Origin of the sequence: Nocardia vermiculata NBRC 100427, assembly GCF_001613265.1 — a bacterium.
Lineage (GTDB): Bacteria > Actinomycetota > Actinomycetes > Mycobacteriales > Mycobacteriaceae > Nocardia > Nocardia vermiculata.
This window is the reverse complement of record NZ_BDCA01000007.1, coordinates 57,672-256,567: the sequence shown is the minus strand read 5'-3', so window position 1 is coordinate 256,567 and position 198,896 is coordinate 57,672. Positions and strand designations below refer to the sequence as shown.

Annotated in this window: 194 protein-coding genes, 2 pseudogenes and 1 riboswitch (1 of these 197 only partly in view); of the genes and pseudogenes, 123 read left to right on the top strand and 73 right to left on the bottom strand. The window is 67.0% G+C overall.

Annotation, left to right across the window (positions count from 1 at the left end):
• From NV2_RS11890 to NV2_RS11855, 8 genes are all read left to right on the top strand, one after another.
• Nucleotides 1-2,140, top strand: a 2,140-nt coding sequence (locus NV2_RS11890; RefSeq protein ID WP_067872019.1) for an ATP-binding cassette domain-containing protein, incomplete at its 5' end; no start/stop codon positions are given.
• Nucleotides 2,141-2,207: 67 nt separating this feature from the next.
• Complete coding sequence (locus tag NV2_RS11885) at nucleotides 2,208-3,323, top strand: hypothetical protein (protein ID WP_245662558.1); 1,116 nt, start codon at nucleotides 2,208-2,210, stop codon at nucleotides 3,321-3,323.
• A gap of 192 nt (nucleotides 3,324-3,515) precedes the next feature.
• A complete protein-coding gene (gene rplM / locus NV2_RS11880; protein WP_067872013.1) occupies nucleotides 3,516-3,959 on the top strand; it encodes a 50S ribosomal protein L13 in 444 nt (147 codons plus the stop codon).
• Entirely contained in the window at nucleotides 3,956-4,471 is a 516-nt protein-coding gene (gene rpsI / locus NV2_RS11875; RefSeq protein ID WP_084474394.1) for a 30S ribosomal protein S9, read from the top strand. The genes rplM and rpsI overlap by 4 nt, the downstream gene beginning before the upstream one ends.
• Nucleotides 4,472-4,678: 207 nt before the next feature.
• Nucleotides 4,679-6,046, top strand: a complete 1,368-nt coding sequence (glmM, locus tag NV2_RS11870) for a phosphoglucosamine mutase (RefSeq protein WP_067871886.1) — start codon at nucleotides 4,679-4,681, stop codon at nucleotides 6,044-6,046.
• A gap of 287 nt (nucleotides 6,047-6,333) precedes the next feature.
• Nucleotides 6,334-6,708 carry a hypothetical protein gene (locus NV2_RS11865; RefSeq protein WP_245662557.1) on the top strand — a complete coding sequence of 125 codons (375 nt, stop codon included), beginning with the start codon at nucleotides 6,334-6,336 and terminating at the stop codon, nucleotides 6,706-6,708.
• Nucleotides 6,705-8,066, top strand: a complete 1,362-nt coding sequence (locus tag NV2_RS11860) for a hypothetical protein (RefSeq protein ID WP_067871883.1) — start codon at nucleotides 6,705-6,707, stop codon at nucleotides 8,064-8,066. The genes NV2_RS11865 and NV2_RS11860 overlap by 4 nt, the downstream gene beginning before the upstream one ends.
• Nucleotides 8,053-9,024 carry a DUF8176 domain-containing protein gene (locus NV2_RS11855; RefSeq protein WP_067871880.1) on the top strand — a complete coding sequence of 324 codons (972 nt, stop codon included), beginning with the start codon at nucleotides 8,053-8,055 and terminating at the stop codon, nucleotides 9,022-9,024. Before NV2_RS11860 ends, NV2_RS11855 begins: the two co-directional genes overlap by 14 nt.
• 49 nt (nucleotides 9,025-9,073) lie before the next feature.
• Here NV2_RS11855 and NV2_RS11850 read toward each other — a convergent pair whose 3' ends face one another.
• Nucleotides 9,074-9,499: a hypothetical protein gene (locus NV2_RS11850; RefSeq protein WP_067872008.1), complete on the bottom strand. Its 426-nt coding sequence runs from the start codon at nucleotides 9,497-9,499 to the stop codon at nucleotides 9,074-9,076.
• A 28-nt stretch (nucleotides 9,500-9,527) separates the two neighbouring features.
• Nucleotides 9,528-11,198, bottom strand: coding sequence for an ABC-F family ATP-binding cassette domain-containing protein (locus tag NV2_RS11845; RefSeq protein WP_067871877.1), 1,671 nt, complete (start codon nucleotides 11,196-11,198; stop codon nucleotides 9,528-9,530).
• 147 nt (nucleotides 11,199-11,345) lie between these two features.
• Between NV2_RS11845 and NV2_RS11840 the strand changes: the two genes are divergently transcribed.
• Both NV2_RS11840 and NV2_RS11835 read left to right on the top strand, forming a co-directional pair.
• Nucleotides 11,346-11,537 (top strand): PspC domain-containing protein, encoded by a 192-nt coding sequence (locus tag NV2_RS11840; RefSeq protein ID WP_067871875.1) that lies wholly within the window; start codon nucleotides 11,346-11,348, stop codon nucleotides 11,535-11,537.
• 159 nt (nucleotides 11,538-11,696) lie between these two features.
• On the top strand, nucleotides 11,697-12,005 hold the full coding sequence (locus NV2_RS11835) for a DUF6802 family protein (RefSeq protein WP_067871872.1): 309 nt from the start codon (nucleotides 11,697-11,699) through the stop codon (nucleotides 12,003-12,005).
• Nucleotides 12,006-12,052: 47 nt separating this feature from the next.
• Here NV2_RS11835 and NV2_RS11830 read toward each other — a convergent pair whose 3' ends face one another.
• Nucleotides 12,053-12,919 (bottom strand): dienelactone hydrolase family protein, encoded by an 867-nt coding sequence (locus NV2_RS11830; RefSeq protein WP_067871870.1) that lies wholly within the window; start codon nucleotides 12,917-12,919, stop codon nucleotides 12,053-12,055.
• A 130-nt stretch (nucleotides 12,920-13,049) separates the two neighbouring features.
• Here NV2_RS11830 and glmS point away from each other — a divergent pair, with 130 nt between their 5' ends.
• Nucleotides 13,050-14,918 carry a glutamine--fructose-6-phosphate transaminase (isomerizing) gene (gene glmS / locus NV2_RS11825; protein ID WP_067871867.1) on the top strand — a complete coding sequence of 623 codons (1,869 nt, stop codon included), beginning with the start codon at nucleotides 13,050-13,052 and terminating at the stop codon, nucleotides 14,916-14,918.
• Nucleotides 14,919-14,935: 17 nt separating this feature from the next.
• On the opposite strand, the gene NV2_RS11820 is transcribed toward glmS, so the two are convergent.
• Complete coding sequence (locus NV2_RS11820; RefSeq protein ID WP_067871864.1) at nucleotides 14,936-15,358, bottom strand: cupredoxin domain-containing protein; 423 nt, start codon at nucleotides 15,356-15,358, stop codon at nucleotides 14,936-14,938.
• Between the two features lie 134 nt (nucleotides 15,359-15,492).
• Between NV2_RS11820 and NV2_RS11815 the strand changes: the two genes are divergently transcribed.
• The 7 genes from NV2_RS11815 to tsaD all read left to right on the top strand — a co-directional run bounded on the left by NV2_RS11815 (nucleotide 15,493) and on the right by tsaD (nucleotide 22,259).
• Entirely contained in the window at nucleotides 15,493-16,950 is a 1,458-nt protein-coding gene (locus NV2_RS11815; protein WP_067872004.1) for an NAD(P)H-hydrate dehydratase, read from the top strand.
• Nucleotides 16,951-16,966: 16 nt separating this feature from the next.
• Nucleotides 16,967-18,166, top strand: coding sequence for an alanine racemase (gene alr / locus NV2_RS11810; protein ID WP_067871861.1), 1,200 nt, complete (start codon nucleotides 16,967-16,969; stop codon nucleotides 18,164-18,166).
• A 50-nt stretch (nucleotides 18,167-18,216) separates the two neighbouring features.
• On the top strand, nucleotides 18,217-19,290 hold the full coding sequence (locus NV2_RS11805; protein WP_067872002.1) for an alpha/beta fold hydrolase: 1,074 nt from the start codon (nucleotides 18,217-18,219) through the stop codon (nucleotides 19,288-19,290).
• Nucleotides 19,283-19,735, top strand: coding sequence for a tRNA (adenosine(37)-N6)-threonylcarbamoyltransferase complex ATPase subunit type 1 TsaE (gene tsaE, locus NV2_RS11800; RefSeq protein WP_067871858.1), 453 nt, complete (start codon nucleotides 19,283-19,285; stop codon nucleotides 19,733-19,735). Before NV2_RS11805 ends, tsaE begins: the two co-directional genes overlap by 8 nt.
• A 285-nt stretch (nucleotides 19,736-20,020) precedes the next feature.
• On the top strand, nucleotides 20,021-20,698 hold the full coding sequence (tsaB, locus tag NV2_RS11795; RefSeq protein WP_067871855.1) for a tRNA (adenosine(37)-N6)-threonylcarbamoyltransferase complex dimerization subunit type 1 TsaB: 678 nt from the start codon (nucleotides 20,021-20,023) through the stop codon (nucleotides 20,696-20,698).
• On the top strand, nucleotides 20,695-21,228 hold the full coding sequence (gene rimI / locus NV2_RS11790) for a ribosomal protein S18-alanine N-acetyltransferase (RefSeq protein WP_067871852.1): 534 nt from the start codon (nucleotides 20,695-20,697) through the stop codon (nucleotides 21,226-21,228). Before tsaB ends, rimI begins: the two co-directional genes overlap by 4 nt.
• Nucleotides 21,225-22,259, top strand: a complete 1,035-nt coding sequence (gene tsaD, locus NV2_RS11785; RefSeq protein WP_067871850.1) for a tRNA (adenosine(37)-N6)-threonylcarbamoyltransferase complex transferase subunit TsaD — start codon at nucleotides 21,225-21,227, stop codon at nucleotides 22,257-22,259. Before rimI ends, tsaD begins: the two co-directional genes overlap by 4 nt.
• Before the next feature lie 61 nt (nucleotides 22,260-22,320).
• Here the strand turns inward: tsaD and NV2_RS11780 are convergent, their stop codons facing one another.
• Complete coding sequence (locus NV2_RS11780; protein WP_157102865.1) at nucleotides 22,321-24,036, bottom strand: DUF7159 family protein; 1,716 nt, start codon at nucleotides 24,034-24,036, stop codon at nucleotides 22,321-22,323.
• Nucleotides 24,037-24,610: 574 nt separating this feature from the next.
• Here NV2_RS11780 and groES point away from each other — a divergent pair.
• Nucleotides 24,611-24,913: a co-chaperone GroES gene (groES, locus tag NV2_RS11775; RefSeq protein ID WP_067871847.1), complete on the top strand. Its 303-nt coding sequence runs from the start codon at nucleotides 24,611-24,613 to the stop codon at nucleotides 24,911-24,913.
• Between the two features lie 199 nt (nucleotides 24,914-25,112).
• Nucleotides 25,113-26,717, top strand: coding sequence for a chaperonin GroEL (gene groL / locus NV2_RS11770; RefSeq protein WP_067871844.1), 1,605 nt, complete (start codon nucleotides 25,113-25,115; stop codon nucleotides 26,715-26,717).
• Nucleotides 26,718-26,802: 85 nt separating this feature from the next.
• On the opposite strand, the gene NV2_RS11765 is transcribed toward groL, so the two are convergent.
• The 3 genes from NV2_RS11765 to NV2_RS11755 form a co-directional block, all read right to left on the bottom strand.
• Complete coding sequence (locus NV2_RS11765; RefSeq protein WP_067871841.1) at nucleotides 26,803-27,066, bottom strand: RskA family anti-sigma factor; 264 nt, start codon at nucleotides 27,064-27,066, stop codon at nucleotides 26,803-26,805.
• A gap of 1 nt (nucleotide 27,067) precedes the next feature.
• Entirely contained in the window at nucleotides 27,068-27,643 is a 576-nt protein-coding gene (locus tag NV2_RS11760; protein WP_067871838.1) for a sigma-70 family RNA polymerase sigma factor, read from the bottom strand.
• Nucleotides 27,644-28,062: 419 nt separating this feature from the next.
• On the bottom strand, nucleotides 28,063-28,356 hold the full coding sequence (locus NV2_RS11755; protein WP_067871835.1) for a WhiB family transcriptional regulator: 294 nt from the start codon (nucleotides 28,354-28,356) through the stop codon (nucleotides 28,063-28,065).
• 656 nt (nucleotides 28,357-29,012) lie between these two features.
• On the opposite strand from NV2_RS11755, the gene NV2_RS11750 reads away from it, so the two are divergent.
• The 3 genes from NV2_RS11750 to NV2_RS11740 all read left to right on the top strand — a co-directional run bounded on the left by NV2_RS11750 (nucleotide 29,013) and on the right by NV2_RS11740 (nucleotide 31,777).
• Entirely contained in the window at nucleotides 29,013-29,897 is an 885-nt protein-coding gene (locus NV2_RS11750) for a hypothetical protein (RefSeq protein WP_245662556.1), read from the top strand.
• Nucleotides 29,898-30,024: 127 nt separating this feature from the next.
• Nucleotides 30,025-30,603: a sigma-70 family RNA polymerase sigma factor gene (locus NV2_RS11745; RefSeq protein WP_067871832.1), complete on the top strand. Its 579-nt coding sequence runs from the start codon at nucleotides 30,025-30,027 to the stop codon at nucleotides 30,601-30,603.
• A complete protein-coding gene (locus tag NV2_RS11740) occupies nucleotides 30,596-31,777 on the top strand; it encodes an anti-sigma-D factor RsdA (RefSeq protein WP_067871829.1) in 1,182 nt (393 codons plus the stop codon). The genes NV2_RS11745 and NV2_RS11740 overlap by 8 nt, the downstream gene beginning before the upstream one ends.
• Nucleotides 31,778-31,887: 110 nt before the next feature.
• Here the strand turns inward: NV2_RS11740 and NV2_RS11735 are convergent, their stop codons facing one another.
• Nucleotides 31,888-32,301, bottom strand: coding sequence for a DUF5319 domain-containing protein (locus NV2_RS11735; RefSeq protein ID WP_067871825.1), 414 nt, complete (start codon nucleotides 32,299-32,301; stop codon nucleotides 31,888-31,890).
• A gap of 320 nt (nucleotides 32,302-32,621) precedes the next feature.
• Here NV2_RS11735 and guaB point away from each other — a divergent pair, with 320 nt between their 5' ends.
• On the top strand, nucleotides 32,622-34,166 hold the full coding sequence (gene guaB, locus NV2_RS11730; RefSeq protein WP_245662555.1) for an IMP dehydrogenase: 1,545 nt from the start codon (nucleotides 32,622-32,624) through the stop codon (nucleotides 34,164-34,166).
• Nucleotides 34,167-34,343: 177 nt separating this feature from the next.
• Complete coding sequence (locus NV2_RS11725) at nucleotides 34,344-35,510, top strand: GuaB3 family IMP dehydrogenase-related protein (RefSeq protein WP_067871822.1); 1,167 nt, start codon at nucleotides 34,344-34,346, stop codon at nucleotides 35,508-35,510.
• Nucleotide 35,511: 1 nt separating this feature from the next.
• On the opposite strand, the gene NV2_RS11720 is transcribed toward NV2_RS11725, so the two are convergent.
• Complete coding sequence (locus NV2_RS11720) at nucleotides 35,512-36,309, bottom strand: alpha/beta fold hydrolase (RefSeq protein WP_067871992.1); 798 nt, start codon at nucleotides 36,307-36,309, stop codon at nucleotides 35,512-35,514.
• Between the two features lie 170 nt (nucleotides 36,310-36,479).
• Here NV2_RS11720 and guaA point away from each other — a divergent pair, with 170 nt between their 5' ends.
• Nucleotides 36,480-38,054, top strand: coding sequence for a glutamine-hydrolyzing GMP synthase (gene guaA / locus NV2_RS11715; protein ID WP_067871820.1), 1,575 nt, complete (start codon nucleotides 36,480-36,482; stop codon nucleotides 38,052-38,054).
• Between the two features lie 71 nt (nucleotides 38,055-38,125).
• On the opposite strand, the gene NV2_RS11710 is transcribed toward guaA, so the two are convergent.
• Both NV2_RS11710 and NV2_RS11705 read right to left on the bottom strand, forming a co-directional pair.
• Nucleotides 38,126-38,347: a hypothetical protein gene (locus NV2_RS11710; RefSeq protein ID WP_067871817.1), complete on the bottom strand. Its 222-nt coding sequence runs from the start codon at nucleotides 38,345-38,347 to the stop codon at nucleotides 38,126-38,128.
• Nucleotides 38,340-40,136 carry a PspC domain-containing protein gene (locus NV2_RS11705; RefSeq protein WP_067871813.1) on the bottom strand — a complete coding sequence of 599 codons (1,797 nt, stop codon included), beginning with the start codon at nucleotides 40,134-40,136 and terminating at the stop codon, nucleotides 38,340-38,342. The genes NV2_RS11710 and NV2_RS11705 overlap by 8 nt, the downstream gene beginning before the upstream one ends.
• 152 nt (nucleotides 40,137-40,288) lie before the next feature.
• Here NV2_RS11705 and NV2_RS11700 point away from each other — a divergent pair, with 152 nt between their 5' ends.
• Both NV2_RS11700 and NV2_RS11695 read left to right on the top strand, forming a co-directional pair.
• Nucleotides 40,289-41,830: an ATP-binding protein gene (locus tag NV2_RS11700; protein WP_084474418.1), complete on the top strand. Its 1,542-nt coding sequence runs from the start codon at nucleotides 40,289-40,291 to the stop codon at nucleotides 41,828-41,830.
• Between the two features lie 142 nt (nucleotides 41,831-41,972).
• The gene (locus NV2_RS11695; RefSeq protein ID WP_067871989.1) at nucleotides 41,973-42,605 is read left to right on the top strand and encodes a LuxR C-terminal-related transcriptional regulator; all 633 of its coding nucleotides are present in this window, start codon (nucleotides 41,973-41,975) and stop codon (nucleotides 42,603-42,605) included.
• 6 nt (nucleotides 42,606-42,611) lie between these two features.
• Here the strand turns inward: NV2_RS11695 and NV2_RS11690 are convergent, their stop codons facing one another.
• Nucleotides 42,612-43,757 (bottom strand): serine/threonine-protein kinase, encoded by a 1,146-nt coding sequence (locus NV2_RS11690; protein WP_067871810.1) that lies wholly within the window; start codon nucleotides 43,755-43,757, stop codon nucleotides 42,612-42,614.
• 277 nt (nucleotides 43,758-44,034) lie between these two features.
• Here NV2_RS11690 and imuA' point away from each other — a divergent pair, with 277 nt between their 5' ends.
• Nucleotides 44,035-44,793: a DnaE2-dependent mutagenesis accessory factor ImuA' gene (imuA', locus tag NV2_RS11685; protein WP_067871807.1), complete on the top strand. Its 759-nt coding sequence runs from the start codon at nucleotides 44,035-44,037 to the stop codon at nucleotides 44,791-44,793.
• The gene (locus NV2_RS11680) at nucleotides 44,780-46,432 is read left to right on the top strand and encodes a DNA polymerase Y family protein (protein WP_067871805.1); all 1,653 of its coding nucleotides are present in this window, start codon (nucleotides 44,780-44,782) and stop codon (nucleotides 46,430-46,432) included. Before imuA' ends, NV2_RS11680 begins: the two co-directional genes overlap by 14 nt.
• A 25-nt stretch (nucleotides 46,433-46,457) precedes the next feature.
• Here the strand turns inward: NV2_RS11680 and NV2_RS11675 are convergent, their stop codons facing one another.
• Complete coding sequence (locus NV2_RS11675) at nucleotides 46,458-46,652, bottom strand: DUF5808 domain-containing protein (protein WP_067871802.1); 195 nt, start codon at nucleotides 46,650-46,652, stop codon at nucleotides 46,458-46,460.
• A gap of 164 nt (nucleotides 46,653-46,816) precedes the next feature.
• Between NV2_RS11675 and NV2_RS11670 the strand changes: the two genes are divergently transcribed.
• Nucleotides 46,817-47,587, top strand: coding sequence for an alpha/beta fold hydrolase (locus tag NV2_RS11670; RefSeq protein ID WP_067871799.1), 771 nt, complete (start codon nucleotides 46,817-46,819; stop codon nucleotides 47,585-47,587).
• Between the two features lie 67 nt (nucleotides 47,588-47,654).
• Nucleotides 47,655-48,569: a ferredoxin family protein gene (locus NV2_RS11665; protein WP_067871796.1), complete on the top strand. Its 915-nt coding sequence runs from the start codon at nucleotides 47,655-47,657 to the stop codon at nucleotides 48,567-48,569.
• Nucleotides 48,570-48,620: 51 nt separating this feature from the next.
• Here the strand turns inward: NV2_RS11665 and NV2_RS11660 are convergent, their stop codons facing one another.
• From NV2_RS11660 to NV2_RS11645, 4 genes are all read right to left on the bottom strand, one after another.
• Nucleotides 48,621-49,403 (bottom strand): sulfite exporter TauE/SafE family protein, encoded by a 783-nt coding sequence (locus NV2_RS11660; RefSeq protein WP_157102864.1) that lies wholly within the window; start codon nucleotides 49,401-49,403, stop codon nucleotides 48,621-48,623.
• Nucleotides 49,404-49,553: 150 nt separating this feature from the next.
• Nucleotides 49,554-50,516, bottom strand: coding sequence for an SDR family NAD(P)-dependent oxidoreductase (locus tag NV2_RS11655; protein ID WP_067871794.1), 963 nt, complete (start codon nucleotides 50,514-50,516; stop codon nucleotides 49,554-49,556).
• Nucleotides 50,517-50,594: 78 nt separating this feature from the next.
• On the bottom strand, nucleotides 50,595-51,929 hold the full coding sequence (locus NV2_RS11650; RefSeq protein ID WP_067871791.1) for an MFS transporter: 1,335 nt from the start codon (nucleotides 51,927-51,929) through the stop codon (nucleotides 50,595-50,597).
• A gap of 163 nt (nucleotides 51,930-52,092) precedes the next feature.
• Nucleotides 52,093-52,944: a helix-turn-helix transcriptional regulator gene (locus NV2_RS11645; RefSeq protein ID WP_084474382.1), complete on the bottom strand. Its 852-nt coding sequence runs from the start codon at nucleotides 52,942-52,944 to the stop codon at nucleotides 52,093-52,095.
• A 98-nt stretch (nucleotides 52,945-53,042) separates the two neighbouring features.
• On the opposite strand from NV2_RS11645, the gene NV2_RS11640 reads away from it, so the two are divergent.
• From NV2_RS11640 to NV2_RS11625, 3 genes are all read left to right on the top strand, one after another.
• Nucleotides 53,043-54,425 carry an MFS transporter gene (locus tag NV2_RS11640; protein ID WP_157102863.1) on the top strand — a complete coding sequence of 461 codons (1,383 nt, stop codon included), beginning with the start codon at nucleotides 53,043-53,045 and terminating at the stop codon, nucleotides 54,423-54,425.
• 99 nt (nucleotides 54,426-54,524) lie between these two features.
• On the top strand, nucleotides 54,525-57,890 hold the full coding sequence (locus NV2_RS11635; RefSeq protein WP_067871785.1) for an error-prone DNA polymerase: 3,366 nt from the start codon (nucleotides 54,525-54,527) through the stop codon (nucleotides 57,888-57,890).
• Between the two features lie 503 nt (nucleotides 57,891-58,393).
• Nucleotides 58,394-58,624, top strand: a complete 231-nt coding sequence (locus NV2_RS11625) for a DUF167 domain-containing protein (RefSeq protein WP_067871779.1) — start codon at nucleotides 58,394-58,396, stop codon at nucleotides 58,622-58,624.
• Between the two features lie 31 nt (nucleotides 58,625-58,655).
• Here the strand turns inward: NV2_RS11625 and NV2_RS11620 are convergent, their stop codons facing one another.
• Nucleotides 58,656-59,432, bottom strand: a complete 777-nt coding sequence (locus NV2_RS11620) for a rhomboid-like protein (protein ID WP_067871776.1) — start codon at nucleotides 59,430-59,432, stop codon at nucleotides 58,656-58,658.
• A 219-nt stretch (nucleotides 59,433-59,651) separates the two neighbouring features.
• Nucleotides 59,652-60,116, bottom strand: a complete 465-nt coding sequence (locus tag NV2_RS11615; RefSeq protein WP_067871773.1) for a tRNA (cytidine(34)-2'-O)-methyltransferase — start codon at nucleotides 60,114-60,116, stop codon at nucleotides 59,652-59,654.
• A gap of 108 nt (nucleotides 60,117-60,224) precedes the next feature.
• Here NV2_RS11615 and NV2_RS11610 point away from each other — a divergent pair, with 108 nt between their 5' ends.
• Entirely contained in the window at nucleotides 60,225-60,500 is a 276-nt protein-coding gene (locus NV2_RS11610; RefSeq protein ID WP_067871981.1) for a DUF3017 domain-containing protein, read from the top strand.
• Between the two features lie 4 nt (nucleotides 60,501-60,504).
• Here the strand turns inward: NV2_RS11610 and metX are convergent, their stop codons facing one another.
• Complete coding sequence (gene metX, locus NV2_RS11605; RefSeq protein WP_084474379.1) at nucleotides 60,505-61,671, bottom strand: homoserine O-acetyltransferase MetX; 1,167 nt, start codon at nucleotides 61,669-61,671, stop codon at nucleotides 60,505-60,507.
• Between the two features lie 207 nt (nucleotides 61,672-61,878).
• A riboswitch (SAM riboswitch) is annotated at nucleotides 61,879-61,990 on the bottom strand.
• A 276-nt stretch (nucleotides 61,991-62,266) separates the two neighbouring features.
• Here metX and NV2_RS11600 point away from each other — a divergent pair.
• From NV2_RS11600 to NV2_RS11565, 8 genes are all read left to right on the top strand, one after another.
• Nucleotides 62,267-63,484 (top strand): NADP-dependent isocitrate dehydrogenase, encoded by a 1,218-nt coding sequence (locus tag NV2_RS11600; RefSeq protein WP_067871770.1) that lies wholly within the window; start codon nucleotides 62,267-62,269, stop codon nucleotides 63,482-63,484.
• A gap of 136 nt (nucleotides 63,485-63,620) precedes the next feature.
• Nucleotides 63,621-65,003: an MFS transporter gene (locus tag NV2_RS11595; protein ID WP_373863552.1), complete on the top strand. Its 1,383-nt coding sequence runs from the start codon at nucleotides 63,621-63,623 to the stop codon at nucleotides 65,001-65,003.
• 39 nt (nucleotides 65,004-65,042) lie between these two features.
• The gene (locus NV2_RS11590) at nucleotides 65,043-65,705 is read left to right on the top strand and encodes a TetR/AcrR family transcriptional regulator (RefSeq protein ID WP_067871767.1); all 663 of its coding nucleotides are present in this window, start codon (nucleotides 65,043-65,045) and stop codon (nucleotides 65,703-65,705) included.
• Nucleotides 65,706-66,066: 361 nt separating this feature from the next.
• Nucleotides 66,067-67,284 (top strand): lipid-transfer protein, encoded by a 1,218-nt coding sequence (locus tag NV2_RS11585; protein WP_067871764.1) that lies wholly within the window; start codon nucleotides 66,067-66,069, stop codon nucleotides 67,282-67,284.
• A gap of 26 nt (nucleotides 67,285-67,310) precedes the next feature.
• Nucleotides 67,311-67,745 (top strand): type II toxin-antitoxin system Rv0910 family toxin, encoded by a 435-nt coding sequence (locus tag NV2_RS11580; RefSeq protein WP_067871761.1) that lies wholly within the window; start codon nucleotides 67,311-67,313, stop codon nucleotides 67,743-67,745.
• 15 nt (nucleotides 67,746-67,760) lie between these two features.
• Complete coding sequence (locus NV2_RS11575) at nucleotides 67,761-68,639, top strand: MaoC/PaaZ C-terminal domain-containing protein (RefSeq protein ID WP_067871759.1); 879 nt, start codon at nucleotides 67,761-67,763, stop codon at nucleotides 68,637-68,639.
• Between the two features lie 66 nt (nucleotides 68,640-68,705).
• Complete coding sequence (locus tag NV2_RS11570) at nucleotides 68,706-69,575, top strand: SDR family oxidoreductase (protein WP_067871756.1); 870 nt, start codon at nucleotides 68,706-68,708, stop codon at nucleotides 69,573-69,575.
• Nucleotides 69,576-69,622: 47 nt separating this feature from the next.
• Nucleotides 69,623-70,876 carry an acyl-CoA dehydrogenase family protein gene (locus tag NV2_RS11565; RefSeq protein ID WP_067871754.1) on the top strand — a complete coding sequence of 418 codons (1,254 nt, stop codon included), beginning with the start codon at nucleotides 69,623-69,625 and terminating at the stop codon, nucleotides 70,874-70,876.
• Nucleotides 70,877-70,948: 72 nt separating this feature from the next.
• Here NV2_RS11565 and ephH read toward each other — a convergent pair whose 3' ends face one another.
• The gene (gene ephH, locus NV2_RS11560) at nucleotides 70,949-71,803 is read right to left on the bottom strand and encodes an epoxide hydrolase EphH (protein WP_067871751.1); all 855 of its coding nucleotides are present in this window, start codon (nucleotides 71,801-71,803) and stop codon (nucleotides 70,949-70,951) included.
• Nucleotides 71,804-71,899: 96 nt separating this feature from the next.
• Here ephH and NV2_RS11555 point away from each other — a divergent pair, with 96 nt between their 5' ends.
• The 3 genes from NV2_RS11555 (at nucleotide 71,900) to NV2_RS11545 (ending at nucleotide 73,789) form a co-directional block, all read left to right on the top strand.
• Nucleotides 71,900-72,688, top strand: coding sequence for an exodeoxyribonuclease III (locus NV2_RS11555; protein ID WP_067871748.1), 789 nt, complete (start codon nucleotides 71,900-71,902; stop codon nucleotides 72,686-72,688).
• Nucleotides 72,689-72,761: 73 nt separating this feature from the next.
• Nucleotides 72,762-73,277, top strand: coding sequence for a guanyl-specific ribonuclease (locus NV2_RS11550; RefSeq protein WP_067871745.1), 516 nt, complete (start codon nucleotides 72,762-72,764; stop codon nucleotides 73,275-73,277).
• A complete protein-coding gene (locus NV2_RS11545; RefSeq protein WP_084474376.1) occupies nucleotides 73,277-73,789 on the top strand; it encodes a barstar family protein in 513 nt (170 codons plus the stop codon). The genes NV2_RS11550 and NV2_RS11545 overlap by 1 nt, the downstream gene beginning before the upstream one ends.
• Here NV2_RS11545 and NV2_RS11540 read toward each other — a convergent pair.
• The gene (locus tag NV2_RS11540; protein WP_067871741.1) at nucleotides 73,781-74,434 is read right to left on the bottom strand and encodes a TetR/AcrR family transcriptional regulator; all 654 of its coding nucleotides are present in this window, start codon (nucleotides 74,432-74,434) and stop codon (nucleotides 73,781-73,783) included. The genes NV2_RS11545 and NV2_RS11540 overlap by 9 nt on opposite strands.
• A 98-nt stretch (nucleotides 74,435-74,532) precedes the next feature.
• Here NV2_RS11540 and NV2_RS11535 point away from each other — a divergent pair, with 98 nt between their 5' ends.
• The 6 genes from NV2_RS11535 (at nucleotide 74,533) to NV2_RS11510 (ending at nucleotide 79,720) form a co-directional block, all read left to right on the top strand.
• Nucleotides 74,533-75,465, top strand: a complete 933-nt coding sequence (locus tag NV2_RS11535; RefSeq protein ID WP_067871738.1) for an oxygenase MpaB family protein — start codon at nucleotides 74,533-74,535, stop codon at nucleotides 75,463-75,465.
• Between the two features lie 65 nt (nucleotides 75,466-75,530).
• The gene (gene trpS / locus NV2_RS11530; RefSeq protein WP_067871735.1) at nucleotides 75,531-76,553 is read left to right on the top strand and encodes a tryptophan--tRNA ligase; all 1,023 of its coding nucleotides are present in this window, start codon (nucleotides 75,531-75,533) and stop codon (nucleotides 76,551-76,553) included.
• Between the two features lie 46 nt (nucleotides 76,554-76,599).
• Nucleotides 76,600-77,613, top strand: a complete 1,014-nt coding sequence (yhjD, locus tag NV2_RS11525) for an inner membrane protein YhjD (protein WP_067871732.1) — start codon at nucleotides 76,600-76,602, stop codon at nucleotides 77,611-77,613.
• Between the two features lie 163 nt (nucleotides 77,614-77,776).
• A complete protein-coding gene (locus tag NV2_RS11520; protein ID WP_168436101.1) occupies nucleotides 77,777-78,295 on the top strand; it encodes a YbaB/EbfC family nucleoid-associated protein in 519 nt (172 codons plus the stop codon).
• Between the two features lie 5 nt (nucleotides 78,296-78,300).
• Entirely contained in the window at nucleotides 78,301-78,660 is a 360-nt protein-coding gene (locus NV2_RS11515) for a WXG100 family type VII secretion target (RefSeq protein WP_067871726.1), read from the top strand.
• A 4-nt stretch (nucleotides 78,661-78,664) separates the two neighbouring features.
• Nucleotides 78,665-79,720 carry a WXG100-like domain-containing protein gene (locus tag NV2_RS11510; RefSeq protein WP_157102862.1) on the top strand — a complete coding sequence of 352 codons (1,056 nt, stop codon included), beginning with the start codon at nucleotides 78,665-78,667 and terminating at the stop codon, nucleotides 79,718-79,720.
• A gap of 48 nt (nucleotides 79,721-79,768) precedes the next feature.
• On the opposite strand, the gene NV2_RS11505 is transcribed toward NV2_RS11510, so the two are convergent.
• Complete coding sequence (locus tag NV2_RS11505; protein ID WP_067871720.1) at nucleotides 79,769-80,518, bottom strand: SDR family NAD(P)-dependent oxidoreductase; 750 nt, start codon at nucleotides 80,516-80,518, stop codon at nucleotides 79,769-79,771.
• 209 nt (nucleotides 80,519-80,727) lie between these two features.
• On the opposite strand from NV2_RS11505, the gene NV2_RS11500 reads away from it, so the two are divergent.
• The 4 genes from NV2_RS11500 (at nucleotide 80,728) to NV2_RS11485 (ending at nucleotide 84,739) form a co-directional block, all read left to right on the top strand.
• Nucleotides 80,728-82,152 (top strand): amidase, encoded by a 1,425-nt coding sequence (locus NV2_RS11500; protein WP_067871717.1) that lies wholly within the window; start codon nucleotides 80,728-80,730, stop codon nucleotides 82,150-82,152.
• The gene (locus NV2_RS11495; RefSeq protein WP_067871714.1) at nucleotides 82,149-82,355 is read left to right on the top strand and encodes a hypothetical protein; all 207 of its coding nucleotides are present in this window, start codon (nucleotides 82,149-82,151) and stop codon (nucleotides 82,353-82,355) included. Before NV2_RS11500 ends, NV2_RS11495 begins: the two co-directional genes overlap by 4 nt.
• 214 nt (nucleotides 82,356-82,569) lie before the next feature.
• Nucleotides 82,570-83,970, top strand: a complete 1,401-nt coding sequence (locus NV2_RS11490) for an MFS transporter (protein WP_084474373.1) — start codon at nucleotides 82,570-82,572, stop codon at nucleotides 83,968-83,970.
• Nucleotides 83,971-84,118: 148 nt separating this feature from the next.
• Nucleotides 84,119-84,739, top strand: coding sequence for a hypothetical protein (locus NV2_RS11485; protein ID WP_067871711.1), 621 nt, complete (start codon nucleotides 84,119-84,121; stop codon nucleotides 84,737-84,739).
• Between the two features lie 63 nt (nucleotides 84,740-84,802).
• On the opposite strand, the gene NV2_RS11480 is transcribed toward NV2_RS11485, so the two are convergent.
• From NV2_RS11480 to NV2_RS11460, 4 genes are read right to left on the bottom strand one after another with little or no spacing between them, the layout of a single operon-like run.
• Nucleotides 84,803-85,531 carry an ESX secretion-associated protein EspG gene (locus NV2_RS11480; protein WP_067871708.1) on the bottom strand — a complete coding sequence of 243 codons (729 nt, stop codon included), beginning with the start codon at nucleotides 85,529-85,531 and terminating at the stop codon, nucleotides 84,803-84,805.
• Nucleotides 85,528-86,868 carry a hypothetical protein gene (locus NV2_RS11475; RefSeq protein ID WP_157102860.1) on the bottom strand — a complete coding sequence of 447 codons (1,341 nt, stop codon included), beginning with the start codon at nucleotides 86,866-86,868 and terminating at the stop codon, nucleotides 85,528-85,530. The genes NV2_RS11480 and NV2_RS11475 overlap by 4 nt, the downstream gene beginning before the upstream one ends.
• Nucleotides 86,869-86,870: 2 nt before the next feature.
• Nucleotides 86,871-87,488, bottom strand: a complete 618-nt coding sequence (locus tag NV2_RS30785) for a DUF3558 domain-containing protein (protein ID WP_084474371.1) — start codon at nucleotides 87,486-87,488, stop codon at nucleotides 86,871-86,873.
• Complete coding sequence (locus NV2_RS11460) at nucleotides 87,485-87,856, bottom strand: hypothetical protein (RefSeq protein WP_067871696.1); 372 nt, start codon at nucleotides 87,854-87,856, stop codon at nucleotides 87,485-87,487. Before NV2_RS11460 ends, NV2_RS30785 begins: the two co-directional genes overlap by 4 nt.
• A 217-nt stretch (nucleotides 87,857-88,073) precedes the next feature.
• Between NV2_RS11460 and NV2_RS11455 the strand changes: the two genes are divergently transcribed.
• The 9 genes and pseudogenes from NV2_RS11455 to NV2_RS33025 form a co-directional block, all read left to right on the top strand.
• Nucleotides 88,074-88,955, top strand: coding sequence for a helix-turn-helix domain-containing protein (locus NV2_RS11455; RefSeq protein ID WP_067871694.1), 882 nt, complete (start codon nucleotides 88,074-88,076; stop codon nucleotides 88,953-88,955).
• Complete coding sequence (locus NV2_RS11450) at nucleotides 88,952-89,155, top strand: DUF397 domain-containing protein (protein WP_067871691.1); 204 nt, start codon at nucleotides 88,952-88,954, stop codon at nucleotides 89,153-89,155. Before NV2_RS11455 ends, NV2_RS11450 begins: the two co-directional genes overlap by 4 nt.
• 270 nt (nucleotides 89,156-89,425) lie before the next feature.
• A complete protein-coding gene (locus NV2_RS11445) occupies nucleotides 89,426-89,785 on the top strand; it encodes a hypothetical protein (RefSeq protein WP_067871688.1) in 360 nt (119 codons plus the stop codon).
• 66 nt (nucleotides 89,786-89,851) lie between these two features.
• Nucleotides 89,852-90,190: a hypothetical protein gene (locus tag NV2_RS11440; RefSeq protein ID WP_157102859.1), complete on the top strand. Its 339-nt coding sequence runs from the start codon at nucleotides 89,852-89,854 to the stop codon at nucleotides 90,188-90,190.
• A 2-nt stretch (nucleotides 90,191-90,192) separates the two neighbouring features.
• Nucleotides 90,193-92,331, top strand: a complete 2,139-nt coding sequence (locus NV2_RS31410; protein WP_157102858.1) for a hypothetical protein — start codon at nucleotides 90,193-90,195, stop codon at nucleotides 92,329-92,331.
• A complete protein-coding gene (locus tag NV2_RS31405) occupies nucleotides 92,328-92,693 on the top strand; it encodes a hypothetical protein (RefSeq protein WP_067871675.1) in 366 nt (121 codons plus the stop codon). Before NV2_RS31410 ends, NV2_RS31405 begins: the two co-directional genes overlap by 4 nt.
• Nucleotides 92,694-92,788: 95 nt before the next feature.
• A complete protein-coding gene (locus tag NV2_RS11420; protein WP_067871672.1) occupies nucleotides 92,789-93,223 on the top strand; it encodes a YbaB/EbfC family nucleoid-associated protein in 435 nt (144 codons plus the stop codon).
• 12 nt (nucleotides 93,224-93,235) lie between these two features.
• Nucleotides 93,236-93,556 carry a WXG100 family type VII secretion target gene (locus tag NV2_RS11415; protein WP_067871669.1) on the top strand — a complete coding sequence of 107 codons (321 nt, stop codon included), beginning with the start codon at nucleotides 93,236-93,238 and terminating at the stop codon, nucleotides 93,554-93,556.
• 96 nt (nucleotides 93,557-93,652) lie between these two features.
• Nucleotides 93,653-93,958: pseudogene (locus NV2_RS33025) on the top strand (WXG100-like domain-containing protein); the annotation flags it as partial.
• Here the strand turns inward: NV2_RS33025 and NV2_RS32210 are convergent.
• Nucleotides 93,904-94,050, bottom strand: a complete 147-nt coding sequence (locus tag NV2_RS32210) for a hypothetical protein (protein WP_245662554.1) — start codon at nucleotides 94,048-94,050, stop codon at nucleotides 93,904-93,906. The pseudogene NV2_RS33025 and the gene NV2_RS32210 overlap by 55 nt on opposite strands.
• Before the next feature lie 1,250 nt (nucleotides 94,051-95,300).
• Between NV2_RS32210 and NV2_RS32205 the strand changes: the two genes are divergently transcribed.
• Nucleotides 95,301-95,546 carry a hypothetical protein gene (locus NV2_RS32205; protein WP_245662553.1) on the top strand — a complete coding sequence of 82 codons (246 nt, stop codon included), beginning with the start codon at nucleotides 95,301-95,303 and terminating at the stop codon, nucleotides 95,544-95,546.
• On the opposite strand, the gene NV2_RS32200 is transcribed toward NV2_RS32205, so the two are convergent.
• Nucleotides 95,537-96,112 (bottom strand): hypothetical protein, encoded by a 576-nt coding sequence (locus NV2_RS32200; protein WP_245662552.1) that lies wholly within the window; start codon nucleotides 96,110-96,112, stop codon nucleotides 95,537-95,539. The two genes, NV2_RS32205 and NV2_RS32200, sit on opposite strands and share 10 nt — an antisense overlap.
• Nucleotides 96,113-96,214: 102 nt before the next feature.
• Nucleotides 96,215-97,171, bottom strand: coding sequence for a hypothetical protein (locus tag NV2_RS32195; RefSeq protein ID WP_067871660.1), 957 nt, complete (start codon nucleotides 97,169-97,171; stop codon nucleotides 96,215-96,217).
• Nucleotides 97,172-97,196: 25 nt separating this feature from the next.
• Here NV2_RS32195 and NV2_RS32190 point away from each other — a divergent pair, with 25 nt between their 5' ends.
• From NV2_RS32190 to NV2_RS30755, 8 genes and pseudogenes are all read left to right on the top strand, one after another.
• Nucleotides 97,197-97,436, top strand: coding sequence for a hypothetical protein (locus NV2_RS32190; RefSeq protein WP_067871658.1), 240 nt, complete (start codon nucleotides 97,197-97,199; stop codon nucleotides 97,434-97,436).
• A 782-nt stretch (nucleotides 97,437-98,218) separates the two neighbouring features.
• Nucleotides 98,219-99,280: pseudogene (locus NV2_RS32950) on the top strand (toxin glutamine deamidase domain-containing protein); the annotation flags it as partial.
• A 109-nt stretch (nucleotides 99,281-99,389) separates the two neighbouring features.
• The gene (locus NV2_RS32185) at nucleotides 99,390-99,914 is read left to right on the top strand and encodes an SUKH-4 family immunity protein (RefSeq protein ID WP_067871655.1); all 525 of its coding nucleotides are present in this window, start codon (nucleotides 99,390-99,392) and stop codon (nucleotides 99,912-99,914) included.
• Between the two features lie 56 nt (nucleotides 99,915-99,970).
• The gene (locus NV2_RS32180) at nucleotides 99,971-100,855 is read left to right on the top strand and encodes a hypothetical protein (protein WP_245662551.1); all 885 of its coding nucleotides are present in this window, start codon (nucleotides 99,971-99,973) and stop codon (nucleotides 100,853-100,855) included.
• Nucleotides 100,852-102,252 (top strand): ADP-ribosylglycohydrolase family protein, encoded by a 1,401-nt coding sequence (locus NV2_RS30760; protein WP_168436102.1) that lies wholly within the window; start codon nucleotides 100,852-100,854, stop codon nucleotides 102,250-102,252. The genes NV2_RS32180 and NV2_RS30760 overlap by 4 nt, the downstream gene beginning before the upstream one ends.
• 35 nt (nucleotides 102,253-102,287) lie before the next feature.
• Nucleotides 102,288-104,597, top strand: a complete 2,310-nt coding sequence (locus tag NV2_RS11375; RefSeq protein WP_067871647.1) for an FtsK/SpoIIIE domain-containing protein — start codon at nucleotides 102,288-102,290, stop codon at nucleotides 104,595-104,597.
• A 445-nt stretch (nucleotides 104,598-105,042) separates the two neighbouring features.
• Nucleotides 105,043-105,228: a hypothetical protein gene (locus NV2_RS11370; protein WP_067871644.1), complete on the top strand. Its 186-nt coding sequence runs from the start codon at nucleotides 105,043-105,045 to the stop codon at nucleotides 105,226-105,228.
• 13 nt (nucleotides 105,229-105,241) lie between these two features.
• Nucleotides 105,242-105,718, top strand: coding sequence for an SUKH-3 domain-containing protein (locus NV2_RS30755; RefSeq protein ID WP_084474405.1), 477 nt, complete (start codon nucleotides 105,242-105,244; stop codon nucleotides 105,716-105,718).
• Between the two features lie 236 nt (nucleotides 105,719-105,954).
• Here the strand turns inward: NV2_RS30755 and NV2_RS11360 are convergent, their stop codons facing one another.
• The 4 genes from NV2_RS11360 to NV2_RS11345 all read right to left on the bottom strand — a co-directional run bounded on the left by NV2_RS11360 (nucleotide 105,955) and on the right by NV2_RS11345 (nucleotide 111,351).
• Nucleotides 105,955-108,000: a PhoX family protein gene (locus NV2_RS11360; protein ID WP_084474350.1), complete on the bottom strand. Its 2,046-nt coding sequence runs from the start codon at nucleotides 107,998-108,000 to the stop codon at nucleotides 105,955-105,957.
• Between the two features lie 178 nt (nucleotides 108,001-108,178).
• Entirely contained in the window at nucleotides 108,179-109,375 is a 1,197-nt protein-coding gene (locus NV2_RS11355) for a HipA domain-containing protein (RefSeq protein WP_067871635.1), read from the bottom strand.
• Nucleotides 109,372-109,995, bottom strand: coding sequence for a MerR family transcriptional regulator (locus tag NV2_RS11350; protein WP_157102856.1), 624 nt, complete (start codon nucleotides 109,993-109,995; stop codon nucleotides 109,372-109,374). Before NV2_RS11350 ends, NV2_RS11355 begins: the two co-directional genes overlap by 4 nt.
• 36 nt (nucleotides 109,996-110,031) lie before the next feature.
• Nucleotides 110,032-111,351 carry a D-alanyl-D-alanine carboxypeptidase family protein gene (locus NV2_RS11345; RefSeq protein ID WP_067871966.1) on the bottom strand — a complete coding sequence of 440 codons (1,320 nt, stop codon included), beginning with the start codon at nucleotides 111,349-111,351 and terminating at the stop codon, nucleotides 110,032-110,034.
• A gap of 153 nt (nucleotides 111,352-111,504) precedes the next feature.
• Here NV2_RS11345 and NV2_RS11340 point away from each other — a divergent pair, with 153 nt between their 5' ends.
• Both NV2_RS11340 and NV2_RS11335 read left to right on the top strand, forming a co-directional pair.
• On the top strand, nucleotides 111,505-113,058 hold the full coding sequence (locus NV2_RS11340; protein WP_245662550.1) for an MFS transporter: 1,554 nt from the start codon (nucleotides 111,505-111,507) through the stop codon (nucleotides 113,056-113,058).
• Nucleotides 113,048-113,692 (top strand): acyl-CoA-like ligand-binding transcription factor, encoded by a 645-nt coding sequence (locus tag NV2_RS11335; RefSeq protein WP_174550578.1) that lies wholly within the window; start codon nucleotides 113,048-113,050, stop codon nucleotides 113,690-113,692. Before NV2_RS11340 ends, NV2_RS11335 begins: the two co-directional genes overlap by 11 nt.
• A 24-nt stretch (nucleotides 113,693-113,716) precedes the next feature.
• Here the strand turns inward: NV2_RS11335 and NV2_RS11330 are convergent, their stop codons facing one another.
• The 5 genes from NV2_RS11330 to sdhC form a co-directional block, all read right to left on the bottom strand.
• Nucleotides 113,717-114,601: a phenylalanine 4-monooxygenase gene (locus NV2_RS11330; RefSeq protein WP_067871627.1), complete on the bottom strand. Its 885-nt coding sequence runs from the start codon at nucleotides 114,599-114,601 to the stop codon at nucleotides 113,717-113,719.
• A 187-nt stretch (nucleotides 114,602-114,788) separates the two neighbouring features.
• A complete protein-coding gene (locus tag NV2_RS11325; RefSeq protein ID WP_067871624.1) occupies nucleotides 114,789-115,565 on the bottom strand; it encodes a succinate dehydrogenase iron-sulfur subunit in 777 nt (258 codons plus the stop codon).
• Nucleotides 115,565-117,349: a succinate dehydrogenase flavoprotein subunit gene (gene sdhA, locus NV2_RS11320; RefSeq protein WP_067871621.1), complete on the bottom strand. Its 1,785-nt coding sequence runs from the start codon at nucleotides 117,347-117,349 to the stop codon at nucleotides 115,565-115,567. The genes NV2_RS11325 and sdhA overlap by 1 nt, the downstream gene beginning before the upstream one ends.
• A 13-nt stretch (nucleotides 117,350-117,362) precedes the next feature.
• The gene (locus tag NV2_RS11315) at nucleotides 117,363-117,794 is read right to left on the bottom strand and encodes a succinate dehydrogenase hydrophobic membrane anchor subunit (RefSeq protein ID WP_067871618.1); all 432 of its coding nucleotides are present in this window, start codon (nucleotides 117,792-117,794) and stop codon (nucleotides 117,363-117,365) included.
• 4 nt (nucleotides 117,795-117,798) lie between these two features.
• Nucleotides 117,799-118,200 carry a succinate dehydrogenase, cytochrome b556 subunit gene (gene sdhC, locus NV2_RS11310; RefSeq protein WP_067871614.1) on the bottom strand — a complete coding sequence of 134 codons (402 nt, stop codon included), beginning with the start codon at nucleotides 118,198-118,200 and terminating at the stop codon, nucleotides 117,799-117,801.
• A gap of 331 nt (nucleotides 118,201-118,531) precedes the next feature.
• On the opposite strand from sdhC, the gene NV2_RS11305 reads away from it, so the two are divergent.
• The 3 genes from NV2_RS11305 to NV2_RS11295 all read left to right on the top strand — a co-directional run bounded on the left by NV2_RS11305 (nucleotide 118,532) and on the right by NV2_RS11295 (nucleotide 121,524).
• Nucleotides 118,532-118,933 (top strand): cytidine deaminase, encoded by a 402-nt coding sequence (locus NV2_RS11305; RefSeq protein ID WP_067871611.1) that lies wholly within the window; start codon nucleotides 118,532-118,534, stop codon nucleotides 118,931-118,933.
• A 92-nt stretch (nucleotides 118,934-119,025) separates the two neighbouring features.
• Nucleotides 119,026-120,312, top strand: a complete 1,287-nt coding sequence (locus tag NV2_RS11300; RefSeq protein WP_067871608.1) for a thymidine phosphorylase — start codon at nucleotides 119,026-119,028, stop codon at nucleotides 120,310-120,312.
• 117 nt (nucleotides 120,313-120,429) lie between these two features.
• On the top strand, nucleotides 120,430-121,524 hold the full coding sequence (locus tag NV2_RS11295; protein WP_067871606.1) for an adenosine deaminase: 1,095 nt from the start codon (nucleotides 120,430-120,432) through the stop codon (nucleotides 121,522-121,524).
• Nucleotides 121,525-121,539: 15 nt separating this feature from the next.
• On the opposite strand, the gene NV2_RS11290 is transcribed toward NV2_RS11295, so the two are convergent.
• From NV2_RS11290 to NV2_RS11270, 5 genes are read right to left on the bottom strand one after another with little or no spacing between them, the layout of a single operon-like run.
• The gene (locus NV2_RS11290; protein WP_067871603.1) at nucleotides 121,540-122,805 is read right to left on the bottom strand and encodes a SatS C-terminal domain-containing protein; all 1,266 of its coding nucleotides are present in this window, start codon (nucleotides 122,803-122,805) and stop codon (nucleotides 121,540-121,542) included.
• A 33-nt stretch (nucleotides 122,806-122,838) separates the two neighbouring features.
• Nucleotides 122,839-123,171, bottom strand: coding sequence for a YbaB/EbfC family nucleoid-associated protein (locus NV2_RS11285; RefSeq protein ID WP_067871600.1), 333 nt, complete (start codon nucleotides 123,169-123,171; stop codon nucleotides 122,839-122,841).
• A gap of 22 nt (nucleotides 123,172-123,193) precedes the next feature.
• Entirely contained in the window at nucleotides 123,194-123,544 is a 351-nt protein-coding gene (locus tag NV2_RS11280; RefSeq protein ID WP_067871597.1) for a hypothetical protein, read from the bottom strand.
• Nucleotides 123,541-124,674 carry an NlpC/P60 family protein gene (locus NV2_RS11275; RefSeq protein ID WP_067871594.1) on the bottom strand — a complete coding sequence of 378 codons (1,134 nt, stop codon included), beginning with the start codon at nucleotides 124,672-124,674 and terminating at the stop codon, nucleotides 123,541-123,543. Before NV2_RS11275 ends, NV2_RS11280 begins: the two co-directional genes overlap by 4 nt.
• Entirely contained in the window at nucleotides 124,674-124,997 is a 324-nt protein-coding gene (locus NV2_RS11270) for a type VII secretion target (protein WP_307613494.1), read from the bottom strand. Before NV2_RS11270 ends, NV2_RS11275 begins: the two co-directional genes overlap by 1 nt.
• 139 nt (nucleotides 124,998-125,136) lie before the next feature.
• Here NV2_RS11270 and upp point away from each other — a divergent pair, with 139 nt between their 5' ends.
• A complete protein-coding gene (gene upp, locus NV2_RS11265; protein WP_067871591.1) occupies nucleotides 125,137-125,766 on the top strand; it encodes a uracil phosphoribosyltransferase in 630 nt (209 codons plus the stop codon).
• A gap of 64 nt (nucleotides 125,767-125,830) precedes the next feature.
• Here the strand turns inward: upp and NV2_RS11260 are convergent, their stop codons facing one another.
• Nucleotides 125,831-127,405 (bottom strand): phospho-sugar mutase, encoded by a 1,575-nt coding sequence (locus NV2_RS11260; protein WP_067871589.1) that lies wholly within the window; start codon nucleotides 127,403-127,405, stop codon nucleotides 125,831-125,833.
• Between the two features lie 10 nt (nucleotides 127,406-127,415).
• Nucleotides 127,416-128,195 carry a purine-nucleoside phosphorylase gene (locus tag NV2_RS11255; protein ID WP_067871586.1) on the bottom strand — a complete coding sequence of 260 codons (780 nt, stop codon included), beginning with the start codon at nucleotides 128,193-128,195 and terminating at the stop codon, nucleotides 127,416-127,418.
• Between the two features lie 97 nt (nucleotides 128,196-128,292).
• Between NV2_RS11255 and NV2_RS11250 the strand changes: the two genes are divergently transcribed.
• The 4 genes from NV2_RS11250 (at nucleotide 128,293) to NV2_RS11235 (ending at nucleotide 132,474) form a co-directional block, all read left to right on the top strand.
• On the top strand, nucleotides 128,293-129,204 hold the full coding sequence (locus NV2_RS11250) for a ribonuclease Z (RefSeq protein WP_067871583.1): 912 nt from the start codon (nucleotides 128,293-128,295) through the stop codon (nucleotides 129,202-129,204).
• A gap of 73 nt (nucleotides 129,205-129,277) precedes the next feature.
• Complete coding sequence (locus tag NV2_RS11245) at nucleotides 129,278-129,979, top strand: enoyl-CoA hydratase-related protein (RefSeq protein WP_067871580.1); 702 nt, start codon at nucleotides 129,278-129,280, stop codon at nucleotides 129,977-129,979.
• A gap of 45 nt (nucleotides 129,980-130,024) precedes the next feature.
• The gene (locus tag NV2_RS11240; protein ID WP_174550577.1) at nucleotides 130,025-131,242 is read left to right on the top strand and encodes a M20 family metallopeptidase; all 1,218 of its coding nucleotides are present in this window, start codon (nucleotides 130,025-130,027) and stop codon (nucleotides 131,240-131,242) included.
• A gap of 89 nt (nucleotides 131,243-131,331) precedes the next feature.
• The gene (locus NV2_RS11235; RefSeq protein WP_084474402.1) at nucleotides 131,332-132,474 is read left to right on the top strand and encodes an amidohydrolase; all 1,143 of its coding nucleotides are present in this window, start codon (nucleotides 131,332-131,334) and stop codon (nucleotides 132,472-132,474) included.
• A gap of 190 nt (nucleotides 132,475-132,664) precedes the next feature.
• Here the strand turns inward: NV2_RS11235 and NV2_RS11230 are convergent, their stop codons facing one another.
• On the bottom strand, nucleotides 132,665-133,147 hold the full coding sequence (locus tag NV2_RS11230; RefSeq protein WP_067871577.1) for a gamma-glutamylcyclotransferase family protein: 483 nt from the start codon (nucleotides 133,145-133,147) through the stop codon (nucleotides 132,665-132,667).
• Between the two features lie 224 nt (nucleotides 133,148-133,371).
• Here NV2_RS11230 and NV2_RS11225 point away from each other — a divergent pair, with 224 nt between their 5' ends.
• From NV2_RS11225 to NV2_RS11210, 4 genes are all read left to right on the top strand, one after another.
• Nucleotides 133,372-134,790, top strand: coding sequence for an NAD(P)H-quinone dehydrogenase (locus tag NV2_RS11225; RefSeq protein ID WP_281198532.1), 1,419 nt, complete (start codon nucleotides 133,372-133,374; stop codon nucleotides 134,788-134,790).
• A 279-nt stretch (nucleotides 134,791-135,069) separates the two neighbouring features.
• On the top strand, nucleotides 135,070-136,146 hold the full coding sequence (locus tag NV2_RS11220) for a hypothetical protein (protein ID WP_067871571.1): 1,077 nt from the start codon (nucleotides 135,070-135,072) through the stop codon (nucleotides 136,144-136,146).
• A gap of 73 nt (nucleotides 136,147-136,219) precedes the next feature.
• Entirely contained in the window at nucleotides 136,220-137,440 is a 1,221-nt protein-coding gene (locus tag NV2_RS11215) for a DUF8176 domain-containing protein (RefSeq protein WP_067871568.1), read from the top strand.
• An 84-nt stretch (nucleotides 137,441-137,524) separates the two neighbouring features.
• Nucleotides 137,525-138,706: an aminotransferase-like domain-containing protein gene (locus NV2_RS11210; RefSeq protein ID WP_067871565.1), complete on the top strand. Its 1,182-nt coding sequence runs from the start codon at nucleotides 137,525-137,527 to the stop codon at nucleotides 138,704-138,706.
• 10 nt (nucleotides 138,707-138,716) lie between these two features.
• Here NV2_RS11210 and glpK read toward each other — a convergent pair whose 3' ends face one another.
• The gene (gene glpK / locus NV2_RS11205) at nucleotides 138,717-140,216 is read right to left on the bottom strand and encodes a glycerol kinase GlpK (protein ID WP_067871562.1); all 1,500 of its coding nucleotides are present in this window, start codon (nucleotides 140,214-140,216) and stop codon (nucleotides 138,717-138,719) included.
• Between the two features lie 131 nt (nucleotides 140,217-140,347).
• Here glpK and NV2_RS11200 point away from each other — a divergent pair, with 131 nt between their 5' ends.
• Entirely contained in the window at nucleotides 140,348-142,096 is a 1,749-nt protein-coding gene (locus tag NV2_RS11200; RefSeq protein WP_067871559.1) for a glycerol-3-phosphate dehydrogenase/oxidase, read from the top strand.
• 99 nt (nucleotides 142,097-142,195) lie between these two features.
• Here the strand turns inward: NV2_RS11200 and NV2_RS31400 are convergent, their stop codons facing one another.
• The 4 genes from NV2_RS31400 to amaB form a co-directional block, all read right to left on the bottom strand.
• Nucleotides 142,196-142,363, bottom strand: a complete 168-nt coding sequence (locus NV2_RS31400) for a hypothetical protein (protein WP_157102855.1) — start codon at nucleotides 142,361-142,363, stop codon at nucleotides 142,196-142,198.
• Between the two features lie 139 nt (nucleotides 142,364-142,502).
• A complete protein-coding gene (locus tag NV2_RS11195) occupies nucleotides 142,503-143,291 on the bottom strand; it encodes a DNA-formamidopyrimidine glycosylase family protein (protein WP_067871557.1) in 789 nt (262 codons plus the stop codon).
• 23 nt (nucleotides 143,292-143,314) lie between these two features.
• A complete protein-coding gene (locus tag NV2_RS11190; protein ID WP_084474341.1) occupies nucleotides 143,315-147,919 on the bottom strand; it encodes an ATP-dependent helicase in 4,605 nt (1,534 codons plus the stop codon).
• 129 nt (nucleotides 147,920-148,048) lie between these two features.
• Nucleotides 148,049-149,578, bottom strand: coding sequence for an L-piperidine-6-carboxylate dehydrogenase (amaB, locus tag NV2_RS11185; RefSeq protein WP_067871552.1), 1,530 nt, complete (start codon nucleotides 149,576-149,578; stop codon nucleotides 148,049-148,051).
• Nucleotides 149,579-149,642: 64 nt separating this feature from the next.
• On the opposite strand from amaB, the gene NV2_RS11180 reads away from it, so the two are divergent.
• The 6 genes from NV2_RS11180 (at nucleotide 149,643) to NV2_RS11160 (ending at nucleotide 154,553) form a co-directional block, all read left to right on the top strand.
• Nucleotides 149,643-150,095: an Lrp/AsnC family transcriptional regulator gene (locus NV2_RS11180; protein WP_067871550.1), complete on the top strand. Its 453-nt coding sequence runs from the start codon at nucleotides 149,643-149,645 to the stop codon at nucleotides 150,093-150,095.
• 103 nt (nucleotides 150,096-150,198) lie between these two features.
• The gene (gene lat, locus NV2_RS11175) at nucleotides 150,199-151,518 is read left to right on the top strand and encodes an L-lysine 6-transaminase (protein ID WP_067871945.1); all 1,320 of its coding nucleotides are present in this window, start codon (nucleotides 150,199-150,201) and stop codon (nucleotides 151,516-151,518) included.
• Between the two features lie 150 nt (nucleotides 151,519-151,668).
• A complete protein-coding gene (locus tag NV2_RS11170; RefSeq protein WP_067871548.1) occupies nucleotides 151,669-153,309 on the top strand; it encodes an acyl-CoA carboxylase subunit beta in 1,641 nt (546 codons plus the stop codon).
• A gap of 44 nt (nucleotides 153,310-153,353) precedes the next feature.
• The gene (locus tag NV2_RS31395; RefSeq protein WP_157102854.1) at nucleotides 153,354-153,521 is read left to right on the top strand and encodes a hypothetical protein; all 168 of its coding nucleotides are present in this window, start codon (nucleotides 153,354-153,356) and stop codon (nucleotides 153,519-153,521) included.
• Nucleotides 153,518-153,850, top strand: a complete 333-nt coding sequence (locus NV2_RS11165; protein WP_067871546.1) for an acyl-CoA carboxylase subunit epsilon — start codon at nucleotides 153,518-153,520, stop codon at nucleotides 153,848-153,850. Before NV2_RS31395 ends, NV2_RS11165 begins: the two co-directional genes overlap by 4 nt.
• 1 nt (nucleotide 153,851) lies before the next feature.
• On the top strand, nucleotides 153,852-154,553 hold the full coding sequence (locus NV2_RS11160; protein WP_067871544.1) for a nucleoside triphosphate pyrophosphatase: 702 nt from the start codon (nucleotides 153,852-153,854) through the stop codon (nucleotides 154,551-154,553).
• Here the strand turns inward: NV2_RS11160 and NV2_RS11155 are convergent.
• Nucleotides 154,458-155,255, bottom strand: a complete 798-nt coding sequence (locus tag NV2_RS11155) for a helix-turn-helix transcriptional regulator (RefSeq protein ID WP_067871542.1) — start codon at nucleotides 155,253-155,255, stop codon at nucleotides 154,458-154,460. The two genes, NV2_RS11160 and NV2_RS11155, sit on opposite strands and share 96 nt — an antisense overlap.
• 159 nt (nucleotides 155,256-155,414) lie before the next feature.
• On the opposite strand from NV2_RS11155, the gene NV2_RS11150 reads away from it, so the two are divergent.
• Together NV2_RS11150 and NV2_RS11145 are read left to right on the top strand one after the other, a co-directional pair.
• On the top strand, nucleotides 155,415-156,344 hold the full coding sequence (locus tag NV2_RS11150; protein ID WP_067871540.1) for a sulfurtransferase: 930 nt from the start codon (nucleotides 155,415-155,417) through the stop codon (nucleotides 156,342-156,344).
• A 121-nt stretch (nucleotides 156,345-156,465) separates the two neighbouring features.
• A complete protein-coding gene (locus NV2_RS11145; protein ID WP_067871538.1) occupies nucleotides 156,466-158,268 on the top strand; it encodes an acetyl/propionyl/methylcrotonyl-CoA carboxylase subunit alpha in 1,803 nt (600 codons plus the stop codon).
• A 207-nt stretch (nucleotides 158,269-158,475) separates the two neighbouring features.
• Here the strand turns inward: NV2_RS11145 and NV2_RS11140 are convergent, their stop codons facing one another.
• Nucleotides 158,476-159,954, bottom strand: coding sequence for a serine/threonine-protein kinase (locus NV2_RS11140; protein WP_067871536.1), 1,479 nt, complete (start codon nucleotides 159,952-159,954; stop codon nucleotides 158,476-158,478).
• A gap of 226 nt (nucleotides 159,955-160,180) precedes the next feature.
• Between NV2_RS11140 and NV2_RS11135 the strand changes: the two genes are divergently transcribed.
• From NV2_RS11135 to NV2_RS11110, 6 genes are all read left to right on the top strand, one after another.
• Nucleotides 160,181-160,630, top strand: a complete 450-nt coding sequence (locus NV2_RS11135) for a DUF1707 SHOCT-like domain-containing protein (RefSeq protein WP_067871535.1) — start codon at nucleotides 160,181-160,183, stop codon at nucleotides 160,628-160,630.
• A complete protein-coding gene (locus tag NV2_RS11130) occupies nucleotides 160,630-160,968 on the top strand; it encodes a GNAT family N-acetyltransferase (protein WP_067871533.1) in 339 nt (112 codons plus the stop codon). The genes NV2_RS11135 and NV2_RS11130 overlap by 1 nt, the downstream gene beginning before the upstream one ends.
• A 382-nt stretch (nucleotides 160,969-161,350) precedes the next feature.
• On the top strand, nucleotides 161,351-162,148 hold the full coding sequence (locus NV2_RS11125) for a biotin--[acetyl-CoA-carboxylase] ligase (protein ID WP_245662549.1): 798 nt from the start codon (nucleotides 161,351-161,353) through the stop codon (nucleotides 162,146-162,148).
• An 83-nt stretch (nucleotides 162,149-162,231) separates the two neighbouring features.
• Nucleotides 162,232-162,780, top strand: coding sequence for a PH domain-containing protein (locus tag NV2_RS11120; RefSeq protein WP_067871531.1), 549 nt, complete (start codon nucleotides 162,232-162,234; stop codon nucleotides 162,778-162,780).
• A gap of 59 nt (nucleotides 162,781-162,839) precedes the next feature.
• On the top strand, nucleotides 162,840-163,517 hold the full coding sequence (locus tag NV2_RS11115; protein ID WP_067871530.1) for a response regulator transcription factor: 678 nt from the start codon (nucleotides 162,840-162,842) through the stop codon (nucleotides 163,515-163,517).
• Nucleotides 163,518-163,523: 6 nt separating this feature from the next.
• Nucleotides 163,524-164,831: a sensor histidine kinase gene (locus tag NV2_RS11110; protein ID WP_067871528.1), complete on the top strand. Its 1,308-nt coding sequence runs from the start codon at nucleotides 163,524-163,526 to the stop codon at nucleotides 164,829-164,831.
• A gap of 15 nt (nucleotides 164,832-164,846) precedes the next feature.
• Here the strand turns inward: NV2_RS11110 and NV2_RS11105 are convergent, their stop codons facing one another.
• Nucleotides 164,847-165,392, bottom strand: coding sequence for a GtrA family protein (locus tag NV2_RS11105; RefSeq protein WP_067871526.1), 546 nt, complete (start codon nucleotides 165,390-165,392; stop codon nucleotides 164,847-164,849).
• 184 nt (nucleotides 165,393-165,576) lie between these two features.
• On the opposite strand from NV2_RS11105, the gene NV2_RS11100 reads away from it, so the two are divergent.
• The 5 genes from NV2_RS11100 (at nucleotide 165,577) to NV2_RS11080 (ending at nucleotide 170,106) form a co-directional block, all read left to right on the top strand.
• Entirely contained in the window at nucleotides 165,577-166,746 is a 1,170-nt protein-coding gene (locus NV2_RS11100; RefSeq protein WP_067871935.1) for a 5-(carboxyamino)imidazole ribonucleotide synthase, read from the top strand.
• Nucleotides 166,739-167,287, top strand: a complete 549-nt coding sequence (purE, locus tag NV2_RS11095) for a 5-(carboxyamino)imidazole ribonucleotide mutase (protein WP_067871525.1) — start codon at nucleotides 166,739-166,741, stop codon at nucleotides 167,285-167,287. Before NV2_RS11100 ends, purE begins: the two co-directional genes overlap by 8 nt.
• A gap of 137 nt (nucleotides 167,288-167,424) precedes the next feature.
• The gene (locus NV2_RS11090) at nucleotides 167,425-168,162 is read left to right on the top strand and encodes a TetR family transcriptional regulator (RefSeq protein ID WP_067871523.1); all 738 of its coding nucleotides are present in this window, start codon (nucleotides 167,425-167,427) and stop codon (nucleotides 168,160-168,162) included.
• 197 nt (nucleotides 168,163-168,359) lie between these two features.
• Nucleotides 168,360-169,517, top strand: coding sequence for an acyl-CoA dehydrogenase (locus tag NV2_RS11085; protein ID WP_067871521.1), 1,158 nt, complete (start codon nucleotides 168,360-168,362; stop codon nucleotides 169,515-169,517).
• Nucleotides 169,518-169,797: 280 nt separating this feature from the next.
• On the top strand, nucleotides 169,798-170,106 hold the full coding sequence (locus NV2_RS11080; protein WP_067871519.1) for a hypothetical protein: 309 nt from the start codon (nucleotides 169,798-169,800) through the stop codon (nucleotides 170,104-170,106).
• Between the two features lie 13 nt (nucleotides 170,107-170,119).
• Here the strand turns inward: NV2_RS11080 and NV2_RS11075 are convergent, their stop codons facing one another.
• Together NV2_RS11075 and NV2_RS11070 are read right to left on the bottom strand one after the other, a co-directional pair.
• The gene (locus tag NV2_RS11075) at nucleotides 170,120-170,410 is read right to left on the bottom strand and encodes a GNAT family N-acetyltransferase (RefSeq protein ID WP_067871517.1); all 291 of its coding nucleotides are present in this window, start codon (nucleotides 170,408-170,410) and stop codon (nucleotides 170,120-170,122) included.
• Between the two features lie 88 nt (nucleotides 170,411-170,498).
• Complete coding sequence (locus tag NV2_RS11070; protein WP_067871516.1) at nucleotides 170,499-171,851, bottom strand: FAD-binding oxidoreductase; 1,353 nt, start codon at nucleotides 171,849-171,851, stop codon at nucleotides 170,499-170,501.
• A gap of 82 nt (nucleotides 171,852-171,933) precedes the next feature.
• Here NV2_RS11070 and NV2_RS11065 point away from each other — a divergent pair, with 82 nt between their 5' ends.
• The 3 genes from NV2_RS11065 (at nucleotide 171,934) to NV2_RS11055 (ending at nucleotide 173,586) form a co-directional block, all read left to right on the top strand.
• The gene (locus NV2_RS11065) at nucleotides 171,934-172,254 is read left to right on the top strand and encodes a GroES family chaperonin (RefSeq protein ID WP_067871514.1); all 321 of its coding nucleotides are present in this window, start codon (nucleotides 171,934-171,936) and stop codon (nucleotides 172,252-172,254) included.
• Nucleotides 172,255-172,311: 57 nt separating this feature from the next.
• Nucleotides 172,312-172,917, top strand: coding sequence for a TetR/AcrR family transcriptional regulator (locus NV2_RS11060; RefSeq protein ID WP_067871512.1), 606 nt, complete (start codon nucleotides 172,312-172,314; stop codon nucleotides 172,915-172,917).
• 144 nt (nucleotides 172,918-173,061) lie between these two features.
• A complete protein-coding gene (locus NV2_RS11055; RefSeq protein WP_067871510.1) occupies nucleotides 173,062-173,586 on the top strand; it encodes an ROK family protein in 525 nt (174 codons plus the stop codon).
• 35 nt (nucleotides 173,587-173,621) lie between these two features.
• Here the strand turns inward: NV2_RS11055 and NV2_RS11050 are convergent, their stop codons facing one another.
• From NV2_RS11050 to NV2_RS11040, 3 genes are read right to left on the bottom strand one after another with little or no spacing between them, the layout of a single operon-like run.
• Nucleotides 173,622-174,266, bottom strand: coding sequence for a Type 1 glutamine amidotransferase-like domain-containing protein (locus NV2_RS11050; RefSeq protein WP_067871508.1), 645 nt, complete (start codon nucleotides 174,264-174,266; stop codon nucleotides 173,622-173,624).
• Nucleotides 174,267-174,272: 6 nt separating this feature from the next.
• A complete protein-coding gene (locus NV2_RS11045) occupies nucleotides 174,273-175,112 on the bottom strand; it encodes a maleylpyruvate isomerase family mycothiol-dependent enzyme (protein ID WP_067871506.1) in 840 nt (279 codons plus the stop codon).
• Complete coding sequence (locus NV2_RS11040) at nucleotides 175,109-175,567, bottom strand: HIT domain-containing protein (protein WP_067871504.1); 459 nt, start codon at nucleotides 175,565-175,567, stop codon at nucleotides 175,109-175,111. Before NV2_RS11040 ends, NV2_RS11045 begins: the two co-directional genes overlap by 4 nt.
• Nucleotides 175,568-175,896: 329 nt before the next feature.
• On the opposite strand from NV2_RS11040, the gene NV2_RS11035 reads away from it, so the two are divergent.
• The 4 genes from NV2_RS11035 to NV2_RS11020 all read left to right on the top strand — a co-directional run bounded on the left by NV2_RS11035 (nucleotide 175,897) and on the right by NV2_RS11020 (nucleotide 179,204).
• Nucleotides 175,897-176,985 carry an NAD(P) transhydrogenase subunit alpha gene (locus tag NV2_RS11035; protein WP_067871932.1) on the top strand — a complete coding sequence of 363 codons (1,089 nt, stop codon included), beginning with the start codon at nucleotides 175,897-175,899 and terminating at the stop codon, nucleotides 176,983-176,985.
• Nucleotides 176,985-177,311: an NAD(P) transhydrogenase subunit alpha part 2 gene (locus NV2_RS11030; RefSeq protein ID WP_067871502.1), complete on the top strand. Its 327-nt coding sequence runs from the start codon at nucleotides 176,985-176,987 to the stop codon at nucleotides 177,309-177,311. The genes NV2_RS11035 and NV2_RS11030 overlap by 1 nt, the downstream gene beginning before the upstream one ends.
• 3 nt (nucleotides 177,312-177,314) lie before the next feature.
• On the top strand, nucleotides 177,315-178,727 hold the full coding sequence (locus NV2_RS11025) for an NAD(P)(+) transhydrogenase (Re/Si-specific) subunit beta (protein WP_067871500.1): 1,413 nt from the start codon (nucleotides 177,315-177,317) through the stop codon (nucleotides 178,725-178,727).
• Nucleotides 178,728-178,832: 105 nt separating this feature from the next.
• Nucleotides 178,833-179,204 carry a hypothetical protein gene (locus NV2_RS11020; protein ID WP_245662548.1) on the top strand — a complete coding sequence of 124 codons (372 nt, stop codon included), beginning with the start codon at nucleotides 178,833-178,835 and terminating at the stop codon, nucleotides 179,202-179,204.
• A 14-nt stretch (nucleotides 179,205-179,218) separates the two neighbouring features.
• Here NV2_RS11020 and NV2_RS11015 read toward each other — a convergent pair whose 3' ends face one another.
• The 4 genes from NV2_RS11015 to NV2_RS11000 form a co-directional block, all read right to left on the bottom strand.
• On the bottom strand, nucleotides 179,219-179,728 hold the full coding sequence (locus NV2_RS11015) for a MarR family winged helix-turn-helix transcriptional regulator (RefSeq protein WP_218018970.1): 510 nt from the start codon (nucleotides 179,726-179,728) through the stop codon (nucleotides 179,219-179,221).
• 119 nt (nucleotides 179,729-179,847) lie between these two features.
• Nucleotides 179,848-180,636, bottom strand: coding sequence for an oxidoreductase (locus tag NV2_RS11010; protein WP_067871496.1), 789 nt, complete (start codon nucleotides 180,634-180,636; stop codon nucleotides 179,848-179,850).
• A gap of 89 nt (nucleotides 180,637-180,725) precedes the next feature.
• Nucleotides 180,726-181,301: a TetR/AcrR family transcriptional regulator gene (locus tag NV2_RS11005; RefSeq protein WP_067871494.1), complete on the bottom strand. Its 576-nt coding sequence runs from the start codon at nucleotides 181,299-181,301 to the stop codon at nucleotides 180,726-180,728.
• A 10-nt stretch (nucleotides 181,302-181,311) separates the two neighbouring features.
• Nucleotides 181,312-182,646 carry an MFS transporter gene (locus NV2_RS11000; RefSeq protein WP_245662547.1) on the bottom strand — a complete coding sequence of 445 codons (1,335 nt, stop codon included), beginning with the start codon at nucleotides 182,644-182,646 and terminating at the stop codon, nucleotides 181,312-181,314.
• Between the two features lie 112 nt (nucleotides 182,647-182,758).
• On the opposite strand from NV2_RS11000, the gene NV2_RS10995 reads away from it, so the two are divergent.
• A complete protein-coding gene (locus NV2_RS10995; RefSeq protein ID WP_245662546.1) occupies nucleotides 182,759-183,223 on the top strand; it encodes an acyl-CoA thioesterase in 465 nt (154 codons plus the stop codon).
• A 36-nt stretch (nucleotides 183,224-183,259) separates the two neighbouring features.
• Here NV2_RS10995 and NV2_RS10990 read toward each other — a convergent pair whose 3' ends face one another.
• The 3 genes from NV2_RS10990 to pdhA form a co-directional block, all read right to left on the bottom strand.
• Nucleotides 183,260-184,732: a dihydrolipoamide acetyltransferase family protein gene (locus NV2_RS10990; RefSeq protein ID WP_067871492.1), complete on the bottom strand. Its 1,473-nt coding sequence runs from the start codon at nucleotides 184,730-184,732 to the stop codon at nucleotides 183,260-183,262.
• Nucleotides 184,733-184,803: 71 nt separating this feature from the next.
• Nucleotides 184,804-185,784, bottom strand: a complete 981-nt coding sequence (locus tag NV2_RS10985; protein ID WP_067871490.1) for an alpha-ketoacid dehydrogenase subunit beta — start codon at nucleotides 185,782-185,784, stop codon at nucleotides 184,804-184,806.
• A complete protein-coding gene (gene pdhA, locus NV2_RS10980) occupies nucleotides 185,781-186,893 on the bottom strand; it encodes a pyruvate dehydrogenase (acetyl-transferring) E1 component subunit alpha (protein WP_067871489.1) in 1,113 nt (370 codons plus the stop codon). Before pdhA ends, NV2_RS10985 begins: the two co-directional genes overlap by 4 nt.
• 177 nt (nucleotides 186,894-187,070) lie before the next feature.
• On the opposite strand from pdhA, the gene NV2_RS10975 reads away from it, so the two are divergent.
• From NV2_RS10975 to NV2_RS10965, 3 genes are all read left to right on the top strand, one after another.
• A complete protein-coding gene (locus NV2_RS10975) occupies nucleotides 187,071-187,634 on the top strand; it encodes an Lrp/AsnC family transcriptional regulator (protein ID WP_084474397.1) in 564 nt (187 codons plus the stop codon).
• A gap of 107 nt (nucleotides 187,635-187,741) precedes the next feature.
• Nucleotides 187,742-189,160: a benzoate/H(+) symporter BenE family transporter gene (locus NV2_RS10970; protein ID WP_245662545.1), complete on the top strand. Its 1,419-nt coding sequence runs from the start codon at nucleotides 187,742-187,744 to the stop codon at nucleotides 189,158-189,160.
• 43 nt (nucleotides 189,161-189,203) lie between these two features.
• Nucleotides 189,204-190,031 carry a sulfurtransferase gene (locus tag NV2_RS10965; RefSeq protein ID WP_067871487.1) on the top strand — a complete coding sequence of 276 codons (828 nt, stop codon included), beginning with the start codon at nucleotides 189,204-189,206 and terminating at the stop codon, nucleotides 190,029-190,031.
• 42 nt (nucleotides 190,032-190,073) lie between these two features.
• Here the strand turns inward: NV2_RS10965 and NV2_RS10960 are convergent, their stop codons facing one another.
• Nucleotides 190,074-190,784 carry an HNH endonuclease family protein gene (locus NV2_RS10960; protein ID WP_067871917.1) on the bottom strand — a complete coding sequence of 237 codons (711 nt, stop codon included), beginning with the start codon at nucleotides 190,782-190,784 and terminating at the stop codon, nucleotides 190,074-190,076.
• A gap of 449 nt (nucleotides 190,785-191,233) precedes the next feature.
• Here NV2_RS10960 and NV2_RS10955 point away from each other — a divergent pair, with 449 nt between their 5' ends.
• From NV2_RS10955 to NV2_RS10945, 3 genes are read left to right on the top strand one after another with little or no spacing between them, the layout of a single operon-like run.
• Entirely contained in the window at nucleotides 191,234-194,089 is a 2,856-nt protein-coding gene (locus tag NV2_RS10955) for a DEAD/DEAH box helicase (protein ID WP_067871486.1), read from the top strand.
• Nucleotides 194,086-194,859, top strand: coding sequence for an SWIM zinc finger family protein (locus NV2_RS10950; protein ID WP_067871484.1), 774 nt, complete (start codon nucleotides 194,086-194,088; stop codon nucleotides 194,857-194,859). The genes NV2_RS10955 and NV2_RS10950 overlap by 4 nt, the downstream gene beginning before the upstream one ends.
• A 48-nt stretch (nucleotides 194,860-194,907) precedes the next feature.
• A complete protein-coding gene (locus NV2_RS10945) occupies nucleotides 194,908-195,678 on the top strand; it encodes a helical backbone metal receptor (protein ID WP_067871915.1) in 771 nt (256 codons plus the stop codon).
• On the opposite strand, the gene NV2_RS10940 is transcribed toward NV2_RS10945, so the two are convergent.
• The 4 genes in view from NV2_RS10940 to NV2_RS10925 are tightly spaced (at most 23 nt apart) and all read right to left on the bottom strand, a layout consistent with a single transcriptional unit that may run on beyond the window.
• Complete coding sequence (locus NV2_RS10940) at nucleotides 195,651-197,162, bottom strand: flavin-containing monooxygenase (protein WP_067871483.1); 1,512 nt, start codon at nucleotides 197,160-197,162, stop codon at nucleotides 195,651-195,653. The genes NV2_RS10945 and NV2_RS10940 overlap by 28 nt on opposite strands.
• Nucleotides 197,159-197,743: an NAD(P)/FAD-dependent oxidoreductase gene (locus tag NV2_RS10935; RefSeq protein ID WP_067871482.1), complete on the bottom strand. Its 585-nt coding sequence runs from the start codon at nucleotides 197,741-197,743 to the stop codon at nucleotides 197,159-197,161. Before NV2_RS10935 ends, NV2_RS10940 begins: the two co-directional genes overlap by 4 nt.
• Nucleotides 197,740-198,663, bottom strand: a complete 924-nt coding sequence (locus tag NV2_RS10930) for a reductase (RefSeq protein WP_067871481.1) — start codon at nucleotides 198,661-198,663, stop codon at nucleotides 197,740-197,742. The genes NV2_RS10935 and NV2_RS10930 overlap by 4 nt, the downstream gene beginning before the upstream one ends.
• A 23-nt stretch (nucleotides 198,664-198,686) precedes the next feature.
• Nucleotides 198,687-198,896: the 3' end of an SDR family NAD(P)-dependent oxidoreductase gene (locus NV2_RS10925; RefSeq protein WP_067871480.1), read on the bottom strand. 627 nt of this gene lie beyond the right edge of the window; 210 of the gene's 837 nt are visible here — the last part of the coding sequence; its start codon lies off the right edge, out of view — the gene reads right to left on this strand; the stop codon is at nucleotides 198,687-198,689.

The following is a 198,896-nucleotide window of genomic DNA, read 5'->3' as shown; positions in this document are numbered from 1 at the left end:
GGCCCAGCGTCCGCCGGCTCCACCGCCTGCGCCGCGACAGCGGCCGAATCCGCAGCCGGCGCAACGGCTTCCCGCTGCCGATGCCGCCTCGAGTGGAGTGCCCAACGTCAACATGACCACGAAGGCGGACACCTCGGCGCTACCGCCGGTGCGTGCCCGAGCCTCCACCGCACCGATCGCGCGGGCCGACCGCATCCCTTCCAGTGGTCTCACCATCGGTCGTACCAGCGACAACCAGATCGTCGTCAACGATCCGCTCGCCTCACGCCGGCATGCGCGCCTGGTCAAGGGCAATGAGGGCCTCGTCCTCGAAGATATGGGCTCGGCGAACGGCACCTTCGTCAACGGCCGTCGCGAACAGCGGGTCACGCTGCGCGAGCGCGACATCGTCACCATCGGCAATGTCGACTTCGTCGTCAAGGAGGGCACGCTCGCCCACCGGAAGAAGCCGCTCACCGAGCAGGGGCTCAGCGTGCACGGGGTCGGCTTCGTCGTCGAAGGCAACAAGCAGTTGCTGGTCGATGTGAACATGCAGGCCGGACGCGGCACGCTGACCGCGCTCATCGGCCCGTCCGGCGCCGGCAAGTCGACGCTGTCGAAACTCATTGCGGGAACGACCCATCCGTCCGCCGGTGTGGTCACCTTCGAGGGGCGCGACCTGCACGCCGAGTACGAGGCGATGCGCAGTCGTATCGGAATGGTTCCGCAGGACGATGTACTGCACCGACAGTTGACGGTGCGCCAGGCGCTCGGATTCGCCGCCGAACTGCGGTTGCCGCCGGACTCCTCGAAGTCCGATCGGCAGCAGGTGATCGACGGGGTGCTGAAAGAACTGTCACTCACCGAGCACGCCGATACCCGGGTGGATCGGCTGTCCGGTGGCCAGCGCAAGCGGGCGTCGGTGGCACTCGAGCTGCTGACCGGCCCGGCGCTGCTGCTCCTGGACGAGCCGACATCGGGCCTGGACCCGGCGCTGGACCGGCAGGTCATGACCATGTTGCGGGAGCTGGCCGACGCCGGCCGCACCGTGATCGTGGTGACGCATTCGGTGGCCTGCCTGGATATGTGTGATCAGGTGCTGCTGCTCGCACCCGGTGGTAAGACCGCGTTCTGCGGGCATCCGGCGGGCGTGAGCGACTTCCTCGGCACCGACGATTGGGCGGAAATCTTCGCCCGGGTCGCCGCCGATCCCGATCGCGCCTTCGCGAACTACCGTTCCCGGCAGGCCGCCGCGCCGCCCGCACCGCCGCCGGCCGCTCCGCGCGGCGATATGGGGCAGCCGCCGAAATCGGGTGCGTGGAAACAACTGTCGACCCTGTCCCGCCGGCAGGTCCGGTTGATCCTCGCCGACCGCGGCTATCTCGCATTCCTGGTGGTGCTGCCGTTCGTGCTCGGCGTGCTGTGCCTGGTGGTCCCCGGTGAGAACGGCTTCGCGATGCCGGCACTGGTACCGACTCCCGACGGCAACTGGGTCCGGCCGCCGACCGGTGGCAGCGAGTCCCAGCAGTTGCTGGTGGTGTTGATTCTCGGTGCCTGTTTCATGGGGTCCACGCTGACCGTGCGTGATCTCGTCGGGGAGCGGCCGATCTTCTTCCGCGAGCGAGCGGTGGGCCTGCTGCCTTCGGCATATCTGCTCGCGAAGGTCCTCGTCTTCGGCGTGGCCGCGCTGCTGCAGTCGGCAGTGCTGGTGGCGATCGTGCTGGCCGGTAAGAATCCGCCGGGCAAGGGTGCGTTGATCCCGTCCGGCAGTATCGAGCTCTACGTCGATATCGCTCTCACCGCTGTCACCTGCGTCGTCGTCGGACTGTTGCTGTCCACGCTGGCGAAATCGAATGAACAGGTGATGCCGCTGCTGGTGGTCATGATCATGATTCAGCTGGTGATGGCCGGCGGCATGATTCCGGTCACCGACCGCGTCGTGCTGGAACAGGTGTCCTATCTGTCTCCGTCGCGCTGGGGCTTCGCCAGTGGTGCGTCGACGATCGACCTGCGAAATATCTTCCAGCAGGCTCAGCCGGATCCGATCTGGCAGCACACCGTGGGCTTCTGGTCGCTGAACGCGTTCATGATGATCGTGCTCACGGTGCTGCTCTCCGCGGCTACCTGGTGGCGGTTGCGATCGCAGAAGGCCGCCGGATGACCGTCGCGGAGGAGCTAATCGGACCTGCCCCGAGCACGCCGAGCCGACAGCAGGCACACTTATGCATGTGACGGCTCGAATTGGGGCGATACATCTCGGTTGGGATGTGGTGTCCGTGGCCGCCGGTGGCGGTGGGACACCGATCCGCCCGGTACAGGTGGAAGGCACATACACGCCGCCCGCATATCTGCTGGCGGACAAGACCGGGCGGTTGCATACCGCCGGCACGGACAGGCAGCGATCCGACCTGGGCATCGCGGTCTCCGACGTGCGCGACATCCTCGGCCATCAGCAGATCCGCATTGCGGGCGCGACCTGGCCGGCCGAACTGGTGTTCCGGGCGCGGCTCTACCACCCGCTGGCCGCCATCGGCAGCCGGTTGCGCGGTAAACCCGATGTCGTGGCGCTGCCGTTCCCGGACGACTGGCCCGACGACAAGATCGACGAGTACTGCCGCCTGGTCGAACAGCTGGACGTGGACACCGATCCGCTGCCCGAATCGGTGGCGCTGTCGGGATACGTGCGCGCCCTGGGACTGGTGCGCCCACCCGAACACGGTCGTCGAGGCGTCGGCGCGACCGGCGTCTACTCCGACGGTCGCATCTGCCTGGTGGTCGCCGTCGACGGTGACGACGAACAGCCCACCGAGTCGGTAGGTGTGCCGATCACCCCGGATTCCATGCGCGATGCGCATTCGGCCGACAACGTGGTCATCGAGGTGATGGCCGCCGCCCGCTCGATCGGTGCGGATACCTCCACGGTGCTGCTCACCGGCAACGTCTGTTTCAACGACGCGTTGCGGCTGGCCTTCCAGAACCATCTGGGACATCGGTTGCGGGTGGCCGATCATCCGATGCATGCGCTCGTGCTCGGGGCCGCGCACCTGCTGGTGACCGACAGCGAGTACGCCGAGGAGCAGGCACCCGATCCGGCACCGCCGCGCGCCGCACCGCAGCAGCCGTCGCGTCCGATGCCGCCGCAGCAGCCCGCGGCCGGTAGGCACGCTGCCCGCGAGGACGGGCCCGGTTCGCCGCCCCAGTCGGCGGGCAGATTCACCCGGCCGCCGGACCCGACGGCCGCCGAGCAGCGCACGTCCGATGCGTCACGCGGTGGCGGGGATGCGCGGGGCGGGCGCGAACACGGCAGTCTGTGGGACAAGGCGAAGGACAATCTGCACCGCTGACCGATGTGAGGGCGATTTCGAAGCGGTGGCCGCGTCCTGGTATCGTCCTGCATCGACGTGTGGTACGTCGCGGATTTATTCGTGTCGCGGATTGTTCGTGTCGTAGCACGAGCCCCGGGTCTCCACTGGCCGCCGGGATCACTCGATCACATGTCGGGCCGGCAGAACATCAACGACAGACAGGGAAGCACTGTGCCTACGTACAGCCCGAAGGCGGGTGACGTGACCCGGCAGTGGTACGTCATCGACGCCACTGACGTAGTGCTCGGCCGTCTTGCCGTCCAGGCAGCGAATCTGCTGCGTGGCAAGAACAAGCCGACCTACGCTCCGAACTTCGACGGTGGCGACTACGTCATCATCATCAACGCCGACAAGATTGCGATCGCCGGTAACAAGGCCGATCGCAAGTTCATCCACACCCACTCCGGGTTCCCGGGCGGTCTCAAGACCCGCTCCGTCCGTCAGGTGATGGAGACCCGTCCCGAGCGTGTCGTGGAGCGTGCCATCAAGGGCATGATCCCGAAGAACAAGCTGGGTAACCAGATCCTGGGCAAGCTGAAGGTCTACGCGGGCCCGACTCACCCGCATACCGCGCAGCAGCCCGTTCCGTTCGAGATCAAGCAGGTGGCCCAGTGACCGCTCCTGAGGAATTCAACGAGGAATACGTCGAAGACGTCGCCGTCGAGGTTGTCGACGAGGGTGCCGGCTATGAGGCCGGGGAGGGCGAGTACGTCGAAGAGTACGCCGGCCCCGTCCTGACCGACCGCCCGGTGCAGACCGTCGGCCGTCGCAAGGAGGCCGTGGTCCGCGTGCGTCTGGTGCCTGGCACCGGTCAGTTCGTGCTCAACGGCCGCACCATCGAGGACTACTTCCCGAACAAGGTGCACCAGCAGCTGGTGAAGTCCCCGCTGGTCACCGTCGAGCGCACCGAGTCCTTCGATGTGTACGCCCGCCTGGTCGGCGGCGGCCCGTCGGGTCAGGCCGGTGCACTGCGCCTGGCCATCGCCCGTGCGCTGATCGAGGTCACCCCGGACGACCGCCCCACGCTGAAGCGGGCCGGCTTCCTGACGCGTGACCCGCGTGCCACCGAGCGTAAGAAGTACGGCCTCAAGAAGGCCCGCAAGGCTCCGCAGTACTCCAAGCGCTGATCTTGCAGCGCGGCACCACACCGCTGGCGGAGCCATCGTTGTTCCGGACGGTGTCGGGTACGCGCGACCCCGGTACGAGAGCAGGCGTCCGAAGCTGGACGCCTGCTCTCGTTCTGTATCGACCGACGATAGCGGTCGAGCGCGAGCGACCGAGTAGCTGTGGCGGCCCCTCGCGCGCACCGCAATTCAACCCGAGGGGCGAGATTTATGGCGCGTATGTTCGGTACCGACGGAGTCCGTGGACTGGCCAACGAATCGCTGAGCCCGGAACTGGCGCTGCGGATTTCGGCGGCCGCGGCACAGGTCCTGGCGCGTGGCGGACCTCGTGCGGTGGCGGTGGTCGGCCGGGACCCGCGAGCCAGTGGTGAGATGCTCGAGGCCGCGGTGACCGCGGGGCTGACCGCCGCCGGTACGAGCGTGCTGTCGGTGGGGGTGTTACCGACGCCGGCCGTGGCATATCTGACCGCCGCCTACGACGCATGCCTGGGCGTGATGATCTCCGCCTCGCACAATGCCATGCCCGACAACGGCATCAAGATCTTCGCGGCCGGTGGTCACAAACTCGACGACTCCGTCGAGGACCGGATCGAAGAGCTGGTCCGCGCCGAAAGTTTCGTCCGCCCGACCGGTGCGGGCATCGGCCGTGTGCTGAGCCTGTCGGGGACCGATGGGCGCGTCGACGACCACTACAGCCTGGCCGGGACGCATGAGCGCTATATCGCGCACCTGGTGGAGGCCACGGGCCGCGATCTGTCCGGCATCACTGTGGTGGTGGACTGTGCGCACGGTGCCGCCTCCAGTGTCGGCCCGGCCGCCTATCGGGCGGCCGGCGCACGGGTGATCGCGATCAATGCGGAACCGAACGGGCTCAACATCAACGAGGGATGTGGTTCCACTCACCTCGAGCAGGTGCAGCGTGCTGTGCTCGAACACGGCGCCGATCTGGGCCTGGCCCACGACGGTGACGCGGACCGCTGCCTGGCGGTCGATGCCACCGGCACCGTGGTGGACGGCGACGCGATCATGGCGATCCTGGCGCTGGCGATGCACGAGTCGGGCGACCTCGCGCAAGACACATTGGTGGCGACCGTCATGAGCAATCTGGGCTTGCACATCGCTTTGCGTGCGGCCGGAATTACCGTGCGAACCACTGCGGTAGGTGACCGTTATGTCCTCGAGGAGTTGCGTCGCGGGGACTTCAGCCTCGGTGGTGAGCAGTCCGGGCATGTGGTTCTGCCGCGCTACGGCACCACGGGCGACGGTGTGCTCACCGGTCTGAAACTGATGGCACGCATGAACGAGACGGGGTGCAGCCTCGCCGACCTCGCGAGTGTGATGACGACGGTGCCGCAGGTGCTGGTGAACGTTCCGGTCGGCGACAAGGCCGCCGTGGCGGCGGCGCCGACGGTGCGCGCCGCGGTGGCCGATGCCGAGCGGCTGCTCGGTGAGGACGGGCGAGTTCTGTTGCGTCCGAGCGGTACCGAACAGTTGGTGCGGGTGATGGTGGAGGCGACCGATCCGCTGCGCGCCAAGCAGCTTGCCGACGATCTCGCCGCATGTGTTGCGGCGGTATGAGCCTGCTGCTTCTACGCGCGGGGTGCGGGTGACTAGCAGGGGTGCGTCCGGGGAGCGAATGCCGGCCGGAAGAGGCGGACCGCGGCGCTCGCCCCGATGCTGTTGTTCCTGGCGAAATTCCTGGTAGCGGCCGGTTGAGCGCCTTCCTTACGCGGCGTGTTGCGACCGGCTGAACGTTGTTGCCGCCGCGACGGTCCCGGGGATCGAGGCGCGACCGTCGGCCGCGGGAAGTATGGTGGACGAAGGCCATGTGCGACAGCGAAGCTTGATTTCCGTGAGGGGGAACAGTGGACCCGCTGCAGCTCGAGAACTCGTCCGCACCCGGCACCGCATCGTCATCGGATGCGGTGATGAGGGTGGATCCCGCGGCCATGGCCGCCTATACCGCGATTGCGAAGGCGGTCTCCCAGCAACTCGGTTCGGCCGCTGCCGTGGCCGAGGGTGCGGTGGATTCCCAGCAACTGACCACTGATCTGGGGCTGGTGGGCGCGGATTTCGCCACCAAGTTCGCCGCGGCGGTATCCGAACATGCGCAAGCGCTGTCCACCGCGGGAAAGCTGGTGTCCGCCTACGGCAGCACACTGAGCACCTATACCGCGGGTGTGCGGGGTTCCGACGAGGAGTCCGCCGCCGCGATCGAGCGGACGGAGCAGGCACTATGAGACACGGAACCGGATTACGCCGCCGCCCGGCTGCCGACCGTGGCGATACCACGCCCGCAACGTCTTCCGATCCGAATGTGGATCCTCCGCTGGTCGCGACCCTGGTGAAACCCCTGCTCGAACTGCGCGCGTCGCTGGGGAACGGCGTCGCGGCGCCCAATGCGGCGATTGCGGCGGCGTTGTCGAACGCGTCAACCCAGGCAGCCGATACCGAAGCCCCGCACCGTCAGGGCATGCATGCGCTGGAATCCACCTGGACCGGGCCGGGATCCGATGCCACCGTGCCGGCGCTGCGGACCACCCAGACCCAGATCGGCAATATCTCCGACCGGGGCCCGGCCTATCTGGGCGTGCTCTCGGACGCACACGGCACCAGTTCCCGAGCGGCAGGCCGAGTGGACCGGATCATCGCCGATTTCCGCAGCGATGCCCGCACCATGCTGGGAAATGCCTCCGCCGCACCGGATACGGACGCGGTGATCAACCGCGCCACGCAGGCCTTGCGGGAGGCCATTACCGAGGTCACGTCCGCGCGAACAGAAATGGACGACCATTCGCGCCGGCTCGACGAGATGGGCCCGCTCACCGTCTCGACACCGTCGGGTCTGGATTCCTCGGAGTCGTGGCAGGACACGCCGACCCTGCCCAGCGGATACAGCGCGGCTCCCGCACCGCCCGGCACTGTCCCAGGGCAACCCGTCGACCCGGCGCAGCTCGCTCAACTGCAACTGCAGCAGTTGCTGGTGAAGGCGGGCGTGGATATCGGCACCTCGGCGATCAATGCCGGTGTGGATATCGGCACCCATCTCATCGACAAGATCGCCGAAGTCGGTACCCACACCATCGATACCGTGGCGTCCTCGGTCGACCAGGCCATCCCACAGTTGATCAACCCCGACGGCGCCGAGAAGACCAATCCGGCCGGAGCATCCGGGAATTCGGAGGGCGCGCTGTTCGATTTCGGGGGAGATGCCGAGAAGGCGCCATCCGGCACCACCGGTCCCGGCTCGATCATTCCGGGTGCGAGCGCACCGGGAAGTGACAAGGCGCTGGGTGACAAGACCGCGGGCGACAAGACGCCCTCGGATAAGCCGGAACCGCCACCGCCCTCGTCGATCATCCCGCCCGACGACAAGCCGGTACCCGCTCCGATGCCGAAACCGCAGATCCCTGCTCCGGCACCGGCACCGGAACCGCCGGCGCATCCAGGGGTCGCCGGCGGTATGGCACTGCCGCCACCCGCGGGTGGCGGGCAAGATCACAAACCTCGGGAGGGCCAGCTCGGTGTCACCGTACCGGCATCCGAGACCACCGTGCCCGCCGCTGTGATCGGCGACTTCGGCGATGACACGGTCTGATCCGGACCCGCCGCAGGACAATCCGTTCGACCTCGGCCTGCCGATGGTCCGCACCCCGGTCGGGAAGCAGGGGCGCAAGCGCCGCGCGGGCCGGCGTGCACCCGGGCGTGGTACGGCCCGGCCGGCGCCGCCGCGACCCGTTCCCGGATCGCCGGTGTATCCGGCCGGGGACTGGGAACAGTGGCTCGACCCCGGGCAGAGCGATGCCCCGGAGCCCGCGGCCGAACCGGAGCCGCGCCGGATCCCGGTCGCCGGACCGCTGCCCGGTCCGGAGTCGGCCGACAAGTCGTCCCTGGTGCCCAAGGTCGTCGACCGTTCGGGTGGTAACCCCGGCCCGGCCCTGCGCCGCCCCCGGCAGTCCCGGCCGCGTCGGGACAACCGGCGTGGTGAGAAACTGCTTGCCGCACTCACACTGGCCGGCGTCGCCATCGTCGTCGTCTCCGTGGTCCTGACCGTCATCCACACGGGTAACGACGCATCCGATCGAACGGTTGCCTCGCAGGCTCCGCTCGTCGCCGCGGTACCGCCCGCGACCTCCCGGCACAGTGCGCCCCCGAGTACGGAGGCACCGTCCTCGGCGATCGCCACCGACGGCTGCGAACAGCAACGCTCCTCGGAGGTGACCTCCGGTACCGATCCGGGAGGTACCGGAACCGGACCGGATGCGATTCTCGCGTTCGAGCGGGCGTACTACGTTCAGCGTTCCGGCTTCGCCGCTCGTGCGGTCGTCGCCGACGACTCGTCGGTGCCACCGGCAGACCAGATTCAACGCGGTATCAACCAGGTGCCGGTCGGTACTCGCTACTGCGTGCAAATCACCCGGACCAGCGAGGACGGTCAGTTCGAAGTCCGCCTGACCCAGCAACGGCCGGACGAACAGCCCCATGCGTTCACTCAGATCGTCGGCACGCGTACCGAATCCGGCCGCACCCTGATCACCTCGATCGCCGAAGGATAGCGGCTCGGCCGGGCTTCGCGGACGCCGCCGGGTGCGAGTGGCGCCGGAGTCAGAACTGCGCGTGCAGGAATCCGGTGAACGGCACCAGGAATCCGCCGATCTCACACACGATCAACGCGTACATGGCCAGCCGCAGTGACGAGGAGATCGAGCCATGGAACTGGTTGGTGGTGTCGCGGCGCAGGCCGTGGAGACAGTACGAGGCGATCGCGCCCGCGAAGAAGGTGACGACGAGCAGTGCCGCGACGAGATTCACCGCGGTCGGCCAGTCCGAGAGTTCGACGAATACCGCGAGCAGCAAGGTGGCGAAGCTGTACATGAGCGCCGCGCGGTGTGCGATGTCGACGTACGGGTGGGCCTGCCCCTGCGGCGAGGTCCGCATCCCGTGGTATTTCCAGACACCCAGCAGGAGGGCCCACACGAAGAGAAGTCCCGCGATCACCAACGTGATCCGGGTATCCGTTCCGAGTGCTATCGCATCCACAGCCGTACCTCCTGGCGGTTCAGTGATCTTCGGTCAGCTGTCCGGCGGACATCCGCCAGCGCCGCCCGGCGCGCACGGTGTCGAGCATGCGGCGGTCGTGGGTGACCAGCACCAGGGTGCCGTCGAAGGATTCCACCGCCTGCTCCAACTGCTCGATCGCCGGCAGGTCGAGATGGTTGGTCGGCTCGTCGAGGATCAGCAGATTGACTCCGCGCGCCTGCAGCAACGCCAGTGCCGCCCGGGTGCGCTCACCGGGGGACAACGTGTCGTTGGCGCGCAACACGTGGGTGCCGCGCAGCCCGAACTTCGCGAGCAGGGTCCGGATCTCCGAGTCGGACAGGTCGGGTACCTCGGCACCGAAGGTTGCGGCGAGCGAGGCATCACCGCGGAACAAACCGCGTGCCTGGTCGACTTCTCCGACGGCGACACCGGATCCGAGCGAGGCGGTGCCGTGTTCGGGCGCGATCTTGCCCAGCAGCAGCGACAGCAGCGTCGACTTACCCGATCCGTTGGGGCCGGTCAGGATGATCCGGTCGCCTCCATCGATCTGCGCGGTAATCGGTCCCAGCACGAAATCACCGTGGCGCACGGTGGCCTGTGACAGCGTCGACACCACCGAACCGCTGCGTGGGGCCGCGGCGATCGACATCCGCAGTTCCCATTCCTTGCGCGGTTCGGCCACCACCTCGAGCCGTTCGATGCGGCGCTGGGTCTGGCGTACCTTCGAGGCCTGCTTCTCGGTGGATTCCGCGCGCATCTTGCGTCCGGCCTTGTCGGAATCCACCTTTCGCGGATCCCGGGCCTTGCGACGCGCGTTGCGGACCCCGTGTTCGAGCCAGTTGCGTTGGGTGACCTGCCGCGCTTCCAGGCCGGCTCGGGTGTCGGCGTATTCCTCGTACGCTTCCCGGGCGTGCCGGCGCGCGATCTCGCGTTCGGCCAGATAGGACTCGTAGCCACCGTCGTAGGTGCCGACCTGATGCTGTGCGAGGTCGAGTTCGACGATGCGATTGACGGTGCGGGCCAGGAACTCCCGATCGTGGCTGATCACCATCAGCGGGGCCCTGATTCCGGTGACGAAATTCTCCAGCCGGGTCAGGCCGTCCAGATCGAGGTCGTTGGTGGGTTCGTCGAGCAGCAGAATGTCGAAGCGTGACAGCAACACCGAGGCCAGGCCGGCTCGGGCGGCCTGGCCGCCGGACAGCACGGTCATCGGTGTCTCGAGTCCCCGGGGCAGGCTCGCATCGAGCCCGAGATCCGCGGCGACTTCCAGAGCCCGGGTGTCCAGGTCGGCTCCGCCCAGGGCCAGCCAGCGCTCGAGTGTCTCCGAATAGTGTTGTGCCGCGGTGCTGTCGCCGGCTTCGGTCGCCAGGCGTTCGGCGGCGGCATCCATGGCCCGCTGCGCCGCGTCGACCCCGGTACGTCGCGCGAGGAACCGGGTGACGGTCTCACCGGGGATGCGTTCGGGTTCCTGCGCCAGGTAGCCGACGGTGGCGTCCGGTGGGCTGAGCGTGATGCGGCCGGTCTGGGGGGTGCGGTCGGCCAGCGTTCGCAGCAGCGTCGACTTGCCGGCCCCGTTCACTCCGACCAGCCCGATCACATCGCCCGGCGCCAGCACCAGATCCAGGTCCTCGAACAGCATGCGTTCACCGTGACCTGCGGACAGGCCATGGGCATGCAGCGTCGTACTCACGCGTAGGAGTCTGCCCGGTGGTGGTCGCGACCCTGAGTCCGCCCCGGTGGAATTCAGGGTCGGGATGGGTCTGTCGCCGGATGCGTGACCGAGCGCCGCCCGGGCACAGTGGAACAACCGAGATTTACCGTGACGAAGGAGAGCGATATGACCGCCCCCACCCGCCGCATGACCCGATCGACGTCCGACAAGTGGATCGCCGGTGTCTGCGGCGGTATAGCCGAATACTTCGGCTGGAGCTCCGGCCTGGTGCGCCTGCTGTTCCTGGCCTCCTGCCTGTTGCCCGGGCCGCAATTCATCCTCTACCTGGTGCTGTGGGTAGTCATTCCGAAGCGGTGACGCCACCGCGCCGGACTGGACGGTAGTTATCCACAGGCAATCGCTCCCGTGCACCTCGGCTGTGGGAAGTTGTCCACAACTTGCCCGGCCGGGGATGCGCCGGACCGTCCGCGAATGCCAGGATGGAGCAAATTCCCGCCACGGCCTCGAGGAGCACACATGATCCATTCGGGCGATCTGCCGGGCCTGGGCCTGCCCGAAGTCGACGCGCATTCCGACCTGGGCGGTATCGGTGCCGTGGAACTGGACCACACCTCCCAGGACATCGATGGCGACGGCGTCCTGGATACCGAGACGTTCCACAGCGACCACTCCATGGAGGTCTGGTCCGATATGGACCACGACGGCTACGCCGACCACGCCACCATCATCGACGACTCCGGTGACTACAAGGCCTGGGAGTTCCACCACTATCCCGACGGCCGGACCGAATGGGTTCAGGTGGACAAGGGCACCCTGGGGCACTGAGAGTGGGCCCGATTCGGGCCGGGAACGGCTCGCTGCCGCCGCGAGCGTTATTTGCGTAGCGCTCGTGCGACCTGTGCCACCTGCATCGGCGACAGGTGTTCGGGTTCGGGCTCGGGGATTGCCTTCGGATCGACGACCGTGGTGCGGGGGATCTCGGCCTCGGGGTCGGCGAACATCTCATACTTCTTGTCGCCGAGCAGCTGGTAGCTGAGGTAGCCGACCAGCAGGGCACCCGCGACCCGCTCGGTCTTGCGCTCGTGTTTGGCGGCGCCGAGGGCGGCGAGGGCGCGTCGGCCTTCGGCGATGCCGTTCTGGGTCGCCTTGTCGACGGTTCGCAGTGACACCGGTCCACCCCACGCCGAGGCGAGCGCTACCGCGTTGCAATTGGTGGAGGACAGATCGGCGCCGCCAGCCAGGATGAGCGCGGGGGTGTCGATCTCGGCGGCCAGCGGTTCGGCCGCGGGAGCCGTGGGCGCCGGAAACAGGGCTGCGACCGCCCCCACCCGGCGCCGGGAGGCCGCGATCACCGCGGCACCGGCACCCATGCCGTGCCCGGCCAGGGCCAACTTGTCCGGATGGACGCTGATATCGCCGATGCCGAGCCGGACACCCGCGCAGATGTCCAAGGTGGTGAGCAGATCGTTGGCCAGATTCAGATGTGAGGGCAGCGGTCCGCGTTCGGTGTCGGGTGCCGCGGCGACGAATCCCCAGGAGGCGAGGTGTTCGAGCAGCTTGCGGTAGTTGCCGGCGCCCGCGAGCCAGCCGTGCCCGAAGACCACCGCAGGCAGGTTGCTGCCCTCCGCCGGGGTGTACACCACACCCGGCTGCCCGGCGATGCCGAGGTTGCCGCGCATGACCCGGTGCGGACCTGGGCTGGTCAGAATGCTCAGAAGCGATTTCACAGACACCGACACGATGGTGAACTCTACCGATGCTCGCCCGGATTGCCGCACCGTTGGGAGCCGGGGTTCGCTGACACGCCACCACCTCGACCGATAGCCGTCCGATTCGCGTGTCGACGGCGCCCAAGTACGCTGAACCACCATGTGCGGAATCGTTGGCTACGTCGGATACCGGGACGCGCTCGGCGTCGTCGTGGACGCACTGCGCCGCATGGAGTACCGAGGTTACGACTCCGCGGGCGTGGCGATCCTCGACGGTGCAGGCGACATCGCCGTGGAACGGAAGGCCGGTCGGCTGGCCAATCTGGAGGCCGAGCTGACCGAGGCCGGCTCCGGAGCCTTCGCGGGCTCCACCGGAATGGGGCACACCCGGTGGGCGACACACGGGGCCCCCACCGATCGCAATGCGCACCCGCACCGTGACGCCACCGGCCGGGTAGCGGTGGTGCACAACGGCATCATCGAGAACTTCGCGCCGCTGCGGCGCGAACTCGAGGACGCCGGGGTCGAACTGCTCAGTGACACCGACACCGAGGTCGCGGTGCATCTGGTTGCCCGGGCCTATGCCTCCGGGGACACTGCGGGCGATTTCGTGGGCAGCGCGCTGGCCGTGCTGCGCCGGCTGGAGGGCGCGTTCACGCTGGTGTTCACCCACGCCGACCATCCCGGCACGATCATCGCGGCGCGCCGGTCCACTCCGCTGGTCGTGGGTGTCGGGCAGGGCGAGATGTTCATCGCCTCGGATGTGACGGCCTTCATCGAGCACACTCGTGAAGCCGTCGAGCTGGGGCAGGATCAAGCAGTAGTCATCACCGCGGACAGCTACGAGGTCACCGATTTCGCCGGCAGCACCGAGGGCGTGCGGACCCGGCCGTTCACCATCGACTGGGATCTGGCTGCCGCCGAGAAGGGTGGCCACGACTACTTCATGCTCAAGGAGATCGAGGAGCAGCCCACCGGCGTCGCCGACACCCTGATGGGCCACTTCGCCAACGGCCGCATCGTGCTGGACGAACAGCGTCTCGCCGACCAGGAGCTCCGCGAATTCGACAAGGTGTTCGTGGTCGCGTGCGGCAGCTCGTATCACGCGGGCCTGCTGGCGAAGTATGCGATCGAACACTGGACCCGGGTTCCGGTCGAAGTGGAGCTGGCCAGTGAGTTCCGCTATCGCGACCCGGTGCTGGACCGGTCCACCCTGGTGGTGGCGATCTCGCAGTCCGGCGAGACCGCGGACACGCTCGAAGCCGTGCGCCACGCCAAGGAACAGAAGGCGCGGGTGCTGGCCATCTGCAACACCAACGGTGCGCAGATCCCGCGCGAGTCCGATGCCGTGGTCTACACCCGTACCGGACCGGAGATCGGCGTCGCCTCCACCAAGGCATTCCTCGCGCAGATCACCGCGAACTATCTGGTCGGTCTGGCTCTCGCTCAGGCGCGCGGTACCAAATATCCGGACGAGGTGGCGCGCGAATTCGGTGAGTTGGAAGCGATGCCGAAGCTGGTGGCGCGGGTGCTGGAGACGGCACCGCAGGTGCGTGAGGTCGCCCGGCGCTTCGCCCACCAGTCCACGGTGCTGTTCCTGGGGCGCCACGTCGGCTACCCGGTGGCGCTCGAGGGTGCGCTCAAGCTCAAGGAACTCGCGTACATGCACGCGGAGGGTTTCGCCGCCGGTGAGCTCAAGCACGGTCCGATCGCGCTGATCGAGGAGGGCCTTCCGGTCATCGTGATCATGCCCTCGCCGAAGGGGCGCGCGGTACTGCATTCGAAGCTGCTCAGCAATATCCGCGAGATTCAGGCCCGCGGTGCGCGCACGATCGTGATCGCCGAGGAGGGCGACGATACGGTGCGTCCGTTCGCCGACCACCTCATCGAGATCCCTGCCGCGCCGACGCTGTTCCAGCCGCTGTTGTCCACGGTGCCGTTGCAGATCTTCGCTGCCGAGGTAGCGCAGACCCGTGGCTACGACATCGACAAGCCGCGCAATCTGGCCAAGTCGGTCACCGTCGAATAAGCGGTGTGAGCCGGTGACTACTCGACGGTGACCGTGCCGCGCATCTCCGGATGCAGCGGGCACAGGTACCGGTAGCTGCCGGCCACATCGAAGGTGTGACTCCATTCACCCTCGGTGAAGATGGGGCTGTTGATCCCCATGGCCGAATCGCCGATGCCTTGGACGGCGTGCGGGACCTTGTCGGAGAACTTCCAGGTCACGGTGTCGCCGACCTTGATCGTGATCTCCGCGGGCGAGAACTTCATATCGTCGACCTGCACGGTGGTCGAGGCCGGCTGTGCTGCGCCCGGGGCGGCGGGTTCGCCGGTGTTCGTGCCGGCTACCGCGCTGGTGGTCGGGGTGGAGGGCCCGGTGTCGGAGCTGCATCCCGCGATCAGTCCGGCCGTGGCGACCGCGGCGACGAGGACGGGGAACAGTGCTGCGCGGGTGCCGAACGACATGGTTGCGAGCCTAGTCCTCGCGGTCGCCGCCTCGATCGCGCCGGTCGCTGACGCGCCGCGCGTAGTCTGCGTTTCGATATTCGGTACGACCAGGCGGGACCAGGCGGAGGAGGATGTCCACCATGGCAACGGAACTGCGTGGCTATTACACCGCCGACGAGGTGCGGGCGGCGGAGGCCGAACTGTTCGAACGGGTCGCCGCGGGCGTGCCGATGCGGCGCGCGGCGTACGGACTGGCGGCCGTGGTCGCGGCGGAATTGCGCGCGCGGACCGGTGGCATCGCGGGGCGGGCCGTGACGGTGCTGGTCGGATCGGGTGACAACGGTGGGGATGCGCTGTGGGCGGGATCCATGTTGCGCCGCCGTGGTGTCGCGGTCACCGCGGTGCTGCTGGCACCGGAACGCACGCATCGCGCCGGGCTCACCGCTCTGCGCCGGTCCGGTGGGTGGGTTCGGGGTGCCACGGATGCCGCCGCCGCGGAACTGCTCGGCCGGCCGGACCTGATCGTCGACGGCATTGTCGGGATCTCGGGTCGTGGTGCGCTGCGGCCGCGGGCCGCGGAACTGGTCGCGGCGAGCGCGGCTCCGATCATCGCTGCGGACCTGCCCAGCGGAGTCGCCCCCGATACCGGTGCGGTCGACGGTCCGGCGGTGCGGGCGGCCGTGACGGTGGCCTTCGGCGCCTACAAACCGGTCCATGCCCTCGCCGCGCCCTGGTGTGGGCGAATCGAGTTGGTACCCATCGGGTTACAGCTACCGGCTCCGAAGCTGGCAGCACTGGAACCGGCTGCGGTCGGCCGTGGCTGGCCGGTTCCGCACGCGCACGACGACAAATATTCCCAAGGGGTGACCGGGATCGTCGCAGGCAGTGCCACTTACCCCGGGGCGGCGGTGTTGTGCACGGGCGCCGCGGTGGCTGCCACCTCCGGGATGGTGCGCTATTGCGGATCGGCAGCAGCGCAGGTGGTCGAGCAGTTCCCGGAAGTGATTGCGGCCGAGGATCTGTCGTCGACCGGGCGCGTGCAGGCCTGGGTCTTCGGCCCGGGCGCGGGGACCGACGACGCGGCGCGCGAGCTGTTGTCGCGGATTCTGGCGACAGCCGAGCCGGTGCTGGTCGACGCCGACGGACTGACCCTGCTGGCCGCCACGCCGGAATTGGTGACCCGACGCACGGCGCCCACCGTATTGACCCCGCATGCAGGGGAATTCGCTCGGCTCACCGGTCGCGAGATCGGCGCCGATCGGGTGTCCGAGGTACGGGCACTGGCGCAGGAGTGGCGGGCGACGGTCCTGTTGAAGGGACGATCGACGGTGATCGCCACTCCCGGCGAGCCGACGCTGATCAACGAGGCCGGCGGGTCCTGGGCCGCGACCGCCGGTGCCGGAGATGTGTTGTCCGGTGTCATCGGCGCCCTGCTGGCCGCCGGTTGCTCCCCTGGCCGGGCGGCCGCGGCCGGTGCCCGGGTACATGCCCTCGCCGCGAACCTCGCGGCTCATGCGGGCGGTGACACCGCGGCTCCCGTCTCTGCATCGCCGTTGCTGAGACATCTGCGCCCGGCCATTCGCACCGTGCGCAGCCTGAGCGAGCGGTGACTGTTTCCATCGTGAAATGACTCACCGGGCGTGCCGGGGGAAACGGATTCGCCGCGTGGCAGGATCGGTAGGCGTGAACAGTGCTGATCCGCAGGTGGAGACCGTCGTCGATTTGGATGCTGTCGCACACAACGTGCGGATCCTGCGTGAACGTGCGGGTGGCGCCGCGATGATGGCGGTGGTGAAGGCCGACGCCTACAACCACGGTGCGGTACCCGTCGCTCGTGCCGTGCTCGCCGCCGGTGCCGCCGAACTCGGGGTGACCACCATCTCCGAGGCGTTGGAGCTGCGCGCTGCCGGCATCACCGCGCCGGTGTTGACCTGGCTGAACACCTGCGATGCGGACTATGCCGCGGCGATCACCGCCGACATCGAGATCGGAGTGTCCTCGGCCGACCAGTTGCGGGCGGTCGAGAAGGCGGCGCGCTCGACCGGAACGACCGCGATCGTCACCCTCAAGGTCGATACCGGACTCAACCGCAACGGTGTGTCTCCGGAGGAGTATCCGCAGGTACTGACCCTGCTGCGGCAGCTGGTCGACGAAGGTGTCGTCCGCTTCCGGGCGATGTTCACCCACTTCGCACACGCCGATCAACCGGACCACCCGGTGATCGATAAGCAGCGCGACAGGTTCGTCGCGGCGGTCGAGACCGCCGCCGAATACGGCCTGAAACCGGAGCTGGTGCATCTGTCGAACTCCGCCGCCACCCTGACCCGCCCCGATCTGGCCTTCGACATGGTGCGGCCCGGCATCGCCATCTACGGTTTGAGCCCGGTCCACGAGATCTCCGATTTCGGTCTGCGGCCGGCCATGACCTTCCGCGCGCGCGTCGCGCTGGTGAAGCGGGTCGCGCGTGGTGAGGGCGTGTCGTACGGACATGAATGGATCGCCCCGCACGCCACTACGGTGGCCCTGCTGCCCGCCGGATATGCCGACGGGGTGCCGCGCGGCGTGGGTGGCCGCATCGAGGTGCGGATCGGCGATGCGCGCTACCCGAACGTCGGCCGGGTCTGCATGGATCAGATGGTCGTCGACCTGGGGGAGAATCCCGCCGGGGTGCAGGAGGGCGACTCCGCGGTGCTGTTCGGTGGCGCCCCCGGTGACCCGCACGCCCAGGATTGGGCCGATCTGATGCACACCATCCACTACGAGATCGTGTGTTTCCCGCGTGGCCGGGTGGTGCGGACCTTCACCGGCGGCGCGGGAATCGAATGATGGAAGCCGCACGGACGCGACGGCTTTCGTCGGCGGGGTATCTTCGCCCGGTGCAACGATGGTTCGGTGGTGCCGCCTCGGCGAGCGTGCTGGCGGTGCTCGCGGGCGCCCAGGCCTGGCAGCGGGTGGCAGCGGCCGGCCGGCCCGCCGCGCCCGACGAACTGCGTGACGAGGATTTCACGCTCCTGGACCGCGATCCCGTGCGCCGAGTGGTGACTGAGGACGGCGTGCCGCTGTCGGTGCGGGTCGTCGGGGCCGAGTCCGCCGATGCCACGGTGGTTTTCGTGCACGGCTTCTGCAACAGCATGCGTTCGTTCCATTTCCAGCGCCGTGATCTGGCTCAACTGTGGGGGCCGCGGATCCGCATGGTGTTCTTCGATCTGCGTGGCCACGGCCGCTCCGGCCTGTCCGGCAGCGATGCGTGCACGGTGCCGCAGCTCGGCCGGGATCTGGTGCGGGTGATCGAGCAGTGCGCACCCACCGGCCCGCTGATTCTGGTCGGACATTCGATGGGCGGTATGGCGATCATGGCCGCGGCCGCCCAGCAGCCTCGGCTCTTCGACGGCCGCGTGGCCGGTACGGCACTGTTGTCGACCACCGCGGCCGAGGTCACCGGCGCCGGAGTGGCACAGCTGCTGCGCAGCCGGGTGGTCGACGGGTTCCGGATGCTGGTTCGTACCTCGCCGGCGCTGGTCGAGGCGGTGCGGGTGTCGGTGCGCCACATCCTCACCCCGGTGCTGCACGTCGGTTCGTTCCACGGTTCGGTGAGCCCGGTGCTGGCGCGGTTCACCACGGCCATGATCGCCGGCACCCGGATCGAAACCGTCGTCGCCTTCCTGGAGGCCCTGGAGTTGCACGACGAATCGGCCGCGCTGCCGGTCCTCGGCGCGGGCCCGGTGCTGGTCACCGGTGGCGGGCACGACCCGATCATCGCGTTCCGCAATGCCCGGGAGCTGGCCGCTCGCCTGCCGGACGTCGAACTGATCCGCGTCGGTGACGGCTCGCATATGACGCATCTGCAGTACCCCGAGCTGATCAACGATGCCCTCGATCGGCTGCTCGTACGGGCGGGAGTTGGGCCGGACGTCAGTGGCAGCGAGGGCCGGGAGGTATGTCATGGCTGATGCGGCGCAACGGCGGGAGCTGGCGACGGTCGACGAGACCGAGGCTCTGGGCCGTGAGCTCGCCGCCGACCTGCGGGCCGGGGACCTGGTGGTGCTGGACGGTCCGCTGGGTGCGGGCAAGACGGCGCTGACCCGCGGTATCGCCGCTGGACTCGGAGTCGAAGGCCGGGTCAGCTCGCCGACGTTCATCATCGCGCGCCAGCATCGTGCCGGCCCGCGCCCGGGATCGATACCTCTGGTGCACGTCGACGCCTACCGCTTGGGTGGTGATCTGGACGAGCTGGACGCCCTCGATCTCGACTCCGATCTGCAGCAGGCGGTCGTCGTCGTGGAATGGGGGCTGGGAGTGGCCGAACATCTCACGGATCGGCACCTGCGCGTGCGGTTGTACCGGGCCCCGGAAACCGAGACCCGGACCGCGACGTGGGAATGGATCGGCCGCTGATATCACTGCTGTGATGCTCGCCACGACCGACTCCGCTGCAGCGGTCCGGGCGAATGTGTGGCAGAGCGGGATTCGTGCCGTGCTCGGCACCCGGGCGCCCGGGATCTTCGGGTCGGCGTGGCAGTTGTTGCGGCACTTGATTGTTGGCCGGCCTCCCGGGCCGAGGCCCGGAATCACGGGGCCGAATCCGGGCCCGGCGGGTTCGCCGCACGGTTGCGACATGCGGATACGCCGACGGCGCTGATGGCATACGGGAGGTGACCACCCGGTATCGTTGAGGCAATCATGCTTGTACTTGCTGTCGACACCGCGACGCCTGCCGTTACAGCAGGACTGGTGGAACTGGAGCAGGCCGCCACACAGCCGCAGGTCCGCACTCTCGCCTCTCGGGTGACCGTGGACGCGCGTGCTCACAACGAGGTGCTCACCCCCCAGATCCTGGCCTGCCTCGAAGAGACCGGCCGTACTCGCACCGATATCGCCGCGGTCGTGGTGGGTATCGGTCCGGGCCCGTTCACCGGGCTGCGAGTGGGGATGGCGACTGCCGCCGCGTTCGGTGACGCCCTCGGCCTGCCCGTGCACGGCGTGTGCAGCCTCGACGCGATCGCCGCCGAGGCGTGGCCGGAGGTCCCGGGGGGCGACGACGCCGAACTGCTGGTGGTGACCGATGCCCGCCGCCGCGAGGTGTACTGGGCGCGTTACGCCGGCACCGGCCGGGTGGACGGCCCGAGTGTGCTCAAACCCGCCGATCTGGACTCCGGTGAGGCGACTGCCATCGCGGGATCGCCCTCGCATGTCGACTTTTTCGACCTCCCGGTGCTGCCGGTGGAAACCCCGTCGCCGGCCGGCCTGGTGCGCTGCGCGGCATCCGATCTGCTCGGACGCGTGACCCCGGCACCGCTGGTTCCGCTGTATCTGCGGCGTCCCGATGCAGTCGAGCGCAGCTACCAGGCGGTGCGATGAGCACCGAGTCCACGCGCGCCCTGCACATCGAACCGATGCAGGTGGGAGATATCGCGCGCTGCGTCGAGCTGGAGCTGCTGCTGTTTCCCGAGGACGACCCCTGGCAGGACATGGCGTTCCGGTCGGAGCTCGCGGGTTCGCACAACCGCTATCTGGTGGCCCGGGACGAGTCGGGCACCATGCTCGGGTATGCGGGTGTCGCACTGCTGGGGAACCTCGACAACCCCGAAGCCGAGATCCACACCATCGGCGTCGATCCGCAGGTACATCGCGGTGGCGTCGGGACGGCACTGCTGCAGGCACTGCTGGCGGAGGCGGGGCGTCGCGGCGGCCCGGTCTTCCTGGAGGTGCGCACCGACAACGCACCGGCCATCGCGCTCTACGAGAAGTACGGCTTCCACATCATCGGTCTGCGCAAGCGCTACTACCAGCCCAGTGGAGCCGACGCGTTCACCATGCGCCGTCCGGCGGTTACCGGATTTCCGCACCCGGGCGCCGAACACGCCCCCGATTCCGAGGCCGTTTCATGATCGTCCTGGGTATCGAGAGTTCCTGTGACGAAACCGGAGTGGGCATCGTTCGCCGGCACCCGGACGGCACCTGTGAGTTGCTCGCCGACGAGGTCGCCTCCAGCGTCGACCAGCATGCGCGTTTCGGCGGGGTCGTTCCCGAGATCGCCTCGCGTGCCCATCTGGAGGCCGTCGTGCCGGCGATGCGCCGCGCACTGTCCGCAGCGGGGATCGCCAAGCCCGATGCACTGGCGGTGACGATCGGCCCCGGCCTGGCAGGTGCCCTGCTGGTGGGGGTCGCGGCCGCGAAGGCGTATGCGGCGGCCTGGGATATTCCGCTGTACGCGCTGAATCATCTGGGTGGGCACGTTGCCGTCGACACCCTCGAACACGGCCCGATGCCGCCCTGCGTGGCCCTGCTGGTATCCGGGGGACATACTCATCTGCTGCAGGTCACCGATCTGGCCGATCCGATAGTCGAACTCGGCAGTACCGTCGACGACGCGGCGGGCGAGGCGTTCGACAAGGTGGCACGACTGCTGGATCTCGGATTTCCGGGCGGCCCGGCTCTGGATGCCGCTGCCGCGCACGGCGATCCGGCAGCGATCGCATTCCCGCGCGGCATGACCGGTCCCCGCGACCCGCGCTACGACTTCTCCTTCTCGGGCTTGAAGACCGCCGTCGCACGATATGTCGAAGCGGCGCAGCGCACCGGTACGGAACTCCCGATCCCCGACATCGCCGCGTCGTTCCAGGAAGCGGTCGCCGACGTGCTGACCATGAAAGCGGTACGTGCCGCGCGGGACGTCGGCGTGGACACCCTGGTGCTCGGTGGCGGCGCGACCGCGAACTCGCGAATCCGCTCGATGGCAGCGGAGCGCTGTGCCGCCGTGGGTATCACGCTGCGCGTGCCGAAACCGCGCTTGTGCACCGACAACGGCGTGATGATCGCGACTCTCGGCGCGCATGTGATCGCGGGAGGCGCCGCACCGTCACCATTGTCGGTGGCGACCGACCCCGGGTTGTCGGTGGCGACCAGCCAGATCCGCTGAAGCACAGGTATTTCGAAGTCGGCGAGCGTCCGGCTACGTTGCCTGCCCGGCCGTGGCGGATTCAGTCCTCCGGTCGAACCGTTACCGAGTCCTGACTCGGGGCGGGGGCCGGCGCCGTGGTCCGGTTCGGCGGGGCGGCCGGATCGGCCGGTGGAGCAGCCGGATCGGCCGGTGGGGCGGTGTCGGCCTGCGGGACTCGCTCGGTATCGGCAGAACCCGAACTCGCGCGCGGCGGGACCGGCAGGCGGGGATCCCGAGGTTGCGGTGCGGCCTGCGCCGGTGCGGACTCCGGGTGACCGGGTGCGTCGGAAGTGCCCGGTGCGGCAGGGGTCTCCGCTTCAGGAGTGTTCGTGCCGGGGCGGCTCGTCTCGGGCGGCACAGTCTGCGGTGTGGTGGTGCGCAGGAGCGGGCCCAGCAGGTCCGGGAGGTCCGGCAGCGGGATCTGTGGCAGATCCGGGTCCGGTCGCAACACCGGTGTACTGGACGTATCGGTCGTCGACGTGGGTTCGCCGGTGCTGGTGGTCTGTTCCGTGCTTTCCGCCGGGCGGCCGGGATCGGAGCTCTGTGGCTTCGTGGTGTGGTAGGTGGTGCTCTCCGGCGCGCGGTCGCTGTGGTCGTCCCCGTCGGAGCTCGGTGTGGCACCGGTCGCGAGCGGAGTGGTCGTCGCAGGCGTGGTGAACTGCGTGGTGTTCGTGGTACCCGCCGGGTTCACGGGCTCCTCGGCGGCAGGCACGAGCTCCTTGACGCCGTAGCCGACCACCAGCCCGACCACCACGATCGCGCCGGCCAGGGTGCCGACAAGTTTGGTGAAGGTGCTGGTGGAGCGTTCGCCGCCGAGTGCGATCGGGGAGAAGGCCGACGGCTGGGCCGAATCGGCGATCAATGCCGCACCCTTCGCCGTCACGGCCTCCGGTTCGGGCACCGAGAGCACGGGGATGTCGAGCAGGGCGTCCAACCCCTCCACCACCGACGCGATATTCGCGCCGCCGCCGATGACGGCGACCGCCTGCGGCGATTTCGGTGCCCGAGCGAAGACCGCCCGGGCATAGGCGGCCATATCGTCCAGCAGGCCGGCGATGAGCTCGGCGAAGTCGGCGCGAGTCAGCTTGAGTGGCTTGCCCGCCACGTGATCGATCGTCACGGCCGGGGCGATGGACAGGTGCTCCTTGGCGGCCCGGCTGCGGTTGATCAGCGTATTGCGGTTGGGCCGGGTGCCGCGCCGCGAGAAATGGCAGTCCAGCAGGTGCTGGTGGATCAACTCGTCGACGGCTTCGCCGCTGATGACCTCGGTGCGCTCCGAGCGCAGCACCGTATCGTCGGCGAGGTCGGCCACGGTCACCGTCATCCCGGAGGCACCCAGGTCGATGACCGCGACGGTCTCGTAGCGGTCGAGCAGCCCGGTGTCCCGCAGATAGGTGAGGGCGGCCGTGCTTTCGGGGATGAGCTGCACGTCCCGGCGCTGCCGGCCGATCGCAGCGCGGATCGCCATCGCCTGCTCGCGATCTCGGTAGGCGACTGCGATCGCTCCCGCGGGGACCGGCCTGTTCTGCGGAGCGGCGGCGCCGGGGCTGTGCGTGCCGACCCGGTGCAGATAGTCGGGCGGCATCTGTGTGGTCATCAGTTCGATCGACGAGGCCACCAGGTCGCCGGGATCGGAATGCGCCACGTCGGCCGAGACGATGCGGTAGTCGAAACTCTGGGCCCCGTTGGGCGCCGTCGCGACGACGGCCGAGCAGACGACCTCGTTGCCGGCGGAGATGCCGAGGGATGTTCGCATGTTCACCTCCCTTCTCGAGCTTGTCGAGCGGACGTCACGGACATCCGCTGTGCGGCGAGCACTGTGCGGACCGGATCGACGAGCGATCCTTTCGGGCTGTCTGTCCCGAGGGTGCGATCCGCTCCGGGGCAGAATCGACCGCAGGTCGCGCGGTCGAACCTCCGCTCCGGCACGCGCGAAGGAATTCGCGCGCCAATGTGAAGCTGTGGGGTGACGCTGGTAATCGGGCGGATCGCGTGGCGGTTACGGCTGAGGGCAGCTGTGAGAGCACGACCGATCACGGAACCGTCCTACATACTGTCACATTCCGTTATCCGAACGTTACAGATTTTCTCGATCAATTGCCACGGTTCCGGGCGTGTCGCCGAATCAGCACTGCCCACCCTTGAGCGCTGGCACTCTCGTGTATAGAGTGCTAGTCGGCACTGGTTGGCTCAGTGCCGGCTCGACTTCTGGGCAGGGGTCCCGGCACCCGCGACGACGGGGCTGTGCACAGGGTCGGAACCGACCGAAACCGTGAGTCCGGGGAACAGCCCCGGACGAGATTGAATCCCCTGAAAGTGGAGGGCTCAACGTGGCGAGCGTGAACATCAAGCCGCTCGAGGACAAGATCCTCGTCCAGGCCAACGAGGCTGAGACGACGACCGCCTCCGGCCTGGTCATTCCCGACACGGCGAAGGAGAAGCCCCAGGAGGGCACCGTCGTCGCCGTCGGACCAGGCCGGTGGGATGAGGACGGCGAGAAGCGCATTCCGCTGGACGTCAAGGAAGGCGACGTCGTCATCTACAGCAAGTACGGCGGCACCGAGATCAAGTACGCCGGCGAGGAGTACCTGATCCTGTCGGCGCGCGACCTGCTGGCCGTCGTCGACAAGTGACGTTTCCTCGATGACTTGCGCGGTCGTCCGAGCCACGACGACTTCATCGTCGCCCGCGACTCGGATCGCACCGTAACGACCGCTGCCCCGGTGCCCACGCGTGCGCCGGGGCAGCGGCCGTTCGAGGACACGACAACGGCCGATCGCAGGTCGTCGTCATCGAATCGTCCACCACTCCCACCCCAAGGACATCCCAACCATGGCAAAGCAGATCGAGTTCGACGAGAAGGCTCGTCGGGCAATGGAACGCGGCGTCGACAAGCTGGCCGACGCCGTGAAGGTCACTCTCGGCCCGCGCGGCCGGCACGTCGTGCTCGCCAAGGCGTTCGGCGGCCCGACCGTCACCAACGACGGTGTCACCATCGCGCGTGACATCGACCTCGAGGATCCGTTCGAGAACCTCGGTGCCCAGCTGGTCAAGAGCGTCGCCACCAAGACCAACGATGTCGCCGGCGACGGCACCACCACCGCCACCGTGCTGGCCCAGGCCATGATCAAGAACGGCCTGAAGAACCTCGCGGCCGGCGCCAATCCCATCGGCCTCGGCAACGGCATGAGCAAGGCCGCCGACCTCGTTTCCGAGGCGCTGCTGGCCGCCGCGAAGCCGGTCTCCGACGAGAACGCCATCGCCCAGGTCGCCACGGTCTCCTCGCGCGACGAGGAAATCGGCGAGATGGTCGGTAAGGCCCTCACCGTGGTCGGCAAGGACGGTGTGGTCACCGTCGAGGAATCCTCTACCGTGAGCACCGACCTCGAGGTCACCGAGGGTGTGCAGTTCGACAAGGGCTACCTGTCGGGCTACTTCGTCACCGATCACGACAAGCAGGAAGCCGTCTTCGAGGACGTTCACGTCCTGCTGCACCGCGACAAGATCAGCTCGCTGCCGGACCTGCTGCCGCTGCTGGAGAAGATCGCCGAAACGGGTAAGCCCGTGGTGATCATCGCCGAGGACGTCGAAGGTGAGGCGCTGTCCACCCTCGTGGTGAACGCGATCCGCAAGACCCTCAAGGTCGTCGCGGTCAAGGCTCCGTTCTTCGGTGATCGCCGCAAGGCGTTCCTCGACGACCTCGCGGTCGTCACCGGCGGTACCGTCGTCAACCCCGATCTGGGGATCTCGCTGCGTGAGGCCGGGCTGGACCTGCTGGGTCGGGCGCGCCGGATCGTGGTCGCCAAGGACGACACCACCATCGTCGACGGCGCCGGCACCCAGGAGGCCATCGACGCACGCGTCGCGCAGCTGCGCGCCGAGATCGAGGCAAGCGATTCCGACTGGGACCGCGAGAAGCTCGAGGAGCGGCTCGCCAAGCTGTCCGGTGGCGTTGCGGTGATCAAGGTCGGCGCCGCCACCGAAACCGCCCTCAAGGAGCGCAAGTACCGCGTCGAGGACGCGGTCAGCGCGGCGAAGGCAGCGGTCGAGGAAGGCATCGTCTCCGGCGGCGGCACTGCGCTGGTCAAGGCCGCCACCGAGCTCGTCGAGCTACGGGACTCGCTGACCGGCGATCAGGCGATCGGTGTCGAGGTCGTGCGCCTGGCACTGCAGGCGCCGCTGTACTGGATCGCGAGCAACGCGGGCGTCGACGGCGCGGTCGTGGTCAGCAAGGTCGGAGACGGCAAGGACGGCTTCAACGCTGCCACCCTGACCTACGGTGACCTCGTTGCCGACGGCGTCGTGGACCCGGTCAAGGTCACCCGCTCCGCGGTGCTCAACGCGACCTCGGTGGCGCGCATGGTGCTGACCACCGAAAGCGCAGTGGTCGACAAGCCGGCCGAGGAAGAGGCCGACGAGCACGGCCACTCGCACTGAGATCCGGCTGAACGTTCGGCAACCGAAACGGCCTGTTCACGTTTCCCACGAAACGTGAACAGGCCGTTTGTCGTTGCGGTGACTGCTATGTCGTCGGACTGGGGGCGGTGGGGGGACGGTTCTCGGTGACTGCGTCCAGCAGGCGGGCGCGCAGACCGGGCGGCGGCTGGACGGCCGACGTCGAGGCGAACAGGGCAAGAGCTTCTCTGGTCAGTTGCACTTCCGTGTCGAAGTCCGCGCGCAGATTCGGATCCCCGGTATCCAGGAGATCCTGGACCGCGCGCTGGTCCTCGTCGCCGATCGATCCGAGCGCGACCGTATGCGCAAGATCGATCTGGCTCTGGTTCATCTCACGTCACTCCCAAGCTCTTTTTCAGTCGTGTCAATCCATCCCGTATACGGGACTTGACGGTCGGTAGCCCTACACCCAGGTAGGTGGCGACCTCCGCATAAGTCCGGCCGCCGAAGTAGGCCAGTGTGATTGCCTCACGTTGGGTCTCGGTGAGGGTGGCGAGGCTCTCGCGTACGGCCTGCTGTTCCAGCCGACGTCCGACTTCCTCGGTGACCTCGTCGAATTCATTGCCCTGCGTGCCGGCACCGTAGATGACCTCGCGCTGTGCATGAGCCTGTTCGGCGCGGACGCGGTCGACGGCGCGGCGATGCGCGAGCGTCATCAGCCAGGTCACCGCCGATCCCTTGGCTGCGTCGAAATTGGCTGCGGTGCGCCAGATCTGGAGGTAGACCTCCTGTGTCGTCTCCTCCGCATAACCGGGATCGTGGAGGACACGCAGCACCAGTCCGTAGACCCGGGCGCACGTGCGGTCGTACAACTCCGCGAAGGCTTGTCGATCAGACCTGCCGCAACGTTCGAGAAGTGCGGCCAGTTCGATGCCTTCGGCTGCGCGTGCCGTCGTCGCAGAGCCCACAACTGGTGTGGTTGTCCGATCGTCCCTGATGGAACCTTGGAACGAGTCGTCCTCTGCGGCCGGCGGCCGCGTTGTCACAACGCTCCATTCTGTGTCATCGGCCACTACCGTAGCGTGAGGCTATGACCTCCCTTCCGGTGGGGTGCGTCGGGTAAGGCATCTGCGGCCCAGTCGTTTTCGCCAACGACTCGACACGCCGGGACGCGCCGAGGGACACGCCGGAAGACGTCGATGTCTGCACGAAAACTGTGAGCTGATGCGATTGCGGGCCATACCTGCGGCAAGCGAATCGACGGTGGTCGAGTACCTGCGCCGGTACCGGTGTCGCCGGCCCTGTTCGATGGCCGGGTGTTTGCTAGGTATTCGGCGCCCCGCTCGGTTCGGATTGGCGGGCTCGGACCGAAATTGGCGAGCGCCGGTCAGACCGCCATTCGGCGTCGATTTCGCCGTGCGTGGAGCTCCCGTTCGGCCTCGGACATGCCGCCCCAGATCCCGTAGGGCTCGCTGACCTTCAGTGCATGGCTCCGGCACTGCATCAGTACCGGGCAGGTGCGGCAGATCTCCTTCGCACGCAACTCGCGCTGCGTCCGGGCCCGGCCGCGCTCTCCATCGGGATGGAAGAAGACGGCGGAGTCCACGCCGCGACACGAGCCGCGCATCTGCCAATCCCAGATGTCGGCGTTCGGTCCGGGTAGGTGGGTGGGCATGGGCATGTGGTGAACTCCTCATGGTGCGAGCTCGTCGGCGTTGTCGAGCGGTGCTTGGTCAGCAGCGGTCTGTCCGGACCCGGGGCGGGGGCGGGGGCGGCAGTGACCTCGCCGAGATCGGGCTCGGACCGTATCGCCATCGTGCGCGGCGATCGCAGTACGCGCGGTCGCCGCAATTTCGCGCGGCGCCGACGACGGCGATGACGTACATTAGGTCGCGCGGTGAAATCACGTCAATACTTACCCCGTCGCTGATCGTAATTCCAGTGGTTCCCAGATTTACCTCCGCGCTGTTTACTTTTCGGCCCGAGATAGTGATACTGGTCGGTTATCCGGTTTTCACCAACAGTGCTGGCTGTCTGTTCATTTCTACATTTTCCCAGTTCGGCAGGGGTTGGTGGCGGAAATCGTATGTCGCGCTACCCAGTCTTGGGGGGTGTGATATGTGATCCAGCACATGGAGACCGTGATCGTGAAGAAGGCTGGATGTCCGGCTCGAGGCCCCGACGTTAATAATCCGAAAAGATTGCAAATGTCGATTCGGTGCGCTGCTTGTTAGCTCGCCGGAGATTTACACGACCGAAACACGCGCAGTCATTTTTCGCTGAGAAATAGCCCGGATGGAACAGGTCGTCCCCGGTGAGTCCGGATAAGGTGCGCTGGTGTTGGATTTGTCGCCGCGCGAGGGCCGGTTGCTGGATTCGGTTCGCGCATTGCTGTGGGAGGCGGCATTCGGTGGTCGCCCCGGTATCGCCCTCGCGGATCTGCCGCGGGGTGTCGATCCCGCAGGCTGCTGGTTGCGCGCGGTCGTGCTCGGTGGTCAAGGGTGGTACGCGGCCGCGCGAGCCGAGCTGATCGATGTCGTTCGCACGACCGGTGATCCGGCGCTGCGGTCGCTGGCGCTCTCGACCGAGGCGTCGCTGTTGCGGCAGCTGGGGTGGCATGCCCGGGCATCGGCGCTGGACGGGCAGGCCTTGGTACAGGTCGCCGGGTCGGCTCGGGAGGTATCCGGTGATCCGCTCCGCGCGGCGGCGATCTGCGATGCGCTGACCGGACTGGCGGCCGATGCGCTCGGGGTCGGGCGGCCGCAGGTGTCGGCCCGCCTGCTGCGGCGCTGCCGTGCCGAAATGGACCGTGCCCCGGTGGGTATGCGGGCGCTGGTGCGCTGGCACTGGGTCAGCGCGGAAACGGCTCTAGCCGCCCCCGGCAGCGGCCTGATCGGTGAACCGGCAGCGGTGCATGCCGAGGCGGCACTGGCGGCGGCGCAGGAATGGGGGTCGATCCGGCACCAGGTCAAATCGCGATTGCTGACGGCCGCTGCGGCCGCGGGCGCGGGTGATATCGATCGCAGTCGCGCGCGGGCGGACCAAGTGAACGCACAGTGTGCCGAGCATGAACTACTGCCGTTGCGCTGGGCGGCGGCGATGTTGCGGTCGGGGGTGTGTGAATCCCCCGCTGCCAGGAGCGCTGCGGCGGAGGCGGACGAGTACTCGCGAGTTCTGGCAGGTCGTGGCGGTCGGCTGCGTACCGCGGCGGATGCCGGGTGAAACCTGATCCCCCGTGTTGTCCGGCTCACATAGCCGAGCCGCTATTGTTGGTTTCGTTCCACCGACCGGTGGAAGCACCGGCCGAAATACGGCCGTGCCACTTGTAACGCCAGGAATATCTCTGACGATGACGCACTCGGGCGAGGGGTTGGACGCCGCCGTAGCTGCCGCAGCTCAGGGCGACCGTTCGGCTCTAGCTCAGGTACTGGAAAATATCCGTCCGCCGGTGGTGCGCTATTGCCGCGCGAGGATCGGTGCCGCGGAGCGCGGGCAGCTCTCCGCGGATGATGTGGCACAGGAGGTCTGCTTGGCTGTGATGACCGCCCTGCCGCGCTACCAGGACCAGGGCCGGCCGTTCATGGCTTTCGTGTACGGGATCGCTTCGCACAAGGTTGCCGATGCTCATCGCAACGCTGCCCGTAACAAGGCGGACGCGATGGCCGAAGTACCAGATGTCATATCCACCGACCATGGGCCGGAGCAGCGAGCTCTCGAGTCCGAAACGAGCCGGCAGATGAACAGTCTGCTGGCCACGCTTCCGGACAAGCATCGAGAGATCCTGATCCTGCGTTTGGTCATGGGGTTGTCAGCAGAAGAAACTGCTGCCGCCGTGGGCAGTACGGCGGGAGCTATACGAGTGGCTCAGCATCGGGCGCTCGCGAAACTGAAGTCACAAGTGGCGAGGGCAGGTGAAATGTATGGCTAGGGATGGCGAGCGCGGTCGGGGCGACTGGAAAGCGCGGCTTGGATCGCCGAACAGCGGTCCCTACGCCGAGGCATCCGGGGATTCCGGCGAGGCCGGACCGGTGGATATCGCCGCGGTCCGCCGCGACGATGCACTGATCGAAGCCATCGCCGGCGACGGTCAGGTCGCCACCGACAGTGCCGAGGAATATCAGCTGGCGAGCCTGCTGGCGAATTGGCGTGCGGATATCGTCGAGGCTCCGATGCCGGCCGGACCGGATCTGGACGCCGTGGTGGCGGCCGTCAATCAGGAGATCGGTGCGCGCGACGTAAGAGTTAACGCGCAACGGCGTGGAAGATTGCGTCTGGTCCGCCCGATCATGGGCGCTGCGGCCGCGGTCGCGCTGATCGCCGGTGGTACCACCGCGTTCTCCTACGGTGCGCAGCCGGGTGATCCGTTGTGGCGGGTGAAGGAGGTCGTGTTCAGCCAGCAGGCGCAGACCACGATCGCTCAGCACGCCGAGGACGATATGACCAAGGCGCAGACACTGATCGATCAGGGACATCCTGACCAGGCCAAGGCTCTGCTGGAGAGTGCCTCGGACAGCACCACGCAGGTCGACAATCACACCCGTAAGCAGGATCTCCAGGTGCGTTGGCAGCATCTGCTGAATCAGCTGCGAACCTCCGCACCGGAGGTGGCCGCGGCGCTGGAATCGCTCGAGCCGAGCCCGAACCCGCAACCGACCACCGGACCCCAGGTGGCGCCGTCGAATCCGGCGAAGCCCGGTGAGTCGCGTCAGCCGACGACCGGAGCCGAACCGACCCAGCCGCAGCAGCCGGGTAGCACCGGTTCCGAACCGACGACGCCGGGGCCGGAGATCATGCGGAGCCAGACCGCGCCCGGCGGCCAGGACGGTTCGGGAGTCCCGGAGACCGGGACCGAACCGACGAATCAGCAGCAACCGACCGACCACCAGAAGCCGCCGACGACTGTCGTACCGCCGACGCAGCAGCGGCCGACCCAGGAACCGCCGACCCAGTCACATCCCACCGCCGCGCCGCCGACCACCGTCGGCGGCGCGGGGCCGGTGGTCCCGACTGTGCAGCAGCCGCCGCAGACGGCGCCGTCCGTACCTTCGGTGCCCGATGTGAGCGTGCCGCCTGCCGGTGGTGGAATCCCCGGGGGACTGTAGAAGCAGTCGATTTCGCGCGGGAAGTTACGCCGACCATCCGCAATGGCGTCGGCGCGCGTCTTCACCCGAGGGCGTGAATCGCGTACCTGCGAGCTCGAGCCCGGTAGCGATCAGGAATCGAACCCGTCGAATCCGTCGCCGTGCAGTGCCTCGTTCATGGAAGCGTCCGCATAACCACGGCAGTAGTCCCATGTGACATACGCTTCCGGCGTCGGATCGTATGCGGGCTCGTGCGGGCGGACGGTGCCGTCCACCAGCAGTTGGAGCAGATTGGCGCGCAGCATGTCCCAGTCGTGATAATGATCTTGTCGACAATCTTCGCAGCTCACCACGAGGCCGCGGATGCCCCGGTGGGACAGTAGCGCCTCGTAGACCGCGAGATCGGCGAGATCCTCTTCGACCGCGAGGCGCTCATGGGGGTCCAGCGGTTCCCCAGGCTCAATGGCATCGAGCGCGGCCGACGGGTCGGAGGGATCTCCGGCGAACGGATCCGGCGGCAGGCCAGGTGGTAGATGGTCACGCACATTCCCACGGTACGCAGAACCACCCCCTCCGCGCCAGCGCTGACGGTATTTCGACACGCTTGTCGCGATCTTTCGCAAGGTTCGCATACTCGATCGGGCGCCGCGCAGGCGCCCACCCGTTCGCGGTGTCGTCGCAGGCCGTCACTGTGTCGGAGGCGACGCGTCCGGCCCCGGGACGGGCCGATACCATGGACACACAGGCGCCGGGCAATACGTGTCGGCTCTGCCATCCAATCAGTTGTTCTCGATTCGGCTCCGTGGTTCCGGTACACGGGCGGGAGCCGTATCGGTGCCTTCGAGGTCCAGGAGGGGTCGATCAGATGAGTAGTCCCGTGATGGGCGAACATGCCGTCCGCCCGCATACGGGTGGAGACGATCCGAACAAGATCGCCATGCTCGGCCTCACGTTCGACGACGTGCTGCTGCTGCCTGCCGCCTCCGATCTGATCCCGAGTTCGGTCACCACCGCCAGCCGTTTGACGCGCGAGATCACGCTGCGCACACCGCTGGTCAGTTCCGCGATGGACACCGTCACCGAGGCGCGTATGGCCATCGCGATGGCCCGCTCGGGCGGCATGGGCGTGCTGCATCGCAATCTGGCGGTCGCCGATCAGGCTGCACAGGTGGAGACGGTCAAGCGGTCCGAGGCGGGCATGGTGACCGATCCGGTCACCTGCCGCCCGAACGACACCCTGGCCGAGGTCGACGCCATGTGTGCGCGCTTCCGGATCTCCGGGCTCCCGGTGGTGGATGAGACGGGTGCGCTGGTCGGCATCATCACCAATCGCGATATGCGGTTCGAGGTGGATCAGAACCGGCAGGTCGCCGAGGTGATGACCCAGGCCCCGTTGATCACCGCGCAGGAAGGCGTCACCGCCGAGGCGGCACTGGGGCTGTTGCGCCGGCACAAGATCGAGAAGCTGCCGATCGTGGACGGCAACGGGCGGCTGCGCGGTCTCATCACCGTCAAGGACTTCGTCAAGACCGACCAGTATCCCGAGGCCACCAAGGACCGCGACGGACGACTGCTGGTCGGTGCCGCGATCGGTGTCGGCGAGGATTCGTGGTCGCGGGCGATGAGCCTGGCCGACGCCGGTGTCGACGTCCTGATCGTCGACACCGCGCACGGACATCAGGTTCAGGTGCTGGATATGGTCGCCAAGGTCAAGAACGAGGTGGGTGACCGGATTCAGGTCGTCGGCGGCAATGTCGCGACCCGCGAGGGGGCACTGGCTCTGGTCGAGGCCGGCGCGGACGCGGTCAAGGTCGGCGTGGGGCCCGGCTCGATCTGCACCACGCGGGTGGTCGCCGGTGTCGGCGCGCCACAGATCACCGCGATCCTCGAGGCCGTCGCCGCGTGCCGGGCCGCCGATGTGCCGGTCATCGCCGACGGTGGTATCCAGTTCTCCGGCGATATCGCCAAGGCCATCGCGGCGGGCGCCTCCACGGTCATGCTCGGCTCGCTGCTGGCCGGCACCGCCGAATCCCCGGGCGAGCTGATTCTGGTCAACGGCAAGCAGTACAAGAGCTATCGCGGTATGGGCTCGCTGGGTGCCATGCAGGGCCGCGGGCAGGCGAAGTCCTACTCCAAGGACCGCTACTTCCAGGACGATGTGCTCGCCGAGGACAAGCTGGTTCCCGAGGGCATCGAGGGACGCGTCGGTTTCCGTGGCCCGGTCAGCCAGGTCATCCACCAGCTGGTGGGCGGGCTGCGCGCGGCCATGGGCTACACCGGGTCGCACAGCATCGCCGACCTGCAGCGGGCGCAATTCGTGCAGATCACCGCCGCGGGCCTGAAAGAGAGCCACCCGCACGACATCACGATGACCGTCGAGGCGCCGAACTACACCGGTCGCGGTAAGTAACCGGTCGCGGTACCCGCCGCGCCGAGCGCCCCGGACGTATGCCGTACGCCGGGAACTGGGATTATGGATGCGCGTCGCAACGACGACGGCGCGTGGACACCGCCGGTCGCGGCGGTCGAGCCTGCTCGTCGTGAGCGTTGTTCACGGCCCGGCAGTACACACGAAGGAGTGACATCAGTGCGGGACATGGTCGAGATCGGAATGGGTCGGACCGCCCGGCGCACCTACGAATTGGACGATGTGGACATCGTTCCGTCGCGGCGCACCCGGTCGTCGAAGCAGGTGTCACTGGCGTGGCAGCTCGATGCCTACCGCTTCGACATCCCCCTGGTAGCACATCCGACCGATGCCCTGGTGTCGCCGGAGTTCGCCATCGAACTCGGTCGCCTCGGTGGTCTGGGTGTCATCAACGGCGAGGGCCTGTGGGCCCGGCACGCCGATGTGGGTGCGCGGATCGAACAACTCGTCGAGGTGGCCGAGCACAAGGGACCCGAGGCCGCGGTCGAGCTGCTGCAGGAACTGCATGCCGCGCCGATGCAGCCGGATCTGCTGGCCGCGGCGATCGCGCAGGTGCGTGCCGCCGGGGTGACCGTCTCGGTGCGGGTGAGCCCGCAGAATGCCCGTGCGCTGACCCCCGCCCTGGTGCAGGCCGGCGTCGACCTGCTGGTGGTGCACGGCACCATCATCTCCGCCGAGCACGTGGGTGGCGCGGTGGCGATCGCCGAGGACGATGCGCCGTCGGTGGAGCCACTCAATCTCAAGACCTTCATCGCCGAACTGGACGTGCCGGTCGTCGCCGGTGGCGTCAGCGATCACCGCACCGCGCTGCATCTGATGCGGACCGGCGCGGCCGGGGTGATCGTCGGCTACGGTTCGTTGGCCGGTGCCACCACCACCGGTGAGGTGCTCGGTATCGGGGTGCCGATGGCGACCGCCATCGCCGATGCGGCCGCCGCGCGGCGTGACTACCTCGACGAAACCGGTGGGCGCTACGTCCACGTGATCGCGGACGGCGATATCGTCTCCTCCGGGCAGCTGGCGAAGGCCATCGCCTGTGGTGCCGACGCGGCGATGCTCGGGGTGCCGCTGGCGCTCGCGCAGGAGGCTCCGGGCCGCGGCTGGTACTGGCCGTCGGCGGCAGCGCATCCCTCGGTGCCGCGCGGTGCGATGCTGCCGTTCGCCGAGATCGATGAGCGTCCCGCGCTGGAGAAGGTGCTGTTCGGCCCCTCCAGCGATCCCTGGGGCTCGGTGAACCTCGTTGGCGGACTGCGGCGTTCGATGGCCAAGGCCGGCTACTGCGATCTGAAGGAATTCCAGAAGGTGGGACTCAGCGTCCGCGCCTGAATCAGTTGATCCTGGTCAGGACCTCCCCACGCAGGAACTCGCGGATCACCGAGTTGACCTGCGTGGGGTGTGTCATGTTCACGGCCTGACGGCCACCCTCGATCTCGACGAAGCGTGCGGTGCTGAGCCGATGCGTCATTTCGAGTACGTGCGAGCGTGGAATCCCTGCCCGCGTCGGATGGATTACCAGTGTGGGGCAGGTGATTTCGGGCAGCCGGTCCAGAATGGAGTCGCGGGTCAGCAGACATCCGGCCGCGACCTCGATGGCGTGCGGATCCCGTGCCAGCCATCGCTCGGTCCATAACGCCCGATAACCGGCGTCGTCCCCGATCAGCCAGTGCGCCATATGAGCTGCCAACGCGCGGCGCACATTCGGTTCGCGCCACCGGTCGAGGAAGCGACGTGAGGTTTCGAGTTCCCGCGGTGTGGGGCTGTGCGCCTCGGTGGAGATCAGGATCAGCGCGGCGACCCGCTCGGGCGCCAGCAGCGCCGTGCGCAGTGCACTGAAACCGCCCTGCGAGGTACCGCCGACGACCGCCCGTTCCACACCCAGCTGATCCAGCACGGTCAGTGCATCGCGGGCCGCCGTCCAATAGGTGAACGGCAGCCCCTCGTCGCGGGTGCAACCGTGGCCACGCGCATCCCAGGTGACGATCCGGAATTGGGGTGACAGTGCGCTCGCCTGTGAGGCGAACATCGTTCGGTCCATGAAGAATTCGTGCCCGAACAACACCACCGGCCCCCGGCCGCCGGTGTCCTCGTAATGGATCTCGGCATCGATCGCATGGGCGAATGGCACGAGCACGAGGATAGCGGTCGCCGCCGACAGCCGTGCCGCCTTCGATATCGCCGCCGGCCCGGACGCGTGCGCGCCGCTCTGCGGCCGCTCGCGGTGCTGTTCGGGCGTGGGCGTCGGCGCCGAGTTCGCCCGGCCTCGAGGTGCGCGAACGGCCTCACTAAACTGATCTGGTGGCAGAAACCCAGCGACCAGTTCTCGTCGTCGATTTCGGGGCACAGTATGCGCAGTTGATCGCGCGGCGTGTGCGTGAATCCAGCGTCTACTCCGAGGTGGTATCGCATACCGCGACCGTGGAGGAGATCGCTGAGCGCAAGCCGCTGGCGGTGATCCTGTCCGGTGGGCCGTCGAGCGTGTACGCCGAGGGCGCCCCGAGTCTGGACCCGCGGCTGTTCGATCTGGATATCCCCGTCTTCGGCATCTGCTACGGATTCCAGGCGATGGCACAGGCGCTCGGGGGCACCGTCGCGCATACCGGCACCCGCGAATACGGCCGCACCGAGCTGAATATCGACGGCGGTGTGCTGCACGGCGGATTGCCGACCGTGCAGCCGGTGTGGATGAGCCACGGCGATGCCGTCACCGACGCCCCGGAGGGGTTCGAGGTCACCGGCACCACGGCCGGTGCGCCGGTCGCGGCCTTCGAGAATCGCGCGCGGCGGCTGGCGGGTGTGCAGTACCACCCCGAGGTCCTGCATTCACCGCACGGCCAGCAGGTGTTGAGCCGCTTCCTGCACGAGGTGGCCGGCATCCCCGCGACCTGGACCACGGCGAATATCGCCGAGGCGCTGGTCGAGCAGGTCCGTGCCCAGATCGGCGACGGGCACGCGATCTGCGCGCTGTCCGGCGGGGTGGACTCCGCGGTCGCGGCCGCGCTGGTGCAGCGGGCCATCGGTGACCGGCTCACCTGTGTCTTCGTCGATCACGGGCTGCTGCGCGCCGGCGAGCGGGAGCAGGTGCAGCGTGATTTCGTCGCGGCGACCGGGGCCAAGCTGGTCACCGTGGACGCGGTCGACAAGTTCCTCGGGGAACTGAAGGGTGTCACCGATCCGGAGCAGAAGCGCAAGATCATCGGTCGTGAGTTCATCCGCTCGTTCGAGGATTCCGTCGCCGAGATCGTGAAGTCCACCGGCACCGGCGACGGTGACGGGCCCGCGGTCGAATTCCTGGTGCAGGGCACGCTGTATCCGGATGTGGTCGAGTCCGGTGGTGGTTCCGGTACGGCCAATATCAAGAGTCATCACAATGTCGGCGGCCTGCCCGAGGATCTGGAATTCGATCTGGTGGAGCCGCTGCGGCTGCTGTTCAAGGACGAGGTCCGTGCGGTCGGTCGCGAGGTCGGGCTGCCGGAGGACATCGTCGCGCGTCAGCCGTTCCCGGGTCCCGGCCTGGCCATCCGTATCGTCGGTGAGGTCACCCCCGATCGGCTGGAGACCCTGCGGCAGGCCGACGCCATCGCCCGCGAGGAGCTGACCGCCGCCGCACTGGACGCCCAGATCTGGCAGTGCCCGGTGGTGCTGCTGGCGGATGTGCGCAGTGTCGGCGTGCAGGGCGACGGACGTACCTATGGTCATCCGATCGTGCTGCGTCCGGTGTCCAGTGAGGACGCCATGACCGCGGACTGGACCCGGTTGCCCTACGAGGTGCTGGAACGGATCTCCACCCGCATCACCAACGAGGTCAGCGAGATCAATCGGGTGGTGCTCGACGTGACGAGCAAGCCGCCGGGCACCATCGAATGGGAGTGAGCGGGTAAGCACCCCGCCAGCACGAGGGGCCTGCCGGTGGTAACCGGCAGGCCCCTCGTGCTGTGTTCGGTCTACTTTCTCCGGCGTGGCGAGATCACCAGGACAATGCCCACCACGACTGCCAGTCCCACCACGATCCACCCGACCGGGACGACGCTGTGCACCGGCCACGAGGTGGGGCCGATGAAGGCCCACACGCTCACCAGCATGGCGAGAAGTCCGGCCAGGAGCAGGGATAGGGATGGTCCTCGACGGGGTTCGGTCCGAGTATCGGCCGGATCGTTGTCAGCCACGTTGCACCTCCGCGTTTCCGGCGTGGACATCGATATCGAGTGTGAGGGTGGGACCGTCCGGTGGGCCGGTGATCCCGGGCGGGCAGGTGACCTCACCCATCCGGGCATCGCATCGGGTGTGTACCCGCATCGAGTCCGGCACGACGACCTGGAAGTCACCCATCTGCACCCCGATGTGCACGGTGCGGTCCTCGGTGAGAGTCAACTGGGTCAGATCGAGATGTCCCGAGCCCATCGTGATCTTGTAATCCGGCGCGAGTGCGGTGGCCGTGGGCGGCTTCCATTCGTGCCTGCCCATCGCGGCTCGGTCGAATTCGACCGGGCCGATCATCGACGCGAGGATCACGAAGCCGGCCAGCGGTGCCAGCAACACCATCAGCCCGTAGCCGCGCCGCAGGAAAGCACCGACGATGAGCCCCAGGGCGACGACCGCGAGGGCCACGGCGCCGATCCGGGCCGGCGTCATCCATTCCACTCCCGCTGCGGTGAGTGACCCTGCGGCGGCTGCTGCCAGCACCGCCAGACCGATTACGACCGGCGTGAGCCGGGAACGGGGGCGTTGTGCCGGAAGTACGGCGACGGGGCGCGGTGGTGTGGGGACGGGCGCGGGTAGATCCCAGGCCAACGGTGTCACCCCCAGCGGGTCCCAGCCCGACGGCGTAGGGCCGAAGCGAGACGGGTCTGCAGCCGTGCGGGTGGTCGTGGCGGAGCGTGGCGGGGGAGTGCCGCCGCTGCCGGGCGTTCCGGGGCCGCCGGAGGCCGGCGGGGTACCGGTGCCGGGAGTTGTGTCGCCGGGGCCTTCACCGGTGCTGTGATCGCTGTCGCCGGGTTCGGGCCGGGTGGCGCCTTCGTCGCTGCTGTTGTCGGTCGTGGAATCTTCGTCGCCCGGGACGGCTGTCCGAAGGTGCTCGGTGGCCGCATCCGTTTCGGCGATTCCGAGGACCTCCGTGGGCTGGTCGGCCGCGGCGGTCGCGGGCACCGTCGGGTCGGCCGTACTCACCGGCTCGGCAACCGTCCGGTCCGGATCGGTGGCCTGCCCAGCAGCAGTAGCGATCTCGTCCTCTGCTTGCGGTGAGCGCCCCGAGGCCGACGGGGTGGCCGTGGAGGTCTCCGGTTCCGTGGGGATCGGTTCGGTGGCTGCGGTGCCTGCCGGGCCGGTGGGATCGCCGGCCGGGTTCGCGGCCGGACTGTGCGCCGTGCCCGGGTCGGGCTCGTAGTGGTCCGGCAGCGTGGTGAACGGCCCGTACTGGCTGCCGTTCCACGGCTGCCCGGCCTGCCCACCACCCCACGGCGACCCTCCGGGGAAGGTCGTGCCCGGATATCCGGTGGCGGCGATGCCGCCGTCGGCCATCAGCGGATACGACCCGTCGGTCGGTGGCTCGGGTTGCCGCATGTACAGCAGCCACCAGCCGGCGACCATGAGCGCGAAGCTGACCACCCCGGAACCGCCGAGCCCGACTCCGAACGGGCCCATGGTGCTCAGTGCGATCACCAGCGCCACGACGAGCACGGTGGTCTTGGTGGGCGATTGCGGCCGGCTGTCCCGGTCGATCGCCGGCAGTAGCAGCCAGGCAGCCAGATAGAGCACGATGCCCGCTCCGCCGAACACCGTCGACACCACGAAGGCGACCCGGATCAGTACCGGGTCCACGCCGTAGCGCCGCCCGAAGCCGGCGGCGACACCGGCGACCGGGCTCTGCCCCGGCAGTCGCAGCGGACGTGTCCGCCACAGGTGGTGGAGCTGTTCGCTGAATCCCGTCCGGCCGGTTCCGCCGCTCGCTGTGGTCATGACTCAATAGTGGGCTGATCAGCCTCGAAAGGCATCGGGGTTCACCCTGAAAACGATCCTGATCTCCCCGCGCGGCCCGTAGTGACCCTGATATCGGTGTGGGGGTATTTCCCGATGGCCGGTTGCCGGTCGGACATGCCAGTATCGAGTACATGCACCCCTTCATGCCCGCATTCGACGCGCGTTCGGGGGTCGATCCGCGCGCCGGTGTGGACGGTCTCGGGCCGGACGGTCGCGCACTGGGGCAGGTACCGTCGGCGCGATTGCTGCGGCGTTCCGGGGGGCGGGTCGTCGGGGGTGTCGCGGGTGGTCTCGCCGATCATCTCGGTATCGACGTCTTCAAGGTCCGGGTAGCTTTCGTGCTGCTTTCCGCGCTGATGGGCGCGGGCATCGTCGGGTACGGGCTGCTGTGGATATTCACCTCCTCGGGGGAGGACGGGCCACCGCCCACGGCCTCGGAGCGGCGGCAAGCGGTCGGGCTGGTGCTGCTCGGCTTGGCGCTGTCGGTGTCGATGGCGTGGTTGTTCAGCGGGACCGCTGCCCGGGTGGTGGCGCCGATCATCGTCGTGGCCGTCGGTGCGGCGCTGGTGTGGCGCGAATTCGACTCCGAGGGGCCGCGCTCGGTACTGGGTCTGCCCGCGAGTCCGACCGTGCTCACCTGGGCGCGCATTCTGGCCGGTGCGACGCTGATCGTGGTCGGGCTGGGTGTGGTGGTGCTGGCGCGTATCGATCTGGGGTCGCTGGGTTCGGCGCTGATCGCCGTCGCGGTGACGCTGATCGGAGTCGGCCTGCTGACCGTTCCGCTGTGGCTGCGCATGATGCGTGCCCTCAATGCCGAACGTTCGGCCCGGATTCGTAACGAGGAACGTGAGGAGATCGCCTCACATCTGCACGATTCGGTACTGCAGACGCTGGCGCTGATCCAGCGTCAGGCCGGTGATCCCCAGGAGGTTGCCCGGCTGGCTCGTAGTCAGGAGCGGGAGCTGCGCAAGTGGCTGTTCGAGGACACCATGCCGGCGCAGTCAAGCCTGGCCGCGGCGCTGCGCACCATCGCGGGCGAGGTGGAGGATCAGCACGGTGTTCAGGTCACGCCGGTGACGGTCGGCGACGTATCGATGGATGTCGGCGACACCGGGTCCGGCTTGCCGAAGGAACATTTCACCGCGCTGCTCGGTGCTACCAGGGAAGCACTGGTCAATGCCGCCAAACATGCCGGTGTGCCGACCATCGACGTCTTCGCGGAGGTGGAGCCGCATCAGGTGAGCATTTTCGTGCGCGACCGTGGTGCCGGCTTCGACCCTTCCGCGGTGCCGTCGGATCGGCAGGGTCTGGCGAAATCCATTCACGCTCGGATCGAACGCCGGGGCGGCACGGTGGAGGTGAAGACCGCGCCGGAGCGTGGAACCGAGGTGCGGATCATCATGCCGCGCATGGATTCCGAGGGGCAGGACGAGACCGCCGCGCCGGACGGGGGCGAGAACACCGCCTTCGAGGTGAGCGATGCGGAGACCACAGCTGCGGGCGGCGAGCCGGTGGCGGACACCGCTCGTGAAGGCGAGCCGGACGCCGACTCTCCGGGCGCCGGTGCCACCGCGAAGTTCGAGGGCGCCGGGGAGTCCTGGGATGCCGGGGCCGGTTCGGATCGCCGAGGTGCCGTGGCAGACCACAGTCCGGGCGGTGCCGGGCGGCGGTGAGGCGTAGGGGATCGTGCCCGCCGTCTACGGCGGGAGGGGACATGACTGTTTCGAGCGTCGGGCCGGTCGATGTGGTACCGATGAATTCGGCGCTGTGCCGGTCCGGTGGTGGTCCGGCTGGAGGTGAGGAGAATTGGTGGCGATCCGGGTTTATCTGGTCGATGATCACGCCGTGTTCCGGTCGGGGGTGCGGGCCGAGTTGAGCCGCGCGGCCGATATCGATGTGGTCGGCGAGGCAGGCGGTGTGGCCGAGGCCGTGGCCGGAATCCGTTCCGCGCGACCCGATGTGGTGCTGCTGGATGTGCATATGCCCGATGGCGGCGGGGTAGCGGTCCTGCAGGGAATCGATGGGCCGGTCTGTCTGGCGCTGAGCGTTTCCGACGCCGCCGAGGACGTGATTGCGGTGATCCGGGCCGGCGCGCGCGGTTATGTCACCAAGACCATCTCCGGTGCCGAACTGGCCGACGGGATTCGGCGGGTCGCCGGTGGTGACGCGGTGTTCAGTCCGCGGCTCGCCGGGTTCGTACTGGACTCGTTCACCGGACGGTCCCCGGCTCCGGAACCTCCGCTGGATCCCGAACTGGATTCGCTGACCCCGAGGGAACTCGAGGTGCTGCGCCTGCTGGCTCGCGGCTACACCTATCGTGAAATCGCCGAATCCTTGTTCATCTCGGTGAAAACCGTGGAGACGCATGCGTCGAACGTGCTGCGTAAAACGCAGCAGTCCAACCGCAATGCGCTCACGCGCTGGGCGCACCGGCGGCGCATCGACTGAATTCGCCTACATGACGGCGACGATGATGACGATCAGGATGAGCAGTCCGATCAGCAGGCCGACCGCGATCGCCAGCGGTGCGGCATTGGGCCCGAATCTGGTGAAGTCGATATCGGGGAACTTCGACCTTCCCACTTTCTGCTGTGCCACAGCGGTATAGGCGGCACCGGCCCGAGGGGGCCGGGGCAGCGGGGAGGAATGCGGGCTGCGCAGACCGGCGGCGGAGTTGCGTGCCGCCCAGGCCGGGATGGTCCCGTCCTCGGTGCGGATCGGGGCGCCGAGAATGTAGGACGCGGTACCGGGACCGAAGGTGGCAGCGAGGATTTCGTCGCGCGCCTGCTCCATGGTGGGGCGGCGCTGAGGCGCCGGTTCCATCATGTGTAGTAGGACGTCGGTGAGCGGTCCGCTGCGGGTGGGGGGAACGATCTGGGCCATCGCCGCCCGGGTGACGATCACATCGTTGTCGTCGTCGAATCCGTAGGGCGGCTGCCCCTCGATCGCGGTGTACAGCGTTGCGCCGAGGGAGAATACGTCGCTCGCGGGCCCGGGGCGCTGTCCGCGCGCCACCTCGGGCGGGAGATAGGAGGGGGTGCCGGTGATGACGTTCTCGGGCTCGTCGACGGCCTCGCCGGCGCTGGAGATGCCGAAGTCGCTGAGTTTGGCCATGCCGACCTCGTTGCCGCGATCGGCGACGAGGATATTGCCCGGTTTGATATCGCGATGCACGATGCCGGCGGCGTGTGCGGTCGCCAGCGCATCGGCGACCTGGGCCCCGATCTGCGCGACCTCGACGGGAGGGAGGGCATCGGCGAGTGCCAGTGCCCTGGCGACACTGCGGGAGGGCAGATATTCCATGACGAGCCACGGCTCACCGGCCTCGAGGACCACGTCGTAGACGGCGATCGCGTGCTCGTGTGAGAGTTTGGCCGCGACCCGGCCCTCGTGGACGATCCGGTCGCGGACCGCGGTCGCTTCGGCCTCGTCGAGTCCGGCGGTGGTGAGCACCTGTTTGATGGCGACGTCGCGGTTGAGCAATCTGTCGTGGGCGAGCCAGACCGCGCCCATACCGCCGCCTCCGAGTTTGGACTGCAGGCGGTAGCGGCCTGCGACGAGGTAGTCGGGGCCGACGGTGGGGCGGGCGCGTTCGGTCACGGCCGCGAGGATAGCCGAAAACCAGGACGACCGGCCTGCTTCGGGTCCGGGGCCGGAACGGTCCGGGCCGGTTCGGCCTGCCCCCGCGGTCGGTGGGCAGGGGTGACAGAAGATTCGCTGTGGGGCTGCTGGTGCATATGAGTTCATCGGGCTTGACGCAGACCACCTGGAAGGTTCTACTGAGTAAATCGAACGTACTTTCGATTACTATCGATAGCTGAATCGGTGCTGGAAGGTGTCGAGGTCGCGGTGCCGGAGGGATAGGTGGTCGGCGAGGATGAGTTCGGCGGTAGACGCGCGGGGTGCGCAACTGGCGGAGCTGCGGCGGCGAATGGCCGCGATTCCGGCGCGCGGTGCGGAGCTCGCACAGGTGTCGCGGCGTCCTCCCGAGGCCGACGAGCTGCGCGCCGGGGTACTTCCGGTGCCGCCCGCCCTGGCCGATCTACTTCCTGCCGGCGGGGTGCCGAAGGGGGCGGTGGTGGCGTACTCGGGTGCGGGTTCACTGCTGACCGGACTGCTGGCGGCGGTGACCGGGGAGGGAGGGTATGCCGCGGTGATCGGCTTGCCCGGTTTCGGTCTGCTCGCCGCCGCGGAGATGGGAGCGGATCTGGGCCGGTTGGCCGTGGTGGCCGATCCCGGACCGGATCCGGTGGAGGTTGCCGCAGTATTGCTGGACGGGGTCGACCTGGTAGTGCTCGGCCTGGCCGGTGTTTCGGTGCCGCCCAGTAGAACTCGAGTGCTCGCCGCTCGCGCGCGCAGCAAAGGGGCCACGCTCGTAGTGACCGGTGGAGACTGGAGCGGGCCGATGCTGCGGATCGACAGCCGGGTCGCGGGATATTCCGGTTTGGGGCTCGGCCGCGGGCGGCTGTGCTCGATCCATCTGGAGGTGCGGGTGCGTTCCCGATCGGCTCCGGCACGGACCGGTCGACTGGATCTGTGCCCGCGCGACGGCCGGGTCGAATGGATTGCCACGGAGCCGGGTTCACAGCGACAGGCCCGGCCGGTAGTGGAGGTCGGTCGCGATGTGGCCTCCTGAGCCGGACCGAGCGTCCGGCGCCACGCTGAAGCGGCCGGGGTACCGGGTACTGGCGGTGTGGTGTCCCGACTGGCCGGCCGCTGCGGCCGCAGCCGCGGCGGATCTGCCGCCACTGCGTCCGGTGGCGGTGTTGCATGCGAGCCGGGTGGTGGCGTGTTCGGCGGTGGCTCGCGAGGCCGGGGTCCGGCGTGGGCTGACCAAGCGGGAGGCGCAGTCACGTTGCCCGGACCTGCATGTGGCGCAAGCTGATCCGGACCGGGACGCACGCATCTTCGAACCGGTGGTGGCGGCGGTGGACGCCACGGTGCCCGGGGTGGAGATGCTGCGCCCCGGCCTGCTGGTGCTGGGTGCGCGCGGCGCCGCCCGCTATTTCGGTTCCGAGGAACAGGCCGCGGAACGGTTGGTCGACGCGGTCGCCGCGACCGGGGTGGAATGCCGGATCGGCATCGCCGACGAATTGTCCGCCGCGGTGCTCGCCGCGCGCCGCGCGCAGATCGTCGCCCCGGGCGCCGCCGCGAACTTCCTGGCGCCGTTGCCGGTGAGCGAACTGGCGGTGGAGCCGAGCCTGGCCCCGCCGGAGCGTGCCGATCTGGTGGATCTGTTGCACCGGCTGGGGTTACGCCGTATCGGCGACTTCGCTGCTCTCACTCCGACCGAGGTGGCCTCGCGGTTCGGCGCCGACGCGATCCGCGCGCACCGCTGTGCCCGCGCCGAGCCGGAACGCCCGCCCTCGGCGACACCGCCCGGCCCCGATCTGGTGGTGGAGTATCGGTGTGATCCGCCGATCGAGCGGGTCGACGCCGCCGCGTTCGCCGGTCGCATGCTCGCCGTCCGGCTGCACGAGCGGCTGTCGGCGGCCTCGGTGGCCTGCACCCGGCTCGCGGTGCACGCCGAAACCGCCGGTGGGGAACAGCTGTCGAGAATCTGGCGGTGCGCGCAACCACTCACCCCGGAGACCACGGCGGATCGGGTGCGCTGGCAACTGGACGGCTGGCTGACCCAGCGTGCCCTGTCCGCACGGAGCAGGCGGGGAACCGATTTCCCCGATCCGGAGGAGGAAGGAACTGCGGGAGCGATCACGCTGCTGCGCCTGGAACCGGTCGAGGTGGTGTCGGCCGGGGCGCTGCAACTCGGGCTCTGGGGTGGTGTCGGTGCAGAGGATCAGCGGGCTCGGCGCGCCTTGACCCGGGTGCAGGGTCTGCTCGGTGGTGCGGCGGTGCAGATCGGGGTGCTCAGCGGTGGGCGTGGCCCCGTCGAGCGGGTCACGCTGATCACTTTCGGAGAGGAACCGGTTCCGGCCACCGATCCCGGACAGCCCTGGCCCGGCCGGCTGCCGCAACCGGCGCCCGCGGTGGTGTTGCGGGGCCGTCCCGAGATCCGGCTGGAATCCGAGGACGGGCGTCCGGTCTGGCTCACCGAGCGCGGCATGTTCACCGCCGAACCGGCCGCCCTGCACTGGGGAACCCGATCGTGGCGGGTCATCGGCTGGGCCGGACCGTGGGCGCTGGACGAACGATGGTGGGCCGCCGGTGATTCCGGTGGTGTCGCACGCGCCCAGATTCTCCTCGATGCCGAGGAGCGCGCAGTACTGTTACTCGGCTACGAGCAGGTGTGGCATGTGGAGGGCCTCTACGAATAGCGCAACAGCAGCAGCGGCCCCGGTGTCAGCGCCGTGGGTGCAGGAGTCGGTACAGGTTCACGTCGTAGCCCCACCCGAACGTCTTGGGGGTGAAGATGCGTCGATCATCCGGATTCCACACCCGGGCGCGAAGCCGGCGCAGGGTCGGCAGGCGCCAGTCGTACGGCATGCCGAGTGCCTTGCCCTGCGGAGCGGGGACACGATCGTCGGGCTCGGTCATGAGCAGGACCCTTTCGTCGGACCGGGGTACGGATGCCCGGTAGGGAACCCGGATTCTGTCTCCTCCGACTCTACGGCGGACAGCGGATGCCGTGGCCCGTGCCGTTGTGCGACGCCCCACAGGGAGCGGCGGGGAGGCCGGGGGCGGACGTATCCTGACTGATCGTGGAGTCGAATGTCAGCTGTGTGTCCCTGGCCGGTGTGCAGATCGCGTACCGCGATTCGGGCGCCGCGCGGGCAGCGCATCCGCTCTCGGATGTGCCGGTGGTGCTGGTGCACGGTATGGGCGGTGAAGGACACACCTGGGATCGGTTCGCCACCGCGCTGATTCGTGCGGGTCGCCGCGTGATCGTGCCCGATCTGCGCGGACACGGTCGCAGTGCACACACCGACTCCTATCGGTTCGAGGAGTTCGGCGCGGATCTGCTGCGCCTGTGCGACCGGCTGGATCTGACCACCATCGATCTGGTCGGACATTCGCTCGGCGGTTACGCCGCCTCCTGTGTAGCCATCGAGCGTCCCGGGCTGGTGCGCCGTCTGGTGCTCGAGGAGCAACCGCTGCCGCTGCGTTCCGGCGACGAGCAGCCGAACCTCACCAGGCGGCTGCCGTCGCTTCCGGAGTTGTGGCACGCCACTACCAGCCTGATCCGGCATCCGCGCGCGGTACTGGCCTTCGACCGCTCGATGACGCCGTCGGCGCTGGAGCAATTCCGTAAGCCGTATCCGGAGTGGTGGGAGAGTCTGTCCGGCATCACGGCTCCGACCCTGATGTTGCGCGGCGGACCGGGTGGCATGGTCGATCCGGAGAAACTGGAGATATTCCGGGCCCGGGTCCAGGACTGCCGGGTCGCGACCTTCACCTGCGGACACAGCATTCACCGCGATCGATACCGTGAATTCGCCTCGGTGACGCTGTCGTTCCTGGGGCACGAGTGACAGTCCGGAAATTGCCGGTTCGGCCGGCCGAGGCGGTGGGCACGGCCCGGGCTCGTGGAGCTCGCCCATGAGCGCCTTCGACGGGCTGTCGTGCTCGGCGGCTGCTGCCGATATTCCGTTGCCCGGCAGTGCAACCCGGGTCGGTGGATGGTTGTGCGTCGAGCAGCCCGGCGCCTGGGGCCGCGATGTGATCGGCGATGCCGTGCTCGGTGCCGAGCTCACCGTCGAACTGGCCGCGCGCACCAAGGCCGCCGCGGTGCGCCCCACGCTGATCCGGCAGCCCGGACGCAGTGAATTCTCCGGTGTGCGAACAGTTCTGCTCATCGCGAGCCGACCGGGCGAGGCGTGGTGTGAACGCCTGGAGATCACTGATCTGAAACAGTTGCTCGATATCGACCTGGATGTGCTGCACGGTCCCGCGCCCGGTCTCGGTGCGGCGGTGACCGAACCGCTGGCGCTGGCGTGTACCCACGGTAAGCGTGATCAGTGCTGTGCGCTGCTGGGCAGACCCATTGCCTCCCGGTTGGCCGCGGAATATCCGGGCCGGGTCTGGGAGTGCTCGCATACCGGCGGCCATCGTTTCGCCCCTGCCCTGGTGATCGCGCCCGCGGGGTTGACCTACGGCCGGATCGATGGTGAGGCAGCGGTGCGCGCAATGGCACTTGCCTCTCGAAACGAGCTGTCGCTGGACGGGTTTCGTGGCCGCAGCGGGTACTCGCCGGTTCAGCAGGTAGCCGAGATCGCGGTGCGGGAACGGGTGTCGGCGGCTGCGGACCAGCTCACCGTGACCACCGCCCTGGGCATGGATCCCGCCGGTGCTCCGGCGACCTTCGCCGGAGCCGCGCAGGTGACCCATGCCGACGGCCGGCGCTGGCTGGTCACCACACGGACGGTGGGCTATCCGTCGCGCCAGGCGAGTTGTGGCGCGGCCCCGAAACCGGCGACGGCCGTGGTCGCCGACGAGGTGCGCGCACTGGGGTGAAACCGGTGCCGAGGGGATGGTCGGCAGGAGACGTGCGGGTCGCCGGCGGCATCATGCCGACCAGGCGAGGTAGGGCGCCAGCGCGAGCAGGACGACGATCAGCGCGTATTTCAGTGTGCGTGTCGGGAGAGCGTGGGCGATCTTCCACCCGATGAGCACACCCGCGAGCTCCGGGATCCCGACGACGGCGGCCAGCGGCCAGTCGATCGCGCCGTGTGCGGCGTAACCCACCGTGCCGGCGGTGGCGATCACGATGGATTGCACCTGGGCTGCGGCCAGTGATTCGAGTACCGGCACCCCGCACGCGATGAGCAGCGGAACGGTCAGCATCGGCCCGCCGATCCCGACGATGCCGCTCACGACGGCGACCGCGAGTCCGATACCACCCACGATCGCCAGCGGTGGGTGCCTGTCCGGTGAACCCGTTGACGCCGTGGCAGATTCGCGGCGTTGGCGATACCACAGCAAGATCGCGACCGAACCGACGATAACCGCCAGGATGATGCCGAATACGCGGTCCGACACCAGGGTGTTGCACACGATGCCGATCGGGGTGCCGATCGCCGCGACGACTGCCAATACCAGTGCGGTGCGGCGGGTGTCGGGTCGGCGCAGCTGGCCGGAGTGCAGAAACGCCACACTCCCCACCACGCCGGCGGCAATATGTGTGACGATCGCGGTACCCGCCACCTGCGACGCCGACAGGCTCGTGAGTGTGAACAAGCCGACGGTCGGCAGGACGCCACCGGGGCCGAGAGCAGTGATACCGATGCCGCCGAGCAGCCCGAGTACCGCCAGCAGGCACAGTGGCACGACAGTAACTCCGGAAATCATCCCATCACCCCATCATGCGTCAGGGGTGAGTGTGAACAGGGGTTGCCGCCCGGACTACCGATGACGATGCCGACCCGGCGAACTGGAGTGATTACCCGGAAATAACCGTGGAATTACCTGCAGCGGTACATATTTCAGGACCGCGCGTTGTCACCAGTAGGTGCCGGGCACCAGCCGGGCGGCCCGGCGCACGGTCGAGCGGGTGATCCGACCGGCTGTTGTTTGTTTGCGTGGTGTCGGGCGCAGTACCGGCAGTTCGGGTTCGCGCTCGACGACCTCTCCCTTCGCCGCGGGGGAATCGGGTAGCGCCCGGTAGTACCGGTGCATGACCCGATCCTTGATGCCGGGGGCGAGCAGCGCTCCGTACTCGCCCAGGGTTCCCACCGGGACATCGATCCGGCGCGGCCGATCGGTCAGTGCCCGGACAATGGTCGCGGCCGCCCATTCCGGTGACTCCGAGGGGCCCTGCCTGCCGCTCGGTGCGATCATCGGGGTACGCACCAGCGGCATGTGAATGGTGGTGAAGGTGATGTTGTCCGAGAGCATTTCGGCGGCGGTGACCTCGGCGAACTTGTCGAGCGCGGCCTTGCTGGCGAGATAGGCGGCGAAGCGGGGTGTCGCAGCCTGTACGCCGGCGCTGGAGATGTTCACGATGTGGCCGTCCTTGCGTTCGCGCATCTGCGGCAGCAACGCCAAGGTCATCCGCACCGCACCGAAGTAGTTGACCGCCATGGTGCGTTCGAAATCGTGGAGCCGGTCGGTGGAGCGGTGCACGGCCCGCCGGATGGAGCGGCCGGCGTTGTTGACCAGCATGTCGACCCGGCCGTGTTTTTCGAGGATGGTGGCCACCGTGTCGGCCACCGAATCGGAATCGGTGACATCGCACTGGTAGGCGTGGGCCTGTCCGCCCGCGGCCGTGATCTCGGCGACGACCGCGTCCAGCTCCTCGCCGCGCCGGGCGAGCAGCAGCACCACAGCCCCCTTGGCGGCGACTGCGGTGGCGGCAGCCCGGCCGATTCCGGAGGACGCTCCGGTGATGACGACGTACTTACCGGCCAGATCCCGGCGCGCTCGTCGACGGCCCAGGTAACCGGCCGCGTGATTGTCCGACATCGTCGCTCCCTTGCAGGTCGTTTCCCCCGAACTTACTCTAAAGTAAGTTCGGGGGAAAGGGGCCCGGTACGGAAGCACTCAGACGGTGAGCCGGTCCTCCTCGCTGATGAATACCGTCGCGATCACACTGATCACCGCCGTCACCACCAGATATCCGCAGGCGAGCCAGGGAGTGCCACCACCGGCCGCGATCAGTGCCGTCACCACCATCGGAGTAATGCCCGAGGCGTAGATTCCCGAGAACTGGTACACGAAGGACAGTCCGGTGTAGCGCACCTCGGGTGGGTAGAGCCCGGCGTACAAGGTCCCCTGGGCGCCGTAGAACAGCGCGTGCGCCACCCCGAACACGGCGATGATCGCAATCGTGAACACCACGATATTGCCCACCTCGAACAGGGCGAACACCGGGAACACCAGAATGCCGTACGCGGCGATACCGGCGATATAGATCCGCCGGGCACCGAAACGATCGGTCAGGATTCCGGAGACGGGGATGAGCGCTGCCATCACCACGGCCGCAACGGTCACCGACACCAGCACCGGAACCTGATCGAAGCCGAGATGGCCGGTCGCGAAGCTGATCGCGAAAACACCCCAGGTATTGAACGCCGCGCCCTCACCCCAGCGGGAGAGTAGCCCCAGCACCGTGTTGCGCCGGCTGCGCGCAGTGCGGAACAACTGGACCACAGGGACTTTCGAGATCCGATTGAGCCGATCGACCTCGCGGAACGCCGGGGTCTCGTCGATCTTCAGCCGGACCACCAGCCCGATCACCACCAGCACCACGCTCGCACCGAAGGCGATGCGCCAGCCGTAGTCCAGGAACGCCTGCTCACTCAGAGTCGAACGCAGCAGCGCGAAGACGCCGGTACCGAGGGCGAGTCCGAGTGCCAGGCCGATCTGCGGATAGCTGCCGAAGCGGCCGACCTTGTGGCGCGGGCTGTGCTCGACCGCCAGCAGTACCGCACCGGCCCATTCGCCACCGAGGGCGAAGCCCTGCAGAATACGCAACGCCAGCAACAGGATCGGTGCCGCGACACCGATTGCGGCGCTGGTGGGCAGCACACCCATCAGTGCGGTCGATCCGCCCATAATCGCCATGGTCAGCGCGAGAGTGCGTTTACGGCCGATGCGGTCGCCGATGTGGCCGAAGACCAATCCACCGATCGGGCGCATCAGGAATCCGACGGCGAAGGTGGCGAACGACAGCATGGTTCCGACGAACGCACTGGTCTCGGGAAAGAACAGGGTGTTGAAAACGATGCCGGCCGCGGTCGAGTAGAGGAAGAAGTCGTACCACTCGACGGTGGTGCCGATCAGGCTCGCCGCGATCGCCGTCCGCGTCTCGGCGGTGCCGAGTTCCGGTGCGTGCTCGGTGCGTGTGGTCGCCGGCACGGACTCCACTAACGACATGAGTCCCTATCCCTTCTGCCGCCGATCTGCGCAGTGGACAGTAGGGCAGTCCGGGGGGTCGCCGGGAGGGTTGAAATCAGCGCGATTCCTGCGCCGGATTCTGTAGCGGTGTCCGTTCGCACCGATCCGCCGCCGAGTAGAGCCGCCGGTACCGGTAGACCTGTCAGCCCGCGTGGGCTGCTGTCTGCGGTGGTGTGGTCTCGGCCAGGCACACCAATGCGTCGTACGCGGCAGTTCCGGGTTCGGCGCTGTAGGCGACCAGCCGTTGCCCGGTCGCGTTCGGCACGGCCAGCACCACGTAGTCGAGGGCGAAGGAGCCCACCGACGGGTGGTGCAGCCGCTTCTGCCCGCTCACCTTGTGCCGCAATTCGTGATCGGCCCACAGCTCCCGGAATGCCGTGCTGCCGGACTTCATTTCGGTCACCAGCCGGCGCAGTACCGGATCGTCCGGGCGCCGGCCGGTGGCCGCACGGAGATGCGCCACCGAATCGGCGGCGATATCGTCCCACTCCAGAAAGCGTTGTCTGGATTCGGGATCGGTGAACACGTAGCGCACGTTGTTGGGGCGGCGGGGAGTGTCGGTCAGGTGGCCGAACAGCGCTGCGGCACTGTCGTTCCAGGCGAGCACATCGCTGTAGCGGTTGATCACATAGGCGGCGGTCGGCGCCGACAGCAATTCCAGCATCCGCCGTGCGCCGGCGGTCAGCTCGTTCGGTTCGGCCGGTAGCAGCCGCGCGTCACCGCCCAGCGCGAACAGATGGTCACGCTCGTCGTCGGACAGACGCAGCGCATTCGCCAGTGCGGCAAGCACACTCGGCGAGGGATGTGGGGCACGGCCCTGTTCCAGACGGGTGTAGTAGCCGGGGCTGACGCCGGCCAGCGAAGCCAGTTCGGTCCGGCGCAGGCCCGGGGTGCGTCGTACTCCCTCGACCGGCAGGCCCAGCGTGGCGGGGTCCAGGGCGGTGCGGCGCGAGCGCAGGAACGATCCCAGTTCGGTTGCCTGTGTAGCTGCCACGTCGTCCTCCTACCGGCGTCGGGCCGCTCTCAGGGTAGCCCTGGCAGGTGCACCCTCGGCTATTGTCCGGTGCCGTCGCCGCGATCGATGCTGGTCGGGTGAGTACAACCGTCATCCTTCCCGGCACCGGCATCGAGACCGGCACCTCGCCGGCGCGGGCCCGATGGACCTTGTTCGCGGCCTCCTTCGGATTCCTGATGGTGAGTCTGGACGCGACCATCGTGAACGTCGCACTGCCCACGCTGGGTGACCAGCTCGGCGCGGGGCTGAGTCAATTGCAATGGGTGGTGGACAGCTACACCCTGGTCTTCGCTGCGTTCCAGCTGATCGGCGGAACGCTGGCCGACCGGATCGGCGCGCGCCGGGCGTTCACCGCGGGCCTGGTGTTGTTCATCCTCGCCTCACTGATCTGCGGGCTGGCGACCTCCCCGGCGATGTTGATCGCGGCCCGGTTCGCGCAGGGACTCGGGGCGGCGTTCCAGCTCCCGGCCTCCCTGGCGATGGTGCGGCACGCATACGACGATCCCACCCGGCGCGCCCATGCGGTCGGTCTGTGGGCGGCCGCGGGTGGTGCGGCGGTGGCGGCCGGTCCGGTGATCGGCGGGGTGCTGCTGGTGACCCTCGGCTGGCGGTCGCTGTTCCTGGTGAATCTGGTGATCGGTGCGCTGGGGTTGCTGGCCACGACTCGGGCGGCTTCGGCGCCCCTCGGTTCCGCCCGGCGGATCGACCCGGTCGGTCAGGTCACGGTGGTGCTGTCGCTGTGCGGCCTCACCTACGGCCTGATCGAGGGCGGCCACCAGGGCTGGACCTCGCTGCCGGTGCTCACTGCTCTGCTCGCGGCCACGGCCGGTATCGCCTTCTTCGCCCGGTGGGAGAGCCGGGTCGAGGACCCGATGCTGCCGCTGTCGCTGTTCACCGGGTCGACCTTCTCGGCCGCTTCGGTCGTCGGTTTCGTACAGAACTTCGCCTACTACGGCATCGTCTTCCTGCTGTCGTTGTTCCTGCAGGAACTGGGTGGCAACTCGGCGCTGGTGACCGGTCTGGTCTTCCTGCCGATGAGTTTCGCGGCGCTGACGGCGAACCTGCTCGGCGGCCGGATCACCGCCGCGCTCGGCCCGCGACTGCCGATAGTCGGTGGTCAGATCGCCTTCGCCGCGGGACTGCTGGCGCTGCTGTTCGCCGGTGCGCAAGCTCCGCTGTGGCTGATCTGCATGGCGACGATTCCGGTCGGCTTCGGCGCCGGAACCGTCGTCCCGGCGATGACCAGCGCGGTGATGGAGGCGGTACCGGCCGAATATGCCGGTGTGGCCTCCGCGCAGTTGAACACGGCCCGGCAGGTCGGGGGTGCAGTCGGTGTCGCGGTATTCGGCGGGCTGGTGGCCGGTGACTTCCTCGGTGGTCTGCAGACCTCGTTGATGACCGCGGCGGTGGCGCTGCTGGCCGCCGCGGCGGTGGGTGCGAAATATGTCCGGCGCCGTTGAGCGCGGTGAGCTCTCCCGCGCGTAACCGGTCGAACCCACGTGTCGGACTCGGCGGCTACGATCGATGTCGAAAGTATGTTCGAGTCGAGAGGTGCTGGTATGGGCTGGGGCAACGGTCCGCCGACCTGGGCGGAGATGGAGCGGGTGCTCTCCGGTCTGCCCGGTCGCGGGGCGGAGCCGCCGGGGGACGGTGGCGACAGTCCGGCATGGTCGCGGACCCGTGGTGCGTACCGGGCGGGCCCGCAGTCGGCGCTCGAGAGCCCCGTGGTGCCGTATGCCGAGCTGCATGCTCATTCCGGGTACAGCTTTCTCGACGGCGCCGCACAGCCGGAGGAGCTGGTGGAGGAGGCGGTGCGGCTGGGGCTCGAGGCGTTGGCGCTCACCGATCACAACGGTTTCTACGGGGTGGTCCGGTTCGCCGAGGCCGCCGCCGAATGGGGACTGCCGACGGTGTTCGGTGCGGAACTGTCGCTGGGGGAGTACCGCGAGGAATCCGGTCCGGCCGCACTGCTCGACTCCGCGCCGATGACCGATTCGCAACCGCGTACCGGGGCACCGGACCCGGCCGGACCGCATCTGCTGGTGCTGGCGCGCGGGCAGGAAGGCTATCGGCGGTTGTCACGGGAAATGTCGGCCGCGCACATGGTCGCCGGTGAGAAGGGGATCCTGCGCTACGACCCGGACCGGCTCGCCGCGGCGGCGGACGGGCACTGGCACATCCTCACCGGCTGTCGCAAAGGGCAGGTACGACGAGCACTCGAACGCGGTGACGCCGAGGCGGAGGCCGCGCTGCGGGATCTGATGGATCGTTTCGGCCGCGATCGGGTGAGTGTCGAACTCACCCATCACGGCGTGCCCACCGACGATGAACGCAACAGCCGCCTGATCGCGCTCGCCGACCGGCTGCGGATTCCGGTAGTCGCCACTACCGCAGCACATTTCGCCACTCCGAGTCAGCGGCGCCGGGCGATGGCGATGGCGGCGATCCGGGCCCGCCGCAGCCTGGACGAGCTCGCCGGATGGTTACCGCCCACCGGCGGCGCACATCTGCGTTCGGGTGCGGAAATGGCGCGTTTGTTCGCCGACTGCCCGCGGGCGGTGACCGGCGCGGCCGAGCTGGCTCGCGAATGTGGGTTCGATCTGCGCCTGATCGCCCCGCAACTACCGCCGTTCGACGTGCCCGACGGCCACGACGAGAACTCCTGGCTGCGTGAGCTGACGCTGATCGGGGCGCACCGCAGATATGGCCCGCCACAGGGGAATCCGAAGGCCTACCGCCAGCTCGAACACGAGCTGCGCATCATCACCGAACTGAACTTCCCCGGCTATTTCCTGGTGGTGCACGATATCGTCGACTTCTGCCGGAACAACGACATCCTGTGTCAGGGGCGGGGTTCGGCGGCCAATTCCGCGGTCTGCTACGCGATCGGCATCACGAATGTGGATCCGGTGGCCAACGACCTGCTGTTCGAACGGTTCCTGTCTCCCGAGCGGGACGGTCCGCCCGATATCGATATCGATATCGAATCCGATCGCCGGGAAGAGGCGATTCAGCACGTCTACAACAAATACGGCCGGGAATATGCGGCCCAGGTCGCCAACGTGATCACCTATCGGGGAAAGTCCGCGGTACGCGATGCCGCGCGGGCCCTGGGGTTTTCTCCCGGTCGGCAGGATGCGTTCAGTAAACAGGTGAGCCGCTGGTCCGGGGTCGCCACCGAAACGCATACCGATATTCCGGAGCGGGTACTGCAGCTGGCCGGCGAGATCGAAGGGCTGCCCCGGCATCTCGGCATTCATTCCGGCGGCATGGTCATCTGTGATCGTCCGATCGCCGATGTCTGTCCCGTGGAGTGGGCGCGCATGTCCGGGCGCAGTGTGCTGCAGTGGGACAAGGACGATTGTGCCGCAGTAGGTTTGGTGAAATTCGACATGCTCGGCCTGGGCATGTTGTCGGCACTGCACTACATGATCGACCTGGTACGCGAACACGAAGGCGTCGCGGTCGAACTGCACGCACTGGATCTCACCGAGCCCGCCGTCTACGAGATGTTGTCCCGAGCGGATTCGGTGGGGGTGTTCCAGGTGGAGTCGAGGGCGCAGATGGCCACCCTGCCGCGGCTGCGCCCGCGAGGTTTCTACGATCTGGTCGTCGAGGTCGCGCTGATCCGTCCCGGCCCCATTCAGGGTGGTTCGGTGCATCCGTATATCCGGCGCCGCAACGGCCGCGACGAGGTGATCCTCGACCATCCTGCGCTGGAGAGCTCGCTGGCCCGGACACTCGGGATTCCGTTGTTCCAGGAGCAACTCATGCAGATGGCGGTCGATATCGCGGGCTTCACCGCGGCCGAGGCCGATCAGCTGCGCCGGGCGATGGGGTCGAAGCGGTCGCCGGAGCGCATGGAACGCTTACGGGAACGCTTCTATCAGGGAATGCACGAGCTGCACGGCATCACCGGGGAACTTGCCGACCGCATCTACGAGAAGATCTACGCATTCGCCAATTTCGGTTTCCCGGAAAGTCATTCACAGAGTTTCGCCGCGCTCGTATTCTATTCGGCCTGGTTCAAGCTGCATCATCCCGCGGCCTTCTGCGCGGGCCTGCTGAATGCGCAGCCGATGGGCTTCTATTCACCACAATCGCTGGTGGCCGATGCCCGGCGGCACGGCGTGGTGGTGCACGGGCCCGACGTCAATCACAGCCTCGTGGGGGCGACCCTGGAAGGGGACGGCAGCCGGGTCCGGCTGGGATTGTCCTCGATCCGGCATATCGGCGACGCTGTGGCCGAGCAGATCGTCGCGGCGCGCGCAGCCGGTCCGTTCACCTCGTTCCTGGACCTGACCGGACGGGTCGAGCTGACTGTGCCGCAGGCCGAGGCCCTCGCCACTGCCGGTGCGCTCGACAGTATCGGTCCCGAATCGTCCGATGGCGCGGCGGAAACCGGTACGAGCCGGCGGCAGGCCCTGTGGGCGGCCGGTGCCGCGGCGGGGGAACGTGCCGACCGCCTGCCCGGAACCGGCGCCGTCACCGACGCGCCGGCACTGCCCGGTATGAGCGCACTGGAAATGGCGGCCGCGGATGTATGGGCCACCGGGGTCTCACCCGGTAGCTATCCGACCGAGTTCCTGCGCTCACGCCTGGACGAACTCGGTGTGGTGCCCGCGAATCAGCTACTTGCCGTGGCCGACGGTTCGAAGGTTCTGGTGGGCGGCGCGGTCACCCACCGGCAGCGCCCGGCCACGGCCTCCGGTGTCACCTTCCTCAATCTGGAGGACGAGACGGGCATGGTGAATGTGGTCTGCTCGGTGGGGTTGTGGCGTCGCTATCGCCGCATCGTGCAAGGAGCGCCCGCGCTGCTGATCCGGGGCCGGGTACAGAATGCGGAGGGGGTGGTGAGCATCATGGCCGACCATGTCCAGCCGATGGAGTTGCGGATGCCGTCGAGGTCTCGCGATTTCCGTTGAGTGGAGTGCATTCTCGCGAACGGGGTGCGGATGCGGGCGTACTGGTGACATCGGTGTCCGATGTGGATATTGTTTGAAAGGTGCTCGGGGGGAAAGTGTTTCAATTCGGATCAATTGTCCGGAATCGGCAAGGGGGAAGTGTGAACGCTATCTGTGTCAGTCGTCGTCATCATCGCTACTCGGGTCCCTCCGGCTGCGCCGGGGGCCGGCGTCCTCGCATTCGCTGCGGTTGCCCGGTATCGGCGCGGAAAATATGTTGCGGTACAAGCACATCCACGTGGTCCGCCGATCCGGGGTGAGCTGCTGCCCGGTCGTGGAACGGAAATGTGCCCCGGCAGGATCGGTCGCACCGCTCACGGAGGGGATGTGTGGTGCGACCGACAGGATCGTGTTCACGGTCGGTGGTCGGTGCTCGTCCGGGGAGTGTCGTCAGGGCCCGGCCGCTATCCTGCGAGGGCACAGCCGCGAGAACGGCATCCCGGCAGACACTCCAGGAGCAGCCCGTGCCGACCATCGTCCGCGCCACGATCAAACCCAACAGCCGTAAGGGCCCACTCGTCGAGACCCTCGAGGACGGCACCCTGCAGCTGTATGTGCGGGCGCCCGCAGTGGAGGGCAAAGCGAACAAGGCCGCCATCGAACTGCTCGCCCGCCACTACGGGGTGCCGAAATCCGCAGTGCGCCTCACCGCCGGGGCCACCTCGCGTTTCAAGCGCTTCGACATCGACGATTAGCTCCTCGCGATGCCGCGCGACCCGTTGGGGATCAGTCCCGGCGGGCACGCGACCAGCCGTACCGCGGCCGGGTTGCCCGGGGGCGTGGGCTCGCTCGCCGACCGAGTCGGTCCGGGCCGGGCAGCTTCCCGGCGCCCGGCCGTCCGAGGGCCAGCGGGTAGCAGGCGAATCCGATCAACACCGCGGTGAAGTGTCCGACGTCGGTGAAGTCCTGGTCGAACAGCAGTGGGATCGCATACCAGATCAGGACCGCCGCGGCGTAAGTGAAACGCCACGGCCGCGGGATCCGGTACGCCAGCATCGCGACCACGCCCGCGAGGGCATAACTGACCCCCACGTCCAGCGTGAACATATCTCCCGCGGGCGCGTCGCCGTGGTGGATCTCCCAGGAGAGGATTCCCTCGCTGAGATAGGTGGCGCCCACGTGCGCGATCACCACGACGGCGAGCCAGCGCAGTGTGCCCAGCCATCGTTCGGCGGGAACATGGAAAATGTTGAACAGCAATGCATACCAGATCCACGACCAGTACCAGGTCTGTTCGCCGGGCAGCCAGAGCGCACTGGCGACCAGCACGTGAAGCGGGTCCTCACTCAGGTGGTGCAGATTCGTCGAACGATTGCCGAGCACCTCGCGGGTGAGTTCCGGAGACAGCTGGTTCAGCACCGTGGTCGTGATCAGCAGGATGGCCAACCAGACGAAGGTGCCCGGTGCCCGGCGGACATAGGACCACACGGCATGGGCGATACTGCGCGCCCGCGTCGAATGCCTCCGGCCGACTGCCGGAGCCGAATCGTCCGATGTCGTCATCTCAGCCGAGCGAGATATCGAACCGCACGTCCGGACGAGCCGCCACCGCTGCCGGCTTGCTCGATGCGTGATCGTTCGCAGGCATCTAGTCACCTACCTCTATTGTGAGCCGCCGAACCTCAGAATAGCTGCGCCATTGCCATTCGGGACGGTGTCGGAGGTGTCGGAGAGGACAGCGCAGTCCGGCCGGTGCTGCCGCTCAGGGCGCGTGTGGCGTTCCTACACCGCCCCGGGGAACCCCAGCTGTCGCCATGCTTCGTAGACCGCGACCGCTGCCGCATTGGACAGATTCATCGACCGGCGGCCCGGAAGCATCGGGATGCGTACTTGCTCGGTGAGATGCGGATCGGCCAGCACCTCGGGCGGTAGGCCGGTCGGTTCCGGTCCGAACAGCAGGACATCACCGGCGCGATAGGAGATGTCGGTGTTGCGGGTGGTGCCCTGGGTGGTGAACGCGAAGACCCGTTCGGGCTGCATCGCCTTCCAGGCGGCGGCGAGGTTCTCGTGCACGGTGACCATCGCGAGGTCGTGATAGTCCAGCCCGGCGCGCCGCAGCTTCGGCTCCGACAGATCGAACCCGAGCGGCTCGATCAGATGCAGTTCGCAGCCCGTACCTGCCACCAGACGGATCGCATTACCGGTATTCGGGGGGATACGCGGTTCGAAGAACACCAGCTTGAGCACACCGAGACGGTACCGATGACCACACCAGGCCGACGACCCGGAGGGGTGAGTGCGACAATCGCACCCGTGACCGATGCACCCGCCGCCGAGCCGCAGCAGTCCAGCCCGATGAACCGGTTTTTCCAGGTTCATCTGCCGATGCTGCTCGTTGCCGTGGTAATGCTGGTCGCGGTGGTGTTCGTGGCGCAGGACCGGTGGCGGCGCGGGGCGTTCTTCATCGGCGGGGCGACGCTGCTCGCTGCCGCGTTCCGGCTGTGCCTGCCGCCGGCTCGGGTGGGGCTGCTGGCGGTGCGGAGCCGGCCGTTCGATGTCGGTGCCTACACCGTGCTCGGCGGTGCGATCGTCGTGCTGTCGGTGACGATCAGCAGCCTCGGCGTGGGCTAGCCGCTCAGGATTCGCGGGCGTCCTTCGCGGCCCGTGCCAGGGCCATCGTCTGTTCGAGCAGTTTCGCGATCGCGTCGAATTCGGTGAGGAACCCGTCGTGCCCGTCGCGGGAGTGCACCACTTCCAGGCCCTTGCAGCCGGGCAGCAGCTCGGCCAGTTCCTGCTGGGTCCGCAGCGGGTACAGCCGATCGGAGTCGACACCGCCCACCACACACGGAACCGGGGTGGAGGCCAGCGCGGCCTCGATGCCGCCGCGGCCGCGGCCCACGTCGTGCCGGTTCATGGCCTCGGTGAGCAGGATGTAGGTGGCCGCATCGAATCGGGCCACCAGCTTCGTGGCCTGGTGTTCCAGATAGCTCTGCACCGCGTACCGGCCGCCGTTCCACGGATCCTCCTCGCCCTGCGGCGAGTTGGCGAAGCGGTGGTCGAGCTCGAATTCGGTGCGGTAGCTCAGATGTGCGATCCGCCGTGCGACCCCGAGGCCGGCGCGGGGGCTGCGGCCGGTGCCGTGATAGTTGCCGTCCTGCCAGTCCGGATCGGATTTTATCGCCGCGATCTGGGTGGTCTGGGTGCCGATCTGGTCGGCGGTGGCGCGGGCACCTACCGCCAGTACGAGAGCGGCGTCGAGCCGATCGGGATAGCCGACCATCCACTCGAGCACCCGCATACCGCCCATGGAACCGCCGACGGCCGCCGCGACGCGGTCGATGCCGAGCCGGTCCAGCAGTGCCACCTCGGCGGTGACCTGATCGCGGATCGAGGTTTCGGGGAATCGGTTACCCCACGGCTTACCGTCCGGTGCGAGGGACGCGGGCCCGGTGCTGCCCTGGCAGCCGCCGATGACATTCGTCGCGACGACGCACCAGCGGTCGGTGTCGAGCGGAGCTCCCGGGCCGACCAGCCCCTCCCACCAGCCGGGTGCGGACTGCGGATCGTCGAGGTTCGCGCTGACGTGGGAATCGCCGGTCAGCGCATGTTCGACAAGCACCACATTGTCCAGTTCGGGGGACAGTTCACCCCAGCGCTGTACTGCCAGTTCGACGCCGGGGACGAGGGCGCCGTTCTCCAGCCGCACGTCGCCGATCGTCACGGTTCCCAGTTGCCCGCCGGCGGGGGGCAGTAGCGCCGCGGCGCCGGTGCGGGACGCGTTCGATTCGATACTCACGGTCACCGCGCTGCCACCGTGTCGGGCCGGGCCGGCCGGGAGGCGACACCGGGCACTGCCGGACAGGCGTGCGACGTGCGCACATGTGTGGAGGCGATGCGGGTGACGAGGGAACACACATCCCTGATGGTAGCGACACGCCTGTGGGCCCCTGCCGCCTCCACGTCCTCGAGGCCGATGTGCACGGTGCACTCACTCACTTGTGACTCCTGATGGTCGCGCTTGCCCTCGGCTCTCGAGGGCCCGGTCAATCACCCGGAGCACCCCACCGGACCTGGAGGGTTGCCGGCCAGCGAGCCGGGGCTTGGCACTGGCACTCATGACCTGCTGTGGATGGTAACAATCGCCCGCGGCGGGGTCGAGATTTGGGCTCGGCCGAACCGGCGGTGATCCTGGGCGGTGTGACGTGGCTATCTCTCAATGGGATGGCCCCTGTCTTTGAGACACAGCGCACCAGTACGCTTGTCTTGTTTAGCACCAGGCGTCTCGTGGACAACGCGGGGCGTATACGTTGTCTGTTGAACAGCTGGGGTCCGCTCACAAGCGTGCTCGCCTAGCCGTGCAATGGGAGCACACCTTCCTTAGGAGGACACGAAGATCCATGTCCAAGATCAAGGTTGAAGGGACCGTCGTCGAACTCGATGGCGACGAAATGACCCGGATCATCTGGCAGTTCATCAAGGACAAGCTGATCCACCCGTACCTCGATGTGAACATCGAGTACTACGACCTCGGTATCGAATCGCGCGACAAGACCGACGATCAGGTCACGGTCGATGCGGCCAACGCCATCAAGAAGTACGGCGTCGGCGTCAAATGCGCCACCATCACCCCCGATGAGGCGCGTGTCGAGGAGTTCGGCCTCAAGAAGATGTGGCGTTCGCCGAACGGCACGATTCGTAACATTCTCGGCGGCACCATCTTCCGTGCGCCGATCATCATCTCCAATGTGCCGCGTCTGGTACCGGGCTGGAGCAAGCCGATCATCATCGGCCGCCACGCCTTCGGCGACCAGTACCGCGCCACCGACTTCAAGGTGCATCAGGCCGGCACCGTCACGCTGCAGTTCACCCCGGAGGACGGCTCCGAGCCGATCGTCCACGAAGTGGTGAAGATGCCCGAGGACGGCGGCGTCGTCATGGGCATGTACAACTTCAAGAAGTCCATCGAGGACTTCGCGCGGGCCTCGCTGAACTACGGCCTGCAGCAGAACTACCCGGTCTACATGTCGACCAAGAACACCATCCTGAAGGCCTACGACGGCATGTTCAAGGACACCTTCCAGGAGATCTACGAAAACGAGTTCAAGCAGGAGTTCGAGGCCGCAGGCCTCACCTACGAGCACCGCCTGATCGACGACATGGTCGCCTCCGCGCTCAAGTGGGAGGGCGGCTACGTCTGGGCCTGCAAGAACTACGACGGCGACGTGCAGTCCGACACCGTGGCGCAGGGCTTCGGCTCGCTGGGCCTGATGACCTCGGTGCTGCTCACCCCGGACGGCAAGACCTGTGAGGCCGAGGCTGCCCACGGCACCGTCACCCGGCATTTCCGCCAGCACCAGCAGGGCAAGCCCACCTCCACCAACCCGATCGCCTCGATCTTCGCGTGGACGCGTGGCCTGGCTCATCGCGGCAAGCTGGACAACAACCCCGAGCTGATCGGCTTCGCACAGACCCTCGAGGATGTGGTCATCAAGACCGTCGAGAGCGGCCAGATGACCAAGGATCTGGCGCTGCTGGTCGGTGGCAACCAGGGCTACCTGACCACCGAGGAATTCCTCGGTGTGCTCGATGCCAACCTGGCGCGCGAACTGAGCTGAGTGCAGGTCGGCCGGACCGGGATCCGGATCGGCCGATAGATCTACCCGGGCACCCGCCCCCACCCTCACGGTGGCCGCGGGTGCCCGAATTGTTTCCGCAGGTATCCGGTCCGGCAGTAGGGTGCAGCCGCGGTGAGTGGAATCACCACTCGAGCTGGTATCGCCGCCGGCGTGCGTGGCGTTGGCCCCACCTATGGCCAACTCTGCTCCCGCCGCGACATCTGTTCCCGCTGCGTCGACCGAAGCGGTCACCGATCCAGCGGTAGCCACGATCGCTGCGCCCGCAGAGCACGACCTGTCCGCTGCCTCCGCCGCGGGCACGATCCAGGTCGGCGCGGAGGCGGCGCAGCCGCGAGCCGGCTGGCACATCCCGGCCATGCTCGCCCTGGCGCTCGGCGGATTCGGTATCGGCACCACCGAGTTCGTCACGATGGGCCTGCTTCCCGATATCGCCGCGGATCTGCACGTCACCGAGCCCACTGCCGGCCATGCGGTCTCGGCCTATGCGCTGGGAGTGGTGGTCGGAGCACCACTGATCGCAGCGTTGTGCGCGCGCGTTCCCCGTAAACGTCTGCTGATCGCGTTGATGATCGCCTTCACCGTGGGCAATATCGCCTCGGTGCTGGCGCCGGTGTTCCCGACCCTGGTCGGCGCCCGGTTCGTCGCCGGACTTCCCCACGGTGCCTACTTCGGGGTGGCGTCGCTGGCGGCGGCCTCGCTGGCCCCGGTGGGGCAGCGCGCCAAAGCGGTCGCCGCGGTCATGCTAGGCCTGAGTGCGGCCAATGTGGTGGGGGTTCCTGCCGCGACCTGGCTGGGGCAGAGCCTGGGCTGGCGTGACGCCTATGTCGTGGTGGCGGTCATCGGGTTGGCGACCGTGGCTGCGATCGCGCGGTATGTGCCCGACCTGACCGGGATCCGTATCACCGATCCACGTACCGAACTGGGTGCCCTGCGCCGCCCACAGGTGCTGCTGACCCTGGTGGTGGGTGCGGTCGGATTCGGCGGCATGTTCGCGGTGTACACCTACATCACCTCGACTCTCACCGACGTCGCCGGCCTGGCGCAGGGCCTGGTCCCGATCGTGCTGGCGCTGTTCGGGCTCGGCATGGTGGCCGGCAATATCGTCGGCGGTGTGCTCGCCGACCGTGGCGTGGATCGTTCGATCTTCGCGGCTCTGGTCGCGATGGTCGTGATCCTCGCCGGGTTCGTCGCCGCGGCGCACAATCCGTTCACCGCGGGTGTCGGCGCGTTCCTCGTCGGTGCCTCCGGTGCGGCGATCGCTCCCGGTTTGCAGACCCGGCTCATGGATGTCGCGCACGACGCGCAGACGCTGGCGGCGGCGCTCAATCACGCCGCGCTCAATATCGCGAACGCGGCCGGGGCGTGGCTGGGCGGCATGGTGATCGCGGCCGGGCTCGGCTACACCGCTCCGGCGGTGGTCGGTGCCGGCCTGGCGGTAGCGGGCGTGCTGCTCTTCACGCTCACCACCTGGCTCGCCCGCCGTCCGGCCGCAGGATGAGTTTCGTTCAATCCTGTATGTAAGTGTAAGATTTCCGGAATGGCCAGATCACTCACCGGCAGGCCGCCGCGCCGCACGCAGGAACAACGCAGCAGTGAGATGCGTGTTCGCCTGCTCGATGCGACCATCGAGTGTCTCGTCGAATTCGGCTACGCCGGCACCACCACGCCGCGGGTGGCCGAGCGGGCAGGGGTGACCCGAGGCGCGCAAGTGCATCATTTCGGCTCCAAGACTGATCTGGTCGTCGCCGCGATCTCGCATCTGGCCCAGCGGCGCACCGAGGCTGCGATGAAGGAGCTGGGCCGGTTGCGCGTCGGCGACGACCCGATCGGCACCACCCTGGACGCCATGTGGGATCTGCACCAGGGGCCGCTGTTCATCGCCGCGATGGAGTTGTGGGTCGCGGGACGAACCGATCCCGTGCTGGCGGCCGAGGTCGAGAAGGTGGAACCGTTCGTCAACAACGCGGTGTTGCTGGCGGTCTCCCAACTGGTTCCGGACGAGATGCGGCGCAAGGAAGTTCGTGATTTCGCCTACACCGCGATGGATACCTTGCGTGGGATTCTGGTGTCGAACTTCGTCTCCTCGGATCCCGAGCGCGCGCATCGGCGCTGGCGGCGTGCCGCGGCGCAGTTGCGGCTCGCCGCCCAGGTGGCATTGCCGGGCCTAGGGGGCGACCGGGAGCCGGCCTCCGAGCAGTAGCCTGCCGATACGTCGAGGCAGTGCCGACGGCTCGGCTGAACCGGCGCCGGAGTCGCTGAGACTCGCCCGGATCGGTGCGTGCCGCCGGCGCGCCCGGTTCGCGTCACGTACTCACGGCACAGCGCCGAAGCGTGCAATACATGCCGTTCTGCCTCGCCGATAGGTGTCATCGAGTGTGCTCCCGCCCCTCGAGGTATGTATCAGTACAAACTTTTGACCTGCGTGGACCGCCCGATTCTTGCCGTACTCGGAACCTGCTATTGCGTATTTACATACAGCTTCGTATGTTTGTTTCTACGGTGATCGGAACGGATCAGCGACCGCCGCCCGCTTCTGCGGGGCGGCCGATGGGAGGAGTTCGATGGCGAACAAGGTCTATGTCGTCGGCGTCGGAATGACGAAATTCGAGAAACCGGGACGCCGCCAGGTCACTGCGGACGACGGCACGACCCGGGCCTGGGACTACCCGGATATGGCTCGCGAGTCGGGCACGAAGGCGCTCGACGACGCCGGTCTCGACTACCGCGAGATTCAGCAGGCCTATGTTGGCTACGTCTACGGCGAGTCGACCTCCGGCCAGCGGGCGGTCTACGAACTGGGTATGACCGGTATCCCGGTATTCAACGTGAACAACAACTGCGCCACCGGATCCACGGCGCTCTACCTTGCGGCACAGGCGATCCGGGGCGGCCTCGCCGACTGCACCCTGGCGCTGGGTTTCGAGAAGATGCAGCCGGGCTCGCTCGGCTCCACCTGGGACGATCGAGAACAGCCGATGGCCAAGCACATGCTGGCCCTGGCCGAGATCTCCGAGGTGCTGTTCCCGCCGGCGCCGTGGATGTTCGGCGCGGCCGGCCGTGAGCACATGAAGCAGTTCGGCACCACCGCCGAACACTTCGCCAAGATCGGTTACAAGAATCACAAGCATTCGGTGAACAACCCGTATTCGCAGTTCCAGGACAAATATTCGCTCGACGACATCCTGGCCTCGCGGATGATCTACGATCCGCTCACCAAGCTGCAGTGCTCACCGACCTCGGACGGTTCGGGAGCGGTGATCGTGGCCTCGGAGGAGTTCGTCGACCGGCACGACCTGTCCGGGCGCGCAATCGAGATCGTCGGCCAGTCGATGACCACGGATTTCGCCTCCACCTTCGACGGTACCGCCAAGAATCTCATCGGCTACGACATGAATGTTAAAGCCGCACAGCAGGTCTACGACCAGTGCGGGCTCGGCCCGCAGGATTTCCAGGTCATCGAACTGCACGACTGCTTCTCCGCTAACGAACTGCTGCTCTACGAGGCGCTGGGACTGTGTGGCGAAGGCCAGGCGGGCAGTCTCGTCGACGAAGGACAGACGACCTACGGCGGCCGTTGGGTGGTGAATCCCTCCGGCGGCCTCATCTCCAAGGGGCATCCGCTGGGCGCCACCGGCCTGGCGCAATGCAGTGAGCTGACCTGGCAGCTGCGCGGAGACGCCGACAAACGGCAGGTCGAGGGCGTAACCGCCGGACTGGGCCACAACATCGGGCTCGGCGGCGCCGCAGTAATCACCGCCTACCAGCGCGCCGACCGCTGACCCCCACCACCACGAGGAGTATCGATATGGGCCACATCGAAGCCACCAAGAATCTCGCGGCCACCCCCGACGCCCTGTGGGCAGTGGTGTCGGATCCGCAGACCTGGGACAAATGGTTCACCATTCACGAACGCTGGATGGAGGAGCCACCCGCCACGTTGACCACCGGCTCGAAGCTGGTCGCCAAGATCATGATGCTCGGCATGGCGAACAAGATGGAATGGGTTGTGGAGGAGGTCGATTCGCCCAACAACCTGGTACTCACCGGCACCGGTATGGCGGGAGTGAAGGTGCGTTTCGCGTTCGACATCGCGCCGAACGAAGGCGGTAGCACCTTCTCGGTCTCCGGTGATTTCGAGGGTGCACTCATCAAGGGCGCCCTCGGTAAGGCAGTCGAAAAGGACGGCGCGGGTCAGCTGGACAAGACCCTCGGTCAACTCGACGCACTCGCGACCGCCTGACGAAGGAGGCCGGCCATGACGACCGAAACATCCTCACAGTCGGTGAAATTCGATGCGAGCGGCTTGAACGTCTGGTCCGACACGGAACACTTCGAGGTCACCCGCGACCGGATCGCCGAATACGCCGCCGCGACCAACGATCCGATCACCGCTCACCTGGCCGGCGATATCGCCCCGCCGGTGTTCGCCATCGTTCCCGTCTTCGAGGCGATGATGATGCCGGTGATCGACGTCGTCCCGATGGACATATTCGGCCGAGTCGTCCACGGCGAACAGGATTTTCACTTCCATCGTCCTATCCGTCCCGGTGATCGGCTGAGCTCGCGTGCCCGCGCAGTCGGCTACGAGGGCCGCGAGAACGGCACCACGATCACCATCCACATCGAATGCCGCGCCGAGGATGGCGAACTGGTGAACGAGCAGTACCTCACCGCGTTCTTCCGTAATATCGATGTGGGGGAGCGGGTCGGTGTGGCGGGGCCCGCGCACAAATTCGATCCCGCCTGGGCCGACGAGCCGGCTGTAGCGACGGTGTCCCAGCACGTCGATGCCGATCAAACCTTCCGCTACGCACCGGCGTCCGGCGATCCGGTGCCGCTGCATCTGGACGACCAGGTGGCCAAGGATGCCGGCCTGCCCGGCATCATCGCCCATGGTCTGTGCACGATGGCGATGTCCTCGTGGGCGGTCCTCACCGAGGTGGCGGGCTCGGATGTGCATCGGCTGCGGCGTTTCGCGGTGCGTTTTTCCAAGATGGTGTTCCCGGGCGACGATCTCGAGACCCGGATCTGCCGGGTCGGCTCCGCCGGCTCCGAGACCACCTACGCATTCCGTACCGCGCGCGGCGACGACTTCGTGCTCACCGACGGCCTGGCGATCGTCGTCGACCGATAGCGATTCGTGGCGCGGAAATCGCTGCGCCGCAGTGAATCACAACTAACACTATTCGAGGAGAGCTTTATGGGTGCATTGGATGGGCGGGTGGCCGTCATCACCGGAGCTGGCCGGGGCATCGGCCGCGAACATGCGCTGCTGTTCGCCCGGGAAGGCGCTTCGGTCGTGGTGAACGATCTGGGCGGCAGCAATGCGGGCGAGGGCGCCGATACCGGACCTGCGCAGGATGTCGTCGACGAGATTCGGGCGGCCGGCGGTAAGGCCGTCGCCAACTCCGGCAACGTCGCGCTGTGGGACGGCGCGCAGAATCTGGTCGACCAGGCCCTCGCCGAGTTCGGCCGGCTCGATGTGGTCGTCAACAATGCCGGAATTCTGCGGGACGGATTCATTGCCTCGCTCGAGGAATTGCAGTGGGATGCGGTGATCGCCGTCCATCTCAAGGGTCATTTCAATGTGCTCCGGCATGCGGCGGCGTACTGGAAGCAGGAATCCAAGGCCGGTCGGCAGCCGCAGGCCGCGGTGGTCAATACGGCCTCGGCCTCGGGTGTCACGCTGCCCAACGCCGGGCAGGTGAACTACGGGGCCGCCAAGGCCGGTATCGCGGCAATGACACTGGTGGCGGCCGAGGAACTGGAACGCTACGGGGTGCGGGTCAATGCGATCGCCCCCATGGCTCGCACCCGATTGACACTGGCCACCCCCGGGATGGGTGCGATCTTCGCGGCCGAGGTGCCCGAGGGCGAGTTCGACGCCTTCAGCCCGGCCAATATTTCGCCGCTGGTCGCCTATCTGGCTACCGATAAATGCCCGCTGACCGGCAAGGTGTTCGCGGTGCAGGGTGGTGCGATCTCGGAACTGGGCGGCTGGCACGACGTGAAGACCATCGAAACAGACGGTCCGTGGGAGATCGACGATATCGCGGGCCGCCTGCCTTGATCTCGTGCACAACCAGTCCACAGCCCCGAAGCCGGAGGAGCACAACGATGTTCGAATGGTCCGAGACCGATGAGATGATCCGCGAGGCGGTGCGCGGCTTCATCGACAAAGAGATCCGGCCTCATGTCGACGCGCTGGACAGCGGTGAGATGGCGCCGTACCCGATCCTGCGAAAGTTGTTCGCCGATTTCGGTATCGACGCCCTCGGCGCCGAAGCGGTCGAGAAGATGCTGGCGAAACAGCGCGCCGCCGAGTCCGGACCGGTCGATGCGGATTCCTCGGGTGTGAAGAAGTCCGGTGGCGATCTGTTCGGTGATCAGCAGTCGCTGATGGCGGTGCTGGTCAGCGAAATCTCCGGGGTGAGCATGGGGTTGGTCGCGGCGATGGGGGTATCGCTCGGTCTCGGCGCCGCCACGATCATGTCGCGCGGCACCCTGGCGCAGAAACAGCGCTGGCTCGCCGATATCGTCACCCTGAAGAAAGTCGCGGCGTGGGCGATCACCGAACCCGACTCCGGATCCGATGCCTTCGGCGGGATGAAAACCACCGTCAAGCGCGACGGCGAGGACTACATCCTCAACGGGCAGAAGACCTTCATCACCAACGGCCCCTATGCCGATGTGGTCGTCGTATACGCCAAGCTCGACGAGGGCGACGGGACGGACAAGCGCGACCGCAAGGTGCTGACCTTCGTCCTGGACAAGGGAATGGAGGGCTTCACCCAGGGCAAACCGTTCAAGAAGATGGGTTTGCACTCCTCGCCCACCGGTGAACTGTTCTTCGACAATGTGCGCCTGAGCCGTGACCGGCTGCTGGGCGAGACGGAGGACCACAAGGGTGGCGACGGCCGCGAGAGCGCCCGGGCCAGTTTCGTGGCCGAGCGGGTCGGCGTGGGAATCATGGCACTGGGCATCATCAACGAATGTCACCGGCTGTGTGTCGATTACGCGAACAATCGCACGCTGTGGGGGCAGGAGATCGGGCGATTCCAGCTGGTGCAGCTCAAGCTCGCCAAGATGGAGATCGCGCGGATCAATGTGCAGAACATGGTGTTCAACACTCTCGAGCGCGGTCGTGCCGGTAAACCGCCCAGCCTCGCCGAGGCCTCCGCGATCAAGCTGTACTGCTCCGAAACGGCGACCGAGGTCGCGATGGAGGCGGTGCAACTGTTCGGCGGCAACGGCTATATGGCCGAATACCGGGTCGAACAGCTCGCCCGCGACGCCAAGTCGTTGATGATCTACGCCGGGAGCAACGAGATTCAGGTGACCCACATCGCGAAAGGGCTGCTGGGTCGATGACCACGAGATCACCGGCGTGAGCGGCGACCGGCGGATCGGTGCCGAGGGGTTCGCACCGATCCGCCGGTCCTCTCACACCGCCCGCAGATGCGTGCGGCTGGCGTAGACGTGCTCGGCGATCAACGTGGCGATACGGTCGGGAGCCTCCAGCATCGGCACGTGACCTACCCCGTGCACCAGGATGCAGTCCGACGACTCGGGGAGTTCCTTTCCGAACCGCTGGGCATAGCAGCTGTTCGGAATGAGCCGGTCGTATTCGCACATGAGCAGCCGCACCGGGACCTCGATCGTCGACAGATCGGGCAGTGCCGCACCACGCAGCCCACCGGTGATCAACGGCAGTAACGCCGTGCAGTGCGTGGCCGAGACGAGCGCCGCCTCGACCGCGCGCCGTGGTGCGGCCGCAGCGTTCTTACTCAGCAACATCGCGGTGAAGCGTCGGATCGGGGCGCTGAACAGTACCGCCGGCGGCACCCGCTTACCGATCTCGACGATCGGCAGTAGCGACAGGAATTCCAGTCCGACTCGCACCTGCGCGGCCGAGCGGTTGTGCCAGCCGCCGGCCGGTGCGATGGCGGTCAGGGTGCGTGCCCGCCCCCGCCGCGCCAGTTCGAAACCGACCCATCCGCCCAGCGAGTTTCCGGCGATGTGACAGGTCCGCCAGCCCAGTTCGTCGAGCTGTGCCTCCACTCGATCGGCCAGGAGTTCGACGTCGACCCGCGCGCCGTCCACCTCGGAACCACCCCAGTGTCCGGCGAAGGCCGGCGCGAAGACTTCGCAGGTGGACGACAGCCGCAGTGCCACATCCTCCCAGCAGTGCGGCGACATCATGACACCGTGCAGCAACAACAGAGGATCTCCGGATCCGGTGTGCAACGCACTCATGGGCGCGGGAGAGGGACGGGGGTTGGTGGTGCCGGACGTCATCGTCGTCACCCCTTCCGGAACGCTCCGGACCACCGGGCCGCACACGGCCTCGATGTCCGCGAGGACGGGTTATGACCAGCATTGTACGGTCCTTGGGTGCCCTACATCATCAGTTCGATCAATGTGAACGGCGTGCGTGCCGCCACCGGCAAGACCGGTAGGGGCATGCTCGAATGGCTCGAGGTCACCGAGGCGGACATCATCTGCCTGCAGGAGACTCGGGCAACCGACGAGCAGACCCGTAAGGCGCTGGCGCCGGTGCTGGACGCCGGCTGGCATCTCGCGCTCGCCGAGCCCGGCACCAAAGGTCGTGCGGGAGTGGGCATTCTGTCTCGCCGGGAACCGAATGCGGTCCGGATCGGATTCGGCAGCAGCGAATTCGACGGTCTCGGGCGTTATGTCGAGGCCGAATTCGACGAGGTGACCGTTGCGAGCGTGTACGTGCACACCGGCGAGGCCGACACTCCGATGCAGGACGAGAAGTACCGCTTCCTGGCCGAGCTGGGTGCGCATATGAAGGCGCAGACTCGTGATTTCGTGGCCTGTGGGGACTGGAATGTCGCGCACACCGAACTCGATATCAAGAACTGGAAGGGCAACATCAAGAAGTCCGGGTTCCTGCCCGGCGAGCGGGCCTGGGTCGACGAGATGATCGCCGCCGGCTACGTGGACGTGGTGCGGAAACTGCATCCGGACGTCCCCGGGCCTTATAGCTGGTGGTCCTACCGGGGCCGCGCCTTCGATACGGATGCCGGGTGGAGGATCGATTATCACTTGGCGCGTGGGGCGATCGCCGAGCGCGCGAAGCAGGCGGTCGTCGAGCGGGCTCCCGAATATGCGCTGCGCTGGTCCGACCACGCCCCGGTCACGGTGCAGTACCGCTGATCATTCACCTCTGACTTCTCGCCGGTGATCCGGCGGATATCCGGAACTATCGATGAACAGGCGCCGATAAGAAATGTCCGACAAGAGAATTCGCACGCTGTTGGTCCTCGGTGGCCTGGTGGTTGCGGCGATCGTCGCGGGACTGCTGGGGTTGCGCGGCGGTGAGACCGACAGTGGTGCCCAGTCCGTGGCGTCCACCCAGTCGTCGGTGGCCGCGGCCGCGACGTCCGCACAAGCCTCCTCGGCGTCCGCGGCGCAGACCCCCGGCAGCAACGTGCGCAAGACTCCGGCCGCGACCCGCGCGCCCGGTGTCCCGGACCACGCCTACGACACTCTCGCCGAGATCGATGCGGGACGCTGGCCGGATTCCGCGGACGCCCCGGGGACGAAGGGCGGCGACCGGTGGGGGAACCGCGAGGGGAATCTGCCGAAGACCGACGACAACGGTAAGTCCGTCAAATATCAGGAGTGGGACGTCAATCCGAAGCAGCGCGGCCAGGGACGCGATGCCGAACGCATCGTCACCAGCAGTGACGGCAAGGCGTACTACACCGCCGACCACTATCGAACCTTCACGAGGATGCGCTGATGACCAGGTCGATCTCGCTGTTGCGGTTCCTGTCCGATGCCGGCACCGCGGCACCGGTGCTGGGAGCACTCGATGTCGATGCCGCGGTGTTCAGCGGGGTGCGCTTGCGGGCACCCGACGACTATGTGGTGCGTGAGCTGCGCGCCTCCCGGATGCGCACCACCGCGGGGGTATTCGACGAATTCGCCGCGGCCTTCCAGTTCCCGTACTACTTCGGCCACAATCGCGATGCCTTCGACGAATGCCTGCGCGACCTGGATGATTTCGTGGGGACGGCGGCAGGCTATGTGGTCGTGATCCGCGATGCCGAGCGGCTGCTGGCCGACCGGCGTTCGGATCTGGACTGGTTCACCGAGGCCGTGCAGGATGCCGCGGAGTACTGGGCTGCCCGCGATGTGGTGTTCCGAGTGGTACTGCAGCACCCGGCGCGTGAACTCCTGCAGGGTGCGGCGCACGGTGCGGCGGTGGTCCCGCTGACCATGCCGGAACCGGAGGCCGGCGGCTCAGCGTAGCCGGCGCGCCAGATCCTCACCGAGCAGCACGAAGACATCGGTGGTCTCGTCGATCAGCTGTTCGCGGCTCATCGCGATATCGCCCTGCTGCCAGCTGGTCAGGGTCTGCACCAGGCCGCCGACCAGGTAGGTGGCGCGGAATCCGATGGCCGGGTCCGGAGTCGGCGTGCTCAGGTCGTAGAAGTCGATGCCCTGGGTGGCGACGAGGTTCGCGAATGCCGCGATGCTCTGCAGCGTGCGCGAGCGCAGTTCCGGAGTGGAGGTACTGACCGCGAGCGCGACCTGCGCCTTGCGGGGATCGTCGGTCAGCACGTGGATGCCGGCCGAGACCGCGGCATGGGCCATGGCCCGGGTATCGGGCCGGGCGTCGGATCCGCCGGTCAGCTCTCGTAGTGAGCCCATGATCGCCTCGGCCAGCTCCTCGGCGATGCGGTCGAGCAGGGCGGTGAGTACGGCGCCGCGGCCCTTGAACTGCTCGTAGTAGTAGCGCTCGTTCAACCCGGCCTGAGCGCACAGCCCGGCGACCGTCAGCTTGTCCGGTCCGTGGGTGCCGACGATGTCGAGAGCGGCGTCCAGTAGCGCGGTCCGTCGCCCCGCGCGGCGTTCGGCGGCCGAGATCCCGCCGTAGGTCCGCTGTGCCGTCACGATCCGATTGTGGCACGGAAGCAATTCTGGCAGTAACTCTTGCCAGAATGGCAATTCTGGTGGATCCTATTGCCAGATTGCGAGCGAGGAGGGCGACGATGCCTGGTCCCGGATATTTCTCCGACGATTCGATGATTCGCCGGGTCATGCGCAAACGCGCGGTCGGGCTGACCTACGGCCTGCGTGCCCTGGTGATCGGCGCGGTACATCCGCTGTTGTACGTCGGCACCGCCGAGAACACCGCGCACCGCGCCACCCCGTACACCCGGCTCGCGCTCACCGGGCGCCTGTTCGAGGCGGTCTTCCTGGGTGACAAGGAGGAGGCCGACCGCGCCCTCGCCTTCACCCACAAGCGGCACGTCCCGGTCGAGGGCGTCCTCCCCGAAGATGCCGGCCCGCGCCATCCGGTGGGTTCGCACTACTCCGCGCTCGACCCGCACCTGATGTTCATGACCATGGCATTCACCGTCGATTCCGCCGAGGTGATGCACGACGTCCTGGTGCGCAGGCTGACCGGCACCGAACGCGAGGACCTCTACCAGGACTACGTGCGCTGGGGTGAGCTGTTCGGCATGCCGCGCTCCGCGGCGCCCGCCGACTACCCGGCCTTTCGCCGCCACTTCGACGACTACCTGGCCTCCGACGAGTTGTACCTCACCGAGGAAGCGAAACTGGTGGGCTCCTACCTGGTCGGCAAGTTCGTCCCGCATCCGTTGCCGGGTGTGATGCGACATGCCGATAGCGGCGCCCATCTGCTGGTCCAGGGCAGTCTGCCGCCACGAATCCGGAAACTCTACGACATCGGCTGGGGGCCGCGGGAGGAGCTGATCTACCGCGGCCTGGCGCGGGCCGTGCGAACCGCGCATACTCGGCCGCCGCTCGTTCCGCCGGTGCTCCGGGGCACGCTTGCGGGCCCGAGCAGCCCGATCTATCACCAGATAACCAAGCGGGAGCGCGGCCTCGTGGCCGCGGGGCTGGCCAGCATGCCCGAGATGGATACGCGCAGCTACGCCGAGCGGCACGCCGGCTGACCCGAGCTGTTGCGGTGGGTGCGCCCTCCGGAAAACCGGTTGGCCCAGCATGGGAAGATCGGTGTATGTCCAGTCCTGCCCCCAGCGAACGCAAGCAGCGGGTCCTGTCCGGAATCCAGCCGACCAGTGACTCCTTCCACCTCGGTAACTACCTTGGTGCGCTGCAGTATTGGGTGCCGTTGCAGGACGACTACGAGGCGCTGTATTTCATCCCCGACCTGCACGCCATCACCGTGCCGCAGGATCCCAAACAGCTGCGGGCCCGCACCAAGCGTTCGGTGGCGCAGTTGCTGGCGCTCGGTATCGACCCGAAGCGTGCGATCCTGTTCGTGCAGAGCCAGGTGCCCGAGCATGCGGAGCTCACCTGGGTACTGAATTGCATCACCGGTTTCGGCGAGGCGAGCCGGATGACCCAGTTCAAGGACAAGTCCGCCAAGCAGGGCGCCGAGAACGCCACGGTCGGCCTGTTCACCTACCCGGTGCTGATGGCCGCGGACATCCTGCTCTATCGCCCACAGCTGGTGCCGGTCGGCGAGGATCAGCGCCAGCATCTGGAGCTGACCCGGAATCTGGCGCAGCGCTTCAACACTCGCTTCAAGAAGACCTTCGTCGTCCCCGACGCGCATATCGTCACCAACACCGCGAAGATCTACGACCTGCAGGACCCGACCTCGAAGATGAGTAAGTCTGCCGCCACCGAGTCCGGGCTGATCAATCTGCTCGATGATCCGAAGGTGTCGGCGAAGAAGATTCGTTCCGCGGTCACCGACACCGAACGTGAGATCCGCTACGACCCGGAAGCCAAACCGGGCGTCAGCAATCTGTTGGTGATCCTGTCCTCGCTCACCGACACGCCCGTGGCGACACTCGAAAAACAGTACGCCGGCCAGGGATATGGCGAGCTCAAGGGGGATGTCGCCGACGCACTGGTGGAATTCGTCGTTCCACTGCAAGCGAAAGTGCAAGAGTATCTGGACGATCAGAGCGAACTCGATCGCATTCTGGCCTCCGGAGCCGAGCGTGCGCGCGAGATCGCCGGCAAGACCCTCGCGCAGGTGTACGACCGAGTGGGTTTCCTGCACCGCTGACGTCCGCCTCGCGGGGCCGCACTGATTCAGGGCTTCGGGAGGACAGGTGCTCGACAAGGTCAAGGCGCGGATTCGACGCGAAGTGCAGGTCCGGCCGTGGCTGGACCATACGGTCCGGGCCGGCGGGAGCTATCAGCGCCAGCGTGGTGATTACTTCGCCGCCGGCATCACCTATTTCACGGTGCTGTCACTGTTTCCGCTGTTGATGGTGGCGTTCGCGGCTGCCGGTTTCGTGCTCGCGAGCGACCCCAGCCTGCTGGACGAGCTGCGTGACAAGGTTGTGGAGAACATTCCCGGCTCCTTCGGTGGCGAGATCAACGATCTCATCGATCAGGCCATCGCCTCCCGCACTGGCGTGGGTGTGATCGGCCTGCTCGGTGGTCTCTACAGTGGTCTGGGCTGGATGGCGAATCTGCGCGCCGCACTCACCGAGCAATGGGAACAGCCTGCGCAAGAGGGCAATTGGTTCAAAACGAAACTGTCGGATCTGGGTGCGCTGATCGGTCTGGGTATCGCGCTGGTGGTGTCGCTGGGCTTGTCCGCACTGGCGTCCGCCGGTGTGCTGAAACATCTGCTGGAGAGTGTCGATCTCGCCGATGTGCCCGGAGTTTCGCTGCTGCTGCGGGTGTTGTCGCTGATCCTGGCGGTCTGCGCATCGTGGGCGGTCTTCGTCTGGATCATCGCCCGCTTGCCCCGGCAGCCGGTCACGCTCCGCAGCGCGATCCGGGCCGGCTTGATCGCCGCGGTGGCGTTCGAGATCTGGAAACAGGTGGCGTCGATCTATCTGCAGAAGGTACTCACCAGCCCCGCGGGCGTCGCCTTCGGTTCGATTCTGGGCCTGATGGTCTTTGCCTACATCACCTCGCGGATCATCCTGTTCGCGACCGCATGGGCGGCCACGGCACGGGAGAACGAGCTGGAGGCGCCGATCCCCGCACCGGGGCCGGCCGTGATCGAACCACGGATGAACGCGGGGGTGACCCTGGGCGCCGGGGCCGCGTTGTTCGGTGCGGGCACCGCGCTGGGCTCACTGATCGTCGCCGCTCGCCGCAAGAAGTAACATCTCGAGCTGGCCTCGGTCCGGGGCGGTGGCCAGGGCTGTGTGGGTGTCGGTGACCTTGGTCCGGCCTCGGTAGCAGCCGGAAGTTTGCGGAACGATGGAACCGGATACCGATCGGATGCGTCGGAATATACGACGCGACAAGTCCGATCGAGGGGAACCAGTGGATTCATCCGGATACGACCAGCTGCGCGCGCACACCGATGCCCTGCAGGTTCAGGTCGATTCCATGCTCGAGTCCTATGAGCATCAGCTGCGCGACATCGCCGACGCCAGAGACGATCTGGCCGTCCGGACCGCCGAGGGTTGGTCGGCGGACAATCTTATCCACGTCACCAGCACTTCGGCCGGTGTCCCGGTCCAGGTGTGGGTGGACCCGGCCGCATTCAAACGGTCCACACCGGAGAAGCTGGCCGCCTCCTTCGCCGAAGCCGCCCAGGTGGCCGCGCGGATGGCGCAAGCCCAGGTGAGTGAGGCCATGGCGCCCATCCTCGCCGCCGGGCAGCAGTTCGACATCCGCAGCCCGTTCGGTGACGACCTGGACCTGCGCCGCATCGGCGACAGCATCCTGCCCCCGCCACCACCGGAACCGGTGCACGAGCCGGAACCGGCGCCGTCGTGTGCACCGCGCCACCTCGTCGAGGACGAGGAAGACAACGGACCGCACTGGAAGGGCTGGTGACACCTGTGCCCAGCGCTGAAGAGTTCCGGATCGAACTGGATGAATTTCGCCGCCACGCACCACGTTTGGCAGAGTTGGGTGGTCAGTTGGCGGGGAATCTGGAAGATCTGATCGGTGACCTCGGTGAGGTCACCGGGAAGTGGGGTGGTGACTCCTTCGGGTCCGCGTTCGCCACCAACTATCTGCCGAAAGCCGAACAGGCACTGGGGGATATCGCCAAGGCAGCAGAGATGTTCGTGCAACTGGAGGAGAAGGCCGGCGCCGCCGCCGATCTGTTCGAAAGCACAGACGAGGGCTTGGGCGGTCTGCTCGACCAGGTCCGGCAATCGATTCAGAACAATGGAATCAACGGGGGGAAGGCGTAACTCGATGGGTATCGAGATACCTGATTCTTTGAAACCGATCGCCGCCGTGGTGGCGACGGACTGGCCCGAGTGCGACGAGACCGCGATCGAGCGGATGGCGGACCACTGGGAGGATATGGCGGGCACGCTCACCGAGATCCGCGACGAGGGTGACGCCATCACCCAGGCCCTGCTGGCCCGCATCTCCGGTGACACCAACGCCTCGATCCAGCAGTTCTGGCAGAGTGCCGGCGGCGATCTCGACGGCCTGGTCACCTTCTGCAATGCGATCGCCTTCGCCTGCCGGGTGATGGCGATGCTCATCCGTGCGGTGAAGATCTACATCATCGCGATGCTGGTCGAGCTGGCGATCAACCTCGCGATCGCGGCCGCGCTGGCCGTCGAGACCTTCGGGGCCAGTATGGCCGAAGGTGCTGCCGCACAGGCGATCACACGTACGCTGGTGCGGCAGGCTCTGAAGGAGTTGCTGCAGCAGATCCTGAAGGAAACCATCATCGAGGCCTTCAAGGGCTTCATGCAGGGGGCCGGTAAGGAACTGGCCTGGCAGGCCGGGGAGACCGCGCTGGGCCTGCGCGACGGCATCGACCTCGGCGATGTCGCGCAGGCGGGCGCCCACAACGCGATATCCAATGCGGTCACCGGCGGGCTCAATGCGGGCCTGGACGGCATTCTGGACAGCGGCGGCACGCATCGCACCCGCCCCGATTCGGGTACCGATGCCGAGAACGACGGCGGCATCCGCGAAAAGATCGACGAGCTCGGCGGCAACGCCGCGGACTCGGTAGTCGAGGGCCCCGACGACGACAAGGAACGCCTGCAGAACGACGCCGGAGAGCTCCTCGAGAACTGGCTCGGGCTCTCGGAGGAGGAGCCGGCGGCCGGTGACGAGCCGGCCGAATCCCCGCCGGCCGAACCGCAGCCGGCCGAAGCCCCGGAGGCCGAGGCGCCGCCGCTCGAGCCGGCACTGACCGCCCCACCCGCAACCGGCTTCAGCCTGAACATGGGGCCCGACACGTTCTATCGCGACGACGAGGCGGGACGGCTGCGGTTGGACAACTAGGGCGGCGGAGGAGCGGATTCACCCCGGCCGGTGCGGTGGGCCCGACGCCTACTGCGCGACGGTCCAGCCGCCGTCGATCGGCAGGAAGGCCCCGTGCACGTAGGAGGCGAGCGGGGAGAGCAGGAACAGGGCGGGCAGGGCGATCTCCTCGGGGGTCGCCATCCGCTGCATCGGCATCCGGCCCAGGATCCGCTCGCCGATAGCGCTCTCGGCGAAGCCGTCGAGGCGGGGTGTGGCGGTCATCCCGGGAGCGACGGCATTGCTGCGGAATCGCACGGGTTGCGACGAGGCCAGGTGGCGCATATATCCGGCCAGCGCGGCCTTGGCGGCCGAATACCAGTCCGACGCAGTCCCGACGACATTCCCGGCCACCGACGAGGTCACCACCATGGCGGCGCCCTCCGGCAAAGCGGGGTCGGCCGACCATGTCGTCGTCATGAGACGAACGCTGCCGACGCACACCCGCAGCGCGTCCTCGAAGTCGAGCGGGCTCGACGAGGCCGGACCGGCATTGTTCGCCAGGTACCGCACCGGGCCCATCGTGCTGCGCGTCCGAGCGAAGCCTTCGGCCACGGCAGCAGCGTCGCTCACATCGGCACATACCGGCAGGAACCGGTCGGATGCGGCGAGCCGTTCGGTTTCGCCGAGGGTCTCCTGATTGAGATCCCACCCGCTCACTCGCAGTCCCATCCCGAGCGCTGCCAGCGTCATCGCCCTGCCGATGCCACTTCCCGCGCCGGTCACGAGTAGGACGTCGGTGTCGTCGAATCCGAAATCGGCTGCCGTGGTGGGCGTCATCGTGGTTCCCGCTCTCTTCGGTCTCTGCCGCCGACATGTTCGAGAGTGCGACGGATCCCCTCAATCACTACACGGGCCGGTGGAGCGAGGCCAAGATGCTGGTCCCAGTAGGAGGGATTTTTCCGGCGCTCGAAGACCTTAATGAGTACACTCAAATCGTTGTCATATGGCCGACAACGTGGGCTACAGCGTGCCTGAGGGAGGTTTCCGTGTCCGAAACCCCAAGTCTGCTCGACGCGGCAGTTGCGCTCCGGGCAGGTGCCCTGACGAGCCGAGGGCTGACCGAGTCGGTATTGGTCACCGCCGATCGGCTCGACAGCCTCCTCGGCAGTTTCATCACCCGCTTCGACGATTTCGCGCTTGCTGCTGCCGATCGCGCCGACGCCGAGTTGGCTGCAGGCCGCGACCGCGGGCCGCTACACGGAATCCCGGTCGCGGTCAAAGACATCATCGCGATGTCCGCGGGGCCTACGACCGCGCAGAGTGTCGTGCTCGACCGTGCCTGGGGTGCCGATAAGGACGCGCCGGTCGTCGCGCGGCTCCGGGAAGCAGGGGCGGTAATCACCGGCAAGACCACGACTATGGAGTTCGGCTGCGGCAGACCCGAACGTACGGCCCCCTTCCCGATGCCCCGCAACCCGTGGGATCCGGACACCTGGCCTGGCGGATCCAGCGCCGGGACGGCAACCGGGATATCGGCGGGCATGTTCCTCGCCGGCTTGGGTTCCGATACCGGGGGCAGCATTCGCATACCTGCGGCGCTGTGCGGGATCACCGGACTGAAACCGACTTTCGGCCGAGTGCCGAAATCCGGTTGCGTACCACTGGGTTACAGCCTCGACCACATCGGGCCGATGGCTCGCAGCGCGGCCGACTGCGGCGTAGTGCTCGCGGCGATCTCCGGCCGGCACCACAGTGACCCGGACAGTGTGGGCGCCCCGTTCGAGATGACCGAGACGGACGCTGATCTATCCGGACTTCGGATCGGTGTCGCCCGTACGGGCCACTTTCCGCCGACAGCGGACCCGGCCCTCGAGGACGTGTTCGATTCCGCGGTCGCACAGCTCGGGCAGCTGGGGGCGGCGATCGCAGAGGTGGAACTACCGCTCTACGCCGAGATGGCAACGGCCGGCGCCGTCACCCTCGCAAGTGAGGCCCTCGCATACCACCGGGGCGATATGACGACCCGTTGGAACGACTACCTCGCCACGACCCGCGCCGTGATCGCCCGAGGCTCGATGGTTTCGGGCGCCGACTACGTGCAGGCGCAGCGGGTCCGCAGGGCGGGGCAATCGGCGCTCGGACAGCTGTTCGCAGAGGTCGACGTCGTGATAGTTCCGACGATGTCGATCACGGCACCGAAGTTGGCGGACTATCTCGACGGCGCCGCACCGCTCTCGTTCCACGCCCACACCGAGTACTGGAACTCCGTGGGAAACCCGGTCCTCGCTGTGCCTATCGGCAGTAACGCGACCGGAATGCCGCTGTCCATGCAGATCGCGGGACGCCCGTTCGACGAGGCCGCCGTCATACGGGTAGGGACGGCGTTTCAGGCCCGCACCGACCACCATCTCCGCGTACCCGCGCTCGCGCACGCCGACGCTCGGCACCGCCTGAAGGGAGCGCGCACATGACCGTCGCTGACACAGTGCGCGAGCTCCTGGGTGCGGCGGGCCTCCTCGCGTCGGACACCGAGATCGAGGCGTATGCCGCGGCGTATCCAGAGTTCCGCGGAAGAATCGCGGCGCTCTATTCTTCGGTGGAAATGCGGGATCTCGCGCCGGCCCTGCATTTTCGGGCCGCGCCCCCCGATCCTCAGGGGGACTGGGCGAGCTGACCGTATCGGCGGGTGTCGCGCTGGCGCGATTGTGCCTCGCCGGCGGTGCGCATGGTGTCGTGGTGGTTCCGAGACCCTGCTGTGTGGTCGACGTAGCGACCAATAATTCTGTGCGCCAACACTTTCGGTTGAGTACTGCCATTGGCGGTGCCCAATCCCGGTTCAGTCGGCAAGTGCCGCCGACATTTCCACCGATCACCGCTGGGAGCTCCGTATGAAGCCGTCAGACGAACAATCCGTAGCAGAATCCGAACCGCGTATCGGCGCGGCGATCCCCGCATCGACCCGGAACGCACAGTTGCGCAAGGTTGCGCTGTCGAGTCTGCTCGGCACCATCATCGAGTACTACGACTTCCTGCTGTACAGCACGATGGCGGCGCTGGTCTTCGGCCGGTTGTTCTTCCCGTCCTCGAACCCGGCACTGTCGACCATCGCCGCATTCGGAACCCTTGCGGCGGGCTATGTCGCGCGTCCGGTCGGAGGCCTGGTGTTCGGGCACTTCGGCGATCGGCTCGGACGTAAGTCGATGCTGGTGGTGACGATGGTGATGATGGGCGGGGCCAGCTTCCTCATTGGGGTGCTCCCCACCTACGCCACGGTCGGTGTGGTGGCGCCGATCCTGCTGGTCGTGGTGCGCGTCGTACAGGGTGTCGCGGTCGGCGGTGAGTGGGGTGGTGCCGCGCTGATGGTCGTCGAGCATTCGGATGCACGGCGTCGTGGCCTGTGGACCGGCATCATGCAACTCGGTTCGCCGATCGGCTTTCTGCTCTCCACGCTGGCGGTGATGTTGGTGAGCCTGCTGCCCGACTCCGGACTCTATTCGTGGGGTTGGCGGGTGCCGTTCCTGGTCAGTGCGTTGCTGCTGATGCTCGGGCTCTACGTGCGGATGAGTGTGGTCGAGAGCCCTGTCTTCCGAGAGGCGGCGGCGAGTGCACCCGCGCCGAAGGCCCCCGTCCTGCAACTGTTGCGCCGCCCCCGTCCGCTGGTGCTGGCCTGTGCGGCGGGAATCGGTCCGTTCGCGCTCACCGCGCTGATCAACTCCCAGATCATCGCGTATGCCACCGATATCGGGTACGACTCGTCGACGGTGATGCGCGCGCTGGTGTGCACCTCGGTGATCTCGATGGTGTTCATCCCGTCGTTCTCCGCGCTGTCGGACCGCATCGGGCGGCGCGCGGTCAGCCTGTCCGGCGCGGTGATCGCCGTACTGTTCGCGCTACCGCTGTATGCGCTGATCAATACGGGCTCGGCAGTGCTGCTGACCGTGGGCATGATGTTCGCGCAGCTCCTGCAGAGCCTCATGTACGCCCCGTTGGCGCCGATGCTGGCGGAGATGTTCGGTACCGGCGTGCGCTATACCGGCGTCTCGCTGGGCTACCAGTTGGCCAGCCTGATCGGTGCCGGTTTCACACCGCTGATCGCGAGCACCCTGGTCACCGCGGCCGGCGGCTCGAGCCTGCCACTCAGCGCCATCATCGCGGTGACGGCCGTGATCACGATCATCGCGATCTGGCGGATCGCGGAAACCCGCGGACGCGATCTGACCACCGATTCCGGTACGACCGCGCCGAAGCGAGGTGGAAAGTCCCGCCTGCTCACGAGACAGGTGCGGTGACCGGCCCGCGCAGGCCGCCCGCGAAGCCCACCTCGGCCGGCCCGACCCGGAGAACTCGTTCGCCTATTGTCAGCGCCGTCTCGGGAGAGCAGGGTGAAGGTACCGGTGGCGCCGCCGGGCGCTGCCCCGAGCAGAGAGGGGGTGGATCGTGTACGCACGGTCTACCACGATTCAGGCGCAACCCTCCGCTATCGACGCCGGGATTGTGCATGTGCGCGACGAGGTCATGCCCACCGTGGAGAACATTCCCGGCTGCGTGGGCCTGTCCCTGCTGGTCGATCGCGTCTTCGGACGATGCATCCTCACCAGTTCCTGGGAATCCGAGCTCGCCATGATCGACAGCGCCGAACGGGTCGCCCCGATGCGGGACCGCGCGGCGTCGATCCTCGAGGGCACCGGCCAGGTCGCCGAATGGGAGATCGCCCTACTGCACCGCGAACACCGCTCACTCCCGGGCGCCTGCGCGAGCGTCACCTGGGTCAAAACCGACCCGAGCCGCCTCGACACTTCGACCGACGTCTACCGCTCCTACGTCCTGCCCGGCCTGAAACAACTCGACGGCTTCTCCAGCGCCAGCCTGCTGATCAACCGGGTCACCGGCCGCGCCGTCTCCTGCGGCACCTTCGACAGCGCCATGGCGATGCACAGCAACCGTGAACAGGTCGCGGCGTTACGCGTCGACGCGGCCCGGCAGGCGGGAGTGGAGGCCATCGACGTGCGGGAGTTCCAGTTGGCGCTGGCGCGATTGCGGGTGCCGGAGATGGTGTGAAGTGGTTGTGGCCTCGCTGGTGGGCGGCGCCACGCTTGTTTCGACGTGATCAGCCGGGCTCGCTCAGTCGATTCGCGAGAACTCTTGCTGCACTTCCATCATGCGGGTGACCTCCCGGCAGATGTCCTCGGTCGACGCGGGGTCGATGCGGAAGTCGTTGTACTCCTGCCGGTAGGTGTAGCGACCGCCACCCTCGACATCGAACCAGCTCAGGTACTGCGGAGGATAGGGCCGGGAATCCTGTAACCCGCAACGGACTTCGATATGACCGGCACCGTCACGCGGGGCACGCAGCACGCGCTGCATGCGCTCGGCGGTAGTCTCCTGCGATCCGGTCCACGACTCGAGGCTGGTGCGGATATTGTCGAGACTGTCGACCAACGGCGGGTGCTTGCCTGCCTCTCGCTTCCCCAGAACCGCACCGAAAACCTTCGGAACGATAGCGGGCGAACCTATTTCGATCACCACGTTGCCACCGACGTCCTCGCTGGGGCCGGGGCGCTGCATCAGGGTGACCCCGACAGTGGTGTCGACGGCCGCGAAAAGACGCACAGGCCGCTTCCGTTTCCCCATGAGCAGCAACGACATTGCCGGCTTGCCCGCCACCCGTAGCGCGCCCGACAGTGCGGGATCGAACCCACTGGGCAAGCGAGCCTGCAACTCCCAGCTCAACTTGTCGTATTCACTCTGCCACTGCGCGGAAGACCGCAAGCACAGTGGGAACGGATACCGGTCGAGATCGGTTTCCTTCCAGATATGCATGAACTCGTCCGGCGTGAACTCCCAGCTCACCGCCGGCGCCCCTCACCCTCGTCGCGCCGGAACTGTGCCGCCGGAATGTTCTCCCCGATAGCCCCCGGAACCTGAGGATCGATATACCCGATCAGCTCGTCCTCACGATCTCTGATCAGGTAGTCCGGGGTCGTGTGCTCCTTCTCGGAATCTTCCGATCTCCGCGCCCCGCCGAGCCCGCCCATGCCGGGCATGCCGCCGAGACCGGGCTGACCTGGACGTCCGCCGAGGGCCGCTGCGGCAGCCGGGTTTCCGCTGCCGAGGACACCCGGAACGCTCCGACCCGGACCACCTGCCTGGCCGGCATTCGAACCACTGAGACCACCGGGACCACCGGAGGGACCCAAGCTGGACCCGGGTCCGCCGCCGAGCCCCGCAGCGCTGGTGGAATCGACCCCCGCCGGTCGAGTCTCGCTACCGGGCAAGGAGCTGCCCGGAGTCGAGTTCTGGTTGCCCTGCCCCGCCGGCGATGTGCTCGCGGGATCGGTTTGTTCAGCCTTGTCTGGATCGGCCCCTTCGTTCTGGCCCGGCTTCTGCTCGTCGCCCGGTTTCTGCTCGCCGTTCGGGGACGTGGATTGCCCCGGTGTCGTCGGTCCGCTGTTGCTGCTGTTGGTCCCGCCACTGTCGGAACTGTTCGGTCCGGCGTCGCCGGGACTGTCTACCGGGACGAAGGTGGGAACACGTTCCCCGGCAGGTTGATAGGTGGGGTTGTAGTTGTTGCGCATTGCGGTGATGGCCAGCTGACGCTGTTCTTCGGCTTGCCTGCAGTTCTCGATCTCCTGCGCGGGTGTTGGAGCGCCGGGGAGTAGGTCGGCCAATCCGCCCGCACCGATATTGGTCCTCTGACCCGGTGCAGGCACAGCCAACTTGGCGGCCTCGGCGCCATATGCTGCGGCGTGAATCCGAGTACTGACAATCGAGACCACGTCCTGAACGCCGGTGGCTTGCTGAATGAACTTTTGTGCAGCGTCCTGCGCCGCGCTGGCGAACTGGCCCTGGAAGCCGTTCGACAGTTCTTTGTGTATCGAAAGGTTCAGCCCGAACAGACCGCCGCCTACCGAAGCAGCGATGTCTTGCCAAGCCTGTCCGTGGGTATGCATTGTCGCGGGTTTGAAGCCTTGGGCCTTGTCGTATATGTCCTGATGACTCAGGCCGTCCCAATGCTCCAATTCGTTGATATAGCTCGGATCTGTGCCCTGATGAGTGAGATCCTGCTGCAACTCCTCCGCACCGCGCTGAGCCTGGCCGGCATCGTCGAGGTTCTGGGCTGCTTCGGGATTCACGCCTATGAGCTCGCCGAGTAAGGCTCCTAAACCGGTCTGATCTTCATTCCCCATGATCAGTTGTCCTTGCCGATTTCATTCTCAACAGCTTCGGCGGTCTGCAGCAGGCCATCGCAAGGCGGTGTTTCGCTCGCGTTGGTCGCATCGGTCAGGTCGGAAAGCACCTGAACAAAGCCAACTTTGGTGCGCAAGTCGAGTTCACAGGTCTCTGGCATGTCGGGGTCGTGGACCCACATCGCCTCACGGCCGTTGACGGTCGTCGGGTCGGATCGACCCGCGTTCTTCTGGAGGTTTTGATCCCAGGTGACGTTGCCGGAGTTGAGTCGCAGAGAATGAAGTGGAGATGAGAATCCGCAGGTGAGAAATGTATCCTCGGCAACTATGTCTCTGATCCGATGCCTAGACGACGGGTCGTAACCAACATCGGAAATGGTCTTGTCACTGATCCAAGTACACGGATCGAACACGACCTCGGGACGACCTTCGGCTGCGTCCGAGTCTTGGGAAGGTGGTTGAAGTTTGGAAGCCGTCAAAGTCGGACGCAAGGATTCCGAGGAGGAAGTTGGTGCGGAGGCCTGTGTCGATTCGTCAGTGCCGGAGTCGTTCGTGGTCGAGCAAGCAGCAGCGAAAAGTACGACTGACGTTGCCAGTATGCCGATAGAAACGCGCTTCACTTCTCAACTCCTGACATTGTTGCATCAATGGACCGTGCGTGTAATTGATCCGCTGCCTCGAGATCGTTACCTGCGCGCATGTAGGCAGCTGCCATTTGAAGGGCGGCAGCCTTCATGTCGTGGAGGGCCTCAGTCAACTTCACTGCTTTTCCTTCGAATCCCTTTTGGAGCTCCGTCGCGGAAGTGAAGGTGCCGAACCCACCCAGCGTATGAAGGTTTTTCGCTTGTTCGATCTGAGGCTCTACCGTTTCGTCGGCAAACCGCACGAAGATGTCAGCACACTTGTGCGCGGCCCCCGCCTCCATCTTGAATGTCCCGTCGACCGCCTGCTGGTACAGCGTGTTGGCTGTTGATTGCCCTACGTCCACCGGCGTCCCTCCCGTCGTGCGTCCCGCTCACCTTACTGGACGCTCGGTATGCCTCCGCGGTTCCCCTCTCGGCTGGATTTGCCTTGTCAATGCACTCCAAGATGAGATACTTCCTGGGGTTATGCGGATTTCACATGAGATTTCGTATCGGTGGGGACGTGGGGGATCGTGCGGTGATGTTCTGGCCCGGATCGATACAGACCTGGAGGGAGTCGGTATGTCTGAGTGCGGGTCGACGTTGCCGCGGCGGCAGCTCGGGAGGTATCTGCGCAATGGGCGTGAGGAGTGTGGGCTGACGCTGCAACAGGCGGCGGCGCTGCTGGACCGTAGCGCGAGCACCCTGCAGCGGATCGAGCGGGGGATGGTGGCGCACTTGCGCGAGGGGGATATCGGGGCGCTGTGCACGATGTACGACTTCGATCCGGAGCATGCTGCCGCAATGAAAGGCCTTGCGGTGCAGGGCAACGAACTGAGCTGGTGGTGTGAGTACGGCGACCTGCTGCCGCCGACCTTCGACTTCTATGTGGGCCTGGAAGCCTCTGCACATCGCCTCACTACCTACGAACCGGAACTCGTCCCGGGGCTGCTTCAGACTCCGTCATATGCAAGCGTTCTGTTTCATGCGGGTTTTCCGAATGACACAGCGGACGAGCATGCGCGCCGGGTGACGTTGCGGATGCGGCGGCAGGCTCGTATCACGCGGAAACACCGGCCGGCCACTCTCCGTGTAGTACTTCGAGAGTCGGCTCTGCATGGCGTGGTCGGCGGCCCGAAGATTATGGCTGCTCAGCTTAGGCATCTGGCAGACATGGGAACTCGCCCGAACATCAGCGTGCAGATCCTGCCGTTCAGTGCCGGGCTTCCCTTGGGGGACGCGGTCGGGTCGTTCGTCGTCCTGGAGTTCGGCCAAGACAAGGCCGGTCGTGCGATTGAACCGCCGGTGGTGTTCGTCGAAGGCTTCACCGGCGACCTGTATCTCGAAAAACCGGGCGCGGTCCAGCGGTATCATGATGCGTACGAGGATCTTCGGCGGAGTGCGGCAGACGCGGTCGCCAGTCGGGCGATGCTCCGGCAGATGGCAAAGGAGTACACCTCATGAAGGTTGATCTTTCCGGTGCGCAGTGGTTCAAGAGCAGCCGCAGCGGAGCTTCGAAGAACTGTGTCGAGGTGGCGTTCGTTCCGGGGGGTGTTGTCGGCGTCCGCGACTCGAAGGACCCGTCGGGCCCGGCGTTGGCCTTTACCGCCGACGAATGGTCGTCGTTCACGGCCGCTGCGGTTCGTGGCGATCTCGACCGCTGACAAAGGACGACGACGTCTGTTGGGGCACATCCTCGGGGTGTCTCGAGATTGGAGGGGGAACGAGGTGGGGCGGGGGCCCGACCCCAACGGTCCTGTCTGCAGCGGCTTGCGTCTGCGCACGTGACCTGAGATTCTGAGCCAGATTTCGAGTATCGAGTTTGTCGGTCAGTCCGACGGTTGCAGACGCAGATAAGAGGGGGCGTACATGGGGTCGGGACAGTTGTCGGATGCAGTGACCTGGTGCGGGACATTCATCGGGGGCGATGCGCTATGAACTGGCGTGCTCGCCTTGATGCCATTACCGATGATCACATCACGGCTGTGCGCGATACGGAGGCCCAGCTCGATGAAATCGATTCATTGGCCCGGGAGGCAATGGAACGCGTCGTCGAGCAGGTTGGAGCCGCCGAGTCCGCTTCGATCATCCCGGAGACGCAGCTCGAGTCGCCGCCTGATGAAGCGCCACCGCCGCAGACGCCTGTCCCGGCGGCCGTCGGAGACCGGTCACTGCCTCACGCTCGTCGGCGATCCGTGTCTCCCCCGGACGACTATGTCCTGCCGTCGGATTGGACAGAAGAGGACGAGGCGCGGATGGAAGGTTATGGCCCGCCTAAGTCCTGGTTGGCATAGCCGCAGACACGGGTATCAGTCGGTGTAGAACCTTATCGGTCGGCGAAGTACGTAAGAGAGGCGTCAGTGGGGCGTTACCTCAACATGAGCCCGGAAGGGGTTCGGCAACAGGCCGCAGCGTTTGGAAGCGCCGCACAATCTTTGTCCGAGGCCTCGGGATCGTGGAAAACGATGTTCGATCCGAATGCTTTGGGGGAGGACTACAAAAGCCATGCTCAGAGTCTGGTTGATGGTTTCGAGCAAGTAGCCCAAGCGGTCAACGAATGGTCGGGGGCGTGTTCGGCGTTCAGTACTGCGTTGAACCATGCTGCTGACACGGTGCAGGGTGCCGACTCGCAGATCTCCGATGACCTCGCCGGGGTGTCATTCGATGGCGCAGGTGATCTGAATATGGACGGAGTGTAACTGTGGCCGACGATCCTAAACCGGGCTTGGGTGAGGGCACAGCTGCTGCTTGGCTGACCATCGGCGGTACCGGTGATGCGACGTCGGCGAATTGGGCGGGGTACGGAACACACGGACCCTCCGACGCATCTATAGCCAACTATGTCGCGGGCGATGGTGGAATCTACAATAACGCATCAGACGCGAAGCAGATCCTGGAGATAAATACGCTGGAGTGGTTCCATCTTGTCCAAGCGCGCTACGCCATTACTGGCCAGGAGGTGCCTGCAAACATAGGTCTCGAATCAAAAGAGGCTATGGATGAGATGTACTTCAAGCAACGTGATATGCAACTGGACAATCTTGTCGGGGCAGCTCAGAGAATTGAGAGGGAATTACCCAAGATTTCCCAGGCCCATAACGATCAGCAACAAGCGGTGCAGCGTCTTGCAGGGCATTGGCAAGGCGATGGCGGTATTTCGGTACAGGATAAGCTCGCGAAGCTTGGTGGCTGGTCGGATGACACTCTCGATGAGATCGCTGCTATACCAGCAGCGGTCTATTCGGCGGTAAACGAGATCAAGAGTTGTTTGCAGCGAAAGGCCGATGGTTTTGCGCGTTTGAACATGATTCACCGGATAAATGGCGTTGATATGACCAATGGGGAGAGTGAAGGTAAGGGGATAAATACCAGAAACAGTGACGATGAGAGCATTGGGAACGACGATGTGTCTCTCATTATTAATTACTCTCTGATGAGGGGAGTGGGTGATAATGTTCGGGAACGAATTCAGTGGATAGCTGATACCGGCGTGCTCGGGGATCGTAGCGCCCTTCCACGCTATGCCTCCATGGGGCAGGGTGACGGTTTAGAGTCGGGTTGGGCCGACATGGATGAATTCGACTTGAAAGCGCAGGCGATATGCCGAATCTGGACCAATCAATTCTGTGAAAGCGCTAGGGGATACTTCACGGCATATTCAACGCTGTGTAGGCAGACGGATGAGGCTGTTGAAGGATATCTGAAAGTTGCCATCGACACGCTGAACAAAACAGGGCACCTCGGTGAGGCGCCGAAGCCGGAGGAGTCGGGGCCGCCGCCCCCCGTGCCCTCGACTCCTGGACCTCCTGGTCCCCCGGGCCCGGGAGTCTCGACTCCGGGGCCAGGACCCGGTACTCCCCTCGAGACAACACCAGCGTCCACTACTCCTGCCGGTGCTCAAACGAATCCCGCACAGCAACTCCTGTCCACTCTGGCGGGCCAGGCGAGCCAGACCGTCCAGCAAGGCGTCACCCAAACTCTCCAGCAGGGCCTAGGTCAGATCCAGAATGTCGCGCAGCAGGGCTTGGGTGTGCTGGGCGGCAACTTGTCGTCGCTGGGTGCGCAACTCCCCGGCGCCGGTCCGCAACTGTCCGAGGTCAAGGCGCCTGGGACCAAGCAACTGGCGAATCTCAGCGCGTTCGGCGGGAATCTCGAGGTGTCGCAGGCAGCCGATGGCACGATCACTGCGAAAGTCACCGGCCCGGACGGGAAACCGCAGGAGTATTCGATGGGAATCAAGGACGGGATGCCGTTCTTGAAACCGGGACCGGCGGAAGCCGATCAGGCATCGGACGACTCTGCGCACGGCGCCGGCTCCGGCACGGACGCTGGTGGTCCGGGGCCTGGGCCCGGGGGAGGCGGCGGACCTTCACAGTCGGGCACACCTGCTGACAGCGTCGACCCGAACGCGATGCAAGGGCATTCGGTGGATCCTCCTGCAGGGAAGTCGGATTCGAACGCGGCACCACAGCCGTCGGGTCCCGGGGGTTCCGATCCGGCGCAGCAAGGGATGCCGGGTATGCCGGGCCCAGGGCCGGGCGGCGCGAAGCCCGGGTCCGAGGGCGAACGTTCCTCGAACGGCCTTGTACCACCGAAACCGCTGTGGACGAACGTACCCGGCGACGGCCCGCCCAATCCGGACGGCACCATCGGCTCCGCGCCGGAGTTGGCGACCTCCGGCCCGTTGGACGGGCCGCCGCAAGCGTCGGCAGGCCCCGAACTGGCGACGTCCGGCCCGCTGAACGCATCGCACACTGCCGATCAGGCGAAGTCGACTCCGCCCGCGGCCGCTCCGAACAGCGGCGTGAAGATCGAGGTCGACACAGGTGAGTCCAAATGACCGACTACGCAGCTGAATTCGATCGGATCCTGGCCGAATATCGAGCCGGTACCCGCGGGGTCCAGGAACAGTTCTTCGAAGCGGATGCGCGGACCGCTCGCGGCGGAACGGGACTGTTCGCCGAGTTGCGGGAGCAATTGCGCCGAGACGAGGAGTCGGAAACCCCGACGCCGGAGGAGATCGCGGCCCAGCAAGCGCTGGCCGAGCGCGAACGTCTGCTCCGTGAGGAGGCGGAGCGGGCGAGGGAACGCCGTGCCGCGAAGAACACCGGTCAAAGTGCTGTTGTCATGCCGTCGGACTGGACGGAGGAGGACGAGGCCAGGGCCGAAGGGTACGGTCCACCTGCTTCGTGGCTCCAGTAGCGACGGCGTGAGTATTGGTAGGTGTCGGGCCGGGTGACGGTCCGAGGAGTGAGGAGCCATGCTGTTGTGAGCACGGCGGACGGAAGGAACGGTTGGTGAACGAATGGGAGCGTGACCAGATCCGTTCGGCCAACGATGGTCTGCGCGCGACACTGGATTCCATCCAAGGAGATTTCGAGCGTGAGCTGGGCGAATTGGACGAGGTGCAACGCAAGTTGGCGGCGTTGCAGGTGCGCGCCACGTCACCGAACAACCTCGCGATCGTGACGGTGAACGGGTCCGGGATGGTTACCGAGATCAAGGTTGCCGACGACGCCTTCCGGCGTAGTACACCCCAGAAGTTGACCACGGATATCAACGAGGCGATCCGCGGCGGTGTCGATGCTGCGACACAGGCGCGAGCGAAGATCCTCGAACCCCTGCAGACCGTGGCCGATGGCATGGCTGACCTGGATGAGGTGCTTCCTGGTATGCCCAGCATGCGCGAACTGCGGCAACGCTTTTCGGAATTCCAGGATGGTATGAGCTGATGGAGTGCGAACGTGGTTGACTTTTTTGCCGATCCGGAACGGCTGCGGGCGATTTCACCGAAGTTCGAGACTCTGGGCGAAGGGGTTGAGACGGCCCTCGAACAGCTGCGGCAGGGGCTGCAGGCGGAAGGAAAATGCTGGGGCGGAGACACTCCGGGTACGGAGTTCGAGAAGAACTATCCGACCGAAGGTGCGGGAAGTGTGAACGACACCCTTGCGGGTCTGACGGCTTTGGCAGAGAAGGTGAAGGCTGCTGGCAACAAGATCACAAGCTCCGCGAATATCGTGCAGAACACCGATCAGGACAGCGCCGACGGCATCCGGCAGACATAACGGGGGAGTACACGCGTGACATTGTGGAGGCCGCCGCAGATTCCCTATCTGTCGGACTTCATTCTCGGCCACTGGCCTGATGGTGACGAAGATGCGATGCGCCGGGCCGCGAAACACTGGTCGGCGATGGCCGATGCGCTCGGTGCGCTGCAGGATCCGGCGGACCAGGCCATGGCCGAGGCATTGGCGGCTATCGATGGTCAGGCCAATGATGCACTGACAAGCTACTGGCAGGAGATCTCCGGTGGTGACGGCAGCGATATCGCGCAGCTGAAGAAGAACTGCGAGAGTTTCGCCGAGCAGCTCGAACACGGTGCTACCGACATAGAGCACGCGAAGCTGGTCATCTACATCACCGCGGTTTCCCTGCTCGCGAGTTTGGCTTGGGCGTTGATCCCTGGTGTGGGGCAGGCCGCCGAGGCCGGCGCGATTGTCGCAGCCAAGGCCGCGGTCACGAAGGCGACGCAGCAGTTGATGAGCAAGCTGGTCGCCAAGGGGGCCGTGTTCCTCGGTGAACGGGTCGCGGGCGTGGCAGTCAAGGTAGGCGTCGGCGCGGTGGTCGGGACTGCTTTCGGCGCCGGAACCGATGCCGCCGCACAGGGAATCGAACTAGCCGAGGGACACCGCGAAGACGGCTTCGACTGGAGTTCGACGGGAACGGCTGCCGCTGCCGGTGCGGTCGGGGGCGCGGTGGCCGCGCCCGTGAGCCATTTCGTCGGCGACAAAATCGGCGATCGCGTCACGTCGGCTGTTGCCAGGGATACCGATGTGCCGGGTGTGGCTGCCAACTGGGCTGGACGGAGCGTGTCGGACATCCCCTCCGATCTGGCCGCCAACGCAGCAGGGCAGGTCGCGACCGGACAACCGCTGACTGTGGATTCGCTGCTGGAGGGGGCCGGCGGAGGGCTGGCCACCCACCCGGGACGCAATGGGCCCGCGTCGCCGGACATCGGCACCACCCCGCAATCCGCCGAGGGCAACACATCTCAATCCACGAATGCTGCTGAGCCGCCGGCGCCTACCGAGCCAGCCATGCCATCCGATACGACGCCGGCCCAATCCGTTGCTGGGCCCCCACCGGAGACGCAGAGTCCGAATGCGGCAGCAACGCCGGCCTCCACCACACCGTCGTCGGTCACGCCACCTACCGACGGTGCCGGTCCAGCAGCGACGGTGGCGGCCGGACATCAGGAAACTGCTGTCGCACCGAATGATTCGGCTGGGCAAGGACAGACGGCCGAAACACGGAGCCCGGCGTCCGAACAACGTCCGGCAAATGCGGCGCCGGGTACCTCGGACAGTGGCTCGCCCGCGTCGTCCGCGCCGGGTGCATCGCCCACCGATCGTGCAGCCGCGCCCCCACCGTCCGCCGCTGCGAGCACCACTGCCGCCGATAGGCCCACGCCGGTGGGGCGGCCGACGGACGCCGGCCCGCAGCCGTCCAACAGTGTGGGGCAGCAGAATCGAGCGCCCGAAGTGGCTCGCTCGCCCGGCGTCGAAACATCGGACCGTCGACCTTCGGACGCCGCGCCGGCAACAGGAGCAGCGCGACCCGAAGCTGCCGCAGCACCCCGTTCATCAGCGCCGGTGGACGTGCCCGCGCGGACGGACGCGAGCCAGCGCCCGAGGGGCGATTCCTCCCCACACCAGGGGCCGCCAGTCGCTGCCGATCAGCCTCGTCGTGACGGACATGCGAGACGCGACAACGCAGAGAACGGGGGCCGCGGACCGACCGATCGCGCTCGTGGAGGTGACAGTGGCCCTGTACGTGGTCTATCGGAAGACAGCCGAAACCGAGACCGAGGTGAGGTACCGGTTCGGGAGCGACACGACGAACCTGGACCGCGAGCTGGTGATCGTGAAGGCAGGCCCGATCGTCGAAGCGATGGACGGGAAGACCGACCCGCTGGTTACGACGGTCGCCGGACGCATCCTGGCGAAGAAGGGAACCAACCCTCGGTGGCCGGGCGGGGGCGGGATTCAGGCCTGAACAGTTCCGGTCGATCGTCCGCGGCCCGAGGCGATCGGCTGGTCGGTGATGACCACGCCGATCGCGAACGCACTGGGGATGCTGACGCCGCTGCACAGAGCCCTACGTCTCCGGCGGACCGGATGCATCATCCCGGTGAGGTCACCGGATCCGACGCACCGGCGGTCGTGCCCGATGCTCACACGGGCGGAGCGATTCGTCCACGCGATGATTTCGCGGCATTCGAATGGGCCGAGGACGCTTACGACCGTTTTCGGGGCGACGACCGCGATATCGACGACATCGCACGTGTTCTGGCGCAGTACCCGCGTGCTGATGGCAGCAATTTCTCGCGAGACGACATCCGTCGGATCAAAGATCATCTGTTCTGGGAAGAACATCCGATCCGGGACTACGACGGAGATGTCGTTCATCGTCGTTACGACGCCGACCCCGGTATCGCCGAAGCGTGGATCAGGCTCCGATCCGATCGTCCCGACCCGGCCGACCTCGTGTTGCTGGAACACGAGTTGACCGAGGCGAACTACTACCGTGACCATCCGGGCTCGCTGTATCAGGATGCTCACGCACATGCCAATATCGATCACAACTGGTCCGAAGTCGCCGCGGGGCGCTCGGGCGAACGGTACGACACCTTATGGGGGCCGGACAATGGCACTACTGATCTACTACAACCAAATCGAGAACAGCCCGGACGAGGTGACGTACCAGTTCGGGGAGACCAGGGACCACCTGGACCGCACCCTGACGATCGACAAGGCGAACAACGCCCCCCGTACGGACCAACCGGAGGACGTGATTTTCCGGTCGGCCGCAGGCCAGATCCTGATGCGGGCCAAACGCGAGAAGCAGTGGCCGGTGAACGGAGTCATCGCTTCCTGACCGAGGACGCGGCGCCTCCGTACAGCGCGCCGCCTCCACGTGACGAGTTCAGCGGAACCGCTCCCACAGGTGAGCCGGATCCGTCGCTGGATCCGGGCACTTTCGATGCGCCCGGCGCGTCGGATCCCGCACCGCGCGAGCGACTTCCGGTCGAGGACAAGGATTACTTCGCGAATCCCGAGTTCAGGGATCCCGACGCCGGTGCTGAATACGCACGTCAGCATCCGGGGTACCTGTCCGAGGCGGCCGATATCCGATCCCGGCAGCGCGAGGACTGGCCGGAGTTGTTCAATCTCAGTGACGCCGAGATCGCCGCTGTTCGGCACAATCAATTCGACGTCCTGAACGGTCCAGTGATCGACGCCACGCGGAACGGTAACCGCGCCCTTCTCGAGCAGTACGACGCGGCGATCCGTGCGCTGGTGTCCGGGCTGAACAAGCTGCCCGATCTTCAACGGCCCGTCCACCGGTCGGTTCGGTTCTACAACGATGCCGAGTTGCACGACTTCCTCGCCGACTACGAGGTCGGAGGAGTGCGAGTCGACCCAGGCTTCGTCTCGTCGGACAAGGAGGCATCGACCGGAAATATTCAGATGGGGACCAAGGTCGAATTCGTCATCGAATCCCGGCATGGTAAAGACATTTCCTGGGCGAGCGGTCAGCAGGACGAAGTTGTGTTCCCTCCTGGACACAGTTTCGAAATCACCAGCCGTATATACGAAGACGGCAAATACGTCATACATCTATTCGATTTGGGAAGGGATCCTGATGGAACTGACACCGGAACGGGCGGAAGAGATCGCTCGGATGCATCTGGGGCCGACGCTGCGACAAGTAGCCCCAGGAGCGGAAGCGGAGGAACGCCACGAGCGCCAGATGGAGGAGTGGAGGGCGCGCGAAGCGAAGGGCCGCCCCGAAGCGACCGAGGAACAAGAGAAGAACTGGGAACGCTGGCGCAAGTCGGAGATGGAACGAATCAGGCGCAAGCGGGAGGGGAGCGCCGAGTAGACCCGGACGGTCTATCGCCGCCACCGCAGACGCCGGACCGGCTGTCCGCTCAGTCTCCGGATTCCGATCCGCCGCGGTATCGGTCATCGGAGGATCCGCGCGTCACGACTCGGCACGACGCGTCATTGGACTCGGTGCACCACCAGGGGCTCGCCCAGACGCACCAGCAGCATCCGGGACCGCTCAACCAGTCTCCGGGCCCTCGGCGCGTCGAGTCTCAGCCACCGGTCCCGGATCACCGTGCGCCTGTATCGAACCCGCCGGTACACGACGACCGCGCGTCCGTATCCGACTCGCCGAATCGCCCTTCTGTCCAGGCGCACCCGGTCGAACAGGCACGCCCCGTGCAGTCTCCACCGGGGCCGGAGTCGCTGGGCTCGAATTCGCCAACGCCACAACACCCAACGCCGCATCAAGCGCCGGCACCGCATATCGGCTCATCGCTCAACCTCGGTCCGCCGAACCCGAGTCAGCAGGGAACGCACGCGGCGGTGCAGCCACGCCAACCCGTGCCACCGCAGCATTCGGCCCCGCCGGCACCCGTGCCGGATCCGAGGAATCCGAACTCGGTTGGGCGGCAGGATGATGCGCGTGCACAGCAGTCGACGACGGAAGGTTCGCCCCGTCGCAGCACGCCCGAGGACCGTTGGGGAACGCAGGGTAACCACCCTGCGCCACGAGCGGACAATGGTGGTCACGGCCCTCATCGGTCCGATCCCCAAGCCCCGCCCGCACAGCGGCAACCATCCCGGGAAGAGGTGCGTGCTAACGAATCTCGGCAGATGCGTGACTATCTTCGCGGCCAGATGCCGGAAGGCGGGACGGTCACGCAGGTTCGGACCAGAGGCAGTGCTCCGGCCTACGATGTTCGTCGCTATCCGAATGCCCCCGGTGGACCGATAACGGTTGTCACGGTGCGGGTGAATGTCACCGCAGATCCGCATATTCATCCGCAAGCCGTCCAGCAGCTCATCCACAACGCGCACTATGGGACCGACAGCACCTTCAACCAAGGACAACGCTTGTTGTCGGGTGACCGCGTCCTGGTGGATCTGGTTCCCGCGACGGACCCGGCAACGGCGAATATCCATATGCACGTGAGTGAATCGCCGGGAGCCTGGCATCCTCGCACTCCGCCGGATCTCTTCGCACGACAACTGGGCAGGCATCTCGGGTTACCCGAGCAGCCGGGCTCGACAGCACCACATATCGACGCAACTGGCGCTCGGCAGCTGAGCAACGATATTGCCCGAGCGAACACTCCCTGCACCCGGCCGGACGTGACCACCGGCCGAGTGCAAGGCGCGGGGAACCTGCGCAGCGTCGAGCACGCGTCCTACCAACACAATGTCGAGGACGCGGTGCGCAGAGGTGACCGGTTCGTCGTCGGCGCCGATCCGCACGTATACGCCCAGCACATCAACGACGGTGGCCCCTCCCGGCCGGGCAGGAGCAACGACTGCAACGAAGTCACTCTGTCGGTTTTGTCGACGCACCTCGGCCGCCCTGTTGTGGCGGCCCCACGCTTTCCGGACCGGCTCGCCGACGGCAGCCTCGATACCCGGACCGGGGAACGCCTCGGGTTGCGCCGGGCAGAGGAATGGATCGGTGGGGCCTGGCAGAATTACGGCCACGGCGGCGCTTCGATTCCGGACCAGTTCCAAGCGCTCCACAACTGGGTCGGTCAACTCGGGCCCGGCGCTGCTGCCTATGTTCACAATGCCTGGCACGCCACCGACGAGTTCGGCCGACCGCAGTACAACGCGGACGGCAGTCCGAGAATCGGAGGCTCCCACGCGACCGCGATCGTCTACCCGATCGGAGCGCGCGGGCCGATGTGGGTGGATGCCCAGGCAAGACCCCCCATCATCTCGGAGCATCCACCTGCCCACCTGGTGAATCGGTCGGCGGGTTTGCGGTTCATGACAGTCGACCCGAACGGAGTATCACGCAGTGGCGCCACAGCTGGACAGCGCGGAACAGGTGCGGGAGTACCTGAGCACCGCGTTCCCGAGTCAGGAGTTCGACATGGTGATCCCGTTCGAACACGGGTGGGTATGTCGTCCGCAACTGACTCCGGAGGAGGAGGAACAAGATCTGGATCTCGGCCTGACCAGCTACGTGGTGAATCGACAGACAGGCGTCGTGACCGTGCACCCGAGTCTGCACCCGATGACGGTGGGCGAAATGTACGACCAGGCGATTCAGATCGGCGAACCCGTGCAGGGAGCCCAGATCTACCCACCACGGAATCGCCTCGATCTGCGACTGCTGCACGAGGAATCGACAACGGTCCGGTACTCGGTCGAGATCGAGTCCCTGAGCGAAGCCTCGACCAGGGAGTTCGAGCTGACGATCGACACGGAGACTCTCGACTTCGAGCCGACGGACTCGAGCGCGGCGAGCGCGATGTCGTGGGTCGTGTGGAAACAGGGCCGAGACGGGACATGGCCGGCGGAGGGGACGTTCGAGGAGTAGGCCAGGGCCCGGATACCACCCCGGCCACCCGGACCCACGAGAACGATCGTCATGCCGTGGATCCATCATCGTCGGCTCCGGAAGCGCTTGAAAACGGCCGGCGTGATCAGCCGGCGGCGGAGACTCCTCCCGACAACACCGACCACAGTGAGCCGCCGACTCGCTCCCGTGAGCCGGTACCAAAACTCAAAGATCTGTTTCCGCCGGACGGGGCGCCGCTCGACGAGGAGCGGGTATTGGCGCAGTTGCAACAGGCTATCAACGGCGAATACGGCGGTTTGCGTGTCGTTGTCGAAAGGGTCAGCGGCGACTCGGGGGGCCTGTATCCGGAAATGACCATTTACGACGCCGACGGCAAGCAGGTTGGACGCGCGACCAGGTCCTACTTCTATCGTGAGGGCAATATTCTTGCCAACCACTCTGTGTTCTCCCTCCATAAGAGTGTTCAAGGTCAGGGGTTTGCGGGGGAGTGGAACACGGCCATGTTCGAGTGGTATCGGGAGTCCGGTGTTACCGAAGTAGTTTTACGTGCCAATATCGATGTCGGTAGTTATGCATGGGCCAGGCAAGGGTTTGAGTTTTCCAATCAGCAGCAAGCTGTGAATGATATTCTTCCGCGGTTGAACAGAGAAATTCGCAAACTACGTGCTGTAATTGCTCGGGAATCTGCGGAACAGGCTCGTTCTCCAAGTGATGAACGGGTAGAAAATCTTAAAGAACTCGCCGCCCTGGAACGTAAGGCCGCCGGGATTGTCAAACGCTTCCGTGTCGGGGACGAAGACTTTCCGCATCCAGAAGAAATTGCACTTCTTGGCAGGCCGGAAGGGGCTTCGTCGGTTGAGTCGCGTGATTTGTCGTGGCTGGGAAAGCGTGTCTTCATGGAGCCGGGCGTAACCATCATGTGGCATGCCGTGCGGTGGATTGGTAAGGAGGCATCGTGAGAGATCCTGAAATCGTACTCAAAGGGTGGCCTGCGAACGAGTGGAATCGGAGAGGCCTCAAAGTTGGATTCTGGCACTCTGATTGGGCGGCGCGGAACAGGGAGAAGGTGGAATTTCGGCCCGAGACTCGATCGGTTCCCGATAGTGATTATAACCAGCATTACGTCGATATAGAATCGTCGTTGAAAGCGGAGATATCCTTCGATTCTCGTGCTGCGGAGATCGGTTACCGCCCGCCGGATGGAATAGGGAGACTGCCGCTACCGACCGGACCGGAACGGTTACGCGGGGCCATAATTTCCGCAGCTGCCGGGGATGCATTCGCCAGTTCCTGCGATGTGGTGAAGACTTACCCTTGGTATTTGCGTGGTACTGGAGTGTCCGATTCAGGCTTGGTTGACTATCTGCCGGGCACTTCCGCTGGTCCTACCTGGATCACTCAGATGATGGCATTTTGCGCCGAGGGTCTGCTCCGTGCATTGGGCGGTAGGCGCAACGGTAGTCTTGTTGACCCTGTTTCGGCGGTGCAACACGGGTTTCAACGGTGGCTGTACTACATGGTGTGGGACACGGAAGACCCACAAACCCAATATGAGTGGCGCAGGTATGGCGGTATCTATGCAGCTGACGCCGGTGAGTACGACCAGCCGGATGGTGTGCTGGCACAGGTCGTGGAGTTGACTGTCGATCGTCGACCACCTCTAGTTATTGTCGATACCCTCGTCGACTTTGCCGCTACTGGGGTCCGCTCGACCACTGTTGATCCTCGCAGTGAAGCTCGTGGTGGTGATGTTCTGGTCCGCGCTGCTCTTGCCGCCGTCTGGTCGGAAGATGTGTCGGAAACGTTCGATCTTGCCGTGGCAATTGCTGCGCTGACGCATCCTCATCCCGATGATTTCCTGGCGGCCGGTGCTATGGCTGTTGTTGTGCATCAACTGATTCGGGATCAACCCTTCCGGAAATCGCTCGAGACCGCCTACTTCGAGGTGCAACGCAGACCTGACCACGAAAAGACGCGGTTGATGATGAACCGTTCGGTCATCCTGGCGCGTGAAGAAAAGGTTCCGGCTCCGCTGCAGACCGTTCAGCGTTATTTTCCTGGCCTCGGGGAGGATGGAGCCGAAGCGTTCGGCTTGGCGTTGTACTGCGCCATATCCGGTGACTATCTGCGCGAGGCACTGCTGCTGGCAGTGAACTACGCCTCTGACCGCTGCGCGGTCGCCGCGACGGCAGGATTGCTGATGGGCGCTGAGTACGGAATCAAAGCTGTTCCCAAGGTATTTCGAGACCCCCTGTCATCGGTCGACGCGTTGGACGATCTCGCCGGCGACCTCGCCACCGAACTACGAGACGTGCTCACTGACAAGGAATGGTTGCGCCGCTACCCACCGACCTGATCTGGCGCAGGTGCACCCACCGAAGGAGATACCACATGGCGGAGTACCGAACGCGGGAGCAAGTGGAAGCGTATCTGGCTCGAATTCTCAACCCGGACCGCAGCTTTCACCTGTACGAGATGGAGGGTGGCTGGCTCGTGCAGGCGGATACGAGTTCCATGGATCTCGACGCGAGTCTGGGTATGACCAGTCTGGTGGTCGACGCGGACACGGGAGTGGTGTTCGAGTACCCGAGTTGGAGTTCGCACATGATCGCGGACGATTTCGGGGAGGCGAAGCGGAACCGCCGCAGGCCGGCGATGCGCCAGGTCTATCCTCCGGTGAGTATCGAGGATGCGCCGCCCGCGTATGAGCCCGTGGTTTTTGAGCCACCCTCGGATGCGTTCTGTTCAGAGCTCGGATTCGACGCGCTGTACGGTATCCCCACCTGGGAAGAGCGGGTCGAGCTCGGGCCGCCGTGGCAGGCGGGGCGTCGGCTGTGCATTCCGGTCGGGTTCACTGAGGGCCGGAGCACGGTCGAACTGGACGTCAACTCGGGTGTCGAAGGGGGGATGGGGCACGGTCTCGTAGCGGGCAGGGATAAATCCGGTCTGCTCGAGAGCATCGTGCTCGGGCTCGCAATCACTCATAGTCCCAGGGAGCTCAACCTCGTCCTCGTCGATATCGGTTGCAGCGGTGTGTTTCATGCTGTGTCGACGCTGCCGCACGTGGTCGGTGTCGCTTCAGGCGTGATTCGTGATCGATCGAGAATCGTGTCGATCGGTGAGATCCTGGCGGAGGAGGCCGAGCGGCGCAGTGATCGGATCCAGAACTCTTCGGGGTTCACGAGCCTCGGAGAGTACGAGGCGGCGCGTGCCGCTGGGGCCGATCTGGATCCGATTCCCGAGTTGATCGTCGTGGTCGACAATCTGCACGAAATGCCGGAGGGGCGTAACCAACTGGTCGACGCGCTGCTCCTGTTGGCTCGAGTGGGTCGGTCCTTGGGCATCCACCTGCTATTCGGCACGAACCGATTCGGCACCCGGCCGGAATGGATCGACTCGCATGCCTCATGGCGAATTGCGTCGAAAGTCTCGTCGGAGTCGGAATCGAATGCGCTTGTGGGCACCGCCGCGGCGGCCCATCTTCCGGATGAGCCGGGGCATGCATACCTGACCGCCCCCGGTGTGGAGCCAATTCGCTTTCGCGCCGCGCTCGCCTCGCCATCGATGCCGGACGGGTGGCCTGACCAGTGTGCGATGTGGCTGACCGTCGCCGCCCGTGCGCAGCTGCTGCCGGCCGGCGAAATTCTCATGCCCTCCATGGAGTGGCGGGTCCGTGACGATGGGCCGCGGCAGCGGGAAGATGGCGGACCTGTCGACTTCGACAGTTTGTACGACACCGACATGGGCTTGTACGACCTCGCCCATCGTTGGTCGCCCCGAGGTTCGGATACTCTGCGGCGGATTCCGATCGGTCTCGGTGAGTCCGGTCAACCGGTCGGCCTGGATGTGAATGCGGTTCACGGCGCAGCGGGCGCGTGTGGATATCTCCTCTGTGCCGACGCTGCCGTCCGGACCGCCCAGATGGAAACTATCCTGCTCGGGCTGGCGATCTCACACTCACCCGAGATCCTGAACTTCGTATTCCTCGATCGTGGCCTCGTCGGCACGTTCGACCGGCTGGTGGGGCTACCGCACGTTTCGGCGGTCGTCGCATGTGTGAATGAGAACTCCCTGTACGTGCGGGCCGTCGCCGACGCGCTGTACCTCGAGATCGAACGACGACACTCGGTATTGCAGGAACTCGGCTTCGCCGATTTCACGCAGTACAACAATGCCCGAATCTCCGGTCAGGAACTGACCCCCATGCCAGAGTTGATGATCGTCGGCGACGTCTCCGGTAGGCGATTTGAAGCCGTCGATCCAAACATGCAGGACCTGATCACAGTGCTGGCGCACCGGGACGGGCCCGCTGCAGGAATCCACGTGCTGTGGGTGGGGTCCGAGTTCGCGGAACTACCGCCGGCGACCGAGGGGTTTCGTTACCGGCTCGACTTCGCGCCCGCTTCCGCGGATGCCGCCCTCTCCGCCAACGGTGAAACTCCGGACGAACGCACGCTTGGCCACCTGAAGAGCCCCGTCGCGGACGCGGTTCGGTACGAGGCGCCAATTGCGCTACGGCCCAGACGATTACATCGCATTCTCCTGGATCTGCGATATCTGGGATGTAACAGCGAGGAGCCGTGGCAGCCGTATGCGATCACCGGAGCACCGGCACCCCTACCTTCCTGGCCCGGTTATCCCGATGCTCTGCTGCCTTGGGAACCGCCCGCGGACACAGCGATCCGGCCCTGGGGGGACTGAGGAATCGCCGATATCGTGACCGATCCCGCGGCTCACTCCGGTGAACGAAAACCAAGGAAGGTTCAGTTGTTCGATGCCTATCGCACGGTAGATGCGATCTACGAGTCCGCCAGGGACGCGGGCCGGCGAATCAGCTCGGACGAGCGACGAACAATAGGTCTGCTGTACCGCCGAACGTCTGAAGCCTGGGCAGCGGAGAAAGCGTTGCACCCTGCGGGGCACCTTCCTTCCTTCGAGTGCTGTCCAGTCGGCGACAGTTGATGGTCGGGTCGTCGCAGGGTATGCCCAGAGTCTCGTTTCACGGGAGCTTCTATACGGAAAGCTCGGAGGCAGTCCAGAGTGTCCTCAGATCCTGGCTTTCAGTCGACGATCTGGTCATCCGTCATCGCCGTGGTGTCGAGCTGCGGTACGCCGCGGACGACATCGAGTTCTGTGTTACGAGACGATGCTGCGCGAAGGCGCGAACTTCTTTCTGATCGAAGGGGTTGTCGATGGTTCCGTAGATGTTGCCGTGGCTTCCCTGCGACGGCTTGCCGAGAAAAGTCTTACGGCTGGAATGAAGTTCGACGGCGAGTGCGAACAAGTCGACACGGACGGCTGTTCGATCAGCGAGGAGATCGCCATAGGGTGAGGCGGTGTTGGTAATGGAAGCGTCAAATGGCAATCAGGAAATACTGGATTGGCTCGCTTCGAATGGGTGGAGTAAGGGGCGCGATATTGCGGATCGTGCCGGCGATCTGATTCGCGAGCGGGTCGATGCCTCGCGCCGTCAAGGTGTGGAGCTGCCAGCTTTTGTTGCCGCCGAAAGAATAATTCGCAGTTACGGGTTGCTGCACCTGGAGCGGCTAGGTACTTCGGATTCTCTATTGGTCATGAAGCCGACAGTAGGCTATGAAGGTGACGTCGAGGATATCGAAGAACTGCGTGAAAATCTCGGTCTAGATGTATTTCCGGTGGGATATGATTCGGGGGATTTCGCTCTTGTGCTGGTCGACGTAAGAGGTAGGTTTTTCTCGCTACACCATACTGGCGCGTACTTCATGGGAAATGATGAATTTGATGCATTCCGACGTTTTATGAGGGGCCTTCCCGACGATGATGCGGAGGAATACTTTGTCTGACCCGATGCCGACAAGGCGAACGATGCTGTGTGTACAGGCCATCCGGAGGAGCTATTCTTCCGCTGTACCGCAGCACGGATCATGCTGCTTGGTCGACACGAGAAGCGCTGGCTCATTGCCTCCCGAGAGTGTGGCCTACTGCGCGTAGGGATGCCCCTTCGGTTCTGACTCTGAGGTAACAAAACCTACTCCGACCAGCATGGTTCCCATTTCGTTCCCATTTGAAGAGCATTTGCTCACACCCCGATCGCCCCACCGTCCCCCTTCCACACCGCGACCACCGCCGGCCGCGGCTGGCTGCTACCCCCGTCGGGCCAGTGTGATGCCGGTGCATCGGCCGACGCGCCGTCCAGTTCACCGGGATGTTGGACGCACACCAGCACCCGTTGCTCGGTGACCACCGGCCCGCAGGTCTCGGCCCCCGCCGGAACGGTGAGGAATTGTTTGGTCTCCCCGCGGCGCTCGCCGTCGAGTGTTACCGCGAACAGGCCGTCGTTGGAGTCCAGGGCGTTGCCGTCGGTAGAGATCCACAGGTTTCCGTGGGGGTCGAAGGCGACGTTGTCGGGGCAGGAGATGGGGCTGACGGAGGTTTTGTCGAAGCCGCCGTAGTAGGTGTCGGCGGCGTTCGGGTCGCCGCAGACCAGCAGGAGTGACCAGGTGAAATCGGTGCCCTTGTGGTTGTCGGTGATTTCGAGGACCTGGCCGTTCTTGTTCTGGGCGCGCGGATTGGCCTCGTCGACGCCGGCTTTGCCGTCGAGGCCGCGTTTGCTGTTGTTGGTGAGTGCGACGTACACCTTGCCGGTCTTCGGGTTCGGCTCGATATCTTCCGGGCGGTCCATCTTGGTGGCGCCGGCCTTGTCGCCGGCGATTCGGGTGAAGACGGCGACCTCCTGGGCCGACATGCCGTCGACGAGCGATTGCGCGGCGCCGTCCTCGGCCACGTGCAGCAGTGGAATCCATTGGCCGGTGCCGGTGAAGCCCTGCTCGGACGGTGCGGCGCCGGAGCCATCGATGCGGTCGGCGTGGTCGCCGGTCAGCTTGGCGACGTAGAGGGTGCCGGCATCGAGGATGGTCGTATTGGCCCGGCGGCTCGCGGCGTCGCTGCCGGGGCGGATGGTGCGGGAGGAGACGAATTTGTAGATGTATTCGAAGCGTTCGTCGTCGCCGCTGTAGGCGACCACGGTGCCGTCGTCGGTGACGTGAATGTTGGCCGACTCGTGCTTGTTCCGGCCCAGGGCGGAGTGTTTCACGGGTGTGGATTCGGGGTCCCACGGATCGATTTCGACCACATAGCCGAACCGGTGGGATTCGTTGGGTTCGGCCGCCACATCGAAGCGCTTGTCGAACTTTTCCCAGAAGTGCGGGGCATCGACCTCGCCGACGCCGTAGCGTTCGGCCCGTTCGGCGGCCACCGGATCCGCGGGCTTGCCGACGAAGTAGCCGTGGAAGTTCTCTTCGCCGGAAAGGATTGTGCCCCAAGGTGTTACTCCGCCGGAGCAGTTCGCGAAGGTGCCTGCGACCTTGGTGCCGGTCGGGTCGGCGGTGGTCTTGACGAACTCGCTGCCCGCGGCCGGTCCGGTGAGCCGGAACTCGGTGTCAGCGGTGATGCGGCGGTTGTAGTGGCCGAAGGTGGGGGTGAGTGCGCCCGAGCCCGGCTCGCCGCTCACCTCGACTACCGAAAGACCGTGTGCCGCAATGGCGATGCCGAATTGGTCCCGGGTCATGGTGGCACCGTCGAAACCGGTGAACATGAACGGTTCGGTGGTGTACTCGTGGTTGACGACCAACAGGTAGCGGTTGTCGCGGTTCTCGATCGGCAGCAGTGCGGCGAAATCGTTGTTGTAGCCGAACTGTTTCGCCTGCGCGGCGGCGGTCTGTTTGTCGAAGTCGAACTGTGGTGCGTCGGCGAAGATCGGGTCGCCCCAGCGGATCACCACGGCCTGCTCGTAGCCTTCGGGCACGACGACGGCATCGTCCTGATTCGGTGTCACCGGTGTGAATTGCGCTCCCGGCCCGGCTGATCCGCCCGCTGCCACATCATCGGCGTCGGCACCGCACGCCGCGAGCAGACCACCCGCACCGATAGCGAGCACGGCGGCGGCACTGCCCTGCAACGCCCGCCGCCGCGATATGGCGGCCACGATATCGCCGAAGTATTCGCCGGAGGACTTGTTGGAGACCTCGTGAAAACACGCGTTGCCGCACTTGTAGGTGCAGGTGACCGCGGCGCGCGCGGAGCGGCCGTCGTGCTGCACGAACAGGGCGAGGGGACTGAACTTCACGGTGCCTCCAGTAACTGTGCGGGACACCCGCGCCCGGTCGTCATCGTGAGCGGCTGCGCCAGTATTACTCACGATGCCTCCAGAAGCGAGCCGACCGCCGCACCGTAGAACACTCCGGCAAGCCTGGGAATACACCGGAATGAACGCGCGCCGAACGACAGTGAACGCGCCCGGTCCCTCAACTGAACCTGTCGACGTTCCGGTGGATCAGTTCCCGCAGCCGCGCAGCCTGAGCCGGCTCCAGACCGAGCGTGGTCGAGTCGATCGCTTCAGCGATGGACCGCGCCAGACCTGTGACGATGGTGTCGACGCGCTCCTCATCCAGCGACGTGGTTCGTGCCAGCTTCCGCCAGTGCTGGAGGCCGACTTCCGGAGCACGCTGAGCGCCGCCGATTCGCATCGCGAGCTTCTGGTCGAATGCGGGATACAGGCCCACTGGCACTATGTCGTACATCGGCGTGAGTGAAATACCGTCAGGGCGGATCATCAGCGAGTAGTTCTTGGCATGAGCGTCTGCGTTTCCGATGAAGGTATTGAAAGCGAGTTGACCAATGAATGCGTACGCCGCATCGATCCCCACCCGTTGGCGTAGTAGCTGGATGACCTGCGCGGCCGTCACACCGTACTTGTCGTCCGGGCCCTTTCCCATCGCTTGAGCCAGATCTTCGGTATGGATGCGCGCAGCGATCTGGCCGGAACGATCACGATCGAATCGTTCGACGACGTAGGTGGTCTGGTCCTTGATACGGAGCACCTGTGCCGGTGGCGCGCCGATTCCGGTTTCTGCCGCGAGTCCGAGTGCGGCGGCTTCGGCTGCCTCCAGCCCTGGAAGATTCGGCCGCGCGGGCTTGAGGATGTGGGTCGACGGCACCGTCGCATTGGACCAGTACCACTCCTCTCCGACTTGGGAGAGCGCAAATTTGCCCTGCGTTCCGGCGAGTGAAAACCGTGCTGGGCTCCGGGAGCCGATCCAGGCGTCAGGAGTGCGCTTGATTGCTGCGATCCGTGCGGCGATGTCCCCGTCGGTCGCCGGATCCAGTATCAGTGGGTCTGCCGTTGGCTGCACTTCGTGCGCGGAAAGTAGCAGGCCCCCGGCGACGTCTCCGCCGGCCACCTCCAGAAGATCGAAAGTGTCGGTTGTCTCGATGCCGTAGGCGTCAGCCATTTGCTTCCGGATGTGGAGATGGTCGGGTAGTAGGTTCTCCAGGAAGTTTCCGGCCGCACGACGGGAGGGCTTACCTTCTCGCGGCAGTGACAGCGAGATCGACGGCGTCGATGTGACTGTGTGGTACTGGAATTGGACGAGTCCTGTGCTGTCCCGAGTGAAGCGGCCCGCATAAACGCCTTCCAGCCAGGCGTGCAAGGTGCGAGTCATCGCAGATCCATCGGCGGCAGGGCCAGGGGTTCGACCTCGAGGGCGCGGAGAACCCTGCGGACACCGCGGATATCGTTCAATGGCTCGGCGCGCTCGATCGATCCGATCAATCCCGTGTCGACGTCCGCTCGTTCGGACAGCGCTCTCCTGGTGAGCCCATGGATCGCGCGCTCGTCTCGAACTGTCCGCGCAAGATCCGCGGGCTCGCGGAGATACTCGGTGCGTGGGCGGTGCAGTACCTCCGCGACTCTGTCGTGGTTCCCTCGTATCGCGTGCACGACCAGGTTGGATCCGCCGTCGAGGTGAGTGGGTGCCACGCCGCCCCACCAGTCGGCAAGGATGTGGGCGGGTTCGTCCGTGCGTCGCAACAGGTCGACGCGTTCTGCGGTGCGCGCCCGCATCTGGCCGGACAGCCCCTCCAGGGTTCTGGTGTGCAGGGCGCGCGTGAGTGCCAGCCGCGACGCCGGTGACAGTGGGCGTCGTCTCCGTCGGTGGGGTGCTACCTCATCGATTTCCCAGCGATCACCGGTCCGGTGTGCCTGGATGACCCCGGACCGGGCCATTGCGCGAACTCGCCTGGGTGACACCTGTGTCAGCTCCGCGTACTCCGCGACGTTCATGACACAAGTGTACCGGCGAATAGAGTCAGGCAACCCCTACCTGCGTGGACGGCCCAGCCGGGACCAGCCGAACAGTCCCAGTCCGATAACTACCGCGAATCCGCCGATGATCCCGATAGTCCGTAGGTTGCCGTCGCTGTTCGGGGCGGTGGATGTCGCCGTCGCCACGGTTGCGGCCTCGGGGCCGGGTGGGGCGGCGAGTACCGCTTCGGTCGGTGCCGCCTCGTCGTCGGGGCCCGGTAGTTCGCCGATATGGGCGCCGGCGGGGAGGGCGAAGGCGTAGTCGAGCAGGCGGGCGGCCTGTTCGGGTGGCCGGATGGGCAGGACGTCGGCCTTGAGCATGGTGACTGCCAGGCGGCGGCCGTCTCGTTCGGCGGCGGTGACGAAGGTTTGGCGGGCATCGTCGGTGTAGCCGGTTTTGCCGCCCAGGTTGCCGTCGTAGTTGTAGAGCAGCTGGTTGTCGTTGGCGAGCGGGAAGCCGGGATGGTCCTGATCGCCTTCGATCTTGGGGTTGGCCGGGTAGCCGGGGAAGTCGTACTGCTCGGTGCCGATGATGTCGGCGAAGGCGGGGATCTGCATGTCGTGGCGGAAGATCGCCGCCAGGTCGTAGGCGGAGGTGCTCATGCCGGGACCGTCCAGGCCGGACGGGGTGGCGGCGCGAGTATCCATGGCGCGCAACTGTTTCGCCATTTCATTCATCTTCTCGACGGTGGCGTCGTCACCACCGAGCTGGGCGGCGATGGCGTGCGCGGCGTCGTTACCTGAGCACATCAGCAGGGCGTGGAAGAGTTGCTCGTTGGTGTAGCGGCCGCCGGGGCCGATACCGACGCGGGTGCCGTCGACGTTCGCATCCTCCTGCGTGCCGGTCACCACAGCGTTCTGGTCCAGCGCGGGCAGGGCGACCGCGGCCAGCAGCGTTTTGATGGTGGACGCCGGCCGATAGCGGCCGTGCGGGTCCTTGGCGGCGACGACCTGTCCGGTGTCGAGGTCGGCGACCAGCCACGAGGTCGCCGAGATGTCGGCGGGGACCGCGGGGGCGCCGGTGGGCAGGATCACACCGCAGTCGCCCAGCTTGTCGCCGCCGATCGGTGTCGAGGGCACCGGTAGGGGTGCGGGGGAGGTCTCGCCGGGCTTGGGGACCTCCGAGGTGTCGATCGGCGGGGGTGGGAGCTTCTTGTTCGGGCAGGAATTGGTATTCGGCGTGGTGAAAGGCGTGGATGTCGGGGGTGGTGGGGCCGCGGTGGCGGCGCCGAGTCCGGTGAGCGCGGCAGCCCCCAGCATCCCGGCGGTCAGTGCGGTAGCCGCCAGCGAGTGGGTGCGGTGGCGGTGGGGAGTGCGGGAGGCGCGGGTGTTCATCGACATGCAGTTTATGCGGCGCGCCGGGGTGGTGCCGCGTCCGTCTGGTCACAGTAACCCTTGACAGCCACAACAAAATGGGAGTTACTATCAAAAAGTAGACGCAACCAAGTGGATGGGGATCTCATGAATCGCGGTGGATCGGCGGACGGTATGACGTCCGCACCGGTGGAGATGCCGCCGGACGTGCACGGGAAGGACACCGGCCGGGCGCGCTGGCTGGCGTTGGCGGCGATGGGGCTGGCCATGCTCACCATCGGGCTGGATACCACCGTGCTGGTGGTCGCACTGCCCACAATGGCAATCGACCTGCATGCGAATACCGGTGCGCTGCAATGGTTCACCACCGCTTACACGCTCGCGCTGGCCGCGCTGATGCTGCCCGCCGGTGCGCTCGGCGACCGCTACGGGCGCAAGAAGGTGCTGCTGGCGGCGTTGGTCCTTTTCGGCGGCGCCTCGCTGTGGTGCGCGCTGGCGACCTCCGCCGGAATGCTCATTGCGGCGCGCGCCGTGCTCGGCGTCGCTGCCGCGGCGATGATGCCGCTGTCGATGTCGGTGCTGCCCAGCCTGTTCCCCGATCAGGGTGAACGCCAGCGGGCGCTCACGATCTGGGTCACCTGCACCGCGGTGGGGCTGCCCCTCGGACCGATCGTGGGTGGCTGGTTGCTGCAGCATTTCTGGTGGGGTTCGGTATTTCTGATCAACGTCCCCCTGGTCGTGGTCGGCCTGCTCGCAGTTCTGGCCCTGGTGCCCGAGACCCGCGCCGCGACCCGGTCCCGCCTCGATCTCCCCGGTGTGGTGCTGTCGGCTGCCGGGATGCTGTGCTTCACCTACGGATTCATCCGCTTCGGTGACACCGGCTGGAGCGATGGCACCGCGTGGGCGACGGTGCTCGCCGGTGCCGTCCTGCTGGCCGGATTCATCTGGTGGCAACGGCGAGCGGCGCATCCGCTGATCGATATCGCACTGTTCGCCAACCGCGGGTTCAGCTGGGGCACCGCGTTTTCCGTCTTCGTCAACTTCGCGATGTTCGGCATGTTCTTCACGGTGCCGCAGTATTTCCAGGCGGTACTGGGGGCGGACACCCTGGGGAGCGGACTGCGGCTGCTGCCGATGCTCGGCGGGCTCGCGGTCGGTACCCGCATCGTGGACAAACTTCTGCCGAAGGTGGGCGGTCGGCTCGTACTGAGCGTCGGCTTCCTGATCTTCGGTGCCGCCTTGGCGATGGGCGCGATGACGGATGTGGGCAGCGGCTACGGATACACCGCGATCTGGACCACCGCGCTCGGCTTCGCCATGGGCATGGTGATGCCCGCCGCGATGGGCATGGCGATGGGTGAGTTGAGTGCCGAACGCGCCGGTTCGGGATCCGCGCTGATTCAGGCGTTGCGGCAGGGCGGCGGCACCATCGGCGTAGCGGTACTCGGCACGGTGCTGGCCACCCGCTACCGCGCCGACCTCGGCTCCTATAACCACGAGCCGGTGTCCGACGGGGTGAATGCGGGCGCTGCGGTCGCGCACGCTTCCGGAAACGGTGACCTGCTGGCGGTGGTGCAGTCGGCGTTCGTTTCGGGCATGGGTGCCATGCTGTGGCTGTGCGCGGTGGTGTGCCTGCTGGGTGCGGTACTGGCCGCGTTCTTCACCCGAAACGGGGCGCGCGACGCGACCGAGGACGCCGATGCGGGACAATCGGTGCATGTCGGCTGAGTCGAAGGCTCCCATGCGGGCCCATACCGGGGCGAGTCCCTCGCCCCGGACGGGCTTGCGTGAACGCAAGAAGCAACGCACCCGGCGCACCATCCGCACCGAGGCGTTGAAGCTGTTTCAACGGCAGGGATACACGGCTACCACGGTCGAGCAGATCGCCGAGGCCGCCGATATCTCGCCCAGTACGTTCTTCCGCTACTTCCCGTCCAAGGAACAGCTGGTGCTCGTCGACGATGTCGACCCGATCATGATCCGTGCCTTCGAATCGCAGCCCCCGGAGCTGAGTACCCTGGCCGCCTTCCGGCAGGGCATGCGCGACACCTTCGCGGAACTCGACCCCGAGGAGTGGCAGTTCGAACAGGACCGGATGAAGCTGATCTACAGCGAGCCGGAACTACGCAGCGTGGTCATGCGCGAAACCGAGCGCAATGTGCGGCTCGTCGCCGGCCTGCTGGCGCGCCGAATCGGCAGGGCGGAAGACGATTTCGAGGTGCTGGCCTTCTCCGGTGCGGTGGTCGGCGCCCTGATGACCGCGTTCAGTTCGGCGGGGCTGGACATGGACAGGGTGGAACGTATCGTCGACTTCATGGAGGCCGGAATGCCGTTGGGCCCGAATACCGGCAGCGTCGGCTAGCGTTCCACTGCACATTCTCGACGGTTACTGTGCCGCCAGGTGAGCTGCGACCGTATCGTCACTCACGGTAGAGAAGAATCCACCGATCACGTCCTCGATCTGTGCCACCGATTCCGCGCAGTACAGCACCGGCTGATAGTGGGTGATGTCGTAGGCGGCGGTGCCCATCTCGTGGATGTCCAGCGGGCGCAGCCGGGCCTGCCGGAACTCTTCGATCTCACCGTAGGAAGAGAGTAGACCCGCGCCGTAGCAACGTATTTCGCCGTGCTCACGAAGAACGCCGAATTCCATCGAGAACCAGAATACGTCGGCGAGGAATTTCAGCGCCGCGTCCGTTTCCAGCCGCGCGACCGCGGTTCCGGCCGCGGCGTAGAGCGCGGCGAAACGTGGGGCGGCGAGCTGGTTCGCATGCCCGATGATCTCGTGCACGGCATCGGGCTCCGGTGTGTAGAGCGGGGCCGAGTGATGACGAATGTACTGGGTGGAGTGGAAGATTCGGTCGGCGAACGAGCCGAAGAATTCCCGCAGCGGAACCAGACCGGCTGCCGGGACGTAGCGAAAACCGCTGAGCGGCACTAGTTTATCGGTCACCTCGGCCAGTTGGGGGATATGGTCGACCGGCAACGCCAGTCGCTGTTCACCGGCGAGCACCTCCGCGCATGCGTAGTCGGCGTGCTTGTGCGTCAGCTCCGCCGACACGATCCGCCACACCTGCTGCTCGGCTTCGGAGTAGTCGATGCGCGGCAGCGGTTCACCCGGTCGGTACGCCAGCGCCAGGGCCGCGATCGAATTGCGTCGCGCCCGGTACTCGGGGTCGTGTACACCCGGGTGCTCGGCACTCAAATGCACGGTCACATCGCCGTCGCTACCCGTGGTAACCGGCGAGTACAACCGCCCTTCGGTGAACATATCTCCAGGCAAGCACTACTGACCTGTCCTGACAACAAACCTGCGGCAAACTGAGCAAATTGCCTAGCTGTGCGGGAAAATGCTGCCTACATCGCAGGGATGTGGACCATCGGCCGCGAACTACCGGCACACGAAGAAGCCGCCCGCATCCGATGATGCGGGCGGCTCCGGTTCGAACTGCGCTACCTCAGGGGCGGGCGAACAGCAGGGCTCGCTTGACTTCCTGGATGGCCTTGGTGACCTCGATGCCGCGAGGGCACGCGTCGGTGCAGTTGAAGGTGGTGCGGCAGCGCCACACACCCTCGACATCGTTGAGGATGTCCAGACGCTCGCGGGCGCCCTCGTCGCGGCTGTCGAAGATGAAGCGGTGTGCGTTCACGATCGCGGCCGGGCCGAAGTAGCTGCCGTCGCTCCAGTACACCGGGCAGGAGGTGGTGCAGCAGGCGCACAGGATGCACTTGGTGGTGTCATCGAAGCGGGCACGGTCGTGCTGGGACTGGATGCGCTCGCGGGTGGGCTCGTTGCCGTGCGTGATCAGGTACGGCTTCACCGCACGGAACGCGTCGAAGAACGGCTCCATGTCCACGACCAGGTCCTTCTCCACGGGCAGGCCGCGGATGGGCTCGACGGTCATGGTGAGCTCTTTGCCGTTCTTCGGCAGCATGTCGCGCATCAGCACCTTGCATGCCAGCCGGTTGACGCCGTTGATGCGCATGGCGTCGGAACCACACACACCGTGTGCGCACGAACGGCGGAACGTGAGCGTGCCGTCCAGGTAGGACTTGATGTAGATGAGCACGTTCAGGAAGCGGTCGGTCGGCAGCACCGGCACCTGGAACGAATCCCAGTGCGCACCCTTGTCGTCTTCGGGGTTGAACCGGGCGATCTTGACGGTCACCATGGTCGACCCGGCCGGCACCGGAGCCGGCTTCTGCCCGGCGGGGGCTTCTGCTACAGCAGTCATCAGTACTTACGCTCCATCGGCTCGTAACGGGTCTGTACGACCGGCTTGAAGTCGAGCTGGATATCGGCGATCAGCTCCGCCGGCTTACCGGGCTCGACCTGCTTGTACGCCATGGTGTGGCGCATGAAGTTGACATCGTCGCGGTCGGGGTAGTCCTCGCGAGCGTGGCCGCCGCGCGACTCCTTGCGGTTGAGCGCACCCACGATGGTGACCTCGGCCAGCTCCAGCAGGAAGCCGAGCTCCACGGCCTCGAGCAGGTCGCTGTTGTAGCGCTTGCCCTTGTCCTGCACTGTGATGTGCTCGTAACGCTCCTTGAGCGCGTGGATATCGGTCAGCGCCTGCTTGAGCGTCTCCTCGGTGCGGAAGACGCCGGCATTGGTATCCATGGTCGCCTGCATCTCGGTGCGGATATCGGCGACCCGCTCGTTGCCGTGGTCGGACAGGATCAGGGCCAGCCAGTCCTGCACCATGGCCGCCGGGTTCTCCGGAAGCTCGGTGAACTCGGTGCGCTGCGCGTACTCGGCGGCCGCGATACCGGAGCGGCGGCCGAACACGTTGATGTCCAGCAGCGAGTTGGTGCCCAGGCGGTTGGAGCCGTGCACCGACACGCATGCGCACTCACCGGCGGCGTAGAGGCCGGGGACGATATCGGTGTTGTTGCGCAGGACCTCACCGCGGATCCGGGTCGGGATGCCACCCATCACGTAGTGACAGGTCGGCATGACCGGCACCGGCTCCTTCACCGGGTCCACGCCCAGGTAGGTGCGGGAGAACTCGGTGATGTCGGGCAGCTTCTCCTCGAGCACGTCCTCGCCGAGGTGGGTCACGTCGATGTAGACGTAGTCCTTGTTCGGGCCGCCACCGCGGCCCTCGGCCACCTCCAGCACCATCGACCGCGCCACGATGTCGCGGGGCGCGAGGTCCTTGATGGTGGGGGCGTAGCGCTCCATGAAGCGCTCACCGTCGGAGTTGCGCAGGATGCCACCCTCACCACGGACGGCCTCGGAGATCAGGATGCCCAGACCTGCCAGACCCGTCGGATGGAACTGGTGGAACTCCATGTCCTCGAGGGGCAGGCCCTTGCGGAACACGATCGCCATACCGTCACCGGTCAGCGTGTGCGCGTTGGAGGTGGTCTTGTACATGCGGCCGGAACCGCCGGTGGCGAAGATGATCGACTTCGCGTGGAAGACGTGGATCTCACCGGTGGCCAGCTCGTAGGCGACCACGCCGGTGGCGACCGGACCACGATCGGTCTCGCTCATCACCAGGTCGAGCACGTAGAACTCGTTGTAGAACTCCACGTCGTGCTTGACGCAGTTCTGGTACAGCGTCTGCAGGATCATGTGGCCGGTGCGGTCCGCGGCGTAGCACGCACGGCGCACGGGGGCCTTGCCGTGATCACGGGTGTGACCACCGAAACGACGCTGGTCGATCTTGCCTTCGGGCGTCCGGTTGAACGGCAGGCCCATCTTCTCCAGATCGAGCACCGCGTCGATGGCCTCCTTGGCCATGATCTCCGCGGCGTCCTGGTCGACGAGGTAGTCGCCGCCCTTGACGGTGTCGAAGGTGTGCCATTCCCAGTTGTCTTCTTCGACGTTGGCCAGTGCGGCACACATACCGCCCTGGGCCGCGCCGGTGTGGCTTCGGGTCGGGTACAGCTTGGTCAGCACAGCGGTGCGGGCCCGGGGGCCGGCCTCGATCGCCGCACGCATCCCCGCGCCACCGGCACCGACGATGACCACGTCGTAGCGGTGCTCCTGAACCGGTCGAGATTCGCTCATCGCGGTGGCGTTCCTAACTGATGTTGGGGTCGAAGGTGAAGATGACGTAGGTGCCCACACCCATGATCAGGATCATGGAGACGACCAGCAGCGTCTTCAGCCAGAAGCGGGTGGAGTCCTTGCGGGAGTAGTCGTCGATGACGGTGCGCAGGCCGTTGCCGCCGTGCAGCTGGGCCAACCACAACATGGTCAGGTCCCAGAGCTGCCAGAACGGGCTCGCCCAGCGGCCGGCGACGAAGCCGAAGTTGAGCCGCTTCACGCCGCCGTCGAGCATCAGCATGATCGTCAGGTGGCCGAATACCAGCACGATCAGCAGCAGGCCGGAGAAGCGCATGAACAGCCACGCGTACTTCTCGAAGTTGTTACCGGCGGCGCGGCGCGGGGATCGGGGCGCATCCAGGCTGGCCGGGCGGTCGTAGGACTTACCGAGAACAGGTGCAGTCATGGGTTCAGTGCTCCGTCAGCAGGTAGAAGAACTGGCGGCCGACGCCGGCGGCGGAGACCAGGATCCAGACCGCGAGCACGATCCACAGCATCGTGCGCTGGTACTTGGGACCCTTGGACCAGAAGTCGACCAGGATCACGCGAACGCCGTTGAGGGCATGGAACAGCACGCAGACGACCAGGCCCATCTCCATGAGGGCCACGAGCGGGTTCTTGTAGGTCTCGATCGCCTGGTCGTAGGTGTCCGGGCTGACTCGCACCAGAGCGGTGTCGAGTACGTGGACGAACAGGAAGAAGAAGATCGTGACACCGGTGATCCGGTGCAGGGCCCAGGACCACATACCGGGGTCGCCGCGGTACAAGGTCTTCCGCTTCGGCTGAGCCGGAGCTTCCAGTGTGGTCGTCATAGAGTGCGGTGCCTCCAACGTCGTTGATGGACACGCCGGCGGGCCGGCAGTCGGATCCGGTCGCAGATTCGGCGCACGGGACGAGCAGCTGAATCTGGAGAATCACCAGCTCATGCCCGGAGCTGTCATCCGGAGGCGGTGGCCGGCGGCATGCTGCCGAACCTGGACCGATCTGCTGTGAACTCTAATCCCCGGTGAATGGCGGAACTAATTCGGCGTACCGTGCGTTGCGTCTCCAACAGGCGAGTTAGGTTTGCCTTGCCTGAATATTCGACGGGTATCCGACGCTGTTTCTACACTGTCACAACAGCCCCGCGAGTGGAGGTCCGTTATGCCGGAAATCGACTGGAACGCACTGCGTACCAGCGCATTCCAGACTCTGGAAAATGCCTACGCACCATACTCCGAGTTCCCGGTCGGCGCCGCCGCTCACACTGTCGGCGACCGAATTGTGCGCGGCTGCAATGTGGAAAATGTCTCATACGGTCTGTGTCTCTGCGCCGAATGTGTACTGGTCGGTAACTTGATTTCCTCGGGTGGCGGCCGGTTGCGGGCGATCACGGTCTGCGATGCGCGCGGCGAAATTCTGATGCCGTGCGGGCGATGCCGGCAGGTGCTCTACGAACACGGCGGTCCGCAATTGCAGGTCGATCACCGCACCGGTCCGGTCACTCTCGCGCAACTGTTGCCCGATGCCTTCGGTCCCGATGATCTGTCCGCGGTCCGTTCCTGAGGCGACCTCGCCGGGCACTGCGGGATCGACTGCGGTGCTCGGCCCGCGGTTGCGGCGCGGCGAAACCGGAGCGGGTTTGGCAGGGTGGGGGCGTGACGCATTCGGCGGTATCGGTGATCGCAGCCAAGCGCGACGGTGGCGCGCTGTCCGACGACCAGATCGGCTGGGTGGTGGACGCCTTCACTCGCGGCGCGGTCGCCGACGAGCAGATGTCGGCGCTCGCGATGGCGATCGTGCTGCGCGGGATGAACCGGCGCGAGCTGGCGCGCTGGACCGCGGCCATGATCGCCTCCGGGCAGCGGATGGACTTCACCGACCTGCCCCGCCCCACCGTCGACAAACACTCCACCGGCGGTGTAGGAGACAAAATCACACTGCCGCTGGCGCCGCTGGTGGCCGCCTGCGGGGCGGCGGTGCCGCAGTTGTCGGGCCGCGGGCTCGGCCATACCGGCGGCACGCTGGACAAACTGGAATCCATCCCCGGCTGGCAGGCCGATCTCACCGCGGCCCGCATGCGCGAGATTCTCACCGATCCGGGGATCGGCGCCGTGGTGTGCGCGGCCGGCGCCGACCTCGTTCCGGCGGACCGCCGCCTGTACGCCTTGCGTGATGTCACCGGGACCGTCGAATCGGTGCCGTTGATCGCGAGTTCGATCATGAGCAAGAAGATCGCGGAGGGGACCGGAGCGCTGGTGCTGGATGTGAAGGTCGGCAGCGGCGCATTCATGAAGAACCGGGCCGACGCCACCGACCTGGCCACGGCGATGGTCGAACTGGGCGTCGACGCCGGGGTACGTACGGTCGCCTTGCTCACCGGGATGGATACACCACTGGGGCGGACGGCCGGCAATGCGCTCGAAGTGGCGGAAGCGGTGCAGGTGCTGGCCGGTGGCGGCCCGCCGGACGTTGTCGAGCTCACCGTGGCATTGGCGCGAGAAATGGTGGAACAAGCGGGAATTCGCGATACCGACCCGGCGGATGTGCTGGCCGGCGGTCGCGCCATGGACCACTGGCGCGCGATGATCGCGGCGCAAGGGGGAGACCCCGCCGCACCGCTGCCGGTCGCGCGGCACACCGAAACCGTTGTGGCGCACGAGGGGGGCGTCCTCACCCGGTTGGACGCGCTTGCCGTCGGTCGCGCGGCCTGGCTACTGGGCGCCGGCCGCACCCGGCAGGGTGAATCCGTGCAATTCGCAGCCGGAGTGGAAATGCATTGCAAGCCGGGAGACCCTGTCGCTTCCGGGCAGCCGCTGTTCACCGTGCACACCGATACCGAAGCCGCCGTACCGGCAGCGGTCGCGGCCCTGCGCGACGGATACGAGATCGGTGCGCAGCCACCGGAATCGGTGCCGCTTATCATCGACCGCATCTCCGGCTGACGGGCCGCGAGCCGTCGGCAACATGTGAGCGACCCTGCGGCAACCAAACATCGGCCGGGGGATGCACACCCGCGCAACTTCCCTGCGCGGCGCCGAGAATGCGGATAGCGTCGATATATGACTGGACCGACGCCTTTGACACTCGCCTCGATCCGCCAGGCCCCCAAGGCCGTGCTGCACGACCACCTCGATGGTGGGCTGCGTCCTGCGACCGTGCTCGCACTGGCGGAGGACTGCGGATACGACCAGCTACCGGCCACCGATGCCACCTCGCTGGCACAGTGGTTCCGGGAGGCCGCCGACAGCGGATCGCTGGAACGCTACCTGGAGACCTTCACCCATACCGTCGCCGTGATGCAGACGCCGGAGGGCTTACGCCGCGTCGCCCGGGAATGCGCCCAGGATCTGGCCGCGGACGGCGTGGTGTACGCCGAGGTCCGTTTCGCGCCCGAACAGCATCTCGAACGCGACCTGACCCTCGACGAGGTCGTCGAGCACACCCTGGCAGGTTTCCGGGAGGGCGAGCAGCTCGCCGCCGAGGAGGGCACTCCCATCCGCGTGGTCTGCCTGCTCACCGCCATGCGTCATGCCGCCCGTTCGCGTGAGATCGCGGAGCTGACCGTCCGATTCCGGGATCGGGGTGTGGGTGGGTTCGACATCGCCGGCGCCGAGGCCGGATATCCGCCGTCGCGGCATCTGGATGCCTTCGAATACATGCGCTCCAACTGCGCGCAGTTCACCATTCACGCCGGGGAGGCGTTCGGCCTGCCGTCGATCCACGAGGCCGTGGCCTTCTGCGGCTGTGACCGGCTCGGGCACGGCGTGCGCATCACCGACGACATCACCGACGCCGCCGGCACCGGGCCGGTCCTCGGTCTGGTTGCGAATTACGTTCGCGACAAACGGATTCCGCTCGAGCTGTGCCCGTCGTCGAATGTGCAGACCGGCGCGGTGCCCTCGCTGGAGAAGCATCCGTTCGATGTGCTGGCCCGGCTGCGGTTCCGGGTCACGGTCAATACCGACAACCGGCTGATGAGCGATACCGATATGAGCCGCGAAATGCTCAAACTGGTCGACACCTTCGGCTACGGCTGGAGTGATCTGGAACGGTTCACCATCAATGCCATGAAGTCGGCGTTCATCCCGTTTCCGGAGCGGCTGCGCATCATCGACGAGGTGATCAAACCCGGGTACGCGGTGTTGATCGGCTGAGCGCGCCGACCGGGATCACTCCTTCTGCAGCCGGTTCTCGAAAGCCTGTTCCAGCGCTCGCCAGCCCTCACCCTCCGCGGCGAACGGCGGGCTCGGGGCCATCCGGGCCGGATCGGGTTCGAGCAGATAGGAGACGTACCACCCCAGCGGCGTCGATTTCGCCAGCGCCCGCTCGACCGAATCGTCACCGAGGTAGTCGGCGGCATCGGTGAACAGTTCGACGGCCAGGTCGAGCTGGTCGACATCGACGGCGCGTGGGCCCTGGGCCAGGTCGTCGGCCAGGCCCGGCAGCACGTAGATGTTCTCCTCGGTGACCTCCACCTCGAGGGAGCCGTCCACCGCGGCGGTCTGCACCTCGGCGTAGGTGCTGACCTGGGCCAGATCGTGTTCGTGATCATCGGCCAGATAGCGGGCAAGGGCACGTTCGGAGGTGAAGACGGTGATGCTGCCGCCCTTGCCGAGGAACACCGGTTCGTCGTCCAGGTAGCAGCGCAACGTGAAGAACTCGCCCTCGGACGTGACGACCTTGACCGGGTCGATGCCGACCTCGTGCCAGAAGGTCTCGTCCTCGTCGTCGTCTTCGGCGTCGGTTTCGTCGGAATCGTCGTCGAGATCGACCGGCTCGATGTCGTCATCCTCGTCGGAATCGACCGCGTCCTCGGCGTCCACCACGTTCTGCTCGGCGGCCAGCACCTCCGCCTCCGCCACAGCCAGCGCCTCGGCATCGACATCGGGGCTCGTCACCACCGAGTCGATGGCGTCGATGACCTGATCCCAATCCTTGGCGATGGCACTGCCGACCTGGTCCCAGAGCTGTTCGCCCTCGCGGCCGACGAATGCCGTCACCCCAGCGGGCAGAGCGCCGAGCACCGGGTGGTTACCGAAGAATTTGATCACCACCTCGAGCTCGCACACCTCGCCGATGGTGCGAACCATGTCGAGGGTCTCCTCGAGTTCGGCGATGATCTCCGGCTCGGGATCGCCCGCCGCGAGCTCGGGCACACCGATCAGGTCGAAGACATGCTCCTCCTGCGGCTCCAGCTCGGCAGCCGATAAACCGGCGACGATCTTCCAGGACGGATGGTCCACCAGATCGTTGTCGTCGTTGGTCCGGATGAAGGCAGCCAGCTCGGCGGGCGAATCGAAGCCGTAGAGCTGGTCCTCGTGTCCGAGGAATGCCTCCCACTCGTCGTCACCGTCTCGCCAGCGCGGTGCCCACAGGGTGACCAGATCGCCGTCGGTGAGGCCGAGCTCGATCGGGACGATGTCTCCAGAAGCCATGACCGAAAGCCTATCGAGCCGAAGCGTCCGGCACTATTCGGCCCGCCCCGCAACGTTTCCCGCATCGGGCGCGGTGAAGGCGGAATTCAGCGTCCCGACAACTTCGGACCGCTGTTCTCCCGCGTTCTGCGCCGCCTGCTGGCAGGCCCAGATGATCAGCTGGCTCACCTCGGACGGTGGATGTGAGGTGACGTTCTCCGACAGTGTCAGCCCCACCAGCGCACCGTCGCTGTCGACCTCGACGCCGACCGAGCCGTCCTCGGCGGTGAACCGGCCACGCACATTCTTCAGCTCGTAGAGCGCAGCCTCCAGAGCTTCGAGCTTGTTCGTCGCGGCGGCGACGAGGGCATCCATTTCGGCGCTCACAGTGCGTCGTCCCTTTCCTCGCTCACACGGGCCTCATCCAGCTGGTCGGGCCGGTGTCCTCGTCGTCCATCCGGTCGAGCTCGTCGACGGCGGTCTGTCGCGTCGGCAGGCCCAGCTTGTCCAGTATCTCGGTAGGCATACCGGATTCGGCGAGCAGTTCGCGGCGGCGCGCCTTGGCGACGATCGCCGAACGCTTGGTGAGCCGGAGGATCTCGGCCGCCAAAGCCTGTGCACCGTACCGGTATTCGCTGCGCTCGAATTTGATTTCGACCGGAACGCCCTGGTCGGTGGCTCGTACGCTGATGGTGCCCGCGCGGTTGCTGCTGGCGGCAACGGTGACGTTCGGGATCTGCTCTCGCTGCGGCTCGCTCATGAAGTCGGCCTGTAGAAGCCGTGGAACCCCATGCCCATGTTCTCCGTTCGAATCGGGTCGATCTGCACCGGATCCCCGGCCTCGACCATCTGTCCGTTACCGACGACCATCGCGACGTGCCCGTCCCAGACGGCCAGATCGCCCGGCATCACATCGCCGCGGCTGACCGGGGTACCGCCCGCGCTCTGATCACAGGCCAGGCGCGGCAGATCCACCCCGGCCTCGCCGTAGGCCCACTTGGTGAGGCCACTGCAGTCCAGACCGGAGCCGGGGCTGTTGCCGCCCCAGACATACGGGGTACCGCAGGCGCTGATCGCGGACTTGACCGCGGTCGCGGCCTTCTCGTTGGGGGCCTCGACCTCGCTGCCGTCGGGCAGGGTGATCATGACACCGCCGTGGCGGCCCTTCTTCTCCTCGCCGGGCCGGCCGTCGGCGGAGCGGGTGCCCGAAGATGACGAGGGCGTCGCGGCAGAAGCCGGCGAGACCATCCCGCTCATCATCGAACCGCCGCTCGAGACCAGGCCGCCGAGCATGGAGGTGGCTGTCTGGGCTCCTGCACTGAGCGCGGGCGCCGCGGCCGAGGCCGCCGCGACCGGAGTGCCCGCCATCGACGGAGTCGGTGGCCCCGGCGTGAGTTCGCCCATCGACGTGGTGTGGGTATCGAGGTCCGACCGCACCTGGCCGACGACGCCGAGAGCCTGACCGAAATGATCGATCGCCGAATTGACCACCGTTATCAGCCCGGGTGCGGTGGTGACCGCGGGGCCGAGCGCAGTCACCGAGTGGACGAACGACTGCACAATGCCGTCGAGGTCTTTCTGCCCGGTCTGCACCGTGGCCGCCGCTTGGCTGACCACATCGGCCATATCGTTGCCGCGGTCCGACATCGATGCCGACGAGGTCTGCACCTTCATGGCCTTGTCCATCGCGGAGTCACCGCCGCGGCCGCTCCACGCGTTGCTCACCTGGTTGATGCTGGAGCTACCGGCTTGATGGATGCCGTCCAGATGCGTGGACACCTGCCGTAGCGCATCGGCCGGGCCTCCGGCCGGCAGCACACCGGAACCGAAACTCTCGAGCAGATCGATCAGTGGTTTGGCGAGTGCGTCCAGATCGATGACGGCCGTCATCAGATCTGGACCTCCGTGGACCGGATGGTGGCAGCGTGGTCCGCATCGGTTCCGGAGTACGTCGTGGCGGCGCCGGCGGCGGCTGCGCCCATACTGCCCATCACAGCGGACAATTCGCCGATACCGGCGACATGTCCGGCGTGCGCGGCAGCGTAGGCGGCGACGAAGTCGCCTCCCACCAGTCCGAAGATAGGCCCGAGCAGGAGCGGGTCGGCTCCGGCGGCACCGGCCGCGGCGACTCCCATTTCACCGGCCAGGCCCGTGGCAGTGGCGCCGTAGGCCGCGACGCCCTCGGTATCGACCGAGATCTTGTGCATCAACATCCCCCATCGTGCTGGTCTGGTGGCAGATTACGTCATTCGACTGGTTCGACGCACGCTCGTGCGCAACGGTTCCCTCTCGCCGGCCGAAATCCACCCTCGGTGCCGAATCCGAATCCGGCAAGACCTTATCGTTCCCCCCATGCGTACGCATATTGTGGCTCACCCGCTGGCAGCGACCTTGCTGACCACCATGCGCGATGCCCGCACCTCGAATGCGGGCTTCCGGGCAGCACTCGCCGATCTCACCGCATTCCTCGTCTACGAGGCCCTGCGCGAGGCACCGATCCGGATGTTCGATGTCGCCACACCGGTCGCCACCGCGCGCGGCACCCGCCTCGACCAGCCGCCGCTGCTGGTGCCGGTACTGCGCGCCGGGCTGGGCATGGTCGATGCCGCGAGCGGGCTGATCCCCCAGTCGCGGGTCGGCTTCGTCGGGATGGCGCGCGACGAGCAGACCCACCGGCCCGTCCCGTATCTGGAATCGCTACCCGCGGATCTGTCCGGAACTCCGGTGTTCGTACTCGATCCGATGCTGGCCACCGGCGGGTCGATGGTGCACACGCTGGAACTGCTGGCGGCTCGCAATGCCACCGATATCACCGCGGTATGCGTGGTTGCGGCGCCCGAAGGTGTTGCAGCACTGGAGAATTCTGGTTTCCCGGTGCGGCTGGTCACCGCCGCGGTCGACGACGGACTGGATTCCGACGCGTTCATCGTGCCCGGGCTCGGCGATGCCGGTGATCGTCAGTTCGGGCCGAGACAGGAGTGAGCACCCGCCTGCTCCGGCCGAGTCACCGCCGCGGGCCCGAGTCACCGCCGCGCTTCGACCCGAATCACAGTCCCGCGCAGAATTCGCGCAGCACCGACAGTCGTTGCGCGCCACGATCGCGAGCCTGCTCGAGCCGGGCACGGTCGGCGACCGGTTCGACCACCTCGAGATAACACTTGAGCTTGGGCTCGGTACCCGACGGCCGGACCACGATCCGGAGTGATTCCCCCTCGGGACCCGCTGCGCTCTCCAAGATTACGGCGTCGGTGCGCATCGGCCCGCGCAGCACCGACAGATCGGTGGTGGTGACGGGCACCCCGCCGATGCGTTCCGGCGGCGCGGTGCGCAACCGGGCCACCCGCTCGGCCGCCGCCTGCTGATCCGGCAGCCGCAGCACCACCTGATCACCGGCGTGCACACCGAATTCGACGGCGTAGTCGTCGAGCAGGTTCAGCAGATTCCGGCCGTCGGCCGCGAGCCGTGCGACCAGATCGGCGGCGGCAACTGCCGCGGTGATGCCGTCCTTGTCGCGTACCGCCGCCGGGTCCACGCAGTGCCCGATCGCCTCCTCGTAGGCGTAGACCAGGCCCTCTCCGGCGCGAGCCAGCCATTTGAATCCGGTGAGGGTTTCCGCGTAACGCGCACCCCGGGCGGGGGCCAGCGCGCTGAGCAGGCGGGAGGACACCACCGTGGTCGCGACCAGTGCGTGCCGCGGTGCGCGATCGAGCACGTAATCGGCGAGTAGCACGCCGGTTTCGTCGCCGCGCAGCATGTGCCACCCGTGCGGGCCGGGCACGCCGAGTGCACAGCGATCGGCATCCGGGTCGAGGGCGATCGCCAGGTCGGCGTCGACCTTCTCGGCCAGGTCCAGCAGTAGATCGGCCGCGCCGGGTTCTTCCGGGTTCGGGAACGGCACCGTGGGAAAGTCCGGGTCGGGCGTGAACTGCTCCTCCACCACGTGCACATCGGTGAAGCCCGCCGCTGCCAATGCGATCACGGCCGTTTCCCCGCCCACACCGTGCATCGGCGTCAGGGCGATGCGCAGTGTGCCGCGGCGCTCGACGATGGCCTTGTCGTCGGTGCCGCCGATCAGCAGTGGCACGGTCGCGGCCCGGGCCAGATAGCGGCGCAGCAGTTCTTCGCCGAGATCGGTGCCCGCCGGGATGCCCAGGGATTCCGGCTTCGGCGCGGTCGGTTTCGCGGGGATGCGCGCGATCGGTTCGGTCACCGCGTCGATGCAGCGCTCGATCTCGGTGTCGGCGGGTGGGACCAGTTGCGCGCCGCCGTCGAGGTAGAGCTTGTAGCCGTTGTCGGAGGCCGGATTGTGCGAGGCGGTGATCTGAACTCCGGCCACCGCGCCCAGTTCACGCACCGCGAATGCCAGCACCGGTGTGGGCAACGGGCGGGGCAGCGTGAGCACCGAGAATCCGGCTGCCGCGAAGACTTCCGCTGTCACCGTGGCGAATTCCGCCGAACCGTGCCGAGCGTCGCGGCCCACCAGAACCAGCCCACCGCCCAGGCAGCGGTCCCGAAGCCACTCGGCCACACCGGCACTCGCACGTGCCACGGTGTCGCTGTTCATGCCGTCCGGGCCGTCGCGCAGGGGGCCGCGCAGCCCGGCCGTACCGAATCGCAACATCAGCGGCTCCTCACAGTCGTTCCAGCACACCGCGCAGCAGTTTGCCCAATCTGGGCGCGGCGGCGCGACCCTCGGCCAGTACCTCCTCATGGGAGAGCGCTTCCCCGGTCACTCCGGCGGCCAGGTTGGTCACCAGTGAGATCCCCAGCAGGCGCAGTTCCAGCGACCGTGCCGCGATGGCTTCCAGGACCGTCGACATGCCGACCAGATCCGCGCCCATACCGCCGAGCATCCGGATCTCGGCGGGTGTTTCGTATTGCGGCCCGTTGAGGCCGGCGTACACCCCCTCGGTCAAGGCGGGATCGACCTCCCGGGCCAGGGTACGCAGAGCGGGATCCCAGGCATCGACCATATTCACGAACGACGCACCGGTGAGCGGGGTGCGGCCGGTCAGGTTCAGGTGATCGGAGATCAGCACCGTCTCGCCGACCCGCAGGCCCGGCCGGATACCGCCGGCGGCATTGGTGAGAATCACCGTCGTCGCACCGGCTGCGGCCGCCGCGTGCACCGCGTGCACGACCCGCTGCGGTTCGTAGCCCTCGTAGAGGTGCTGGCGGCCCATCATCAGCAGCACTTGGGACTCGCCGACGGTGACCGAGTGCACGACTCCCTGGTGTCCCTGCGCGGTCGGCGGCTCGAATCCCGGAAGTTCGGACATCGGAATCGACGCGGTGGGTGCGCCGATCTCGGTGGCGGCGGTCTGCCAGCCGGATCCGAGTATCACCGCGACGTGGTGGTGGATTACTCCCGTACGGGTGGCGATCGCCTCGGCGGCCTGTTCGGCAAGCATCCGCCCACGATAGTGCGCCGGAGGGTGAGTGCGGCACCGGCCGGACACTCCCGTCGGCCGCCGCGCGAGGTGACCCGCTCCGGGGGAGGATGGGGCCGTGCGTGAACTCGTGGTCCTCGGTACGGCCAGTCAGGTGCCGACCCGTCGGCGCAACCACAACGGATATCTGTTGCGCTGGGACGGTGAGGGGTTGCTGTTCGATCCCGGCGAAGGAACCCAGCGCCAGATGTCGTTCGCGGGCGTCTCGGCCAGCGGCATCACCCGGATCTGCCTCACCCACTTCCACGGTGATCACTGCTTCGGCCTGCCCGGTGTGCTGGCGCGGCTGGAGCTGGATCAGGTCTCGCATCCGGTCGACATCTGCTTCCCGGGCGAGGGGGCCGAACTGCTCGCGCACCTGCGCGGATTGGTGCCCGGCTGCGGCGCCGGACTGCGCGAACGTCCCGTGACGGACCGGGGCCCGATCCCGCTGCCCGAGGCGCCGTTCACCCTGGACGCCGTGCCACTGTCGCATCGGGTGCCGACCTTCGGCTACCGGCTCACCGAGCCCGACGGCTATCGGCTGCTGCCCGAGCGGCTCGCCGAATTCGGATTGACCGGTCCGGTGGTGGGTCGTCTACAGCGCGAGGGGGCGGTTCAGACCGCCGACGGGCGCACGGTGACCCTCGATCAGGTGTCGACCGTCCGGCCCGGACAGCGGTTCGCCTTCGTCATGGACACCCGGATGTGTTCCGGCGTAGCGGAATTGGCCGAAGGCGCCGATATGCTGGTGATCGAGTCCACCTTCCTGGAGACCGAAGCCGGGCTGGCCCGCGACTACGGCCATCTCACCGCCGCACAGGCGGCGCGGGCCGCTGCGGAGGCCGGCGTTCGCACCCTGGTGCTCACCCATTTCTCGCAGCGCTATACCGATCCGGCGGGACATCGGGCCGAGGCACGGCGGCATTTCGACGGGGAACTGGTTGTCGCCGAGGACCTCGTGCGGGTGCCGATGCCGCCGCGGCGATGACGAACCCAACTCGCCGGTAACTTATCGAGGGTGCGCTGCGCGTGCTCCGTATGCGACTGCATATCCTCTGCTTATGCCGTACTTGGAACGTGACGGGGACGTATTCGTGCTGTACCTCGGCAACGAGGGACAGACCGACAGCGAGAACCGCTTCCACCCCGATTGGATCGACGAATTCCACGACCAGCTGGACCGGGTCGAGGCCGCCGAAGGCCCGGCCGCACTGGTGACGGTCGCGACCGGCAAATTCTTCAGCAACGGCCTCGACACCGACTGGCTGTTCGCGAACCTGGACCGGATGCACGGCTACCTGGACCGCGTCCATTCCATGTTCAGCCGCCTGCTGACCCTGAACATGCCGACGGTCGCCGCGCTGAACGGCCATGCCTTCGGTGCGGGCGCGATGCTGGCGCTCTCGCACGACTTCCGGGTGATGCGCTCCGATCGCGGCTACTGGTCGCTGCCGGAGATCCATCTCGGTATGCCGTTCACGGTCGCAATGAATGCGCTGGTCACCGAGCGGCTGACCAATCAGGTCGCGGTCGAGGCAATGACCACCGGACGTCGCTACAGCGCCGTGGACGCGATCGCCGCGGGCATCGTCGACACGCAGGCGGATGCGGACCGGGTGCTGGCGGACGCGGTCGCCCGGGCGGGTGCGCTGACCGCCAACCGCAAGCCGATCCTGCCCGTCATCAAGCGCGCCCTGCATGCCCGCGCGCTGGAGGGGCTGAATACGCCGACCACTGCGGAGAATCTGCCCTTCGGCGGGTGATAACCCGGTGATCGCCGCGCGGCGCACAGTGCGAGACTGTGTGCCATGCCACGCAGCGAGGAGAAACCCGTTGCCGCGGACCCGGCACTGATCGCGGCGGCCGACGCCGCGGTCTCGGCCGCCGCGCGGGAACTCGTCGACCTGTCGCACGCCATTCACGCCGAACCGGAACTGGCCTTCGCCGAATTCCGCAGTGTGCGCATGACGATGGCGCCGCTGCGGGAGCGTGGCTTCGAGATCGACGCTCCGGTCGCCGGACTGGACACCGCATTCGTCGCCACCTACGGCAGTGGTGAGCTCGTGGTGGGGCTCTGTGCCGAATACGACGCACTGCCCGATATCGGTCATGCCTGCGGCCACAACATCATCGCCGCTACCGCGGTCGGGGCGGCCCTGGCGCTGGCCGAGGTCGCGGACCGGTGCGGGCTCACCGTGAAGGTCTTCGGCACACCCGCCGAGGAGAGCGGCGGCGGCAAGGTCCTGATGCTGGAACGCGGGGTGTTCGACGGCATCGCGATGGCCCTCATGGTGCATCCGGGACCGGTCGACATCGTCGGGACACGCTCGCTGGCGCTGGCCGATCTGTCGGTGTCGTTCGAGGGGCGCGAGGCGCACGCCAGTGCCGCGCCGGAGTACGGCCGCAACGCCGGTGATGCCGCGACAGTGGCGCAGGTCGCCCTGGGTCTGCTGCGTCAGCACCTGCGGCCCGGCCAGCAGCTGCACGGTATAGTCGAATCAGGCGGTGTTGCCCCGAATATCGTGCCGGGCCATGCGGAACTGCTCTACTACCTGCGAGCGGAAGACTCCGCATCCCTCGACGATCTGCTACAGCGCGCTTCGGCCTGTTTCGCGGCGGGAGCGCTGGCTACCGGATGTACCCATACGATCCGGCCGCTGGCGCCCGTGTATACCGAACTCACGCCGGATCCGGCGCTGCTGAATGCGTATCGCGAGCAGGTCGTCGGCATCGGCCGAACACCGCTCGCGCCGGAATTCGAGGCGCAGCGACTGCTGGGCAGTACCGATATGGGCAACATCACGAATGCCATCCCCGGCATTCACCCGGTGATCGGGATCGACGCGGGTGGCGCGGTCACCCACCAGCGGGAATTCGCTGCCGCCTGTGTGACCCCGTCGGCCGATCTGGCCGTGCTGGACGGGGCCCGGGCGCTGGCCCGTACCGCAATTCAGGTTGCGGGCGATCAACTACACAGGAACAGGTTGTTGGAGCGCAGTATTCAGCGACAGGAGGACATTCGGTGAGCACGATCGGCCGGTCACCGGCGGGCCGCGAAGAAGGGGCCGCACCGCATCGCGGGCCGCAGCTCGAGGTGGCGGCGGGACAGGCCGCGATCGAGGCATGGTTACGTGAACACGGCGACGACCTGATCGGCTGGCGCCGCCACATCCACGCCAACCCGGAGCTGTCCCGGGCCGAGCATGCCACCACCGAATTCGTCGAATCCTGGCTGGTCAAGGCCGGCCTGGAACCGCGCAAACTACCTACCGGAACCGGTCTGATCTGCGATATCGGCCCGGCCGGTCCGCGGATCGCGCTGCGTGCCGATATGGATGCCCTGCCGCTGCAGGAATACACCGGGCGCCCGTTCGCCTCGACCGTGCCGGGTGTCTCGCATGCGTGCGGACACGACGCGCACACCTCGATCCTGCTGGCGACCGCGCTCGCACTGGCCGATCTGGACGAGTTGCCGGTGGGGGTTCGCTTCATCTTCCAGCACGCCGAGGAAGTGATGCCCGGTGGCGCCATCGATATGGTCGCCGCCGGGGCGATGGACGACGTCGCACGGGTGTTCGCGCTGCACTGCGATCCCCGGCTCGAGGCCGGCCGGCTCGGCGTGCGCGTCGGTGCCATCACCTCCGCGGCCGATACCGTCGAACTGGTGCTGGACTCGCCCGGCGGGCATACCTCCCGCCCGCATCTGACCAGTGATCTGGTCTATGCCATCGGCACCGTCATCACCGGCCTGCCGGGCCTGCTCAGCCGCCGTATCGACCCGCGGACCAGCACCGTGATGGTGTGGGGTGCGGTGTCGGCGGGGAAAGCGCCCAATGCGATCCCGCAGACCGGCATGCTGACCGGGACCGTACGCACGGGCGATCACGCCACCTGGTCACTGCTCGAGCCGATGGTCCGTGAGATCGTCGACGGGCTGCTCGCGCCGACCGGTGTGCGGTATCAGCTGAACTACAAGCGCGGCGTGCCGCCGGTGGTCAACGACGAAGCGTGCACCCGCATGCTCGAGGACGCCATCCTCGGCCTGGGACCGGACGCACTGTCGGATACGCCGCAATCCGGCGGAGGCGAAGACTTCTCCTGGTACCTCGAAGAAGTGCCCGGGGCAATGGGCAGGCTGGGCGTATGGTCCGGTGCGGGACCACAGCTGGATATCCACCAGCCGACCTTCGATATCGACGAACGGGCCCTGGCCACCGGGGTCCGTGTGCTGACAAATCTGGTCCTGCAGTCGCACTGACCGGGACGGTCCGCCGGTGGCACCGACCGGGCCGGTCCTGGGGCACACCGACCGGGCCGGTCCTGGGGCACACCGACCGGGCCGGTCCTGGGGTCACACCGACCGGGCCGGTCCTAGGGCACACCGACCGGGCCGGTCCTGAGGTCACACCGACCGGCTCGCCGCGCCTGCGGCGAGCCGACGGACCGGATTACATGGATCCGAAGGTGCCCGGCCCCACGTTGCGGCTGTTACGGGTACGCAGCGCGTGCACGTAATCGGAGGGAGCACCGGCCTTCTCGGCCGCATCGGAGATGACACCGATATAGCGGGCCGAGGGCAGGCCGCCCTCGTAGGCGTCCAGCACGTAGAGCCACGCCAGCACCGGCGCAGTTCCGGTACCCGAGTTGGGTGAGACACGCAGGCGGATCTTCTTGTGGATCCCGAAATCCGATCCCTCCCACCGGTCGAGACTCTGCTCGTCCTCGGCGGAAACGTCGTACAGCACGACGAAGACACGAGAGCCGGGATCCTCGACCACCGTTGCCAGCGGCCCCTCCCAGCCGATGTCGTCGCCGGCGAAGGTCAGACGCCATCCTTCCAGCCAGCCCGTTCCGTAGACCGGGGAGTGCGGACAGCGCTTGAGCATCTGCTCCGGATCCATATTGGATCCGTAGGCGGCGTATATCGGCACCAGGCAAGAGTATCGAATGTACGGAGTGCTTGTTTCGATCCGGCCCCGAACAGGCCGAAGCTGTCGATTGTGGCCGATTCCGGGTATGACCGCAGTGGCGTGCGTGGGGAGGTGCGCACCACCGGCAGTGACACGCACAACCTCACCCACTACGCGATCAAAACTGTGAGGAGCAGGACCGATAACGTTGACAGCAGTGCCGGAGATCCCGGTCGCACGGCTCGATAGCGGAGGTACACATGACCCGCATTGCAATCATCGGGGGCGGCCCCGCCGGCTACGAGGCGGCGTTGGTGGCGGCCCAGCACGGAGCCACGGTCACGGTGATCGACTCCGACGGTATCGGTGGCGCGTGTGTGCTGTGGGACTGTGTTCCGTCCAAAACCTTCATCGCCTCCACCGGGGTACGCACCGATCTGCGCCGCGCTCGTGACCTCGGTATTACGCTGCACCTGGCACAGGCACAGGTGCGGCCGTCGGAAGTGCATTCCCGGGTGAAGGCGCTCGCGCAGGCGCAGTCCTCCGATATTCGTTCCAAGCTGCAAGCCGCCGGGGTCACCATCCTCAACGGGCGCGGGCAGTTGATCGACCAGATCGCGGGTCTGGCCACACATTTGGTGCGGGCCACATTGTCCGACGGCAGCGAACGGGTGATGGAGGCCGAAGTGGTGCTGATCGCCACCGGCGCCAGCCCGCGCGTGCTGCGCGGCGCCGAACCCGACGGCGAGCGGATCCTCACCTGGCGCCAGCTCTACGACCTGGAGCACTTGCCGGAAACCCTGGTGGTGGTGGGCTCCGGTGTGACCGGCGCCGAATTCGTCTCCGCCTACACCGAAATGGGCGTCAAGGTGAAACTGGTGTCCAGCCGGGATCGGATGATGCCCGGCGAGGACGCCGACGCGGCCCTCGTGCTCGAGGAAGCCCTCGCCGAACGCGGGGTGGAGCTGGTGAAACAGGCGCGTGCCGACGCTGTCGAGCGCACCGCCGACGGGGTGGTGGTGAAACTGTCCGACGGGCGCACGGTCACCGGTTCCCATGCGCTGATGACGGTCGGATCCACCCCCAACACTCAGGATCTGGGCCTGGAGCGGATCGGTATCGCGCTCGATCGCAGCGGCTATCTGCGGGTGGACCGGGTGTCGCGGACCCCGGTGCCCGGCATCTACGCCGCCGGCGACTGCACCGGCCTGCTGCCGCTGGCATCGGTCGCGGCGATGCAGGGGCGCATCGCGATGTACCACGCACTGGGTGAAGGGGTGCAGCCGATCCGGCTGAAGACCGTCGCCTCGGCGGTGTTCACTCGCCCCGAGATCGCCACGGTGGGTGTCAGCCAGACCGCGATCGACAACGGTGACGTTCCCGCTCGCACGGTGATGCTGCCGCTCAATACCAATCCGCGGGCCAAGATGTCGGGGCTGCGCCGCGGCTTCGTCAAGATCTTCTGCCGTCCGGCGACCGGTGTGGTGATCGGTGGCGTGGTGGTGGCTCCCATTGCCTCCGAACTCATCCTGCCGATAGCCATGGCGGTGCAGAACAACCTGACGGTCAACGACCTGGCGCAGACCTTCTCGGTGTACCCGTCGCTGTCCGGCTCGATCACCGAAGCCGCCCGTCAGTTGATGCGTCACGACGATCTGGACTGATCCGCTTCGTGTTGCCGGAAATGCGTTCCTGTGGTTCACTTCCGGCAGAGATGTCATTTGTGGGCGGTTGGTTGGTTCACGCACGGGGGGATGCAGCTTTCCCGGGCTGGGAATCCACGAGCAGCTCTGTGCCACATGCCATGTGGTACGGATATCGATGAGGGCAGTGATGGAGACGGCCCCGTCGGGCGGTATTCACCGGCCGGTGGTTCTGGCCGGGCTCGGGAAAGGGATTGCGAGACAGTGAAACATCGTAAGCCGAGTCGGGCGCCGCGTGCGATGGCTACCACCTCGTTGCCGCTGGCAGCCGCGGCTGCTGTAGCGATTCTGTCGTCGGGGACCGCGGGGGCGGCACCGATCGAGCAGCCGAATGTGCCGACCACTCCTGCCCAGCCGGGTGCGACGAACGACGCTCCGTCGCCGGACGGTACTGCCCCTCGCGACGGTCAGGATCAGCAGGACAAGCAGCGCGACGGCCAGGAGCGCGACGGTAATTCGCAGCCCGGGGTCACCGAGCCGAATCAGCCGGGTGCCTCCACGCCGAGCCAACCGGGTGTGACCACCCCGCAGCCGGGCGTGACGAACCCGAACGAGAACGCGCCGAAGCCGGACGAAAAGCTGGCCTCGCCGACGCAGCCCGGTGTCACCACCCCGCGTGTCGCTCCGCTGCCGGTGCCGGGCCAGGAAGGCAAGGTACAGCCGGCGATCATTCCGGACGGGCACCACCCCACCCAGCCCGATCGGGATCCGAGCACCGACCAGTTGAAGCCGGACCAGGATCCCGACCTCACGGTGGTCGCCCCGGACCGCTCGCAGGACGAAAGCCAGATGGACACGCTGCGCGGTCAGCAGGGCGGCAACGACGCCGATCAGCAGGCACGCTGGACGTCGCCGAGCCTGGATTCCGCGCCGGCCGCTCCGGTCGTGCAGATGAACGGTCCGCACTCCGAGGCCGGCGCGAACATCGACGGCGGTGCGCTGCTGCCGGGCTACGTGGCCAACACGCACCACTTCAGCAACCTCGACGGTTATGTCGGCACGGTCGGCTACAGCACCCCGGACGGGGTCGGTGACGCCGGTGTGTCACTGGAGTTCGTCGAGGCCAACAAGATCAAGGTCACCTCGTACACCCACGTCACCGGGTTCGACGACCTGAAGTCGGAGAACTACGTCGACACCACCGCGCCCAATGCGGCGAAGGCGGCGGTCGAGGGCTGGATCAAGCAGCAGCCGGGTGGCGCTGCCGCGCTGGATGCGGCCGCCCAGGTTGGTAGACTCCCGCAGGGTGATGTCGCCCCGCAGACGGTGAATGTCGGCGGTGCGACCACTCAGTGGGGTGGCACGGTCCAGTACTGATTCAGACTGAATCTACGGGTGGGGCGGTCGTTCACGACCGCCCCACGCGTGTGTCTCGGGGAAGGAACGGGTGATGACTTCCGGCGACGATAAGGGCCGGGACGAGAGCGAGTCGGAGTTCGGCCCGCCGGTTTCCGGATTCGGACCACCGCTGAACGACTTCGGGCCCCCGACCGGTGCCGACGATATGGGGTCCATCGGCTGGTCCCCGGTGGGCGAGCCGGAACGGCCGACGCTCGGCTGGCAGCCGGCCGACGCCGCCGCTCCCCGGGATCAATATCGCGCGCCGGATCCGTCCGCGGCGCCGGATGCCGGCAGCCGTCCGGAATCTCCGCGGGCACCGGAATCCGCACCTCCCCAGGGGGCTCGGGAATCGTCCCGTGCTCCCGAGTCCTCGCATGCGCCGGCGCCCGACACCCGCCGCGCTCCCGCATCCGATCAGGCGCGCGGTGCCGACTCCCGCCGTGCCGACTCCTCGGAGACCGTGCGGTACTCGGCGTCTGCGCCCGACACTGCCGCGGACGAGGGGTCCTGGTGGCATACCGATGACGGGGGATATCCACCGGCGCCGCCGACGTCCGCGCCGGCCCGGGAATCGTCCGGCTCGCTGTGGGACGACGACGAGCTGGCGAAGAAGCTCGCGGTGCCGCGTGCCGGATCCGAGTCGAGGGGGAGTGCATCGGGGTCTTCCTCGGGGTCGTTGTGGGACGACGACGAGCTCGCCAAGAAGTTGTCACCGCCGCGCCCGGCCGCGACCTCCGGTGAGGACGAACCACAGCGCAACAAGGGAGTGCTGCTGGGCGGTATCGCCGCGGCGGCCGTGCTGGTGGTCGCGCTGGCGCTGGTAGTGGTGTTCGCCACCCGTGGCGGCGGCAGCGACGATCCCGTGGATCCGAAGAACGGGGGCGCCGGCACGGTGGACGCGATCGACTGTGTGGCCCGCACTGAAGGCACCCTCACCTACGGCAACGGCCCCGGCGACACCACCAGCGGTGCGAACGCCATCTTCGGCTATCAGCACGCCTATTACACCGAGCGGAGCGCGGAGAAGGTGCACACCTTCGTCGCGCCGGGCGCGAATGTGCAGCCGCCGACGGAACTGCAGCAGACCATCGACCAGCACATTCCGTCCGGTACCACCTACTGTTTGCGGATTGCGCCGACCACGCCGAACCAGTACAACGTCGAGGTCACCGAGCAGCACCCGGACGGGACCAAGTCGGTGTATCTGGAAGTGATCACGACGGTGAATCAGGGAGGCCGGAATCTCATCCAGCTGATCCAATCGTTCTAAATCTCACACTGTGAGAATATAAGTTCAGATTCTGGATATCTTTGTGCGAAAGTGGAGGTAACCCGCTCTCGTCCGGAGGTCTCCATGTCGCCGCAAACTCCACCGCTGTCCCGTCGGCTGGACGGGCTGCAGAGTTCGGCGATCCGCGATCTGCTGAAGTTGACCGCACGTCCGGACATCATCAGCCTGGCCGGCGGACTGCCGGACGAGCAGTTCATGCCCCGCGACGCGATCGCCCGCGCCGCCGAGTCCGCGCTCGCCGATCGGACCCGGCTGCAGTACACCGAGTCGGCCGGCTGGGGTCCGCTGCGCGAGGTGCTGGCGGTCCGTGAATCGAAGCAGCTCGGCCGTGCGGTGCCGATGCAGGAGGTTTTCGTCACCCACGGGTCGCAGCAGGCGCTGTCGCTGCTGGGGGACGTCCTGCTGGACCCGGGCGCACTGGTCGTCGTGGAGGATCCGGCGTACGTGGGGGCGTTGCAGGTGTTCCGCGCGGCGGGAGCGCGCATCGTCGCCGTGCCGCTGGACGCGGAGGGCATGCGAATCGACGCGCTGGAGGAATTGCTGGCGCGTGGTGAGCGGCCGGCCCTGGTGCATACGGTCGCCAACTTCCACAACCCGCGCGGGGTGACGCTGAGTCCGGCGCGCCGGCGCGCCCTCGCGGCCCTGGCCGAACGGTACGGCTTCTGGGTGGTGGAGGACGACCCGTACGGCGAGCTGTGGTTCGACCGGCCGTCGCCGCAATCGGTGGCGTCCTACTCGCCCAATGTGATTCGGCTGTCGAGTGCGTCGAAGGTGCTGGCACCCACGCTGCGGGTCGGCTGGATGATCGCCCCGGATGTGGTCTGCCGTTCGGTGGAACTGCTCAAGCAGGGAGCCGACCTGTGCGGTTCGGCGCTGACCCAGCAGATCGCCGCGGACCTGCTGGCGGACGAGGACTGGCTCGGCGCCCACCTGGACAAGGTCCGCGGAATCTACAGCGAACGGGCGACCGCGCTGGTTTCGGCCGTCCGCACCCGATTCGGCGACCGCGTGGTGAGCACCGACGCCGCGGGAGGCATGTTCACCTGGGTCGATTTCACCGACGGCACCGATACCGCCGATCTGCTGCCCCGGGCAGTGGAGCACGGCGTCGCGTATGTGCCGGGTTCCGCCTTCGCGGTGTCGCAGAGTTACCGCAATTCCATGCGACTGTGCTTCACGACCTCCGAGGCGGCGACGCTGGAAGAAGCAGTGGATCGGCTGGCTCGCGCGGCGGCTGCCGGTTAGCCGGCCCGGTTCAGTCGGCCCAGCCGTAGGTTCGCTCGACGGCCTTGTTCCATTCGCGGTAGAGGCGGTCGCGGTCCGCCGCCGACATGGTGGGTTCCCACGCCTTGTCCTCGGACCAGTTGGCGCGGATCTCCTCGGTCCCGCCCCAGTACCCGACGGCCAGCCCGGCTGCGTAGGCGGCGCCCAGTGCGGTTGTCTCGGTGATCACCGGGCACACCACCGGCACATCGAGAATATCGGCCTGGAACTGCATGAGCAGTTCGTTCGCCACCATGCCGCCGTCGACCTTCAGGGTCGTCAACTCGACTCCCAGCTCCTCGGACTTTGCGTCCGCGCGCATGGCATCGATCACTTCGCGGGTCTGGAATGCGGTGGCCTCCAAGACAGCTCGGGCCAGATGGGCCTTGGTGACGAAGCGGGTCAGCCCCGTGATCACGCCTCGGGCGTCGGGCCGCCAGCGTGGTGCGAACAGACCCGAGAACGCCGGGACGATATAGGTGCCGCCGTTGTCGTCCACGGTCTCGGCCAGCGATTCGATCTCCGCCGCGGAGTCGACGATGCCGAGATTGTCGCGTAACCACTGCACCAGTGATCCGGTCACCGCGATCGATCCCTCGAGGGCGTAGACCGCCGGCTCGTCGCCGAGCCGATAGCACACCGTGGTGAGCAGGCCGTGTTTGCTGAACACCGGGGTGGTGCCGGTGTTGAGCAGCATGAAATTGCCGGTGCCGTAGGTGTTCTTGGCTTCCCCCGGGAGTAGGCACGCCTGGCCGAAGGTTGCGGCCTGCTGGTCGCCGAGGATCCCCGCGACGGGAACTCCGGCGAGTGGTCCGGTGGCGATCTCCGCATAGACCTCGGAGGAGCTGCGGATCTGCGGCAGCATCGAGACCGGGATGTCGAAGTCGGCGCAGATCTCCGAATCCCATTGCAAGGTATGCAGATCCATCAGCATGGTGCGCGAGGCGTTGGTGACATCGGTGATGTGCTGCCCGGTGAGTTGCCACAGTATCCAGCTGTCCATGGTGCCGAAGCAGAGCTCACCGGCTTCGGCGCGGTCACGGGCACTGGAGACGTTGTCGAGGAGCCAGCGCAGTTTCGGGCCGGAGAAATACGTGCTCAGAGGCAGGCCGGTGCGGTCGGCGTAGCGGCCTGCGCCGAATTCGCCACCGAGCCGGTCACACAATGCCGCGGTGCGGGTGTCCTGCCAGACGATGGCGTTGGCGATCGGCTCACCGGTGGTGCGGTCCCAGACCACCGTCGTCTCCCGCTGATTGGTCACCCCCACCGCGGCGATGTCGGACGCGCTCGCACCGGCGTCCTCGAGGGCCGCGCCGATGACGAATTCGGTATTGGTCCAGATGGTTCCGGCATCGTGTTCGACCCAGCCCGGCCGCGGGAACAACTGCTCGTGCTCACGTTGGGCAAGACCCGCGATGCGCCCGGAACGATCGAACACGATGCACCGGCTCGAGGTGGTTCCCTGGTCGATGGCGGCCACGAAGCGTTGCATTCGTGCAGGTTACTAAACCTCGCACGTGCCGTGCACCACATTGCCGCGCCTCGGAGGTGGACTAGGGTGGTGGGGATTACCGACGGGTAGCGCAGGACGATCCCACCGAACAGTGCGGAGGAAGTCGAGCGATGAACGAGAAGTCACACGGTCAGCACACCGGCGAGCTCGGACCCGGACAACGCGCCACGGCGTGGGAAAAGCTGGGCGCCAATCATTTCGATGTCGTGGTCATCGGCGGCGGTGTGGTGGGCGCGGGCATCGCGCTCGACGCCGCCACCCGCGGACTGGACGTTGCCCTCGTCGATGCCCGAGACCTGGCCTCGGGAACCTCGAGCCGGTCGTCGAAGATGTTCCACGGCGGTCTGCGCTACCTCGAGCAGTTGGACTTCGGCCTGGTCCGCGAGGCGCTACGCGAACGTGAGCTCAGCCTCAAGACCCTCGCCCCACATCTGGTGAAACCGCTGCGCTTCCTCTACCCGCTCACCCACCGGCTGTGGGAGCGTCCCTACGTGGCTTCGGGGCTGGTGCTCTACGACACCATGGGTGGCGCGAAATCCGTTCCTGGACAACATCATGTGACACGGTCGGGGGCGTTGCGGCTGTCTCCGGGAATCCGGCGCAGTGCGTTGATCGGCGGTGTCACCTATTACGACACGGTCGTCGACGACGCCCGCCACACCATGACGGTGGCACGCACCGCCGCGCACTACGGCGCGGTGATCCGCACCTCCACCCAGGTCGTGGACTTCCTGCGCGAGGCCGATCGCGTGGTCGGGGTGAAGGTCCGCGACAGCGAGGACGGGCGCACCACCGACGTGCGCGGCCATGTCGTGATCAACGCGACCGGGGTGTGGACCGACGAATTGCAGGCACTGTCCCAGGTGCGCGGCCGCTTCCACGTGCGCGCGTCCAAAGGTGTCCACATCGTGGTGCCGCGGGACCGGATCACCAGCGACGCGGCGCTGATCCTGCGCACCGCGACCTCGGTACTGTTCGTGATCCCCTGGGGCAGTAATCATTGGATCATCGGCACCACCGACACCGAGTGGAATCTGGATCTGGCGCATCCGGCGGCCACCAAGGCCGATATCGACTATCTGCTGGACCGGATCAACGAGGTTCTGGTCACGCCCCTGACCCAGGACGACATCCAGGGCGTGTACGCGGGTCTGCGGCCACTACTGGCCGGAGAGAGCGACGAGACGTCGAAACTGTCCCGAGAACACGCGGTGGCGCGGATCGCGCCGGGTCTGGTCGCCATCGCGGGAGGTAAGTACACCACCTATCGGGTGATGGCCTACGACGCCGTGGACGCCGCGGCCCGCGATATCCCGCAGCGGGTGTCGCCCTCGATCACCGACAAGGTGCCGCTGCTGGGTGCCGACGGCTACTTCGCCCTGCTGAATCAGACGCCTCAGCTGGCCCAGACCTACGGTGTGCATCCGTATCGGGTCGAGCACCTGCTCGATCGCTACGGCTCGCTGATCACCGACGTACTCGATCTGGCCGAGGGGGATCCGGAACTGTTGCAGCCGATCACCGCGGCGCCGACCTACCTGCGGGTGGAAGCGGTATACGCGGCCGTGGCGGAGGGCGCGTTGCATCTGGAGGATGTACTCGCGCGCCGGACCCGCATCTCCATCGAGTTCTCCCACCGCGGTGCCGATTGCGCCGACGAGGTGGCGCGCCTGGTGGCGCCGGTGCTCGGCTGGGACGAGAAGCGGATCGAGCGGGAAGTGAGCACCTACACCGCGCGGGTGGACGCCGAGGTCCGGTCGCAGACCCAGCCCGACGATGTCTCGGCCGATGCGTTGCGTATCGCCGCGCCGGAGCCCCGGCCGGAGATCCTGGAGCCGGTGCCGCTGCCGCCCGGCTGAGGACCGGACCTCCCGACGGGCCGAGCAGGCCCGCCATCCGGTGAGTCCGGCTGCGGCGGGACGACGGCTGTGGCGACATGGACCGCGCGTGCGTCGGAGTCAGCGCGGAGTGGTCGTTTCGTATCCGCTGCGGGAGGTGGACGCCGACGCGTCGGAATGCTGCAGCACGTAGCTGAACAGGATGGTGGCCGCGAGCGCGATGGCGGTGATCAACAGCTGGGTGGCCAGGCGCGTGCGGCGCCGTGCCCCGGTGCTCACATATGTCATCAGTTCCGCTTCCCGACCTGTTGCGTGATGTGTTGCCCGTTATGTCGTGTCAGCCCGTCGCAGTGTTAGCGAATGTAGTGAAAATTGCAATCAAATAGCAAACAGCCAGCATCGCATCGGCGCGTCTTTTTCGTCCGGATCAGGGCAGTGGCTGGCAGCGGGGGCAGAAGTAGGCGGTGCGCTCGGCGCGGTCGGTGGGGTCGGCCGATGTGCCCGGTGGCTGCGTCGGCGTACCCAGTTGCTGTGCCGCGATCAACGATCCACAGCGGCGACACGGGCGTCGCCTGCGTCCGTACACCGCAGCGGACCAGGGTGGATCATGTGCCGCGCGGGTGAGAATCCGCTGCGAGGTGCGGACCAGTCCGGGCAGATCCGCAACCTCCTCGACCGGCACGGCCGGATGTACCCGGTGGGCGAAGCAGATCTCGCTGCGATAGATGTTGCCGATCCCGGCCAGATTTCGCTGATCCAGCAAAGCTGATCCGATCGATTGCTGCGGGTGTGCATGCAGTCGTCGAACTGCCTCGTCCGGATCCCAGTTCGCGCCCAGCAGATCCGGACCCAGCTGCTCGACGGCGGTGTGTTCGCGTTCGGCGGGCAGCACCTCGACCAGTCCGAGGGAGAAACCGACCGCCTCCGCGGTGTCGGTGGTGATGATCAGGCGGGCGGTGAAGCCTGGTTTGGTCCACCGCTGACCCGGCCGGTAGATCTGCCAGCTGCCCTCCATTTTCAGGTGGGTGTGGATGCTGAGGCGGTCGGTACGCACGAACAGGTGTTTGCCATAGCTACCGACACTGTCGATCCGGTCGCCGCGCAGGTCCAGGGTGGCATACCGTGGAACGCGGATGTCGCTGCGCACCACGGTCTGTCCGGCCAGCGCGGCACGTAGTGCGGCGGCGGTGCGGTAGACGATGTCGCCCTCGGGCACGGCCGGTCAGCTCCGGCGCCCGATCACGGCCGGCTCCGCAGGCGGAAGCCGCGTGGGGTGGTGGCGAATCCGGCATCGGTGAGGAATGCGGCGAAGGTGTTGCCGTGCACCGAATCGCCGTCGACCCGCTCGATCACCAGCGAATCCACCCGGCGGTCGTGGACCAGGGCCGCCAGCGCGGTGGCGGCGCACGTGCGGATCGTCGGATCCTCGGTGAAGGTGAGCAGGGTCTTACCGCCCCGCTCCAGATAGAGCGCCGGTTCGCCGTCGGCGAGGACCACCAGCGCGCCCGCCTTGCGACCGGGGCGATGCCCGGTGCCCTCGACGGCCGACTTCGGCCACGGGAGGGCGGCGCCGTACGGATTCGCGGGATCACATGCGGCGAGTGCGAGGGTTTCCGGCACCTGGTCGGGTCCCCGTTCGGTGTCGTAGCCGCGGAGGCGGTCGACCACGTCGGTGCTGGAGAATTGGGCGCCGCCGAGTGTGTCCACGAAATATCCGCGCCGGCAGCGGCCGCTGTCCTCGAATTCGGTGAGCAACCGGTACATCAGCGCGAATCCGCCGGGAACCTCCTCGTTCTGAACGGAGCCGCGGGTCAGTACGCCGTAGCGTTCCAACAGCAGGTCGGCCGTGGCATGCGCACGAATCGTGTTGTCGGGCAATTGCTGTGGCAGCAGCGACCAACGTCCGGCGACACCGGGCGGCCCGGTCCGCGACGGCATCGCCGGCCGGGGCAGGTACATGCGGCCGCGCGGGGTGCGCCGGGGTGTGCGGTGGGCGGTGGTGGTGCGGGAAGTGCCAGACAGCCGTGCCCGCACCGGGGCGAAGGTGTCGCCGCTGACATAGCCCGCCCACACCAGCTCCCACAGTGCCGCGGCCACCGCGGCATCGTCGAGCAGACCGGTGGCGTCGGAGAGCTGGCGAAAGAAATAGGCACCACCGGCGAGGGCGGCGGGCCGGGCATCCGCTGCGTCCGCACCGGTCGCGACGGCGTCCAGTGCCGAGGGGTCGGCGCCCAGGGCGGTGAGCAGCGACAGCTGCGTGTCGGTGAGATCGATCGGTTGCGCCGGTGCGAGTGTCGCCGGCGCCTGATCCGCCGGGTGCAGGGCGATCCACCCGTCCTTGGCGGTGATGGCGCCGTGGCCGGACCAGATCACTTCACCGGATGCGGTCAGTTCGTCCAGCATGGCCGGTGTGTAGTCCCGCACGCGCGCCGGGAGGATCAACGACTCCCATGCCGAGGCCGGGATCCGCACTCCGGCAAGTTGTTCCACCACGGCGGCAACTCCGTCGACACCGCGCAGTGCCGACGCGCCGATATGCTGCCAACCGGGAAGGAAACGGCCGAATGCGGCGGTCGAGACGGGTTCGACCTCCTTGCGTGCCGCGGCCAGCGACCGGCGCCGCAGCCGCCGTAGCACCTGAGCGTCACACCACTCCGAACCGGCTGCGCCGGGAGTGAATTCGCCTTCCACCACCCGTTTTTCGAGGCCGAGATGGTGCAGCGTGGTGGCGGCCACCGCGGTGCCGATCCCGAACCGCCGCGCCGCGGCATCCAGGGTGAACGGGGCGTGTGTGCGGGCATAGCGGCCCAGCAGATCGCCCAGCGGATCGGCGACCGGCTCGATGAAGGCCGCGGGGGTGCCGATCGGCAGCGGGACACCGAGTGCGTCACGGAGCCGGGCGGCGTCCTCGACCGCAGCCCACCAGCGCGACCCCGCGAACGACACTTCCAGTGCCCGTCGTGCACGGGACAGTTCGGCGAACCACGGCGTGGGGTCCTCGGTACAGCGCTGCGTCGCCTCCTCGGCAGTGAGGGGACCGAGTAATCGCAGCAGGTCGGCCACGCCTTCGGCGTCGCGGGCATGCCGTTCCGGGGTGAGCCGCTGCAGCTCGCGTTCGAGCTGATCGATGACCTCCGCGTCGAGCAGTTCGCGCAGCTCCACCCGGCCCAGCAGTTCGGCGAGCAGGCTCGAATCCAGCGACAGCGCCGCCGCGCGGCGTTCGGCCAGCGGGCTGTCGCCCTCGTACATGAACTGGCCGATGTAGTCGAACAGCAGGGCGTTCGCGAACGGCGAGGGAGTGGCCGTCTCCACCTCGACCAGTCGCAGCTTGCGACGCGCCACCTGAGTCAGCAGTTCGCGCAGGGCGGGCAGGTCGTAGACGTCGCGCAGGCATTCGCGCACGGTCTCGAGCAGGATCGGGAAATCCGGGAACTTCCGCGCCACATCGAGGAGCTGCGCCGCCCGCTGCCGTTGCTGCCACAGCGGTGCGCGGCGTCCGGGATCGCGGCGCGGCAACAGCAGCGCTCGTGCCGCGCATTCGCGGAAGCGGGAGGCGAACAGGGCCGAGGCACCTACCTGTTCGGTGACCGCATCCTCGATCTCGTCCGGCTCGAAGACGAACAGTTCGGCGCCCGGGGGATCGTCGGTGGTGTCGGGGAGCCGCACCACGATGCCGTCGTCGGAGGCGGTCGGCGCCGCGTCGACCCCGAACCGTTCCCGCAGCCGGGATCCCACCGCCAGCGCCCACGGTGCGTGGACCGGCAGTCCGTAGGGAGAGTGCAGGATCAGCCGCCAGTCGCCGAGTTCGTCGCGGAAGCGCTCGACGAGCAGGGTGCGGTCACTGGGCAGATGGCCGGTCGCCTGCTGCTGCTCGGCCAGCAGCGACACCAGATTGGCGGTCGCGAAATCGTCCAGACCCGCGGCGTGTGCGATGTGGTCCAGTTCGGAGAGCTCACTCGTGTCCGCGCGTTGCACCGCATTCCCGGCGGTACGGACGAATTCGCCCAGCGCCGCGCCCAATTCGGCCGGTCGGCCCAGCGAATCGCCGTGCCAGAAGGGGAGTCGGCCGGGCAGCCCGAACGCGGGCGAGACCAGGACCCGGTCGTGGGTGATGTCCTCGATCCGCCAGCTGGTCGCCCCGAGCGCGAAGACATCGCCGACACGGGACTCGTAGACCATCTCCTCGTCGAGTTCGCCTACCCGCGAAGACTTCTCGCCGACCATGAACACCGGGAACAGGCCCCGATCCGGGATTGCGCCACCGGAGGTCACCGCGAGTCGTTGTGCCCCGGGGCGCCCGGTGAGGGTGCCCGCATCGCGATCCCACACCACCCGGGGCCGTAGTTCGGCGAATTCGTCGGACGGATAGCGGCCCGACAACAGATCCAGCACCGACTCGTAGGCCGAGCGCGGCAGGGTGGCGAAACTACCGGTACCGCGGATGGTGTCGAACCACTCGTCCACATCGATCGGCTCCAGTGCACAGGCGGCCACGGTCTGTTGCGCGAGGATGTCGAGGGGGTGGGCGGGGATCTTCAACTCCTCGATCTGCCCCGCCGTCATGCGCATCGACGCCACCGCACAGTGGATGACGTCGGTGCGATGCTTGGGAAAGATCACCCCGCGCGAGATCTCGCCGACCTGGTGCCCGGCTCGGCCTACCCGCTGCAGGCCGCTGGCGACCGACGGTGGTGACTCCACCTGCACCACCAGATCCACCGCGCCCATATCGATGCCGAGCTCGAGGCTGCTGGTCGCCACGACGCAGCGCAGCCGCCCGCTCTTGAGGTCGTCCTCGATGATCGCGCGCTGTTCCTTGCTCACCGAGCCGTGATGTGCCCGGGCCAGCAGCGGTTCCGCACCGTGGTTGACCTCGGTCGGAGAACCCAGCTGCGCCGGCGGGCCGTGTTCGCCGCGCGCGGGGCCCGCCGGCGCGAGCTCGTCGGCGGACTCGGCAGGTGCCGTCCGGAGCGCGTATTCCTCGTTCAACCGTGCGGTGAGCCGTTCGGCCAGCCGCCGCGAATTCGCGAAGACGATCGAGGAACTGTGCGCGAGGACCAGGTCCACGATGGCGGCGTCGACATGGGGCCAGATCGACCCCGGCTGATCCGATTCGCCGGGCTCGGACATATCCGCCACCGGGACCCGCACCGACAGGTCGAAGGTTTTCGGCGCGGGCGGCGACACGATGGTGATCGGCGCCGAACCGACCAGGAAACGGCCCACCGCAGCAGGCGGACGCACGGTGGCCGACAATCCGATGCGCTGGGCGGGTCGTTCGGTGAGCTGATCCAGCCGCGCCAGCGACAACGCCAGATGCGCACCCCGCTTGGATCCGGCGATCGCGTGCACCTCGTCCACGATCACCGTCTCCACCTGCGACAATGTTTCCCGCGCGGCAGAGGTCAGCATCAGGTACAACGATTCCGGAGTGGTGATCAGGATGTCCGGGGGCTTGCGCTGCAGGGCGCGGCGGTCTGCGGGGGTCGTATCCCCGGAGCGGACTCCCACCCTGATCTCCGGGGCGGGTGCCCCCAGCCGCGCCGCCGTTTGCGTGATGCCGACCAGCGGCGCCCGCAGATTCCGCTCCACATCCACCGCCAGCGCCTTGAGCGGGGAGATATAGAGCACCGAGGTGCGCGGCGGGCCTTCCACCGGTTCCCGAGTGGACAGCCGGTCGAGGGCCCAGAGAAAGGCCGACAGCGTCTTGCCCGACCCGGTCGGCGCGATCACCAGGGTGTGTTCCCCGGCGGAGATCGCCTGCCAGGCGCCCAGCTGGGCGGCCGTGGGCGCGGGAAACGCACCGTCGAACCACTCCTGGGTCGGCCGGGAGAACTGCTGCATCACCCCAGTCTGCACTCGGGCACCGACACACATTCCTGATCGTCGCGGTGACCGGGCGATCCGCGCATGCCACCGACGTATCGTGCTTAGGTTCGCCCGACCTCACAGGCAACCGCTGACCGGCGGCGCTCAGCCGAATCGGATGCCCTGGGCCAGGGGGAGCTCGGTCGAGTAGTTGACCGTATTGGTGGCGCGGCGCATATAGGCCTTCCAGGCGTCCGAGCCGGACTCACGACCGCCGCCGGTCTGCTTCTCGCCACCGAAAGCACCGCCGATCTCCGCGCCGGAGGTGCCGATATTCACATTGGTGATACCGCAGTCGGACCCGTCCGGGGCGAGGAAACGCTCGGCTTCGCGTTGATCGGAGGTGAAGATCGCGGCAGACAGGCCCTGTGGCACCCCGTTGTGTAGCTCGATCGCGGCATCGAGATCGTGGTAGGTGAGGACATAGAGGATCGGTGCGAAGGTCTCCTCGCGCACGATCGCGGACTGCGCCGGCATGCGGACGACGGCCGGTCGCACATAGTAGGCATCAGGGCCGCCGGCATCGACCCGTTCACCGCCACAGAGCAATTCGCCACCGTCGTCGATCGCCCGCTCGATCGCGGACCGCATCGACTCGTAGGCCTTCGCGTCGATCAGCGGCCCGACGAGTGCGCCGTCGTCGAGTGGGTTCCCCACCGGCAGTTGGCGATACGCCGCACACAGCCGATCGAGCAGCGGTCCCACGACGTCGACGTGCACGATGATGCGGCGCAAGGTGGTGCAGCGCTGTCCGGCGGTGCCGGCCGCAGCGAAAACGATGGCGCGCGTGGCGAGTTCGAGATCCGCCGACGGGGTGACGACCGCGCCGTTGTTGCCGCCGAGTTCGAGTAGGCATCGGCCGAAACGAGCGGCGACCCGTGGTGCCACCGCCTGCCCCATCCGCACCGATCCGGTGGCGCTGACCAATGCCACCCGTTCGTCGTCGACGAGTTGCGCACCGACTCCGGCGTCGCCCTGCACGAGTTGGTGAATATTCGGATCGGCCCCGACTTCGGTGGCCGCGCGGCGCAGCAGCGCATGACAGGCCAGTGCGGTCAGCGGTGTCGTCTGCGAGGGCTTCCACACCACGGTGTCACCGCAGACCAGTGCGATCGCGGTATTCCAGGACCAGACGGCGACGGGAAAATTGAAGGCCGAGATCACCCCGACCACGCCCAGTGGATGCCATGTTTCCATCAGCCGGTGCCCGGGCCGCTCGGAGGCCATGGTGCGGCCGTACAGCTGGCGAGACAGACCCACCGCGAATTCGCAGACGTCGATCATCTCCTGAACTTCGCCGCGGGCCTCGGCGCCGATCTTGCCGACCTCGAGGGTGACCAGTTCGGCGAGCTCGTCGAGATGCTCGCTGAGCAGTTGTCCCAGCCGGCGCACCACCGCGGCTCGCTGCGGTGCCGGTACCGTACGCCAGGATCGAAAAGCGCTGTGTGCCTGATCGATTGCGCAGGTCACCTCGACGGCGGTGGCGGCGGGCACGCGCAACAGCTCACCACCGGTGAGCGGCGTGCGCGCCGGCAGGTCACCGGATCCGGCCGGGGTGGCGCCGAGCGCGGCGAGCAGCCGTGCGGCGCGCTCGGCCAGCTTGCCGGTGCGCGGGAGAGCGGGTGCTGTTGTCATGTGCTGCTCCGTTTCCGAATTCGGTTTCTGCCACGGTCACCGTCGGCTGAGTTAGCCTTCGCTGATGGCGGATGCACCTGCGAAACCTGTTCTCGACGACATTGATCGGCTCCTGATCCGCGAGTTGACGGCCGACGGGCGAGCCACCCTGTCCAACTTGGCCGAGAAGGCCGGACTGTCGGTCTCCGCGGTGCAGTCGCGGGTGCGCAGGCTGGAGGCACGCGGTGTGATCCGCGGATATACCGCGAAGGTGGACCCGGAGGCGCTGGGGCAACCGTTGTCGGCATATGTCGCGATCACTCCTCTCGATCCCTCGCAGCCCGATGAGGCGCCGGCGCTGCTGCGCCACATTCCCGGTATCCAGGAATGTCATTCGGTGGCGGGGGAGGAGAGCTACATGCTGCTCGTCCGGGTGGCCTCCCCGCGGCATCTCGAGCAGTTGCTGCAGGAGATCCGCGCGACCGCCAATGTCAGGACTCGAAGCACCATCATTCTGCAGACATTCTACGACAGGTGAGACCTAATCGTAATTTATACGATTGTTCGTGTTGTAGCCGTAAATTTTTACGTAACCTTGAGGTGTGACCCTCGAACTGGAGCGCCCCGAAACGACCGACGCGGTGACGGTGTCGACAGCGTCGGTCACCGCCTCGCACGTCCGCGACGTGCTCGCCGCCCACATGCTCGCCGACGGCTTCGACCTCGTCCTGGACCTGCGCAGATCGCACGGCCGGGAGCTGGTGGACGCCCGCGACGGCACCGTCTACCTCGATATGTTCGGCTTCTTCGCCTCGTCGGCGCTGGGGATGAACCATCCGGCCCTGACGGCCGACTCGCGATTCCGTGCCGAACTGACCGCCGCCGCGCTGAACAAGCCGAGCAACTCCGATATCTACACCGTCGAGATGGCCCGCTTCGTCGAGACTTTCGCGCGCGTGCTCGGTGATCCCGGCCTGCCTCATCTGTTCTTCGTCGACGGTGGTGCGCTCGCGGTCGAGAACGCGCTCAAGACGGCCTTCGACTGGAAGAGCCGGCACAACGAACTGCACGGCCGCCCGGCGGAGCTCGGTACCAAGGTGCTGCACCTGACGGGCGCTTTCCACGGCCGCAGCGGATACACCATGTCGCTGACCAACACCGACCCGATCAAAACCGCTCGATTCCCCGCCTTCGACTGGCCCCGTATCCGGACCCCCTATCTGGCACCCGAGGTCGATATCGAGGCCGCCGAGGCTGGTGCGCTCACGCAGGCTCGAGCCGCCTTCGCCGACAATCGGCACGACATCGCCTGTTTCATCGCCGAGCCGATCCAGGGTGAGGGCGGCGACCGGCATATGCGCGCACAGTTCCTGCAGGAGATGCAGCAGCTGTGTCACGACAACGATGCGCTGTTCGTCCTGGACGAGGTGCAGACCGGCGTGGGGATGACCGGCAGCACCTGGGCGTACCAGCAGCTCGGCCTGAATCCGGATGTGGTCGCGTTCGGGAAGAAGACCCAGGTCTGCGGGATCATGGCCGGTGGGAGGGTCGACGAGGTGCCCGACAATGTTTTCGTGGTGAGCTCGCGGCTCAATTCCACCTGGGGCGGGAATCTCGCCGACATGGTGCGGGCCCGGCGCATCCTCGAGATCGTCGAAGCCGAGGATCTGGCCGCCCGGGCCGGCGAACTCGGCGCCCTGTTGCTCGGCCGGCTGCGCGAGGTGTGCGGACGGCACGAGGCGATGACCGATCCGCGTGGCCGCGGCCTGATGTGTGCGGTGACGCTGTCCTCGGCACGGCTGCGCGATGCCGTGCTGACGGATCTGCGAGTGCGCGAGCGGATGCTGTTCCTTCCCACGGGTCCACGCGGTATCCGATTCCGGCCGCCGCTGACGGTTACGGCGGACGAACTCGACCGCGCGGTGCGGGCGCTGGATCGGGCTCTCGGACGGCAGGAGTGACAAATATTGCCGTAGCCCGAATTGTGACTTTCGGGCAGCTCACGGCCCACTCCACCAGGGCTTTTCTGCTGGCAGACAGCCAATAATGGTACTCGCGGGTAGCCCCTGCTGGATTCCCCGGCGACCGGGCTTCTGGTTACACTCCGGGTCATGACGAGTGTCCAGCAGCAGCCTTCGCCGGGTTCGGCGGAGACCCCCGATATCCACACCACCGCCGGGAAGCTGGCTGATCTGCGCAATCGGCTGGAAGAGGCCAAACACCCGATGGGCGAGGGTGCGGTCGAGAAGGTGCACGCCAAGGGCAAGCTGACTGCGCGCGAGCGCATCCTGGCCCTGCTGGACGAGGGTTCCTTCGTCGAGGTGGACGCACTGGCCCGCCATCGCAGCGTCAATTTCGGCCTGGAGAACAACCGTCCGCTCGGCGACGGCGTGGTCACCGGCTACGGCACCGTCGACGGCCGTGACGTCTGCATCTTCTCGCAGGACGCCACGGTGTTCGGCGGCAGCCTCGGTGAGGTCTACGGCGAGAAAATCGTCAAGGTCATGGACCTCGCGGTGAAGACCGGTCGCCCGTTGATCGGCATCAACGACGGCGCCGGCGCTCGCATTCAGGAAGGCGTGGTCTCGCTCGGCCTCTACGGCGAGATCTTCCACCGCAACGTTCAGGCCTCCGGCGTGATCCCGCAGATCTCGCTGATCATGGGCGCCGCCGCGGGCGGTCACGTCTACTCGCCGGCGCTGACCGATTTCGTCGTCATGGTCGACGAGACCAGCCAGATGTTCATCACCGGCCCCGACGTGATCAAGACCGTCACCGGTGAAGAGGTCACCATGGAGGAGCTGGGCGGCGCCCACACCCACATGGCGAAGTCCGGTACCGCGCACTACGTCGCATCCGGTGAGCAGGATGCGCTGGACTGGGTGAAGGAACTGCTCAGCTACCTGCCCAGCAACAACCGCGCCGAGGCGCCGCGCTTCGCACCCAGCGATCCGATCGCCGGTGCGATCGAGGATTCGCTGACCGACGAGGACCTCGAACTCGACACACTGATCCCGGACTCCCCGAATCAGCCGTACGACATGCACGAGGTCATTCGCCGTCTGGTCGACGACGACGAATTCTTCGAGGTGCAGGCCGAGCGGGCCGCGAACATCATCGTCGGCTTCGCTCGCATCGACGGCCGCAGCGTGGGGTTCGTCGCCAATCAGCCCACCCAGTTCGCGGGCTGCCTGGACATCGACGCCTCGGAGAAGGCCGCGCGCTTCGTGCGGACCTGCGACGCGTTCAATATCCCGATCATCACCCTGGTCGACGTGCCCGGCTTCCTGCCCGGAACCGCCCAGGAGTTCAACGGCATCATCCGCCGCGGTGCGAAGCTGCTCTACGCCTACGGCGAGGCCACTGTGGGCAAAATCACCATCATCACCCGTAAGGCCTACGGCGGCGCCTACGACGTCATGGGTTCCAAGCACATGGGTGCCGACGTGAACCTGGCCTGGCCCACCGCGCAGATCGCCGTCATGGGCGCCTCGGGTGCGGTCGGATTCGTCTATCGCAAGAAGTTGCAGCAGGCCGCTGCGGAAGGCGCCGATGTCGACGCACTGCGCCTCGAGCTGCAGAACGAGTACGAGGACACGTTGGTCAACCCGTACGTGGCGGCCGAGCGCGGCTACGTCGACGCCGTGATCCCGCCCTCGCACACCCGCGGGCAGATCGTCTCGGCGCTGCGGCTGCTGGAGCGCAAGATGGTCACCCTGCCGCCGAAGAAGCACGGCAACATTCCGCTCTGATCCAACGATATGTGCGGTATCGGGAGCACACTTTCCGAGATGATGTGGCATATCCGACCGCGCGCGATCGCCACATCCGGGTGAAAATAGTAGGAACAGGTTCTCATCTACTGGGGACCGCACTGCACACCGTTCGCGGCATGCGGGTCCGCCCGCACCGCGAACGCCGGTCCCCCGAGGCCCGGCACGAACAGGAGGAGTTGGCGCTGTGACGGCTGTGGCTGACGAAGAGATACTGCGCGCTGCGGAACTGGATCTGGCGGTCGGTGAACTCGGCGAGGACGAGGCGAAGATCGCGCCGGAGGCGGTCACCGCCCCCGCTGCACCCGCAGCACCGGCCATCCGGATCCTGAAGGGCTCGCCCACCGACGAAGAGATCGCCGCACTGGTGACCGTCTTCGCCGCCGCGGCCGCGAACTCGGCGGCAGCGCCGCAGGATCAGGGCCCGGTCGACAACTGGGGGCGGCCCACGATGATGCATCGGGGCACCTCGCCGTTCTCTCCGTACGCATTCCCCATGCTGTCGCACCTCCGCGGCTGAAGTGACGGGATTCGTTCTCGGATCCGCCTCGCCCGCGCGGCTTCAGGTGCTGCGTTCCGCCGGTCTGGATCCGGTGGTGCGCGTCTCCGATGTCGACGAGGACGCGATCGCCGGCGCGCTGCCACCGGATTCCACTCCGGCAGCGGTGGTGACCGCGCTGGCCCGGGCGAAGGCTCGAACCGTGGCCGCAGCGGTGATCGCCGAGGCAGGTGCTGACGCGGTCGCCGAATCCGGTCACGGTGTCCGCTTGGCCGACGACTGTGTGGTCGTGGGCTGCGATTCGATGCTGCTGGTGGACGGTGTCCTCCAGGGCAAACCTCATACCCCCGCGGTGGCGCGGGCGCGTTGGGCCGCGATGGCCGGTCGTAGCGCGGATCTGCTCACCGGGCACTGTGTGCTGCGAGTGCGGGACGGTGCGATCGTCGCCGACGCTCAGGACTGCAGCGTCACCACCGTGCATTTCGCTGCACCGGAACCGGCCGAGCTGGAGGCATACATCGCCACCGGAGAGCCCTTGAAGGTCGCGGGCGCCTTCACCCTCGACGGCATGGGTGGCTGGTTCGTCGACCGCATCGACGGCGATCCCTCCAGCGTGATCGGTATCGGTCTACCACTGCTGCGTCGCCTGCTGGGCGTTGTGGGCGTCGGCGTTGCGCAGTTGTGGCTCGGTGCTGCGCAGCTGCGGCCCGACGCGGTTGGCTGACGGACTCCGTAGCGGCGGCACGTCGGCGCCCGGATCCGGGATCTCCGCCGGGTCCGGCCTCAGATCACCGGCCAGTGCCTGCATATGCACGACGCACAGGTCCGGTTCGGCGAACGGCTGCAATTGCGCGTCCACCACGTCTCGGCCGCCGTTGCGGTCCAGGATTTCGCGCAGCAGCCCCTGGTGGACGCCGCACACCACCTCGGAATGTGTCCGGGCCAGTTCCCGCAGTGGGCAGGCCGTGAGACGGATACTCACCTGCTGCTCGGTCTCCGAGGAAAGATCACGCTCGGGGGCGAACCCGAGCTCCGAGCTGACCGTGGTGGTCACCTCGCGCGCCTGTTCGAGTGAGGTGATCGGCTGCTCGAGCTGGTCGACCCTCGCACCCCAGGCGCGGCCTGCGGCGAGCGCCAGTTCGGTGCGGCGCTGCGGATCGCTGCCGAGTTGATCGGCGAGGACCTGGGCGAGGTCCTGATAGCCCACCGAGTGCTGCACGGCGGCATAGCCGATGCGTGGTCGGCCGCGGCCTCGCGGCGGCTGCTGAAACTGCCGCACCAGCGATTCTCGTGTGAGAACATCCAAATGAAAGCGGACGGTGGTGACGTGTTGTCCGGTCACTCGCGCGAGTTCCTGGGCGTCGAGAGGCTCGCCGGCGCCACGTAGGATCGCAAGCAGGCGCCGTCGTGGCCAAGAATCGGACATAGCTCACCCCTCCTCCCTGCTGACTTTATCGGACGAAGGTGCGACTTAATCGCCTCTTCCTCCGATTCATACTGTGAAACCGGCAGTGCTCGTTCTTCGCGCTTACGATCGGTACCGCACAGCCGACCGCCGCTCATTTCGCATGAAGGATCTTCCACCGTGCCCGTCGCTCCGGACCCTCATCCATCCTTCGGCTCCCACGCATACCCACACCGATTGGTAACCACTGAGTGGCTCTCGGCAAACATCGGCGTGCGTGGTCTCTCGATCGTGGAGTCCAACGAGGACATCCTGCTCTACGACATCGGGCATGTGCCAGGAGCGGTGAAGATCGACTGGCGCGCCGAGCTTACCGACTCGTCGACGCGGGACGTGATCGACGGCGCCCGTTTTGCCGAACTGATGCGCGCGAAGGGGATCGATCGCGAGGACACCGTCGTCGTGTACGGCGACAAGGCGAACGGCACCGCGGCTGCCACTGCCTGGGTCTTCGGCCTGTTCGGGCATCCGGACGTGCGCCTGCTCGACGGTGGGCGTGACGCCTGGATCTCCGAGGCACGCGACACCGTCTTCGAAGTTCCCGACGCCGGTTCGGGCGACTATCCGGTGATCGACCGTGACGACCGCAGCGCGCGGGCCTTCCTCGCCGATGTGCGCGCCGATCTGGACCGGCGCCGCCCGGATATCGGCCTGGTCGATGTGCGGGCGGCGGCGGAGTACAGCGGTACGCAGGACCGGGTCCTGGATCGCCCGGAGGAGCAGTCGCTGCGTGCCGGTCATATTCCGACTGCCGTCAACATCCCGTGGACGTCGTCGGTGGGGCCCGACGGACGCTTCCGTTCCCGTGCCGAACTGGAGCAGATCTATGCCCCGGTCATGGGCGATGGTGAAACGCTGGTCTACTGCCGTACCGGGGAGCGTGCCGCGCACACCTGGTTCGTCCTGACTTCGCTACTGGGCGTGGACAATGTGCGCAATTACGACGGTTCCTGGACCGAGTGGGGCAATGCGGTACGCACCCCGATCGTCCAAGGAAGTGAACCGGGCTTCGCGCCCGGTGCGGTGTCGCCGGCGGCACACCCGGGCTAGTGTGTTGTTCACATCACCAGGCCCGGTCCTACTATTCAGTAGCCCGTGCCCGGTTCGGTGGCTGTTGGCACACTGCCTACACTCACCCCAGACGTAAGTTGTCCATAGCTCAGGAGGCCCAGTGCCCAGCCATGCCAGCGCGCAGATCACGAAAGTCCTGATCGCCAATCGGGGCGAGATCGCGGTGCGTGTGATCCGGGCCGCCAAGGATGCCGGTATCGCCAGTGTCGCGGTGTACGCGGAACCGGATGCCGATGCACCGTTCGTGAAATTGGCCGACGAGGCGTTCGCATTGGGCGGACAGACCTCTGCGGAGTCGTACCTGGTGTTCGACAAGATTTTGGATGCGGCGGCGAAGTCCGGCGCGGATGCGATTCATCCGGGCTACGGCTTCCTGTCGGAGAACGCGGACTTCGCGCAGGCCGTGATCGACGCCAAGCTGATCTGGATCGGCCCCTCCCCGCAGTCGATTCGCGACCTGGGCGACAAGGTCACCGCCCGCCACATCGCCGAGCGGGCGCAGGCGCCGATGGCCGCGGGTACCAAGGACCCGGTCAAGGATGCGACCGAGGTCGTCGAGTTCGCGAAGCAGTACGGCGTTCCGGTGGCCATCAAGGCCGCCTTCGGCGGTGGTGGCCGCGGCATGAAAGTCGCCCACACCGTCGAGGAGATTCCCGAGCTGTTCGAGTCCGCGACCCGTGAGGCCACCGCGGCCTTCGGTCGTGGCGAATGCTTCGTGGAGCAGTACCTGGACAAGGCTCGCCACGTCGAGGCGCAGGTCCTGGCGGATCAGCACGGCAACGTGATCGTCGCCGGTACTCGCGACTGCTCGCTGCAGCGCCGGTTCCAGAAGCTGGTCGAGGAGGCCCCCGCGCCGTTCCTGTCCGACGAGGTGCGCGGCAAGATCCACGAGTCCGCCAAGCGGATCTGCAAGGAGGCCGGTTACTACGGCGCCGGCACCGTGGAGTACCTGGTGCAGGGCGAGACCGTGTCCTTCCTCGAGGTCAATACTCGCCTGCAGGTCGAGCATCCGGTCACCGAGGAGACCTCGGGTCTGGACCTGGTGCGCTGGCAGTTCCGCATCGCCAACGGCGAGGAACTGACCATCACCGAGGATCCCACCCCGCGCGGGCATTCGATCGAGTTCCGGATCAACGGTGAGGATGCCGGTCGCGGTTTCCTGCCCGCGCCGGGCCCGGTCACCGTGTACAAGGAGCCGACCGGCCCGGGTGTCCGCGTGGACTCCGGTGTGGTGGCCGGCAGTGTGATCGGTGGTCAGTTCGACTCGATGCTGGCCAAGCTGATCGTGACCGGTGAGAACCGCACCCAGGCGCTGGAGCGGGCGTCGCGCGCGCTGGCCGAGTACGAGGTCGAGGGTCTGGCCACGGTCATCCCGTTCGACCGCCACATCGTGACCAACCCGGCATTCGTCGGAGATGGCACCAAGTTCGACGTCTACACCAAGTGGATCGAGAACGAGTGGGAAAACACCATCGAGCCCTACACCGGTGGCCAGCCCATCGAGGATGAGGACGAGGCGCCGCGGCAGAACGTGGTCGTCGAGGTCGGCGGCCGTCGGGTCGAGGTATCGCTGCCCGGTCAGTTCACCGTGGGTGCGGGCGCTGCCGGTGCCGCGGGGAACGGTGCCGGCGTGATCCGCAAGAAGCCCAAGGCGCGCAAGCGTGGTGGCGCTGCCGGTTCGGCTGCCTCCGGCGATTCGGTGACCGCGCCGATGCAGGGCACCGTCGTCAAGGTCGCGGTCGAAGAGGGCCAGACCGTCGAGGCGGGCGACCTGATCGTGGTGCTCGAGGCCATGAAGATGGAGAACCCGGTCAACGCGCACAAGGCCGGTGTCGTGACCGGTTTGGCGATCGAGGCCGGTGCCGCCATCACCCAGGGCACCGTACTCGCCGAAATCAAGTAGGCCGCATAGCCTTTCGAACAGGCCCCGCTCCGAACCGGAGCGGGGCCTGTTCGGTTTTCGGTCGCGGTCCCGTTCAGCGGTAGGGACGGCAACCGGCACGTTGACCGGATTCCGGATGGCTCGCTTCGAGTTGCGCCGCGCAGCAGGCCGCACCCGCCCGTGATCCGGGTTCGGGGCGATGGCGCCGGATGTATGGAGCGGGACGGTTCAGTTCGCGGCGTGTGCTTCGGGCGACCCGTCGCGGGCTTTCTTCTCGTCCTGCTTGGGCCCGTGTTGCCGGTGTGCGCCGGGTGCCGAGTTGTCCTGCGGATAGGCGGCCCCGGGGATCCGGAACGGCGGTGGTACGAAGATCCCGGTGGGCAGGGGGATCGTCATCGGGGGCGGGATCACCGCGGTGGTGTATTCCGGCTCGGGGGTTTCCGGGGCGGTGGTCTGCGGTGCGCTGGTGGCCGGGGCGCCGGTGGTGGTCGCCGGATCGGTGGGCGCGTCGTTGCCGCTGGTGAGCAGGGCCGTGCAGCCCGCGATAACGGCCAGTGCGACCAGCCCCACACCGATCAGCGCCGCGGCGACGGCGGTGGCCGAACGCCGACGGGGTGGTGCGACAGGTGCGTGCGGGGCAGCCGTCTCGATGGGAAACGGTGTACTGGCCACCACAGTCGGAGTGGGCCGATGTCCGCCGGCCGATTGCAGTGGTGCCGCCCCCGTGGCACCGTTCGGCGGCAGCGCGAGGGTTCGTGGCGGCACGGCTGTACCCGGCGGCGGTGCGGCTGCCGGGGCGCGGAAGGCACCGGCCGGGCCCGGCGGCCCCGGCTCACCGCGGGACAATTGGGTGGTGACCGCCTCCGACTGCAGTACGGGGGCTACTCGCTGCGTCGGTGCGGCACCGGCCGCGGCTCGCGCGGCCGCAGCCAGCTCACCTGCGGTGCGGTAGCGGTCCTGCGGATTCTTGGCCATTCCCCGGGCGACCACGGCGTCGAGCCCGATGGGTACGCGCGGGTCGGTGGCCGTGGGGCGCGGTGGCGGCTGATGTAGGTGGGAGTGCAGTTGCTGGACCGCGTCCGTGTCACCGAACGGCCGGCGCGCGGTGAGCGCCTCGTAGAGCACACAGGCCAGCGAGTAGATGTCGGAGCGTGCGTCGCCACCTCCGGTGAAGCGCTCGGGCGCCATATAGGCGAGCGTCCCGACCGTGAAACCCGTCGCGGTAATGGTCGATTGACCCGCGGCCCGCGCGATACCGAAATCGATGAGATAGGCGAATCCGCTGGGGTGCACGATGATGTTGGCCGGTTTCACATCCCGGTGGATCAGGCCGGCCGCGTGCGCGGCATCGAGGGCTTCGGCGATCTGCGAGATCAGCTCCACCGCCTCGGCGGCCGTCATCGTGGCGCCGCGGATCAGCTGGGCGAGATCGACCCCCGGGATATAGGCCATATCGAGATACAGCCGACCGCCGACCTCGCCGAACCCGTGGATCGGTGCGATGTGCGGATTCGCGATATGTGACCCGATGCGGGCTTCGCGCTCGAAGCGCCGCCGATAGTCGGGATCCTCCGCCGCACTACCGGAGAGGATCTTCAGGGCCACGGTGCGGGCGCTGCCGGGGTCGTATGCCAGCCACACCTCGCCGGCCGAACCACGGCCGAGCAGGCGGTCGAGCCGGTATCGGCCGAACTGCCGCGGACTCACCGCATCCGTCCGAGACGTGCGACGCCGCGTTGTGCGGCCACCGATACCGGCCGTGTCGTCGTGCTACGCGCCGGGGACCGGTGACAGGCGTCGACGATTCGGCGCTGGCGGAACATGATCCGACCATAGTAGGGATGCGCGTCCGGTGGTACTTGCGGTGGTCGCGGGACCGGTCCGGGGCTGACGAGGACCTGCTCGGGACGAGGGTGCGCGGTAATCTCGTTGCATGGCTGAATCACCCGACATCCGCATCGGCACCACCGAGCGGGAGCAGGCGATGCAGACATTGTCGGACCATTTCGCCGCCGGTCGGCTGTCGGTTTCCGAATTCGACGAGCGCAGCGGACGGGTTGCCGCTGCGGTGACGCGCGGCGACCTGGCGCCGGTCTTCGCCGACCTTCCCGTTGCGGTACCGGAGACTCCGCAGCCCGAACAGCCCCACGAACCGGCCGCTGCGCAATCGGGTGGTCGTCGCGAATTCGCGGGGATGGTGACGGGCCTGGTCGTCATTCTCGCGTTGGTGCTGTTCTTCACCACCCACACCTGGTTGTGGTTTCTGATGATTCCGGCCGCGGGCATCATCACCGGCGGGTTGCAGCAACGCGATCACGATCGGCACGGCCGGCGCCGGGACCGGACGCTCGAGGGCCGGCGAGACGAACGGAGGGGACACTGATGGAACCGATCGAGATCAACGCCGGTAGCTGGTACCTGCGGGCACTGCGCGCCGACGACCGTATCGATGATCGTCCCGCACTGGCGGACGGCGGTATCACCGATCCGGGTTACGTGGAGCGCCGGGCGCGGGAATGGTCGGAGCAGACCGCGTACTCCTGGGCGGTCTGTGAACCCACCACCGCCGAGTTGGTTGCCGAGATCGTCGCGACGCCGAAAGCGGATGGCACAGCGGAACTTTCGGGCTGGTCCCGGCAGGGATACGACACCGCCCTGGAGTCCGGGATGACGGCGGTGAGCCGCTTCGTCGCCGGAGCCCTGGGCCTCCAACCGCTGTAGCATCTCGAACCTGCTGTCTGCCAAGGCATTCCGCATCCCTGAGGCTGTTCGCCGCCGTCGCGGGCTGGACACGCTCGCCCGGCGAGCCGGCGCCGACCATCACGGATCCGGAAACCTGGGCCGAGCGGCCGCACCGGGACGGTACGGAACCGGAGGGTGCGGCCCGGGTGGAGGATGCGTCCGCCCGGCCGGGGAGCGAGTGTGGTTCGGGTGGGGATGTCGACGGCGATCCACCGGGCACCATCGGCGCCCTGCCGGAGTATGCACTGGTCGGCTGAACTCATCGGCCGGCACACATCGACGGCGCATCGCCGGTGGCGGCGGGCCGGGCCTGCGGAGCGGCCTGGCAGCGGCCCGCGCACGCTGGAGTACCCTGCGAGACGTGCAGAGGCCACCGTTGGATGTCGAAACCCTGCGACGAGCAGTCGCCGAAGAGCCCGACCTGTCGCTGTTCTCCCGTATCGACGTGGTGGAATCCACCGGATCGACGAATGCGGATCTGATCGCGCAGGCCGTCGATCCCGAGGTGGACGGCCGGGTACTGGTGGCCGAACATCAGGGCAGCGGCCGTGGCCGCCACGAACGCTCGTGGGCGAGCCCGCCACGTGCGCAGGTCGCCGTGTCGATCCTGGTGCGACCGAGTGGAATCGACCCGGCGGTGCTGGGATGGTTGCCGCTGCTGACCGGTGTAGCGGTCGTCGACGCGGTGCGCGCGACCACCGGGCTGGACGCGAAACTCAAGTGGCCCAACGACGTCCTGATCGACGGACGCAAAGTCGCGGGCATTCTGGCCGAGGTGGCCTCGGCGGGGGAGCAGCCCGCGGTCGTGATCGGTACCGGCGTGAACGTGAGCCTCACCGAGGACGAACTTCCGGTCCCGCACGCGATCTCACTGACGCTGGCCGGAGCCGGCGAGGTCGATCGCGACGAACTGGTGCTGGCCATGCTACGTGCTTTCGCCGGTCACTTCACGCGGTGGCGCGCGGCGAACTGGGACATCGAGGTGGTCGCGGCGGCATACCGCGACCGGTGTGCGACTCTCGGTGCGCAGGTGCGCGCGGAACTGCCCGGCGGCAACGTTCTCACCGGAGTGGCGACGGATGTGGACGCCTTCGGCCGGTTGCTGATCGGTGATCGCCCGGTTTCCGCCGGTGACGTAACCCACCTGCGTCCCGTATAGGCCGGCGGCGGCTGCCGCCGGGTGTGCGGCACAACGGTGTTCGCTACGGACACGGCCGGATCGGCACGGGGTAGGGTTCGCATATGGGTTATCCGGAGGAGCTGCTCGCGCCCGACGAACAGTTGCTGCTGCACCGCCATCCGCATTGGAAGATGCTGTTCCTGCCGGCGCTCACTTTCATCCTGGCCACCGCGGTGGCCGGATTCGCGAGCGGTCTGGCATGGCGTAACACCGAGGGCAGCGTGCGCACGGTGGTGCTGATCGTGGTGGTCGCGGTTTGGGCGCTGCTGCTGGTGTGGCGCTGTCTGACACCGGTGATTCGCTGGAAGTCAACGCATTTCATCATCACCGATCGTCGGGTGCTGGTGCGCGAGGGAGTGCTCACCCATACCGGTATCGATATTCCGATGAGCCGCATCTCGAGTGTGCAGTTCAGCCACGGGCTGTCCGATCGCATGCTGGGAACCGGCACGCTGATCATCGACGCTGCCTCGGGTGATCCACTCGAGTACGACGATATTCCGGAAGTGCAGAAGGTACACGCGCTGCTGTACCACCAGGTTTTCGATGTTCCGCAGGGTGGTCCGCACTACGACCGGAATCCCGATCCCGGCTACGGCTACGGCCGGTGACAACAGCTACCTGATGCCCGGTCGGCCCGATCAGCCCGGTTCGCCAGTAATCTGGTGCGGTGACCGCTGTACTGCTGGCCGAAGATGACGAGGCCATCGCCGCTCCGCTGTCGCGAGCGCTGGGGCGCGAAGGGTATTCGGTAACCGTCGAAAGTTTCGGGCCCGCCGTGCTCCGTCGTGCGCTGGAGGGCGAACACGATCTACTCATTCTCGACCTCGGACTACCGGGGATGGACGGCCTCGAGGTGTGCCGCCAGGTGCGTGCGCGCGGGGCCGAACTCGCTGTGCTGATGTTGACCGCCCGCACCGACGAGGTCGATTTCGTCGTCGGGCTGGATGCCGGCGCCGACGATTACGTCGGAAAGCCCTTCCGTCTCGCCGAACTGCTGGCCCGGGTGCGGGCGCTGCTGCGACGCAGTGGCATCGGCGACGAGGTCGTCGAAATCGCCGGAGTCCGGCTCGAGCCCGCGGCCCGGCGCGTCCTGGTCAACGGACATGAGGTGAATCTGGCCAACAAGGAGTACGAGCTGCTGAAGGTTCTCATCGACCGCGCCGGGCAGGTGGTGCCGCGCGAGACCATTCTCCGTGAGGTCTGGGGCGACGCGGATCTGCGTGGGTCCAAGACCCTGGACATGCACATGTCCTGGCTGCGACGCAAGATCGGTGACGAAGGCCCGGTGGCGGAGCGGCGCATCGTCACCGTGCGCGGTGTCGGCTTCCGGTACAACACCGACTGATCGCCGATGCGCCGCCGGATTCTGCTGTCGATGCTTGCAGCCCTGACCCTCACCACTGTGGTGCTGGGCATCCCGCTGGCGTTCACCGCGTGGCAGTGGGTGGCCGACATCACCCGTAGCGACCTGCGCGCGCGGCTGGATCGTATGTCGGTGGAGATCGTCAGCCAGGAACAGGCCGACGGCATGGTGCACGGCGTGCTCGACCTGCGCTCGGTGCGGCCGCTGATCCCGGCCGGTGGACGGTTGACCGTGATCTATCCGACCCCGGAGGACGCCGCGCTGCGGTTGGACGCGGGTGTTGCCCAGGTCGCGAATCCGGTGGTGGAGTCGCTGGCCATGGGGACCTCGGGGTCGCTGCGGCTCGAGGTGCCGGCAGCGCCCATGCATTCGATGCAGCGGCAGGCGGTGGGCGCGGTGGCCCTCGTAGCCCTGGCTTCGCTGGCGGCGGGTGCCGCGGTGGCCGTGGTGACCGCGCGCCGCGTCGCCGACCCGCTGCGCGATGTCGCTGCCCGGGCGGCACGGTTGACGAAGGGCGACTTCCGGCCGGATCCGCGCCGGCACGGCATCACCGAACTCGATCGGGTATCGGATGTGCTCGATGCGGCGACGGTCGAGATCGCCGGTCGGCTACAGCGCGAACACGCCCTGGTCGCGGATGTCTCACATCAGTTGCGGAGCCGGCTGACCGCGGTGCGGTTGCGGCTCGACGAGCTGTCGGCGCATCCCGATCAAGCGGTGGTGCACGAATCGGAGGAGGCGATGGCCCAGGTCGACCGGCTCACCGAGGCGATCGACGATCTGGTCCGTGACTCGCGAGACGAGGACGCCGCCGACCACGACCCGGTTCCGGTGGTGGCCGAGCTGCGCGGGGTGGTGGCGGAATGGCGGCACCCGTTCGCCGAGGCCGGACGTGAACTGCTGCTCTCCGGCGACTCGGGTTTGGCGGCGCCGGTGACCGGTTCGCGGCTGCGGGAAGCGGTCGCGGTGCTGGTCGACAATGCCCTGGTACACGGCGGTGGTGACTGCACGATATCGGTGCGAACGGTGTACGGCAGGCGGAATCGGGAGCCGCTGGTGGCGGTCGAGGTTTCCGACGAGGGGGAGGGGGTCAGCGACGAACTCGCGCCGCACATCTTCGATCGTGGCTTCTCCGGTGCCGGCTCGACCGGAGTGGGGCTGGCGCTGGCGCGGGCACTGATCGAGGCGGACGGTGGTCGGCTGGAATTGCAGCGGCGCCGACCGGCGCTGTTCGCGGTGTTCCTGAGCAAGCCGACGGGACGTTCCGGTAACGGCGTGATGGGCGAGCCGCGCTGACTGCGCGGGTCGCGCTCAGCTGCTGCCGAGCGGGCGTTCCTCTTCGTAGAGTTCTTCGAATTCCTCGACCAGGACATCGATTTCGTCGGGGAACACCCAGCGCTTCATCGCCCAGAAGCGAAATATCATCTGCAGGATATTGCCGATGATGAAGGCGCTGAAGAAGTCGGCGATGTTCTCGACCATCAGGCTCACATCGGGAACATGCAGGTGGAACGCGTAGCGAGAGAGCCACAGCGGCAGATTCGACAGCGCCACGCCGATGGCGCTGACCACGAAGAACAGCAGCGCTTCATGATGTCTTTCACGCCCGCCGCGGCCTTTGAACGACCATTCCCGGTTCAGGATGTAGGAAGCGATGACGGCGATGACACCGGAAATGATCTTGGCGGTGATCGGCTTCGGCGACAACACCGTCAATTTCAGAATGTAGAAGATGCCGCTGTCGATGACGAAAGTGGTCGCTCCGACAATCGCGAACTTGATCAGCTCGTGATGACGGATTGCCAGGTCCCGAATGGTTTTGGGCAGGATGTTGACCACATCATCGACAAATGACACCCGCTGAGTCTACGTCCGCGCTTCGATGGGCAATCAACCCGCACTCGTAAGCACTGGGGCGGCCATGACAACATGGTGGGCTGTGAGCGAGCGTAGTGGGGCATCGATGGACCCCTCAGCCGGGGTGAATGCGGTTGCCGAAGGTGAACCGGTGCCGGTTTCGCGCAATTTCGAGGGCGGTGCGATGCCGACCGTGGCCATGATCGGTGGCGGGCAGCTGGCCCGGATGACTCATCAGGCCGCGGTGGCGCTGGGGCAATGCCTGCGCGTGCTGGCCGAGCGTCCGGGTGACCCCGCGGCACAGGTCAGTCCGGAGGTGGTGCTCGGGTCCCACACCGATCCCGCGGCACTGCGCAAGGTTGCCGTCGGAACACATGCGGTGACCTTCGACCACGAGCATGTGCCGACCGAACACCTGCAGGCGCTGGTCGCCGAGGGCGTGAACGTGCAGCCGCCGCCGAGCGCGCTGGTCTACGCCCAGGACAAACTGGCGATGCGCCGCAAACTGGCCGAGATGGGGGTGCCGGTCCCGGCGTTCACGGCGGTCGAGTCGGTCGCCGATGCCACCGGGTTCGCCGCCGAGCACGGTCCGTTCGTACTCAAGGCGGTCCGCGGCGGATACGACGGCCGCGGTGTGTGGATGATCGAGGATGCCGTCGAAGCCGAACAGATCGTCGCCGAACAACTCGGCAACGACGTCACCCTGCTCGCCGAGCAGAAGGTCGAACTGAAGCGTGAACTGTCGGCGATGGTGGCGCGCTCGCCGTTCGGGCAGGCCGCGGCCTGGCCCGTGGTGGAGACCGTGCAACGTGAGGGGCAGTGCGCGGTGGTGATCGCACCCGCCCCCGGCCTCTCCGACGACTTGGCGACCGAGGCCGAATCGCTGGCGCTGCGGTTGGCGAAGGAACTGGGCACCACCGGCGCGATGGCGGTGGAGCTGTTCGAAACCCACGACGGTCGGCTGCTGGTCAACGAGCTGGCGATGCGTCCACACAATTCCGGGCACTGGGGCATGGACGGCGCGGTCACCGGCCAGTTCGAGCAGCATCTGCGCGCGGTGCTGGACTATCCGCTCGGCTCGACCGCGCCGCTGGCCCCGGTGACCGTGATGGCGAACATCCTCGGCGCCGGTGAGACCCCCGCGATGTCGATGGACGAGCGGCTGCATCATCTGTTCGCCCGGATCCCGGAGGCGAAGGTGCACCTGTACGGCAAGGGGGAGCGCCCGAAACGCAAGATCGGGCACGTGAACATCCTCGGTGACGATGTGACCGAGGTGCGGGAGAAGGCCGAACGCGCGGCGCACTGGATGTCGCACGCGGTGTGGACGGACGGATGGGATCACCATGAGTGAGCAAGCAGAGACCGCTGCCGTGTTCGACGAGCGCTCCGCAGGCTCCGCTGCGCAGGTCGGCCTGATCATGGGCAGCGACTCGGACTGGCCGACTATGGAAGCGGCGGCCGAGGCGCTGGCGGAGTTCGGTATCCGATTCGAGGTCGGTGTGGTCTCGGCGCATCGCACCCCGCAGCGCATGCTCGACTACGCCCGCGAGGCCGCCGGCCGTGGCGTCAAGGTGATCATCGCCGGCGCGGGCGGTGCCGCCCACCTGCCCGGAATGGTCGCCTCCGCGACGCCGCTGCCGGTGATCGGGGTTCCGGTGCCACTGAAGTATCTGGACGGCATGGACTCGCTGCTCTCGATCGTGCAGATGCCCGCCGGTGTTCCGGTCGCCACGGTCTCGATCGGCGGCGCCCGCAACGCCGGCCTGCTGGCCGTTCGCATCCTCGCCGCTGCCGATCCGGCCCTGCGCGCCCGCATGGAGCAGTTCCAGGCGGACCTGGAAAAACTCGTTCTCGACAAGGACGAAGCGCTGCGCAACCGCCTGCTGGGGTAGCCGCAGGCGCCGGGCGCCCGACATCGCAGCGCGTCCGGGTACCGGGGCACGGTCGGCCCGGCGTGGGTGCCCGGCGACACGGGTGTCGCGGTGCGCCCGAAGCGGCGAGACCGGGCAGGGCTGGTTACGGTTCAGGGGTGTCCAGTGACAATCCGGCTCCTGCTCGTGCCGCCGCGGATTCGGCGTTCCGGCTGAGTGTGGTCGATCACGCGTTGCGGTTGTTCGCCGAACAGGGGTACGAGGCGACGGCGGTGGACGAGATCGCGGAGGCGGCGGGTATTTCGCGGCGGACCTTCTTCCGGCAGTTCCGGTCGAAGGAGGATGTGGTCTTCGCCGATCACGAGGAGCAACTGGCGCGGGCGCAGGAATTCTTGGCGACGGCGCAGGGGGATCCGTGGGATTGTGTGCGCGAAGCGGTGGTCGGGATCTTCGAGCGGTTCACCGAGACCCGGGAACTGGCGGCGCGTCGCTACCGCGTGGTGCGGCAGGCGTCGGCCCTGCGTGATCGGGAGATCGTCACGGTTTTCCGGTACGAGCGGATGTTCACCGACTACCTGCGTGACCGCCTGCCGCAGGTGCCCGATCTGGCGCTGATCCAATTCAGTGCGTCCGTGACCGCGACGCACAACTATCTGTTGCGCCGGATGGTGCGGGGCGAGTCCGAGGCGAGTGTGTCGGATCTGCGGACCGCGGTGGGGGCGATCGCACCGGGGAAGGCGGCGAGCTCCGCGGAGGGCGACGATCCGACGGCTGCCGCCGGGGTGCGCTCGGAAGAACCCGGAGAGGCCGGGGAGATGGTCGTCGCGGTCTTTCCGCGTGAGATGCCGGCGCGGCAGGTCGCGGAGTTGCTGACCGAGCGTCTCGGTAAGCTATGACGACAGTCACACCGCATCTCTACTGGCACTGAGTGTCAGGGTGTGATGGAAGCGTTGGCTCGTGTCGGCGCAGCTTCCGGGCGTATACTGAATACCGAATGGCACTGAGTGCCGCGGCGTTGAGTCTCGAGGCGCTGGCAGTGCCGGAATTCGCGAACCAGGCGAATCCGAAACCCCACGACCAGGAGTGAACCCACATGGCGGGCAACCCCGATTTCGATCTGTTCAAGCTGGAAGACTTCCACGACGAGCTGCGCGCGGCGATTCGCGGCTTGGCCGAGAAGGAGATCGCCCCGCACGCCAAGGACGTCGACGGTGACGCCCGCTTCCCGCAGGAGGCGCTGGATGCGTTGAACGCCGCCGGCTTCAACGCCGTGCACGTACCCGAGGCCTACGGCGGCCAGGGAGCCGACTCGGTCGCCGCGTGCATCGTGATCGAAGAGGTCGCTCGCGTCTGCGGTTCCTCCTCGCTGATCCCCGCGGTCAACAAGCTGGGCACCATGGGGCTTATTCTGAACGGCTCCGAGGAGCTCAAGCAGCAGGTGCTCCCCGAGATCGCCGGCGGCAAGATGGCCTCCTACGGGCTGTCCGAGCGTGAGGCCGGCTCCGACGCCGCGTCCATGCGGACCCGCGCGCGCCAGGACGGCGACGGCTGGGTCGTCAACGGCTCCAAGTGCTGGATCACCAACGGCGGCAAGTCCGACTGGTACACCGTCATGGCCGTCACCGATCCGGACAAGGGTGCCAACGGCATTTCCTCGTTCATGGTGCACAAGGACGACGAGGGCTTCACCGTGGGTCCGCTGGAGCACAAGCTGGGCATCAAGGGCTCCCCGACGGCCGAGCTGTACTTCGAGAACTGCAAGGTTCCGGGCGACCGCATCATCGGTGAACCGGGGACCGGTTTCAAGACCGCGCTGGCGACCCTCGACCACACCCGTCCGACCATCGGTGCGCAGGCCGTGGGCTTGGCTCAGGGTGCCCTGGACGCGGCAATCGCCTACACCAAGGACCGCAAGCAGTTCGGCAAGGCCATCTCCGAATTCCAGAACACCCAGTTCATGCTCGCCGATATGGCGATGAAGGTGGAGGCCGCGCGTCTGATGGTCTACACCTCGGCCGCCCGGGCCGAGCGTGGTGAGAAGAACCTCGGGTTCATCTCCGCGGCCGCCAAGTGCTTCGCCTCGGACGTGGCCATGGAGGTCACCACCAATGCGGTGCAGCTGTTCGGTGGCGCCGGCTACACGACCGACTTCCCGGTGGAGCGGATGATGCGGGACGCCAAGATCACCCAGATCTATGAGGGCACCAACCAGATTCAGCGCATGGTGATGTCGCGGCAGCTGCTGCGCTAGCGACACGGGCGGTAGCGGTAGCTGCCGTGCGCACGGAGCTCGCGGCGCCGAGTTACGCTCTCGGCGCCGCGCTCCGGCGTTTCGTTGCCACGGAATGTCGCGGGGCCTTACCGGAAGTGGTTGTCGAAAGCAGTGAATTATCAGCAATTGCCGCTGGTAGAGTGCTGTGTGAGAAATGCGGTGGCCGAAGAGATTTCATTTGCAATCTCACCTGTTCGTTCAATCGCAATCGGGCGAATTCGGAATTGTCCCAACGGCTTTCGCAGAGCAATATTGATGCATGGCAGGCGTCGAGATCACCGATAGGTTCGTCCGCCGCACCCTGGACAACGGCCGAATCGAGGAAGTCGGTTGGCAGGAGCTGACCGAGGTGCGGATCATCACGACCGCCGACGGTCCGTTTGCCGACGACGTGTTCTTCGTCCTCATCGGTGTGCGCGGGAACGGGTGCGTGGTGCCGCATTCTGCGGCAGACAATGAATTCCTGGGTCGTCTGCAGCAGCTCCCCGGATTCGACAACGCCAAGGTGATCGAGGCGATGGGCACGGTGCGTGACCGGCAGTTCCTGGTCTGGCGCCGGCGGAACTAGCAGGCTGCGGTGCTCACGCCACCAGATCGGCGTATTCGCGATGCTCACCGATGTACTGCTCCACGTACCAGCAGGTCGGCCGGACCGTGAACCCCTGCGCGCGGCAGTCGGTGAGGGCGTACTCCACCAGTTGGGCCGCTACCCCACGCCCACGGAATTCCGGAAAGGTCAGGGTGTGGTTGAGGTCGCGCACGCGAGTGTCGCCGCTGGTGGTCTCGGCGTAATCGGCGTAACCGGCGAGGGTGTCGTCGATGTAGATCTCGTAGCGTTCGGCGGCGGTATTGTGCTCGAGCCTCGTCGTCATATCCGGTAGAACTCCTGTCTCGACCCGATTTGTTCCGGGCGCCACCGAGCGCGCCCGTAGTTCGACCGGCCGCGCACGGCCCGCAGTACTAGAGCAACGCGCCCGGATTGAGGATTCCGTGCGGGTCCAGCGCCTGTTTGATGCGGTGGGTGAGGTCCATCGCTTCCGGCCCCAGTTGGGCGGGCAGCCATGCCTTCTTCAGCCGGCCCACCCCGTGTTCGCCGGTGATCGTGCCGCCCAGCGACACGGCGAGGTCCATGATCGCACCGAAAGCCTGTTGCGCCCGCGCGGTCTCGTCGGGGTCGGCAGGGTCGTGCACGATCAGCGGGTGGGTGTTGCCGTCGCCGGCATGTGCGATCACCGAGATCAGGACCTGGTGCCGTTCGGCGATGTCGGCGACCCCGGTCACCAAGTCACCCAGCCGGGGGAGCGGCACGCCGACGTCTTCCAGCAGTAAGGTGCCCTTCCGTTCGACCGCGGGAATCGCGAAGCGCCGTGCCGCGCAGAATGCCTCGCCCTCCTCGGGATCCTCGGTGCGGAAGACCTCGGTGGCACCGTCGCAGGCCGCGGCGATCAGGCCGGCTTCGAGCGTGCGGTATTCGCCGGGCGCGTCCGAACGGGCGATCAGCATGGCCGCCGCAGTCCGATCCAGGCCCATCCGCATTTCGTCTTCGACGGCGTTGATGGCGACCGCGTCCATGAACTCCAGCATCGACGGGCGCAAGCGGGCGGTGACCGCGTCGATGGCCGTGGTGGCCGCGGTCAGGGTGGGAAATGTCGCGACGACCGTGCTCTGCTGTGGTTGGGCGGGCAGTAGGCGCAGGGTGAGTTCGGTGATGATGCCGAGAGTGCCCTCACTACCGACGAACAGCTTGGTCAGCGACAGTCCGGCCGAGTCCTTCAGTCGTGGCCCGCCCAGACGGACCGCGGTGCCGTCGGCCAGCACAACCTGCATTCCGAGGATGTAATCGGTGGTGACACCGTATTTCACACAGCACAGGCCACCGGCATTGGTCGCGGCGTTGCCCCCGATGGAACAGATCTCGAACGACGAGGGGTCCGGTGGGTACCACAGGCCGTGTTCGGCGGCGGCCCGCTTCACCTCGGCGTTGAGCAGTCCGGGCTGGGTGATCGCGGTCCGGGTCACCTGGTCGACCGTGATCTCACGCATGCGTTCGGTGCTCACCACGAGCGCGCCGTCCTGGGCGGTCGCGCCGCCGGACAGGCCGGTGCCGGCCCCGCGTGGGATCAGCGGCACCCGATTCGAGTGGGCCCAGCCGACCACCGTCGAGACCTGCTCGGTGGTCACCGGGCGTACCAGCGCTGCCGGGGTGCCGGCCGCCGGATCGAGCGCGCGGTCCTGCCGATAGCCGGCCAGAATATCGGGATCGGTGACGACCGTGCCGCCGGGGAGACGGCCGGCGAGGGTTGTGATGTCCACATCGGAAAACCTACGTTCTTCGGCCGGTGCGGGCGGCGATACCGCTTCAGGATGTTGTGGGCGTGCGCAGTACACTGCCGCGGTGCCCGATCCCCAGCTAGAGATCCAGATGCTCCACGACCGGATCATGGTCCGTGTCGCTGCGGAGGAAGGGGAGCGGCGCAGCAGCGGTGGCATCCTGATCCCCGCCACCGCACAGGTGGCCAAGCGGCTCAGCTGGGGTGAGGTCTGCGGTGCCGGTTCCCATGTGCGCAGCGTCAGCGTCGGCGACCGGGTGCTGTTCAGCGCCGAGGACCAGTTCGAGGTGGAGGTTCAGGGGCAGGCGTATCTGGTCCTGCGCGAACGCGATCTGCACGCCGTCGCCAGCGAACGCCCCGAACACGGGACCGGGCTGTACCTGTAGCCGTGCCGGCGATGCGCGGCGAAGTCGCCGGACCCGCACTCTGGGTACCGTTGGCCCATGCCCGACAGCGTTTCCCACGGCCGGGCCGGCCGTCCACGTGACCCTTCGCTGGATGCCGCGTTGCTGGAGGCTGCGGCGCAGCTGATCGCCGAGCGTGGATACGGGGCGGTCACACTGGGGGCGGTGGCCGAGGCGGCCGCGACGACCCGTCCGGCGCTGTATCGGCGTTTCTCCGATCTCGCCGATCTCGTTCTCGCCTTGTTGATCCAGCGGTTCGGTCTGCGTCCGGGGTCTGACGACCTGGGCGGGATCGAGGTGGAAATGCTGGCCAATCAACAGCATCAGGCCCAGTTCTTCACCGATCCGGTGCTGTGCAACTCGCTGCCGGGACTGTTGGAGGAGGTCGGGCGCAATCGTGCGCTCGCGGAGCGATTTCAGCAGCGGTTCCTGATCCCGCGGCGCGCATCCACGTCGTCGATTCTGGAACGGGCGGTGGTGCGCGGTGAGATCGAGCCGGGCTTCGATGCGGAGTGGATCTGCGATTTGATCACCGGGCCGATGATGATGCGCGCGCTGATCCCGACGCTGGGGCCGATCGACGACGAACTCGTGCAGCTGACGGTTCGGTCCGCGTTGGATGCGGTCGGATATCGCCGGCCCTGAGCGGCAATGCCATTGACGTCGTAACAGGCCACATAGTATTTTCATTACATTACGGCGCGTAATGAAATGGCGAGACCGGCTCTGCCGTCTGCGGGCTGTCGCAGTACAGCTGCGGGTGGAAGGGCTTGCCATGGTTGCGGATTCATGAGTGTGCTGGCATTGGCGCTCGACGGCGAGAGCTTCGTGGCGGGGCCGGTCACCGTGGATATCGCCGCCCGCACGGTCTGCCGTATCCCGATTCCGGCGGACGCCGCCTGGCGGGCCTGCCGGGACCTGCTGCTCGATGTGGCCGGCGAAGACGAGATCACCGCCGTGGGCATCTGCTGCCCGGGGCCACTGGATGTCGTTGCCGGGGTGGTCGCACCTGCTTCGATTCCGCAGTGGGGCCACGGATTCGCCCTCACAGCCGCGGTTCGGCGGGTGTTTCCGGCCGCGCTCGTGGAGTTGGCCTCCGATGCGACCTGCGCGAGCCTGGCGCACGAGAGTTTCGGTGCCGCACCGGATATGACGGGTCTGGCAGGTGCGGGCGTGCTGGCTCTGCTGGCCGAGGAATATGCCGACCGGCTGCCCGCGAGTGCTCATCCCGGCGGCTACGACAGCCGGCTCGGTCGCGCTCGGACCGCGCATCGGCTGGGCGGACGAATGTCCTGTGTGCACCGCGGCCGTTGAGCTGAAATCAGCAGCTCGCACCTCCGAACCGCCGGTCAACCGCGCAGTAGCACCGGCTCGTCGCCGTCGACCACTACGACATCGTCGTCGGTGAGGGGCCAGTGCGGGGTGCCTGCCTCCGCCAGCCGCGCCGCCAGCCGGGAGCCGTGACCCTCCGGGTCGGTGGCCGGTGAGTCGACGTGTGGCACGATCGGGCGGTCGACCACATCCAGTCCGTCCCAGCGCGTTTCGATACCGCATGCGCTGTACACCTCGGCGGGGTCGTCGGATTCCTCCAGCCCGTGCAGGTCCGGAGTGAGTAGGCAGGCTCCGGCGCTGTAGCCGGCGTAAGCCAGTGTGTCCTCGGTGAGGAGCCGGCGAAGGACGGAATCGGCACCGCTACGGGCGAATTGAGCACGCAACACGAAGGTGTTTCCGCCGCGAACCCATACCGCCGGAAAGTCGCGAAGAGTGCGTTCCAGCTCGGCGGGCCGGCCGAGATAGTCACGCAGATCGACCACCTCGGGGCGAAAACCCTTCCGGCGTAAGGGGACGACATCGCTGGTGACCGCGCCGGACCAGGCATCCGGCCAGGCATCGCAGGCGTTGGGAATCACCGCGATGGCGCAGGGCCCACCGGTCAAGGCCGCGAAGCGGTCGTAGTGTGCTCCGAATCGGTAGCTGGACAGGAACAGTCGCACGACGGCTCAGATGGTGAAGGCCAGATGGGCCGCGATCCGATTGCCCAGGGCGCGATCACCGGCGACCTCGATCTCGCCGGCGTGCGCGTCGGCAGTGGTGCGGCCACCGCACAGCCGGGCGAACAGTCCGGAACCCAGACGAATCGTGGTATCGGCCGGACGGTCCAGGGCCGCAACGAGTTCCGCGCGGCCGTCGACGCTGATCCGGAACTCGCGGACGACAGGCCCGGTGGTTTCGATCGCGATGCGGGATCCGTCGGGGGCGCCGCCACGTTTGACGACGACGCGTCCGAGGAACGGCTCGATCTCGTCCAGTGCGAGTTCGGCGCACCGCCCGCCTTCGTTCATTCCCGGCGTTGCCGCGGCACCGCCCAGCGCATCGGTGATGTCGAGCTGGTGCATCCAGCAGTCGAACAGGCGGACCCGCATGAATCGGGCGTAGGGAACCAGGCCGATGGGGGACTGGATATCTGCCTGCCAGGCGGCATCATCGAGCCCGGCCACGGCGGCGCGGCGTCGATCGGTGACCTCGGCGAAACGGTGTAGCAGTTGCTCGCCGGTCAGTGGCCGCAGTGATTGCAGCCAGATCTCGTTCAGTGCGCCGGTGTCGTTGCGGACATGGGGCAGCGCATGGACATCGCTGTCGGCCTGCGGGAGCGCTTCGCCGAGCAGCATCGATTCGGTGCCGACCACATGGGCGAGGACATCGAAGACGGTCCACCCGGGCAGTGGTGAGGGTGACCGCCATTGCTTCTCGTCCAGTCCGGACGTCAAGCGGGCCAGCGCGTTCCACTGTTCGGACAGCGCACCGGACAACTCGGTGCGATCGAGTGCGTCGGTACTCATGGGCGAGTCTCCCTGTCGTCGTCGGTTTCGGAGGCCAGGCGATCGAGGCCGGTACGGATCGCGGTCGCGGTGGCGGTGGGTTCGTGCGGCCGCCGCAACAGGAATCCGCGGGCGAAGGTGAACAGATCCCCGCCGCGGCGAGGCACCACGTGCAGGTGCACGTGATGCACGGTCTGGAAGGCGGCCTTGCCATCGTTCAGTACGAGGTTCGCACCGTCGGCACCGAGAGCACTGCGACGCAGCGCCTTCGCGATCCGGTGCCCGACCCGGAACAGATCGGCCCCGGATTCGGCATCCAGGGCGTCGAGGTCGGCCGCGTGCTGCTTGGGGATTACGAGGGTGTGGCCCCGGGTGATCGGTCTGATGTCGAGAAAGGCCACCATTCGGTCGTTCTCGTAGACGCGTGTCGCAGGAGCCTCGCCCGTGACGATCCGGCAGAAGGCGCAACCACTCATCGGGCAGACATTACGGTGTACAGCCCGCGGGGCATACCCCCGCCTTTCCGCTGGAAGATCGGGCATTTAGTAGAAAAGCCGCAATCGGGTGTGATGTTGATCTCGTCTACGCTCACCGAGGTGCCGGGTACAGTTGCGAGAATTGTAACGGAACTTACTCATGAGTAAGTTCCGTTCGGCCCGACCGGTAACAAGGCGGCCCACCTGTTCGCAGGGGGCCAGCCTGCCGTCACAAGTAAGGAAGTTGACCAGTGGAGACAACGCAGAGCGCGGTCGACGGAGCACAGTCCTCCGACGACAGTCGTGCTGCGCGCCGCACGCGTGTCGGCGTGGTTCGTGAAACCAACGCCGATGAGCGACGTGTCGCGTTGGTGCCGAAGATCATCCCGAGCCTGGTGAAGCAGGGTGTGGAAGTAGTCGTGGAAGCAGACGCCGGACTGGGCGCGCTGATTCCCGACGAGGCGTACGAGACCGCCGGTGCGACCATCGGCGATCCGTGGCAGGCCGAGGTCGTGGTGAAGGTGGCCCCGCCCAGCGACGCCGAGATCGCGAAGCTGTCGAAGGGGCAGACGCTGATCGGGTTCCTCGCTCCCCGGAACGCGGACAACAAGATCGGCGCCTTGGAGGCCGCGGGCGTACGCGCCTTCGCGGTGGAGGCGATCCCGCGTATCTCGCGTGCGCAGGTGATGGATGCGCTGTCCTCGCAGGGCAACGTGTCCGGATACAAGGCCGTCTTGGTCGCCGCGTCCGAATCGACCCGCTTCTTCCCGATGCTCACCACCGCGGCGGGCACCGTGAAACCGGCGACGGTGCTGGTACTCGGTGTCGGCGTGGCCGGGCTGCAGGCGCTGGCGACCGCGAAGCGTCTCGGTGGCCGCACCACTGGATACGATGTGCGGCCCGAGGTCGCCGACCAGGTGCGTTCGGTGGGTTCGCAGTGGCTGGATCTGGGTATCGACGCCGCTGGTGAGGGCGGGTACGCCCGTGAGCTCACCGAGGACGAGAAGGCCCAGCAGCAGCAGGCTCTCGAAGATGCCATCAAGGGTTTCGACGTGGTGATCACCACCGCGCTGGTTCCCGGCCGTCCCGCACCGCGACTGGTCACGGCCGCCGCGGTGGAAGGGATGAAGCCCGGCAGTGTGATCGTCGATCTCGCCGGTGAGACCGGCGGCAACTGTGAGTTGACCGAGCCCGGCCAGACCGTGGTCAAACACGGCGTCACCATCGCCTCGCCGCTGAACCTGCCGGCGACCATGCCCGAGCACGCCTCGGAGCTGTACTCGAAGAATATTTCGGCGCTACTGGAACTGATGCTGGTAGATGGCGCCCTGGAGCCTGATTTCTCCGACCAGGTGCTCGCCGATTCCTGTGTGGCCGGTAAACCGGACCGCCCTGCCGACCCCGAGGGGGAGAGCTGATGTATACCGATCTGCTGGCCAATATCGCGATTCTGGTGCTGTCCGGATTCGTGGGCTTCGCGGTGATCTCCAAGGTGCCCAACACCTTGCACACCCCGCTCATGTCGGGCACCAACGCCATTCACGGCATCGTCGTGCTGGGCGCGCTGGTGACGCTCGGCAAAGTCGAGAACCCCTCGGTGATCACCCAGATCATCCTGTTCGTCGCCGTGGTGTTCGGAACCCTGAACGTGATCGGCGGTTTCGTCGTCACCGATCGCATGCTCGGCATGTTCAAGGGTAAGAAGCCGGGTGCCGCGCAGCAGTCTTCCGAGGCGGGTAAATAACCGATGGACAACTTGGTCAATATTCTCTATATCGTCGCGTTCGCGCTGTTCATCTACGGTCTTATGGGGCTGACCGGCCCCAAGACCGCGGTGCGCGGCAACTGGATCGCCGCGGTCGGCATGGGCCTCGCGGTGATCGCGACCTTCATCTCGATCCGAGACACCTCGAACTGGATCATCATCATCGCGGGCTTGGTTGTCGGTGTGGCACTGGGTGTCCCGCCGGCGCGTTTCACCAAAATGACCGCGATGCCGCAGTTGGTGGCCGCGTTCAACGGTGTCGGTGGTGGCACCGTCGCGCTGATCGCGTGGTCGGAATTCCTCAACAGCGAGGGCTTTTCGCAGTTGCACGAGGAACCGACCGTGCACATCGTGATCGGTTCGCTGTTCGCTGCGATCATCGGCTCGATCTCGTTCTGGGGCTCGCTGATCGCGTTCGGCAAGCTGCAGGAGATCCTGCCCGGTAAGCCGATCGGACTCGGCAAACTGCAGCAGCCGGTCAACCTGCTGCTTGCGGTCGGCTCGATCGCCGTCGCCGTGGTGATCGGAATCGGCGCCGCCCACGAGGGTGTGGCGTCCTGGTGGATGATCCTGCTGCTGGTGCTGGCCGCGGTGCTCGGCCTGATGGTGGTGCTGCCGATCGGTGGTGCCGATATGCCGGTGGTCATCTCGCTGCTCAACGCCCTGACCGGTCTGTCGGCCGCGGCAGCGGGTCTGGCGCTCAACAACACCGCCATGATCGTGGCCGGCATGATCGTCGGCGCGTCCGGCACCATCCTGACCAACCTGATGGCCAAGGCGATGAACCGCTCCATTCCGGCGATCGTCGCCGGTGGTTTCGGTGGCGGTGGCGGTGCGGCTGCCTCCGCCGGCGGGGAACAGAAGCAGGCCAAGGCCACCTCGGCCGCCGATGCCGCGATCCAGATGGCGTATGCCAATCAGGTCATCGTGGTGCCCGGCTACGGTATGGCGGTCGCGCAGGCCCAGCATGCGGTCAAGGAGATGGCGTCGCTGCTGGAGGCCAAGGGTGTCGAGGTCAAGTACGCCATTCATCCGGTCGCGGGTCGCATGCCCGGTCATATGAATGTGCTGCTGGCCGAGGCCGAGGTCTCCTATGACGCGCTCAAGGAGATGGACGACATCAACGGCGAGTTCTCGCGTACCGATGTGGCGCTGGTGATCGGCGCCAACGACGTCACCAACCCGGCCGCGCGCGAGGATTCCTCCAGCCCGATCTACGGGATGCCGGTGCTCAATGTCGACCAGGCAAAGAGTGTGATCGTGCTGAAGCGGTCGATGAACTCCGGTTTCGCCGGTATCGACAATCCGCTGTTCTACGCCGACCACACCTCGATGCTGTTCGGCGATGCCAAGAAGTCGGTCGGTGCGGTCACCGAGGAGCTCAAAGCCCTCTGATCGCAACCCTTCCGAACACTCGGGGACGGCCCGTGGCACCAGTTGCCACGGGCCGTCGCCGCTGCCGGGGGACGCAGCACCGTGCGCCGGGCTACAGTGGCGACGATGCCGGATGGCACCGAGCGTTGGCGGCGGAACCGGGAAGGGGCCGAGATGACGGTGCAGGAGCAGTTCGAACTGCCTGATGTCGACGGGAGTTCCGCGATCTACGGATCTCCGTACCGGACTGCGGAAGGTGTGACCGTCGTGCCGGTGACCAAACCGGCGGGCCGATTCCGGCGTGCCCGGCCACTGGGAGTGTTCGTCGTCGCGGACGGCAAGACGACATGGCATGCGGTCACCGATGACACCGCGATCGCGCTGACCGGGATCTTCGTCGGCCTGATGGCGACGACCCTGTCGCTGATCGCGGTGATTCGCCGCCCGCCGTGGCCCGATGTGACCATACGCGTGAACAAGCGGGCCGGTACGTCCTGACGGACGGATCGTCGTCATCGACCGTCGAGCGCCTCGTTGCGATCGGCGTTGGTGAGGAAATCGTCGACCATGCGGTGGCTCAGCGTGGACAGGAGCTGTAGATCCGCGGTCGTCCACTCGGCCAGTGCTTCTCGCATATTGCGGCGGCTGACCGTGCGGATCGCCTCCACGGTCGCGCGTCCCTCGTCGGTGATCCGGACGCGCTGCGCTCTGCGATCGTCGGGGTCGGGCACCCGGTCGACGTAGCGCTCTCGTTCCAGGCGCTGGATCTGCCGGGTGACGTGCGGTGCCTCCACGCCGAGGCAAGCGGCCAGTTCGCCCAGCCGCATCGGCTCCTCGGAGTCGGCGAGCATGCGTAACAGGGGCACGTTGGCCCGGTCGAGCGTGACACCCGCCGCGGCCACGGTTCGCCCGTGCCGCCGGGCGCGGGTGAGTAGATGTGCGACGCGAGTCAGGGCGCGCTCCAGTTCCTCGATGGAGTCGGCCTCGACCACGGATTCGGGGATTCCTTCGCGACGCGGCACGGCACCATCCTACCGGCAATTTACTTAACTTAGGTAAATACACCGGGTGGGGTTACCTTACTCACACGACGATGCCGGCCCCGCAGGGTGACGCGGGGCCGGCACTCGTATGTCGTCGCTCAGGCGGCCTTCAGGCTGCCGCCGTCGATCACGTAGTCGGAGCCGACGATATTGGCGGCCCGTTCCGAGACCAGGAACGTAATCAGGGTCGCGACCTCCTCGGGTTCGGAGATCCGGCCCGAGGAGATGCCGAAGTTGTCCGCGATGCCGGCCAAGAGCTCGTCATGGGTAACCCCCTGTGCGGCGGCGAGTTTGGCTCCGAACCCGTCCGCGCCGCGCCAGAGCGAACTGCCCACCACGCCGGGAGTGACGGTGTTGACCCGCACGCCGCGGGGTGCCAGCTCCTCGCTGAGTCGTTTGCTCAGCACGGTGAGTGCGGCCTTGGCCTCGCTGTACCCGATCGGGCCGCTGGTGGGGATGCGCGCACTGGTCGAGGAGATGTTCACGATCGCTCCGCGGCGCTCGAGCAGGCTGGGCAGGGCCGCCCGGGTGGTCCAGATCGGGCTGAAGAGGTTGAGGTCGAAGATCTCTTGCCACTGCTCGTCCGGTGTGTCGAGGAATCCGCCCATACCCAGGCGATCCACATCGCCTCCGCCCACATTGTTGATCAGGATGTCGATCCCGCCCAGTTCGCCGAGTGCGGCGTCGATCAGCGCCGCTGATCCTTCGGGTCGGCTCAGATCCGCGGAAACGGCGGCAACGGTGGCCTTTTCGAGCTCGGGGGTGACCGTGCGGGCGGCTCCGACGACCCGGACGCCCTCCGCTGCCAGGGTCTGGGCAACGGCGAGTCCGATGCCGCGGCCCGCGCCCGTGACGACGGCGGTCTTGCCGGCGAGTTCCAGTTCCATGATGGTTCCTTTCTTGAACTTCAGGTCAAAAACTAGGGTAGGAAAAAGGGCCGCCGCAGCGGTCCTTCGAATGTGTCAGAGGGTTTTTGTCAGAGGGTTTTCAGGGCTGAATCGATGATGCGGTAGAGGGTCGATGCCTCGGAGGTCTTGGCCATGACGCGCAGCCCCGAGATGGTGTTCATCAGGAACTCCGCGGCGCCGCGTGGATCGGTGTCGCGCGCGACGTCCCCGTCGCGGCGCCCCTGGTCGATTCGCGCCGCCAGTGTCGCGACCGTGCGTTCCTGCATATCGGCGACCGCCCGGATGATCTCGGGGTCCCGTCCCGAGAATTCGGTGGCGGTGTTGACGGCCAGGCAGCCGCGGCGCGTCGGATCGGCGAGATCGGAATCGACCAGCAGGCGCAGGAAGTCGCCGATGCAGTCCCGGGCGGTGCCCGGCCGGGACATGCATTCCGCTGCCAGTTCCGCTCCTGCGCGGTTGTACCGTGCCAGGGCTCGTTCGAACAGTGCTCGTTTGCTGCCGAAAGTGTTGTAGAGGCTGCCCTTTCCGATTCCGGTGGCCGAAGCCAGTTGTGCCGGTGAGGTATTGGCGTAGCCGTGGGTCCAGAACGCGTCCATCGCACGGTCCACCACGGCGTCGGTGTCGAAGTTCCGTGGCCTGCCCATGGTGCTGACTCTAGAGGTTTTTGTCCTCGAGGTCAACAACTGCTCCGGTGCCGACCACGCCGGCAAAGCATGCGCACAGCAGTACGGAGACGAGCGGGAAGGTGAATGCGGTGGTCAGCGAGGTGGCCTGGGACAACCAGCCGATGATCGACGGACCCGCGAGGAAGCCCAGATAGCCCAGCCCGAACACCTTCGACATATCCGTCGCCGCGGTCGAGGACCCCAGATTCCCCGCCGCGGTGAAAATCTGAGGAACCCCGCCGGCCAGCCCGAGTCCGGCCAGCACCCAGCCGGCCAGGCTCAGCGGCAGCCACGGCGACGCCATGATCACCGCCAGTCCCGCGGCGCCGAGCAGGGAACCCCAGCGCACCACCGCGACCCGTCCGAACCGCCCGCTGATCCGATCCGCGGTGAAACGCCCGACCGTCATGGCGGTCGAGAAAGCGCCGAACGACAGTGCGGCCGTCGCATCGCTGACCCCGAGATGTTCATGGGTCTGCAACGCACTCCAGTCGTTGGCAACCCCCTCGGCCATCAACAGGGCGAAGGCGATCGCCGCCAACGCCAGGACCCTGGGCGGGAGCAGCCGTCCCATCACCGACACGAACCCGCTCGAACGCCGGCCTGCGGTGCCGCGCACCGGAGCAGCCGCACCGATCCGGCGATCCACGCCGGTGCCCCAGGACCCCGATGGTGCCGCACCCGATGTCGATTCGGCCGGCCCGGCTGCTTCGACGTGCGAGACAGCGCGCGAAGGTGGCAGCAGCCCGGGCACAGTCGCCACCACGACGAGCAGGCTCCCCACGGCCGCAATCGCGAACCCGGCACGGATATCGACGCCCGCGTGCATCGCCGCCGCGCCCACCAGCGAACCGGCCAACCCGCCACACGAGAACAGCCCGTGAAAAGCTGCCATGATCGGCCGGCCGTAGGCGCGCTCGACCTCGACGGCCTGAGCGTTCATCGATACGTCGAGGGCGCCGTTGCCGAATCCGAAGACCGCGAGGGCGAGGCCGAGCTGGACCGGCCCGGTAGCCCACGCGGGCCCGCTCACCGCGACCGCCAGCCACAGCACCGCCACGCCGACCGGCACGCGACTGCCGAAACGGTCGGACAGTGGGCCCGCCGCCTGCATCCCGGCGATCCCGCTGCCCGCCATGACCAGGATCAACAGCCCCAGTGCCCCATGAGATACGCCCGTGCGATCGGTGATGACCGGAATATGGACCACCCACAGCGCGGCCAGGAACCCGTTGAGCGCGAACACTGCGAAGACGGACGCCCGTGCCCGGCGCGCAGCAGGAGAAACCCGCCCGCGCCGTGCCACCTGCACTGATGAATTCACCGATTCGACGCTACGGGAATAAGAGTGCGCATTGGTTCGGCCGGCCGCGGGCTTCGTGGTGACGCAGGCTGCCGCCTCCGCCTCCGTCGCTCCGGTCGCTATTGTCGGACCGGTGACCACCACACAGCAGGACTATCCGGTGCTTTGGCCGGTGCCGACGCGCTGGGCCGACAACGACCATTACGGTCACGTCAACAACGTGACCTACTACTCCTACTTCGATACCGCGGTGAACGCCTGGCTGATGGAGGCGACCGGAACCGATATCCGGGAGCTGCCCGCGATCGGCGTGGTGGCGACGACATCGTGTCGGTACCACGGGTCGCTGAGCTTTCCGGACCAGTTGCGAGTCGGGCTGCGTATCACGCGTCTGGGCCGTTCCAGCATCACCTACGATCTGGCGATCTTCCGCGTCGTCGGCGGTGGTGCCGCCGGGCGCTCCGAAGGTGAGGAGCTGGAACTGGCGGCCACGGGCACCTTCGTGCACGTCTACGTCGACAACGAGAGCCGGAAGTCCGTCGAGATCCCCACGATCATTCGTGCCGCGGCCGCCGCGTTGGTCGTCGACCCCGAGTGAATCGGTACCGCGGCACCGGATATCGGCCGCGCCGCCTCAGACCCGGCCCAGCAGGGTCAGTGGGTCCTCGAGGAGTGAGGCGATCGTCGACAGGAACCGTGCGCCCAGCTCGCCGTCGATCATGCGGTGATCGAAGCTCACCCCGAGTGTGGTGATCCAGCGGACCGCGGTCTCGTTGCGGTACACCCACGGTTGTTTGCGGATCGATCCGAGACACAGAATCGCGCCCTCGCCCGGGTTCACCAGCGGAACACCCGCGTCCACACCGAAGACGCCGACATTGCTGATGGTGAAGGTGCCGCCGAGCAGATCGGCCGGTGTTGCCGAACCCGCCCGTGCGACGTCGGCCAGCCAGCCGATCTCACGGCACAACTCGCGCAGGCTCAGCGACTGAGCCTCCTTGATATTGGGGACGAGCAGTCCACGGTCGGTGGCCACCGCGATGCCGAGATTCACATAATGCTTGGTGACGATCTGTTTGGCCTCGTCGTCCCAGGCGGAGTTGATCGCCGGGAATTCGGCCATCGCCGCCAGTGTGGCCTTCGCGACCAGGGCGAGCGGAGTCAGCGACAACCCGGTGAACGAGTCGGTGCTGCGCAGATGGTCGAGCAGTTCCATCGACGCGGTGAAATCGGTGCTGACGAAGGCGCTGGCCTGTGGGATGGTGCGGGCGCTGGCGGTCATGGCCGCGGCGATGCGCTTGCGCACGCCGCTGACCGGGGTGCGGGTCTCGCGTTCGCTCGGCGTGGGCCGGATGATCCCGCCGTCGGGACGCATGGTCGGCACCGGGGGCGCGGCCGGGCGCGGTGTCTCCTCGGACTCGTCGTCGGGCCGGGCCCGCCGCGGTGGCTGGGAGACCGGCACCGCATGGCGTACGTCCTCGACCGTCACCGCACCGCCCGGTCCGGACCCCGCGACGAAGGAGATGTTGATGCCCAGTTCGCGCGCGAGCTGGCGGGCCGCCGGGGTGGCCGGTGGGCGGCCGGGAAACTCCGGGGGAATGTCCCCCGGATGTGCCGGGGCGTCCGTGCGAGCCGCATCCGGCTGCGGTGGACCGGCGGCGGAGGCGCCGGAGGCGCCCGAGGCGCCCGAGATATCCGAGCCGGGGGTATCGGCCGGCGGCGCGGTTCCGTTGCGCGTCGCCGGTCGGCGTCGCCGGGTGCCGGATTCGGCGCCGGGGCCGTATCCGACCAGCACCGAGGTGCGGGCCTGTGCATCGTCCGGCGGTGCCGCGGTCCCCGCCTCGACCCGCACCCGGATCAGCGGCGCGCCGACCGCGACCGTATCGCCCGGCTGGGCCAGTAGTTCGGCGACCTGCCCGGCGAACGGACACGGTAGCTCCACCTGAGCCTTGGCGGTTTCCACCTCGGCGATGGTCTGGTTGAGTTCGACGGTATCGCCGACGGCGACCGACCACGAGAGGAGTTCGGCCTCGGTCAGGCCTTCTCCGAGATCGGGCAGGCGGAACTCGAGCACGTGGTCGTTGCCGTCCACAGCGGGGTCTTCCAACGGGCACCTCTGTCTGAACGAGCGGTCAGGCGTAACTCTGCGGGCCGCCTCGCGACCCGGGGGCCGTGAACTCAGGCGGCGAACGTCCTATCGACCGCGTCGAGGATGCGGTCGGGGTCGGGCATGTGGTGCCGTTCGAGCTTAGCCGGGGGATACGGGATGTCGAAGCCTCCGACGCGCAAAATCGGTGCCTCGAGATAGTAGAAGCACCGCTCCGCGATCCGGGCGGCGATCTCGGCACCGAGGCCGGCGAAGACCGGCGCCTCATGGGTGACGATCAACCGGCCGGTGCGGTGCACGGACTGCTCGATGGTGTCGAAGTCGATCGGGGACAGGCTGCGCAGATCGATCACCTCGAGCGAACGGCCCTCTCCCGCAGCGATATCGGCGGCTGTCAGGGCGGTGGAGACCATCCCGCCGTAGGCGACGATCGTCGCGTCTCGTCCCGCCCGGCGGACCCGAGCTCGGTCGAGGGGATACGGATCGGCGTCCAGCGCGGTGAAATCGAGATCGGATTTGTCCCAATAGCGCCGCTTGGGTTCGAGGAAGATCACCGGATCGTCGCACGAGATCGCCTGACGCAACATCGGATAGGCATCCTCGGGCGTGCTCGGCGAAACGACACGCAGCCCCGCGGTATGTGCGAAGTACGCCTCCGGGGATTCCGAATGGTGCTCCACCGAACCGATTCCGCCGCCGAACGGGATCCGGATGGTGATCGGTGCGCGGACCTTCCCCTCGGTGCGATAGTGGATCTTGGCGACCTGCGAGACGATCTGGTCGAAGGCGGGGTAGACGAACCCGTCGAACTGAATCTCGCAGACCGGGCGGAACCCACGCAGTGCCATGCCGAAAGCCGTACCGATGATGCCGGACTCGGCTAGGGGCGTGTCGATGACGCGGTTGTTGCCGAAATCCTTCTGCAGGGTGTCGGTCACCCGGAAGACACCGCCCAGCCGGCCGATGTCCTCGCCCATCAGCACGACCTTGGGATCATCCTCGAGGGCCCGTCGCATCCCGGTGTTCAGCGCTGCCGCGAAGGTGGTGATCATGCCCGGACTCCTTCCTCGAAGCCGGCCAGATATCCGGCATATTCGTCGCGCTCGGCATCGATGAGTGGATGAGCGGTGGTGTAGACGTGGTCGAAGAGCCGACTCGGCTCCGGATCCGGCATGTCGATGGTGGCACCGCGGACCGTGGCCCCGACGGCATCCGAGTGTTCGGTGACGCGGCGTTCGAAATCACTGCTCCACAGACCTTCTCGCTCCAGCAGCCGGCGCATCCGATCGATCGGGTCGCGTCGCTTCCAGAGTTCGGTCTCGGCTGCGGACCGGTACCGGGTCGGATCGTCGGCGGTCGTGTGCGGGCCCATGCGGTAGGTGATGGCCTCGATGAACGACGGCCCACCGCCGGCTCGTGCTCGCGCCACCGCCTGCCGGGTCACTGCCAGCACCGCGAGCACATCGTTGCCGTCGACCTGAACGCCCGGAATGCCGTAGCCGTAGGCCCGCCGCACGATCGGCGTCTGGCTCTGCACCTGCACCGGCTCGCTGATCGCCCACTGGTTGTTCTGGCAGAAGAACACCACCGGGGCGCTCCAGGATGCGGCGAAACCGAGCGCTTCGGCGATATCGCCCTGGCTGGTGGCGCCGTCGCCGAAGTAGGTCAGCACCGCGAGCTCGGCCCCTTCGAGATGTGCGGCGTAGGCGTAACCGGTGGCGTGTAAGCCCTGGGCGCCGACCACGATCGCCGGATTGGTCATATTGATCTCGTCCGGATCCCAGCAGGAATGGGCGACCCCGCGCCACATCCGGGTGATCGACGCCGGGTCCGCGCCGCGGCAGTGCGCCACGCCCGCTTCGCGGTAGCTGCAGAACACGTAGTCCTCGGGGTGCAGCGCACGGGCCGAGCCGACCTGGGCGGCTTCCTGTCCGTGCAGGGGTGCCCACAGTCCCAGCTGACCCTGCCGTTGCAGTGCGGTCGCCTCGGCGTCGATGCGCCGGACGACGACAAGGTCCTCGTACAGGTCGCGGAGCCGGTCGGGGCCGATATCGGCGACCAGTGCCGCGTGCTCACGATCGAATACGCGCTGCCCATCGGGCTGAATCAGCTGAACCGGATAGGTATCGTGCCTGGACGTGGTCGTGTCGTGCACAGCCATCACCTCCTCGTTGCCGCCTCGGCGGGGTCACCGACGAGCGCGATCCGGCGGACTGCCGTCAACAACATTGTGCTGTACCTCACAGCATCCACGATTGAGCGGGATGCGCAAGCGCCGACATGCGAACTGTGCAGAATGCTCCACAATCGCCGGGTTCCGGCTGTCATACTGCGTTACATGACCAGTGCTGACCCCACTCCGGCCATCGTCGACGCCACCGATGCCCGGCTGCTGCTGGAACTGGCAGCCACCCCTCGGGCCACCGGGGTGGAGCTGGCTACCCGGCTGGGTTTGTCTCGCAATACCGTGCAGGCCCGATTGGCGCGCTGGGAGGCCGCCGGTGTGCTGTCGGGATTCGAGCGTCGAGTCGATCCGCGGGCACTCGGTTACCGGTTGGCGGCGTTCGTCGCGGTGGTGGTCGATCAGCACCGACTCGACGCGGTGATCACCGAACTTGCCGAAATCCCCGAGGTTACCGAGGTGTGCGGCACGGCCGGGCCGGTGGATCTGACCGTGCGCGTCGTCGCCCGCGACCCCGATGACCTGTACCGGGTCGCCGGGGCGATTCTGAAGATCGTCGGTGTGCAGCGCACCAATATGTCGTTGGTGATGCAGCAGTTGGTCGAACCGCGCACCGCCCCCCTGTTGCGGCGGTTGGCGGGAGCGGAGCGCGCGCCCGGCGAGGTGGAACGGCGCCCGGACCGAACTGCCGGCAACCGGAGCAGCGCTCCTCCGGACTGAACAGGCGCCCGGCCGCCGCCGACCCGGCCCGCGTCCGGGCGGAAGTCAGTCCAGTTTCGGTGTATTGGACGCTGACTCGAAGTCCAGTTGTCGGTCAGTATGGGCCGGTGACTGCTACCGCCGACCCCGAATCGCCGCCGCCGACCACCGGAATACCGGCTCGACCGGAGTCGAAGGACGGCGGCGAACCGGAGGACGGGACCTCGGCCGAACCGGCTGCGGCGCCCGACGTGATGGTGAATCCGCGGCCGTCCACCTCGGAGGGGCGAGGCGCGGCGATCCGATCAGGGGGTGCGGCGGTCCTGCCGATCGATTCCGACGCCGGGGCCCGCCGGGAATCGCCGGCGCGGGGCGGCCCCGGGCAGGCGGTGGGCGCGGGAATCGTCGCCGCGTTGGTGGGCCTCACCAGCTCGTTCGCTGTGGTCCTGGCCGGGCTCACGGCGGTGGGTGCCACTCCGGCGCAGGCCGCCTCGGGCTTGCTGTCGGTCTGCGTCACTCAATCATTGGGGATGTGGGTGCTCAGCCGGCGCTATCGCATGCCGATCACGCTGGCCTGGTCCACGCCCGGTGCCGCGCTGCTGGCCGGCACCGGGGCGGTGAGTGGCGGTTGGCCTGCCGCGGTCGGCGCCTTCGTGGTCACCGGCGTATTGATCGTGCTCACCGGTTACTGGTCGTGGCTGGGGCGGTTGATCACCGCGATTCCGGTGGAGATCGCGCAGGCGATGCTGGCGGGTGTGCTGCTGCCGCTGTGCCTGGCGCCGCTACATGCATTGACGACCTCCAGTGCGGTCGTCGTCGCCCCGATCATCGTGGTGTGGTTGGTATTGCACCGATTCGCACCGAAGTGGGCGGTACCGGGCGCCTTCCTCACCGCGGGTGCCGGGGTAGCGGTCGCACTGCTCGCCGGACATCGTGGCGTTGCCGCGGCGGACTTGATTCCGCGAGTGGAAATCACTGTGCCGCAGTGGAGTTGGCAAGCAATGATCGGTATCGCGGTGCCGTTGTACGTGGTCACGATGGCCGCGCAGAACGTGCCGGGATCCGCGATCATGAAGTCGTTCGGATATCACGTCCCGTGGCGTGCCTCGATGACCACCACGGGAATCGGAACGATCCTCGGTGCTCCCGCGGGCGGACACGCGATCAATCTGGCCGCGATCAGCGCGGCGCTGGCGGCGGCACCGTCCGCGCACCCCGATCCCCGGCGCCGCTGGGTGGCGACGATGGCGGCCGGGGGTTGCTATCTGGTCCTCGCGCCCGCTGCCGCCGCCTTCGTCGCGATCGCCGCCGTCGCGCCCGAAGGGGTCTTGGAAACAGTGGCCGGGCTGGCGCTGCTCGCCACCCTCGCCGGTGCGCTCGCCGCGATGCTCGACGAGGGCGGCAACCGTACCGCGGCCGTGGTGACGTTCCTGGTGGCGGCATCCGGCATCGTCGCCTTCGGAATCGGTGCGGCGTTCTGGGCAGTGGCGGCCGGGCTGCTGGTGCGCTGGGTGCTGACGACGCGTGGACGGGATGTCGTACGCTGAGCAGTGTTCGCGTCACTGAGTAGAGCTGCGGTGGAGGAGCCGAATGAGCTCGGTACTTGTCTCGCCCGAGGAACTTCGCACACTGCTCTCGGGCACCGAGTGCGATATCCATCTCCTGGATGTGCGGTGGGCCCTGGGTGATCCCGACGGCCCGGAGCATTACCTCGAGGGGCACATTCCCGGAGCGATCTTCGTCGATCTGGAGACCGAACTGGCCGCACCGCCTTCCCCGTTGCACGGCCGCCATCCACTGCCGTCCGCCGCGCATCTGCAGAAGTGCGCGCGCAGCTGGGGCGTGCGGGCGGGCCGTCCGATCGTGGTCTACGACGCGACCGGCGCACTCGCCGCGGCCCGGGCCTGGTGGCTGTTGCGCTGGGCGGGCCTGACCGAGGTGCGCATTCTCGACGGCGGCCTTCCCGCCTGGCTGCGCAGCGGTGGTGAGCTGGTCACCGGCAGTGAGCCCGATCCGTCTCCGGGGGACGTGGTGTGCACCGCGGGCAATATGCCGGTGGTGCAAGCCGATGATGTGGCCGCCTGGCAGGGGGCGCTGCTGGACGCTCGCGCGGACGAGCGCTACCGCGGTCTGGTGGAACCCGTCGATCCCCGTGCCGGGCACATCCCCGGCGCGGTGAGTGTCCCCACCTCCGAAAACCTCACGGCGGAAGGTACTTTCAAAACCGCGGAGCAGCTGCGGGAACGGTTCTCCGGCCTGGGGCAGGGGCCGGTCGCGGTGTACTGCGGTTCCGGTGTCACCGCCGCACATCAGATCGCCGCACTGTCGGTGGCGGGCCGGTCGGCGGCGCTGTACCCGGGGTCCTGGTCACAATGGTCGAGCGATCCCGAGCGCCCGGTCGCGACCGCTCTCGACTGACCCGGAACGGACCGAACACAAGCAGCCGGCGGCACAACCGAGTCAAGGGCATCCGCGGGCGACGCGAGCGAGTACAGCCTGGTCCGCGGCAGTGATCGGAAGCCGGTATTCGGCGGCCGCCGTGAGGTACTTTCCGGCGTAGAAGCAGCGGTAGGCGCGGGCGGGCGGTAGCCAGTGCGAGGGAGTGCGGTCGCTCTTGTCCATGTTGGTGGGGCCGTCGACCGCCAGCAGGTTGAACACGACATCGTTGGCGAAGCGGGTGCGCATGTCCCGCGACCAGCCCGCGGCGCCCATATCCCAGGCCGCCGCCAGCGGATAGACATGATCGATCTGCACCTCCCGCGCGCGTGACTTCTCGAAGGTGATCGAGCGGCCGGTATAGGGATCGCGCAGTGTGCCCGCCACTACCACGCAGTTGTCGGTCCCCGGCCGGAACCGGATCCCGCGCAACTGCCGGGCCAGGACGTTGTCACGCGAATCGCACCCGTCGTGCCCACCGGGCGCGTCCTGATCGTCCGACCATGCCGGGCCGAAGACACAGCGGTGCCCGGCGCCGCAGTCGCGGTCGTAGCCGCCGGGGCGAGGCCGCTTCGGTATCACGCGCACCACCCGCAGTAACTGTTCGAGCTGGGCGCGGGTGGGACTGCCCGGTGCGGGGGACGGCCCGGTGAACACCGCGCACCCTGTCACCAGCAGCAGTACCGCCGCTACCGCCACGGTGATCACCGCAGGGCGGCCCGCCCACCGCAGCATCGAGCCCGGTATCCGCCCGCCGGTCCTGCCCTCGAAACCGTCTCGGTCCGTCGCGCCGAACAGTTTCGGCGCTCGTAGCTCATCGGCCGCGCAGTCGCTGTGTACCGGGTCGTCGCATCGGCTCGAGACGGTGATCGCTGTGGCCCGAACCGGTTGCGCCGATGTGCCGACCGCGACCGTCACTTCCTGCTGCCGTCCCCGCCTCATGCGCACAGCTCTACTCGCCGCTGCCGACCGTTTCCGGCGCCGGGACGCCGGACGGGGTGCGTTTACTCGAAAGTGCCGATTCGCCCGGTCCCGGCCGGGGTGGGCCGGGCGTCCGGGACGGGGACGGAGCAGCCGATGCGGGCATCCGGAGCCGCGCCTGCCCAGGTGACCCGGTCGGCCGCGGGCCGCGGCCGACCGGGTCCCCACCGCTACCTGTCGGGCCCGGCTGATTGGATGGGGACATGCTGCACGGTTCGTGGTCGCCCGGATCGGGGTTGGTGCTGTGGCGCCCGCCCGGTATCGAGCAGCCCACCGCCACCGAGTACGCGGCACTGCCGGATCCGCTCGGTGAGATCGCGCGGTCCGCGCGATTCCGCCATCGGGCCCGGGTACTGGTGGCCGGCCCGGAAGGGCCCGAGGTCGCCGAGGTGCGTGCCCATGCGCTCGCGCCCGCGGTCGCGGCTCGGGTGCTCACTCAGCCGTTGCCCGAATCGGTCGTCGCGGCCGACCTGCGCTATCTCGGTCACGCCGTGCGCGGGCTGCGGCGCTGGGTGCGGGCCGGCCGGATCGTGCCCGAACTGCATCGAGCCGACGGCGAATGGTGGGTGCGCTGGGGGCTGGTCGGAGGGCGCCGGCAACGCGCCTGGCGGGCCGAACTGGCCGCGGCCATGCCACCGGCGCTACGCATACCGGATGCCCGATCGGCTGCGGAAATCCTCGGCGACCTGGTCGCGGAGCTCACCGATCCACTGGCCCGATCCGAGTTACGGGTGCGGGAGCCAGCGCATCCACTGCTCGCGGCCCTGGTCGCCGACGTTCCGTTGGACTCCGGTTCTCATCAGGTGGCAGCGGTACTGCAGCGCTGGCGCGACAGTCTCACCGCCGACGAACCCGAGCTGGTGCTGCGGCTGCTCGAATCCGACGACGACCCCGACGACGATCCGCGCGCGGTCGAGGCGCTGTGGCGGCTCGAGGTGTGCCTGCGTTCGGAAGGGGAAGCACCGCAGCCTGTTCCGATGCAAGGTGATCCCGCGTTACTGCGGTCGGCAGGTGAGAAGGTCGCCGCGGCGGTGCAGGCCTACCCCCGGTTGCAACAGGTTCCGCGCGACCCCTACGGAATGGATTTCCTGCTGCCGACCCCGGTCGTGCAGGAGCTGGTGGCCCACGGCGTGAACGAACTACGCTCCGCCGGTGTACACGTCATGCTGCCGCGGGCGTGGCGCATCGTCTCGCCGAGCATGCGGTTGCAGGTCCAGTCCCCGGCCGCGACCGAATCGGCCGTCGGCCTCAGCGGGCTGGTGTCCTATCGCTGGGAGCTGGCGCTCGGTGACACCGTCCTGACCCCCGCCGAGATGAGCCGGCTCATCGAGTCGAAATCGGATCTGGTCCGGCTGCGGGGCCAGTGGGTCCAGGCCGATCAGCGCGCCCTGGCCGCCGCGGCCGCCTACCTGGAGGGCCGGACCGACGAACGGTCCGGGAGTCTGACCCGGTTGCTCGGTGATATCGCGGCCACCCAGGTCCGACAGGTCCCGATCGCGGAGGTCACCGCCACCGGATGGGTGCGTGAGCTGTTCGACAGTGTGCACAACGGCGACGACGTGGAACCCCCCGCGGGCTTGAAGGCGCAGCTGCGGCCCTACCAGCTGCGCGGTCTGTCCTGGTTGGCGACCATGAACCGGCTCGGCTGCGGTGCCGTGCTCGCCGACGATATGGGGCTCGGCAAAACCGTCCAGGTACTCGCGCTGCTGATACACGAGAGTGAAAGCGCAGCAACGAGTTCCGTACCAGGGCCGACCCTGCTGGTGTGCCCGATGTCGGTGGTCGGCAACTGGCAGCGGGAAACCGAGCGCTTCGCTCCCGGCCTGCGAGTACTGGTGCACCACGGCCCCGGCCGCCGATCCGGTGCGGAACTCGATGCGGCCGTAGCGGATTCGGACCTGGTACTCACCACCTACGCGCTGCTGGCACGCGATGTGGAAGAACTGAAGCGGCAACCGTGGGAGCGTGTGGTGCTCGACGAGGCCCAGCACATCAAGAATGCCGCCACCCGGCAATCGCGTGCCGCGCGCGCGATCCCGGCTCGGCACCGGTTGGCACTCACCGGGACGCCGGTGGAGAACCGGCTGGAGGAGCTGCGGTCGATTCTCGATTTCGCGGCGCCGAACATTCTGGGCAAGCCCTCGGAATTCCACGCGCGCTTCGCCGTGCCCATCGAGCGTGAGAACGACCCGAATGCGGTGTCGCGGCTGCGCGCGGTGACCGCGCCGTTCGTCCTGCGCCGGGTGAAGACCGATCCGTCGGTCATCTCCGATCTGCCGGAGAAGTTCGAGATGACCGTGCGCGCCAATCTCACCGCCGAGCAGGCCGCGCTGTATCAGGCGATCGTGGACGAGATGCTCACCCAGTTGAAGGCCGCACGCGATACCGGGTCCAAGGCGGTGAACATGGCCCGCCGTGGTGCCGTTCTGGCTGCGCTGACCAGGCTCAAACAGGTCTGCAACCATCCCGCGCACTATCTCGGCGACGGGTCGGCGCTGGTGCGGCGCGGCCGCCATCGCTCCGGGAAACTCGCACTGGTGGAGGACGTGCTGGAATCGGTACTGGCCGAGGGGGAGCGCGCACTGCTGTTCACCCAGTTCCGCGAATTCGGTGATCTGATCACGCCGTATCTGACCGAACGTTTCGGTACCGCCATTCCCTTCCTGCACGGCGGTGTGCCGAAGAAGCGCCGCGACGGCATGGTGGAGCGGTTCGCCGAGTCCGACGGACCACCCATCATGGTGTTGTCGCTCAAGGCAGGTGGTACCGGTCTGAATCTCACCGCCGCCAATCATGTTGTGCACCTGGACCGGTGGTGGAATCCCGCGGTGGAGAACCAGGCCACCGACCGAGCCTTCCGGATCGGCCAGCGCCGCGATGTGCAGGTGCGCAAGCTGGTATGCGTGGACACGATCGAGGAGCGCATCGACGATATGCTCACCGGCAAACAGGAATTGGCGAATCTGACCGTCGGCGCCGGTGAGAACTGGATCACCGAAATGAGCACCGACGAACTGCGCGACCTGTTCTCACTGGGTGCGGAGGCGGTCGGCGAATGAGCCCCGCCCCAGATTTCAGTGCCTACGGTAAGCGCCGACCGGTGCGGGGTGGCGTGCAATCGCGCAGCCGGCGCGGCGGTTTCGCGCGCACCTGGTGGGGTCGCGCGTTCCTGGAGGCGATCGAGGAGGTTGCCGACGCCGGCCGGCTCACCCGCGGGCGGACTTACGCCCGTTCGGGGCAGGTGGTCAACTACCACATCGAGCCGGGGGCGGTAGCGGCCGAGGTGCAGGGCAGCCAGCCGCGCCCGTTCACCTCGGTCCTGACGCTGCGGGTGCTGCGGGACGAGCGCCTCGACGAACTGGTCGAGCAGGTGCGCGACACGCCGGGCATGCTCGCCCAACTGGCCTCCGGTTCACTACCCCAGGAGCTGGGCCCGTTGTTGCTTCCGACCACGGCGGCCGAACTCGATTTCTCCTGCACCTGCCCGGACGACGGGTGGCCGTGTAAACATGTGGCCGCGCTGTGCTACATCTTCGCCGAACGATTGGACGAAACACCGGCGGTGATGCTGACCTTGCGCGGTCTCGACCTGGATACCTTGATCCGCGGCGTACAGCGGGACGACGGACCCACGGTGTCCGACGACCTCTACGGCGAGAACGTCACCCTGCCCGCCCTGCCGGATCCGCAGTTCCGGGCAGCGGTCGAGGATCTCGATTCCGTGCCGCTGCGCCAGGCACTACGGATGACCAGCGAGGACGAGCCGATGGCCGAGGCGGGTATGCGCGAACTGGGTGCCCTCTACCGGGCTCTGAAGACCTCGGATTGAACGCTCGCTCCCGCAACCATCGCATCGGGCAGGCCCTATGCTGTGCTGGTGCACGAGGACCCGGTGGATGATCTGGGCGCCGCGGTAGGGCTGCGGCGGCCGGTACGCCGAGTGGTGTCGCTGGTGCCGTCGCTGACCGAGGCCGTGGCGATATCGCGCCCGGAACTGCTCGTCGCCGCGACCGACTGGTGTACACACCCCGCCGAGCTGCCGGTGGAACGAGTGCGCGGCACCAAGAATCCGAACCTGCGGCGTATCGCGGAACTGACCCCGGACCTGGTGATCTGCAATCAGGAGGAAAATCGCCGGCTGGATGTGGACCGGCTGCGCGCGGCCGGAATTCCGGTGTGGGTGACCCGGATCCGCACCGTCGACGAGGCATTCACCTCGATGTCCCGGCTGTTCGTGACCGCGCTCGCGGGTACCGTCCCACCATGGCTCGAGCAGGCCCGCGAGATCTGGTCGGCACCGCCCCCGCCGGCGGTCGACGCGGTGATCCCGATCTGGCGGAACCCGTGGATGGTGGTCGGTCGCGATACCTTCACCGCCGACCTGGCGGCCCGGCTCGGCCTGAACCTGGTACACACCGACCGAGCCGACCGGTATCCCACCGTCACCGAATCCGAACTCCGGCAAGGTATTCGACTGGCAGTACTACCGGACGAGCCCTACGTCTTCACCGCTACCGACGGACCGGAAGTATTTTCCGGTATTCCCGTCGCGCTGGTGAGCGGACGCGATCTCACCTGGTATGGGCCGTCACTGGTCGAGGCCCGTACCCGGCTGACCGCTCAACTGGACGCAGCGCGCGACAGCTGAGCACCGGAACGCTCGAACGTGTAGTCGTCCAGGTCGAAATGCGTAGCGCGCCAAGCGGCCTCGATGGTGCTCATCGGCTTCAACGGCACATCACCGTGTTTGTCGAAGTAGTAGCTGTGTGACACCGAACAGCTGTCCTGCCAGAACACCTGCCCATCGCGCCGGTCGAGCATCTGGCGGAAATAACGTTCGTTGGCCGCCGGGGTCACTTCGATCCGCTCGGCACGCCGGCGCCGGGCATGCCGCAGTAACCGGAGGATGTGCTGGGCCTGCATCTCGATCAGCGTGAAGTACGACGCACCGTTGTAGCCGTACGGGCCGATGATGGAGAAGAAGTTGGGGAATCCGGGCACGCTCACGCCTTCGTAGGCCTGCAGCCGGTTCTCGTCCCACCACTTCTCCAGATCCCGTCCACCGACACCGGTCATGTCGAAGGTCGGCATATTCCCCGATTCCATCACCTTGAATCCGGTGGCCAGAATCAGCACGTCGACCGGATATTCGGACTCGGCGGTGCGGACACTCGTGGGAGTGATCTCGCGGATCGGATCGGTTTCCAGGATCACGTTGTCGCGATTGAACGTCGGCAGGTAGTCGTTGGAGAATCCGGGGCGTTTGCAGCCGAGTGCGTATCGCGGGGTGAGTTTGTCCCGGACCACCGGATCGTGGACCTGCCGGCGCAGATGAGCCAGTCCGCTGAGTTCGCCCAGCTTCGCCAGCGGGAGCGTCGAATAGTAGTGCGCCGACAGCGGGAAGGTCAGCTCCACGAACGCTTGGCTGGCCAGCCGGGACACCGCCTGCCCGCCGGGCAGATTGCGCAGCGCCCAGCGTGCCGGCGACGGCAGCGCACTGTCCGGGCGGGGCAGGCACCAGATCGGGGTGCGCTGAAACACCGTGAGCCGGGCGACCTCCGGTGCGATGGAGGGCACGATCTGCACCGCCGAGGCGCCGGTCCCGACGATCGCCACCCGCTTACCTCGCAGCGACTGCTCGTGATCCCAGCGTGAGGTGTGCATGGTGATGCCGGAAAACGATTCGACGCCGGGAATGTCGGGCAGTTTCGGGCGAGTCAGAACGCCGGTCGCACCGATCACATAGCGTGCGGTGAGCTTTTCCCCGTCGCCGGTGTGCAATGTCCAGACCGCCGCCTGCTCGTCGAATTCCGCCGCGGAGATGGTGGTGGAGAACCTGATCCGTGGTCGCAGGCCGTACTTGTCGACGCAGTGCTCGGCGTACTCCGCGAGTTCATGCCCCGGCGCGTAGACCCGCGACCACCGCGCGCTCTGCTCGAACGAGTACTGATAGCTGAACGACGGTATGTCCACCGCGATACCCGGATAGGTGTTCCAATGCCAGGTACCTCCCACGCCGTCGGCATCGTCGACGATGAGGAAATCCCGGAAACCGGCCTGACGAAGCGTGATCGCGACGCCGATGCCGGAGAATCCGGCACCGACGATGATCACCTCGTGGTCGATGGTCATCGCTGCTCCAGTGTCTTGCGGGACACCCGCACCCGGTCGCAGCGATGACCTGCTGCGTGATTGTCGGTCATCGCTGCTCCGTTCGATCCGGTGTGCGCGAAGATGATGCAGTCGACCCGATGTTCGATGCCGTCGACGGTGCGGATACCTTTCGGCGCCAGGGTGGCGACGGGCCAGGTCACCAGCCGGCAGTGCGGTTGCTGCAGGGCACGGTAGTAGCTGCTGTGCCGGTGGATGCCGGAGCTGTCTTCGGGAGTCAGCTGTCGCCGCATCCATCGGTCCCGCACCTGCATCCGCAGATTCACTCGTGCGGCGCAGTGAGCCAACCGACCCGGTACCAGGGCGGACAGTGCGGGCAACGGCAGACGCGGTAGCACCCACACCGATTCGTGCTGGAAGACGGTGACCGTTTCCGCCTGGGCGACCACCGGCGGCAGCACCCGGGCCACCGCCGCTGCCGCACCGAGGATCGCCACCCGCCGGCCCCGCAGGTCGAGCCGGTCGTCCCAGTACTCGCAGTGGATCCGATCGCCGGTGAACACCTCGTCGCCGCGTGGCCGCGACACCGCGGCGCCCGTCATTTCGCCACCGGCTCGTAGGTCAGTTCTCGCGACCACGACGGCGGCGCACCGAACAGCCGGCCCGGAATGCGATCGATTCCGGCGTTGAGCACGTCGGTGGCCAGCTGCATCGGCTGCACCCGGTGGATCGTCATGCGGGCGTGGTAGCGGACGACGTGGTACAGCGGTACCCGCCGGATGGCGGGCCGGCGGTCACCGAGCGTTTCGTAGCGCCGCACCGCATTCCACAGTTTGTCCTCGTCCAGGCCGAGGGCGACGATATTGGCGGCCATCCGGGACAGCAATGGCGCATAGAGTACGGCACCCAGCGCGAAGGAGGGGCGCAGTGCGAGCCCCGCGGTTTCGATCGCGAGCCGCCGTACCGGGCCCGCGCCCAGCTGTTCGAGCACCTGGAACCCGACTGCCAGATGCCGCGATTCGTCACTGTTGATGTGCCGGAAGACCTGATGGCAGATCGGATCCTCTACTTCGTCGAGCAGGAAGCGGACCAGGGCGCCGTCCAGTGCGGTCTCCAGGGACGGAATCACCGTGCCGAGGACCGGCAGTGACAGATCGTCGGCGTAGCGGTCGAGCCATTCGATCACCAGGCGAATATTGTTGTTGGGTACCGGCATTTCATCATCGGGCAGCATGCCCCAGCGGCGCATCAGCGCCAGTTCGGCGTTGGCATGCTTCTGTTCCTCGGCATGGAAATAGCGGTAGATCTCGCGCAGCGCGCCCGGCGGCGCCTTGCGGGTCAGTGCCGCGAAACCGCGCGCGCCCACATGTTCGATCCAGACCAGATCGGCCATGAACGCCGCCAGCCGGGGCCGCTGCTCGGCGGTGATGAGCTCGGCTCCCGGTGCGTCCCAATCGATATCGGCCAGAGCCCACTGCCGGTCCTGGATCGTTGCCAGCATATCCGGATATGCGAACGCCATTGTTCGACCTCCTCGGGACACCGTTATCGGAGCACTCGCTCCAGGAGTCCGGTGACCTGTGTGTACGGGGTGGGGAGCAGTCGTTTGGACTGCCAGATGAACTTCGCCTCGACCTGTGGGACGACGTAGAGCCGGCCGTGGTCGACGGCGTCGAGCGTGGTGCGAGCGATGGATTCGGGGGAGCGGCCGGTCCAGCGCAGCATCGCTGCACCGAGCCGGGCGGCCCCCGGATC

Bases quoted from the DNA above. Each gene is read 5' to 3' on its own strand.
- glmM (WP_067871886.1), top strand. From the start codon at position 4,679: ATGGCGCGTATGTTCGGTACCGACGGAGTCCGTGGACTGGCCAACGAA.
- NV2_RS11860 (WP_067871883.1), top strand. From the start codon at position 6,705: ATGAGACACGGAACCGGATTACGCCGCCGCCCGGCTGCCGACCGTGGC.
- NV2_RS11855 (WP_067871880.1), top strand. From the start codon at position 8,053: ATGACACGGTCTGATCCGGACCCGCCGCAGGACAATCCGTTCGACCTC.
- NV2_RS11840 (WP_067871875.1), top strand. From the start codon at position 11,346: ATGACCGCCCCCACCCGCCGCATGACCCGATCGACGTCCGACAAGTGG.
- NV2_RS11835 (WP_067871872.1), top strand. From the start codon at position 11,697: ATGATCCATTCGGGCGATCTGCCGGGCCTGGGCCTGCCCGAAGTCGAC.
- glmS (WP_067871867.1), top strand. From the start codon at position 13,050: ATGTGCGGAATCGTTGGCTACGTCGGATACCGGGACGCGCTCGGCGTC.
- NV2_RS11820 (WP_067871864.1), bottom strand. From the start codon at position 15,358: ATGTCGTTCGGCACCCGCGCAGCACTGTTCCCCGTCCTCGTCGCCGCG.
- alr (WP_067871861.1), top strand. From the start codon at position 16,967: ATGACTCACCGGGCGTGCCGGGGGAAACGGATTCGCCGCGTGGCAGGA.
- tsaE (WP_067871858.1), top strand. From the start codon at position 19,283: ATGGCTGATGCGGCGCAACGGCGGGAGCTGGCGACGGTCGACGAGACC.
- tsaB (WP_067871855.1), top strand. From the start codon at position 20,021: ATGCTTGTACTTGCTGTCGACACCGCGACGCCTGCCGTTACAGCAGGA.
- rimI (WP_067871852.1), top strand. From the start codon at position 20,695: ATGAGCACCGAGTCCACGCGCGCCCTGCACATCGAACCGATGCAGGTG.
- tsaD (WP_067871850.1), top strand. From the start codon at position 21,225: ATGATCGTCCTGGGTATCGAGAGTTCCTGTGACGAAACCGGAGTGGGC.
- NV2_RS11780 (WP_157102865.1), bottom strand. From the start codon at position 24,036: ATGCGAACATCCCTCGGCATCTCCGCCGGCAACGAGGTCGTCTGCTCG.
- groL (WP_067871844.1), top strand. From the start codon at position 25,113: ATGGCAAAGCAGATCGAGTTCGACGAGAAGGCTCGTCGGGCAATGGAA.
- NV2_RS11765 (WP_067871841.1), bottom strand. From the start codon at position 27,066: ATGAACCAGAGCCAGATCGATCTTGCGCATACGGTCGCGCTCGGATCG.
- NV2_RS11755 (WP_067871835.1), bottom strand. From the start codon at position 28,356: ATGCCCATGCCCACCCACCTACCCGGACCGAACGCCGACATCTGGGAT.
- NV2_RS11745 (WP_067871832.1), top strand. From the start codon at position 30,025: ATGACGCACTCGGGCGAGGGGTTGGACGCCGCCGTAGCTGCCGCAGCT.
- NV2_RS11740 (WP_067871829.1), top strand. From the start codon at position 30,596: ATGGCTAGGGATGGCGAGCGCGGTCGGGGCGACTGGAAAGCGCGGCTT.
- guaB (WP_245662555.1), top strand. From the start codon at position 32,622: ATGAGTAGTCCCGTGATGGGCGAACATGCCGTCCGCCCGCATACGGGT.
- NV2_RS11705 (WP_067871813.1), bottom strand. From the start codon at position 40,136: ATGACCACAGCGAGCGGCGGAACCGGCCGGACGGGATTCAGCGAACAG.
- NV2_RS11700 (WP_084474418.1), top strand. From the start codon at position 40,289: ATGCACCCCTTCATGCCCGCATTCGACGCGCGTTCGGGGGTCGATCCG.
- imuA' (WP_067871807.1), top strand. From the start codon at position 44,035: ATGAGTTCGGCGGTAGACGCGCGGGGTGCGCAACTGGCGGAGCTGCGG.
- NV2_RS11680 (WP_067871805.1), top strand. From the start codon at position 44,780: ATGTGGCCTCCTGAGCCGGACCGAGCGTCCGGCGCCACGCTGAAGCGG.
- NV2_RS11675 (WP_067871802.1), bottom strand. From the start codon at position 46,652: ATGACCGAGCCCGACGATCGTGTCCCCGCTCCGCAGGGCAAGGCACTC.
- NV2_RS11665 (WP_067871796.1), top strand. From the start codon at position 47,655: ATGAGCGCCTTCGACGGGCTGTCGTGCTCGGCGGCTGCTGCCGATATT.
- NV2_RS11660 (WP_157102864.1), bottom strand. From the start codon at position 49,403: ATGATTTCCGGAGTTACTGTCGTGCCACTGTGCCTGCTGGCGGTACTC.
- NV2_RS11655 (WP_067871794.1), bottom strand. From the start codon at position 50,516: ATGTCGGACAATCACGCGGCCGGTTACCTGGGCCGTCGACGAGCGCGC.
- NV2_RS11650 (WP_067871791.1), bottom strand. From the start codon at position 51,929: ATGTCGTTAGTGGAGTCCGTGCCGGCGACCACACGCACCGAGCACGCA.
- NV2_RS11635 (WP_067871785.1), top strand. From the start codon at position 54,525: ATGGGCTGGGGCAACGGTCCGCCGACCTGGGCGGAGATGGAGCGGGTG.
- NV2_RS11620 (WP_067871776.1), bottom strand. From the start codon at position 59,432: ATGACGACATCGGACGATTCGGCTCCGGCAGTCGGCCGGAGGCATTCG.
- NV2_RS11610 (WP_067871981.1), top strand. From the start codon at position 60,225: ATGAACCGGTTTTTCCAGGTTCATCTGCCGATGCTGCTCGTTGCCGTG.
- NV2_RS11600 (WP_067871770.1), top strand. From the start codon at position 62,267: ATGTCCAAGATCAAGGTTGAAGGGACCGTCGTCGAACTCGATGGCGAC.
- NV2_RS11590 (WP_067871767.1), top strand. From the start codon at position 65,043: ATGGCCAGATCACTCACCGGCAGGCCGCCGCGCCGCACGCAGGAACAA.
- NV2_RS11585 (WP_067871764.1), top strand. From the start codon at position 66,067: ATGGCGAACAAGGTCTATGTCGTCGGCGTCGGAATGACGAAATTCGAG.
- NV2_RS11580 (WP_067871761.1), top strand. From the start codon at position 67,311: ATGGGCCACATCGAAGCCACCAAGAATCTCGCGGCCACCCCCGACGCC.
- NV2_RS11575 (WP_067871759.1), top strand. From the start codon at position 67,761: ATGACGACCGAAACATCCTCACAGTCGGTGAAATTCGATGCGAGCGGC.
- NV2_RS11570 (WP_067871756.1), top strand. From the start codon at position 68,706: ATGGGTGCATTGGATGGGCGGGTGGCCGTCATCACCGGAGCTGGCCGG.
- NV2_RS11565 (WP_067871754.1), top strand. From the start codon at position 69,623: ATGTTCGAATGGTCCGAGACCGATGAGATGATCCGCGAGGCGGTGCGC.
- ephH (WP_067871751.1), bottom strand. From the start codon at position 71,803: ATGACGTCCGGCACCACCAACCCCCGTCCCTCTCCCGCGCCCATGAGT.
- NV2_RS11550 (WP_067871745.1), top strand. From the start codon at position 72,762: ATGTCCGACAAGAGAATTCGCACGCTGTTGGTCCTCGGTGGCCTGGTG.
- NV2_RS11545 (WP_084474376.1), top strand. From the start codon at position 73,277: ATGACCAGGTCGATCTCGCTGTTGCGGTTCCTGTCCGATGCCGGCACC.
- NV2_RS11535 (WP_067871738.1), top strand. From the start codon at position 74,533: ATGCCTGGTCCCGGATATTTCTCCGACGATTCGATGATTCGCCGGGTC.
- trpS (WP_067871735.1), top strand. From the start codon at position 75,531: ATGTCCAGTCCTGCCCCCAGCGAACGCAAGCAGCGGGTCCTGTCCGGA.
- NV2_RS11510 (WP_157102862.1), top strand. From the start codon at position 78,665: ATGGGTATCGAGATACCTGATTCTTTGAAACCGATCGCCGCCGTGGTG.
- NV2_RS11505 (WP_067871720.1), bottom strand. From the start codon at position 80,518: ATGACGCCCACCACGGCAGCCGATTTCGGATTCGACGACACCGACGTC.
- NV2_RS11495 (WP_067871714.1), top strand. From the start codon at position 82,149: ATGACCGTCGCTGACACAGTGCGCGAGCTCCTGGGTGCGGCGGGCCTC.
- NV2_RS11490 (WP_084474373.1), top strand. From the start codon at position 82,570: ATGAAGCCGTCAGACGAACAATCCGTAGCAGAATCCGAACCGCGTATC.
- NV2_RS11475 (WP_157102860.1), bottom strand. From the start codon at position 86,868: ATGGGGAATGAAGATCAGACCGGTTTAGGAGCCTTACTCGGCGAGCTC.
- NV2_RS11455 (WP_067871694.1), top strand. From the start codon at position 88,074: ATGTCTGAGTGCGGGTCGACGTTGCCGCGGCGGCAGCTCGGGAGGTAT.
- NV2_RS11450 (WP_067871691.1), top strand. From the start codon at position 88,952: ATGAAGGTTGATCTTTCCGGTGCGCAGTGGTTCAAGAGCAGCCGCAGC.
- NV2_RS11445 (WP_067871688.1), top strand. From the start codon at position 89,426: ATGAACTGGCGTGCTCGCCTTGATGCCATTACCGATGATCACATCACG.
- NV2_RS31405 (WP_067871675.1), top strand. From the start codon at position 92,328: ATGACCGACTACGCAGCTGAATTCGATCGGATCCTGGCCGAATATCGA.
- NV2_RS32195 (WP_067871660.1), bottom strand. From the start codon at position 97,171: ATGTATGACGTATTTGCCGTCTTCGTATATACGGCTGGTGATTTCGAA.
- NV2_RS32190 (WP_067871658.1), top strand. From the start codon at position 97,197: ATGGAACTGACACCGGAACGGGCGGAAGAGATCGCTCGGATGCATCTG.
- NV2_RS11375 (WP_067871647.1), top strand. From the start codon at position 102,288: ATGGCGGAGTACCGAACGCGGGAGCAAGTGGAAGCGTATCTGGCTCGA.
- NV2_RS11370 (WP_067871644.1), top strand. From the start codon at position 105,043: ATGCTGCGCGAAGGCGCGAACTTCTTTCTGATCGAAGGGGTTGTCGAT.
- NV2_RS30755 (WP_084474405.1), top strand. From the start codon at position 105,242: ATGGAAGCGTCAAATGGCAATCAGGAAATACTGGATTGGCTCGCTTCG.
- NV2_RS11355 (WP_067871635.1), bottom strand. From the start codon at position 109,375: ATGACTCGCACCTTGCACGCCTGGCTGGAAGGCGTTTATGCGGGCCGC.
- NV2_RS11350 (WP_157102856.1), bottom strand. From the start codon at position 109,995: ATGAACGTCGCGGAGTACGCGGAGCTGACACAGGTGTCACCCAGGCGA.
- NV2_RS11345 (WP_067871966.1), bottom strand. From the start codon at position 111,351: ATGAACACCCGCGCCTCCCGCACTCCCCACCGCCACCGCACCCACTCG.
- NV2_RS11340 (WP_245662550.1), top strand. From the start codon at position 111,505: ATGACGTCCGCACCGGTGGAGATGCCGCCGGACGTGCACGGGAAGGAC.
- NV2_RS11335 (WP_174550578.1), top strand. From the start codon at position 113,048: ATGTCGGCTGAGTCGAAGGCTCCCATGCGGGCCCATACCGGGGCGAGT.
- NV2_RS11330 (WP_067871627.1), bottom strand. From the start codon at position 114,601: ATGTTCACCGAAGGGCGGTTGTACTCGCCGGTTACCACGGGTAGCGAC.
- NV2_RS11325 (WP_067871624.1), bottom strand. From the start codon at position 115,565: ATGACTGCTGTAGCAGAAGCCCCCGCCGGGCAGAAGCCGGCTCCGGTG.
- sdhA (WP_067871621.1), bottom strand. From the start codon at position 117,349: ATGAGCGAATCTCGACCGGTTCAGGAGCACCGCTACGACGTGGTCATC.
- NV2_RS11315 (WP_067871618.1), bottom strand. From the start codon at position 117,794: ATGACTGCACCTGTTCTCGGTAAGTCCTACGACCGCCCGGCCAGCCTG.
- sdhC (WP_067871614.1), bottom strand. From the start codon at position 118,200: ATGACGACCACACTGGAAGCTCCGGCTCAGCCGAAGCGGAAGACCTTG.
- NV2_RS11305 (WP_067871611.1), top strand. From the start codon at position 118,532: ATGCCGGAAATCGACTGGAACGCACTGCGTACCAGCGCATTCCAGACT.
- NV2_RS11295 (WP_067871606.1), top strand. From the start codon at position 120,430: ATGACTGGACCGACGCCTTTGACACTCGCCTCGATCCGCCAGGCCCCC.
- NV2_RS11290 (WP_067871603.1), bottom strand. From the start codon at position 122,805: ATGGCTTCTGGAGACATCGTCCCGATCGAGCTCGGCCTCACCGACGGC.
- NV2_RS11280 (WP_067871597.1), bottom strand. From the start codon at position 123,544: ATGAGCGAGCCGCAGCGAGAGCAGATCCCGAACGTCACCGTTGCCGCC.
- NV2_RS11275 (WP_067871594.1), bottom strand. From the start codon at position 124,674: ATGACGGCCGTCATCGATCTGGACGCACTCGCCAAACCACTGATCGAT.
- NV2_RS11270 (WP_307613494.1), bottom strand. From the start codon at position 124,997: ATGTTGATGCACAAGATCTCGGTCGATACCGAGGGCGTCGCGGCCTAC.
- upp (WP_067871591.1), top strand. From the start codon at position 125,137: ATGCGTACGCATATTGTGGCTCACCCGCTGGCAGCGACCTTGCTGACC.
- NV2_RS11260 (WP_067871589.1), bottom strand. From the start codon at position 127,405: ATGTTGCGATTCGGTACGGCCGGGCTGCGCGGCCCCCTGCGCGACGGC.
- NV2_RS11255 (WP_067871586.1), bottom strand. From the start codon at position 128,195: ATGCTTGCCGAACAGGCCGCCGAGGCGATCGCCACCCGTACGGGAGTA.
- NV2_RS11245 (WP_067871580.1), top strand. From the start codon at position 129,278: ATGCCGTACTTGGAACGTGACGGGGACGTATTCGTGCTGTACCTCGGC.
- NV2_RS11240 (WP_174550577.1), top strand. From the start codon at position 130,025: ATGCCACGCAGCGAGGAGAAACCCGTTGCCGCGGACCCGGCACTGATC.
- NV2_RS11220 (WP_067871571.1), top strand. From the start codon at position 135,070: ATGGCTACCACCTCGTTGCCGCTGGCAGCCGCGGCTGCTGTAGCGATT.
- NV2_RS11215 (WP_067871568.1), top strand. From the start codon at position 136,220: ATGACTTCCGGCGACGATAAGGGCCGGGACGAGAGCGAGTCGGAGTTC.
- NV2_RS11210 (WP_067871565.1), top strand. From the start codon at position 137,525: ATGTCGCCGCAAACTCCACCGCTGTCCCGTCGGCTGGACGGGCTGCAG.
- glpK (WP_067871562.1), bottom strand. From the start codon at position 140,216: ATGCAACGCTTCGTGGCCGCCATCGACCAGGGAACCACCTCGAGCCGG.
- NV2_RS11200 (WP_067871559.1), top strand. From the start codon at position 140,348: ATGAACGAGAAGTCACACGGTCAGCACACCGGCGAGCTCGGACCCGGA.
- NV2_RS31400 (WP_157102855.1), bottom strand. From the start codon at position 142,363: ATGACATATGTGAGCACCGGGGCACGGCGCCGCACGCGCCTGGCCACC.
- NV2_RS11190 (WP_084474341.1), bottom strand. From the start codon at position 147,919: ATGCAGCAGTTCTCCCGGCCGACCCAGGAGTGGTTCGACGGTGCGTTT.
- amaB (WP_067871552.1), bottom strand. From the start codon at position 149,578: ATGACAACAGCACCCGCTCTCCCGCGCACCGGCAAGCTGGCCGAGCGC.
- NV2_RS11180 (WP_067871550.1), top strand. From the start codon at position 149,643: ATGGCGGATGCACCTGCGAAACCTGTTCTCGACGACATTGATCGGCTC.
- NV2_RS11170 (WP_067871548.1), top strand. From the start codon at position 151,669: ATGACGAGTGTCCAGCAGCAGCCTTCGCCGGGTTCGGCGGAGACCCCC.
- NV2_RS11155 (WP_067871542.1), bottom strand. From the start codon at position 155,255: ATGTCCGATTCTTGGCCACGACGGCGCCTGCTTGCGATCCTACGTGGC.
- NV2_RS11135 (WP_067871535.1), top strand. From the start codon at position 160,181: ATGGCTGAATCACCCGACATCCGCATCGGCACCACCGAGCGGGAGCAG.
- NV2_RS11130 (WP_067871533.1), top strand. From the start codon at position 160,630: ATGGAACCGATCGAGATCAACGCCGGTAGCTGGTACCTGCGGGCACTG.
- NV2_RS11120 (WP_067871531.1), top strand. From the start codon at position 162,232: ATGGGTTATCCGGAGGAGCTGCTCGCGCCCGACGAACAGTTGCTGCTG.
- NV2_RS11110 (WP_067871528.1), top strand. From the start codon at position 163,524: ATGCGCCGCCGGATTCTGCTGTCGATGCTTGCAGCCCTGACCCTCACC.
- NV2_RS11100 (WP_067871935.1), top strand. From the start codon at position 165,577: ATGCCGACCGTGGCCATGATCGGTGGCGGGCAGCTGGCCCGGATGACT.
- purE (WP_067871525.1), top strand. From the start codon at position 166,739: ATGAGTGAGCAAGCAGAGACCGCTGCCGTGTTCGACGAGCGCTCCGCA.
- NV2_RS11085 (WP_067871521.1), top strand. From the start codon at position 168,360: ATGGCGGGCAACCCCGATTTCGATCTGTTCAAGCTGGAAGACTTCCAC.
- NV2_RS11080 (WP_067871519.1), top strand. From the start codon at position 169,798: ATGGCAGGCGTCGAGATCACCGATAGGTTCGTCCGCCGCACCCTGGAC.
- NV2_RS11075 (WP_067871517.1), bottom strand. From the start codon at position 170,410: ATGACGACGAGGCTCGAGCACAATACCGCCGCCGAACGCTACGAGATC.
- NV2_RS11060 (WP_067871512.1), top strand. From the start codon at position 172,312: ATGCCCGACAGCGTTTCCCACGGCCGGGCCGGCCGTCCACGTGACCCT.
- NV2_RS11055 (WP_067871510.1), top strand. From the start codon at position 173,062: ATGAGTGTGCTGGCATTGGCGCTCGACGGCGAGAGCTTCGTGGCGGGG.
- NV2_RS11045 (WP_067871506.1), bottom strand. From the start codon at position 175,112: ATGAGTACCGACGCACTCGATCGCACCGAGTTGTCCGGTGCGCTGTCC.
- NV2_RS11040 (WP_067871504.1), bottom strand. From the start codon at position 175,567: ATGAGTGGTTGCGCCTTCTGCCGGATCGTCACGGGCGAGGCTCCTGCG.
- NV2_RS11030 (WP_067871502.1), top strand. From the start codon at position 176,985: ATGTATACCGATCTGCTGGCCAATATCGCGATTCTGGTGCTGTCCGGA.
- NV2_RS11025 (WP_067871500.1), top strand. From the start codon at position 177,315: ATGGACAACTTGGTCAATATTCTCTATATCGTCGCGTTCGCGCTGTTC.
- NV2_RS11020 (WP_245662548.1), top strand. From the start codon at position 178,833: ATGCCGGATGGCACCGAGCGTTGGCGGCGGAACCGGGAAGGGGCCGAG.
- NV2_RS11010 (WP_067871496.1), bottom strand. From the start codon at position 180,636: ATGGAACTGGAACTCGCCGGCAAGACCGCCGTCGTCACGGGCGCGGGC.
- NV2_RS11005 (WP_067871494.1), bottom strand. From the start codon at position 181,301: ATGGGCAGGCCACGGAACTTCGACACCGACGCCGTGGTGGACCGTGCG.
- NV2_RS10985 (WP_067871490.1), bottom strand. From the start codon at position 185,784: ATGATCACCACCTTCGCGGCAGCGCTGAACACCGGGATGCGACGGGCC.
- pdhA (WP_067871489.1), bottom strand. From the start codon at position 186,893: ATGGCTGTGCACGACACGACCACGTCCAGGCACGATACCTATCCGGTT.
- NV2_RS10975 (WP_084474397.1), top strand. From the start codon at position 187,071: ATGACCAGTGCTGACCCCACTCCGGCCATCGTCGACGCCACCGATGCC.
- NV2_RS10965 (WP_067871487.1), top strand. From the start codon at position 189,204: ATGAGCTCGGTACTTGTCTCGCCCGAGGAACTTCGCACACTGCTCTCG.
- NV2_RS10960 (WP_067871917.1), bottom strand. From the start codon at position 190,784: ATGCTGCGGTGGGCGGGCCGCCCTGCGGTGATCACCGTGGCGGTAGCG.
- NV2_RS10955 (WP_067871486.1), top strand. From the start codon at position 191,234: ATGCTGCACGGTTCGTGGTCGCCCGGATCGGGGTTGGTGCTGTGGCGC.
- NV2_RS10950 (WP_067871484.1), top strand. From the start codon at position 194,086: ATGAGCCCCGCCCCAGATTTCAGTGCCTACGGTAAGCGCCGACCGGTG.
- NV2_RS10940 (WP_067871483.1), bottom strand. From the start codon at position 197,162: ATGACCATCGACCACGAGGTGATCATCGTCGGTGCCGGATTCTCCGGC.
- NV2_RS10935 (WP_067871482.1), bottom strand. From the start codon at position 197,743: ATGACGGGCGCCGCGGTGTCGCGGCCACGCGGCGACGAGGTGTTCACC.
- NV2_RS10930 (WP_067871481.1), bottom strand. From the start codon at position 198,663: ATGGCGTTCGCATATCCGGATATGCTGGCAACGATCCAGGACCGGCAG.